This window comes from Mucilaginibacter sp. KACC 22773 (assembly GCF_028736215.1).
Lineage (GTDB): Bacteria > Bacteroidota > Bacteroidia > Sphingobacteriales > Sphingobacteriaceae > Mucilaginibacter.
This window is the reverse complement of sequence record NZ_CP117883.1, coordinates 5,765,574-5,996,259: the sequence shown is the minus strand read 5'-3', so window position 1 is coordinate 5,996,259 and position 230,686 is coordinate 5,765,574. Positions and strand designations below refer to the sequence as shown.

At 42.7% G+C, this 230,686-nt stretch carries 203 protein-coding genes (2 of these 203 only partly in view); 114 read left to right on the top strand and 89 right to left on the bottom strand.

Annotation, left to right across the window (positions count from 1 at the left end; all coding sequences use genetic code 11):
- The 6 genes from PQ469_RS24870 to PQ469_RS24845 all read right to left on the bottom strand — a co-directional run.
- Positions 1–1,096 carry the start of a glycosyl hydrolase gene (locus tag PQ469_RS24870; protein ID WP_274210079.1) on the bottom strand. It extends 1,868 nt beyond the left edge of the window, so only the first 1,096 of its 2,964 coding nucleotides appear in the window; the start codon lies at positions 1,094–1,096; its stop codon lies off the left edge, out of view.
- A 124-nt stretch (positions 1,097–1,220) separates the two neighbouring features.
- On the bottom strand, positions 1,221–2,765 hold the full coding sequence (locus PQ469_RS24865; protein WP_274210078.1) for a RagB/SusD family nutrient uptake outer membrane protein: 1,545 nt from the start codon (positions 2,763–2,765) through the stop codon (positions 1,221–1,223).
- 33 nt (positions 2,766–2,798) lie between these two features.
- Entirely contained in the window at positions 2,799–6,170 is a 3,372-nt protein-coding gene (locus PQ469_RS24860; protein ID WP_274210077.1) for a SusC/RagA family TonB-linked outer membrane protein, read from the bottom strand.
- A gap of 243 nt (positions 6,171–6,413) precedes the next feature.
- Positions 6,414–7,400: a FecR family protein gene (locus tag PQ469_RS24855; protein WP_274210076.1), complete on the bottom strand. Its 987-nt coding sequence runs from the start codon at positions 7,398–7,400 to the stop codon at positions 6,414–6,416.
- Positions 7,401–7,523: 123 nt separating this feature from the next.
- Positions 7,524–8,120, bottom strand: coding sequence for an RNA polymerase sigma-70 factor (locus tag PQ469_RS24850; protein ID WP_274210075.1), 597 nt, complete (start codon positions 8,118–8,120; stop codon positions 7,524–7,526).
- Between the two features lie 576 nt (positions 8,121–8,696).
- The gene (locus PQ469_RS24845) at positions 8,697–9,449 is read right to left on the bottom strand and encodes a hypothetical protein (RefSeq protein WP_274210074.1); all 753 of its coding nucleotides are present in this window, start codon (positions 9,447–9,449) and stop codon (positions 8,697–8,699) included.
- Positions 9,450–9,855: 406 nt separating this feature from the next.
- Between PQ469_RS24845 and PQ469_RS24840 the strand changes: the two genes are divergently transcribed.
- Positions 9,856–10,494 (top strand): TetR/AcrR family transcriptional regulator, encoded by a 639-nt coding sequence (locus PQ469_RS24840; RefSeq protein ID WP_274210073.1) that lies wholly within the window; start codon positions 9,856–9,858, stop codon positions 10,492–10,494.
- 29 nt (positions 10,495–10,523) lie between these two features.
- On the opposite strand, the gene PQ469_RS24835 is transcribed toward PQ469_RS24840, so the two are convergent.
- Positions 10,524–10,742: a helix-turn-helix domain-containing protein gene (locus tag PQ469_RS24835; RefSeq protein ID WP_274210072.1), complete on the bottom strand. Its 219-nt coding sequence runs from the start codon at positions 10,740–10,742 to the stop codon at positions 10,524–10,526.
- A 162-nt stretch (positions 10,743–10,904) separates the two neighbouring features.
- On the opposite strand from PQ469_RS24835, the gene PQ469_RS24830 reads away from it, so the two are divergent.
- From PQ469_RS24830 to PQ469_RS24815, 4 genes are all read left to right on the top strand, one after another.
- Positions 10,905–11,165, top strand: coding sequence for a hypothetical protein (locus PQ469_RS24830; protein WP_274210071.1), 261 nt, complete (start codon positions 10,905–10,907; stop codon positions 11,163–11,165).
- 126 nt (positions 11,166–11,291) lie between these two features.
- Positions 11,292–11,849: a hypothetical protein gene (locus PQ469_RS24825; RefSeq protein ID WP_274210070.1), complete on the top strand. Its 558-nt coding sequence runs from the start codon at positions 11,292–11,294 to the stop codon at positions 11,847–11,849.
- 290 nt (positions 11,850–12,139) lie between these two features.
- Entirely contained in the window at positions 12,140–12,499 is a 360-nt protein-coding gene (locus PQ469_RS24820) for a hypothetical protein (protein WP_274210069.1), read from the top strand.
- Positions 12,500–12,607: 108 nt separating this feature from the next.
- Positions 12,608–13,018, top strand: coding sequence for a hypothetical protein (locus PQ469_RS24815; RefSeq protein ID WP_274210068.1), 411 nt, complete (start codon positions 12,608–12,610; stop codon positions 13,016–13,018).
- Between the two features lie 27 nt (positions 13,019–13,045).
- Here PQ469_RS24815 and PQ469_RS24810 read toward each other — a convergent pair whose 3' ends face one another.
- From PQ469_RS24810 to PQ469_RS24790, 5 genes are all read right to left on the bottom strand, one after another.
- Complete coding sequence (locus PQ469_RS24810) at positions 13,046–14,149, bottom strand: MBL fold metallo-hydrolase (RefSeq protein ID WP_274210067.1); 1,104 nt, start codon at positions 14,147–14,149, stop codon at positions 13,046–13,048.
- Positions 14,150–14,174: 25 nt separating this feature from the next.
- Positions 14,175–15,026, bottom strand: a complete 852-nt coding sequence (locus PQ469_RS24805) for a sensor histidine kinase (RefSeq protein WP_274210066.1) — start codon at positions 15,024–15,026, stop codon at positions 14,175–14,177.
- Positions 15,027–15,238: 212 nt separating this feature from the next.
- Positions 15,239–16,039 carry a DUF4249 domain-containing protein gene (locus PQ469_RS24800; protein ID WP_274210065.1) on the bottom strand — a complete coding sequence of 267 codons (801 nt, stop codon included), beginning with the start codon at positions 16,037–16,039 and terminating at the stop codon, positions 15,239–15,241.
- A gap of 3 nt (positions 16,040–16,042) precedes the next feature.
- Entirely contained in the window at positions 16,043–18,358 is a 2,316-nt protein-coding gene (locus PQ469_RS24795; protein WP_274210064.1) for a TonB-dependent receptor, read from the bottom strand.
- A 123-nt stretch (positions 18,359–18,481) separates the two neighbouring features.
- On the bottom strand, positions 18,482–19,270 hold the full coding sequence (locus PQ469_RS24790; protein ID WP_274210063.1) for a LytR/AlgR family response regulator transcription factor: 789 nt from the start codon (positions 19,268–19,270) through the stop codon (positions 18,482–18,484).
- 378 nt (positions 19,271–19,648) lie between these two features.
- Here PQ469_RS24790 and PQ469_RS24785 point away from each other — a divergent pair, with 378 nt between their 5' ends.
- On the top strand, positions 19,649–19,984 hold the full coding sequence (locus PQ469_RS24785; RefSeq protein WP_274210062.1) for a hypothetical protein: 336 nt from the start codon (positions 19,649–19,651) through the stop codon (positions 19,982–19,984).
- Between the two features lie 488 nt (positions 19,985–20,472).
- Here PQ469_RS24785 and PQ469_RS24780 read toward each other — a convergent pair whose 3' ends face one another.
- The 4 genes from PQ469_RS24780 to PQ469_RS24765 are packed head-to-tail and all read right to left on the bottom strand — an operon-like array spanning position 20,473 to position 23,396.
- Positions 20,473–21,414 (bottom strand): FAD:protein FMN transferase, encoded by a 942-nt coding sequence (locus tag PQ469_RS24780; protein ID WP_274210061.1) that lies wholly within the window; start codon positions 21,412–21,414, stop codon positions 20,473–20,475.
- A 7-nt stretch (positions 21,415–21,421) separates the two neighbouring features.
- On the bottom strand, positions 21,422–22,696 hold the full coding sequence (locus PQ469_RS24775) for a DUF3570 domain-containing protein (RefSeq protein ID WP_274210060.1): 1,275 nt from the start codon (positions 22,694–22,696) through the stop codon (positions 21,422–21,424).
- A gap of 24 nt (positions 22,697–22,720) precedes the next feature.
- Positions 22,721–22,942 (bottom strand): DUF4266 domain-containing protein, encoded by a 222-nt coding sequence (locus tag PQ469_RS24770; RefSeq protein ID WP_274210059.1) that lies wholly within the window; start codon positions 22,940–22,942, stop codon positions 22,721–22,723.
- A 10-nt stretch (positions 22,943–22,952) separates the two neighbouring features.
- Positions 22,953–23,396, bottom strand: coding sequence for a thioredoxin family protein (locus PQ469_RS24765; RefSeq protein WP_274210058.1), 444 nt, complete (start codon positions 23,394–23,396; stop codon positions 22,953–22,955).
- Between the two features lie 467 nt (positions 23,397–23,863).
- Here PQ469_RS24765 and PQ469_RS24760 point away from each other — a divergent pair, with 467 nt between their 5' ends.
- Positions 23,864–24,349, top strand: a complete 486-nt coding sequence (locus PQ469_RS24760) for a DUF2147 domain-containing protein (protein ID WP_274210057.1) — start codon at positions 23,864–23,866, stop codon at positions 24,347–24,349.
- A 90-nt stretch (positions 24,350–24,439) separates the two neighbouring features.
- Positions 24,440–25,006 (top strand): HD domain-containing protein, encoded by a 567-nt coding sequence (locus PQ469_RS24755; RefSeq protein WP_274210056.1) that lies wholly within the window; start codon positions 24,440–24,442, stop codon positions 25,004–25,006.
- 85 nt (positions 25,007–25,091) lie between these two features.
- Here PQ469_RS24755 and PQ469_RS24750 read toward each other — a convergent pair whose 3' ends face one another.
- Together PQ469_RS24750 and PQ469_RS24745 are read right to left on the bottom strand one after the other, a co-directional pair.
- Positions 25,092–26,000 (bottom strand): helix-turn-helix domain-containing protein, encoded by a 909-nt coding sequence (locus tag PQ469_RS24750; protein WP_274210055.1) that lies wholly within the window; start codon positions 25,998–26,000, stop codon positions 25,092–25,094.
- A gap of 54 nt (positions 26,001–26,054) precedes the next feature.
- Positions 26,055–27,065 carry an aldo/keto reductase gene (locus tag PQ469_RS24745; protein WP_274210054.1) on the bottom strand — a complete coding sequence of 337 codons (1,011 nt, stop codon included), beginning with the start codon at positions 27,063–27,065 and terminating at the stop codon, positions 26,055–26,057.
- Between the two features lie 275 nt (positions 27,066–27,340).
- Here PQ469_RS24745 and PQ469_RS24740 point away from each other — a divergent pair, with 275 nt between their 5' ends.
- The 3 genes from PQ469_RS24740 (at position 27,341) to PQ469_RS24730 (ending at position 29,895) form a co-directional block, all read left to right on the top strand.
- The gene (locus PQ469_RS24740; protein ID WP_274210053.1) at positions 27,341–28,105 is read left to right on the top strand and encodes an SDR family NAD(P)-dependent oxidoreductase; all 765 of its coding nucleotides are present in this window, start codon (positions 27,341–27,343) and stop codon (positions 28,103–28,105) included.
- A gap of 79 nt (positions 28,106–28,184) precedes the next feature.
- Complete coding sequence (locus PQ469_RS24735) at positions 28,185–28,937, top strand: SDR family NAD(P)-dependent oxidoreductase (protein ID WP_274210052.1); 753 nt, start codon at positions 28,185–28,187, stop codon at positions 28,935–28,937.
- A gap of 37 nt (positions 28,938–28,974) precedes the next feature.
- Positions 28,975–29,895 (top strand): helix-turn-helix domain-containing protein, encoded by a 921-nt coding sequence (locus PQ469_RS24730; RefSeq protein WP_274210051.1) that lies wholly within the window; start codon positions 28,975–28,977, stop codon positions 29,893–29,895.
- 86 nt (positions 29,896–29,981) lie between these two features.
- On the opposite strand, the gene PQ469_RS24725 is transcribed toward PQ469_RS24730, so the two are convergent.
- From PQ469_RS24725 to PQ469_RS24670, 12 genes are all read right to left on the bottom strand, one after another.
- Positions 29,982–30,950, bottom strand: a complete 969-nt coding sequence (locus tag PQ469_RS24725) for an aldo/keto reductase (RefSeq protein WP_274210050.1) — start codon at positions 30,948–30,950, stop codon at positions 29,982–29,984.
- A gap of 313 nt (positions 30,951–31,263) precedes the next feature.
- On the bottom strand, positions 31,264–31,920 hold the full coding sequence (locus tag PQ469_RS24720; protein ID WP_274210049.1) for an NAD(P)-dependent oxidoreductase: 657 nt from the start codon (positions 31,918–31,920) through the stop codon (positions 31,264–31,266).
- A 67-nt stretch (positions 31,921–31,987) separates the two neighbouring features.
- Entirely contained in the window at positions 31,988–32,230 is a 243-nt protein-coding gene (locus tag PQ469_RS24715; RefSeq protein WP_274210048.1) for a hypothetical protein, read from the bottom strand.
- Between the two features lie 21 nt (positions 32,231–32,251).
- Complete coding sequence (locus PQ469_RS24710; protein WP_274210047.1) at positions 32,252–34,831, bottom strand: DUF5686 and carboxypeptidase-like regulatory domain-containing protein; 2,580 nt, start codon at positions 34,829–34,831, stop codon at positions 32,252–32,254.
- Between the two features lie 12 nt (positions 34,832–34,843).
- On the bottom strand, positions 34,844–35,530 hold the full coding sequence (locus PQ469_RS24705) for an ABC transporter ATP-binding protein (protein ID WP_274210046.1): 687 nt from the start codon (positions 35,528–35,530) through the stop codon (positions 34,844–34,846).
- Positions 35,531–35,532: 2 nt separating this feature from the next.
- Positions 35,533–36,780: an ABC transporter permease gene (locus tag PQ469_RS24700; protein WP_274210045.1), complete on the bottom strand. Its 1,248-nt coding sequence runs from the start codon at positions 36,778–36,780 to the stop codon at positions 35,533–35,535.
- Positions 36,781–36,782: 2 nt separating this feature from the next.
- On the bottom strand, positions 36,783–37,880 hold the full coding sequence (locus PQ469_RS24695) for an efflux RND transporter periplasmic adaptor subunit (protein ID WP_274210044.1): 1,098 nt from the start codon (positions 37,878–37,880) through the stop codon (positions 36,783–36,785).
- Positions 37,877–39,199 (bottom strand): TolC family protein, encoded by a 1,323-nt coding sequence (locus PQ469_RS24690; protein ID WP_274210043.1) that lies wholly within the window; start codon positions 39,197–39,199, stop codon positions 37,877–37,879. Before PQ469_RS24690 ends, PQ469_RS24695 begins: the two co-directional genes overlap by 4 nt.
- Before the next feature lie 2 nt (positions 39,200–39,201).
- Positions 39,202–39,732, bottom strand: coding sequence for a YceI family protein (locus PQ469_RS24685; protein ID WP_274210042.1), 531 nt, complete (start codon positions 39,730–39,732; stop codon positions 39,202–39,204).
- Between the two features lie 35 nt (positions 39,733–39,767).
- Positions 39,768–40,925 carry a hypothetical protein gene (locus tag PQ469_RS24680; RefSeq protein ID WP_274210041.1) on the bottom strand — a complete coding sequence of 386 codons (1,158 nt, stop codon included), beginning with the start codon at positions 40,923–40,925 and terminating at the stop codon, positions 39,768–39,770.
- A gap of 288 nt (positions 40,926–41,213) precedes the next feature.
- Positions 41,214–41,936, bottom strand: a complete 723-nt coding sequence (locus tag PQ469_RS24675) for a LytR/AlgR family response regulator transcription factor (RefSeq protein WP_274210040.1) — start codon at positions 41,934–41,936, stop codon at positions 41,214–41,216.
- Positions 41,933–42,985: a sensor histidine kinase gene (locus PQ469_RS24670; RefSeq protein ID WP_274210039.1), complete on the bottom strand. Its 1,053-nt coding sequence runs from the start codon at positions 42,983–42,985 to the stop codon at positions 41,933–41,935. The genes PQ469_RS24675 and PQ469_RS24670 overlap by 4 nt, the downstream gene beginning before the upstream one ends.
- Before the next feature lie 291 nt (positions 42,986–43,276).
- Between PQ469_RS24670 and PQ469_RS24665 the strand changes: the two genes are divergently transcribed.
- Together PQ469_RS24665 and PQ469_RS24660 are read left to right on the top strand one after the other, a co-directional pair.
- Positions 43,277–43,999 (top strand): siderophore-interacting protein, encoded by a 723-nt coding sequence (locus tag PQ469_RS24665; protein ID WP_274210038.1) that lies wholly within the window; start codon positions 43,277–43,279, stop codon positions 43,997–43,999.
- Positions 44,000–44,034: 35 nt separating this feature from the next.
- Positions 44,035–44,703 carry a TetR/AcrR family transcriptional regulator gene (locus tag PQ469_RS24660; RefSeq protein ID WP_274210037.1) on the top strand — a complete coding sequence of 223 codons (669 nt, stop codon included), beginning with the start codon at positions 44,035–44,037 and terminating at the stop codon, positions 44,701–44,703.
- Between the two features lie 28 nt (positions 44,704–44,731).
- Here PQ469_RS24660 and PQ469_RS24655 read toward each other — a convergent pair whose 3' ends face one another.
- Positions 44,732–44,950 carry a helix-turn-helix domain-containing protein gene (locus tag PQ469_RS24655; protein ID WP_274210036.1) on the bottom strand — a complete coding sequence of 73 codons (219 nt, stop codon included), beginning with the start codon at positions 44,948–44,950 and terminating at the stop codon, positions 44,732–44,734.
- Between the two features lie 161 nt (positions 44,951–45,111).
- Here PQ469_RS24655 and PQ469_RS24650 point away from each other — a divergent pair, with 161 nt between their 5' ends.
- On the top strand, positions 45,112–45,372 hold the full coding sequence (locus PQ469_RS24650) for a hypothetical protein (RefSeq protein ID WP_274210035.1): 261 nt from the start codon (positions 45,112–45,114) through the stop codon (positions 45,370–45,372).
- A 114-nt stretch (positions 45,373–45,486) separates the two neighbouring features.
- The gene (locus PQ469_RS24645) at positions 45,487–46,044 is read left to right on the top strand and encodes a hypothetical protein (RefSeq protein WP_274210034.1); all 558 of its coding nucleotides are present in this window, start codon (positions 45,487–45,489) and stop codon (positions 46,042–46,044) included.
- A gap of 64 nt (positions 46,045–46,108) precedes the next feature.
- Here PQ469_RS24645 and PQ469_RS24640 read toward each other — a convergent pair whose 3' ends face one another.
- A complete protein-coding gene (locus tag PQ469_RS24640) occupies positions 46,109–46,591 on the bottom strand; it encodes a hypothetical protein (RefSeq protein WP_274210033.1) in 483 nt (160 codons plus the stop codon).
- A gap of 658 nt (positions 46,592–47,249) precedes the next feature.
- Here PQ469_RS24640 and PQ469_RS24635 point away from each other — a divergent pair.
- The 3 genes from PQ469_RS24635 to PQ469_RS24625 all read left to right on the top strand — a co-directional run bounded on the left by PQ469_RS24635 (position 47,250) and on the right by PQ469_RS24625 (position 53,475).
- The gene (locus PQ469_RS24635; protein WP_274210032.1) at positions 47,250–50,432 is read left to right on the top strand and encodes a SusC/RagA family TonB-linked outer membrane protein; all 3,183 of its coding nucleotides are present in this window, start codon (positions 47,250–47,252) and stop codon (positions 50,430–50,432) included.
- An 11-nt stretch (positions 50,433–50,443) separates the two neighbouring features.
- The gene (locus tag PQ469_RS24630) at positions 50,444–51,811 is read left to right on the top strand and encodes a RagB/SusD family nutrient uptake outer membrane protein (protein WP_274210031.1); all 1,368 of its coding nucleotides are present in this window, start codon (positions 50,444–50,446) and stop codon (positions 51,809–51,811) included.
- A 65-nt stretch (positions 51,812–51,876) separates the two neighbouring features.
- Positions 51,877–53,475 carry a TlpA family protein disulfide reductase gene (locus PQ469_RS24625; RefSeq protein WP_274210030.1) on the top strand — a complete coding sequence of 533 codons (1,599 nt, stop codon included), beginning with the start codon at positions 51,877–51,879 and terminating at the stop codon, positions 53,473–53,475.
- Between the two features lie 56 nt (positions 53,476–53,531).
- On the opposite strand, the gene PQ469_RS24620 is transcribed toward PQ469_RS24625, so the two are convergent.
- The 3 genes from PQ469_RS24620 to PQ469_RS24610 all read right to left on the bottom strand — a co-directional run bounded on the left by PQ469_RS24620 (position 53,532) and on the right by PQ469_RS24610 (position 55,125).
- Entirely contained in the window at positions 53,532–53,825 is a 294-nt protein-coding gene (locus PQ469_RS24620; protein WP_274210029.1) for a DUF6520 family protein, read from the bottom strand.
- Between the two features lie 4 nt (positions 53,826–53,829).
- Positions 53,830–54,297: a MauE/DoxX family redox-associated membrane protein gene (locus PQ469_RS24615; protein ID WP_274210028.1), complete on the bottom strand. Its 468-nt coding sequence runs from the start codon at positions 54,295–54,297 to the stop codon at positions 53,830–53,832.
- A gap of 261 nt (positions 54,298–54,558) precedes the next feature.
- The gene (locus tag PQ469_RS24610) at positions 54,559–55,125 is read right to left on the bottom strand and encodes a Crp/Fnr family transcriptional regulator (RefSeq protein WP_274210027.1); all 567 of its coding nucleotides are present in this window, start codon (positions 55,123–55,125) and stop codon (positions 54,559–54,561) included.
- 247 nt (positions 55,126–55,372) lie between these two features.
- Between PQ469_RS24610 and PQ469_RS24605 the strand changes: the two genes are divergently transcribed.
- The 44 genes from PQ469_RS24605 (at position 55,373) to PQ469_RS24390 (ending at position 94,360) form a co-directional block, all read left to right on the top strand.
- A complete protein-coding gene (locus PQ469_RS24605; protein ID WP_274210026.1) occupies positions 55,373–56,662 on the top strand; it encodes an aminotransferase class I/II-fold pyridoxal phosphate-dependent enzyme in 1,290 nt (429 codons plus the stop codon).
- Between the two features lie 13 nt (positions 56,663–56,675).
- Positions 56,676–57,257, top strand: coding sequence for a GNAT family N-acetyltransferase (locus tag PQ469_RS24600; protein ID WP_274210025.1), 582 nt, complete (start codon positions 56,676–56,678; stop codon positions 57,255–57,257).
- Position 57,258: 1 nt separating this feature from the next.
- Positions 57,259–58,173: a response regulator transcription factor gene (locus tag PQ469_RS24595; RefSeq protein ID WP_274210024.1), complete on the top strand. Its 915-nt coding sequence runs from the start codon at positions 57,259–57,261 to the stop codon at positions 58,171–58,173.
- A 130-nt stretch (positions 58,174–58,303) separates the two neighbouring features.
- Complete coding sequence (locus PQ469_RS24590; protein WP_274210023.1) at positions 58,304–58,978, top strand: hypothetical protein; 675 nt, start codon at positions 58,304–58,306, stop codon at positions 58,976–58,978.
- Positions 58,979–59,506: 528 nt separating this feature from the next.
- A complete protein-coding gene (locus PQ469_RS24585; protein WP_274210022.1) occupies positions 59,507–60,448 on the top strand; it encodes a DUF8464 domain-containing protein in 942 nt (313 codons plus the stop codon).
- A gap of 8 nt (positions 60,449–60,456) precedes the next feature.
- Positions 60,457–61,290, top strand: coding sequence for a DNA-methyltransferase (locus PQ469_RS24580; RefSeq protein ID WP_274210021.1), 834 nt, complete (start codon positions 60,457–60,459; stop codon positions 61,288–61,290).
- Between the two features lie 121 nt (positions 61,291–61,411).
- Positions 61,412–61,822 carry a plasmid mobilization protein gene (locus tag PQ469_RS24575; protein ID WP_274210020.1) on the top strand — a complete coding sequence of 137 codons (411 nt, stop codon included), beginning with the start codon at positions 61,412–61,414 and terminating at the stop codon, positions 61,820–61,822.
- Between the two features lie 324 nt (positions 61,823–62,146).
- Positions 62,147–63,139: a relaxase/mobilization nuclease domain-containing protein gene (locus tag PQ469_RS24570; RefSeq protein ID WP_274210019.1), complete on the top strand. Its 993-nt coding sequence runs from the start codon at positions 62,147–62,149 to the stop codon at positions 63,137–63,139.
- 76 nt (positions 63,140–63,215) lie between these two features.
- Positions 63,216–63,842 carry a ParA family protein gene (locus tag PQ469_RS24565; protein ID WP_274210018.1) on the top strand — a complete coding sequence of 209 codons (627 nt, stop codon included), beginning with the start codon at positions 63,216–63,218 and terminating at the stop codon, positions 63,840–63,842.
- The gene (locus tag PQ469_RS24560) at positions 63,830–64,189 is read left to right on the top strand and encodes a hypothetical protein (protein ID WP_274210017.1); all 360 of its coding nucleotides are present in this window, start codon (positions 63,830–63,832) and stop codon (positions 64,187–64,189) included. The genes PQ469_RS24565 and PQ469_RS24560 overlap by 13 nt, the downstream gene beginning before the upstream one ends.
- A complete protein-coding gene (locus PQ469_RS24555) occupies positions 64,186–64,590 on the top strand; it encodes a hypothetical protein (RefSeq protein WP_274210016.1) in 405 nt (134 codons plus the stop codon). The genes PQ469_RS24560 and PQ469_RS24555 overlap by 4 nt, the downstream gene beginning before the upstream one ends.
- A complete protein-coding gene (locus PQ469_RS24550; protein WP_274210015.1) occupies positions 64,587–64,871 on the top strand; it encodes a hypothetical protein in 285 nt (94 codons plus the stop codon). Before PQ469_RS24555 ends, PQ469_RS24550 begins: the two co-directional genes overlap by 4 nt.
- Positions 64,872–64,875: 4 nt before the next feature.
- Entirely contained in the window at positions 64,876–65,166 is a 291-nt protein-coding gene (locus PQ469_RS24545; protein ID WP_274210014.1) for a DUF4134 family protein, read from the top strand.
- Between the two features lie 219 nt (positions 65,167–65,385).
- Positions 65,386–65,691: a DUF4134 domain-containing protein gene (locus tag PQ469_RS24540; RefSeq protein ID WP_274210013.1), complete on the top strand. Its 306-nt coding sequence runs from the start codon at positions 65,386–65,388 to the stop codon at positions 65,689–65,691.
- Between the two features lie 2 nt (positions 65,692–65,693).
- Positions 65,694–65,981: a plasmid transfer protein gene (locus tag PQ469_RS24535; RefSeq protein WP_274210012.1), complete on the top strand. Its 288-nt coding sequence runs from the start codon at positions 65,694–65,696 to the stop codon at positions 65,979–65,981.
- Positions 65,959–67,878, top strand: coding sequence for a TraG family conjugative transposon ATPase (locus PQ469_RS24530; protein WP_274210011.1), 1,920 nt, complete (start codon positions 65,959–65,961; stop codon positions 67,876–67,878). Before PQ469_RS24535 ends, PQ469_RS24530 begins: the two co-directional genes overlap by 23 nt.
- A 580-nt stretch (positions 67,879–68,458) precedes the next feature.
- A complete protein-coding gene (gene ltrA, locus PQ469_RS24525) occupies positions 68,459–70,123 on the top strand; it encodes a group II intron reverse transcriptase/maturase (protein WP_274210010.1) in 1,665 nt (554 codons plus the stop codon).
- Between the two features lie 128 nt (positions 70,124–70,251).
- The gene (locus PQ469_RS24520) at positions 70,252–70,755 is read left to right on the top strand and encodes a TraG/VirB4 family ATPase (protein ID WP_274210009.1); all 504 of its coding nucleotides are present in this window, start codon (positions 70,252–70,254) and stop codon (positions 70,753–70,755) included.
- Positions 70,752–71,435: a hypothetical protein gene (locus PQ469_RS24515; protein WP_274210008.1), complete on the top strand. Its 684-nt coding sequence runs from the start codon at positions 70,752–70,754 to the stop codon at positions 71,433–71,435. Before PQ469_RS24520 ends, PQ469_RS24515 begins: the two co-directional genes overlap by 4 nt.
- A complete protein-coding gene (locus tag PQ469_RS24510) occupies positions 71,432–71,953 on the top strand; it encodes an MT-A70 family methyltransferase (protein ID WP_274210007.1) in 522 nt (173 codons plus the stop codon). The genes PQ469_RS24515 and PQ469_RS24510 overlap by 4 nt, the downstream gene beginning before the upstream one ends.
- A 10-nt stretch (positions 71,954–71,963) precedes the next feature.
- Positions 71,964–72,632, top strand: coding sequence for a hypothetical protein (locus PQ469_RS24505; RefSeq protein WP_274210006.1), 669 nt, complete (start codon positions 71,964–71,966; stop codon positions 72,630–72,632).
- A complete protein-coding gene (locus PQ469_RS24500) occupies positions 72,629–73,303 on the top strand; it encodes a hypothetical protein (protein ID WP_274210005.1) in 675 nt (224 codons plus the stop codon). Before PQ469_RS24505 ends, PQ469_RS24500 begins: the two co-directional genes overlap by 4 nt.
- Positions 73,266–74,138 (top strand): hypothetical protein, encoded by an 873-nt coding sequence (locus tag PQ469_RS24495; RefSeq protein WP_274210004.1) that lies wholly within the window; start codon positions 73,266–73,268, stop codon positions 74,136–74,138. Before PQ469_RS24500 ends, PQ469_RS24495 begins: the two co-directional genes overlap by 38 nt.
- The gene (locus PQ469_RS24490; protein WP_274210003.1) at positions 74,135–75,292 is read left to right on the top strand and encodes a TraJ family protein; all 1,158 of its coding nucleotides are present in this window, start codon (positions 74,135–74,137) and stop codon (positions 75,290–75,292) included. Before PQ469_RS24495 ends, PQ469_RS24490 begins: the two co-directional genes overlap by 4 nt.
- Before the next feature lie 76 nt (positions 75,293–75,368).
- Positions 75,369–75,983, top strand: a complete 615-nt coding sequence (gene traK / locus PQ469_RS24485; protein ID WP_274210002.1) for a conjugative transposon protein TraK — start codon at positions 75,369–75,371, stop codon at positions 75,981–75,983.
- Positions 75,984–76,014: 31 nt separating this feature from the next.
- Positions 76,015–76,374, top strand: coding sequence for a hypothetical protein (locus PQ469_RS24480; protein ID WP_274210001.1), 360 nt, complete (start codon positions 76,015–76,017; stop codon positions 76,372–76,374).
- 7 nt (positions 76,375–76,381) lie between these two features.
- On the top strand, positions 76,382–77,593 hold the full coding sequence (gene traM / locus PQ469_RS24475; protein ID WP_274210000.1) for a conjugative transposon protein TraM: 1,212 nt from the start codon (positions 76,382–76,384) through the stop codon (positions 77,591–77,593).
- Positions 77,594–77,615: 22 nt separating this feature from the next.
- On the top strand, positions 77,616–78,410 hold the full coding sequence (locus PQ469_RS24470; protein WP_274209999.1) for a DUF4138 domain-containing protein: 795 nt from the start codon (positions 77,616–77,618) through the stop codon (positions 78,408–78,410).
- Positions 78,388–78,642 (top strand): hypothetical protein, encoded by a 255-nt coding sequence (locus PQ469_RS24465; protein WP_274209998.1) that lies wholly within the window; start codon positions 78,388–78,390, stop codon positions 78,640–78,642. The genes PQ469_RS24470 and PQ469_RS24465 overlap by 23 nt, the downstream gene beginning before the upstream one ends.
- A 25-nt stretch (positions 78,643–78,667) precedes the next feature.
- Complete coding sequence (locus PQ469_RS24460; protein ID WP_274209997.1) at positions 78,668–84,124, top strand: helicase-related protein; 5,457 nt, start codon at positions 78,668–78,670, stop codon at positions 84,122–84,124.
- A gap of 14 nt (positions 84,125–84,138) precedes the next feature.
- Entirely contained in the window at positions 84,139–84,801 is a 663-nt protein-coding gene (locus tag PQ469_RS24455; RefSeq protein WP_274209996.1) for a hypothetical protein, read from the top strand.
- A gap of 68 nt (positions 84,802–84,869) precedes the next feature.
- A complete protein-coding gene (locus tag PQ469_RS24450) occupies positions 84,870–86,870 on the top strand; it encodes a type IV secretion system DNA-binding domain-containing protein (RefSeq protein WP_274209995.1) in 2,001 nt (666 codons plus the stop codon).
- On the top strand, positions 86,867–87,286 hold the full coding sequence (locus PQ469_RS24445) for a hypothetical protein (RefSeq protein WP_274209994.1): 420 nt from the start codon (positions 86,867–86,869) through the stop codon (positions 87,284–87,286). Before PQ469_RS24450 ends, PQ469_RS24445 begins: the two co-directional genes overlap by 4 nt.
- A gap of 17 nt (positions 87,287–87,303) precedes the next feature.
- A complete protein-coding gene (locus PQ469_RS24440) occupies positions 87,304–87,708 on the top strand; it encodes a hypothetical protein (RefSeq protein ID WP_274209993.1) in 405 nt (134 codons plus the stop codon).
- Positions 87,709–87,728: 20 nt separating this feature from the next.
- Positions 87,729–88,136: a hypothetical protein gene (locus tag PQ469_RS24435; RefSeq protein ID WP_274209992.1), complete on the top strand. Its 408-nt coding sequence runs from the start codon at positions 87,729–87,731 to the stop codon at positions 88,134–88,136.
- Complete coding sequence (locus tag PQ469_RS24430) at positions 88,133–88,597, top strand: M23 family metallopeptidase (protein WP_274209991.1); 465 nt, start codon at positions 88,133–88,135, stop codon at positions 88,595–88,597. Before PQ469_RS24435 ends, PQ469_RS24430 begins: the two co-directional genes overlap by 4 nt.
- Positions 88,554–89,726 carry a zincin-like metallopeptidase domain-containing protein gene (locus tag PQ469_RS24425; RefSeq protein ID WP_274209990.1) on the top strand — a complete coding sequence of 391 codons (1,173 nt, stop codon included), beginning with the start codon at positions 88,554–88,556 and terminating at the stop codon, positions 89,724–89,726. The genes PQ469_RS24430 and PQ469_RS24425 overlap by 44 nt, the downstream gene beginning before the upstream one ends.
- Positions 89,727–90,497: a DUF4099 domain-containing protein gene (locus PQ469_RS24420; RefSeq protein ID WP_274209989.1), complete on the top strand. Its 771-nt coding sequence runs from the start codon at positions 89,727–89,729 to the stop codon at positions 90,495–90,497.
- Positions 90,445–91,098: a hypothetical protein gene (locus PQ469_RS24415; protein WP_274209988.1), complete on the top strand. Its 654-nt coding sequence runs from the start codon at positions 90,445–90,447 to the stop codon at positions 91,096–91,098. The genes PQ469_RS24420 and PQ469_RS24415 overlap by 53 nt, the downstream gene beginning before the upstream one ends.
- Positions 91,082–91,540 (top strand): PH domain-containing protein, encoded by a 459-nt coding sequence (locus PQ469_RS24410; RefSeq protein ID WP_274209987.1) that lies wholly within the window; start codon positions 91,082–91,084, stop codon positions 91,538–91,540. The genes PQ469_RS24415 and PQ469_RS24410 overlap by 17 nt, the downstream gene beginning before the upstream one ends.
- Before the next feature lie 56 nt (positions 91,541–91,596).
- Positions 91,597–91,875 (top strand): hypothetical protein, encoded by a 279-nt coding sequence (locus tag PQ469_RS24405; protein ID WP_274209986.1) that lies wholly within the window; start codon positions 91,597–91,599, stop codon positions 91,873–91,875.
- 77 nt (positions 91,876–91,952) lie between these two features.
- Positions 91,953–92,912, top strand: a complete 960-nt coding sequence (locus PQ469_RS24400) for a hypothetical protein (RefSeq protein WP_274209985.1) — start codon at positions 91,953–91,955, stop codon at positions 92,910–92,912.
- Between the two features lie 372 nt (positions 92,913–93,284).
- Positions 93,285–93,956 (top strand): hypothetical protein, encoded by a 672-nt coding sequence (locus PQ469_RS24395; protein ID WP_274209984.1) that lies wholly within the window; start codon positions 93,285–93,287, stop codon positions 93,954–93,956.
- Between the two features lie 137 nt (positions 93,957–94,093).
- Positions 94,094–94,360 carry a helix-turn-helix domain-containing protein gene (locus PQ469_RS24390; protein ID WP_274209983.1) on the top strand — a complete coding sequence of 89 codons (267 nt, stop codon included), beginning with the start codon at positions 94,094–94,096 and terminating at the stop codon, positions 94,358–94,360.
- Positions 94,361–94,382: 22 nt separating this feature from the next.
- Here PQ469_RS24390 and PQ469_RS24385 read toward each other — a convergent pair whose 3' ends face one another.
- The 4 genes from PQ469_RS24385 to PQ469_RS24370 form a co-directional block, all read right to left on the bottom strand.
- Positions 94,383–94,454 carry a hypothetical protein gene (locus tag PQ469_RS24385; RefSeq protein WP_274213847.1) on the bottom strand — a complete coding sequence of 24 codons (72 nt, stop codon included), beginning with the start codon at positions 94,452–94,454 and terminating at the stop codon, positions 94,383–94,385.
- Positions 94,455–94,861: 407 nt separating this feature from the next.
- The gene (locus PQ469_RS24380; RefSeq protein WP_274209982.1) at positions 94,862–96,193 is read right to left on the bottom strand and encodes a tyrosine-type recombinase/integrase; all 1,332 of its coding nucleotides are present in this window, start codon (positions 96,191–96,193) and stop codon (positions 94,862–94,864) included.
- Between the two features lie 722 nt (positions 96,194–96,915).
- A complete protein-coding gene (locus PQ469_RS24375; protein WP_274209981.1) occupies positions 96,916–97,644 on the bottom strand; it encodes a hypothetical protein in 729 nt (242 codons plus the stop codon).
- Between the two features lie 69 nt (positions 97,645–97,713).
- Complete coding sequence (locus tag PQ469_RS24370; RefSeq protein WP_274209980.1) at positions 97,714–100,134, bottom strand: sacsin N-terminal ATP-binding-like domain-containing protein; 2,421 nt, start codon at positions 100,132–100,134, stop codon at positions 97,714–97,716.
- 227 nt (positions 100,135–100,361) lie between these two features.
- Here PQ469_RS24370 and PQ469_RS24365 point away from each other — a divergent pair, with 227 nt between their 5' ends.
- From PQ469_RS24365 to PQ469_RS24355, 3 genes are read left to right on the top strand one after another with little or no spacing between them, the layout of a single operon-like run.
- Complete coding sequence (locus tag PQ469_RS24365; RefSeq protein ID WP_274209979.1) at positions 100,362–102,089, top strand: hypothetical protein; 1,728 nt, start codon at positions 100,362–100,364, stop codon at positions 102,087–102,089.
- A 2-nt stretch (positions 102,090–102,091) separates the two neighbouring features.
- Complete coding sequence (locus PQ469_RS24360) at positions 102,092–103,894, top strand: AAA family ATPase (RefSeq protein ID WP_274209978.1); 1,803 nt, start codon at positions 102,092–102,094, stop codon at positions 103,892–103,894.
- Positions 103,887–104,834, top strand: a complete 948-nt coding sequence (locus PQ469_RS24355; RefSeq protein WP_274209977.1) for a hypothetical protein — start codon at positions 103,887–103,889, stop codon at positions 104,832–104,834. Before PQ469_RS24360 ends, PQ469_RS24355 begins: the two co-directional genes overlap by 8 nt.
- Positions 104,835–104,968: 134 nt before the next feature.
- Here the strand turns inward: PQ469_RS24355 and PQ469_RS24350 are convergent, their stop codons facing one another.
- Positions 104,969–106,549 (bottom strand): hypothetical protein, encoded by a 1,581-nt coding sequence (locus PQ469_RS24350; protein WP_274209976.1) that lies wholly within the window; start codon positions 106,547–106,549, stop codon positions 104,969–104,971.
- A gap of 77 nt (positions 106,550–106,626) precedes the next feature.
- Between PQ469_RS24350 and PQ469_RS24345 the strand changes: the two genes are divergently transcribed.
- From PQ469_RS24345 to PQ469_RS24330, 4 genes are read left to right on the top strand one after another with little or no spacing between them, the layout of a single operon-like run.
- Complete coding sequence (locus PQ469_RS24345) at positions 106,627–108,012, top strand: hypothetical protein (RefSeq protein ID WP_274209975.1); 1,386 nt, start codon at positions 106,627–106,629, stop codon at positions 108,010–108,012.
- Complete coding sequence (locus PQ469_RS24340) at positions 107,970–108,644, top strand: condensin complex protein MksE (protein WP_274209974.1); 675 nt, start codon at positions 107,970–107,972, stop codon at positions 108,642–108,644. The genes PQ469_RS24345 and PQ469_RS24340 overlap by 43 nt, the downstream gene beginning before the upstream one ends.
- Positions 108,641–111,811 (top strand): coiled-coil domain-containing protein, encoded by a 3,171-nt coding sequence (locus tag PQ469_RS24335; RefSeq protein WP_274209973.1) that lies wholly within the window; start codon positions 108,641–108,643, stop codon positions 111,809–111,811. The genes PQ469_RS24340 and PQ469_RS24335 overlap by 4 nt, the downstream gene beginning before the upstream one ends.
- Positions 111,783–112,706, top strand: coding sequence for a hypothetical protein (locus PQ469_RS24330; protein WP_274209972.1), 924 nt, complete (start codon positions 111,783–111,785; stop codon positions 112,704–112,706). Before PQ469_RS24335 ends, PQ469_RS24330 begins: the two co-directional genes overlap by 29 nt.
- 110 nt (positions 112,707–112,816) lie before the next feature.
- On the opposite strand, the gene PQ469_RS24325 is transcribed toward PQ469_RS24330, so the two are convergent.
- The gene (locus tag PQ469_RS24325) at positions 112,817–113,929 is read right to left on the bottom strand and encodes a WYL domain-containing protein (protein WP_274209971.1); all 1,113 of its coding nucleotides are present in this window, start codon (positions 113,927–113,929) and stop codon (positions 112,817–112,819) included.
- 426 nt (positions 113,930–114,355) lie between these two features.
- Here PQ469_RS24325 and PQ469_RS24320 point away from each other — a divergent pair, with 426 nt between their 5' ends.
- On the top strand, positions 114,356–115,927 hold the full coding sequence (locus tag PQ469_RS24320) for a reverse transcriptase/maturase family protein (RefSeq protein WP_274209970.1): 1,572 nt from the start codon (positions 114,356–114,358) through the stop codon (positions 115,925–115,927).
- Between the two features lie 24 nt (positions 115,928–115,951).
- Here PQ469_RS24320 and PQ469_RS24315 read toward each other — a convergent pair whose 3' ends face one another.
- On the bottom strand, positions 115,952–116,701 hold the full coding sequence (locus PQ469_RS24315) for a hypothetical protein (protein ID WP_274209969.1): 750 nt from the start codon (positions 116,699–116,701) through the stop codon (positions 115,952–115,954).
- The gene (locus tag PQ469_RS24310) at positions 116,652–117,278 is read right to left on the bottom strand and encodes a sigma-70 RNA polymerase sigma factor region 4 domain-containing protein (RefSeq protein WP_274209968.1); all 627 of its coding nucleotides are present in this window, start codon (positions 117,276–117,278) and stop codon (positions 116,652–116,654) included. Before PQ469_RS24310 ends, PQ469_RS24315 begins: the two co-directional genes overlap by 50 nt.
- 150 nt (positions 117,279–117,428) lie before the next feature.
- Between PQ469_RS24310 and PQ469_RS24305 the strand changes: the two genes are divergently transcribed.
- The 3 genes from PQ469_RS24305 to PQ469_RS24295 all read left to right on the top strand — a co-directional run bounded on the left by PQ469_RS24305 (position 117,429) and on the right by PQ469_RS24295 (position 120,603).
- Positions 117,429–118,343 (top strand): hypothetical protein, encoded by a 915-nt coding sequence (locus tag PQ469_RS24305; protein WP_274209967.1) that lies wholly within the window; start codon positions 117,429–117,431, stop codon positions 118,341–118,343.
- A 126-nt stretch (positions 118,344–118,469) separates the two neighbouring features.
- On the top strand, positions 118,470–119,855 hold the full coding sequence (locus PQ469_RS24300) for a DUF8370 family protein (RefSeq protein WP_274209966.1): 1,386 nt from the start codon (positions 118,470–118,472) through the stop codon (positions 119,853–119,855).
- A 52-nt stretch (positions 119,856–119,907) separates the two neighbouring features.
- Positions 119,908–120,603, top strand: a complete 696-nt coding sequence (locus PQ469_RS24295) for a DNA replication complex GINS family protein (protein WP_274209965.1) — start codon at positions 119,908–119,910, stop codon at positions 120,601–120,603.
- Positions 120,604–120,657: 54 nt separating this feature from the next.
- Here PQ469_RS24295 and PQ469_RS24290 read toward each other — a convergent pair whose 3' ends face one another.
- Complete coding sequence (locus tag PQ469_RS24290) at positions 120,658–120,873, bottom strand: helix-turn-helix domain-containing protein (RefSeq protein ID WP_274209964.1); 216 nt, start codon at positions 120,871–120,873, stop codon at positions 120,658–120,660.
- Between the two features lie 122 nt (positions 120,874–120,995).
- Between PQ469_RS24290 and PQ469_RS24285 the strand changes: the two genes are divergently transcribed.
- The 3 genes from PQ469_RS24285 (at position 120,996) to PQ469_RS24275 (ending at position 123,882) form a co-directional block, all read left to right on the top strand.
- The gene (locus PQ469_RS24285) at positions 120,996–121,283 is read left to right on the top strand and encodes a helix-turn-helix domain-containing protein (protein ID WP_274209963.1); all 288 of its coding nucleotides are present in this window, start codon (positions 120,996–120,998) and stop codon (positions 121,281–121,283) included.
- Positions 121,280–122,542 (top strand): site-specific integrase, encoded by a 1,263-nt coding sequence (locus tag PQ469_RS24280; RefSeq protein WP_490356162.1) that lies wholly within the window; start codon positions 121,280–121,282, stop codon positions 122,540–122,542. Before PQ469_RS24285 ends, PQ469_RS24280 begins: the two co-directional genes overlap by 4 nt.
- Positions 122,543–122,673: 131 nt before the next feature.
- On the top strand, positions 122,674–123,882 hold the full coding sequence (locus PQ469_RS24275) for an ATP-binding protein (protein ID WP_274209961.1): 1,209 nt from the start codon (positions 122,674–122,676) through the stop codon (positions 123,880–123,882).
- A 181-nt stretch (positions 123,883–124,063) separates the two neighbouring features.
- On the opposite strand, the gene PQ469_RS24270 is transcribed toward PQ469_RS24275, so the two are convergent.
- The 8 genes from PQ469_RS24270 to PQ469_RS24235 form a co-directional block, all read right to left on the bottom strand.
- A complete protein-coding gene (locus PQ469_RS24270) occupies positions 124,064–124,258 on the bottom strand; it encodes a hypothetical protein (RefSeq protein WP_274209960.1) in 195 nt (64 codons plus the stop codon).
- Between the two features lie 377 nt (positions 124,259–124,635).
- A complete protein-coding gene (locus PQ469_RS24265) occupies positions 124,636–125,895 on the bottom strand; it encodes a tyrosine-type recombinase/integrase (RefSeq protein WP_274209959.1) in 1,260 nt (419 codons plus the stop codon).
- Positions 125,896–126,076: 181 nt separating this feature from the next.
- A complete protein-coding gene (locus tag PQ469_RS24260) occupies positions 126,077–127,339 on the bottom strand; it encodes a hypothetical protein (protein ID WP_274209958.1) in 1,263 nt (420 codons plus the stop codon).
- Positions 127,336–127,692 (bottom strand): hypothetical protein, encoded by a 357-nt coding sequence (locus PQ469_RS24255; RefSeq protein WP_274209957.1) that lies wholly within the window; start codon positions 127,690–127,692, stop codon positions 127,336–127,338. The genes PQ469_RS24260 and PQ469_RS24255 overlap by 4 nt, the downstream gene beginning before the upstream one ends.
- A gap of 15 nt (positions 127,693–127,707) precedes the next feature.
- Positions 127,708–129,354 carry a hypothetical protein gene (locus PQ469_RS24250; protein WP_274209956.1) on the bottom strand — a complete coding sequence of 549 codons (1,647 nt, stop codon included), beginning with the start codon at positions 129,352–129,354 and terminating at the stop codon, positions 127,708–127,710.
- Between the two features lie 44 nt (positions 129,355–129,398).
- On the bottom strand, positions 129,399–130,253 hold the full coding sequence (locus PQ469_RS24245; protein WP_274209955.1) for a hypothetical protein: 855 nt from the start codon (positions 130,251–130,253) through the stop codon (positions 129,399–129,401).
- Between the two features lie 37 nt (positions 130,254–130,290).
- Positions 130,291–132,114 carry a phospholipase D-like domain-containing protein gene (locus PQ469_RS24240; RefSeq protein ID WP_274209954.1) on the bottom strand — a complete coding sequence of 608 codons (1,824 nt, stop codon included), beginning with the start codon at positions 132,112–132,114 and terminating at the stop codon, positions 130,291–130,293.
- A 490-nt stretch (positions 132,115–132,604) separates the two neighbouring features.
- Positions 132,605–133,861, bottom strand: coding sequence for a tyrosine-type recombinase/integrase (locus PQ469_RS24235; RefSeq protein ID WP_274209953.1), 1,257 nt, complete (start codon positions 133,859–133,861; stop codon positions 132,605–132,607).
- Between the two features lie 739 nt (positions 133,862–134,600).
- Between PQ469_RS24235 and glyA the strand changes: the two genes are divergently transcribed.
- Together glyA and PQ469_RS24225 are read left to right on the top strand one after the other, a co-directional pair.
- Complete coding sequence (gene glyA, locus PQ469_RS24230) at positions 134,601–135,887, top strand: serine hydroxymethyltransferase (protein WP_090641370.1); 1,287 nt, start codon at positions 134,601–134,603, stop codon at positions 135,885–135,887.
- Positions 135,888–135,891: 4 nt separating this feature from the next.
- On the top strand, positions 135,892–139,023 hold the full coding sequence (locus tag PQ469_RS24225) for a PAS domain S-box protein (protein WP_274209952.1): 3,132 nt from the start codon (positions 135,892–135,894) through the stop codon (positions 139,021–139,023).
- Between the two features lie 97 nt (positions 139,024–139,120).
- On the opposite strand, the gene PQ469_RS24220 is transcribed toward PQ469_RS24225, so the two are convergent.
- Both PQ469_RS24220 and rlmN read right to left on the bottom strand, forming a co-directional pair.
- On the bottom strand, positions 139,121–139,819 hold the full coding sequence (locus tag PQ469_RS24220) for a ComF family protein (RefSeq protein ID WP_090641377.1): 699 nt from the start codon (positions 139,817–139,819) through the stop codon (positions 139,121–139,123).
- 24 nt (positions 139,820–139,843) lie between these two features.
- A complete protein-coding gene (gene rlmN / locus PQ469_RS24215) occupies positions 139,844–140,905 on the bottom strand; it encodes a dual-specificity RNA methyltransferase RlmN (protein ID WP_369829628.1) in 1,062 nt (353 codons plus the stop codon).
- A 159-nt stretch (positions 140,906–141,064) separates the two neighbouring features.
- On the opposite strand from rlmN, the gene PQ469_RS24210 reads away from it, so the two are divergent.
- The 14 genes from PQ469_RS24210 to sov all read left to right on the top strand — a co-directional run bounded on the left by PQ469_RS24210 (position 141,065) and on the right by sov (position 162,316).
- Positions 141,065–142,231, top strand: coding sequence for an amidohydrolase family protein (locus tag PQ469_RS24210; protein WP_274209951.1), 1,167 nt, complete (start codon positions 141,065–141,067; stop codon positions 142,229–142,231).
- A 78-nt stretch (positions 142,232–142,309) separates the two neighbouring features.
- Entirely contained in the window at positions 142,310–142,588 is a 279-nt protein-coding gene (locus tag PQ469_RS24205) for an acylphosphatase (RefSeq protein WP_090641718.1), read from the top strand.
- A 38-nt stretch (positions 142,589–142,626) separates the two neighbouring features.
- A complete protein-coding gene (locus PQ469_RS24200; RefSeq protein WP_274209950.1) occupies positions 142,627–144,129 on the top strand; it encodes an oligosaccharide flippase family protein in 1,503 nt (500 codons plus the stop codon).
- Positions 144,129–144,563: a dUTP diphosphatase gene (gene dut / locus PQ469_RS24195; protein WP_274209949.1), complete on the top strand. Its 435-nt coding sequence runs from the start codon at positions 144,129–144,131 to the stop codon at positions 144,561–144,563. Before PQ469_RS24200 ends, dut begins: the two co-directional genes overlap by 1 nt.
- A gap of 177 nt (positions 144,564–144,740) precedes the next feature.
- Positions 144,741–146,414 carry a tetratricopeptide repeat protein gene (locus PQ469_RS24190; protein ID WP_274209948.1) on the top strand — a complete coding sequence of 558 codons (1,674 nt, stop codon included), beginning with the start codon at positions 144,741–144,743 and terminating at the stop codon, positions 146,412–146,414.
- Positions 146,392–147,180: a lipoprotein insertase outer membrane protein LolB1 gene (lolB1, locus tag PQ469_RS24185; protein ID WP_090641395.1), complete on the top strand. Its 789-nt coding sequence runs from the start codon at positions 146,392–146,394 to the stop codon at positions 147,178–147,180. The genes PQ469_RS24190 and lolB1 overlap by 23 nt, the downstream gene beginning before the upstream one ends.
- Before the next feature lie 16 nt (positions 147,181–147,196).
- The gene (locus PQ469_RS24180) at positions 147,197–148,480 is read left to right on the top strand and encodes a murein hydrolase activator EnvC family protein (protein ID WP_090641398.1); all 1,284 of its coding nucleotides are present in this window, start codon (positions 147,197–147,199) and stop codon (positions 148,478–148,480) included.
- Between the two features lie 211 nt (positions 148,481–148,691).
- Positions 148,692–149,117, top strand: a complete 426-nt coding sequence (locus tag PQ469_RS24175) for a Sec-independent protein translocase subunit TatA/TatB (RefSeq protein WP_090641402.1) — start codon at positions 148,692–148,694, stop codon at positions 149,115–149,117.
- 77 nt (positions 149,118–149,194) lie between these two features.
- Positions 149,195–149,368 (top strand): Sec-independent protein translocase subunit TatA/TatB, encoded by a 174-nt coding sequence (locus PQ469_RS24170; RefSeq protein ID WP_090641406.1) that lies wholly within the window; start codon positions 149,195–149,197, stop codon positions 149,366–149,368.
- 98 nt (positions 149,369–149,466) lie between these two features.
- Complete coding sequence (gene gatA, locus PQ469_RS24165; RefSeq protein WP_274209946.1) at positions 149,467–150,891, top strand: Asp-tRNA(Asn)/Glu-tRNA(Gln) amidotransferase subunit GatA; 1,425 nt, start codon at positions 149,467–149,469, stop codon at positions 150,889–150,891.
- Between the two features lie 64 nt (positions 150,892–150,955).
- Positions 150,956–152,242, top strand: coding sequence for a lytic transglycosylase domain-containing protein (locus PQ469_RS24160; RefSeq protein ID WP_274209945.1), 1,287 nt, complete (start codon positions 150,956–150,958; stop codon positions 152,240–152,242).
- A gap of 118 nt (positions 152,243–152,360) precedes the next feature.
- Positions 152,361–154,637 carry an NADP-dependent malic enzyme gene (locus PQ469_RS24155; protein WP_274209944.1) on the top strand — a complete coding sequence of 759 codons (2,277 nt, stop codon included), beginning with the start codon at positions 152,361–152,363 and terminating at the stop codon, positions 154,635–154,637.
- A 34-nt stretch (positions 154,638–154,671) separates the two neighbouring features.
- A complete protein-coding gene (gene ruvA, locus PQ469_RS24150) occupies positions 154,672–155,256 on the top strand; it encodes a Holliday junction branch migration protein RuvA (RefSeq protein ID WP_090641422.1) in 585 nt (194 codons plus the stop codon).
- Positions 155,257–155,410: 154 nt separating this feature from the next.
- On the top strand, positions 155,411–162,316 hold the full coding sequence (sov, locus tag PQ469_RS24145) for a T9SS outer membrane translocon Sov/SprA (protein ID WP_274209943.1): 6,906 nt from the start codon (positions 155,411–155,413) through the stop codon (positions 162,314–162,316).
- A 90-nt stretch (positions 162,317–162,406) separates the two neighbouring features.
- On the opposite strand, the gene PQ469_RS24140 is transcribed toward sov, so the two are convergent.
- A complete protein-coding gene (locus PQ469_RS24140) occupies positions 162,407–164,212 on the bottom strand; it encodes a hypothetical protein (RefSeq protein WP_274209942.1) in 1,806 nt (601 codons plus the stop codon).
- Positions 164,213–164,366: 154 nt separating this feature from the next.
- Here PQ469_RS24140 and PQ469_RS24135 point away from each other — a divergent pair, with 154 nt between their 5' ends.
- The 9 genes from PQ469_RS24135 to PQ469_RS24095 all read left to right on the top strand — a co-directional run bounded on the left by PQ469_RS24135 (position 164,367) and on the right by PQ469_RS24095 (position 173,423).
- Positions 164,367–165,872, top strand: coding sequence for a MiaB/RimO family radical SAM methylthiotransferase (locus PQ469_RS24135; RefSeq protein WP_274209941.1), 1,506 nt, complete (start codon positions 164,367–164,369; stop codon positions 165,870–165,872).
- A gap of 60 nt (positions 165,873–165,932) precedes the next feature.
- Complete coding sequence (locus tag PQ469_RS24130) at positions 165,933–166,283, top strand: four helix bundle protein (protein WP_274209940.1); 351 nt, start codon at positions 165,933–165,935, stop codon at positions 166,281–166,283.
- 33 nt (positions 166,284–166,316) lie between these two features.
- Positions 166,317–167,567 carry a sigma-54 interaction domain-containing protein gene (locus tag PQ469_RS24125; RefSeq protein ID WP_090641430.1) on the top strand — a complete coding sequence of 417 codons (1,251 nt, stop codon included), beginning with the start codon at positions 166,317–166,319 and terminating at the stop codon, positions 167,565–167,567.
- Between the two features lie 3 nt (positions 167,568–167,570).
- Positions 167,571–168,086: an LptE family protein gene (locus PQ469_RS24120; protein ID WP_090641433.1), complete on the top strand. Its 516-nt coding sequence runs from the start codon at positions 167,571–167,573 to the stop codon at positions 168,084–168,086.
- Positions 168,087–168,107: 21 nt separating this feature from the next.
- Positions 168,108–169,598: a hypothetical protein gene (locus tag PQ469_RS24115; RefSeq protein WP_274209939.1), complete on the top strand. Its 1,491-nt coding sequence runs from the start codon at positions 168,108–168,110 to the stop codon at positions 169,596–169,598.
- A gap of 14 nt (positions 169,599–169,612) precedes the next feature.
- A complete protein-coding gene (gene secG / locus PQ469_RS24110; RefSeq protein WP_274209938.1) occupies positions 169,613–169,957 on the top strand; it encodes a preprotein translocase subunit SecG in 345 nt (114 codons plus the stop codon).
- A gap of 240 nt (positions 169,958–170,197) precedes the next feature.
- A complete protein-coding gene (gene groES / locus PQ469_RS24105) occupies positions 170,198–170,473 on the top strand; it encodes a co-chaperone GroES (RefSeq protein ID WP_090641441.1) in 276 nt (91 codons plus the stop codon).
- Positions 170,474–170,631: 158 nt separating this feature from the next.
- Positions 170,632–172,266 carry a chaperonin GroEL gene (gene groL, locus PQ469_RS24100; protein ID WP_090641444.1) on the top strand — a complete coding sequence of 545 codons (1,635 nt, stop codon included), beginning with the start codon at positions 170,632–170,634 and terminating at the stop codon, positions 172,264–172,266.
- 368 nt (positions 172,267–172,634) lie between these two features.
- Positions 172,635–173,423, top strand: a complete 789-nt coding sequence (locus tag PQ469_RS24095) for a mechanosensitive ion channel family protein (RefSeq protein WP_090641447.1) — start codon at positions 172,635–172,637, stop codon at positions 173,421–173,423.
- 2 nt (positions 173,424–173,425) lie between these two features.
- Here PQ469_RS24095 and PQ469_RS24090 read toward each other — a convergent pair whose 3' ends face one another.
- The 7 genes from PQ469_RS24090 to PQ469_RS24060 are packed head-to-tail and all read right to left on the bottom strand — an operon-like array spanning position 173,426 to position 180,665.
- A complete protein-coding gene (locus PQ469_RS24090) occupies positions 173,426–174,544 on the bottom strand; it encodes a hypothetical protein (RefSeq protein ID WP_274209937.1) in 1,119 nt (372 codons plus the stop codon).
- A 4-nt stretch (positions 174,545–174,548) separates the two neighbouring features.
- Positions 174,549–175,895, bottom strand: coding sequence for a DUF58 domain-containing protein (locus PQ469_RS24085; RefSeq protein ID WP_274209936.1), 1,347 nt, complete (start codon positions 175,893–175,895; stop codon positions 174,549–174,551).
- A gap of 10 nt (positions 175,896–175,905) precedes the next feature.
- Positions 175,906–176,883 (bottom strand): AAA family ATPase, encoded by a 978-nt coding sequence (locus PQ469_RS24080; protein WP_274209935.1) that lies wholly within the window; start codon positions 176,881–176,883, stop codon positions 175,906–175,908.
- Entirely contained in the window at positions 176,873–178,057 is a 1,185-nt protein-coding gene (locus tag PQ469_RS24075) for a DUF4350 domain-containing protein (protein WP_274209934.1), read from the bottom strand. The genes PQ469_RS24080 and PQ469_RS24075 overlap by 11 nt, the downstream gene beginning before the upstream one ends.
- Positions 178,054–178,836: a DUF4129 domain-containing protein gene (locus PQ469_RS24070; protein WP_274209933.1), complete on the bottom strand. Its 783-nt coding sequence runs from the start codon at positions 178,834–178,836 to the stop codon at positions 178,054–178,056. The genes PQ469_RS24075 and PQ469_RS24070 overlap by 4 nt, the downstream gene beginning before the upstream one ends.
- On the bottom strand, positions 178,823–179,719 hold the full coding sequence (locus PQ469_RS24065) for a hypothetical protein (protein WP_274209932.1): 897 nt from the start codon (positions 179,717–179,719) through the stop codon (positions 178,823–178,825). The genes PQ469_RS24070 and PQ469_RS24065 overlap by 14 nt, the downstream gene beginning before the upstream one ends.
- The gene (locus PQ469_RS24060; RefSeq protein WP_274209931.1) at positions 179,703–180,665 is read right to left on the bottom strand and encodes a stage II sporulation protein M; all 963 of its coding nucleotides are present in this window, start codon (positions 180,663–180,665) and stop codon (positions 179,703–179,705) included. Before PQ469_RS24060 ends, PQ469_RS24065 begins: the two co-directional genes overlap by 17 nt.
- A 93-nt stretch (positions 180,666–180,758) precedes the next feature.
- Here PQ469_RS24060 and PQ469_RS24055 point away from each other — a divergent pair, with 93 nt between their 5' ends.
- Positions 180,759–181,502 carry an RDD family protein gene (locus PQ469_RS24055; RefSeq protein ID WP_274209930.1) on the top strand — a complete coding sequence of 248 codons (744 nt, stop codon included), beginning with the start codon at positions 180,759–180,761 and terminating at the stop codon, positions 181,500–181,502.
- On the opposite strand, the gene PQ469_RS24050 is transcribed toward PQ469_RS24055, so the two are convergent.
- Positions 181,484–181,849 (bottom strand): DUF2752 domain-containing protein, encoded by a 366-nt coding sequence (locus tag PQ469_RS24050; protein ID WP_274209929.1) that lies wholly within the window; start codon positions 181,847–181,849, stop codon positions 181,484–181,486. The two genes, PQ469_RS24055 and PQ469_RS24050, sit on opposite strands and share 19 nt — an antisense overlap.
- Positions 181,849–182,313: a DUF5684 domain-containing protein gene (locus PQ469_RS24045; protein ID WP_274209928.1), complete on the bottom strand. Its 465-nt coding sequence runs from the start codon at positions 182,311–182,313 to the stop codon at positions 181,849–181,851. Before PQ469_RS24045 ends, PQ469_RS24050 begins: the two co-directional genes overlap by 1 nt.
- Before the next feature lie 128 nt (positions 182,314–182,441).
- On the opposite strand from PQ469_RS24045, the gene PQ469_RS24040 reads away from it, so the two are divergent.
- The gene (locus PQ469_RS24040; protein WP_274213846.1) at positions 182,442–183,869 is read left to right on the top strand and encodes an L-serine ammonia-lyase; all 1,428 of its coding nucleotides are present in this window, start codon (positions 182,442–182,444) and stop codon (positions 183,867–183,869) included.
- Positions 183,870–184,100: 231 nt separating this feature from the next.
- On the opposite strand, the gene PQ469_RS24035 is transcribed toward PQ469_RS24040, so the two are convergent.
- From PQ469_RS24035 to dcd, 3 genes are all read right to left on the bottom strand, one after another.
- The gene (locus tag PQ469_RS24035) at positions 184,101–186,524 is read right to left on the bottom strand and encodes a TonB-dependent receptor (RefSeq protein ID WP_274209927.1); all 2,424 of its coding nucleotides are present in this window, start codon (positions 186,522–186,524) and stop codon (positions 184,101–184,103) included.
- Between the two features lie 60 nt (positions 186,525–186,584).
- Positions 186,585–189,311, bottom strand: coding sequence for a TonB-dependent receptor (locus PQ469_RS24030; RefSeq protein ID WP_274209926.1), 2,727 nt, complete (start codon positions 189,309–189,311; stop codon positions 186,585–186,587).
- Between the two features lie 309 nt (positions 189,312–189,620).
- The gene (gene dcd, locus PQ469_RS24025) at positions 189,621–190,157 is read right to left on the bottom strand and encodes a dCTP deaminase (protein ID WP_274209925.1); all 537 of its coding nucleotides are present in this window, start codon (positions 190,155–190,157) and stop codon (positions 189,621–189,623) included.
- 202 nt (positions 190,158–190,359) lie between these two features.
- Between dcd and PQ469_RS24020 the strand changes: the two genes are divergently transcribed.
- From PQ469_RS24020 to PQ469_RS24010, 3 genes are all read left to right on the top strand, one after another.
- Positions 190,360–191,004: a 4'-phosphopantetheinyl transferase family protein gene (locus PQ469_RS24020; RefSeq protein ID WP_274209924.1), complete on the top strand. Its 645-nt coding sequence runs from the start codon at positions 190,360–190,362 to the stop codon at positions 191,002–191,004.
- A complete protein-coding gene (gene lipB / locus PQ469_RS24015) occupies positions 191,004–191,762 on the top strand; it encodes a lipoyl(octanoyl) transferase LipB (RefSeq protein ID WP_274209923.1) in 759 nt (252 codons plus the stop codon). Before PQ469_RS24020 ends, lipB begins: the two co-directional genes overlap by 1 nt.
- Positions 191,763–191,827: 65 nt before the next feature.
- Positions 191,828–192,496 carry an SGNH/GDSL hydrolase family protein gene (locus PQ469_RS24010; protein ID WP_274209922.1) on the top strand — a complete coding sequence of 223 codons (669 nt, stop codon included), beginning with the start codon at positions 191,828–191,830 and terminating at the stop codon, positions 192,494–192,496.
- A gap of 54 nt (positions 192,497–192,550) precedes the next feature.
- On the opposite strand, the gene PQ469_RS24005 is transcribed toward PQ469_RS24010, so the two are convergent.
- Positions 192,551–193,423, bottom strand: a complete 873-nt coding sequence (locus PQ469_RS24005; protein ID WP_274209921.1) for a hypothetical protein — start codon at positions 193,421–193,423, stop codon at positions 192,551–192,553.
- Between the two features lie 113 nt (positions 193,424–193,536).
- On the opposite strand from PQ469_RS24005, the gene PQ469_RS24000 reads away from it, so the two are divergent.
- Complete coding sequence (locus PQ469_RS24000; RefSeq protein WP_090641497.1) at positions 193,537–193,818, top strand: ATP-dependent Clp protease adaptor ClpS; 282 nt, start codon at positions 193,537–193,539, stop codon at positions 193,816–193,818.
- A gap of 236 nt (positions 193,819–194,054) precedes the next feature.
- On the opposite strand, the gene PQ469_RS23995 is transcribed toward PQ469_RS24000, so the two are convergent.
- The 4 genes from PQ469_RS23995 to ettA form a co-directional block, all read right to left on the bottom strand.
- Positions 194,055–195,122 carry a branched-chain amino acid aminotransferase gene (locus PQ469_RS23995; protein WP_274209920.1) on the bottom strand — a complete coding sequence of 356 codons (1,068 nt, stop codon included), beginning with the start codon at positions 195,120–195,122 and terminating at the stop codon, positions 194,055–194,057.
- A gap of 229 nt (positions 195,123–195,351) precedes the next feature.
- Positions 195,352–195,879, bottom strand: a complete 528-nt coding sequence (locus PQ469_RS23990) for an NfeD family protein (RefSeq protein WP_274209919.1) — start codon at positions 195,877–195,879, stop codon at positions 195,352–195,354.
- Between the two features lie 40 nt (positions 195,880–195,919).
- Positions 195,920–196,456 (bottom strand): hypothetical protein, encoded by a 537-nt coding sequence (locus PQ469_RS23985; protein ID WP_274209918.1) that lies wholly within the window; start codon positions 196,454–196,456, stop codon positions 195,920–195,922.
- 194 nt (positions 196,457–196,650) lie between these two features.
- Entirely contained in the window at positions 196,651–198,333 is a 1,683-nt protein-coding gene (gene ettA, locus PQ469_RS23980; protein WP_274209917.1) for an energy-dependent translational throttle protein EttA, read from the bottom strand.
- 853 nt (positions 198,334–199,186) lie between these two features.
- Between ettA and PQ469_RS23975 the strand changes: the two genes are divergently transcribed.
- A complete protein-coding gene (locus tag PQ469_RS23975) occupies positions 199,187–201,721 on the top strand; it encodes an ATP-dependent Clp protease ATP-binding subunit (RefSeq protein ID WP_147055970.1) in 2,535 nt (844 codons plus the stop codon).
- Between the two features lie 71 nt (positions 201,722–201,792).
- On the opposite strand, the gene PQ469_RS23970 is transcribed toward PQ469_RS23975, so the two are convergent.
- Together PQ469_RS23970 and PQ469_RS23965 are read right to left on the bottom strand one after the other, a co-directional pair.
- Complete coding sequence (locus PQ469_RS23970) at positions 201,793–202,869, bottom strand: carboxypeptidase-like regulatory domain-containing protein (RefSeq protein ID WP_274209915.1); 1,077 nt, start codon at positions 202,867–202,869, stop codon at positions 201,793–201,795.
- A gap of 93 nt (positions 202,870–202,962) precedes the next feature.
- Positions 202,963–204,084, bottom strand: coding sequence for a carboxypeptidase-like regulatory domain-containing protein (locus PQ469_RS23965; protein ID WP_274209914.1), 1,122 nt, complete (start codon positions 204,082–204,084; stop codon positions 202,963–202,965).
- A gap of 130 nt (positions 204,085–204,214) precedes the next feature.
- On the opposite strand from PQ469_RS23965, the gene PQ469_RS23960 reads away from it, so the two are divergent.
- Together PQ469_RS23960 and PQ469_RS23955 are read left to right on the top strand one after the other, a co-directional pair.
- Positions 204,215–204,892, top strand: a complete 678-nt coding sequence (locus PQ469_RS23960) for a GDSL-type esterase/lipase family protein (protein ID WP_274209913.1) — start codon at positions 204,215–204,217, stop codon at positions 204,890–204,892.
- 88 nt (positions 204,893–204,980) lie between these two features.
- Positions 204,981–205,367 carry a hypothetical protein gene (locus tag PQ469_RS23955; protein ID WP_274209912.1) on the top strand — a complete coding sequence of 129 codons (387 nt, stop codon included), beginning with the start codon at positions 204,981–204,983 and terminating at the stop codon, positions 205,365–205,367.
- Positions 205,368–205,445: 78 nt separating this feature from the next.
- Here PQ469_RS23955 and PQ469_RS23950 read toward each other — a convergent pair whose 3' ends face one another.
- The 10 genes from PQ469_RS23950 to PQ469_RS23905 all read right to left on the bottom strand — a co-directional run bounded on the left by PQ469_RS23950 (position 205,446) and on the right by PQ469_RS23905 (position 218,112).
- A complete protein-coding gene (locus tag PQ469_RS23950; protein ID WP_274209911.1) occupies positions 205,446–206,231 on the bottom strand; it encodes a hypothetical protein in 786 nt (261 codons plus the stop codon).
- A 42-nt stretch (positions 206,232–206,273) separates the two neighbouring features.
- The gene (locus tag PQ469_RS23945; protein ID WP_274209910.1) at positions 206,274–208,862 is read right to left on the bottom strand and encodes an outer membrane beta-barrel protein; all 2,589 of its coding nucleotides are present in this window, start codon (positions 208,860–208,862) and stop codon (positions 206,274–206,276) included.
- Positions 208,863–208,960: 98 nt separating this feature from the next.
- Positions 208,961–209,773, bottom strand: coding sequence for an enoyl-ACP reductase FabI (locus tag PQ469_RS23940; protein ID WP_274209909.1), 813 nt, complete (start codon positions 209,771–209,773; stop codon positions 208,961–208,963).
- Between the two features lie 155 nt (positions 209,774–209,928).
- Positions 209,929–211,653, bottom strand: coding sequence for a DNA repair protein RecN (gene recN / locus PQ469_RS23935; RefSeq protein WP_274209908.1), 1,725 nt, complete (start codon positions 211,651–211,653; stop codon positions 209,929–209,931).
- Between the two features lie 191 nt (positions 211,654–211,844).
- Positions 211,845–213,773: a M56 family metallopeptidase gene (locus PQ469_RS23930; RefSeq protein WP_274209907.1), complete on the bottom strand. Its 1,929-nt coding sequence runs from the start codon at positions 213,771–213,773 to the stop codon at positions 211,845–211,847.
- A 6-nt stretch (positions 213,774–213,779) separates the two neighbouring features.
- Complete coding sequence (locus PQ469_RS23925; protein ID WP_090651664.1) at positions 213,780–214,157, bottom strand: BlaI/MecI/CopY family transcriptional regulator; 378 nt, start codon at positions 214,155–214,157, stop codon at positions 213,780–213,782.
- 413 nt (positions 214,158–214,570) lie between these two features.
- Positions 214,571–215,461 carry a type IX secretion system protein PorD gene (porD, locus tag PQ469_RS23920; protein WP_090651665.1) on the bottom strand — a complete coding sequence of 297 codons (891 nt, stop codon included), beginning with the start codon at positions 215,459–215,461 and terminating at the stop codon, positions 214,571–214,573.
- On the bottom strand, positions 215,458–216,663 hold the full coding sequence (gene coaBC / locus PQ469_RS23915) for a bifunctional phosphopantothenoylcysteine decarboxylase/phosphopantothenate--cysteine ligase CoaBC (protein ID WP_274209906.1): 1,206 nt from the start codon (positions 216,661–216,663) through the stop codon (positions 215,458–215,460). Before coaBC ends, porD begins: the two co-directional genes overlap by 4 nt.
- A gap of 176 nt (positions 216,664–216,839) precedes the next feature.
- The gene (locus PQ469_RS23910) at positions 216,840–217,172 is read right to left on the bottom strand and encodes a DNA-directed RNA polymerase subunit omega (protein ID WP_090651667.1); all 333 of its coding nucleotides are present in this window, start codon (positions 217,170–217,172) and stop codon (positions 216,840–216,842) included.
- 16 nt (positions 217,173–217,188) lie between these two features.
- Positions 217,189–218,112, bottom strand: a complete 924-nt coding sequence (locus PQ469_RS23905; RefSeq protein WP_090651668.1) for an outer membrane protein assembly factor BamD — start codon at positions 218,110–218,112, stop codon at positions 217,189–217,191.
- Between the two features lie 249 nt (positions 218,113–218,361).
- Between PQ469_RS23905 and PQ469_RS23900 the strand changes: the two genes are divergently transcribed.
- From PQ469_RS23900 to PQ469_RS23890, 3 genes are all read left to right on the top strand, one after another.
- Complete coding sequence (locus PQ469_RS23900; protein WP_274209905.1) at positions 218,362–219,807, top strand: SDR family oxidoreductase; 1,446 nt, start codon at positions 218,362–218,364, stop codon at positions 219,805–219,807.
- Between the two features lie 219 nt (positions 219,808–220,026).
- On the top strand, positions 220,027–220,929 hold the full coding sequence (locus PQ469_RS23895; protein ID WP_274209904.1) for a TIGR01777 family oxidoreductase: 903 nt from the start codon (positions 220,027–220,029) through the stop codon (positions 220,927–220,929).
- Entirely contained in the window at positions 220,922–222,235 is a 1,314-nt protein-coding gene (locus tag PQ469_RS23890; protein WP_274209903.1) for a cryptochrome/photolyase family protein, read from the top strand. The genes PQ469_RS23895 and PQ469_RS23890 overlap by 8 nt, the downstream gene beginning before the upstream one ends.
- Before the next feature lies 1 nt (position 222,236).
- On the opposite strand, the gene PQ469_RS23885 is transcribed toward PQ469_RS23890, so the two are convergent.
- From PQ469_RS23885 to ggt, 4 genes are all read right to left on the bottom strand, one after another.
- Positions 222,237–223,154, bottom strand: a complete 918-nt coding sequence (locus PQ469_RS23885) for an FKBP-type peptidyl-prolyl cis-trans isomerase (protein WP_090651672.1) — start codon at positions 223,152–223,154, stop codon at positions 222,237–222,239.
- A 62-nt stretch (positions 223,155–223,216) separates the two neighbouring features.
- On the bottom strand, positions 223,217–223,714 hold the full coding sequence (locus PQ469_RS23880; RefSeq protein WP_143065497.1) for an FKBP-type peptidyl-prolyl cis-trans isomerase: 498 nt from the start codon (positions 223,712–223,714) through the stop codon (positions 223,217–223,219).
- Positions 223,715–223,992: 278 nt separating this feature from the next.
- Positions 223,993–224,436: a MarR family winged helix-turn-helix transcriptional regulator gene (locus tag PQ469_RS23875; protein WP_274209902.1), complete on the bottom strand. Its 444-nt coding sequence runs from the start codon at positions 224,434–224,436 to the stop codon at positions 223,993–223,995.
- Between the two features lie 282 nt (positions 224,437–224,718).
- Entirely contained in the window at positions 224,719–226,440 is a 1,722-nt protein-coding gene (gene ggt / locus PQ469_RS23870) for a gamma-glutamyltransferase (protein WP_274209901.1), read from the bottom strand.
- Between the two features lie 244 nt (positions 226,441–226,684).
- Here ggt and PQ469_RS23865 point away from each other — a divergent pair, with 244 nt between their 5' ends.
- On the top strand, positions 226,685–227,182 hold the full coding sequence (locus PQ469_RS23865; protein WP_090651675.1) for a hypothetical protein: 498 nt from the start codon (positions 226,685–226,687) through the stop codon (positions 227,180–227,182).
- 96 nt (positions 227,183–227,278) lie between these two features.
- Here PQ469_RS23865 and PQ469_RS23860 read toward each other — a convergent pair whose 3' ends face one another.
- Positions 227,279–230,686: the 3' portion of a S8 family serine peptidase gene (locus PQ469_RS23860; RefSeq protein ID WP_274209900.1), read on the bottom strand. Its footprint extends 336 nt past the window's final position; only the last 3,408 of its 3,744 coding nucleotides appear in the window; its start codon lies beyond the right edge, outside the window; it ends in the stop codon at positions 227,279–227,281.

Sequence of the window (230,686 nt, the reverse complement as noted above, 5' to 3'; positions counted from 1 at the left end):
ATTCAGCAAAATGCCCATAGAAATTTTCAGCGATACAGTCTTGTATAGTGCGATTAAAATCATCACGAAACCGTTCAGATACGCCGGCATTGATGACAGCATATCCAGCTAAGGCCGGCATGTACAATTTCAAATCATAACCACGAAATCTATTAAATTGATGGGGGAAATCCTGGGTCCAGGTAAGTTTCCCACATTCCCAGCTATCTGACCATAAATAATCGATATGGCCTCCTGCTTTTTCTGCTTCGCCAATGACAAACTTGCCCAGATGAGCAAAGTAATCATCTAAGGCTGCCTTACTTAAGTAATCGATCTCGTAACCTTCCCCTCCTTTGAATGTATCTCCTTCGGGATACGCTTTCCACTTGCTCCACGGATGCCCGGTAAGTGTATATCCTGTTCTTAAAATCACCCATTTTCCTTTTGGAACCTCCCATTCCAATCGCCCCTTGTCGTTGACGCGGTTTGTTAAATCAACAATGGTGGAAGGGGCAATGATTTTGGAGCTATCTGGCATTGGAAAAGCCTGCACCATGATATCATGATAATAGCCTTCCACTATTTGAGGTTGCGGTAGCATATCGGAAAACTTCATCGGCCCGGAGACGTTCAACGGAGCAGACACTACTTTTTTCATCGCATGATCCTTTGTTACGGACGGGCCCATCAGTGTCCATCCGCCAGCCATGTTAAATCCTATCTCTATATGAAGCCTTTTTGCCTCTCTGATCGCATGGCGAAAAAGCCCGCGCCACTGTTCACCGAGAAATGCCACCCCGGGGAGCGGCTCCTTCCCGGCATACCCTCCGTTACAGATCAGGTTAACGCCGCTGATTCCTTTTGCCTTAAACTGTTCTAAGTCCCGTGTGATACCGGCTTTGTCTACGCGGTTGTAAATCCAAAACCAATAGACCCTTGATTTCGCAGAATCCGGTGGGTTGCCAAATGTACTTAACAAGGTGTCTTGACCACTGTGCGTTTGTTTACCACGGCTTTTAATTTGCTGAGCCTGGATATAATTTCCAAAGCCCAATGACAATAGCGAAATTGAAAATATAAAAAAGCTTAGTTGACGAAGGGATATCTTATCCATATGCTAAATTTATTATCGGTTATATTTACCGTTTCAGTACAAAGGAAAATTATTATATAAAAGCAGATAAATAAAAGTTATGATCCTTTTATTTACCTGCCAATGGGTTGATCCTGGCAAATAGTTAATATCCCGGATTTTGAGTCAACTGACTATTCAGCTGTATCTCACGGAAAGGTATAGCATAAAGTAACCTGTCAGCAGTAACGTTAAATGTACCTGGCAATAAAAACCCATACAGCTTTTTCATGGTCACTCCTTTAGCATTCAGCACCTCAATCGCTGTTCCGTAACGGATCAGGTCCGTCCATCGGTGGTTCTCGAATGCAAGTTCGTGGCGCATTTCGTTCGCAACGTTTTGCGCAGTAGCTGTAGCCACTGCCGGTAAACCAGCCCTTGCCCTAACCTGGTTAAGATAAGGTAACGCTTCACCGTTTTTGCTTTCATCTACAAGACATTCTGCTAGCAATAACAGCGCTCCCGAATAACGGAAAACAGGCCAGTTATCACCTGTGTTGAATTGAACAGCGTAAGGCGGGTGCAGGTATTTTTTGACGAAATAACGAAAATCCTGCCCGACCGTCGGTGTATATCCAACAGGGCTTTTTACTGAAGAGATCTTTAATACGTCATTAGTGACCGTTCCCTCGGCTACGGCAATTGATGCAGGAAGCCGGAGGTCACCAGATTCATAAGAATCTACCATTTCCTGGGTCGGCACATTCCACCCACCACTACGCAGGCCACCTCCGGCGTTATTTCCGTCAACACCGAAAAGCACCGGCGCGTTTGAGGTTCTTGGAGAAAATCTCCACGCAAAATCACTTTGCTGACCGTTATTACCCTCTTGGTACTGAACTTCGAAGATGGATTCTTTACCGTTCTTTTTGGTAGGATCAAAAACATCTGCATAATTATTGATCAGCGCGTAATTCATTTTTGTGATATCTTTTAAAGCAGATTCGGCCTTTGCATAATCCTTGGTTGGGCCGGACATATAGGCATAAGCCAATAGTATTTTTGCAGCACCCTGGGTAGCCCTTCCGCTTTGAGGGAAATCTTTCGCCACCGGCAAGATGGGAACAGCCGCGTTCAGGTCTGTGGTAATTTGCATATAAACCTCCGCGACAGTATTTCGGGGAAGGTATGCCCCGTCGGTGCCGATTAATTCCTTAAGTTGCAAAGGAACGCCTCCATAGTGCTGAACGAGGTCGAAGTAATAAAATGCCCTCAAAAAAAGCGCTTCGCCTGAAATCCTATCTTTGACGGACTGACTAAGGCTGGAACTTGCAAGTCTGCCTAAAATGGTATTCGTTTTAGCTATTCCTGAAAAATCATTTCCGTATCGGTCCCCGGGGGAATTTACCAGTGCACTGGTGTTTGCATTGTCAATAAATTCAAGTATAGACTCTGTATCGGCTCCGGTACCCCTATCGGGCGGATAAAATGTAAAAAAGGTATTATCAGAGCGCATTTCATCCATATAGTTGCCTGCAAAAGCAATAAGCCGGAGGTTGGTATAAGCTCCGGTTAATGCCTGGTCAAACTGCGCTTCGGTTTTATAAAATGAAGATGAACTCAATGATGTTTCAGGAGTTAAGTACAGCGCGCTTTTTTTACAGGAAACCAATCCTAGCAACGCCAATATTATATATGATAACTTTTTCATATCTGCTTCTTGTTAAATTAATACTGTATTAAACTAAAACCTGGCATTAATGCCCAATGAATATACCCTGGAGATGGGGTATGCGGTAAAATCGCGACCCTGGTTTAATCCATTTAAGCCTGCAATTCCGACCTCAGGATTCATCCCTGGATATTTTGTGAAAATGAATGGGTTTTGAGCACTTGCAAAAACTCGTAAACTTTTGAATGATGAGGTTTTTTTTATCGGCAGTGTATAACCGAACGTGATATTTTTTACAGCAAGGTAAGTGCCTGAGAAAACTTGCCTCGTCGTAAAATTACGGAAGTCAGCCGTAGTCCCGGTAAAAGTTCTTGGATATACGCCATCACCGGGATTCTCCAATGACCTCCATCTGTTTGCCACCCCTTTCCTCACGTTAAATACCCCATCAAGATTTTCAGTTGATTGAAAAGCATCATCGGCAATGTCATTGCCAACGGTTCCGGCCATAACGATACTTAAATCATAATCTTTGTAACTGAAAGTATTGGTTATACCGTAAACAAAGTCAGGATTTGGGTTTCCGATCCAGGTTCTGTCGTAGCTGTCAATTTTTCCATCCGGAACCCCGTTCGGTCCGCTAACATCTTTGAACCTGGCCGTTCCAACCATAGCAGTAGCGTCATGAGGTTGGGTATCAAATTCCTGCTGCGTCATGTACACGCCGGTGTTGATGTAACCGTAGAACAGACCGATCGGATGGCCCACTGCAGTCCGGTTGTCATCCCAGGCTTCACCGGTACCACCGATCGGCGTATTGTTTAGCCCTAATTTTACAACCAGGTTGCGGTCGAAAGAGATATTAAAATTGGTATTCCACTTCAACGCGCCTGTTAAGTTTTTGCTGCCGATGGTGAATTCGTGGCCCCAAAATTTAAACTCTCCGATATTGGTCCAAATGGAAGAAAAACCGGATTGTTCCGGTATAGCAACCTGATATAACAAGCCGCTTGTGGTTTTCCTATAGTAGTCATAGGTGAAAGACAAACGGCTGTTAAATAATTCAAGATCCAAACCTATATCGTAACTCTTACTTGTTTCCCAGGTCAAATCGTTATTTCCAATTCCGCTGAGTGATTTACCGGGCGTAATAACGCCACCGAACACATAATTATTTAAGTCAACCGTCCCCAGGTAACGGTAGAACCCAATATTATTGTTTCCGACTTTACCATAGCTACCCCTTAATTTAAGAAAGCTGATTGGCTTGATATTTTTTATAAACTCTTCATCAGAAGCTACCCATCCTACCGAAACGGAAGGAAAATTACCGTACTTGGTATTATCGCCAAATTTTGAAGACCCATCTCTTCTGAAGGCCAATGAAACCAGATATTTACTGTCATAATTGTAATTAAAACGGCCCAGATAAGATATTAAACTCCACTGACCAATGTTGTTAAGATCAATATTTCCTATTCTGGTTGTTGCCGCATTTATCGTTTGCACATCATCGTCAGGAAAGTCAGTAGCGCTTATGCTTGCATTTTCAAGGCTATATTTTTGAGCTGTATAACCTGCCAATACATCAAAATTATGCTTACCTCCTAAAGTTTTTTGATAATTCAGTGTGTTTTCAGTTAACCAGGTTGTATAGCTGCTAGTCGCATACTGGCCTGTAGCGGGATTTGGCGGGGCGCTGAATAATCCTCCCTGTGCCGTAGAGGGTATAAACTGCTTGTTAACGGTATTATTGTTACTGATATTAATGCTCGATTTAAATTTAAGGCCATCAATAATCTTAAATTCGGCAAAAGCGTTTGCGAGCACTGTCGTTTGCTTAGTGCGGTTGGTAATTTGCGTTAATACCAGATAATAGTTTGGATTGTTAAACATCCCCGGCTGTGAAAAGGATATTGGGTATGTGCCATCCGGATTTTGATATTTAAGGGTAGGATCCATCAGGTAAGCACCCTCGATCAGATTGCGCCCATTATCCAACCCTGGCACCACCTGGTTATTGCTGGCAGAAACATTAAGGTTGAAACCCAGAGTGAGCCTGTCTGAAGCCTTATAAACATTATTTGTTCTGCCGGTAAACCTTTCATCGAAAGAATTTAGCATAACACCTTGTTGTTTACTGTAATTTATATTTGATGCCGACTGCAGATCTGTAGTTCCTGAGCTGAAGGCAAGGTTATATTTTTGCGTGACTGCATTTCGCAACAACAGATCAAACCAATTAGTTCCCGGATTATTGGCATACTGAGAAGGGTTTTGATATACTGCCGGAACACCACCTGTGTAACCTTCATATTTTGCAGCATCCTCGTAATACTCTTTTTTAAATTGAGCAAACTCTACACCATTCATTAAATCAGGTTTACCATGATTGGATACCGATTCGATACCTGTATATGTGCTGAAGTCGAGGCTTTTTTGCCCAACTTTAGCATGTTTGGTGGTAACCAGAATAACGCCGTTGCTCGCACGTGAGCCGTATAAAGAGGATGCGGACGCGTCTTTTAAAACGGTAATGGTTTCAATTTCATCGGGGCTGATGGATTGAAGCCCATTTTGTGACGGGAAACCGTCAATCACTATTAAAGGGTCATTCCCCGCATTGATTGACGCCGAACCGCGGATACGGAAACTCAGCTCAGCTCCGGGGGTGCCGGAATTTTGATTTATTTGCACACCGGCAATTTTTCCCTGCAGCCTTTGCCCGATATTTGGAACAGGTATATCCTTTAACTCTGCCGCATTTACCTGGCCGATGGAGCCCGTTACTTCATGTGTTTTTTGCGTTCCGTAGCTGACTACTACAATTTCTTTTAAACTATTTGAAGATGCAGCAAGGCTAACGTTTATGGTAGTACGCCCGTTTAAACGTATCTCTTTGGTTTCAAAACCCATATAGGAAAAAAGCAACACCGCACCGGTGGTATCCGTAAGTTTAAGCAGGTATTCCCCCGATGAATTGGTAGTCGTACCTATAGTAGTGCCTTTTACCATTACACTTACGCCTGATAAGGTTTCTCCTTTATCGTCGGTTACATTTCCTTTAACCGTTATCGTTGCTGCCGCATTTTCTCTGCCGTCTAACAATTCAACTTTTGGTTTTGACCTTTCTACAATAATTACTTTGTTCTTCTTTTCTATGTAGCCCAGATCAGTATTGTTAAAAATGTTTTGCAAGATTGCCGCAACTGTTTGTTCGGTTTCTGTTACAGTTACATGCTGATATTGCTTGATCAGGTTTTCGTTGTAAGTGAAACGGATACTGGTTTTACCCTCAATATCTTTTAAAATAGATTTCAGGCTCTTGTTTTCGGCCTGTAAACTTATTTTGGTATTATCTAATATCTGTCCGTTCGAAGCGCTCGCCCAAAGTAATTGGGTACTCAGGGCAACAAATATGACCATATAGAAAGTAAGCTTCATGATGCGTAAAATTAACGGCATGAGGAGGTTGGTATATTTTTCCATACCTTTGAAATGTGATTAAGTGAATAATTATGTTTACTAATTCGCATTGAAAATCAGTGAGTGATTGGCGTTACAAAGCTGATTCTTCAATTGATCTAACCGGTATGAAAGTCAAATTCATACCGGTTTATTAATTTTTTGAGGTGTGTAATTTTATCTCATACTTTTTATTTAAAGGTTAATAATTGGTTGATTTGGTTAGTGTTTAATTTTAAGGCTTAGTAAAATATTCTGACCGCTTTGTGTGTAGGTTAAATTATTAGCGTTACAAATGGCAAAGAGCAAATCATCCAGTTTATCTGTACTATCAAACTCCGAACTAAAGCGAATACTTTTCAAGTCCTCCGTACTGAACCGTATGTTGATTTTGTAATAGGATTCAAGCATACCGGCTACATTTGCCAGTGTTTCATCATCGAACTTGTACTTGCCCTGGATCCATCCTGCAAAATCGGTCGCTTTGATATGTCTTTTATGGATTTCGCCATCAACTTTCCCTATTGTTACCTGTTCATTTGGTAAGAGGGTGACGTTGCGTGCGGGCTCATTTCTATGATCTGTAAGAGACTTCACGGAAACTTTACCTCTCGTTACGGTAACCTGGACATTCTTCAAAAATTTAAAGGCCCGAACATTAAAGGCTGTTCCTAATACATTGATCTGGGTACCTGCTGCGTTAACTATAAAGGGCCTGTGCGCATCATGCTTGATGTCAAAGTAAGCTTCGCCTTCTAAAAGTTCAACTTGACGAATTTTTTGGGTGAAATTCTCGGGATAGCGCACCCGGCTTCCACCGCCAAGTATAATAACTGAACTGTCACTTAAGGTAAGTGTTAGCTTTTCGCCGGAAGGGACAATCCTTTCCGTATAGGTATCCTGAACGGGTTTGAAAATAGTATTGGTCCAGTGTGTTTTTGTGAGGTAGCCAATGCCGAAGAAAAGCAATATTGATGCTGCCACTAAAGCTGGTTTCAAATAAACGATCAGTCCTTTAGGTTTTTTTATCCGGGCATCTATGGCAGTTTTGAGCTCGTCACTTAGTAATTGTTTTTCTTCCGGAGTCCATTGTATGTCACCTGATTGAGCTAACATGTCATACCATGCCTCTATCCTTTGTTTTTCTTCGGGCGTGCAGTGGCCGCTATGGTAGCGTTTTAAAAGATCTTTTGCTTCTTTTTTGGTCATTTTGGAGATTCTATAATAAAGACTCAAAGAGCGATGGCTGGTAGTAGATAAAATCTAAAAATTTTCAATCAACTGAAATCAGACGAAGAATCTCTATTTAAGAGACAGGGGGTCATTACGTCTCTATTTTAATAAGAGCGTGAGGCAGGCAATCAGGTAAAGTGTTTTTTCAGCCAGTTTTAAACGGAAATGCTTCAAAACGTTATTGATTTGCTTTTTAACGGTTTTATCAGAAATTTTCAGTTTTTCCGATATGAGTTTGTGCGAAAGGTTTTCCTTTCTACTCAAAATGAAAACTTCCCTCATCTTAGGCGGCAGCTTGGCAATTTCTTTATCAATAAATAAAGTTAGCTCATTGGCTTCCATTTGCTGAATAACCGAATCATATTCCAGATCAAAAAATAAAGTAAGTGACTCTAAGTATTTATTCCTGGAGATGTTATCCCGGATATAAGTTAATCCTTTATTCCTCGCAGCAGTAAACAGGTATGCTTTTAATGATTTGAGTTCGCACAGTTCCATTCTGCGAAGCCACAGCGTTACAAACAGTTCCTGCACAATATCCTTAGCTTCATCGTTGTCTTTCACCACGTTAGCCACATACTCAAAAAGCTGTTCCCAGTATCTTTTATAAATCAGGTCAAACGCTTCCTTACTATCTTCTTGTAATAATTTCAGCAGTTGATGATCCGAACAAAGAATATGATCTTTATTAAGCATAAATATAGGCTAGAACACTTAAATAGTTATCCTTATAAAATTGGCAGATTAAATAAAGCTACGAACTTATTTAATGATAACAATTTTAAATGAGTCAATAATTGGTTTATTGCGAAAGTATTGGTTGAGATAATTATTATGACCTACAAGTCCTAATTCAATAATACCGCAATACAAAATTAAGAAACAGATTTATATAACCATCCTCAAGTGTCTGTCTACCATAATTTTTAACCCTTATATACGTAGCGATCAAATGGATCTTCCGAAACGTTAAGTAATTACAGTTTATTTAAAGGTGCTACCTTGGCTTGCCAGGTTTTCTGCGACTGTATTTACAAGAATGGTCAACCGCCGGATAGTTGTCTGGGCAACTTTTGATAAGGCGATGGATGTCCGCAGATCTAACCAAAATATTTTTTTAAACTGACCCTGCTATTAAGGACAATACTATCTCATACGGGATTGCGCTGTGTAATGAATAATCGTCGTTTTACCTGATCGGCTGGCCAATCAATACACTAATCGGCAACAGCCTCAGACAAGTTATATATGGTATTAAAGAGGACGGCTTCGTCAGGCCAGCATGGCACTGGTTACCAGGTCAAGGGTTGCCTCTATTTCTTCCTGCTGCTTTTTACCTGCTGGCAACTGAACCTGGTCAAAAGAAATTTCGACGAAGGTGTTGCCCCTGGCTTCGTTTAAAGCATTGTTAACACGAAATGCCCAGCGGCTGATGATTTCCCTGATCAGGTCACCACCGGATAAGATGTAATTTCGCCGAACCCCATTCGTCGTGGTATTGTAGATTTCATCAATAGCCAGTGCCAGGCAGGCATCATTGAAAGGCTCCAGCACCAGGGCCTTTAATTCGGGCTTTTGCTTTAAATGATCCAGAATCTCTTTCTTACTTTTTAAAATGCGGGGTGAATTGGCAAGCCGTAAGGGAAGGTTTGGCAAGGCCATCCAATGACTTACTTCCGGGAAGGTTTTATTTTTGCTGTCGAAATAACGACTGCTAATATTTTTATAAGTGATTTCGCCGGTAGCCGTATCTGCTAACAGGAAATGTTGGTAAGTTGGTTTGACGGGCCCGTTACCGGCATTCCATTCTTCCCCGGAGGGGAGGTGTTCAATCGCGGTCGGCTCTTCCGGCAAAAATGCCCAGGCATCTATCGCTTCCAAAACTTCATCCGAATCCCGGTCGTACCATTTGCCATCAAGGCCCAGGCTGCCGACGTAATAACGCTGGCTATCGCAATAGACCATGGTGCCATAATCCCGTGTTTTGTATTCGCTTGGTTTATTCGCAGGTAAATGCCATTCCATATTTTAAATTTTTGCAAAGGTAGCCGGGTTACCCCTCAAAATGCACTGAACAGCGAGATTTATTAAAAAGTGATATGTACATGATAAACGGCTGATTACCATGATTAAATAGTTTGAAATCATTAATCTTTTGTTTGATTTATATTATTTTTTTAATCCAATCAGGTTGTACATTTGAATCTTAACTATATCAGCTAACCACATAGTGTCCCCAAATCCAGCAGGGAATTGATCGGTTTACGCTTATTTAATACCGTTTCACCGGTTTCCACTTCGCTAAAGGGCATGCAATTTATGCCCCCTATCCTGCTTGTGCCGGGCTCAAATAAGCAGTTCTAAATATCTCAATTTTATTAATATCAGCCTTTTGTTAAAGGCTACCTTTTAAGACCTAACATCTTATACCATGCGAAATAGAGAACTAACGAAAAGAAAATTAATCGATGCTGTGGGCGAGATCTTCCGGAAGGAAGGACATACCGGCTTAGGTGTGAACAAAGTGGCGAAGCAGGCCGGGGTAACTAAAAAACTGATCTACGATTATTTTGAAAGGGATTTTGATAATCTGGTGGAGGCATATATTTTAGAAACCGACTATTGGATGGCATTTGCCGACCGTGTGCAGGAGCTCATTGACCAAAGATCTTATAACGATAATCAAAAGCTCATTACCGATATCCTGCAAAACCAGTTCAGGTACTTTTTCCTGGATAAACAAATGCAAAAGCTAATCCTCTGGGAGGTATCTACCAACAGCCCCTTAATGCGCAGTATTCATAATGCGCGTGAAAGCATGGGGCAAAAGTTGTTTGAATTGACAGATCAGCATTTTGCCAATTCAGGCGTTAATTTCCGGGCAGTGTCAGCCTTGCTGGTCGGTGGTATTTATTATACGATTTTACATACCCGATTTAATGGCGGCGTATTTTCCGACATTGATATCGCTACCGAAGAAGGAAGAAATGAAATGCTCAAAGCCATTGAAATGATCGTCAGCTGGGCATATCATGCAGGAAATGCAAATGAGGGGCAACAAAACAGCTGAAAACAGGTCTCAACATTATTTTGCCGGTGCTATATTTCCGGTAAGGTAATTTTGCTGCAAACAAACGTTAATAGTTCACAGGGAGAAACCTGGATCGATAACGCGATCCGGTAGAGTTCTTCGGCGGTCAATTTGGTGGTATTGCTATTGGAAAGCTGGGTCAGGCGGGATTTACTGATTCCCGTTCGCCTGGATATTTCGGCTTTATTTACAGATCGTTTTGATAAAAAGAGACCTAAATCTGTCATTAATTGTCAAATTCTAAACATATATTTAGAATTAATGTACATCTGTAATAGTTAAAGAAACAATTTATTTGAATTTGGGTAGAAATTCAATATACTTGTTTAGAAAATCGAAATTAGTTAATTTAGTTTAACAGCATCACTTAGCATCTTAATTGATATGGCATGGCGAAAAAATGTCCTCAAAATAAACAACCTGATTTCAGTTCGCTTTCGGGAATTATGGAACACTTTTCCCGTGTTCCGTTTGAGCAGTTTAAACTTGATCTGGACGAATGGTTTGGTAAGAGCCTGGAAGGAAAGGGAATTGATCTCTGCAAATTAAACGGGCAGGACACCACCGGCTTTCCTGAGCAATTGAAGGCCTTCGTGGATTGTATTTATCGGAAGGCCGAAATATCAGGTCAGAATGAAAGTGAAACATAGTGGTTGATTACACCGGGAAGATGTCAGTTTGATTTTATCTGCTATCTCACCACTTTGAATAAAAAATGCACTTTAATTTGTAATGTACCACGTTGTTTATTTTCCCTGCACCTTTGAAAGGCTATTATGAAAACGTTCGCCAACTGCTGCTTATTAACAATTACCATGTTTTTTTTGATGCACACCACACAGGCGCAGCCGCCAGTCAAGGTGGTAAGCGGTATAATTTTCGTGGGTAATTCATCCCTGGAAAGGAATGAAAGCAAGTATGCACCCTTTATTGATAGTCTGGACAGAAAACTAAAAGCCAATAAGAACGATACTACCAGTTTATTCTATCGGGCTTTGTTCTATGTACAGTATAACAGCTTTGTTTTGAACCCGGATTTAGAAACCAATCAGGCGATCAACAGACTTTTATTAGCCAGGAAAATGGTGGACAGAGCGGATAGCTTAAAAATGCAGAGCGTTAGTTTAAAGGTATTAAGAGCTCAGATTTGCAATGAATTAGTCTCCAGGTACGCCCCGATCGAAACATGGCGTTTTAACGACAAGCAATTAGCTGAACGGAAAAAAAAGCATGACTACTATAAGGAGCTCGCCAATCAATACTATGATGAGTTAGCACAGTTAGATCCTGATAATGCGTATGATTACCAAAAATTAAAAACTGGAGCAAATTAGTAACAGCATTGTTTACTTAGATTTATAAACTATAACCAATGGAATCAAAAACGTTATTGGATAATCTGCAAAAGTCTAAGGTATTGATAGCCCACTACGCTGATCTGGATTTTGAGCCTTAAATTCTATATTCGGCAATATGATAGGAAGGCGTTGTTTACATTTTTATCGCTGATCCCGACCTTGATCTGTATATATACACCTCGGATATCACAGGTTTTTAAACAAAACCAGCTTTTTGCCTTGCAAGAAGTTCAGAACGTTGTCCTGATTACGCGGAATGGCAACTGATGAATGACCTTCAAAAAAAGCTTGTTAAGCCTAAAAGAAGTAAACTCAAACCTGTACTTGATCTGCGCCGCTGCCAGTTGGAAAAACTGGCAATGCAATTGAAATTGGTCAGGGACAACGAAAAGGCATATCATTCCGTTTGCCAGCGGATGGCGATCTTAGCCGAAGCGCACCGCAACCGCCTGCCTATCCCCATCAGCGTCACATTTCAGGGCGAAACGTTGGTCTATTATTTCAACTGGAAAACGAGGGAGACCGTTATCAAATCATTTGTGGTCATCGCGAACAGTAAAGGCATGAGCTACGCTGAACTTAGCAAAAAGCACCAGGAAATGGTGAGCAGCAGCTATAGCTATTAAAAATACCGGCGGCCCCGCACAGCCGGGGCTGTTTTACGGTGATTTAATGCTGATGTGAAATTGCTGTGAATGAGGTGAAAGCACAAAGGAAAATGCGTATATTGTGGGATGGGTTTCATCAAAACTATTGGCAAAGATGGAAAGCCGTACTACTTTAAGTACGAGTTGAAAAATCAGCCCTCTCATGGTGTAGCCAAGGTCTGTTTTAAAACCCGGTTCATTAACCAAAAGGATAATAACTGGTTCGATTTTAAAGTGGCTCCGTTTGAAGAACGCTACATGAAAGTGACCGACATGTTCGACACGCAGGACCATTCTACCCAACAGTTACTATTTCAAGGCAAAGGACTTCCGGAAGCTTTGATCCAGGAGGCACAACGGGTCTATCCCGACAAAATCATTATTTCAGATTCCGGCGGAGCTTTGTGGCCGGCAGGCCGGGCAGTATGGCAGCGATTGGTTGACCGCAAACTGGCTACCTATGAAGCAGGTCCGGACCGGTTTGTTTTAAACCGTTAATCTCCACAGTAATCAGCTGTCATCTCATCACTTAAATGCCCACCACACCTTTTCCTTCGGTGGGTCACCCAACGAATAGGGTTGTCCAATAAGCGGTATGCTGACTTCGATACCTAATTTTTTTGCGGCGGGCAGCAACAAGTTGACCGGTTCGTTCCATGGGTGTCCGCTCTCTGCAAACTTTGCCCAATGCACCGGCTGCATCGTGCGGGCTCGCAGATCAGCCGCGGCCTGAGCGGTTTGGCCTGGCATCATATGGGTGTATGGCCAGTTGGTACTATATTGACCGCATTCCAGCATGGCCAGATCAAATGGGCCATAGCGCTCGCCAATTTCTTTAAAATGCGGGCCATAGCCGCTATCCCCACTATAAAATAACTTTTGATCGCCCGACTGTATCACATAAGATGCCCAAAGGGTTTTATTTTGAGTAAATGTGCGGTTGCTTCTATGGCGGGCGGGTGTAGCGGTGATCTGGAGGCCACCAGGCAGTTCAACCGACTGATTCCAATTTAATTCAATGATCTTTTTAGGGTCGAAACCCCAATAAACAAAGTGAGAACCGACACCCATCGGTACCACCACCATCTTAATGCTTTTTCTCAGTTTTCTCACGGTTGGATAATCCAGGTGGTCGTAATGGTCGTGCGAAATGATCAGCACATCAATCGGTGGCATATCCCTGGCCTTATAATGATCGCTGCCGTCAAACGCTTTTACAAGAAACGGTATGGGTCCGGCATGCCCACTAAAAATAGGATCGATCAGTATATTCCCCTGCGGTGTTTTGATGAGTAGTGAAGAATGCCCGAACCAAACAACAGTGGGCCGTTTGCCGGACAATGCTTTCAGATCTGTTTTTACCCACGGTAGTGACAAGGAAGGTTTGACCGTCGATGGGCGATTGAACTTTGAAAAAAAATTATTGTTTCGCTTTGCATTTACCGAATCGGTGCGCTCATTAGCGAGGTTTTGAAATTGTCCGTTTTTATAATTTGGCAGCGCCTCTAACCGGGTCAGCAAATCGCCGTCCGGGTTTTTACCAATCGACTTGACCAACCTGCATCCAGCTCCCGCCACCAATGTTAGCAAAAGGAGGCTCGCAAAATATTTAATACGCTTGGTTGTCATTTTTCTGATTTGAGTAACCTGATAATTAATTCAATTTGATCGTCAGGTAAATAGTGAATGAATCCACGTCTTCTATGACGTTTAATTTATGTTTTTCGGGATACAGCAATTGAAGCCTTCGCTCTATATTAACCAGACCCAGTCCGCCCGGTTTAGGGCGTGAATTATTTGATACAGGTTTCGAATTCACGCATTTGAAATGTAACTCGTGTTCATGCACCGTAAAAAATAAGTGTACGTAGGATCTTCCTTCTGCATCCATGTTATGTTTAACGGCATTTTCAACGAAGATAATGAACAATAATGGCGCTATTTGAATACCGCTTAAATCACCGTTCTTGGATATTATACTTTGGAAATTGTCGCGCCTGATCTTTTCCAAATTAAGAAAGTCCTCTAAAAAATGAATGTCGGCGGTTAATAATACGGATCCTCTCGTACTATCATATAACTGGTAGCGAAGCAGATCTCCTAATTTCATGAGCACCTGCGAAGCCTTCTCCGGATCACGTTTGGTCAGCACGTTGGCATTATTCAGCATATTGAATAAAAAATGCGGGGTGATCTGGTTTTTCAATTGCTCCAGTTCGGCCTTTGCAGTGATCGATTCCAACTCATTGATGCGTCGTGAATCCACAATAAGCCGTTGAAATAATTTAATGGTGGCAGAAGACGCGATCAGCATAATGACTACAAATGCAACACTGAATAAGTTCAATTCCTGCATTTCGCTGCGTTGCGGTTCATTGAGTTCTACCGCCCATATATATTTTAATAAACCCAGCAAGATCACAATGATGCTGATGATCGCAGCAATATGAAAACAGTAGTTAAGAAAACGGTCCTTAAAAAGATACGTCGGGACCAGATAATACATGTTAAAATAAAACAGCGATAAGATCAGCAGTGCCAGTATTATATGAACGACTGCATTGATCGGCCCCGGGATCGTATTCTTCCAGGTGCTCGCAATTAGTAATAGGATCAGGATCGAATGGCGGATGATCCTGAACTTATGGTTCGTGAAAAATCGGAGAAAGAAATCGCTGAGCGAATCTGTTGTCATAAGCGCATTCATCGTATACCTATTTAAGGGACTGTTACCGTTTTAACCTGGACGTTATGGGCACTAAAATAGCCAAGTGCCCCGCCTTTAATGTTGGTGACCGGGTTAGCCGGCGCGCCATCATTACTCCTTCCGGATGCCGACTGCAGGCTGAACCAGTACAGGTAGACACCAGGATCTATTCCCTGCATTTCCACCCTGATGGAATCACCGGTTACGATGGGATGATCTTCACCTTCATCGCCGTAAACCCGGAGCTGGGTGGTTACATTGCGACCGTTGGTCAGGTTATCATTCTCCGCAAAGAGCGAACGTGTACGCCGGTTATTAACATATTGGATATAGTGAAACGAATTGCCTCTTTCCGGTGGATCTTTATACATAACGTTTGCCACCTTGCGGTCATCACCCATCAGCACCTCACTGGAAACATAAAGGCTGTCAAATTTGACGATTGCCGGTATCGAGGAAATCGCTGTAAAGGTCTGCCCGCTTACGACTACTTTTAAGGCATAGGAATGACCAGGCACCCCGGTGACCGCTGAACTTTCATAATGACCCGCCGTGATTTCATTGAGTGTTATCTCAGGACCGTTATTGTCACTAATGGTCACGGCAGCTCCGCCAACTCCGGGGAAATTATTGTCAGAACTGAAATCTTTGGTCTGCGTGATCACGACTACGGCCGGGCCGGGCTGATCTGTTACCATGCCTTCGATCACATATTTGGTATTGGCCGAATTCAGGTCGAGCTGGATCTCTTTTTCACAGGCGCTGAATAATAACAGGATGCCGGCAATTGCTATATAGATGTACTTTTTCATGTGTTAAAATTTAAAATTGTAGGCTATGGACGGGACGAAACGGAACAGGGTGGTTTGATTTACAACCGTTCGGTTCGGATCATTGTCCGCCGTTTCAAACTCTATGGTATATGGGTTTTCCCGGCCGTAAGCGTTGTACAGGCTCAGCGTAAGTTCCGATGAGTACTTCTTGGTTTGTTTCAGCTTTTTGGTGGCCCCTATGTCAAGCCGGTGATAGGCCGGCATGCGGTAGCCATTCCGCTCTGTATAATAAAAGTACACCCGGTCATTGACCGTGTATTTTCCGCTTGGAAAGGAAACTGCATTACCGGTATAATAGGTCCAGCTGGCAGAAAGCTCCCATTTAGGCGAGATCTGGTACATGCCTACTACAGCTATTTCATGCGTTCTGTCCTGGCGGGCATCATACCATTGATTATTATTGATACCAATGATCTGCTTTTCCGTCTTGGACAAAGTATAGCTTATCCATCCGGTAATTGGCCCGGTTTGCTTTTTAAGCTGCATTTCCAATCCATAGGCGCGCCCTTTACCGAAAAGCAGTTGCGATTCAATGTTATTTTGTCCGTTAAGTACATCTGCGCCGTCACGATAGTCGATCTGGTTTTGCATATTCTTATAATAGGTCTCTACGGTCAATTCATATTTTCCGGCTGAAAGGTCGCGGTAGTACCCTAGCGAGAATTGATCGGCAATTTCGGGCTTGACAATATTCGTACTTGCTATCCATTTGTCTGTAGGTGTCGCCGTCGTAGAATTAGAGATCAAATGCAGATTCTGCACATTACGGGCGTAAGAAAGTTTTACCGAAGATTGCCCGTTCAACTGGCAACTTGCGGCCGCGCGTGGCTCAAGATTCAAATAGGTTTTTACCACCTGGCCGGAACGGTAGCTAAGGGTGTCCGTCACCCGGCCATCCGGATCGATATTGAAGAAATCACCGGCACCCAAAATACTAAAAGCCGTTAGCCTCGCGCCATAGTTAATGTTGAACTTGGGCGATATTTTCCAGGTGTCAGCAATATAAGCCGCGTTCTCCCAGGAATATCTTCTTTGCAGGATAGTATTGTTGTAGCTTGACCTGTCCGAGGCCGTTACCTCTCCGGGCCTGACTGTATGGTGGATCGCATTTACACCTATGCGCAGCTCGTGATCAGGATATAAATACCATTGTAGTTCATGTTTAATGTTGAAGTCACGAATCTGCGAGAACAGGTTAACATCATTTACACCCTGCTGTACCTGGATGTTATAGTCATAATTGCTGTAGATCAGTGAAGTATTGGCAAACAGTCTGTTGTTATAAGAATGACTCCAGCGCAGTGTGGATGCCGTATTACCCCAGTTCACTAAAAAGTTATTGGTAATACCTAATCTGTCAGACCCGTTATACAATGAAAAGTACAGCTTATCTTTTTTGCCCAGATCATAGGTGATCTTTGCATTGATATCATAGAAGTAAATGGTATTGCGGTTAATGGTTGAATCTCCTGACAGCCTTAAAAAAGCATCGACATAAGTACGCCGCCCTGAGATCAGGAAGGATGACTTTCCTTTTTGTATCGGGCCCTCCACATTAAGCCGGGAAGAGATGAGGCCGATCCCACCGGCAACATGAAAGTCCTGGTTGTCTCCATCGTTCATTTTTACATCAATAACAGATGACAACCTGCCCCCGTATTGTGCCGGCATTCCTCCCTTGTATACGGCAAGATCTTTGATCGCATCGGAATTAAAAGTGGAAAAGAACCCGAACACATGGGAGGCATTATAAATAGGGGCATCATCTAACAGGATCAGGTTTTGATCAGCTGCACCGCCTCGGACATACAGGCCACTGTTCCCGTCGCCCGCGGATTTGATACCTGGAAGAAGCTGAATGGTTTTTAAAACGTCCCGCTCACCCATAAACACCGGTATCTTGTTCATTTGCTTAACCGAAAGTTTTTCGACACCCATCTGCGGGTTTTCAAGGCTTCGCCTGTTCGAATTAGCGAATATGGTTACTTCGTCCAGTTTCTTATCATCTGCGGGCAGACCGACGTTTATTACCGTATCTGCTTTTAGGGAAACCTGAACGGATGTGGATTGCAAGCCAACAGCACTGAACCGTATTTGAAAGTTGCCTTTCGGTAAGCTGATGGAATAGTAACCGTTGCGGTTAGACACCGCACCAATGTTACCCGCCATTACTGTGGCAGATTCGACACCTTCGGCTTTTTCGCCCGAAGTGATCGTTCCGCTGATCGTGACTTTTTTTTGCGCCTGCGCGGCAAGCACCGAAAGTAGAAAAATGAGTATGTGTATTGATTTTCGCATCGCTTGTTAAATAGTGAAGCTCAAATCTATCAGTAGTGGAAAGTTGCACAGGAGTTATTATACCAAACCAAGTGTTAATTATAGCAAAGCAGGTATTTGGCCCCTAAAAATCTAATTCAATATTTATTTATTCAACAAAGAAACATGGTGATTTTCCTTCAACCCTACCGGACTTGAAAAATTGTGGCATTGGCGATGACAGGTTTTACATGACGGTTTTTCGGATGTGCCCGGATCACATGAATGTGTTGTCAACCCTTTGATCCTGATCTTCTGCTGCCCAACATATAGTGTTTGATGATCGAACAGGATAGTATGGTCGATATTGATAATATGTGTAGGGCTTATCTTTTGGAATTTTGCCGGAAGAAAGGTTTGGATATGGCTGAGATTCATATTGGTTATCAGCTTTTCGTTTTCCAGGTGTAAGACTGCGGAACTGCCCACCTGTTCAATGTAGGTGATATCCTTGAAAAAAATCTTTAGGTAACTAATGTCTCTCAACGCATAAAAAAAATCTTCTCCTGCCAGGTCTATTCTTAATACGCCCTGACTGTCATTTGCCATATGATCAGGTAAGCCCTTATCCATGCACTTTCGATAATATATTCCTCGGAATTTTTCCGGAAAGGATATTAACTGTCTCAACTTAGCATGTTCGCTGTAGCTGTTCAATGTGCCGGTACAGATGATTAAGGTACCTGCAGGAATGGAATCGGCGAGTACAAGGTCTGCGGTTCCCGGACTTTTCTTGTCTAATATAAGCAAGTCCACGACCACGCATTTCATAAAAGCGACTGCTTCCTTAACGCTACAAAGGGCCGTGAGTAATTTGAAACCCGGCCTTTCTTCAATTAACAATTCGAGCGACTTCCTCTCCCTGCTGTTTTCTGAAACAATAATGCAATTCATAATCTGATGATTTGTGTTTTTAGGCGTTACGCTCTAATTTATAGCAGAATAGAACAGCAGGGTCAGGAATTATACGAAACTACCCAATAACTATAGCAAGCACCCTTTGCCTTATACAAACACAATTCCTAAAAGCTAAGCTAGCGGAGCTGATATATAAAAAATAATGTCATACAGGCCACAGCGGTTTAAAAATGATCTCCTATAGGTTACAGGTTAATTCGTATAATTAATCGGGCATTTGGTATAATCAAAATGATCTCTATCTGTCATCGGGTTACTTTCGTGCCATAGTTGAAAACAAACAACATGGAAAAAGTCTTGATATTCAACCGGCGGAAATGCACAGCTGTAAGGCTGATACTGGGGACGTTAATTATGGCAACTGCAATAGCAATACTGAACCAGGGTACTCAACGGAACCTGTTTGACAGCTTTTCCTTCTTTAGCAATACCAGAATTACAACCGCCCATTATTTTTTGCACTTGTTTGGCGTAATTATGTTTTGTGCCGCGTTGCCACTTCTTTCAAACAGTTACGTCCGCTGGGTTAATACCATCATGATCGTTGTCCTGGGTGCTTATATTCTGCTGGGTCTGCTCATGCCTGATTTGGTCAGCTTGATTTCCGGCATACTGCTTTTTTTGCTCAATGTCTGGTTAAAACGTCTTTATGCACGTGATGGAAAGCCTCAGTTTGACCGGGCCGTGTAAACTAATTGCTAAAGGACGATCTATTAAATTTTTCACGAGTAATGTTAAAAAATATAAAGTCCTGCTTATCCTGAAATACTATGTATCTCGCCAGGATAAAGCAGGCACAAATTGCCGTAGCTTGACGTTCGGCTTGACAAAATTCAGCCAACAGCTTTGTCATACAATTTTTCAAGAATCACAACATTTTACTTCAGGGAAGGCGACGTTTGCTTTTTCTTTCCTTTCGGACCTCAATGTACAATGCTATGCCCATGATGATACCCGCTTCTAAAGTGTAGTAAATCGTCAATTCCAACAAGTCATTCATAACAAGTCATCAATTAAATTTAAAACTGTTATCGCCTATTCAATTGTGCGGTGCTGAGCTATGTGCCTTTTTGCCTGACCGTGAAATCTCCACATCAGCGGTGTCAATGATAATGTGGTTGGATAAGCCTGCGGGCCTTTCCGTTTGTGGCGGGAAACGCCCTCAGGTACTAGATCCGCTATAAGGGTTTACTGATGCGTATGTTATTGGAAGTATATAAGTAATCATTATCATCGATGATGATTGCTGCGATATCTTTCATTTGGTTAACCATATCCAACCCGGCATAAACCCCCATAATCGTAACCGGAGTGGCCATAGCATCGGCGAGTTCTGCATTGGAGGTGATGATGGTCACACTTTTAATCCCCGTCACCGGCAGGCCGGTGCGGGGATTTATTGTATGGGAGTATTTCTTTCCATCTATGGTAATAAACTTTTCATAATTACCGGAGGTGGCCACGGCCAGGCCAGAAATATCTAAATAGGAAAAGACCTGGTCAGAGAAATCGGGATTCACTACGCCAATGGTCCATTTTCTGCCATCTGGTTGAAGGCCCCACGCGGTAAGATCACCTGAAGCGTTTACCACGCCGCTGGTAACACCCTGTGCTATCATAATTTGTTTAGCACGTTCTGCCGCATAGCCCTTACCAATACCTCCAAAACCAATGCGCATGCCCTGCTCTTTTAGAAAGATGGTACACGGGCCATCATCTAAAACAATGTTCCGAAAGTTGATGAGACGAACCATTTTTTTAGCGGTCTGCTCATCCGGCAAGGTGGTCATCTGCTGATCAAAATTCCATAAACGCTTATCTATCGACCCATAGGTAATGTCGAAAGCGCCCTGGGTAAGATTTGATATGCTGATCGAGCGTTTGACGAGATCAAAAGTTTCGCGGCTTACTTCCACCGGACAGATTCCCGCCGCGTCATTCACCCGATTGGTCTCACTGTCATCGCTGAACGTGGTCAGCAATTTTTCGATCCTCCTGATCTCGTCTACGCCCGCGTTTATTTGCTCATGCGCCCGTTTTTCGTTATCGCCAACGACACTTAGCTCAAATCGGTTACCCATCAGTTTCAGGGCTTGCTTAAAGGTCTGATGATCGGCCATGATGACTCTATTTAAATCCAAGATTGATTGAGAACACGTCGGATACCAGTACAGTGTTTTGGGAATAATGGCCGTACCTCAATTCCAGGTCATGCAAACCCTTCCAGCCAAGCACACCATTCGGAGGTGCTATCCTTAAACCGGCCCCCACAAAATGACTGTTCAGCTTGGCATAATCGTAATTACTGGTATAAAATTCCTGGGAAGGAGCAGCTGCGGCATATGGAGCAAAATACTTCGAGGCATTCTGTGTGTAATACCGGTAAAATGGAGATATGGAAAAGAACGGCGAAAATTTATAGACCACTTCCAGGTTAGCGGTATGTGCCCTTGTTCCCCAATTATCCGAAAAATAGCGGTAATAGGAACGAAGAATGATATTGTCGCCTGCAAAATAGTTCGCCCGGAAACCTAACGGTATCTTAAACCTGGATGAGGGCAGCTTTTCCATGGCCACCTGTCCGTTGGAAAGGTAAACGCGGTGAAAAGGCAGGCTCAACAAACCATTTTGACGAACGAGGTCAGCCAGAAAGGCGATCTGTAGCCTTGGGTTAATGACCTGGCTGTAGCCGAATGAAGCTGTATAGGTTCTTCGTGGGGATGTTCCAAAATTATTGGCGTCACCAAATGCTCCAGGCGCACTTCCCTCGGGAGGTACAGTACCAGCCGGGACAAATTCCGAAGGATAGATCAAGGTCACCCTGTCGAAATACCCTTGTAATTTTACACTGAATTCGCCATTTCTGTTGTCGGTTTTAAGTGCATAATGCACATCTCCACCTACTGATTTGTAATTATATTCATTAGACAAATAAGCGCCCACGCCAAATACATTCCCTGTTTTCTTGCTCTCAACCGACCAGTCTATCGACGGATATATTCTCCTGCCGGTTTTGCGGGATGCCCCTGTGGCAGAAACGAATGCCTGGGATGCCGATGAATGATAGTCAATACCCAGCCCGAGCGTCAACGTATTTTTGTTATCATTCCGATTTGTGCGGACAAAATTCAGGGTGATGCCGCCCAAAATATCGGTCACTTCCTGGCTGCCGATACCTCCGGTAACCGGAGAGTGAATCCCGGTCTGACTGTAATAGCTGGATACAAAATCGATCTCCTCCAAATGGAACTTTCGGGGATTGAAATGAGAAGTATCCTGTTTAGGCGATTGACCGATGGTGTACGGCGTTTTATAATTAAAGTTATCCTTGCCGGCCTGGGCGAAGGCATCCGGCCGGCAAAGCATAGCAAAGCCGAGAGCGGTTAAATAGATTTTTTTCATCTTTCTGCTTTTTAATTAATTCTGTTAATTACAGCCGCAGCCGCCACCGGTCTTTCCGGCATTTGCTCCAGACCCGGCTTCGCGGTAGGATTGAAAATTCAGTTCGTTTTTTTCTGTCCTCCGGTTGCTTAATGCCATTTCTGTATCATTGATCCGGTTTTTTTGATACTCCTTAACATTCGCACAGGAAGCGCAGGAAAACGCCAGCAAACCGCCGGCAGTGACTTTGATGATGAGTTTTTTCATAATGTATCGTTTAGTGTTTGTTGCTTTGACTATCCTTGATGGCTGAGATTTGTGCTGTGAACTGTTCCGGTGACAAGTCGGGAAAACCATCCCATTTTTTTAGAACCTTTCCGTCAGCATCAATCAGCAATGTCAGCGGAAACGCTCCATTGGGGTTATATTTATCTGCCAGGGCCTCGTTAAGCCTGGTCTGTTCTTTGTTCAGCCGGTTCTTTTTTAACCTGGGAAAATCAGCACGGAGCAGAACCAGGTTATCCGCCGCATAGGAAGTGAATTTTTCGGATTCAAGTATCTCCTTCCTAAGCCGGATACAGGGGATACACCAGTCGGAGCCGGCGAAGTTAACCAGGATGAGTTTATGAGATTTTTGGGCTTCCGTTTTTGCAATGTCGATGTTGCCCAGCCATTCAACAGCCGGTAGTTGAAACGCGAGTAATAGGATCAATAATTTCATGATATTAAATTTGGTATCTGCTGAATCTAAAGTATGCTCGGCAATGACACCGGTTTTGATATTTCGACGAAAGCCATTATAAATTATAGCAAATAGGCTTTTTGGCCTGTTTATAATTGAACAGATGACCACAGCATTTGAAAATATTATAGAAAGTATGTTGGAAATTGGGTGAGCTGCAGTGTTAAGACGCAGGTAAAACGGCTTTCTAATAATGGATACGAAAAGTGTATCAATTATAAATGTCCCGGAGGAAGGCCTGTAAATAGCGTTCGCATTTGGAAAGACTTGTCCGAAAAAGGCAAGTCAAGATTCATAACGACTTTGACTATTAACCACCAGGGAAGAATGAATACCGGAAAATGCTGTAAAATGATTGAAATTCTCAAACATCGGATTGTTTTTGTCAATTGAAACTCCGGCGCCGTGATCTATTTTTGAGATGTGACCTAAAAGTCAATTAGACAATGAAAAACTTAAATATCCTGACACGAGCTTTTACCGCAATTTCCTTAATTCTATTAACATCATGTACCATGGGACAGACTCAAAATTCCAAACCAACAGAATCAGATGCAGATAAAATAATTGGGGCATGGAGAAGTGCAGCCAGGGATTCTGAAATGGAAATCTACAAATCCGGTAATTTGTATTATGCAAAAATGCTGGCAGGCTGGGGCAACGACATGTACGAATCAGATGGCAAAACACTGGCGAAGGACAACAAAAATCCAGATGCCAAACTGCGGAACCGGCCGCTTTTGAATTTGGTATTTATTACAGATATCAATTATAAAAACGGAGCATATACAGGCGGTAAATTATATCTGGCAAAAGATGGTGAAATGCTAAAATGTGATATGAAATTTGAAGGGGAGAAATTAACCATGAAGTGGTACTCTGACAATCAACTTTTTGGACCGACAAAAAAAATATGGTCGAGAATTAAATAACCCGTATTGTCTGAAATATAGCATGAGCAAGCCAGTTATTAGATAGGTGCATTTACATTTGTTTACATTTGCAATGCTTAAACATGGAAAATGGACTTTGAGCAACTTCAAAAACAAATAGATTTCATACACGAAATTGATAAGGTAAAATACATACAACGTAAGACACGCCTTTTCAATAGTGATCGTGCAGAAAATGACGCGGAGCATAGCTGGCACCTTGCGTTAATGGCTTTGATATTATCAGGGCACCGCAATGAAGATATTGATCTTTTAAAGGTTATAAAGATGTTGTTGATCCATGATCTGGTGGAGATCGATGCCGGTGATATTTTCTTATATGAAACGACAACAAGCCACACAAATACTGTAGCGGAACTAGCAGCGGCTAAACGAATCTTTGGCATTCTGCCAGAGAATCAGGCTCAAGAACTTATTCAGATTTGGGAAGAATTTGAAGCAGGCGAAAGCGCTGAGTCAAAGTTCGCCCGGGCAATGGATCGATTTGAACCACTTTTACAGAATAGGTCGAATAAAGGAGGTACCTGGAAAGAGTTTAACGTGCCTTACCATAAAGTCATTGAGAAAAAAAGCATCATTAAAGCAGGATCTAATGTTTTGTGGAATACGCCAAAAAGCTACTTGACAATTGTGTGAAAGAGGGTGTTTTATTAAAGGATATTACTAAATAACTCAAAGGTTACTTATCGGATCTGAAGCATTGATGCAACTTATAATGTATTTAATTAAAGGAATTCCGAAAGACTAATGGTGAGAGGTTGGTTTTATTCTTGAAAAGCTTGTTGAATGATTGGGGATATTCAAAACCTAATTGATAAGCTATTTCGCTTACCGGTAATTTGGTAGTACTCAGTTTTTCTTTTGCCCTGTTGATGATAAATTCATGAATGTGTTGCTGTGTTGTTTGACCGGTCAGGTTTCGTAGCATATCGCTCAAATAATCTGCGGACACATTCAAGCTTCCTGCCACATATTGCACAGTTGGAAGAGTTTTTATTTCTCCTTCCCTGTAATAAGTCATTAAAAGAGTTTCCATTTTTGAAAGGATATCGATGTTTTCGCTCTTTCGGGTAATAAATTGCCTTGCATAAAATCGGTTACAGTAATTAAGTAACAATTCGATGTGTGATACCATCACATCCTGACTGAACGTGTCAATCGAATGCGCATATTCCTGTGCTATACTTTTAAAAATACCGATAACCATGTCTTCTTCTTTTTCGGAAAGATGCAGCGCTTCGTTAAATGCATACGAGAAAAACCCGAAATTTTTTATGGTTTTACCCAAAGGATAATGAGCAATAAATGATGGATGAAATAGGAGACAATAGCCCTCTGTCGGACTATCATCGGTTGTTGCGGATAATAATTGATTGGGCGAAATAAAAGACATGACACCCTCATCAAAATCATAATAGTTCTGGCCATATTTCAACTTCCCTTTAAAATTTCTTTTGAGGGCGACGCAAAAGAAATTCATGATAAACGCATTTGACAGTTCTTCAGTATTATATTTAATGTCTTCGTACCGGAATACACTGATCAGTGGATGCTGGGGCTTCGGCAATGAAAGTAGCCGATGCTGTTCAGAGATAGAATTGATCACGTACGGCCCTGTTTCTTTTTTCATTTCATTAGTTTATAAGGCCGGAAATATCAATTATACATTCCCGGCCTGTAGTATTTATTGATCTATCGCCTGCATGCTGAATGCATCGTAGCGGTCGCCCGTTTTAGTCCCCAAGGGAACAATTGCTTCCAGTCTGTCCATTTCCAATGCTGTTAATTCGATGGATGCGGCAGCTATATTCTGTTCCAGGTACTTAATCCTTTTTGTGCCCGGGATAGGAATATGCCCCTTTGCTATAACCCATGCTATGGCTAATTGTGATATACTGATCTGTTTTTCTTCCGCTAGTTTCGAAATTTCCCTGACCAAGGCTAAATTCTTATCAAATTGTTCACCCTGGAACTTCGGAAACAATTTCCTAAAATCATTTTCATTAAAGTCATCAGCACCTTTGATATTACCGGTAAGAAAACCACGGCTCAAGGGAGAATAAGCAACAAACCCAATACCTAATTCTTTCAAAGTATCTAAAATGCCTGCTTCTTCCACAGAACGTTCAAATAAGGAATACTCCGTTTCAATAGCGGTGATAGGGTGTACAGCATGTGCTCTCCGGATAGTTGAGGAAGAAACTTCTGAAAGTCCGATGTATCCTATTTTTCCTTCCTGAACTAGTTCAGCCATAGCGCTAACTGTTTCTTCTATGGGCGTGTTCGGATCAAGGCGGTGCAGGTAATAGAGATCAATGAAGTCGGTACCTAAATTCTTAAGTGAACGCTCAATGGCATTTTTCACATAGGCTTTTGTTCCATTGTATGCCCAGGTCATCGTGCCCTCATCCGTTATTTCGTAACCGAACTTAGAGGCGATAATGTAGGCATCCCTGTTCCCTTTAATCGCTTTGGCAATCAGCCTTTCGTTATCGAAAGGCCCGTAGATATCTGCCGTGTCTAACAGGTTACTGCCCAGCTCTAATGAACGGTGGATGGTCGCGATGGATTCTGCTTCATTAGCCGACCCGTAAACTTCAAACTCGCCATTCTTGGTCATGCCCATTGTTCCTAGCCCAATGGCAGGAACTGCAAGCCCCTGGCTGCCTAATTTTATTTTTTTTATATTTTCCATTTGATTGATGTTTTATTTCAAATACAAATGTCCCATATTAAGATATCTATAAAGTATCCAAATCCGGGAAACACTTGTTCAAAAAAGGTGGCTCATGTTTCCAGTGAACTCCAGGTATTCGGATTGTTTTTTGGTTAGGCTAAAACTAAAATTGCCTCAACATTCCCTCAATTGATTGAAATTCTCAAACATTAGATTGATTTTGTCAACATAACCCGCTGATCAACAGCCTACTTTTGTGAAATCAATTTGATACAATAACTAAATAATCAAAAATGGAAACACCAGAAATTAGGATCGCATTAGTAACAGGAGGTAGCCGCGGACTTGGCCGTAATACCGTACTAAGCCTCGCCAAAAAAGGGGTTAGTTCAATTTTTACCTATAACTCAGCTAAAGATGAAGCCGATAAAGTTGCTGAACTGGCTGCGAAGGAAGGCGTAAAAGCAATCGCGCTAAAGTTAGATACAGGCGATATCGCGTCGTTTGATGGCTTTGTTGAGCAGGTAAAAGCAGCTTTGAAAGAAATGGGGTCGGATACGTTAAACTATTTGGTCAACAATGCAGGTATATCCCATCACAACACCATCGTAAAAACGACAGAGGAAGAGCTTGATAAACTTTATAATGTAAATTTTAAAGGCGTCTTTTTCTTAACGCAAAAACTTTTGCCCATCATAAGCGATGGCGGCAGTATCGTTAATATATCAACCGGCCTTACGCGGTTTTGCGTCCAAGAAAGTGGCCCTTATGCGGCACTTAAAGGGGCGATAGAGGTTCATACCCGTTACCTTGCCAAAGAATTGGGCCCACGGGGCATTAAGGTCAATTCCGTAGCTCCGGGCGCGATCCAGACTGATTTTAGTGGCGGCGCTGTAAGGGATAATCCGGAAGCCAATAAATTCGTTTCGAGTGTAACTGCACTTGGCCGTCCCGGCCTACCGGATGACATCGGTCCAATGGTTGCTTCCTTATTATCCGAAGACAATCGTTGGGTAAACGCACAGCGTATCGAAGTTTCGGGTGGTATGTTTTTATAGGACTTTGTCCTTTTGGCGATCCTTTCTGCTACGGAGAGGGTCGCTTAAATTTATTTTCTTACGTTAAACAAAAACAATCATGACTAATTTATCAGGTAAAGTGGCTTTGGTCACCGGTTCCGCCAGGGGAATCGGGAAAGCGATTGCCGAACGGTACGCAAGCCTTGGAGCAGATATAGTGATCAATTATACGCGGGATGAAACGGCGGCAAACGCCACCGTCGAAAGTATTAAAAAACTTGGGAGGAATGCTATTGCTATCCGATGTGATGTATCAAAGACCGCGGAAATCAGGAACTTATTTGAAACGGCGAAACAATCGCTTGGCAAGATCGATATCGTTGTCGTTAACGCCGGTGTTGAATTGGTAGGGATACCTGTGGCAGATTTCTCGGAAGAGCAATTTGACCATATGTTCGGGATCAACACCAAAGGTGCCTTTTTTACAATGCAGGAAGCCGCAAAACACGTGGCTGACAATGGAAGAATCATTTATATTAGTTCCAGCACCTCCGGCTATCCCAGAGCGGGCTATGCGTTACATGGCGGCAGCAAAGTAGCACCTGAATATTTGGTCAGAATATTGGCACAGGAACTTGGAAAACGTGGGATTACCGTAAATTCCATTCTGCCGACAGCGACCGAGGGCGCAGGGGTTAACGCAAACATTCAGGACAAGGTGCGCATCCAAAAATTCATCGACGAGTTTGCGCCGATGGGCCGCCTGGCGGTTGTGGAAGACGTTGCGAATGTGGCAGAGTTTTTTGCCGGTGAATTATCATCTTTTGTGAGCGGTCAGCATCTATTGTTGAGCGGGGGCGGCCTGACCTAAGCTGATAAAGAAACGTTATATTTGATTAACAAAGCAAATGATCACTAATACCTCATTGGACGATTTTTATAAAAGGAACGGTGCCGCGCTGCCCGATCGCATTGCGCGTGAAATCGGCCATTTTAACGTTTTTGAAAGCGAAAAGCTTTTTAACAAAGTAGATGGCACCCGCATCATGCCATACAGCCGTCGCGCTTATTATAAGATTAGTTGGTTAAGAGGTAAAAGTAAAGCGGAATATGCGGATAAAGTGATCGATGTAAAAGGAAATGCCTTATTGTTTGCTACGCCGAAGATTCCCTATAACTGGGTGCCGGAGAACAGTGATCAGACAGGCATGTTCTGTATATTCACGCCAGATTTCTTTTGGCCGGTGAAAAGTGGTGTTATTTTGGACGAACTGCCGATCTTTCAGCCAGGATATACGCCGGTTTTTCAGTTATCAACTGAGGAAATCACCGAGATCGAATACATATTTCGGAAAATGCACCGGGAAATGGAAGCTGATTACAAGTACAAATATGACCTGCTCCGCAACCTGGTGCTGGAACTTATCCATTATGGGCAGAAGTTACAGCCGTTATCTGCATTAAGTGACGCACAAAATGCTTCGGAGCGAATTTATGCTTTGTTTATTGAACTGCTTGAAAGGCAATTTCCAATCGAATCCGTTCACCAAAGGCTTGTTCTAAGAACAGCAAAGGATTACGCGGATCGTTTAGCGGTACATGTTAATCATTTAAATAAAGTGTTAAAGGAAGTGACCGGAAACACGACCACCCATCTGATTGCTAACCGGGTAACACAGGAAGCAAAGATTCTGCTTAAACAAACGGATTGGAATGTTGCAGAGATCTCTAATGCATTAGGATTTGACGATAACGCACAATTTTGCAATTATTTCAAGAAACAGACTTCTTTTTCACCTACATCTTTCAGGCTTAAGGATCAGGAATAACTTTAAATCTCAAATGTCTTTTCTGGCCAGTTAGCATATTTTCTAAATGCACCAGGTGATAGATTTCAATGGCCCTTGTAAAATAGTTAAAATGTTTTCTGAACAGTTTGGAGTAGGTCATATGGATACCCCATGGTTATGTTGCTAATTTTTTCTAAACATCCAATATGGTCAGCACTAAGACTAATTTCAAGCGCTTTGAAGCTGTCCTCCAGGTGCGCAAGCGTTCTGGCACCTACGATTGGAAATGCGTTCTTGGTTAATGTCCAGGCCATTGCTACCTGACCAGGGGTTGCTCCAATATTTTCAGCTATTAACTCTAAATGATCTATAATGGTTTTGGTAGCTGCATCCTCCAGATAGCCGCCCGGTGACGAATGTGTCAGCCGTCCTGCCATGCCTTTGCGATACTTGCCGGTCGGTAAACCACCCGCTAAAGGTGAATAGAGCATGGTACCAAGGCCAAAATGCCCGGCCACAGTCATTAACTCGCGATCAGCTCCTCGTTGCATCAGGTTGTACTCTATCTGCAATGCGGCCAACGGAATCATGCCGGCGATAGCCGCTACTTTCCAGGCAGGGAAATTTGCAAGACCGGTATACAACACTTTACCAGCTTTGACCAAATCTTCAAGGCCCCGGCTTATTTCTTCAATTGGCGTCATTCCGTCATCAAAATGGGGCATATAAATATCAATATAATCGGTATTAAGCCGTTTTAAGCTGGCTTCGACTGCTTGGCGCATAGCTTTACGATGATTCCCCATGTTACCTGATAATGGGCTCACTTCATTGCTTCGGGTATATTTGGTGCATATGATATAATTAGGACGCTGCGACCCTATAAATTTACCGACGATCTCTTCCGCTTCTCCAAGCTGGTAACGGTCGGCCACATCAATAAAATTACCCCCGGCATCAGCAAAGGCCTTCAGGATTTTGGGGATTTCGTCAGCTGCAGATCCATAACCCGCGCGTTCGCCGAAACTTGCAGCGCCTAATATCAACCTGCTCGCGGGTAGGCCCGTTTGGGTTCCAAATAATTTATGTTTCATGTTTCAAAATTCGCTTTGTTATCTAATACATTCAAGTACGGCTAAATTCAGCTACATCAGAAAATACAATATGATGACTTATCTTTGAGGATGTATCAAAAGAAGCTACCCGTTGAACTGGAATGTGGCCTGCACCTTTTTATGGAAGTGATGAACGGGAAATGGAAGATCAACCTAATATGGTGTATTTACTCCGGCATCAAAAGGCCGGGTGAGTTACACCGTCGGAACCGGGTGGAGAATAGATAGCGGCTCGGAGGTATCATTAGGGACATAAATACATTTTTTTCACCTGAAATAAATTGACGATTTTTTATACAAATTTATTGGTAAGATTGATGGTCTCGCGGAGATGATGATTTGTTTCTATCAGTTCCAGGCAATAAGCCGCTGCAAAGACCCGGTTTAACCGATTTGTTAAAGGATCTATTTTACGGGTAGTTGCTTCGTATCCGACACCCTTTTTTTCATCTGTTAACTTCGGAGCTCTGCAGATGGTATAGTCCAGGTCTGACATTTCCAACAATTCTTCCTGGCGCCCAAGGTCTCGAAAAGCATATTTCATATTGCTGACCGATACGATAAACCGTAAGATGAGGGGAGCTGTTTTCCAAGAACTCCCGGCTCCGATGGTACTCAAAGCAATAAATCTTTTGATCCCTCTTTCTTCCATCGCTTTGATCGCATTCCCCGCCGAATGGGATATCAGGTCTTTTGGGGATATCAGTCGGGACCAGGGATTAGGAGAATTTCTTGAAACATCGAGCAGGTTAATAACAGCATCGCATCCTGAGATGGCCTTTTCAACGATTTCAAATTCATAGGGCGTACCTTGAATGATCTTAATGTTATAACCAATAAGCTTTCCAGGAACCCGCGCAATCGCAACAATATCATGGCCTCTTTTTAAGGCTTCCTCAATAACGAGTTTTCCTGTTTTTCCGGTTGCCCCAAGCAATAATATTTTCATAATATTTAAGAATTCATGTCTAATTTTAGAGTGATGGCGAAACTGTTCTGTATGCACCATTTATTTATCATAGCTCACTTTCCGCTTCACTAACTGTACGGTGCGCCTTGTATAATATTCTGGCAAGTATGCGGCCATGTGAAGAATGTTTCCAGGCATCTATCCGGTGATCAAACCACCATTGAAGTTTTTCCACTTCACAGGCTGTCTCATAGCAAATCAATTGCGCCTTTAAATGCGGTTTCGGACTTTCCGTCAGTTGCCGGATTTGCCTGATAAGTTTTTGTACCGCTTGATAAATTTTCCACATGATTAATTTATTTAGATCCGATTAAAAATCGAATTTGATGAACACCCTAGCACCCCATTCCGGCGCGTCAGGGTTATTGAGGTAGGTGAACCGTTTAACCATGTCCACCCGAAGGATCTTAAAAATATTGCTGATACCAACGCTGCCTTCCATATAAGCACCGTTAGAAAGTGTGTAAGTTGTTGGAATACCTGCCGCATTGGTCGGGAAACGCAATAGGGATGGGTCATTCTGCGGGTTATTTTCTGCCCGGATACCTCCCCATAAGGCTTTGAAATTAACGACTTCCCGTAATTTTAATTTTTTCAGCAGCGGTATCCTGTTAAAAATATAGCCATTGAAATTATGGTCCATCGTGATGCTCGCGTAACGATCGCTTACGAACTCCTGAAAATTCATCAAGTTGAAGGATTGTAACTGAAAAGCGTAACTCTGATTTGCCCGGTGGATATCTAACAAGGGGAAAGGCACTTTTCCGAATAGGTAACCTCCTTCTGTAGACACATCCGTAAAGCCAAAATTGGATAAATAGAAACGTTTGGTGATGTTACCGGTTATATTCTGATAATTATAATCGCCGCCAAGAAGACCTTTTACCCCCTGGTTATAACGCAAGGTAAATATCGGATACTTATCAGGAATTGGCGTACGATATAGCTTTCCCTGATAAAATTTTTCTTTTGGCGCATAACGCAATTCCAGGGACATTTCGGTCGTATTGATCCTGTTAACGGAATTCAATGAGCCGTCAGGCAACAGGTTATCGAAGCGCAGTACGCCGGCTGGGCTTTGTCCCCATGTTTTAAAGCCGAGCGTGTAGGAAAAATGGTTTTGGTATTCGTGAACATAATCAAGCTTGAACAGGTCGTTGTACAGCCATTGGTCATTATTGCCGCGTTTAAAGGAGAGCAGCAGGCTGCTTTCCTGAACAAATTGTAACTCTTGCCCGGGTATTTTGGTATCGTGCTGAAAGCTGGCGCGGACATAATGCTGCGGGAATGAATAGATCGATTTGTTATTGATGGAATAGGTGGTACTTAGAAAGTATTTAAACTTTTCATCCTTGGTGCCATAGGCGCCGTAGGTTTCAAAATAGTAGCGTTTGCTTAGTGCCGTAGTGCTGCGCCCGCCAAGCCGCGGTCGAAAACCCTCCACAGGGTTAAAGCTGTAAAAGGTATTGACCGGCCCGACTTCAAACCAGCCAAAACTTTTATAACCTGCCAGGACCAAAGTGGCGATATCCATCGTGCGCCGGAACGAGGGTATGGTTTGCAGGCTGTCAATATTTTTATAAATTCCAGCAGTCTTGGCGTCCAAGGTGTCCGGGCGGTTATTCACCCAGTAAGCATCATCCTTGGTAGCCGCGTTCGGAGCGGTCACCAGCGCCGGTCCGTTATAGGTCTCATTCGGCCGGGGCGAATTGATCTTATAATTCTTTAAAGTCACCACGCGTTCGCCGAAAACCCCACCTCCTTTATCTTTATTAATAGCGAATTCGATCTTCAGGTCACTTTGACTCAGGTGGAAACGCCCATCCGGGTTCTTTTCGAAGGAGAGGGTCGCCTCCATTTCCCGAACGAAATTCAGGTTAATATTTTTGTTCACCGTCAGCAAGGCATTTTGCACCGCGAAATTCCCGTCCATCGTGATATAGATCTTCCCTTCAAAGAGCATATTGTTGGTGTTTCTCGGGGTAAAACTCAGTTCGATCAGTTGCGGTGATTGTTCTTTAAGTATATCGGTGATAAAGAATTTATAGAGGTTTGGAGCATTGTCGGAGATCGGGCTAAGCAGTTGATTGGAAAGCAGCGAGATGTTGTTGTCGTAGATGTTGATATCCTGGTACATCCGGTTGAAATAGGTCGTCAATCCCTGGTTATCAACAAACTTTTCGTCATAGGTTACTTGCTTGCTGGCTTCGATCACCTGTTTTTTCGCGTAGGGCGACTTTCTATAGAAGTTGTTGGAGAGCTTTTCCTCCATGTAAATAGGCAGTAAATTCTTTCCGCCAATATTGGTTGAATCCTGCTCTCGGAAAAGAAACTGGTAATTCTTAAAGATCCTCCGGTTTTTGAACTGGTCTGACAGATTACTTAGCGAAAAAACCATCCGTTCATATTGCCTGTATTCGATATGTTCGTAATTTTCAGGCTGGTTCTGCTTTTTATGCGCGATCACCTGCCTGATCAGTTCCACAGCTGGATTATTTTTATTGCTATATTTTTTCTTTTTAGCAGATACTACACGAACTTCATTAAGCTGCTGGCTGTTTTGCTGCAAAGTAACATTGACCAGTTGCTCCTGTGCGGCTTTTATATCAAGTATTTTGCTGCTATATCCCATGTGCGTAATCGTGATCTTTTGGTAAGAAGCATTCGCGGCAATGGAAAAATGGCCTTCCTCATCAGTCGTTACGCCGTAGTTAGTTCCTGTAAAGAGGACGGACACGGACGATATCGGTTTACCGCTTTTTCCGTCGGTCACCGTTCCGTTCACCGTGGTAATCTGTGCGCGGGCAGCGTTTCCCATCATCAGAATTAATGGTCCGGTAAGGAAACAAATGGACAAAAAGCTGCGGGTGATCGTTCTCGAAATTTTCATAGTATTTATTCTTTATTGCGGGCTGATAATATGACCATCCATCATCTCGATGATCCGGTCAGATTTAGCTGCAAAGTCATTGTCATGCGTGACGGCAATAATGGTTTGGCCATATTCGTGCGCCAGTTCCTGGAAGGCTTCAAATACAGTGTCCGTATTCCTGGAATCCAGGTTACCGGTAGGCTCGTCACCCATAATGATCAACGGGTCGTTGATCAGCGCACGCGCTATGGCGATACGCTGCTGCTGGCCGCCGGAGAGCTTGGAGGCTGGCTTAAGCGCCTGTTCCTCCAAACCCAGCATCCGTAGTTTTTCGTATGCCCTGTGTTCTATCTCTTCCTTAGAATACCTTCCCAGCCGCAAGGCCGGGATCATCACATTTTTCAGGCAGGTGAACTCGTTGAGCAGGTAATGAAATTGAAATACAAAACCTATTTTTTCATTACGAAGCGCCGCCAGCGCATTTTGCTTTTTGCCGGTGACCAGGTCGCCGTCTATGCTCAAGCCGCCCTGGTAGTCCGTATCCATCGTGGAAAGTATATAAAGTAATGTGGACTTTCCGCTGCCGGATTTTCCGACCAGCGTTACAAATTCACCTTTATTGACTGTAAACGAGATATCGTTCAAAACTTTGAATTTCTCAGGATCATAGAAGTATTTTCCGATCCTGTCAGCCTGTAAAATGATCTCCTGTTGCATGATTATTTTCTGAAAATGGATACCGGGTCAACATTCGCGGCTTTCCTGGCGGGAAGGTAGCCCGCCAGCAGGGTGATGACCAGTCCGAATAAACTTCCCCGGATAAAAATGGAACCGTCAAATATGATCGGGAAATAGCCGATGTCGCCTCCGACATAGATCTTGGAGGTAAAAAAGACGAGCAGCCCGGCCATGACCAGTCCGGCTATAATGCCCATCAGGCCGATAAGCGCCCCCTGCAAGACAAAGATCCGGATCACGTCGTTGCCCTGGAAGCCCATGGCTTTAAGGATGGCGATATCATTGATCTTCTGGCTGATGGTCATGTTCAGGATGTTGTAAATTCCGAATCCGGCCACAAGCAGAATAGACATGGATATGGCAGTAACCAGGACACTTCGCATATTCGCTGCGCTCACCAAAGTATTGTTGGCGGCTTTCCAGTCTTCGGCTTTATACCCTGTCAGCGCAGAAAATCGCGCGGAATAATCCGCGGCTTTCGTGAAATCGGTGACGTCGACATCGATATCCGTGACATAACTGGCCCCCTCCCGCATGAGTTGCTGGGCGGAATGTACGCTGATGTACGATTTGGTTTTATCAGTTACGGAATTATTCGTCTTAAACAAGCCGGCAACCTTCATGACCCGGTTGACGTTTCTTGATGAGGTGATGCTGATGTTATCGCCTGTCTTAACATTCATTTTAGCGGCGATCCCAACACCCAGCAGAATTCCGTTCGGCAGGATTGCCAGATCTTCCATCCTGCCTTCTACCATCGTCGGTTTTATATTGAACATCCTGTCCGCTTCTATAATATCTACGCCGGACGCATTACCGTTGATCTGGGAAAGGCCGCTGTTGTAGAATACGCTCACTGCTATTTGCGGCGTGACGATCTGTACGTCGGGCTGCGCTTTCAGTAAGGCTACGATCTTATCCGGGTCAACGATTCGGTCACTTTCCGGTACCACTTTTGGATTGCTGATCATGTCCAGCTTTTTCGAACTGATACTTTTGATCAGCGGCTGGCTGATCTGATCATCTTTATACACCCTGATATGGGGGGTGTTATTAAAGATCATCGTATTGGACTTGCGGGTAAACCCCGCAGTCATACAGTTCATGAATATAAATATCGCAATGCCAATGGTCACGCCCAGGGCAGCGACCAAAGTCAGCTTTCTGCTGGTGATGATATAGGTGATTGATATCTCGGTATCAACGTTATGTTTAAATTGCCTTGCCATAATCAGTGCTGTGGGATAATGATCATTTCGTCTGCCTTGATACCACTTAAAATTTCCACCCAATCTGTCGATATAATTCCCGGATGGACAGACACCTGTTTTTTTCCTTCCTTTAAAGTCACTTTATTGCCGTAACTCAGGTAGGCAGCAGGGATGACTAATGCATTCTTCCTGGTGCCGGTTATAATATTTGCCTCTAACTGCGTACCCGTGATATCCAGTTCCGGTCGTTTTAAAAAATAAGCTTTCACAATGAAGGAACGTGTCGTATCGTCAAAGGCAGGAAGGATCTGCTTCAGGATAGCGGGGTAAACTTTATCCTTATTGGTATTTAATTTGACCATTACAGTATCACCTATTTTCAGTTTCGACATATTGGTTTCGTCGACATTAAGGCGGGCGTAGATCAGGTCCGGGTTACCGATGACCGCGATCACGTCGCCCTGACGGACATAATCACCCAACTGTTTCTGTCTAATGTATATCCTGCCCGTATGAAGTGCGGTGAGCTGATTCTGTTGCTTAACCACCCGGTTGACATCACTGGCATAACGCTGCGAAACCTCCTGTTGCCTGGCGCTCAGCTGCTGATCCTGATATTGCTCCTGTAAAGCCTTTAAGCTGGCCTGGGAATTAGTCAGTGTAAGCTGTGCATTCTCATATTCGGATTTGGAAACACTATTATTCGCAAACAGCCTTTTATACCGGTCTGTCTGCTGCTGATCTAACTGGAGTTTGGCCACGGCCGCCTGGATATTCGCTTTGATCTGTAACAGTGCGGGTGCAGACGGATCGGTTTTTTCGCGTGCGATAGCATACAATTTACTGGCGCTCCTGGCATTGATAACATTTTGGTTGTTATCAATAACAGCCAGCAACTGACCCTGCTGCACGTCATCTCCTTCTTTGAAATTCATTTTCACCAGATAACCATCCGTTTGTGCGGTCAGATTATACTGGTCATCCGCCTGCAACATCCCGGATGCGAAGACCATTTCGGTGATATCTTTATGAATGGGTTTGGTTTCCGGTATTTTGCTTCCGCAGGAGGCCAGTAGGATTAAACCGGCGATAACGATACCTATATATGCTCTTTTCATTTGATGGTATTACTAAGGATAATTTTACTTTTTGCGTATTCAGTTGTCGCCTGGAGGGCCACTGTATTCAGGCTGCTGTTAAGCCAGTCGTCAAAAGAGTTAATAAGATCTGTTGCCGAAAGCAGGCCTTCCCGGTAGATCGCCAGGTTTTTGTAATAGGAATCTTTACGAAGAGATTCGATATCCACCGCAAGCCGGTAACTTTTGAAAGCTTTCTGATAATCCAGCTCAAGCTGGTTATTATTGATCCGGTCCTGTAGCATATTGTGCTGCCAGTTATTTTTGGCGATCTGCAGGTTGACGCGGTCATATTTGACCGATGCGATCTTCGATGCCTCGGGCAACAGGGGAATAGTCAACCTTAAACCAACGAAACTTGTTCCAAACCAGCTGCTGCTATCGAAGAAATGATTGTTGGTAGTTTGTTGCCAGCCGAAAGAGCTGAAAAGGTTTACCGTTGGTAAAAGCCACCGCTTGTCAGCCCGGAGTGTCGCCTCCTGGTATTTGGTTTGCCATTCGCTCTGCCGCTGGAGGAGGTCGCTATTTGCGGAAAGGCTGAAGTCCGGTCCGGATTGCTTATCTTTTTCTGACGGCGCGATAACCACGCTTGCAGCAGAGTCGATGTCCGCTAGTAATTTCAGGCTGTTGTACTGCTGGGAAAGCTGGACTTCTAGCTGCTGCAACTTATCTTTAACGGTCAGGCGGTTTGCGTCTCCGTTATTTACATCCTGCCCCCTGGCGAGACCTTCCTGCTGCCTGTTCTTTAAAATGGTACTAAGCGTATCTGCATTTGCCAGGCTTTTCTCCGTAACTGTGATCTGTCGCTGGTAAGAAAGGATGTTATGATAAGCCGCTGAAATACTTTCGAAAACTGCCTTTTTATCTAACAGATTATTAACGGCTACTAATTGTTCGTTAGTTTTATTTGCTCTGACCAATGCGGCAGCGTAAGGATTGATCAGGTCAATTTGTGGAGCGAACGTGACATTGCTCTGGTACTTTTGCCCGAAAGTCACGGGTTGAAACGTACCCGCCGGCCCGCCAAATACTTCAGCCGGGATAAAACTCGTATTGAGCTTGGTATTATCCGTTAGCGTGAACGTCGTTCTGCCCTGCAGGTTCCACTGACCCAGCCTAGCCGCAAGCGTCTGGTATTTTGCCAGGGTGGCTTGCTGGCCGGCATTGCGGAAAGTAGTGCTGTGGCTGTCTGCATAAGTATAAACTTCATCCAGGGAATGAAAGATTACCTTTTGCTGTGCCCAAACAAACGGGCCATGCAGCAACAACACCAGTATAAATGAATAGTTAGCCGCTTTCATGTTTAACGCGTTACGGGAATGTTCAGGGTAACCAGGATCTCTTCAGGAGTGCCATGGCGATTGATGTTATAGTCATGCGGGTTGAATTTGAAATCGCCTTTAAAGGCGCCTTCTGCGTTATTACCGATAAAGGTGAACGTGATGGTAATTTCCTTGGTGACGCCTTTAAGGGTCAGCTTGCCGCTGGCTTCATAAGCATTTCCTTTTCTCGAAATAGCTTCGGACTGAAATTTGATGATGGGATATTTCTTAGCATCCATCGCTTCTTCCGACAGCGCATGGTTGGTTTTCAGAAAATTACCGGTGCTTAAACTTCCGGCATCGATCGTAGCCGTTAAATTGCTGGACTCCAAATGCGCAGGATCAAAATTTAAGCTCGCTTTTAAGCCTGTAAATGTTCCTTCTATTTTTTTGCCGGATATTTTAACCGAATAGTCGTCCTCTTTTACCTTCCAGGTAGTGATCACGTTGAAGGCCATATTACTCATACCGATAACGATCAGTAAAAGCAGCACATTGATGTTCTTTTTCATGGTGTTTTGATTATGGTTTTTATTTAATTTTTTGTCTATTTTTCAAATGGGTGGAACGAGATGCCAAGGCTGAAATAACCTGTGGGATCAGGGTGTGTCCTGAATTCATAGGTGTCGCTTGACTGGCCTTTGATAACCCCCCTTGCGTTCATGTAGTTAGTCATACCACCTTTGAAGGTGGCAATGATGTTGTGTCCAAGATTATGTTCGTAAGTTAGGCCCGATTTGAGTTCCATCTGCCTGTAATCGTATAGCGTACCGGTCTGCGCCGGGCCTATTCTCACATAAAGCAGTTCATTTTCCATTTCTGTTCCCAGGGAGATCCAGCCATTCTTGAAGACACCTTTTCTGATCATCAGGCGTTGCGGCAGGAATACGTCCAGCGCCCAATCGTTACTAAAGGCGTGCTGATAGGAAATGATGGGCATGAACGGAATAGGCGCGGAACGGTCGATCATCGCAGAGACCCCAACGGCAAAGCTGGTTGTTCTTGTTCGCTTCAGGATCATGGTTGCTGACAGATTTCCTTTTACGCGGCCAAAATCCTGATCAGTCGCATCGGCAAATATTAAACCGTTATAAGCCATTCTCTTACCGAACAAGGAACCAAACCGTGTAACGCTTAACGAACCGGTAAACAAATGATAATTATCCTGCGGGTTCTGGGTTATGGCTGACGAAGTTCCCGGCAATGGTATAAAGTCGCCGAATTCAAAGGCTTCATATTTATACTTGACGGATGTATTGATCAGCCACCGGTCGCTGGTATATACCGGAACGGTAACCGCCGCCTTGAAACGGTAATGGTTGGTTATTCTTCCAGTGCCTTTGGGCTCCCCATTAAAATCCGGGGCGTAATCTGTCGGAGCGAATTGCTCGTATTTAACTTCGAAGTTTCTTCTGTTCGGAAACTTTTCCTGTATGGGTTCGCCTTTGACTTTGGTGATCGTATCTACAGTTTGGGCAAATGCCGGGGTGAAGCCCAAAGCCAGCACCAGGGTTAAAATAATCTTCATGGGATAAAAGTTAATAGTGGATGAGTGGTGTAGAATATGCCTGAACGGATTGCTTGATATCCGGAAATAATAAAGCGTGTTTTCAATCAGGAAGTGCAAACCAGCCGACAGAACCTGCGAGGTAGGCAGGTCAAACCCGCTTACTCGTAATAGGAAAATGGTGATTGTCTTGTACATCTTATTTTGTTTGATGCTCAAAACTATCGTCAATAGCCTATCCTCATTTTGATATTATACCAAAGCGGCTGTCAATTAGATGAAATGGATGATATCGCCGGATTTAATAAACCGAACGGTGATTCGGTCCAAAGAAGTGGGCAAAAAAAACCCTTGATGATTGCTCATTTCGGGCCTTGAAATTTACAAAATCTTTAAAAGGCAAGAAGATAAGAACTGACGTCTTCTAAAGAATAAGGATTTATTGAAATGCAAACTGTGCGCTGCATTATTAGTGGTGTATTATAATTATTTGGAGAATAATTTTTTGTTTACAAAATCTTCAAAAAATGCCGCATGATAACTGTTACCGATAGGGATCTCATGCTGATCGATATAAACAGTGTTGTTATCGAAGGAACTGATCTTATGTTTATTTATAATATAAGATTTACTTGTTCTTATGAATATGTTAAGTGGTAATCTGGCCTGGATAGTTTTGATATTCATTGCTGTTATGACCTTTTGATCGGTAGTGAAAAGCACAACGTAATCCTTAAGCCCTTGTATAAAAAGGATATCATTAAACAATACTTTAAATACCTTTCTGTCAGCCCGGATAAAAAAATAGTTTTCCTGTATATCGTTGACGTCAACGACATAAGTATCTGTTTCAAGCAGTTTTTTATAGGACATGGCTTTAGCGACCGCCCGTTGAAAACGCTCCGGTTTAACCGGTTTTATTAGATAATCAAGGGCATCAATCTCATAACTTTCCAGAGCATACTGGCTATAGGCCGTAGTAAAGATGACCATTGTTTTTTGCGGGATTGTTTGTGCAAATGAGATACCGTCAGTTCCAGGCATTTGAATATCGAGGAAAATGATATCTACATGCTCGGTTTCCAGGTATTTTGCAGCAGCGTCAGCGCTGCTGAACTCTTTGACGAACTCAAGTTCCGGAACCTGACTAATTAGGCCAACAATTGCTTCTCTGGCCAATGGTTCATCATCAACAACTATGCAGTTCATAATTGAATTTTTAGTTTAACTGTAAAATGGCTTTCCTGTTCTATGATTGTCAGCTCGTGACGGTTGGGGAATAAAAGTTCAAGTCGCCGTTTAATATTTTTCAAGCCTAATCCGCCAACTTCCTGAAAGCATTTTTTTAATGGACAAGAGTTAACGCAAAGAAAATTCACTTGCTTACCCTCGACATCAAATCTTATATCAACGAAAGATGGACTTTCAGAAGAAAGACTATGCTTGATTGCATTTTCAACGAAAGTGATGAATAGAAATGGCGGTACCTGTATTCCGCTTACCTGCCCGAGCTTGGAAACGGTGTAATTGAAATCATCACGCCTGATTTTTTCAAGATCGAGCGAATCGTTTAAAAATTGAATTTCGGAAGTCAATAAAACATTTTCTCTCGCGCTGTCATATAGCTGGTATCGGAGCAAATCGCTTAGTTTCATGATAACCTGCGAAGCCTTAAAAGGATCTTTTTGTATCAGTACATTGGCGTTATTAAGCATATTGAACAGGAAGTGCGGATTGATCTGATTTTTTAGTTGTTCCAGTTCAGAACGCAATCCAGCGCTCGTCAGTTCATTAATCCGTTTTGTATCCCTTATCCATTGCTGAAATAACTTTATCGCTGTAGATGTGCCCAAAAAAACAGTGGCAATAAATACGTTTGGTATAATGGGCGGAACAAATATGGTCTTTGTGTAATAGCTCTGATCAAGCGACTTTAAAATCAACTGGCTAATGATTACTGCAAGCGATGCAATAGCGATCATTCCAAAAAACGAAAATCTGTACTGTGTTGGTCTGCCGGCAAAAAGCAGCTTTGGCACTAATACATACATATTGATATAGCATAGTAACAAGCAGAGTGAGCAGTACGCCAGTTTATAGTAGGTTACCAGCGATTGTTCATAAATAGGCGTTGCGTTGCTGAAATAGAAGGCTAAAGCAATAACTGACAAAACAAACAAATGCCTGAATGGCCTTGACTTCGTTAATGCCCTTTTTAATCTTGAATAGGGGTCTGTTTTATTGTCGTGATCGAACATAATTGATTATCAAATATAAACAATGCGAAAAACCTCCCGGTTTATTTTATATCAAAGCCGTTATAAATTATACGAAATGATTTTATGATCAAAATTTTAATCTCATAATGGGTCGACAATAGCATTGGGCTTTTAATTGATCATTTGCAAAACGGCGGGATGTTTTGGTATAAAAAATACCGCATTTGGTATAATAGTTATCCCATTTGATATAAGAGTTAGACACCGATTGCTTCCTGAAAGTACCTTGTTCTAATTTACCGCCAAGCCCTGAAACTAAAAGTGTGACCTATGGGAATTATTGAAAAATTACTGATGAGCATTCTCATAAAAGCCGAAATCACTTATAAGGAACAAATAACACCTCATACTTTCCATATTCGATTGCAAAGTGACTCTGTTATTCATACCGATTACAAAGCCGGCAACTTTCTGAGAATTTTTGTCGGTAAAGGTCGTGACGTCAGCATCAGGGATAATATCCGCAGCTATTCGGTCTGGCAGATCGACCAGCCAACGGGTTGTATTGACATTGCTGCATGTACCCATTCAGCAGGTCCAGGTAGTCATTGGGTAAAAAATTGTGAAGTCGGAAATCAAGTCCATTTTTCATGGCATAAAAGTAATTTGTGGGTTGATACGGCCGCTGATAATTACGTGTTTATCGGGGATCTTTCAGCCCTGGGGCATTTCTATGAACTCTACCGGAACCTTCCTGAAGGTAAGATTATCTACAGTCTCATCTATGGTGAACATGCAGCTGACTTCTTTGCGGATATTGATGGATCTCGCCCATTTAATTTTTATCCGTTTTCTCAAAATCCCAATGAAGATATTATTCCATATCTGCATCAGATTAGTCAACTACCAATCGAAACTACCAAAGCGCTTATTGCTGGGGAGGGCAGGTTGTGCGTTGACTTGAATAATTTTTTCCGAAAAGGTTTCAACTGGAAGTCTGATCAGCTAAGAATAAAACCTTTCTGGGTCTTGGGTAAAAAAGGACTTGAATAATACTAATTCATCTATAAAACCTAAGCTATAGTACTATGAACAACAATAACAAACCGAAGGTTATCAAAAACAAGGAATTGACCAAGAGGAAACTGATAGATGCGGTAGGCGAGATCTTCCGAACGGAGGGACATACCGGCCTTGGCGTCAACAAAGTCGCCAAGCAGGCAGGAGTAACTAAAAAACTGATTTATGATTATTTTGAAAGAGATTTTGACAACCTGGTAGAGGCATATATTCTGGAAACTGATTATTGGATGGCTTTCGCAGATCGTGTTCAGGAACTTATTGACGCGCAAGCCTATAATGATGACCAAAAACTGATTACCAATATCCTTCAAAACCAGTTCCGGTACTTTTATATGGATAAGCAAATGCAGAAGCTAATTCTTTGGGAAGTTTCGACTAATAGCCCATTAATGCGAAGCATCCATAATGCACGCGAAAGTATGGGTCAAAAACTGTTTGAACTAACAGATCAACATTTTGCCAATACGGGTGTCAATTTCCGTGCTGTCGCTGCATTGTTAGTCGGCGGTATATATTATACAATATTACACACTCGCTTCAATGGAGGCATTTTTTCAGACATTGATATTGCTACAGAAGACGGACGTGAGGAGATGGTGAGAGCAATAGAACTTATTGTTGGCTGGGCATACCAGGCAGCAGATAAGAATAAAAATGAGATGAAAGTTCAGTAAGCAATATCAGCGGAAAAGTTTCTATGACCTATTTTTCAGGCAAAGATATTTTCGTACAGACAAATGTTAAAAGTTCGCAGGGAGATACTTCGATCGATAAAGCGATTAGGTAAAGTTCCTCAGTTGTTAATTTTGTAACAATGCTGTTCGAAAGCTGGGATAGGCGTGATTTGCTGATGCCTGTCCGCCGGGAAATTTCGGCCTTATTTACAGATCTTTTTGATAAAAAAAGTCCTAAGTCTGTCATTAATTTCTAAATTCTAAACACTTATTTAGAATTAATGTACACCTGTATTATTTAATGCAATAATTTATTTGAATTTGGATAGAAAATCAATACACTTGTTTAGAAAATAGAAACACGCCTGTTGGTAAAAATCATAGTGAAGTATCCTTAATTAAATTAATATGTGTGATAAAGTTTCCCAGGAATACCATCCCGATTTTAGCACGTTATCGGGTATAATGGAACATTTTTCCCGTGTCCCGCTTGAACAGTTTAAAGCCGATTTGAACGAATGGTTCTATAAAAGCCTAGACGATAACCAAATTGATCTTTGTAAATTGAATGGGGAAAATACTATAGGCTTTCCCGAGCAGCTCAAACATTTTGTTCAAGATATTTACAACCAAGCAGAGGTTTTACGAAAGAAGCAGGACGATAAATAACGTTGAAGTAGATAGGATCAAAAGTTTTTACCATCTCACCACTTTGAATATAAAATGAACTTTTCTTTGTAATTGTAACAGACTTCATTTAACAACTATTCTAAATAGACGATTATGAAAACATTGATCTTTTGCTATATACTCCCGGCTATATGGTTTTTTTTCATAAATGCAACTCAGGCACAGCCGCCTGTTAAGGTAATAAACGGTGTCATCTTCGTCGGAAATAGCTCGTTGGAAAAAAATGGAAAAATGTATGCTATGTTTATAGATAGTCTGGACAAAAAATTAAAAGCAAACGTAAACGATACGACGAGCTTGTTTTATAGGGCGTTGTTTTATTTACAGTATAACAGCTTTGTTGTCAACCCGGATTTAAGTACAAATCGGGCAACCAATAAATTATTGTTGGCCAGGAAAATGGCTGACCGGGCGGATAGCCTAAAAATGCATAATTTTAATTTGAAAGTGCTTAGAGCACAGATTTTTAAAGAGCTTGCTAATCGGTATGCGCCAATAGAAACTTGGCGGTTTAACGATCAACAATTAGCAGATCGAAAGAAAAAATTTGAATATTTTAAGAACTTGGCCAATCAACATTATGCTCAATTGGCCGAGGTGGATAAAAGTAATGCTTGGGATTATCAGAAACTAAAAATTAAAGATTATTAATCATCGTTTTACGAAAAAAGATCAGACTATGGCGACGTTAACTTTCCCGAATTACCATCATTCATTATACAAGTCTAATATTTTTAAAGAGATTGGCAAAAAGCTCTCCCGCTTCCTTATCAGATGCCATCTCGATTAGATAAAGTTCATGTGATTGAATTTTTGATGAATCCAATTTTGTAAGGCGACGCAGGCGATCCTTTTTTATCCCTGTTTTATGGGCTAAATTGTAAAGATCATAATCTTCAAGGGAGAAAATTACCTTACCAAGGTCTGTTGTATCTGCTTTGATCTGAGTTGATATGATTTTATCGATTGAGAATAATTTTAAATTTGGATAGACTTCGTTCAATACTTGGCTAATTGAATCTTTGGTTACTAACGAAATTTTATATAGTTCTATTGCTGGAATTGCTTTAGTTTCTCCACTTCGCATTTTCCTTATACTTCCAATAGGAATGCCGGTTTTCTCATGTATTTCAACGCTATCTTTTCCCTTTTTAGTCAGGTAAGGTCCTAATAGGTTCTCTGGAGCTTCTACTTTCAAAATTACATTTTTACTAAAAGTATTGAAGCAAGGCTCAAAAGAAGATAATCAATTAAAAACAATCATTTATTTAAAAATAAATTCAAATAAATGATTTATTTTAAATACATTTGGTTCTGAAGTAATTCTTATGAAGTGAAGTAATAGAAATATTCCCTTTTTATAAAGGTATTAATCAAAGAGTCTCGGCTACCAAATTCTGACAATTGCAGCCAACGGGACAATAGATTATGCCCATGACAATATTGTTGTATTTTTGCGATACACTGTGGCGTCATGGGCCCTATTGTAAATCCGTTGGCAGGGCCGTCAGAAGCCTGGTAGAACGGTATTTAGGGCCCGTGACGCCATAGTACCTTATAACCGTAGAGACTCGTTATTTAAACGAGCAATGAAATCGTACGCCAATTTTAAATTTTTTAAACGAATTGAAATCTTTAAGAAAAGGAGAAAACTTGCCTCGTTTACTATTCTTAAAATAGTTACTACTCCACATAGCATTAGTCCCCAACAGATTTTATTTCCTCTCAAGCCTAAAGCGCCTATATAATTTTGTTTGAGGCAGCCCAAGGATCAGTTAATAGTTAATACTTTCTTTTGGGCTGCCTTTTTTCTTACGTCCATCTAAGATAATTAGCTATTTAAATTGCTCCAATACATGAAAAAAACTATACTCATAATAGTACTGGCCGCGCTTTGCCTTAATTCTATTGCGTTGGCACAAAAAACTGTTCATATTACAGGGCGAGTAATAGACTCGGCCGATAACAAGCCGCTGCCTAGGGCGACGATTGAAATTAAGAGCAATCAAGCTTCCACAACCACTGACGAGAAAGGAAATTTTGAAATATACACCGGAACTAAACAAGGTACATTGATTATAAGCTTTATAGGTTACAAAACTATTCAGGTAAGTTTTAATGAAAATACTTCATGGCCTATTAATATTTTTCTTCCCTCAAACCAAAACGAATTAAAGGAAGTGAACATTGTTTCGACAGGATATCAGACGTTGCCTAAAGAACGAGCAACAGGGGCATTCACATTCATTGATAAAAAAACAATTAACCGGAGTGTGGAAGTTAATATTCTCGACCGTCTTGAGGGAGTGGCAAGCGGTTTATTGTTAAACCGTGGTTTAGATAGAGGCGCAAATAATCCTACCATTTCCATACGTGGACGAAGTACGTTATTTGCCAATGCTGAGCCATTAGTTGTATATGATGGATTTCCTTATGAAGGCGCTATCGATCAAATTAATCCAGCGGATATTGAATCCATTTCAATATTGAAAGACGCTGCTGCGGCGTCAATTTGGGGTACCCGCGCCAGTAATGGCGTAATAGTTTTAACATCAAAAAAGGGCAATAAAAACAAAAAAATGGAAATTGGCTTAACATCAACCCTTACAATTTCCAGTAAGCCAAATCTCAATTATATCCCACAGATGTCTTCATCAGAATATATTGATTTAGAACAATATCTTTTTGGGCAAGGATATTATGACCAAAGTATCAGTCAAATTTATGCTCCGATTTCAATGGCTGTTGAAATTATGAACAAAAGAAGGGATGGCGAAATTTCAGTGCAAGACTCTGCTTCGCAAATCAATAAAATGAAAGGCTATGACGTGCGGTCGGATTTAAACAAGTATGTCTACAGACCGAAAATTTACCAGCAATACCAGCTAAACCTAAGCGGCGGTGGCGAAAACAATAGCTATTACATATCCGGAGGATATGATAAAAATCTTGAAAATACGGTTACCAATAATTATAACCGCTTAACGTTTGATGTAAATAACAATGTTTCTTTATTCAAAGGGAAGTTAACCTTAACAAGTGGAGTATATGTGGCTTCAACTAACACCAATTCAAAATATGGGACTTACACCCCTTATAGTCCATACGACCGTTTGGCAGATGAGGCTGGCAAATCTCTGCCAGTGGTAAGTAATTTACGAATAGCTTATATTGATACAGCAGGCAATGGTAAGTTACTTGATTGGCATTATCGGCCAAAAGATGAATTGGTTCCAAATCAACATAATAATGTCACCCAATATAAATTAAAGTTTGGTATAAATTACGATATCGGTAGTGGATTAAACGCCTCTGTCAGCTATCAATATTTGAATCAGGATGGAAATAATAGAGGAAATTATGGATTAGATAATTATTATGTAAGGGATTTAATTAACACTTATTCTTCCATTTTCGGAAACACAGTAAGCTATGGGGTACCCATAGGTAATGTTTTTAATAAATCACTAACTAATCTAAAATCTAAAATTTTCCGGACTCAGCTCACATATTCTAAACTTTTATCGGGAGATCATGAAATTAACGCCATTGTTGGCTATGAAACTAATGATGGTAGGACCAATTCAAATAATCAGTTACTATATGGTTACCAGCCCGAAACGTTGATCAATGGCAACAATTTGATTAATCCGCTTGTGCCATATAGCATTTATTACGACCCCAACCAGTCACAACTCTTATCTACAGCGCCCATTCTTAATAACCTCATTAATTTTACACAATCGTATTACGCAAATATTTCATATGGCTATAAAGGTAAGTACATACTCTCAGGAAGCGCAAGAAGGGATGAATCCAACCTATTCGGGGTTAAAACCAATCAAAAGGGTGTGCCTTTATGGTCTGCCGGACTCGCTTGGAACATAGATAGAGAGAAATTTTACCATATAGATTGGCTAAAAACGCTAAAGCTACGAGCTACTTTCGGCTATAATGGCAACGTAGACAAAACACTTGCCGCATTTCTTACTTCGCAGAGTTATGGATTTACCAATAGATTTGGAAATGTCTATTCAACAATATCAAATCCCCCAAATCCTTCATTAACATGGGAAACAGTTAAAACATGGAATTTGGGGTTGGATTTTACAACACAAAACAATCGGGTCAGCGGAAGTTTGGATATATATAAAAAAGATGCACAGGACTTAATTGGAAACAGTCCGATTTCTATGATATCAGGCTTAACCGCATTCAAAGGCAATAATGCCAATCTCAGTACAAATGGCATAGATATAGAAATAAACACTAAAAATTTAACAAATGAATTCAGGTGGTCAACAACCTACCTGTTCAATTATAATACGGATAAAGTCACAAACTATAAAGCGAAGCAAAGTTCTAATTATGAAATTGTAAGTGGAAACTACAATAACCCCCTCGAAGGATATCCTTATTATGGGGTATTTAGTTTTCCCTCAGCCGGGCTTGATGCCACGGGTGCTCCTCAAGGGTATGTAAACGGAGCGGTAAGCAAAGATTATTCTACGATCCTTTATTCACTAACGCCCGCATCGCTTAAATACCATGGCTCCGGATCACCTAAATACTTTGGAAGCGTTATCAATACATTCGGCTATAAAGAATTTGAACTCTCGTTAAATATTACCTATAAGCTGGGCTATTTTTTCCGCAGGCAAAATGTTTTTTCAGGAGGCAGTTATTTATATCAACAAGCAGATTACGATAAGCGGTGGAAAAAACCTGGAGATGAATTAATTACGAAAGGCCCCTCTTTAGTTTATCCGCAGGATGATCTAAGAAGTACATTTTTCACCTATTCGGAGGACAACGTTGAAAAAGGAGACCACATTAGACTACAGGATATAAAATTAAACTACCAGGTTCTAAGTAACATATTACAGAGATCGCCCTTTAAAAAAGCTTCAATATTTATTTACGCGAGGAACTTAGGGATTTTATGGAGGGCAAATAAATTAAATATTGATCCCGATTATGGCACGACCGTTATACCGCAGCCATTCAGTTGTTCATTAGGAATTAATCTAAACTTATAACCTGCATTAAAATGAAAAAGATATTATTACCACTCCTGATTTCTTGTTTATTGGGATGCTCAAAAAACCTCGACCGTAAACCGGATAGCGCTTTAATAGTACCTACTTCGGCGCAGGATTTAGAAAATTTATTAGATAACACAGATAATGTTATGAATTTGACGCCAGCACTTGCCCAACTGTCGGCTGACGAATATTTTATCGTGGACCTGGCTTCATGGCAATCATTAATAAACGTGGTTCCAAGGGCCACTTATATTTGGGATAAAGAAATATTTCCAGGCCAAACCCAGGTAAATGATTGGAAATTACCATATCAGGCGATATTCTATTGCAATAGTGTTCTCGACGTACTTGCAAAGCAAAAAATTGACAATAACCCTGTATTGAAAAATATAAAAGGATGGGCTTTATTTACAAGAGCTTATATGTTTTATACACTTGCCAGCATTTATGCTAAAGCATACAACCCCGCTACAGCTAACATGGATCTTGGGATTCCACTAAAACTTAATTCAGCGATTACTGAAATAGTTCAACGGAGTTCAGTAGAAGAAACCTATCAACAAATTATAAAAGATGTAACGGAAGCAAAGGATTTATTAAATCAGGACATCACGCCGGACAAAAAAAACAGGCCATCAAAAGTGGCAGCATATGCTTTGTTGGCAAGAGTTTATTTGAGTATGCGAATGTATGAACTCGCGGAAAGTAACGCTGATCAATCACTTGCCTTGTATTCCCAGTTAACTGACTTTAATACACTAACTGTTTCAACCAGGTCCTCTTTTACGATTAATGCTCAAGAAACCATTTATTTTACGCAGCAATTGGGGGAATATCAGACCACGATTTACTCGAATAACACCGTTTATGGTGTTGATTCAACCTTAATTAAATTATACGATCCGAACGATTTAAGACCTTCAGTTTATTTCAGGATAAATGCAATTGGAAACTATATTGCGAGTAAAGGGATAAACAATGATCGGGGTAATCCATTTACCGGATTAGCCACCGATGAATTATACCTAATTAAAGCAGAATGTCTGGCCAGAAGGCAGCAAAAAGACGAGGCATTATCCTTTCTAAATAAACTTCTGAAAACACGCATGAAAACGGGCAAGTTTGTTGCAATTACGGCAACCGATGCCGGCGATACGCTTGAAAAAATCTTAACTGAACGTAGAAAAGCATTAGTTTGGCGAAGTGTCAGATGGACTGATTTGAAACGCTTCAACCTGGAAGGACATAATATTAAGTTAACGAGAAATCTTAGTGGTCAGGTTTATACTTTAGATCCTAATAGCCCGAGATATGTCCTTCCAATCCCCGACGACGAAATCGCGTTGAGCGGACTTCAGCAGAATGTACGATAATTTTCTAGCCCCTAATTTTTTTCATCAAAAAGTACCTTAATATCGGTTCATCACAATTTCTTAACATGAAACCCATTTTATATTTAATTTTCACTATAGCCCTTATGCTTTCACAAGTAGGCGCTTTTAGTCAGACTGGCGGCGTCACAATTTCGGGGTATGTTGATACCTCAATAACAGGTCATTATTTGAATAATGAATTAAGCATTAAGATCAATCAAACATCAACTAATTTCGATCAGGGTGTTATAGTTAAAGTTCCGGTTAACAGCGATGGCACTTTTAAATGTAACATCCCTTCTTTGGAAAAGTATTTATACCTGTCATTTTGGATACTTAATAAAAATGACAAAATACACCAGCTAAAAAACTTATTGCCGATACATTTTCCAACAAGATCACTTTCCAAGCTTCAGGAAGTATATCTATTTCAAAAAGGTGACAGTGTAGATTTAGATATTCGGCAAGGTGGCTACTTGACCTTCAAAGGCAAGGGAAGCGCTAAATTAAACTGTCAATTTCAAATACATTCAATAGATCCCATTCCTCAAATAGTAGCTTTACGGGCTTCCCAACTTCCGGGAAGGAAACAGATGTATCTTGAGGATGCTGCTTACGGGCTCACGGAAAAGATGCGTTTGCAAATTTTAAATAGCTACAAGCCGGAAATGACTGATACAGTGTATCGGGTATTGTATACGGATATTCTTTCTTTAAGTGAATACCAAATTTTAGATGGATTATATATTCTAAGTTATACCCCGCCAATAGAGAGCAATGCAGTTGTTGTGCAAAAGTATATGCAATATAATATTAGAAAGCCTCAGTATACAGCAATCGACACCAATTATCAAATAGCCTCTGCGTATTATGCCGATATGATATTCGTAAAAGAGTTTAACATGTGCAGGCTTTATAGCAAGAAAGGTGAATTTATGCGGGGAGATTCTTTTAAAGAAGTCTATAATAGGATTAAATTCGGTTACAAAGGTCCGCTAAGGGACAAACTTTTATTTATATGCTTCCAAAAATTAAATAAGTTTTATTCAACCGAAGCAAGATCTTTTCTGGCCGATGCATTGAAAATTATGGGGAACAATAAATATAAGACTCTACTTCGCGATTGGGGCAATCATTTATTTATTGCATATCCTTTTGAATTGCAAGATGCGGTGGGCAATATTCATAAGTTGAGTGATTATAAAGGAAAAGTCATCGTAATGGATTTTTGGTCAACAGGGTGTGTTCCCTGTATGCAACTCTCTGCTGCTATGCATTCTGTAATGGAAGAATATAAAAATCGTAATGATGTTATTTTCATAACGGTAAGTGTAGATAAGAATAAATTGCGTTGGATGAAAAGTTTAATTAGCGGGCATTATACGTCACAGAACTCTGTGAATTTATATACCAATGGGAATGGCAATAACGACCCAGCTTTCCTTTATTATAATTTCTTTGGTGTTCCCCAACAATTAATTATTGGAAAGAATGGCGAAATTATTTCTTCTTCACCACCGAGGTCGGATCTCGATAACATAAGTCAGACACCACTTTTATATAAAATAGATTCGAAAACATCAATTCTAGAACCAAATTATGAATTAACGATTGCTAATCCGAATACTAAAGCCTTTATGAAATTGATAAATCAGGCACTCTAAATTTATCATAATTAAGCGAATGGAAGCCCATTGATGGATTTCCATTCGCTTTTTACCTAATTGGTCCCTTTTCCGACCTCGGTTGATTCGGTTCTTGGAGTCAATGGCCGACTGGAATACGTAAATGTAGTATTTGGATCGGTCACGTAAGAAATATTGCAAGGGTTGGTTGATTCATCCCCACACTCATTGGCAGGCAAAACTTTACTGTAAATACCGTTGGCATGTTGGTAGTATGTCACCGCAAAAAATTTGCTTCTTTTTACAGCGTTTAATGTTGTGAATGAACTAAAACCGATGGCCATTGCGCCTACCAAAAGTCCGAACGCAATTTTTTTGAGATTTTTCATTTTCTTAAGTTTTTAATGATGTATTTAATTTATTGAGCCGGAGAGCAATGCTGGCTACTATTATAAATGCGAGATTAAACCATATATGCTGCGACCAGCTAAGTTTTTCGATGGCTCCTCCGCAATGACAAGGAAGGTATTTTTCCCAGATCATAGCACTTACAATATAAATCGTAAACGATATCATCACAATAATGAAACTGTAAAGTCCGATTTTTGCGGTCTGGGGAATTAGCAATAACAAAGCAACAATAATTTCAACGATCGGTACTGAGAAAGATATCAAAACGGCAAAGCCGCTGAGGATATGCACGCTTGTCAGACCCTTTAAGAATCGGTCGTGATCAATCATTTTGGCGTAAGCAGTATATAAAAATAATCCCATACATAGCCAGCATATGGCAGTTGTTATTCTTTCTTTAGCAAGTTCTGAAATTTGAAATTTGGCTTTGTTGCTCAGTATTCGTTCCATAGTCCTTTAGTTTGTCCATCTTAAAAAACGTAAACATTTTACTAGCAGGTGCGTAACCCACTGTTGATTGCAATGCTCTTTGTCACCGTACTCCTTTCTTTTAGCTGGCCTTTTTGTTTGAAAAAATTGGTCAGCAGGTATAATGTATTGTGAATTTTGATGAGACTAAGTTACAGGGATATCGAAAATTTGTCCGTGATGTCAATCACCAGTTTGATGGATATGTATCACCAGTTTCTGTAATTAAATGGTGCGTTTTAATCACGATTCACGGCCCATTAACCGGCTGAGGTTTTCGCGGGTCATATTGAGATAGGAAGCGATTAAACGGATCGAAGCCAGCTTGAAGATTTCGGGATGGCTTTTACGGTACTGATGGTACCGTTCCTCAGCTGTCCAGGTCATTAGGCGGCTTTTGAAAAGTTCCTGATAATAGCGCTGCCGGATGAAAGTCCGTATAAGTGATTTTGCTTCCTCATGCCTTTCCAGTATATAAAGTGAATCATAGGTCAGGGAGATCAACAAGCTTGGTGTTAAAATTTCAAGATAATAATCTACCGGTTCTTTCCAGTAACCTTTATAGGAAAATATGATTTCATTGCCAAGGTAGAAACTCAGGGTGTGCTCTTTTCCTGTTGGATCGAAATAGTACGACCGGGCAAAACCTCTTTCTACAAACCATAGGCGGTTTTCTGTTTGTCCGGCAGCATGAATAATTTGATGAGGTTTGTATTGTTCCTCATCAATACCACTTTCTAAATCTTCCAAAAAAGTAGGCGATAATTTTGCAATGGCAGACAGATAGCTGATCAGTGATTCCCCAGTCATAGACGCTCAATTTTATATCGGTAATCCATAGAACACTATGGAAAAAAACCTTGGTCAGGGGTTTTGAAATGCCCGATTCTAAATTCCTAAGCCGCAAATAAAAACGCATTTTTTATTTAAAGTGGTGAGTTGCATATAAATATTACCTATAAATTAAGAAAAAGTAAAAAAATAACTTCAACTCACCACTTCGCATATTTTCTACAGTTAATTTTAAATTAATATCTACTTAACTGATAAATGATTTATGCCGATCGATTTTAATAACGCCAGTTTTAAGGATTTTGAAAACATAGAAGGCCAGAATATTTATGAAACAGCAACTGAATTTGCAGAATACCTCGATTTTTTGAGGGCAAATGGCCATTTGAATTACCGAATAGAATCTTTATCCCCCGTTGGGCCTGAAATGAACCTGATCCTCCCGGGCGACACGCATCCGACATGGTGCGTATGTCTGGTATCAAACGATTACCTGGGTTTTAGCCAGCACCCGAAAGTTAAAGCCGCTGTTGTTAAGGGGATCGAAATATTTGGAACAGGCTCGGGTGCCTCGCCTGCTATTGGCGGACACTTTGTGTACCATGAACAACTCGAAAAGAAAATAGCCGCATTTTACAAAAAGACCGATGCCATATTATACACAACGGGTTATACGGCAAACAGCGCCACTTTGCAATGCCTGTTACATAAGGATAATAATAAAGGTAAAAATGATATCGCTATCCTGGATATGAATGTACATGCCAGCGTTTACGAGGGGGCGCTGACAACAACGGTAAAAACGTTTTTGCATAACGACCTGGTCATGCTGGAGCATGTTCTGAAAAGTGCACGTGATCAATACCGGACGAAAATGGTGATTATAGACGGCGTGTACAGCCAGGACGGCGATATCGCGCCTATTCGGAAGATAGCGGAACTGGCACATCGTTATGGGGCATACCTGGTTGTTGACGATGCACATGGGATAGGTGTCGTTGGCAAAAGTGGCAGAGGTGTTATCGAGTTGGATGACGCTTTTGACGAGGTTGACATCATTACCGGCACGTTCAGCAAGGCATTAGGTAACATCGGCGGTTATGTCATCGCCAGCGCCGAGATCATTACCTACCTGAAATACCAGTCTAAACAGCACCTATTTTCAACCACTGCCACCCCTGCAGTAATGGGCATACTGAAAGCAATTGAACTGGTGGATGAGGAACCGGAATGGCGTGATCGTCTCTGGGAAAATATCGACTACCTGAAGAACGGTTTGATCAGTTTGGGATTCGATGTAGGTTCGACCTCATCAGCAGTGATACCTGTCAAAGTGGGTGATATACACAAAACACTTGAGGCCGGCAGGCTACTTTTAAAAGCAGGTGTATATACGAATCCTATTATGTATCCTGCCGTTTCCAAAAAGAACGCACGGATAAGGATGAACGTCATGGCCACCCATAACAAAGAACATTTGGATAAGGTATTGAATGCATTCATCGAAGTGGACAAAAAACTTCAAATTTCAAGCAGAAACAGGGTTAACTCTTAAAATTTATTCGACGATGGTACAAGCGAATGTTAAACAGAAAAACTTGATTATTGACATTTTAGTGGCTGCTTTCAAGGATAACCAAAGCGTGAACTTTATTGTTCGCCAGGATAACCGACGGTTAAGGCGAATTGCCGCGCTTATGGATTATTCCTTCGAAATGTGTAATCATTTTGGGGACGTTTGGATAACTGAACAAAAAGACGGCTGTGCGTTGATGCTATATCCGCATCTAAAGAAATTCTCCTTATTTGCGATCTGGCTGGACCTTAAACTGATCTTCCAGGCAATTGGAATCTCTGGCATATTCAAAGCGCTTAAACGAGAGGGCCTGATCAAAAAGATACAGCCGAAGGAACCTATGGCCTATTTATGGTTTATTGGTATTGAACCGTCTGCACAAAAGGCCGGGCGTGGAAGTGAACTTTTGAAAGAGGTTATTGATTCGGCAACTTCGAGCGGCTTGCCGACATTTCTGGAGACCTCTACACCGGCCAATCTTCCCTGGTACAAAAAGTTCTCTTTTGAAATTTATGACCGGTTGGATTTAGGCTACACCTTGTATTTTCTTAAGCGAACAATCGACAAACATTGATATGCTGGTATTCGGTACGCAAATTCATATTGTTACCTTCATATTTATAATTTTAGAAACAGGCATGTTTCTCTTTCAGCTATTTTACTATCTCTTTCGCCCACAGGATCAGCAACGCAAATGGTACCTTATTCTCCTTTTCCTGATGCTGTTTTATAATATTACCGGTGGTTTATTCCCGGATCCGCACATCAGCATTCTGGTTAGTATTCAGCTTATGGTCGCATATGGCAGCGGCTTCCTGATGGCCTCTTATTTTCCATTCTACTTTTACAAGGCATTCACTTTACCTTCCCTTCGGTGGCATGCCTATTATGGCGTGCCTCTTTTTTTGTTCCTACCTTATGTTATTTTTTTTATTGTAGATTTTGCTATACAAGGGCATCTCAATTTAAAATATGGGATGATCGTTCCCTTCATTTATGCCATGGTTCTGCTTTATGTTATGTTCCAGGCAATAAGGCGTAAACATGTACAAGAACGCAACGAACATCAATACCTCGAAGAGGTCGCTATGTATTGCGCCGTTACCCCATGGGCATCTTTATCGTTTTTCGGTCTGATTGAAAGCAGTCAACTGGTCGAAGTATTATGTACCAATACTGGTATTATAGGCATTACCATCCTGTTCATATGGCGCTCCATCAAAAACGCCCGTCAGGAGTACAACCGCCTCTTGGAATTGGCACGTATCGGTGAAGGTACAATGGTATTTGAGGAGATGTGCCGGTATTACAAATTAACGAACCGCGAGATCGAAATTGTTTTGCTCGTTCGGCAGGGACTTACCTACAAGGAAATTTCTGCCAAGCTATTTATCGCTGGGAAGACGGTTGAAAACCATATTCAGCATATATACGAAAAAACGCAGGCAAAAAATAAAGTGACTTTGCTTCATAAACTCTTCGATGCCTGAGTCTTTGTTATAGTGGTTTATACTCATACGGGTAAATGAGTGCTTTACCCTATTGTCTGACAGTTACTTAGCTCCCCAAATTTGCAGGACAATTAATATTTATTGCAACGAGCTAGAATGGAGCGTGGTTATGGAAAAGGCACTAATAATTAACAATTACCCATATGCGTGGTTAGACGAGATCATCGAAATTACACTCAATCCTCAACAAACGGATGTGTCCGGGATAAAGGTCGATCAACTGAAATTAATTGAAACCCGTTTCCAAAAGGAATTGCGGGAAGTATTCCGGCAACTCAAAGCCGGGACATTTTTCCTTTTTTCTTCCAAAAAACTCGATACGATCATCACTCATTATTATGATGCACTGGTCACACTGGAACGGCAGGCGATGTTTAACCTCGCCGCCTATGCCAGTGATCAACCTTTAGCAATTACCGGAGAAAATCTGTTGATTGCCATTCAGGAATTGAAAAGCGCCATCACCAAACGCTATGGCGTGTCAGGTAAAAATTCCAGAAATGAAGTTATACTCTCCGGGAGTAATGTACTTTCCAAGATATTTTGTAAGCTCAGCGTCGATCAAATCGGTATAATTCTGAAGGCCGCTGATGATACCAGGTTGATCATTGCAAGTTCACTAAGCCTTATCTTTCGTTCACTCGTCCCTTTTCTATCTACAGAAAACGCTAAAAGTATCTCCTGGAACAGTATGCGGAAAAGCACTTACCACATGGAACAACATGATAAGGATATAGCCATCGAAGCTCTTGAAAAACTGATCACAAAGATCAGGAACTATTAAATCTTAAAATACCATTTAAAGGCCAGCAAAATCTTGCTGGCCTTTTTTATGCAAAATACTTAAATGTATCTATCTGATTACCAAGTGGGTGCAAAGGGTGCAATTGGGGTGCAATAAAAAGTTGAACTTTTTGACCGTCCCAAAACGCTGTTGTTTTGCTCCCACTAAATCATTAAAACTTTCATCGAAATGATTTGGCAACGAACGTTATTTGACATGCAGGGATAAAACATTATCCGGCCAGCAACCGGAAATTTCGTGAAGGTGAGCGTAAAGCCGCAATAACCGAAAGCGCGAAGGCAGGCGTAAGCCCGGATCGTAGGATCTGACGCGAGTAATCCCGAATCTACATATTACCGGCAGAAGTGAATTATCGGGTTCGATACCCGCTGCCGGTACACAGAAATCATCCATCCACTTTTATACAGACCCGGGATTAAGATCGGCCTTTTATTTTTTTGCCGGCAGTGACAGCTTCTCAAAAGCAAACGGTGTCGGTCTTTTTTTTAACAATCAAAATTATCATTTATGAATAATCTACTAACCGCTAAAGAGCTTAAGGAACAAGGTTCTCTGGTTGACCTGTTAAGCCGTTTGGGCTATCAGCCGGTTCCGAAAAGAGGGCGTGAAAAAATGTATATCAGTATGCTCAGGGACAATGATACCCAGCCTTCCTTCAGCGTGAATGATGACCTGGGGGTCTGGTTTGACCATGGTGCCGGCAAAGGCGGAAACATTATCGATTTTGGCCTTGCCTATTGGAAGAATCTCGGATTTAACGAGGTCGTTAAAAAAATACAAGAAGTTTGTTCGATTGCGCCGACTGAGCAGCGGGTGCCGCGACCAAGGAAACCGGTAAAGGTCCAACACGTTGTTGAACGCGTTAAACCCATTGGTGTGCATCCGGCAATAACGGATTATTTGAAAAGCCGGGGTGTTTTCGATGTCGCTAAATTTTATCTGAGCGAGGTGTATTACTATATCGAGGATGAAAATGATGTCCGTAAACACTATTTCGCGGCGGGTTGGCTCAATGAGAACAATTCCTGGGAAGTCCGCAACCGGTATTTTAAAGGCTGTATGGGCCATAAGGGCATCACCATTATTCCCGGTCATCCAAAAAAGGCGGCTGTATTTGAAGGGTTTATCGATTTTTTAAGCTGGCGCTTCGATAACCCGGATGCTGACCACAGTATCATCGTCCTTAACACACTTACTTTATTACAGCAGGGGATAACGAAGGCAAAGGCCTTCTCCTCGCTCGATATTTATTTTGACCGGGATAAGGCAGGTAAATTAGCCAGCAGGGATTTTATCAAAGCGCTGCCTTATGCGACTGACCGCTCGGTAATTTATGAAGGCTTCAACGATTATAACGATAAGATCAAAGCGCAGGTAAAAATGCCTGCCGCTACTCAAAACAATAAAACGGATTTCTTTGCAAATGTCAAAGTGCCGTTTGAAAGGTAAATCACCACATGAGTCAAGGCCTGGACGCTTACCTCAATACGGTAATTGAAGGCGACTGCCTGGAAGTTATGGAATGGTTTCCGGAAAATTGTATTGATCTGATATTATGTGACCTTCCGTACGGCACGACAATAAATCCCTGGGACGTGCCGATCAATTTTAGCCTGTTATGGCAACATTACCGGCGTATCATTAAACCGAATGGCGTCATTGCCTTGACCGCAGCAGGGATATTTACTGGTGCCGTCATACTTAGTAACCCCGATTGGTTCAAATACAAGATCGTCTGGATCAAATCGAAGTCTACCAATTTTTTGAATGCTAAAAAGCAGCCGCTGCGACGGCATGAGGACATCTGTATTTTCTATAATAAACAACCCGTGTACCAACCTCAGATGATCCCCGGGAAAGCTTATAACAAGGGCTGGCGCAAAGAACAGACCACCGGTTGTTACGGCAAGTACAATCCCTCTCAGGCAATTAGTGACGGCAATCGGTACCCCTACGATATTTTGTTTTTTGACGAGGAAGAACCTGACGATTGGTTTTATTGCAAGACCTGTGAGCACGAGGAAACTAAGCCTTACCACCCGACACAAAAACCGGTTGACTTAGGGCGCTATATCATCAGGACCTTTACCATACCGGGTGCCATCGTGCTGGATAACGCCTGCGGATGCGGTTCCTTTCTAATCGCAGCCATACGGGAAGGCCGGAATTTTATCGGTATCGAAAAAAATAGCGGTGCCTATCACCAGAAGGTTAAGCCTATAGATTTTGTAAAAATAGCCAGGGAGCGGATAGCGGCGGAGCCGCCACCTAAATTCCTGATCAATGGTTGAAAACACTGATTTGATTATAGGTAATTCCGTTGCTTTTGCAACGGCAAGATGTCTTTTTGTTTCACAAAAAGTCTCTTGCCCTCCCGGGGGGAGATAAAAAAATTTCGCAACTCATTTTTTCATGGAGCACAGAAAGAAATTAATGGGCAGGCCGCAATTAGCGGCGGGAAAGCGAACGAAGTTCATCAATGTCAGGTTCACCGAGGACGAATACCGGGAGGTAGCCGAACTGGAAAAAGAGCTGGGTGTTTCCAAAACCGAACTGATCCGGATGCGGGTACTGTCAAACGCGAAAAATGCGGTAATAAATGCCAGGGAACTCATCAGGAACATGGATGGGGTCGGCGCCGAGATGGGACGGATCGGAAATAACATCAATCAATTGGCTAAACATGCCAATACGTTGAAACTGAAAGGCCAGCTATCACCCCCGATCATCCAAAACTTTAATGACCTGTTTGAAGAATATATCCGGATCCAGCAATCCCTGGAAGCCGCACTTCGGAAAATTATCAGGGCCATGGGACTTTGATCTATCGCCGATATTGGATTATCGTGTTATAGCGTTATAAAGAAATATCGATAGCGGGTTATGATGTTATCCTGTTACGCTGTTATAAAGTTATTCCGTTAGAAAAGTATAACGTTATCCTGTTCAGGTGTTACCGCGTTATAGCGTTACCGGGTTATGGCGTTATCATTTTATCATGTTATATCGTTAGCGCGTTATCCGGATCGGTCGATCTTTTGTTATGGCGTTATAGCGTCCTGCTGATATCGCGTTATCAAGCTCTTTGGTAATAGCCTTATGCTGCTAGTCCGTCCGCCCCTTACAGCGTTATAATTGCCCGCAGCCATGATCGCTCATATTTTAGAAAAACCATCCAGGGTATTTGCTGGCGTGAAATACAATACCAACAAAGTGGACCGGAACACCGGTGAACTGATGCTGATCGCCAACTTCGGCATACTCCAGGCACTAAGCAACCCGCGGCCGCAGGACCTGGTCAACTACCTGCTCATGGTATCCGCGCAAAATAAAGGTATTAAAAACACGCAGTTTCATGCAACCATCTCCGCGAGAGGCCGCAATTATAACAAGCAGGAACTAACAAAAGCTGCCGTGATGTGGCTAAAGGAAATGAAATACGGCGACCAGCCTTATCTTATTGTGTTTCACAAAGACACGGATAACAATCACGTGCACATCGTGAGTTCACGTGTAGGCAAGGATGGCAAACAGATAGACCGGGACTATGAGCAGGTCAGAGCGGTCAGGAATATCAATAAGGTATTGGGTTATTCGTTCGCCATGCAATACCGCTTCAGTACCAAAGCCCAGTTTTACCTGATCCTGGAAAACCAGGGCTTCCTCGGCAGGGATTATGTCGAGGAGGAAAAATTACAGAAAAAGTTGAATGCTTATGTGCCTGATAAGGCGAGGATAACCGAGATCCGATCGCTCTTTAATACATCCAAAGCTGACCAGGATTTTGTGCAATCCATGCGGGCACACTATCAGCTTGACCTGGTTTTTCATTCCGCTGAAGGTAAAAAGCCCTACGGCTATACGGTCATTGACCACGCCACCAAACAGGTATTCAAAGGAAGCGAGATCCTCAACCTCAAATACCTGCTGAATGAAAACATCCACACGGAAAATACCTACCAACTGCGGCGCATCGAACTACATGATTATTTAGGTGAAAATGCGATCACCTATTATTCGGAATACGCACCGGAGCCTGTGCATATCAGCCCGGTGATGATCGCTGACGATGTCGATGATCAGCAGGTATTGGGCATGAAACGCCGGCGGCAAAAAAAGGCCAGGACGAATACCCGTTAGAACCGGTCAATGCGGTTGGTCCTTCGTTCACGATGAATCTCTATCATTTTAAAACTTATTACTCCATTGAAAAATTATGATCTGTTTATATGGCAACCAAAAAGGCGGCGTCGGAAAAAGTACGCTCACTGTCCTATCAGGGAATTACCTGAGCCTGGCTAAAGACTGGCCCGTGACCATCATCGATATGGATTACCAGCAATCCATATCACAAAAATTTGAAAAGGCCAAGGTGCTGGAAAATGTTGAACCCTATGATGTGTTACCGGCTACCCTGGAAAACTTTCCGATGCTGGCTAATGTCCTGACGAAAAACAAGAAGGACGCCGTGCTCATCGACCTGCCCGGTAAGCTGGATGATGACGGGCTGATACCCGTCTTTCGGTCTGCTGACCTGGTAATCTGTCCTTTTGCCTACGATGAATTCACTTTTGAATCGACGGTATTGTTCACTGTGGTCCTTAAAAAGGTAAACCCAAACGTGCAGGTATTTTTTATCCCTAACCGGATCAAAGCCAACGTAAAATTTGAGATCATGAGCGAGGTCAATGAACAACTGTCCAAGTTTGGCATCATCACCGCAGCCATCCCGGACCGCATCGACTTTCAAAGGATCACCACTTTCCAAACACCCTTATCTCTTTACGGCGTGATCACCCCGGTATTCGAACAAATATTTGCCGACCGCTTATGGAAAAAATGAAAACCTTAGCTGACCAGCTCCGCGAACAAATGAGTAAGCCGGGCGACAAACAGGCAAAACAAGAAGCAATTACCAAGACAAAAGCATCGAAAACTACTGGAAAGAAAACGGAAAAATCGACGGAAGTCGCCATCCTTACCGCCCTGATCGGCTATGATAACAGCGAAAATAAAAACATGGTTCATGCCCGGTTCGATAAGCAGACGGTCGATATCATGAATAAATTCAAAATGGCTACAGGTATCGAGGTAACCAAGTTCGTTTCGTTTGCCGTCAAACATTTCCTGAATACCTACCCTGAACTCAAAACGATCATCAAACAATACATTCAAAACACTGAATTATGAATCTTACAAAAGTTTCCGCTTTGCTGCTGGGCAGCTTCCTTTCCCATTATGCCGTCCGCAGGTGGCAACAACATGTAAGCGGTGGTCAAAATACCGGGAAAAGCACCAGCTTTCCCGTACAGAAGCCGGAAGTGCCGGTGCAATCGGTCAATGAAAATGCCGCCCATCAGGTGACGGATCGCAGTATAAAAAAAGCGCTGTTTGCCTATGATACCAGCGATCATAAAACGCTGATGCATGTAAGGTTCGACCGCCAAACGGTCGATACGCTCAATAAATTTAAACTGGCCACCGGCGTGGACATGTCCAAGTTCGTGGCATTTTCCGTCAGGCATCTTTTGAATACCACTCCCGAATTCAAAACCATCATTCAAAACTATCTTAACAGAACCCCATTATGACCTGGATAAAATTTGCCTTGTGGCTGTTTGGTATCTATACTACCTATTATGCCGCCCTGATCCTTTGGGACTACCTGCGTTTAAATCGCGGGGAAACCGCAAACGATAAACATGAACTCACCTTTGTGGAGGACATCGAGCCTGTAAGATCGCATTTCGAAGAAGTGGCCGGTTCCGGCAAGGAGTCTCCGGTCACCTTTTCCGGTGGTGTCAGCCTTAAACAGCTTTTTAATCTTGCCCGTGAAGAATCGGTCGAGTACATCAAATCTGTAAGCTTTTAAAAGCATGAAATTTTTACTGTCTGCTGGTTGCTGCCTGCTAACGGCGGTAAGTTTTGCACAACCCGGCATCGCCGAAATGCAGCAGGCTAAACAAGACCTTTCCAGGTCGTTCTTTTCCGCCTTTGACTGCTGCATGGTGCTGGCCGTCTTATTTGGCCTCTTTGGCGGACTGAGGATCTACCATAACTGGCAGATGGGCAGAGACCACATCGATTCAGCAGTTGCCGGCTGGTTCTTTGCTTCCTTTTTTATGATCCTTGCGGGTCCTTTCCTGCGGGCATTGTTCGGAATCTGAATGCCCGTTTTTTGATAAGCTTCTTCCCCGAAGCTGTAAAAGATTCCTGTCTTTACCTTCTTCAATTGCAGATCCTTTAGGGTTTGCCCGGCAGTCAAGTTGCTATATCATGGGTGAAATAAGCGGGGCGTTGTTCGTGATCTGAACGCTCTTTTAGCATAACCGGCCTGCACTCAGCAGGTTCTAAAAGATCTCCGCCTTTATTTTTTCTCCAATTTAATGTTTTCAAAAACAAAAAAGTTATGGGCTTCAGCCGTATTGCTGGCGCTATCCATTCCTGTGTTTGCCCAAAGCGGTGTTAACGGCCTGAACACAGCAACCTCCACCTTAAAGACCTATGTGGCGCCTGTAACCAATATTACATTGGTGATCGGCGGCATCGTTGGTATCGTTGGTGCCATCCGCGTCTATTCCAAGTGGAATTCGGGTGATCAAGATATCAATAAGGAACTAATGGGATGGGGAGGTTCCTGTGTATTTCTCGTTGTTTCCGCATTGGTGATCAAAGCTTTCTTCGGCTTGTAATCATGGCCAGGAAGTATCCTGTTTATAAGGGGCTCCAACGGCCCCTTATATTCAAAGGCTTCAAAGGCAAGTTCATTTACTGGGGTATCGCTTCCCTTTTAACCGGACTTGTGTTTGGGGCTTTAACCATGTCTCTGGTCAATATGTGGCTTGGTGCCATGGTCTTGATCGGCTTTGTTGTCGGTGGTTTGCTTTTCACCGCCAGCAAACAAAAGGGCGGCCTTCATGCTAAAAGCCGCTCCTCAAATATTTACATCCTTAATCATTATGGCCGTAAAAACCTTGTTTAACATCCCCTATGCGGGGGTGGATAAAGATGGTGAATACGATCTGCTGATTGGCCTGAACGGTGAATGCTCCGTGGTGATCCAAATGGTAAACCCCGTCATTCGTTATTCCGCTTACCCGGCAGGCTATGATGAATTTCACCATCTGCTCAATAATGTAATTAAGATCTTAGGGGATGGTTATCTCCTGCAAAAACAGGATATCATCAGCCGCTCACCTTATAAAGGGCCACCGGCCACCGAATACCTGCAAAAACAATATAATGCGCATTTTAATGGGCGGGAATGTCTGCAGGTGGCTACCTATTTAACGATCACGCGCCAGGTAAAAAAAGGCGCGTTTTATGTGTACGATGCCCGGGTTCTGCGGGATTTCAGGCAGGCCATAGGCAAAGTATTAGATGTGCTGCCATCAGCCGCCACGTTGAATGAGGCTCAGCTGAACCGCCTGATCTTACAACTGCTCAGCATGGACTTTGGCAGGTCCAATATCGTTTTGGATAACCTGTCTCCATCCGAGACAGAGATCAGGATCGGTGACCGCTCGGTACGCAATATCAGCCTGGTCAATATTGACAGCATCGATCTGCCTCCGGATGTTTCCCCGCATATCGAATTAAACGATAAAGAAAGCATGCGCGGGTTTCCCGTGGACTTCCTGTCATTCCTGTTCAAGGTGCCGGGCGTAGATGTGATCGTTTATAACCAGGTCATAGAAATACCAAACCAGGTGGTGACGCTCCGCAAGCTGGAGCAGAAAAAGAAAAGGCATGCGGGAATACCCGACCCGGCAAACCAATTATGTGTGGAAGACATCGACCAGTTATTGAATGATGTCGCCCGGGAGAACCAGCTACTGGTCAATTGCCATTTTAATATCCTGGTCGCTGCACCCGTTACGGCCATACAAAAGGCGGTCAATTTTATAGAAAATTCCCTCTTCCAGTTAGGCATCATACCAAGCAAAAACGCCTATAACCAACTGGAGCTGTTCCGCACGGCCTTGCCCGGCAATGGCGTAGAGTTAAAAGAATATGATTGGTTTCTGACCACCTGTGATGCAGCCGTTTGCTTCTTTTTTAAAGAGTCACTGCCACAAGATGAAGCTTCAGATTTTTTAATCAGGTTCACCGACCGCCAGGGAATACCCGTTGGCATTGACCCCTCAGATCTGCCTATGCGGTCCGGCCGGATCAATAACAGAAACCGGTTTTGCCTCGGCCCCAGTGGCTCCGGCAAGTCTTTTTTCATGAATTCGCTGATCGAGCAATACATGCTCTATAACATGGACGTGGTCATTGTCGATACGGGTCACTCTTATTCAGGTCTTTGTTCCTATTACCAGGGGAAATACATCACTTATACGGATAAAACGCCGATCACGATGAACCCTTTTCGCATTGAAGAATCGGAGTACAACATCGAAAAGAAGGATTTTTTGTGTACCCTCATCGGGGTTGCCTGGAAAGGGGCCGAAGGTTCCTATAGCCCCGTTGAACGTGATGTCGTTGCAAACGTCATTTCTGCTTACTACAGCAAATTTTTCGCCGGGGGTGCCGAGCTGAACTTCAATACCTTCTATGAGTTTTCGCTGGAAAAGATACCGGAAATCAAGGCGGAAGAAAAAATCCTGTTCGACTTCGATGAGTTCCGGTACGTGCTTAAAAAGTTTTATAAAGGCGGTGAATTTGCCACGATCCTGAATAAGGATGCTGACAAATCCCTGTTTACCGAACGCTTCATTGTCTATGAGATCGATAGCGTGAAGGAGCACAAAATTCTCTTTCCACTCGTGACATTGACCATTATGGACGTATTCCTCCAAAAGATGCGGTACCGCTCTGACAGGCGTAAGGCGCTCGTTGTGGAAGAAGCCTGGGTGCGACGAGAAGTTGCATAAGTGATTGTCTGACAATATGATCAGACCTGCTGTTTCGTCAGCAGAAACCTATCGGCACATGCATTACGGGTAACTGTTTTGTATGAAGCTGCCGAGTAAAAAAGCCCTTTCGCGATGAAGGAGCATAAAGCCGTGAGGCTTGCAACAATCTTTAGTATCATAAGATTGGGGCTCAAGGTTGAATGGTATGGCTAACATACGTGAACTGTCGTTTGAACCATCGTAACTTCGTATTAGCCAAAGATACTGATAGGCTATGACCCAAAAGGGAAGCAGTCGGTTACCCCCGTCCATGCATGGGGTACACGAACAATAGCACTGCCGGTGGATAGACGGAGCCTAACCCATTCATTTGTCACTTATGCAGAACTCGGTAAGCCCGTATCACTCCTGCTGGCGCAGGAAAGCAAACCGTAAGGTGAGCCGATAGTGGTGCGGGTATAAGAAAGCAGAAAAAGCGAAGGCCGTTCTGTAATGGAACGGATAAGGGTTTAAACGTCACCCTACGCGAAAGCGGGCAGACTTCTGTATGGTAACTTTTTACAATTAACTATTAGAACTTTCAAAAGGAGGAAAGCAAATGAACGTAATTGAAAAATCGTGTGCGCCTTCTGACCGAGTTTGCAATTGGGACAGCATCGACTGGAACCAATGCGAACAAGAGGTTAGAAAGCTACAAGTTAGACTTGTAAAGGCTCAGAAAGAGTGCAGATACAACAAGGTGAATGCCTTGCAGTGGCTGTTAACTCATTCGTTTTATGCCAAAGCTTTGGCAGTAAAGCGGGTAACCTCTAACAAAGGTAAAAACACGGCTGGAGTAGACAATGTATTGTGGTCTACTACCAATGCTAAATTTAGGGCAATTAACGACCTGAAAAGACGGGATTACAAACCCCAACCACTAAAAAGGGTAAACATTAAAAAGAGTAATGGTAAAGAACGCCCATTAGGGATACCTACGATGAAAGACAGGACAATGCAAGCATTGTACCTGATGGCTTTAGAGCCAGTCGCTGAAACCACAGCGGACAGTCATTCTTATGGCTTCCGTAAGGAAAGATGCGCACAGGATGCTCTGCAAATAAGCTTTAGCCTGTTATCAAAAGGGTATTCTCCGCAATGGGTTCTGGAAGCAGACATTAAAGGATGTTTCGACCACATCAGTCATGACTGGTTATTAGCTAATGTTCCTATGGACAAAAGCATTCTCCAAAAATGGTTGAAATGTGGTTTCATCTTTAACAATGAACGTTTCTCTACAGATGAGGGCACACCGCAAGGCGGAATCATCTCACCAACTCTTGCTAATTTTGCACTGGATGGCTTGCAGACATTGCTTGCAAGCAAGTTCAAGATTAAGAAAGTCAACAAAGTAGCCATTGTGCCAAAGGTAAAACTGGTACGCTATGCTGATGATTTCATTATCACCGGAAGGACTAAAGAGCAATTAGAAACAGAAGTATTACCGTTAGTTAAAGAATTCCTTGCCGAAAGAGGTCTAACGCTTTCAGAAGAGAAAACCAAGATAACGCATATTACTGATGGGTTTGATTTCTTAGGTTTCAATATCCGTAAATATGATAATGGAAAACTCTTGACAAAACCATCCAAAGCAAGTCTATCGAAACTCTCCGAGAAAGTTGGCGGCATTATACGTGCCAATAAAACCAGCAGACAGGAAGTTCTCATTAGACAATTAAACCCCGTAATAACTGGCTGGGCGAATTACTTCAAAAGTAGTTCGGCTTCCGAGACTTTTAGAAAAGTTGATTTCCTGATGTTCCAAAAATTGTGGTCTTGGGCGCTAAGAAGGCATCCCAAAAAAGGCAGGTATTGGATATCAGACAGGTATTTCCGAAGAATCAAAAACAGGAACTGGTGTTTTGCAGTGGATACACCCGATTATAAAGGGAAAAGCGAAGTCTTTTCTCTGAAACGGATGTACGATACGAAGATAATTAGGCATGTTCAGATTAAACAGGATGCCAATCCGTTCGATGCTGCTTGGGAGCCTTACTTCCATGCGAGAGAAGTGTATAAAATGCTTGAATCGCTGGATGGAAAAAGAGCCTTGCTACACCTTTGGAATAAGCAAAACCGTGTGTGTCCTCTTTGCGGTAAACTGATTGGAGCGGAATTTCAATGGGCCACCACCCGTCTTCGGTTTGGTGACGAAATTAGAAATACGCTTGTACATGATGTTTGCCGCAGAAGCAGCGACCAACTTAAGTTACGGTTATCATGAGCCGGCTTCTATAAAGAAGCTTTAAGTTACTTGAGCCGTATGAGGGGAAACTCTCACGTACGGTTCTTAGGGGGGAAAGCGGGAGTAATCCTGCCGACCTACCCGATAAGGCAATTGCGAGCCCTTTAATGGCCGGGTATTTACTCTACCTGTATAAAACGGTTAGAAAATTTTGGGGCGAGGCGATTGTGGTTACCCAAGAACTTGGGGACATTATTGGCAATGCGGTAGTTAAAGATAGTATCATCAACAACTCCGATACCATTTGCCTGCTGGACCAAACCAAGTTCAAGGACAATTATAATGATATAGCAGCGCTGCTCTCCATAAATGAAACCGAGCGAAGGAAGATCTTTACGATCAACCAGTTGGATAATATCGAAAATCGCGGCCGGTTCAAGGAAGTCTATATCCGTCGCGGGGCCGTTGGTGAAGTTTACGGTGTAGAGGTGTCCTTGCAGCAATACCTCTGTTACACAACAGAAAAACCGGAAAAGTCGGCAGTAGAAAATTATACCAGCCGTTTCGGTTCTTATCCCGAGGGTCTGGATGCCTTTGTCCGGGATTTTAAGGAAAGCGGTAAATCTTTACCTGCTTTTATTTCACAGGTTAATCAAAACCACCCATCATGAAAACCAAATTTATCATATGGCCGCTTTTACTTGCACTGTTAATTATGACGAGCTATAGCAGCTCCCATGCACAGACATTGACCATTGATCCTGCCGTATCAGGCGCTATTGCCATAAATGCCGGCACCATTAACGGGCAGCTTAACACCACCAATAACAAACTTGACCTCATTCAAAAAGGGCAGCTCGCTGTTAGCTGCCAGCTCGTTATCGTCAATAACCTGCAGAATAAAATTTACCAGGGCCTGAGCCAGGTAGCTTCCGTGATCAATAACCTGAACACCGTTAAAGAGATCGCCCAATGTGGGGTCGATATTATAGGCGATGTGGAGGAATCCGTTAAGCTGGCGAAATCCAACCCGGCACTATTACTTTTTGCAGAGCAGGGCGCAAGGGATTTTCAGACAAGGGCGACAACGCTCGCCGCCGAGGTCAGCACCTTTGTCCTGCAGGGGGGAACAAAAAATCTCATGGATTCCGGAGAGCGCGGCAAGCTGCTCAACCATATTGCCGATGAGATGCGGATCCTGCGCGGTATCGCCTATGGCATGAGCCGGGCCATGTACTGGGCAAAGATCAACGGCATATTTCGCTCCCTTAATCCCTGGGCGGAATGGCAGAACCAGGATGTCCGGATAGCCAATGACGTGTTAACCAATGCCAAATACCTCAAACAATGAAATATGAACTATTCATGATCTGTCCGCCATGGAAACAATACAGGGCTTACAAAAGATCTAATAAACTGTTGACCGACAGCATTCGGCCGAAAATGTGGCGGGCAATCCGGGCCTTTAATTTCATCGAGTGTTGTTTGGCGGATTTGGCCTCCAGGCACCATGTCGTCCTGGTTTGGGTAACCGAAAAATTTACGGAAGACTGCCGCGAATATATGAACCGCCTGGGTTATCAATATGATACCTACCAGATATGGAAGCGTGCAAAATGGAAACGCGGCAACACCAGGGAGGTTTTTGAATACCTGTTCGTTTTTCAAAAAGAAGGATACTGGCCGCCCAAAGGTAATTTTCCGGATCCTTTAGCATCCCCGTTTACCGGCAAAGTCAAACACCGAAACCAAAAGCCGGAAGATGCCTACGCAATGATCGAAGGATGGTATCCGACACGAGCCAAAATACAAATCTTCGGTAACTGCATGCGCCGCGGCTGGGATCTGTTCCACCGCAATGACACCTAATCAAATTCTTATGAAAAATATAATAGCCATTTTCCTCCTATGGGCAGGCTTCGGGTTATCCGCTTTTTCCCAGCAAAAAATACTGAATATCCCGGCACTTCACCAACTCGTTGACGAATCGGAATCCGAAAACAAACTGCAGGTCAAAGCCAAGAACCAGCAGGGCCTGGCTACCGCCAATGAACAGGCGAACCTGAGCTTGCTGGAAAAAACGAAAGCGATGTACCGGACTTTGCAGCAACGGTACAATACGTTAGGAACTGCTATTAATATCGCGGAGATCGGCATCTACGCGTCACCGATGGTCGAGCGTATCGTGAGTAACCAGGCGCAGATCGTTCAGCTGGTGCAGAAAAATCCAGCCTTAATTGCGGTCGGTTATCAATCTGCTTTGCAATTTACTTCGCAGGCCCGAAGCCTTGTGGCCTATGTCACGGGACTTTCGCTTTCGCTTGGTGATGTAAACCAAATGAAGGCATCCGACCGCAAAATACTGTTCGATTATGTCATCTCTGAATTGAGTAATATCCAGGATCTGTCGGGAAATATGCTGGGCATGATGCAATATTCCAACCTTTCATCCCTGATAAGAGCGGCAAACCCCTTTCAGAATTTCATTGATGCCGATAAGGCTATTGCAGGTGACATTATTCAAAACGCCAAATATCTTAAACAATGAAAAAAAGAACTTTTGTGCTCCTTTTTGTTTTCGGCTTTTTCTTTTCGCCCTCCCTGATTGCGCAGCAATACGTGATCGACTACCAGCACCTCATCGCTGTGTCACAAAATGCCGCTGTCAGGAGCAGCGCCGAGCTGACCCATGACCAGTACCTGGGTAAGATCAATAACAATATCAGTGACCTCAATACGAATGTGGGTTCCGTGGTATTGGCACAGACCATGATCTACGAAGGCTTGTCCAATTTGAATTCTGCTTTAAAGGACGGGCTGGCCGTAAAAAACATGGCGGTCATTATCGCAGATATGACCGCTTATATCAACCAGGCATTGGCCATGGCCAGGAACGAGCCCTACCTGTTATTATTTGCCGAAAATATCGCGTCGGAAATGCGGCAGCGCTCACTGGCCCTGGTATCGGATGTCTCCGGCTATGTCCTCAAAGAGGGCAACAATGTTTTGGCCGACTATAATTCCCGGGACCAGCTGCTGCGCAAAGTGATCACGCAATTGCAAATACTGGACGGCTTAGCTTATGGCGCCTGGAAATCGATGTACTGGGCGAAAGAACGCGGCGTGATCGCTGCGCTAAATCCCTTCGCCAATTTTATCAGCCAGGATAACCGGATCGTTAATGAAACTATTCAAAACGCAAAATACCTGCGCCAATGACCATCACCCCGACAGTGTCGGATGGTCTCCTATACATTTAAAACAATCGATCATGAAAAACTTTTTGATACCACTGCCATTGATATGGTTCTCGCTGATCCAGCAATGTTTCAGTCAGACACCCGCGCAGGACAAAGCCGTCCGCTACCAGCAGGAACGTATGGTTTACCTGCAATGGGACAAAAACAAATTCGAACCGAAAGCCGGTTTTCTCAGCCTCAATCCCTATTACTGGCTCACCTGGGGTTTGTTTCATCCCAGTTACCATAAAAAAGACCTTCGGCCGCTGAGCGCGAACGGGCCGCAAACGCAGCGCCTGGCATTGGTTGGCATGATGAACGGTACGGATAATAAATATAAACTGCAATCTGATACCGTACGTAATACGGCATTATCCGAAATAGCCAACCAATCGGGCCTGGTCTCCGGGATCGACCCCCTGTGGCAGCTTTATTACAGCAAGGAACTGAGGCCGGTACTGGATCATTCGATGACCTCCATATTGGCCGGGCTTTCCCCGGAAGTCAGCGCGAAACTGGTTTCGGAGGGTTTATATAGCTGGTACAATGATGAACTGGATATGCTCAGGGAACGCCTTGATGCCGCGCATACCGCGACGATGGACAGGGGTTCACGGATCATGGCGTACCATCGCCTGCTGATGGAATACCGGAACCTCGCCGGTGTATGGGCGATCAGTACCTCCTCGGCACGAGCCACCATTGACATGACCGCCCGGCAGCAGAAATTAAGGGCCGGACAAGTGACGGTCAGCGATTGGACCCCACAAACGGATATCCAGATCGCCAGAGACGTTTTAAAGAACCTGCAATGAAAAAGAAACTCCTATTAGTCATACTGCTGTGTTTTTGTATCAGCTCCTTATTTGCCCAATCAGCACCCCCACCCGACAATGGCAAAACCTTACAGTTTCTACAGGGTGACGGTGTCTATGAAACAGGCGTCATGGTGTTTTTAAAAGGCCTTAAAGATTCGGTATGGACGCATTTCGGGATGTTTATTGGTGATGCGAAAGCGCTTGCCGCTATTTTCATGATCATTTTTTTCGCGATAAAGTCGTATGAAATGATGGTCGGCGATAAACAGCTGGAGATCATGCCCTTGCTGCGTCCCTTTGGTTTAGCCATGGTCATTCTCTGGTGGGGGGTATTCGTCAAAATGATCGCCTTTCCGACAGACATCGTTGCCAGCCAAACCGAGCAAATGTTTAACAGCCAGCAAACGATCGTCAATAACCTGCGCCTGAACCGTTCCAGCCTGATGCTCGCCGTCTCCAATTCCTTATACACCTACCAGGCGCAGGCTGAGGTGGCTGAGAAGGAAAGCGATACCTGGTACGGGCAGGCATGGGATTCGGTAACCAGTACCGTTAAGGAAGGCATCAGTACGGTAGTCTCACCCTTGCTGGAATTAAAAAACCGGCTGACCGTGGGCATGCAGCTACTCTTTACACAGCTGCTGGAACTATTAGGGATCTGGATTCTGCGCATTGCGGTTTACATAATCTTTATGATCCAGATCATCTATTCGACTATATTGATCATTCTTGGGCCATTCGCTGTTGCCACCAGTATTTTGCCGGCTTTCCGCGATAGTTTCAGCACCTGGATCGCACGCTTTATTTCGGTTAATCTCTACAGCGGTATTGCTTACCTCATCATGTACCTGTGCGGTTTGATGCAGGAATATGCTTTAAAATCCGAGATCAGCAAATACAAGGAACTCGTCGGCGAGAACGGAATGAGCGCCAATCTGGAAAAAATGGCCTGGTTTGCAGGTAATGGTGTCTTGTCATTTGGTACCGTCATCATCGTATTCCTGATCGGCGCGATCTGTATGTTCACCGTGCCCAGCATCTCGACCTGGATCATCTCCACTTCCGGTATCAGTTCGGCAACATCAACTTTTGGCAGAAGTGCCGGAACCATTACAAGCATGGCCCGGAAAGCCGCTGGAAGCTTCTTTTAAATCCTTTTTCTTTTCTTCTTTTTAATGTCAGGCTGACCCGCAGATGCGGGCCGGCCTTTTTATTTAATTGATAGTCATGATCATCAAAAATATTGAAGCAAAGGTCAGGCTGGCCACTTTTATAGCGGCAGGCAGTCTGCTGACCTCACTGGTCATTGTAGGCATGAATTGCCTGTATGCTTATAAACTGGTATCCAATGCGCAGAAAAATATATACATCCTGGATAATAACGTCCCCATACTGGCCAGGCAAACCGATGTACAGATCAACCGTCCCGCCGAGTACAGGGCCGATGTCGACCTTTTCCATTCGCTTTTTTTCTCGCTCACACCGGATGATAATTACATGGAATACCAGATGAAAAAAGCCATGTACCTGGTGGACGAATCAGGCATGCAGCAATATAATAACCTCAAGGAAAATGGTTTTTTTAATTCTATTCTTTCTTCCAGTTCTGTGTTAACGCTGCAAACCGATTCGATTTCGGTGGATGTGCCCAAACATTATTTCCGGTATTATGGAAAGCTGAAGATCGACCGGCGCAGCTCTACTGTCGTCCGTTCATTGATCACCGAAGGTTACCTGAAAGACATCCCGCGCAGTGATAATAACCCGCATGGCGTATTGATCTGTGGCTGGAAAACCCTTGAAAATAAAGACCTCCAAGATGTGGAAAAGAATACATTCTAACAGGGATCCCAGGGATACCCTGTACAGTGAATTGCAAAAGGAATTCGGGACTTATTTCGCTATTGCCGGAAATGCGATCAAAAGTTTGACCATAGCCTATCCAAAGTTCATTTTCGGCTGCATGGTAGTCCTGATGCTGGTTTCTCTGGTTTTGTCGTTTACGGTTTTCCGACACCCGGAGAAGGCTGCAGCAACAGTAGTTACCAAGGTCAGCCCGGTGGAGGATGGCTTCAGCCAGATCCTGCGGACCACCGGCAATATCCGTGAGACTATGCAGCTCAAACAGCTGGTAGACAGCCTGACCGCTAAAAAACAATTGTCAGGCCGGGACAGCATCCTGCTGGACAGCGCGCTCAGCCGCCTGGCGGAAATTCATCAATCATTAAAGTAAACACACTATGAAAATTGATTTTAAACAGCCCAAATATATGCTGCCGGTCATCCTGTTGCCGTTTTTGTGCCTGTTCTTTTATGCCTGGCAAAGCGGCTTTTCTTCCAAACCAAAGGAAACGGCCAAAGAAACGGTCGGCCTCAATAACTCGGTCGGGCAGGTTTCAGCCGACGTCCGGAAGAAACAACTCGCAGATAAGCTGGATGCCTACCGCAATACCTATAAGGAAGCGGATGGTTTAACCGCGGTAAATGTGATCCCGCGTGAGAACTCCAGCAATCCGGCGTACAATAATGACTATTCCGATCAGCAAAAGAAAAAGCTGGACTCCATCCGGCAGGTTATGAAACTTAAATTCGGAGCGGTTGAAATGCCGGTAGGTGGACGTATTCGGCCATCGGGTATAACACATGACCAACAGGTTGCAAATGCCGTTGAAGCCATGAGCCGCAGGCAGGCAAACACTGCCCGTCAGGTTGAACCGGCGCCGAAAGAGAAAGACCCCATGGATGTATTCCGGCAGCAGATGGCGATCATGGATAGTGTCAGTAAGCAAAATGATCCGGCCTATAAAGAGGAACTAAAGAAAAAAGAACTGGCCGACAAAGCAGCCAAACTCAAAGCAAGCCAGGTAAAACTGACGGTTGAAAAAGCAAATGCCCTATCCGGTGATTTCAATACCGTTCTACCCGAAAAGGAACCGGCTTTTATCAGCGCGGTGATCGACGAGAATGTCACAGGTTACGCGGGATCACGGTTGCGGCTGAAATTGCTGGAAGATATTAAGGCAGGCAATAACCTGGTCAAAAAGGGTACTTATATATTCGCCCAGGTCAGCGGCTTTTCAGAACAGCGCGTGACTTTATCCATTACCTCGATCTTATTTGAAGGAAAGATCCTGCCGGTTAAACTCGACGTTTACGATATGGACGGCTTACCCGGCCTGTATGTACCCTCATCCGCGTTCCGGGATTTTACCAAAGACCTGGGTAGCAACTCGGTCCAAGGCGTTACGATCGACGGAAGTTCCGGCAACAGCCAGTTTATCATGAGCTCGCTCGACAAAGTTTTTCAGTCCACATCTTCTGCCATTGCTTCGCTCATCCGAAAAAACAAGGCAAAGCTTAAATATAACTCCTACCTCTACTTAATTGACACGGACGCGTTGCAAAACGCCCAAAAACGCGAAAGCCTCTTGAGTACAGCTGAAATGCAGTAATCACACGAAAAAAGCTATTAATATGAAAACGATCTTTTTCTTTTTACTGGTGCTTTGCGCCCCTACGCTCTATGCCCAAAAACCATTGCCGGTGGTTTACCTCCCGGACAACCTGACCATACACTTTATTTCTCCCGAGCCGATCCGGTACGTGGATATTTCTACGAAGGAACTGGCCGGTGACCTGCCCTTAAAAAACGTATTACGCTTGAAATTGCGTGATTCGCTCCAGTACTTCAAGGGATCGGTCGTAACCATTGCCGGTGAAAAGTTTATTGCGCAATACCGGCTGCTGCCGGGTTACCCCGGTGTCCCTACCGAGATCAGCATCGTCCCGGCGGATATGAACCCCCTGGATATTTCCGGCGTTGGACTTTCACAAAATCAGTTGAAGGCCCTGGCACTCAGTTTGATCGCCAAAAAGCCGGAGCAGCGCATGGAAAAAGTAAAGGCATTCGGCATTGAAGGGCGGTTAAATCACGTCTACACGGTCGGAGATTATATTTTCCTGGATATCGGCTACCACAATAAAACCAATCTGAAATACGATATCGCCGATCTCCGGTTCCGGATAGATGATAAAAAGGTAACCAAAGCCGCCAACAACCAATCCGTGGAGATCAGGCCCGAGTTTGTCCTGTTTGATTCGCCGGCTTTTTCCCGGAACTACCGGAACATCTTTGTCTTTAAAAAGATGTCTTTTCCGGGTAATAAAGTATTGCACACGGAACTCAGCGAAAAGCAGCTGTCAGGGCGGATCGTAACGCTGACGATCTCCTACCAGGATATCCTTGATGCGGATATCCTGCCGAATTAACGCTCAACCCAATTTTATGACTGATTCCATAGCCTACGATTACGTAAAGCTGGTGTTGGAGGAGGAATTCATCAGGGCCTATCTCCGCTTTTCCAACCATGGGATTCTCCACTACGAGCTTACCAATATCCTCGAACTCTGTGCGCCTTTAATCAAAGGCCTGGACGAGGACGACCGCTTCTTAAAATACGAAGTGATCGGCACCATAGCAGATTATTTACAGGAGGTGTGATATGGCTTTCAATCCCGTAAGGAAGATGGCAGATAATATCGCGGCCATCCGGATCGCCCTGGACTTTAATGGCCGGCAGCTTTCTGATGCGGACCTGCAAACGCTGAAAAAATACGCGGGATTCGGCGGGCTCAAGGCCGTCCTGTTCCCGCCCGGGGAACTATCCGCCTGGGAAAAGTTCGGTGCCTCCAAAACCGACCTTAAACTATACCCGCAGGTCATGGAACTGCACGAACTGCTGCAGAAAAAACTGACCGCCAAAGAATATAAAGCGGCCATTGATGCTTTAAAAAGCAGTTCGCAGACGGCCTATTATACGCCGGATTTTATTCCGAGGGCGATCTATACCGCTATGCTGCAATGCAATATCCTGCCTAAACACCTGTATGAGCCAAGCGCCGGGGCAGGTGTTTTTATTGAAGAGGCCTTGCTGACTTTCGCCGGACTGGCGCAGGTGACGGCGGTGGAAAAGGACATCCTCACCGGGAAGGTCCTGACCGCGATCTGTTCGGCATACGACACGCCGATCAATGTGCAGATCAAAAAGCTGGAGGAAACCGCCGCAACCGAAAAAGGGCAATCGGACCTGGTGATCAGCAATATTCCTTTTGGAAAGATCGCCGTTCATGATCCTGCCTACAACAAAAGCGGCATCTCCGCCAAGGTGCATACCTATTTCTTTGCCAAAGGGCTGGATAAGATCAACGACGGCGGCATCCTGGCCTATATCGTTACCGATGCCTTCCTGAACAATCCTTCCAATGCCACCGCGCGGAAGTACCTGTTTACCACCGCTGACCTGCTGACCGTAGCCGTATTACCCGCCAACCTGATGAAGGAGAACGCCAACGTCGAAGTGGGTATGCACCTGATCCTGGTTCAGAAAAACGATACCAAGGAAACCCTGACCGAAGCAGAAAGCATGTTGCTGGATACCGTGGAAATCGAAAACTCATTTGGTAAATACCACATTAATGCCTGGCTAGCCGATAAAAATGAACTGGTTTACGCGGATGAGATCATCGAAGGCACCAATGCCCGGGGAAAGCCCTCCAGGATTGCCTGGCAAAACGGCGAGATGCTGGATATTATTCCCATACTCAGGGAGCAACTGGTCGCCGGTTTTCGAAACTTCAATTATGCGAAATGGGAAGCTATCTCTTTCGACAAAAAGGAAGGTCAACTCAGGCAGTTCACTTTTCTACCCGTACCGGAAAAAGAGAAAGCGACGGGAAGGCCCGCTTTAAATTTCGGCCAGTTGGGCTTATTTGATGCCCCGGTGCAACCGGAATCGGATGATAAGGCACAGGCCTACCTGGATGATCTCGATCAGCAATTTGTTGAAGCGGAAACAGCACGGGTGGTCAGCATTATCCGCACAACCCAGCGTCCATTGCATGACAGCATTGTGTTACTAACCGCCCGCGCCAAAGCGAATAACAGGTTTAATTACAAGCTTTATAGCAACCTCTCCGAGTTATCTTTCCCCGGCAAATGGATGACAGGCGTAGCCCTTGGGCAGGAACTGGATGCCCTGTCCGTTAAGCTAAAACAATATGGCCATGATTACCGCTATGAAGGCGACAGTACCTTAGAGGCTGCCTTCAGATTGGTAGCCGACCGGCCAAAAGCATTTACGGATATCAAACCGTTCTACGAAAAAGATACGCTGGTCATTTTTGAAGGCAAGGCCGGCCTGATTGGCGAGCCGCATAACTTTGAGGCCAAATTCGATCCCCTTGACCCGCAGCCGGACCTGGCTTTTTTCGAAGACTACCTGACCCTACGGGACATTTACCTGGAACTATCCGGGTATGAAAATGAGCATGCGATCCAGTTCCCCGAACTGCGCCAGTCACTGAATTTTTATTACGAAGCATTTGTCAGTAAATACGGGGAGCTCAACCAAACTGAAAACCGTAACCGGATCCTCCAGGATGTGGCTTTAGGCTTTAAAGTCCTTTCCTCACTGGAGATCAGGGAGCAGGAAAACTTTGTTCGGTCGGACATTTTTTACGGGCCGCTTTTTCAGCAAAAGGAAATGCTGAAAACAGACGATCCGTTAGAAGCGCTGGCCCGCTGCCTGAATGATACCGGGCGGGTAGATCTTTCCATCATTGCGCAGGTTACCGGCTTAACCGAAGACGAGATCATCATCCAATTGGATAAGCAGATCCTGTTGAACCCGCAATCCCTTGGCTGGGAAACGACCGACAACTATTTGTCCGGCAACGTTGTAGAAAAGTTAAAGGTCGCGGAAAAGCTTGCCGGGGATGAGCCAAACAACCTCCAATTCGCCAGGAGCCTTAGCGCGATCCGCCGTGTACAGCCGGAAAGGATACCATTTGAAAGGCTGGACTTCAACCTCGGTGAGCGCTGGGTGCCGCTCGAATACTACGAGCGGTTCGCTACGGACCTTTTTAAGTTGGATACAAAGATCAGTTACCTGCTCTCTGTAGACGACTACAAGGTCAGCTATGCAAAAAAAGGCAATACCATTACCAACGAGGAGTTTTCGGTCACCCCAAAAGAAAGCAATAAGGTTACGGGACGTACCTTGCTGGAATACGCCCTGCTGAATACCAGTCCACATTTTACTTACCCGGTGGAGCAGTACGGAAAGGTTGTCAGGGTGCCCGACACCGAAGCGATCCAGAATGCACACCGCAAGATCGATAACATCCGGACGCGGTACCTGCTCTGGCTGATGGAACTGCCCAACGAGGAAAAGCAGTATCTCGAAAAGTTATACAATGACACCTATAACTGTTATGCCTTACGCGAATTTGACGGCAGCCACCTTTCGCTGCCGGGGTTTGATTTCAAGGCGTTAAAGATCAGCGATCTCTATCCTTCACAGCGGAATGCTGCCTGGCGAGTCATCCAAAATAATGGCGGTTTGATCGACCACGAGGTGGGCCTGGGCAAGACCCTGACGATGATCATCGCCGCCATGGAAATGAAAAGGCTGGGCATCGTGCACAAGCCCCTGATCCTGGCCCTGAAAGCCAACGTGCAGCAGATCACCGACACCTTCCGGCTGGCTTATCCCAAAGCGAAGCTGCTGGCGCCCGGTGAAAACGATTTTGAACCGGCTAAGCGCAAACGGATCTTCCACGAGATCAAAAACAATAACTGGGACTGTATCATCCTGACGCATGACCAGTTTGGTAAAATTCCACAGGCACCGGAAATTCAACGCCAGATCCTCGAAATTGAGCTGGGTAATACTGAACTGGACCTGCTGACCATTCAGAACGCCGGGGAGGAGATCAGCCGCGAGATGCTCAAAGGTTTGGAAATACGCAAGGAAAACCTGGAAGCCAAGCTCAAAGGCGTGATCGAGGCGATAGAACAACGCAAAGACACCGGGATAAATTTCCGCGAGATGAACATTGATCATTTGTTCATCGACGAATCGCATAAATTTAAGAACCTTACTTTCACCACCCGGCACACCAAGGTCGCGGGTTTGGGAAATATCGCGGGAAGCCAGAAAGCGCTCAATATGCTTTTTGCTATCCGCACCTTACAGGACCGCTATGATACCGACCTGTGCGCGACCTTTCTTTCCGGCACGCCGATCTCCAATAGCCTGACGGAGATGTACCTGATCTTTAAGTACCTCCGGCCGCGCGAACTGGAGCGGCAGCGCATTTCCAACTTTGATGCCTGGGCCGCGGTCTATGCGCGAAAAACGGTTGATTTTGAATTTACGGTAACGAACGAGATACGGGCAAAGGAGCGCTTTCGCCACTTTATCAAAGTGCCGGAACTCGCGCTGTTTTATAACCAGATCACCGATTACAAAACAGCGAATCATATCAACCTGGACAAGCCGGAGATCGATGAAACGCTCGTTAACATTAAGCCAACCCCTGACCAGCAGGAATTTATTAAACGGCTGATGGGGTTTGCCAGGACCGGGGATGCAACACTGATCGGCAGGCGTCCGCTGACCAGGGATGAGGACAAAGGCCGCATGCTGATCGCTACCAATTACGCAAAGAAAATGGCCGTAGATATGCGGCTGGTCAACCCGGAGCAATACGGCGACCATCCCGGCAATAAGGTCAACGTGTGTGCACGAAATGTGGCTGAGATCTATCACGAAAGTACGCCGCATAAAGGTACGCAGATCATTTTCAGCGATATCGGCACACCAAAAACCGGTGAGTTTAATGTCTATGATGCACTGCGGGATAAACTGGTCGCTGATTTTAATATCCCGGCAAACCAGATCACCTTTATACATAACTGGGCAACGGACAAACAGCGTAAAGAACTGTTTAAAAAAATGAATGCCGGCGAGATCCGCATCCTGATCGGCAGCACCGAAAAAGCGGGAACCGGGTTAAATGTGCAGGAGCGCATTGTCGCCATGCATCACCTGGACATTCCCTGGAAACCGTCGGAACTCGAGCAGCGGGACGGCCGCGGCGCCAGGCAAGGCAACTGGCTGACCAAGAAATTTTACGGCAACAAGGTCAGGAACTTTATTTACGCCGTAGAGCAGTCCCTGGATAATTACAAATTCAACCTGCTCAAAAACAAACAGATCTTCATCAGCCAGATGAAAAACAATGAACTCTCCGTCCGGACACTCGACGAGGGTGCCATAGATGAGCAAAGCGGCATGAGCTTTTCCGAATATATCGCGATCCTGTCCGGCGATACTTCTTTGCTGGAAAAGACCCGCCTGGAAAAAAAGGTGGCCGAACTGGAAGGTTATAAGGGCGCGCACTTTAAGGAGGTGTCCAGGAGCCGCTACCTGTTGGAGGACCTGGAAAAGAAAAGCCGGGAAACCGGCCAAACGCTGGAAATGGTGCGCAAGGATGAGCAGGCTTATAAAACTGTGCTGAAGTATGATGCTGACGGCGCGAAACTTAACCCCTTAAAGCTTGCTGATTCCGTGCAGCCGGAAGCCATTGCCATCGGCAACCATTTCATCGGGCTCTATAAAAACTGGCAGCCTGCTGACCCCGCGAAACCTGAACAGCATTTAGGTGAACTCTATGGCTTTGACCTTTTTATCAGGCGTAAGCTACAAACCGTAGAATCCGGTTTTACCAGCCGGATCGAACAGGTCACCTCGCTCTACGCGGAAAGCCGTGCCACGGGTATCAAATACCTGCAGAACGGCGGTGCGCCTAATATCGATAATCCCAAACTGGCGGCGCGGTATTTCCTGGAGGCGATCAACCGTGTCGTTGGCATGGCGGAACGTTATGAAAAGGAACTGGCCGATACCAACCGGCAGATCCCGGAAGTCCGGGAACTCACCCAGCGCCCCTTTGACCAGGAATATGAACTGGCCTCCCTGAAAAAGGAATTGGCGAAGCTGGAAATGGAGATCAGCAACAGGATTGCTGAAAAAGATAAGGAGGCGCAGGCACAGCAGGCCCTCGATATGGATCCCGCACAACAGGAAGAGGTTATTGAACAGGATGCCGGGTACAGCCCCGGTATATTGAAACGCTAATCAAATTTCTTTAAATGGAAAATTCAAATGTATATGAGGGGCCTTTCCCGGTAGTCGAATTGGAGGGAACCTCATTTTATGTCAACGGCTACCTGATGGCGCTGGTGCAGGTCGATAATGCTGAAAATCAGATCGGCCTTTTCGATATGTTTTGCCTGGAAGATCATTATGAATTATGGTATGACAGGAAAACGAAACAGGTTTATGACGGCTCTTTGGTTGGGGAGATCCCCGAGCAGGTCAAGCTGTTTTGGTTTTACCCCTTTGATGCCCTGGATCCGGCGGGCAGAAATAAAAGGCTGGATGAAATACGTCCCGGCTGGCGCCAGGACTTTCCGACGGATCTGCCGGTCATCCGGATCGCAGGTAAAGATTTCTTTGTTGATGAAAGACGGAACGCGTTTCGGGATACGGAAAATTGCTGGAACAGGATCAGCTTTGCCGACGTGTTCAAACGCGATGGTAAAACGGGCATTTATATCGATACGCAGGTGACCCAGGTACCCTTCCTGCATGAACTCAACCCATACGATCTACCGGACAAATTGCCGGAACATATCGTTTTTGCCGAAGTACCGGACGGTCACCACCTGGCTTTTCTGCTGAATGAACATCACCTGCGGCAGCAGGAACAGGCAGGTACGGATAACAGGGATCAGCGGCGTATTGTTCGCTGACGTCGGTTCCTGCTCAATTATGCCACCCGCAAAACGCCGGTGGCTTTTTATTTTATACCGTTCTTATTATGGAGGAGACGAGGGAACAGCAAAAACTGCATGGATTTTTGCAGTGTGCGATATACCTGTCCATAGGATTGGAAGCCGCCATTTTTATTTATCACGATGCCCCTTTCTGGGGCATTTTTTTTACACCGCTGGACAGGATCAGCCACCTGGCCATTTATTCGAACCTGGTCTATAGCAAACTGGCAACGTTTGGCCTCACCTGCCTGGTCAGCATCGGTACGCTGGCAAAAAAGAAAACAGACCTCGACCCTAAAAAGCATATCGTCTACCCGCTTGCCATCGGTCTGTTTTTGTTCTTCGGCAGCCTGGTTTTTGCGGGTCGTGCCTCCCCGCCGGCATTTGCCTATACCAGCTGGTATAACCTGCTGTACATGATCTGCTCTTTCAGCGGGGCACTCATAGTGAGCGTTTCGATGGACAACATCTCCAAGTTCATCAAATCCGGGCTTGGCAAGGATAAATGGAATACCGAAGCGGAAAGCTTTATGCAGCCGGTTAAGCGCATCGATACGCCGTATTCGGTCAATATCCCCATGCTGTTCTACTATAAGGGAAAGGTTCGGAACGGCTGGGTCAATATCTGCAATGTTTTTCGCGGTACGATGGTGATCGGTACGCCGGGCTCGGGTAAATCCTTTAGTATAGTCAATCCCTTTATCAGGCAACTGATTGCCAAAGAGTTTGCGGTATGCCTGTATGATTTCAAGTTCCCTGATCTCGGCCATATTGCCTACTATCATTATTTACTGGCCAAGCAGAATGGAAAACTAAATGGTTTTGCTTTTCATGTTATCAACTTGAATGACATCGAAAAAAGCCGCCGCATCAATCCCTGGCGGGCAGATTATATCCGCTCACTGGCTGATGCGGCAGAAACTGCCGAGGCTTTGGTGGAGGCATTGAAAAAAGGTGACCGCTCCGGGGGTAGCGACCAGTTCTTCACGCAGTCTGCTATTAATTTCCTGGCCTCCTGTGTTTATTTTATGAGCAAATATAAAGGCGGCATCTATTCCAGCTTCCCGCATGTACTGGCTTTGCTGAACCGCTCTTACGAGGAAATCTTTAACGCTTTGACCTCCGAACCGGAACTCCGTTCCCTGCTGTCACCGTTCATGACGGCATATAATGCAAAAGCTTTTGACCAGTTAGAGGGGCAGATCGGAACGCTGAAGATCTTTATCAGCCGTTTGGCGACAAAAGAAACTTATTGGGTCTTTTCCGGTAACGACTTTGACCTGAAGATATCCGCAAAGGAAAATCCGGGTATGCTGGTACTGGCCAACGACCCCAATACGCAGAATATTAATTCGGCCTGCTATTCCATCATCATCAACCGGCTGACCAAACTGATCAATACCAAGGGCAATTTGCCTTCGGCACTGATCGTCGATGAGGTGCCGACCTTGTTCGTTCACCGGGTGGAAAACCTGATCGCGACCGCCCGTTCCAACAAGGTTGCCGTTTTAATGGGCTTGCAGGAACTGCCCCAGTTCAATCAGCAATACGGGAAAGATACCGCGGCGACCATTACCGCCGTTGTCGGGACCGTGCTGTCCGGCTCTGTTCGCAATAAGGAAACGCTCGAATGGTTGGAACGCCTCTTTGGTAAATCCAAACAATTGGGCGAAGGGCTGTCGATCGACCGTAATAAAACCTCTACCTCCCTGAACGAAAAACTCGAAGCGCTAATACCTGCGGGAAAAATAGCATCCCTCAATTCTGGCGAGATGGTGGGCATGATCGCCGCCGATGCGCAGGAAAAGTATACCGGCCAGTTTGAAACCTCTGCCGTCAACTGCCGCATTAACCTGGATATGGAGGAGATCAAAAAGGAAGAGAAAGGCTATAAATCCTTGCCCACCTTTTATGATTTCGGCGGAAAAATGGAGGAAAAGCTGCGGCAAAATTTTAACCACATCTCGCAGGAGATACAGGAAATGGTACTGGCCTTTAAGCCGCCCCCGTCCACCGTACCTGTTAAAGCCACCATGAAGAAATGAAAGAAGAAACCAATGAAGTGCAGCTACCGGATTATTTGCTGGTACATCCCGAATTAAAAGATGACCCGGTGAATAAGCAGGGCCAGATCGGGATCATTACCGCCGCCATTTTAAATACCGACGAGTTCTTTGTCGGTTTTGATGACAAGGAGGTGGGCCTGTACAGCGCTGATGCCCTGCTCACTTTTAAAGAGCCCGGTGAGATCTATGATTTTATGCATAAAAATGCGCTGACGCTGTCGGTCGATACCTTCAAAGACCTGAAAAGTATTGCCTTGCTGCTGGATTACGGCACAAAGCAACATCAGCGCACCGCCCTGGAGATGGTCCAAAAAGACCCGGAACTCCTCACAGCCGCTTTAATCACACTTGAAAAAAGTTTGGGCCTTGATCAGGCCATCAAACGCGGCAGGTAAATTTTAACACATACATCATGAATGAACAAGATACCATTGGCTTAATGGTCATCGTCAGCCCGGTACTCTGGTCCTCCGACTATATGGGCAGGATCGGGCTGATCGAATTTGCAGAGTTTGCTGATGACCATTTCTGGGTACGCTTTGAAGATGAGGAGATCGATTGCTTCCGTTCGGAGACACTGTTTATCCTGAGAACGCCCGGGGAATTGCAATCACTGGCGGAGAATAAAAAAGGCTCTTTATGGGCGCCGATACCGCAATTGCTCCAAAAGATCGCCGGGATGCAGGAAGCCGGATCGGCGAAACAACTCAAACAAGCTTTTGAACTGGTCCAGGATGACCCGGAACTCCATCGCTGGGCAACGACCCGGCTGAATGAGGTGATAGAGATCGCCCCAACCCGAAAAATAGGCAGGTAAAATTTTAAACAGTAAATATTATGGAAAATGCAACGTTAGCCGGGACACTCGTCCTGGTGCAGCCGGATCTGGAAAACGATACCGGCAGGAATAAGGGACAAATTGGTGTCCTGACCTATGCCAGGTCTGAAACCGAGAATTATGTACGCTTTCCCGAAGGGGGCGAGGCCTATTATCCCGCCCCGCAGGTGCTGATGCTCAAAGACAAAAAACAGGTTTTTGACGATCTCACCAATAACGGTTCATCCATGCCGCTCGATGATTTCAAGGCGATGTACAAGATCATGTTGCTGCAGGACAGGGGAACCTCGCAGGCACTTTATGCCGCACTGGCACTGGCCAACGATCACCCCGGTGTGCAGGAAAGGGTATTAGAATCCATTAGCCCCGCGCAAAAGCAGGAACTGTCCAAAGCCTACAGCCGTTGAAAACCCTGATCAGCATTTGCCTGGTCTGTCTTCCGCTCAAACACCTGAAAATAAATTCTGACTACGGTTACCGCATCCACCCGCTCAGCGGCGGGTACGCGCTGCATGCCGGCGTTGACCTGAAGGCCCGCCACGACACGGTTTATGCGATTCTCGACGGCAAGGTCACGGCCGCTTCTTATAATGACGGCCTTGGTCTCCATCTGCGGCTGGCTCATGGCGGGGTCGAATCGGTCTACGGCCACCTGAGCAGGGTGTTCGTTTTCCCCGGCGATAGTATAAGCTCAGGGGAGCCTATCGGCGTCACCGGAGCAACCGGGCGAGTAACCGGCGAGCACCTGCATTTCAGTATCTGCTACAGGCACAAATACGTCAATCCACTTAAATTTTTATACGAACTGCTAATTAAACAAGAAAATGAGCAAAAATTTCAAAGCACTTCCCGTTCAGCTTTCAGATAAGCTGATCGCGGAGATCAAGGAGGGTAATTCCCTGTTTCAAAAACCGGTTAAGGATAACGGCCTGCCCGCCTTTGTCACACCCGTCAATCCGACCACCGGTAAAGGCTACAGCGCCATGAATGCGCTGATCCTCGGCATGCAGCGCCACGACGATCCGCGCTGGATGTCGGCCGATGCCGCCCGTTACGCCGGTAACTGGGTGAAAAAGGATGAAAAAGGTACGCTGATCGAGTTCCCGAAAACAAGCGATATCCAGGCCATCCGCACCGCAGAAGGCGACCGCATCAAAAAAGATGGGGTGACACAAACCAAAACGGTAGAATTCGATAAACCGCAGCGCGGCCAGGCCTTCCTTTTTAACGCCGAGCAAATGAATGATATCATGCCTTTGGAAGAGTTCCTGCAAAAGCAGGATTCGGAACAAAAGCTGGATCCGACAGAGCGCGCTACAAAACTGATCCAGGACAGCAAGGCGATCATTATTCACGGCGGGCAGGAAGCCTTTTACGACAAGCAGCGCGATGCGATTTTCCTTCCCGAACCGGAGGAATTTGACAATGAGGTAAAATACCTGCAGGTCGCTATCCATCAGCTGGCACACTGGACCGGCCATGAAGACCGCCTGAACCGCCCGATGGAAGGCAAATTCGGTTCCATGGATTATGCCCGCGAGGAAATGCGCGCGGCAATCGCGGCTGTTCTTATCGGCGGCGAATTAAAGATCGGTCATAACTTTGGCCAGCAGGCCGCCTACATGAACACCTTTGCCAAGATCTTAAAGGACGAGCCTTTTGAAATTGCCAAAGCTTCCAGGGATGCACAAAAAATCGCAAACCTGCTGTTAGGCGTTAATCAGAAAAGGGAACAAAAGCAGGGTGCCGAAGCCGGTTTTAAAAAAGGCGACGAAATAGCCTATATGGACACCACCTACAAGGTGCTCGAAACCTATAAGACCAAAAGTATCAAGGTGGAAGATGCCGAAGGTACCCGCAAGGTACTGAAGCCGGAATATGGCCTTTATAAATCCCTGTTGGAGGCCAAAACCAACCCTCGCGAATCGGAAATGGTATTGGAGGAAGAACAAGGCCAGTCCGAGGAACTGGGCCAGCAACAAAAAATTGGTCGATAAATGAACCCGGTAACTTTTCACGAAAATGATCTCCCGCTCAAGGATCTGGAGACTATCGGGCTGGCCTCAGGCGGTCAGCTCCTGTTAAATGTCGATGACCTGAAAGCTTTGCTTTCAGGTCGCCGCACAAGCTTAATGGAATTGCATGACCTGGAAACAGACACTATCAAGATCAAATCCATCAATGCCAAAATATCGCTGAAACCAAATGAAAAGGGCCAGCTGGACCTTTTGATCCACCCGATTTACCGCGACCCTGAGATTCCGGATCTCCTGACTAAAAATGAAGCGATGCAACTGCAAAAGGGTGAAGTAGGCAGCGTGCTTCGGATCGCCCTTGATAACCATGGCAATAAAAAGGAAATGCTCGTTGAATACGACACGGAAACAAAAGAGTTTATCGTTTCGGATACCGAGAAGATCCTGGCCCCGGATATGGTCAATAACGAATTTCTTACCCAGGCCCAGAAAGAGCAATACCGAAAGGGTAAGGAAGTGCAGATCCCGGACGGCACCCGCTTCAGCTATTCGGCCACAGACAAGCATGGCATCCGCTCCAATAAACTGGCGCTTGTTGCATCCATCCTGATGGATGGTGGCTTGTCCTATATGGTATTTAAAGGGTTGAATACCTTATTCAACAAGAAACGTGACCCAATCGCAGCCGGGAAATTAAGCCCCGGTTATTACCAGGCGATCAAGGATATCGAGAACCAGCATGGATTTAAACCGCACGAGTTTGAACGGGGACAATCGCGCAAAGGCCGGTAATAGGATGAATCATCTTTTGACAGGGCTTGGCATTCCTTTAGAAGTCCAGGCCTTTTTTCATGCAGGAAATGAACTTTCCTTTAGCTATGGTGATCAGTTTGAACGTTTTGGTTCAGGTTATCATATTGTGCCCTCCACGCAAAATCTTTGGGTGGCAGGGCTGCCCCATGCGACACATTTGATCATTACTTATTCGGTTATGGAGGCAATGGCGTTTATTACACTTAACCGCCATCGCTTTACACGGCTGGAGCAACTGGCTTTTGTGGCGATCGGCAACAGGCTGCATACAGAACAAGGGGACTGGCTCAGACAGCATTTCCCTGGACGAAAAGTTATCCTGGTATTTGGTAAAGACCTGATCGGGCATATCACCGATATTAAATTGACTGCTGCTATTAAAAATATTCCGATCAGGATCCTTTATAGGGAACCTGTAATCCATATCCATCATGGCGATCATTTACGGGCTTTTATCCCTGAGCAGATTTCCCTGCATACTTTTCAGGAAGCATTCGGCATTCGGCCCCGTTTCCGAACCGCCAAAGCGGCCGGATCTCCAACCTTTCTAGAACAATTAAAACATGACACAGAACGATGATATCTTATTAAAGCCGGCAAGGCTGTATACTTTTCTTAAGGCGTTGCCGCTGATGGTACTGGCCATTGCTTTCCTTTTTCTGGCCTGGACACTGTCGCCGTATTTTATCCTGTTCAGCCTCGCCGTTTGCGGCGGGGCCTGGTACAGGCTGCTCTATATCCGTAGTTTCCGGTATTTAATAACAACAGAATATATCCAGATTAGCCAGGGGATATTCTTTAAGCGGGTGGACCAGGTAGAAATGTTCAGGGTAAAGGATTACATCATTACCCAATCATTTGTGCTCCTGGTCTGTAAATTGATGTGTCTGACACTGAAAACTACGGATGTAGAAAATCAGACAGTACTGTTTCAGGGTATCCCGGAATCGGCGATCACGGACACCATACGGGAGCGGGTTCAGCAGGCCCGGCATAACAATAATATTTACGAATTAAATTGAAACAATGCTTGGACATTACTAAGTAAATTAGTATTTTTAATTAAAAAATCAGCGTTATGAAAGCTATAATTCGAAACATATTATTGACCTGTGTGATCTCCATGTTTTGCTTTTTTGGTGCAGTAGGCAGAAAACACAGCAAAGCTGAATTGACTGTTGCACAAGCAGCTGAAGCCAGGAAGGAAACATTGACCTGTCTGTCAGTCGCCTTCCTGGCCATAGCCTTGTGCACCTGGAGATGTTCGGTGATAAAACGTAGAATAAATCAGGAAAGGGAGTACCAGCGCAGGTTTAACGATTATATACGCAACTCCATATTTCATCGCCAGTATTAATGTTATTTTTATTAAGGTCCCGGCCATGAACGCTTCGGATCGTATTAATTTGCAAGTTGATTTAAGAATTCTTACAAATGAAAGATGATTTTTATGATTTCGTAGCTGTTGAACTGCAAAATAGCCTGCCGGATAGCCGGCGAATTTTCTATAAAGAAAAGACACCTGAAAAGGAATTCTATAGCATAAGCCATGCTTTTGTGGCACTGACTGACGGTAAAAAAAAGCTGGTTAACATAGTAGTGCTGCCGCTTTCTTTAGACCTAAATCCTGAAAATAAAGAGCAGCTATTAACATTAAGGGATGATCTTATTTTCAAAGATGCACTATTGATCGTGATCAATGAGGAAACTGCCGAGATGCGTTTAGGAAACACAGGTGTTTTTATTTCTGAAAAGCTACTGATCCATTGCCCAAACTTTATTTGGATAAACTGTAGCAGAGAAAAAAAGTCTCAAATGACCTTTGATGGAATTCATTATGAGGATCTGCGCAGCGGGTTTGCGAAAATTTGGAATACTACGGTTACCTATGCAGGACCGATGGTGGGATTTCAATCGGTTAACCTGGAAATTATGCGCAGTACCTGTTGGAAATGTCAAAGGGAGATCAAAACAGTGACCGGAATCGTTTTTCCGAATCGGCAACTAAATAGTTGGAATGACGTCACCTGGCAATATTACCATAGCCTTGTTTCATTAAATCAAATCAAAGGGAATACGGCTGACTTAATTGCTGAATTTGTCGCTACACTCCGACAGCATGATAAGGAAATTACACCTGTAGGTTATAAATATAGTAACACGATAAAAAGTAGCTATTTTGCGGCGTCTTGCTCATACTGTGACGCATTATTCGGAAATTTCTATGTGATGGATGAACGCATGGATTATTTACATTCTTTGGGGAGCCGTGTAGACGGAAGTTTAACCTATCATTCTATCACACTGAATGTAGATCGCTATTTGATCCAATGCGTGTTTGATAGCTCAGAAGCTTGTGATCATACAACCGATGCCGGTTGGGGCAGCAAATAAGCCATTGGCCCCGCTGGTTTTAGCGCTCACAAACCCATTATACTGACGCGAAGAATAGGGCCAGGGATCAAGCAGTATTGATCCGATTAATATTTTATTTTTGTAACATCTAAGCGGTTTCTATCCCGCTTTTGTGATAAGGTTTAGGTTGAAAGTCCCCAACAGCAAGTGTTTGGGGACTTTTATTTTGCACTTATCTCGTCTTATCGGCTACACATAACCCCATACTTAATTTTTATGGACACTACCAAACAGCACCTGTTTAAATCAACCGGGACAATAACCGAAAAAGAACTGATTGATCTTTATGGCCCGTTGCTTCGCGGAGAACTTGTTCTAAAATTCGCGGAGCATAAAAATTTCGATGCTGCAATGGCCGAGTTTAAAACCTGGCACGAACAAGATATTATTCAAATGGATAATATGCTGATGCAAAATCATCGGCTTTCTCCGCAATCCCACAAAAGTTGGGAGGAATATATTGCTAACACATTTCTTAAAGCCCTTATCAATGACTACGAGCAGGAAAGGCTTGAGAAAATAAGGATCAGGATGGAAGACCCGGTTCAGCAACAGAAGGCTGCTGAACTTTTGAAAATTCGCCAGTCAGGTAAATTACCGCACATCGATTTTGCCGGAACCGATTTCACTGTGGACTGGCGATTGAGGCAAATGAGGGAGACTGAACAGCCCTGGAAAAACATCAGCTTTGATGATTTTGAGATGGACGATTATGGTGATAATTACCTGTGCTTTTTTAATACCCATATGCATGAGCTTTACATCCCACCGGAAAACCTAACCGAATTTCCGGAGCATGTCGTGCTTCTTGAAATACCAAATGAACTCAAACTTGACCCTTTTGCAGTCGCCCGTGAATATGGGGCTGATTTATCAGAACTGCTGAGAGAATATCCCATAACAGAAAATTTGACCGCTAAAGTTATCCCTTTGATGGAAACAGGTCTGCCGGCAATTATAGAAAATAATATCCGGCTTCAGCAACAACGCAATGAAGAAATTCGCCAAAAGCGGGGCAGATAAAACCTGTTTCGGGAAGCAACATATTTTTTTAACCTCTTCAATACCGCAAATTCTAGTAGCGGATTACAACGCAATCCCTTGCGGGTGTAACGGATAGTTGCCGGTTACACTTAAAAAAATCTTTCACTTCATAATACATGTCACTACAGGTTTTAACTGTTGATGACCTGGAAAAATTCCGGGTGCAACTTTTGTCTGATATCGAAAACCTACTCAACACCAAACAACCCAGGAAATGGCTTAAAACGCAAGATGTCATGGAGATGCTTGGCATATCCGAAATTACCTTACAGAACTTAAGAAACCGCGGCCAGATACCTTTTAGAAAATTAGGCGGCACCTGTTATTACAGCGCTGAGGAAATCGATGATTACCTTACTAAATCTAAATATACTTCATTGTAAGCCAGTAGGATCGGGAACCGATTCAGTAGATGTAATTCTCCACCTTAAGTCTTGGCGTCAGAATAGGGCCAGGACTAACAATGTTTACGCGGATTTTTCTTTCTGCCAGCTCGTCTGCTACAATTTTTATAAAAATTCATTTTACAGCCTCGTAAAAAAACTTGATTTATAAAAAAAGCCACCAATATTGAATTAGTAGTTTTTGCTCGTAAGGCTGGACTCGAACCAGTGACCCATACTTATCTTTGGTGGTGTGAGGTATTCCGTAATAATTGGGTCTCTGTACCAATCCGCAATTACCGTGGTCGTCTCCCCAAAGCGCTTTGCATGGTAATTGGATGAATTAAACCTCATCAGTTTTGTTTCATTTTCCTTATCTCTTCTTTGACATCGAAAGGTAGATAGCCTTTAAAATGCACTCACCCTTATTGAGACTAAGTTTGATAGGCATAGGTTATTAGTCAGCCCGCCACTCGGTCATATTAACCTCGGATATTTAACCTAAGCAACCTCTTTAGTTTGTACATTCAATTCGGCCGCAGGTTGATGTGATGCCTGCTTCTTTTTACTGCCCCGCGTAATAAGCGCTCCGTTTATAGCATTGGTTATAGTACTGTCCTCTAAGTCTGCTAAATAAATACGGGTATCAGCTTGTGTTTCGTGTCCCATCGCCTCCTGGATGATTTTGATATCGACGTCCGCCTCATTTAAATGGCTGGCGAACCCATGGCGCAGGGCATTTGAGGTAAATTGTTTATTCCATCCGACAGCCTCCGCCATAGCTTTAGCATCTTCATTAAAATCCTTTAAAGCGGAATCAATTCTTACATCAATTTTCTTAGCCGTATCATGTTCTTTCATGATAAAAGGAAAAATATAGCCCGCATCAGACTGCTCGTGAAACTCTTCAAATAAATTGATGATCCGTACAGCCTCCGGATGCAATTCAAAATCATAGTTCCGTTTATTCTTGGAGCGTTTATAAACTATGCCATTATTGACAAACTGTTCTTTTTTTAGCTTTATCATGTCATTAAAATTCATTCCCCTTGCATAATACATAAACTGCATGAGCAGGTGAGACCGGTAGATCCGCGTATCTTTCGCCGGCTTAAGGTTAAGCAGTCTCTCCCAATAGTCTGATTTGATCGACCTCTTCTTTGTCCTGATCCTTTTATAGGCTTTGAATTTAATGTACTTTTTGGGATGGTGGTCCTTGGTGCATAATCCATCTTCAATCGCCAGGTTCCAAACCCGGTAGTAGGTTCTCAGGTAATGACTTCTTGTTGACTCACTTGTCCCAGAGATTTGCCGCTCATAAGCTTCATGGTCTGCTTTCGTAAAGGCAAGGAACATCTTATCCTTGTCCTTAAGCAGTTTTTTCACGGTCAGTTTGTTGTTGTAAAACACATTTGCATACCCTGGATTATCAATTGCGTCATAATGATCGATAAGGGATTGTATATAAGCCAGTATCTTATTTGGTTTTTCAGCCGAAGGGGTCAGGCTTACCTTGGAAGTAAGAGCGGCTTTAATTTCAACGTGTGTAATCAGGCGACCAGCCTTCTCAGCGGTCTTGATTTCATACTGTATATCATCCTCCATCATTTTTATCTTAGAAACTAAAGCTTTGTATTTAGGATGAGAAGATTTTGGGCAATTATTTTCGGTATCCCAATTTTCAATGGAACTGCTATAACACGTGGATATGTATTTGGGATCCCTGTTCTGCGTCATTCTGATTCTGACCTCATGCTCACCCATGACGTAGTTGTTTTCGGTGTCTAATATCTTTCGATAGGTCCAAAGTATTGGCTTTACTGCAATTTCCATAGCAATATTTTTTATGGTGTTTAATGCATGCAAGCGAACATGCAAGTGGTCTGTAAAATTCACAGCTGTGATAAACCTGTGATAAAACAAATGTAGTGATATTCGATTAAAAGCACCAAATAAATTAGTATAAAAAATTACATAAAATATTGATAATTAGATAATTGATTGAAAAGTATAACCAGGTATAATTTGAAAAAAGCCGTATGGCATGCAAGAGGTCATCGGTTCGACTCCGATATTCTCCACTGATTACCAAGCACTTACGGAATTGTAAGTGCTTTTTTTGTGATTTATCCCATCATTTTCCATAAATGAATTACTTACAATACTAATCCAAAACCATATTTAAATACTTGAATATAAGTTAATTATTGCTATTCAATTGGTAAAATGTATGCAAGAGGTTGGTACGGAGGTTGGATAAAAATCTTTATCTGGATTCTGATTTTGCAGAAAAGTAAAACAAGGGTAAAACATGCTTATTTAAACTATAAACGATGGATCTTTGAAAATGAACTCTATTTGTTATTATTGATAATAATAGAAGAAAAAATTACAATCAATTGCCTGGTTAATCTATCTATAGATAGAATACTCATAATCTTTGCGTTAATTCAGCAGTCTTTTGTGTAGAATTCAACGAATATCATTCCTAACGAACATATTAGTCATCTTTTAATCCATCGTTACAGTATGTTAAATACTGGTCATAGTTAGTTTTACATACCTATTAACGCATTCACTTTTTCGGTTAAAGAAGCAACTAAGTCATCAACAAAAAAATCAAATTCAAATCCGTTTTTAATAGTGTCTTGGTTGATGATACCTCTAAAATCAATCAATTTTACGGCGGACGACACGTCGCTTTCTGCGATTAAGTTATTTTCGATGAGTGGAAATATTTCGGAACCTAAGCCATTGAGAACTTTTATAAGAGGGATAATTTCTGCTTCACTTAGCTGGTAACGGTCCCCTTCGCCATTATATTTTGTCACATCGACCGAAATCAGCGAATATATTTCAATGTTTTTCGAGGCCTTTTCAAGTTGTAATTTGCTCATAGAAACCGAACTTCGAGAATCCCATCGTGACTTCACCTCAATGTAATATAATGGATCACCGTTAAAGGAAATCACAATATCCTGTCCACCCTGTATGTCTTCCGCTTCCAGTTTTTTGCCTTTGTCAATATTAATTTTTTCCGACAATTCAGTACCCAGCTTGAGTCTTATTTTGTCCTCGATGTAGGTTCCTATCTTGTATTTATGTTCCCAATCGGAATCTCTTTCTTTTTCGAGCCTGATGGCGTCAATTGCCTTATTAAGAATGTCTTCAAAATTGGGACGCTTAATAATTTTTCCGAGCGCTTTTAATTGGTTCTCCTCCAGGATTACAATAGAAAAAATGTCGTCCTTGGTGCTTTCATTTGTCACAATACTTAACATCATCGCTGCCTTATGGGTATCAATCCTTGTAAAAAGACTCTTATAAGGTTCGACTTGGATTTGTGAAATTATTCATAGTATTTCCGACTTAAAGGGATGTTCATTGATGTCTGTAATATCCGTCCCAAATATTATATCTTCAATTACCGTGGACAGCGTTTTGTTAGTCATTTCCTCGTTTTTTTCAATCAGGAACTCGTTAAATTTTTTATGGCCTAAGAATTCTCCAATTTCTTTTTTAGTGACGGTATTATAAAGTTTGTAAATATCGTCAGTAATGCCGCCGTCTTTTTTAAGGCTAGTGATAAGCTCTAAGCCAAATACCTGATTAGGATAAATTTCAGAACTTAAAAACACATCCTTAAAACGATCTTCGTTATAGCTGATAATTTCATAAATAAAGTCAATATGACCCTCAACCCATTCTGAAGTATGCTGGTATAACGTATTTAGGAATATTTGTACTATTTTCTTTTGTCCTGCCCGTTGTTCAAGGTCCTCATCCTGGGAATTAATAGTTTTTATTTCAATTAGCGCAGCGTCTACCCCATAATATTTACTGATTAGGGACATCAATTTCATGGGCTTGCTATTTGAGTCTTTGCTCGAATTCAGCTTGCAATAATCCAGTAATGCCAAAAATGTTTCAAGGTCGTACAATTCGTCTCCCGGCTCCTCATCGAAATCAAATTCCTCAATTTTATAGTCCTTCGGCAAACAAATAAGATCCTCTAATTCCTCCTCATTTAATTTGTTGGTGATGCTATTTGAAAAACTCCGCCGGTTATAATTGTCAAATGGAAAACTGAATTTAAATCTGGGATCTATTAATTGAGCGATGCTTTTAGGTATCATCTTCTTCCCAATTTCCACTAATGGCTTGTCGATATTTTGGGCAATTTTGAGCAAATTGAATGGCTGAAAAACTCCATCCAAATTTGGCAACAACTCATATTCCATAAACATTTTTTCAAGCCCGGCTTCCAGCAAATAATCGTAATAGTTTTTCAGGTGATCAAATTCAAAGTCGCTTAGACCATTTAATTCAATATGGGCGACAATGACTTCGTTGGTAATATAATTTGCCTTTTCAAATCCCCAGTTGGCTATAAAATTGCTCCATTCCCTGACGGTTTCTTTCGTTGGCATGACAGGAAAGAACTTTTCGGCGAGGTAGTAAACAGAGTCGAAATATTTATCATTCTCCAATAATTCTGGAATGGGAAAGAAAACTTCCAGTGCATTTTTATAGCCATCCTTCGTTTTGACTATAGTCAGATATTTGAATTCGTCGATCCACTTGGTTTGAAGCGACGTAAAATATTTATTTTGTAGAAGGTCATCTGACCCCCTTTTGAAATTGATATCAGCATACAAAAGCGGATTTTCAACAGGTATTAAAGTACTGTCCAAAAATTTGAATAGCAGGTCTGACGCTTTTTCAATAAGCACCTGGTTTACTGATTCATCATCCCTAAACTGGTCCTTCTCGCTAAATAAATGGATAGCGTCCCTTGGTTCAGTGGGCATGAATTTATTACAATTGATTATAAAGTTCATCCCAAAATGTTCAGAGCCAACAAGGGGATAATACAAGAACAGCCTTGCGACCCTGTCTGAGAAGGTAAATAGTTGGTGATCTTTGTTAATGGGCAAAATGATTTCAATCTCCCGGTAATTTTCTGCAATAGAATAAACTACTTTTTCATCATTGTTTATTAGCACAGTGGTTTTATAAAGTAGAATTTCCTCCTCATTGATTATGCTTTCCTTTTCCAACCGGGTAAATAACGTTTCATTACCATCCTTAGAAATAATTTTTGCAGATTTTAATCGGTTATTGATTGTAAGAATAAGTGGAAGGTATTCCTCTAGGTCACGATAGGATTCTTTAACATAATTTCTTTCCTGGTCTGTTTCTGGCAGGTAGGTAAATGTGGTTGAAAAAGTAGCCGGAAATACTTCCGTTCCTTTTCCGATGATTTCAAAGACTTTGTCTTTTTGTAATTTGATCTGCCTACTTAATTCCGGCCATTTTTTATCACTGCGATCAATAAGAAAGTCTTTAATTTCAATATACTGTCCGGAGGTCTCCAAAAAACCGTCGAGTACAAATTTTCGTCCAAGGGAATGCGTTGTCAAAAAACCGGTTCCATATTTGCCTACAGGCGGTATTTCACTCAATCCATCCTTATCACCTGAAACCTGTTTAATTAAAGAAATAAGGGAATTAGAAGTAAACGGTCGGCCATTATGCGTGAATGCGAATTTTTCGTTTCTGTAATCCAGTGTGATCTCACAGTGCTTAGTAAGGTCACATGCATTTTGAACGAGTTCCCAGATGGCCCGATTAGAAGAAAAATCGTTGAACCTGCCAAAATCCAATAGCATATTGGTGGCGTGTTTTTTAAGATCCGAAAGTTCATCTTCAATGATTGCCTTATCAACGGCAATTTGTCTTTCCGGTGTTATTTCATATTCAATAGGTGTCATAAATAATTGTGATTTGATGGTTGGCGGTTTATGTTTAGGTAGGCCTTGCCAATGGTCAAGGTAAAGCTTTTTTAGCAGATGGAAATACCTAACCATTTATTTTTTTAGTAGGCGTTCAAAAAGTATTGATTCTAATTATGGCAATTTATAGGCTTATCAGGGAAGATTGAATTGTTTTTCTTTACTAATATCGCCTATATTTATTTTTTGTTAACCCTATCATCCTTATGGCGCATCAACTTGATTTTATTGCCAAAAAACATATTCATGCTGCAATTGCTAAAATCGAGGAAGATGGTGTCCCCAATAGCCATTTATGGAACGAATACTGGCTTCAATCCGCTGGAAAACCTTACCCATTTAAGTATCTGGTCCAACTTGCGAGTGAATTTGCAGGCGAAAAACTACACCCCGACGATTTTAAAAGCAACGATAGTTCAAGAAACTTTATCTCCTCATTAGGCTTTACGATTCGCTTTATCGTTCAAGACGTTCCATACGACCATCCGGGATTTTGGGTGGGTGCCAGCTATTTCGGAAAATATGGTGATCAAGTCAACATGTTAGATGATTTTGTTAGGGAGAAATACTGGGCTACTGACCATGACCTAACCACCGGCGAAGGCTTGGTTATCTATAAAAAATTACAAAAAGTAAAAGTCAATGACCGTATTGGCATACGTTACCTTGCAAGGAAGCAAAATACTGTTGACATCGTGAAAGTTGGTACGGTAAAAAGTATCGACAATATTTCAACCGGGCAGCTTTCAGTAGTGTGGGATTATAATCCATTTTTATATTCCGGTCCAAAACCCTCCGGACAGGGTGCCGGGGATTGGTGGAAAACCCTGATTAAGGTTACCAGGCCCGAAGATATTGAGTTATTATTTGGTTATGCTAAAACACAGGCAAGGGCATCGCGGTTAACCTGGAATTCAAATGGATGGGTGATGCCATCCGGTCCCGATGGTAAAAGCGCCGATGATTCCGCCCATGAAAGGCGCTATGGCTATGGTCATGAAGAATGGCTTTTTGATACTGGTAAACTAATTGACGGTTATCACTACGGATTTCTTGAACCGGTGCGAAAATACCAGGCAGCTTACATCGGTAAAAAATATGATATATGGTTGTATAGCATTAACGATACCACCAAACTTCGTTACTGGATAGGCGAGATTGCCGGCCTTGAGGTCATTGACACCAATATAGCCAACGAGATCACTGATCATTATCGTGCCCAGGGGTGGCTGGGAGAGATGGAAAACCAGATCATCGCATCAGGAGCCAACATCAAAGGATTCTCAGAATATCAGGGGATTGACTTGTTCAATATCCGGTTTAAGCCGGAAAACTTAAAACTAAATGACCCTTATTATGAGTTGCCGGAAGACCACCCTGTTTATCGGGCACAGCGTTACACCTTAATGTTTGTTCGCGAAGAATATTTAATTGTAACGCCTGATCAGGACGACGACTTTCCATTTATCCCACCGGAGGAAAACGAAGATACTGAAGTTGACCGGAGAAGAAAAAGGACTTATGTTTCACCCCCGAGACCGATTGAAATAGTATACCTCCATGAGGAGATTTGCAAGGCGCTTGCAAAAAAATTAAGGAAGAAATATGGCAGAAAAAATGTAAAACGGGAACATTGGGCTGGTTACGGAATGTATCGTATCGATATCGTTGTAAAGGATGGGGATGAGAAAATATTCTATGAGATCAAGTCCTACACCAACCTGCTCACTTCAATTCGGGAGGCAGTAGGGCAGTTGATGGAATATGCGCTTTGGCCTGACCGGAAAAAAGCAAAAAAAATGATCGTCGTAACCCAAACTGAAGTAACAACGAAAGCCGCCACTTACTTTAAAAATCTTAGGGATAACTACAACCTTGAGGTATATTATCAATCATTCAATTTACAAACCAACACTTTGTCTGAGGAAATTTAATCATGCCATCTAAAACAGCCAAACCAAATTTTGATATGAATAGTCTCTTATACCTGTATTTAGAGGATTATGATAATTTCCTGCCTTTTGAGTTGAATTTAACCAACGAATTTGACATTAAATTCGATGGTGAAAAAATTCACATCTCGAAGAGGAGGAATTATTTGAAGGAGATTTTAGGTGAAAATATCTATGATATCAATGTTATTGCCGGGGAAAATGGAATAGGAAAAACGACGCTTCTCAAAACTATCACCGAAATATTGATGCCCACAGACGGAGAGGATGATTATTATATAAACAACTACAAATATTTGATGGTCTACCAACTGGATTTTGAAACGGTTTTTATCATACACTCCTTAAGGGAGAGCAACGTTCAGCCGGAAGTAGGCGCAGGAATGGAGAAAATCAGGATTGAACATTCAGCTTTCGAAAATTACGACCTGGACCGTCCCATGATTTATTATTCTCCCTTTCTCGATTTTAACGTCATTGACTTTTTTGCAAAAGATGGTAAACCCCAAATTTTCGATATTTCCCTGACACAAATAGTGATGGAAGATCTGGATAAAAATGGCGGGTATATGGATTCAAACCACGATTTTCTCTTTCATAAAACCAAAAACAGCAAACGACAAATCAACTTTATCAATGAAACAAAGGGTGAATTTGATCTGCCTTTTGAATTGCCAAAAACTTTGAATATCCATTTTAACAGATTGAATCCCAACAAGGAAGATATTTCAGCTCGGGGCTATTCACTTTTCGACAAACTTACTGCAGATTGTGCCACGCAATTAAGGGAGCACTCCGAGGATCAATCCAAGAAAAAAGTCATTGCCAAGATCTTGTTTCTTAGGAACCTGTTATCTATGTATTTCCTATCCATCAACGGCATCAAAACTCCAGGAGTCCTTCATCATAATTACTCAGATGATTTAGCCAAAGAGATAATAGAATTTAAAAGCAAGTATGCTAATAAATTGATAAAACTCATCGAAAAGTTTTTTGCAAACGATGACCTCTTTAAAAGCTCTATTTTTCCTCAATTAATTGCAATTGTATACCGATTGCTCTCCTCCCGAAAAACAGGCATATACTTTACAGATTCCAATCATTTGTTGGTGCTGGAAGTTTCCGTCGATGACCCCGCGATTACGGAATTATTCAAAGTATTAAACTATGTAGCGCCGAAAGAAGGTGTTGAAAGAAATATCGTACCCAACCTGCATAAATTCATTTCCTTCGACTGGAGAAACTTTAGCAGTGGTGAAAAAATGTTCCTTGACCTTTTTTCACGAATGCATGTCGTAAAATCTTCTTTGACCGAAAAACATCGCCCCCTACTCATTTTTATAGATGAAGGCGAAATAGGGTTGCACCCAAGCTGGCAGATAAAGTATATAAGCTTTCTTTGTAAATTTTTAAATGCCATTTTCAAGGAATATAAAATTCAATTAATCATTGCGACCCATTCGCCGCTCGTACTATCAGACTTTCCCAAAGAACGCGTTCACCTGTTCAAAAAAACAGAAGATGGAAACCGGCGGTATAAGGAAGAGTCATTCGGCACTTTCGCACAAAATACCAGCGTACTTCTGGCCAACGATTTCTTTATAGAAAGTTCTTTAATTGGTGATCTTGCCAAACAATATATCAATGACATTTTAAACGATATTGAAAATATTGAAAATGCAGTCCAGATATTCACAGGTAACTTAATGGAACGAATTCTATTGATCGACGAACCTATAATTAAGCAGTTGATGATAAAAAAATTACGGGAGATCAGGTATGCTTAAAATTAATCTATCAGACTTCAAATTAAATAAATTCGTAAATCAGCACTGCGATTCACTTACGCCCAAAGTAAAGACAAGGCTCAATAGAGCGGTGAATTCTTTTTTACTGGCATACTTTACGGACGATATCAAAATCAGAAAAGTATTGTCGGTGAAACCCGCAAAAATGACTGCGTTAGAAATTGCGGTGATGGGTGCGTTCCCAACTAAACCCGCTAATGAGGTTATTGAAGCTTTAAAAAGAGTTTTCAACCCATCAACCTTTTTTGATAAAACTACTGCGGTGTATAATGCCTTTGATTTGTGTAATAATATTGGATTGATTACATGCCCTTATTGTAATATTAATTTTGTAAATACCATTCAAAGGGTAAAAAGAAGAGAATTGATTTTACGTCCCCCGCTTGATCATTTCTTGTCTAAAGGTGACCATCCCTTATTTGGCCTATCTTTTTTCAATCTGATTCCGTCATGCTGGATTTGTAACAGCTCCTTCAAACATATGTTGCCTACAAATCCGTCCACTCATTTGAATCCATACTTTAAAGGTTTTGGCAATGAATGTGTTTTTACTTTTAGTGGTTATAAAAAAATCCAGGACATTATATCAAAAAAGGGGGCCGGGTTCAACATAGTTTTAAATAATATATCCGGGGATGCCAGGTTTGCAGGTAACAATGATCTTTTTAAACTGGAAATTATCTATAACGAATTTAAGCCAGTTGCTAAGAGAACCCTGGTTGCCGCCATGAATTATCCCAAGGAGCAAATTGAAAGTATCATCAATATTAGTCGTTCATCGAAAATAGACGCCTACGAAATGATTTTTAATACCAACTATGAAGAAACGGAATTACACAAATCCCCGTTTTCGAAAATAAAAAGAGATTTGGTCATCGAGTTTGGATCCATGGATTTAAAATCCTTGCTGTCCTTATAACTTAAAATTATGGATTTAAAAGAACTTCTCGATTTTCACAGGGAAGGTGACAACCTTGACTTTAAAAGAGAGGAATACTTGCAGAGTAAAAACAGATGAGTCAGTATAGGTTAGAAATAGTAAAAACTCCTGTGTTAAACGCTTGGACCGGCCATACGCAGCATTAAATCATCGTATGCCCGCCGGAGCACAGGGTTATTGATGGAAGCTTTCTTTTCCCAATCTGCGATAAACGCATAAGAGTGCTTTTCAGGACTATCTACTTTTTCGATAATCATTTTAACGAGATCCCGTCTTTCGGCTACGAGCGTTCCCATCACATCAACGTCGGATACGCAGGCCAGTTGCAAATGCTCCGCTTTGTTGCCGTAATGTTTGTTTAGCAAAGGTAAGATCAGCGTATTTAAGACAAAAATATCATCGTAGCCAATTAATACCTTAATAACCCGCTTGATGTTTCTAAACCTCGGATCATCTAACCGTCCCTGAAGAACAGCCTCCGCAAATGATTGTAACTGATCTAGCGCTTTGTTAAAAACACCTTTTTTTATTTCTGATTCCAATACCTCTGGTTCATAATAGGATCTGGCGGCTACATTTAACAATGTTGTTTTGACTTCAAATAGGATACAAGCGTTATTTTTAACAATTGCGAAGTCAGGCATTTTTCCGCCGGACGTATGGTTGAAATCATTATCCAGATCAATAAAGTCAAAATTGCTATTATCCTGGTCAAGTTGCATCCCCACATAATTCCTATAGATGAATCCGAATTCTACCCGGAATGAATTCTGGCCTTTATTTCCCGCTGCTTTCGCTAAAGCCTGCTCTTTATTAGCTAACAAATAAAACATCCCATGCGATGCCCGCTCGAACAGATAATGCGGCTGTGGTATCACAAAACCACCAGCTTTATATGTTGTTGAACGGGCGATCTCTATTGCAGGAATGGCCAAAAATGGGTCCAGGGCATAGATATCCAATAACTTGTTGCTGTTTTTCCAATCATTTCCGCGAATTAGCCGACGGTAAGCCTCAGGAGTACCGGAGGAAAGGCGCAAAAAAGTCTGCTGGTTTTTTTCTGTGGCGACTTTTTTTAGCCCGGGTATAAAAATATCGATCAGATCATATTCATAGCCGTCCGTTTTGATCCAGATGATCATACCGGTGGCCATAAACTCGAAAGTGCCTATATTAAAGTACTCGCGCATTTTCTGCTCTAAAGAGTAACCGGAAACCGGCTGTTCGGCCAATAAAACGAATAAAAGGTACGCCCTGCCCAATAATGCTGCCTGGTCGCTTTGGAGTGGGAATTGCCATTGCGATGTTCTTCCCAGAACGGAAGCTAAATCCGGGGCCAGAATATTCCGTTCCAGCTCCCGCTCATATATATTCCCCGCCATGTTCAGGGCGATGGCAAAAGACTGATCATTTAATGACAATGATTTATCCCGGTAGTCGTTAGCACCTGACAACAACAAAAAACGGGCAAGTCTGGTTGTTCCGGTATAAATACTAAAGGAATCCCGCTCATCACTACAATGTGCTTTCAGCCAGCCGATAACGGAGGGATGAATGCCATCTGTCCAAAATTGCTTGGCTCCGTATTTCAATGCCGAATTGATGGCACCCACCAAAATCAGACTGTCCGAAAGATGGAACTTGCGCAGATATTCATAAAGCGTCTTTAAAGAAGTGTCTTTTTTTTCTAACATGAGGTTAGGCTGTATTATTCAGCAATTACGGAATATTAAAAATAATATCGGATATTAGTAAATACCTAATTTATCCAATGCCTGAATCCAGCGATCTTTTTGACAAATATGACCAACTGCTGCCATCGAAATATCAGGGTGGGCTGTTGGTCATTGAGCTCTATCAACGGATTAAGTCCAAGGCGCTGGGGCGGCACTTTACAAGCAGTGATATTAAATATATCCTTGATAGTATTGCCAGGTATGACGAGGCACAAACGGTGCAGACGGAAAAGATCATTAAACAACTCATTCACTATTTTATCCGGAATGTGCCTTTGGAACCCGGAAAGTATTACCTGACCGATCACGCCGAGAGTTTGGTTGAATTGATGCTGCGTAAACTGGACAACCCTTACAAGGATTTTCAATTAAAGGCCAACTTTGAAAAGTATTTTAGTATACGCCTGAATGAGATCCGGACCATTGATGATATGGAGCGGAGGTTTGGGCGGGAGTTCGTTTCCGGGCATAAGCGCATCCTGAAGGACCATTTGGAAACGCTGGAAGATACACTGGAAAAATCCTACGAGTCACTAAACACCATTTTAAATTCGGCGGATGACAGCGCGACCGAGATGGTCAAAAAATTCGTATTGGTGTTTCACGGCTTCGGTGAACGGGCCGAAGATATCGCCGATGCCATCGCTTCGAAAGACCGGTTTATGCGTTCTCTCCGAACACATGTGGATAGCTTCTACCAGCAGATCGAGGATTTTAAACATCCGGAAACTGCGGAGGAAAATCAGCATTTGGCGCAGTTGAAAATGAACTGGTTAAAAGCCACTGATATTTATGCAGATATCGAGGCATTCTTTGAAACCATCGATTATAAGATAGGCAATATCCGGCGCCAGATACACCGGGCCAGCGAAAAATTGAGCGAACTGCATGAGAATTTTTCAGCCAGATCGCATTTCAGGATACAGGTCAAGCGCTTATACCAAACAGTATTGGAGAATACTACCTACCGCGAAGATGAACTGCCGTTCGTTAACAAAGCCCTGGTTAAAGGTTTGGTTTTCGAAAAAATAAGATTTCATTACCCGGAGTACTATGATTACGGCCTGACGCGGTCAAATCTTATCGCTGAACCAGAGATCGATGAGGATTACCAGCGTCAGGAAATGCAGCTGATAGATGCAGCAGTCAAACAACAGGAGGTGATTAGCTTTTGGGTGGATGAATGTAAAAAGTTGTTGGCAGCACAGGAAGAACTGGAATTAGGGGACCTCATGGAAGCTATCCTGGTCAAAGAAAACGATCTCACCGTGGCCTATCATGTCGCTGTAGAACTTACCCAATATGTATCCGAGCACGAGGAACACCATTTGGAGATAATACCCCAGCCCTTTGAATTGAAAAATACGAGCCTGACGATATGGAAAATGAAAATGAAAAAACTGCGGACTTTCGTTTCCTGATGGAAGAAACGGTCGCCCGGTATTTTGCCGATTTGAATATCAAACTGTTGTCGGGCCGGCATATCCTGGTCACGGATTACGGGATATTTTCCGTGTTGGAGGATTACTATCGTGATTTTCAAAATTACTATCGTCAGCTATACGGTATGGAACTGGGGCGGAAGATGTTTGACCGCTCGACCTATTATTATCTCAATTTCTTTGATGCCGGTAAGGGAAAGTTAAGCGACCCATCCCGTTACCGGGCACTCACGGAGCTACAGACCGTTACGGCCTTGATGCTCCTGGATATGTATTTTACGCGTTTCTTTGATCCGGAAAAGAAAATCTCCTGGACAATGATCAGGGAAGATATTCAGTCAGGCGATAACCGAATAGCTCTACAGCGGATGTTGTTCCCGGAACTCCGAACGGAATATACAGACCCCGAATGGCAATCGGCCGAACGCCGGTTCAAAGTAGCTATCACGAAGTTTAATGACCTCGGCTGGGTAACGCAATCATCTTCCGGGCAGGAAGAGCTTTGTTTTGTTATCAATCCGAGTATTCACCGGATAGCTGAACTTTATGAAACCGAGCTTCAGGATCTAGCAGCCTTTTCAAAAAAAGTAAAAGCGGGGAAACAAATATGAATTATCCCAGGATCTACAGTCTCTCCACCGTCGGTATGCTGAAGCATTACGTACACGACTATCTCTTTCACCCGCTGCGTACCGACTTTATCGGCCCTAATGGTGTCGGTAAATCGGTGATCGCCGATCTGATGCAATTATTATTTATTTATGATACTGACCTGATCGAGTTCGGAACAGATGCGGTCAAGAATGAAAAACGCAGCATCTATACCTTACCTTACGGGGTCGGGGTGGCTTATTGTTTCCTCAATGTCGAAGTTAAACAGGGGGCTTTTTTGGCTATCGGAATTTCGTTAAGCGCCCAATCTGGTACCCGGATCGCTCCATTTGTACTGTTGAAAACCCCGGAATTGGATGCAGATATCAACCAATTGACACTTACTGAACAAGAAATTCCCTGGGCGAAAGATTTCCTGTTAGGCGGCACGAGCATACCCGATACTAAAATGCTGGCGGCCGGGCTGAAGGATAAGGGTATCTACCTGAAAACTTTCCGGAAAAAAGAAGATGTCCGGCAGTATTACCAGTTTTTATTTGATAAGGAAGTGCTATCGATCAACCTGTCAGCGGAGGGCAATCTGAAAGCGTTTGCCCGAGTGATCCAGTCATTTTCGAAAGCAAAATCCTTGAATTTAAGCCCGTCTGCCGCCTCCAAAAGCCTCAAAGAGTTTCTGTTCGAGGACGAAGAAAAAGACCTGTTGACCGATTACCAGCAGCAGCAGCTTTCGCTGGAAAAGATATTAAGGGAATATGGCCGTTTGCATACAGACATCCGGTCGCTGGAGGAAAAGCAAGAGCAATTAACAGTACTTCGTCAATTAGATATCGCAGCCGAAGCCGTCGAAAAAGAATTGCTGATCACAGAACTAAGTCAACTCTATCATGAACTGGGCATAATCGCTTCACAAGAAAAGGCGGGTAAAGATGAGCTTGTTGAACTTCAAAAGCATCAAAGGCTGCTTGAAACTAAAAACAAAAAGCTTCCGCGATTGGAGCGGGCGTTAACGGAAGCCGTAAAAATTGCCGACAGCCACGTCGATCTTCATACCCGCTACGGTGATTTAACCCACCGGATCGAAGACTTGAATGAAGCGATCAATGAACTGGAAGCATTAAAGCCCGTTGTGCCGCATCCGGACTGGAAAAACCAGGCACGTCCGATCGACATGGAACTGCGTAAAGTAGAGGATATCAAAGACCTGGTCAATTTTGCTTTTACCGTTTTACAAAAGTTTCCCACCCTGGGAGCTATTGATACCGCCTGGCAGGAGCAAGAACAAGCAATCAGTAGTTTAACAAACCGGTTAACCCAAGCAAAGACACTTAATGACCGCTTGATTTCATTACTGGAAAATAGTGCATCGGAAAGCTTGCTGCATTGGTTGTCCGGTCAAAACCTGAATTTAAGCCCTGAACAACGTTCAGCTGTACTCTATTTTGCCTCAGCACCGGTAAAAAAGCCGGTTAATCCCCTAACTGATCCGCGTTTCCTGGATACCGAGGCATTGTTCAGGGATTTTGAAATCAGCATCGATGAAACCAATAAAGGCTTCTGGCTCAAGCTCGGTGCGCTTTCGGAATTTATTGCCTATGACCCAATGGCCCAATCTTTATCCTTTACTGCAGCAGATCTAGCCAATCGTAAACGCCTGGAAAATGACGGCCTGGCCGCACAACTCCAGCAACTGGATCGTTTTAAACGTGGATCGGCTTACGACACGGCTATACTTGGCCGGAGTTTTGATCCCCTCTTGCAAAGTTATTCGGGTATTGAAAAGTTAAAAGAGGCGGTCGGCTGTATTCTACAGTTAGAAAATAAGATCATGAACTTGAAAATTTCTCGTTCGGCCCTGCGGTCGGAATTGGAAGAAGTATTTGAGCAGGTCCCGGTCGCGCACGACGGTGCAGAACCAGAAGTATTCAAAAGACGATTGAAAGCCCGATATCAGCAACAACTCGACCGTAAAACTGCCGTCAGCAAATTTTCCGTCAGATTGGAAGGTGAGATCAAGACCAACAACGAAAAAATAGCTGATTATATCCAGCAAATAACCAGACTGGCTCAAACCGCACTGCTCAAAAATCAAACATTCGAGCTGAAAAACACCGCTTATTACCAGCGTTACGAAGAAAACCTGTCAACCTATAAATCCTGGCCTTTAGCGAAAACTGCGGAGATTTTAAGCGTAGAAACAGCAGACGCCCAAAAAGAACGGGAATTAAAATACCGGCAAACTGCGGCACATTTTGAAGAGACGAAAAATAACGCCAACGACGCGGTGAATGCCGAGATCGCCCACAAAACGTTTTCTTTTCGTGTCATGGAAGAGAACCTACTTGGGGGGAAGATCAAAACCACCGACAATATTGCTGAAGCCTTACATAATGCCAATATCGAACGCCTGAAGATCGCCGATGAAATCAAAAGTAACATGGTGAAAGTGTTTGAAGGCACGCTTAAACATTACAAGAAATATAAAAACGTCGTTCAATCCATCAATACTTTCTTCAAGGGCAGGCAGATCAGCGAACGCTTCTTTTTCAAGATCGACTTCCAGGATGATAAACAGATTAATATCAACCTTATCGAAGATATCGGACAGCGCGTCAGGACGGCGGCAAAAGATGGGGAAATACCCTTCGATAAACCGATCAGCGAATTTATCGAGGATTTTTTCAAACGGGCCGCCAGGTTATCGGAACGGGTCCCTATCGCGAAGCTCTTAGATCCCAAGACCTATTTCAAACTGGAGGTCCAGCTAACCGATGAGTTCGATATAGAGATTCCCGGTAGTACCGGCGAAACGTACTCAGCTATCGCACTACTCGGCATTGCCCGGTTATCCTTTGTCCAGGCTGAAAAACGGAAAGGTTTACGCTTTATTATTTTGGAAGAGATCGGGAGCCTGGACAATTCGAACTTTAACACTTTTCCCGCCATTGCCAAAGAGTTCGGCTACCAGATCATCACAATGGCACCCCATCCATTCCGCACTACACTAGCTGACGATTGGTACGCTCATCACCTGATCAAAGGCAAAAAAGACAAGAATATCAATTTCGCACCCTCAGCTTCGTATTTTAAAACCAAAGATAAAGCTGAAGACCTGCGCACTTATTTACAGCGAAAAAACAATGAACTGGACAGTACTCAAAGCGCTTGATAAACTTTATCACCGGGAGAACGTAAGCATTAACCAAACGCTCAGGGAAAGCGGCGAAATCGCGTACTTGGCCGATCCATTGCGACTGATACAGGAACAAGGCAAACATTTAGTAGCCCAATATGGGTTTGCCCCGTTTTATGAAAAACATTACCAACGCAATTTTGAAAAATACCAGGACTTTCTGAACACCAACAACCTGTTAAAATCCCAAAGCCGCTTCGAAGAAAAAGACATCCAAATACTTATAAAGATCAAAGCCGACAAAGATGCCGGAAACCTTGATCAGCTCCGAAAACAATTAGCCGAAGCCGATGAATCCGTTCGCGGCTTATCACAGATGTTTTTCAAAAATGATAAATACCTGGACAACCGTTCCTCGGTGGTCGACGCACTGAAAGTTATCTTAGAGGTCACTCATTTTTCCAATGAAAAAGACCAGCAATACATGTACCGCCTCGAATGTGAAGACCCGGAAATCATCGTGTTATGCGAAAACCTGGACTTTTTGACCAAGCCCAATAAACCCCGTAAACACCATATAGAACTTTGGTATGCCGGTGGAAAAAACATCGCCAAACTCCAGTACGCACAAACCCGTGAACTGCCTATTTATTATTCTTGCGACTGGGACTATGACGGCTTGTTTATCATTTATCCATTAGTGAGACAAAAAATCCCTAACATCAAATTGCTGATGCCCAATGGAGCCCCAAAAAGCATAGCCGAAACAGAACACCGCAGTATATGGCACAACCAAGCAAAGCGCAACGAGTTAGCGAATGCAGGCGTCTTCAATAGTCGGCAACTTATCCTCATAGATGCCCTTATAGCCCAAGACCAATGGATCATCGAAGAATCCAACGATCTGGTCACTATGTTAGACTTAAGCTAAGCAGCTAATAATTCCACGGCCTTTATTGCCGCCAACGTGTCTTGAATGCTTTTATGAAGTGGGGGGAGTTCTTCGAGCTTCAAGTCGTTTCAGGTGGTTTAATCCTATCTTCAAAATTCCGCATCTAAAACCGAAACATCCACAATGCCACTGAGTTTGAAGTTTCTATCTGCCTGTCTTAAATGGCAATATGCCCGAACATATTTAATGGCGAGACCCGCAGGATCTAGAGGATTAGTTCCCATAATCAATTCATAGTTGCTGATTGTCCTAACAGTGAAGTTATTATAGTTGTCCTGGTATTTAATGACCAGATAATTATTTTTAGTATCACTTATCGATTTTTCAATAAGTTGTTCTACATCGATCATAAGTTTAAGTTCTTTTACCTTGCGACCATGCTTTTTAAACAGGGGGGCATAGTCCTTAAATGGATTGCTCAATACACTCGGATCTATAATCTCATCAAGGGCAATTGTCTGATTTTGATACAATACATAGTCAAAACAACTTAAGTAGTAATGCCCGCTACGATTACTTAATTGATCAGGTCGAACAACTGTTGTTGAGGTTTTAAGGTAATGCCGGTCTTTGATGACCTGAGCAATTAATGCTAACAAACTTTGCGGGACTTCAGGCAACGCGGCCAAACATTCTAGCGGTATCCAGCACTCTGAAAATTTCTCTGAGACTGAATCAAACCATTTACATTTGGCTACCTGTGCTGGATAAATCTTTTTGGATTGAATATCAGGAGACGTTTTTTTATCTTTTAATTTATCAAAGACACGAATTTCCAAAACAGCCATTACTGGTGAGATGAAAGTTAATAGCCCGGCTATCGAGCTGGTGTTTTTGGTGACCTGTTGCTGCGTTTCTCTATTCAAAAAACTACGTCGTTTACTTAATTCCAGCGGGGAACTTATTAACGATACCAACGAATTTTTTGCGATCCCGCTGATATCACTCTTTTCGGCCGGTAGGGATTTTAAATCATCTTCAGAAAAATAACTTTCCTTGAATTGATTTTCTTTTGTCGAAAACCATATGCATTTGAATTTATCTTGCAGCGTTGGAGTGTCCTTAGAATGATCTATTATTTCACTAACAACCATTATAGGCGGGATCATCAAATATTCGCCGCTTATAACAATATCAGTTGTCTCTACGGTGAATGGGTGGGAAAGAATTGTGACAATGTCACCGATTAGGAATTTAGGCATATTACAAGAATAATATGTCAAATATAATATATTTGTAGGGGACCTCCGACAAAGGATACGATATGCGTTTGGTATAGACCGTCTTTTGCTCTATGTATGTGAACTAGCGCATAGAGGTTGGACATTGTCATAACTGGCTTTATAAGCATCTGCGGTGATAATCACCTCCGGTTGATTATAAATACTCGGTAGAACGAACAGAAGCACTATGCTGATGAACTTGATACCTACGGTTATACAATCTACAAATTTAGTAATAATTCTTAGTATTCTCAATGATGTATTCATGGTTGATATTAATGTATTTAAAGCTATAATATTGGAAATAATGGCGCGACTCAAGAATTTGGGTAACGGTCTACTTGCCTGGCAAGTGTTATGCAATCTAACGATCCGATGCGCTAATCAGTTGGAGGTCCCTTTTTTATGAAACCTAAACGAAAAAAAACCTGGTTAAAAAACCGTGGCTATCTCCACATCACCCGTCAAATCAACGTTTACGATGAGCGAGGGGCTGTCCTTGGTATGGTAAAGAATCCTGATTTTGTAGCCGGTTACAATTTCTTTCCTTTGATCCATACTAATATTAAAGTAAGAAGGTACAAAATCCCTAAAGGCGGCAGCAAACGACAGCATTCATTTGAAGGAAAAACACATGCAAAGCTCAGACCTTTGCATTACGCCAGTCATATGGATGCGATGATATTTGGTTATTATGGCGATTTGCTACAAAAGGCCTATCTGAAAGAGATTGAAAATACTCCGCATTTAAGTGATTGCGTAACCGCCTACAGACGGATCAAAGACCCGTCAAAAAAAGATGCACATAAAAGTACCATTCATTTCGCCCATGAGGTATTTACTGCAATAAAAGAGCGGGCCGAAAACGGTGGTTGTTGGGCGCTTAAATTCGATATTGAGAGTTTTTTCAGCAGTATTGATCATTCGCTATTGAAAAAAGCTTGGGCAAAAATAACGAGGCAAACAATGTTAAGTCCCGATCACTACAACGTTTTTAAAGCATCTACCCGATTTTCTTATATTCTAAGAGACGATCTTAGGGCAAGGCCGACCCATGATGGACATCGATCTGGTTTTGACGAAGGGTCACTAGCTGAAATACGCAAACAAAACACTTCATCTTTTTTTGCTGACCCGGCTGATTTTCGCCAGGTTTTGAAAGAGGGAAAGTTAAAAGTCTATAAAAATCAATTTCGTAATAAAGCCGGTGATATGATGGGTATTCCCCAGGGACTGCCACTCAGTGCGACGCTTGCAAACTTATACCTGCTTGAATTTGACAAGGCCGTGCTGGATTTTGTCGTTACAGGGCGTCAGGGATATTACCGACGGTATTCAGATGATATCATTATAATTTGCAAAGAAGATCAAAGGGTTGCAATGATTGATTTCCTAAGTCATACATTAGAAAATGGAAGCAAGGTCACCATTAGCCCAGAAAAGACTGAACAATATTATTTTACTAGTGAGACCATTGAGCATGAAACGGTCGTCCGCTCTCATCTATTGAAAGATTGTTCCCTCTATCCTGACCGGCCCTTAACATATTTAGGGTTTGAATATTACGGGTATAAGACATTAATTAAATCTGCCAATTTATCTAAATTTTATCGGCGGATGATTATGGCTGTAAAAGGAAAAGCCAGGCATGCCATGCTAAGTGCCCGAAATACACCCGGCGCTTCGCAAGCTTTGTTTCGAAGAAGGCTTTACCGCTTATATACTAATATCAATTTGGACGAAAAAGAAGTAAAGCGAAAACACAAATATTTAGAGCCAAACCGCTTCGGTTATTATGTATACCGAACCGAACAAAAAGACGATGAGTTTAGAAGCAACTATTTTTCTTATGCCACACGGGCGTCTGAGATTATGAAAGAACCAAGGATACTTAAGCAAGTTCGCCGGCATCGAACTATTTTTACTGCTGCGTCAAAAAAACAATTAGCTATTTATAAAAGGAAATATCTTGACTAAATACGGAAACTTATTAAAATTATTTCAGGCTTTCTCGATTATCCCCACTTTTTGGAGCCAATCGTAAGAAGCGAGTACATCGGTCGGAGTGAACCTTTTTTTACCTTCAGACCAATCATAAAAAAGTTCTAAAAGCGTCTCTTTGTTAATTGAACTCTGTTGGGCCGATAATTCAAGTGTACAAGCGAAGACTGTAGCTGCTAACTCTGTTTGATCAGTTTTTTGCTTTCGGAACAGTTCTATAATGTACTGGATTTTATCATCAATGTCCTTAAAATAATTATCGTAGTAGTGTTTATAACCCTTCATGTTTTCCATTGGCAAGAACTTATACCGCGTATAATTATCGGTAAAGGTTTGTTCGATCGAAAACCAGTTGTTTTTTTTGAACTCTTTGCCGACTGAGTGCATGAATTTGTTATCAAATGGTCCTGCTGCTTGTTTGGTATAACGCCCGGTCAATTCCATACCTGCCACGTGCTCGCATAAGAATACCAACTTTTGGAATTTTACTTTTCCTAAAGAAGGCTCGGTATGTAACTTGGCAACGATCTCTGCAGCGAGTACAACCCGTTTGAAGTAGACAGGTTTAGCGATGGACGCATTTTCCGACTCATATTTTTCTACTTGTTCCCGCTCCTGGAGTTCTTGTATGGAATTCGGCCTGAGAAGACCAGCCAACATTAGGCCTTTCTCAAAGTCCCCCAAGGTAAAAGGTGTTTCCTTACCCTTGGTTGAACTCGTCGATAGCTTTTTTAATTTTTTGTACGGCACGTTCTCTTATCTTTCTGATTGAAACCGGTTTAACATTTAACTCTGTTGATAAGATATGTACGACATCATCTGGTAGATATTTGTGATGGCGCTTATATTCTAAATCGGTTAGTAATACTTTTTGTTCTTTTGCATTCAATTTTTTTAACATCAAAACCGCGAAATCCTTTTTCCTTTTAAGATCATTAACGCCTACGCTCGATATTTCTGCCGATATGATATCATCAAAATAAGTTTTATGATGGATCTCTTTACTTTGACATCGTTTGTGAAAATCATTAAATAAACTTAAAGAGACCCGGTTCAAATATATCAATATGCCCTTTCTTTCATCAGGGATCTTAACCAGGTCTTTCTTGAAAGACTTATACTTCCTTACACGTTCGAAGGTTTCATGTGCGATTTGCATCCCTGCATGGCTATCGATCTTTCTGCTTTTGCATACCTTCTCACACTCGGACTGCACATCCGGTAAAAATCGTTGTACGAATTCATTGTACAATAAATGATCATCATCACTTGTGCATAAAGCTTCAAGTAAATGCGAGTCAGAAAGATTGATAAGTCCAGGTTTCAAGGGTCTTACTGTAAGTAATTACCGCGAAGCGTGACAAAATCATGATTTGCATATGTCACGCTTGAAAGTATTAATGTTAAAAATAGAAATAAAAATAAGGAATTCGGCATGTCGCTAACCTTATACACCTTAATAACATAATAATAGGCTATGAATCGTGTTTTAAATCCCAGCAAGTACCTTAAAGGAGTAGTAGATGAAGGCAAAACCTTTTACATTGGTTTCGGTGTACGTTCGTTAACCGAACTAGGTAAAAGCCACCCCGGGCTTTTTGATCTAATCAATGGCCATACAACTACACTGATCGTTACCGGTAAGAAGAGCTCGCTCAGGGAAAACACAAAAGGGAAATATGTTCGGAAACAACCGGAGAGTAAAGAGAGTATTTGGAAACACATTCACTATTATAGCAAGCGTTTTGAAAAGGAAATAGACTATAACAGGGAATTCCATATTTGGGAAAAGGAACTTTTACATCAATATCATTTAGCGCTTGAAAAAGCTGAAACCCCGCAAAAGGAGGTCATCCTTCATTTCCCAGCTTTCAAAATGAAGGATGATCCCGCCCTTTATATGAAAGCAGGCGCCGCTATGAATATGGCGATAGCTCTAGGAGCATATTTTATGATCTATGATAATGTTTTTGAACCAATCGTGCCGGTTACCAAGATTGAACACAAGAAGATGTTGTCATCAGGTAATTTGACAGTGGCGCAAAAGCTAGAACTGGTGGATAAAGAATTCGTAGATCATGACCGGGAAGGATCATTCCATGGTAATAGTTATCGTTTCGCCATGCTGAAAGAAATGGAACCTTCCGACGTAACGATAGGCTTAGGTGGCTTTGATGAATACCTGATGTTTGAATATACGAAAGATGACCTGGTCATTTTCGAAAACCTCAAGACAGGCAATGCTACATTCATTTTTCGGCATTCTCTTTTTAAAACGGGAGTTGAATTGAATAAACAAAACGCAAAAGCCAATCCAGCCTTTCTAAAAAGAATCGTTCATAATAACATCGAGGGCTGGAATAAGCAATTTAGTGCATTTTTTAAGAGATGAAACCTGTATGATATGGTACCAATGCCCTACTAATAACTTGGGCTGGAGTGGTTATCTTATCGCCTAATAATATTAAGCAGCAAGTGAGTAAATATATTGCGATATTTACTTAACCAATTAACTATCATGCCAAAACGGATCAGCACATTACTCGGATTGACCAAGATTCAGCTAAAAAATAAAGGAGTTTTTGACTCTATGACCGACTTTGATAGCCGATTGCATATTGACCCAGCACTTATTGCGGGATGTACTATTCCTGAATTCAAGGACGCCGCAACCAAACTAGGAAATTATTTTACGGACATCCTTCACCTGGTGCAAAGCAGTCGGAAGATAGGGGACCCATTTTGGCGGGAAGCGCACAGGCGACTCACCTTTGGCGAAGGGTTAAACACGGGCCTCGGGTATTCGCAAAAAGGAACCAGGGGCAGTGGTATCGGACCAGAAATGGCAGAAAGAATATTAACCACCGTCCACCTCGTCGTAAGAGCGGGAATATCAGACCCTAAATTATTTGACCTGGTCCCTGTTATTGAAGAGAATATTGGAGCGGATCGAATCAGTGATATGGTGTCTATTATCTTAAAGGATGAGTTTCATGCTTATACGACGCGTATCGCTACGGAGTTGAATGTACAACCATTAAAGGACAGTCAAGGTAAGACAGTCGTTTTTGTGCCGAATGTATTGTTAAGCGATCTGGCCGTTTCAGCGCAATGGGAAGATGTAGCTATTGCAGCAGAGCATAATGCAGGTGTTAGAAAGTCAATGAACGATCTTATCGGAACGACATGGAAAAGAGTCGTTTCCGATTTTAAGAAGGAAGACTTAAAAAAAATGCTCTTGGATAATCCCAAATTGTTAATGGAGTTCTTAGAGCGTTATAAGAACCGTACAGCGAGAGGATATGATTTTTTAATAGATCACTTAGGAGTCACTATCTGGGATGTGTTAGGGCCGGAAACGGCAGTAGACAATCCCTTGGATCTTACTCAGTATGCCTCTAAAACTAAAGATCAGGTTTTAGAAATCGTCACCGCCATCGCAGAGAAGTTCAAGAAATTAACAGAACATAACGGATTGGTTTATAACCTATATGATGAAAAAGGTAAGTTGAGACCAGAACGATTCCCTCAGCTATTATTTTATGCTATTGCCGACTCTTACGCCGAGTCCAATGGACTGGACCTTAACAGGGAGATCAATGCGGGGTCTGGAGCCTTGGATTTTAAGCTGTCTCATGGAGCTGCGAAAGTCAACCTAGAGATCAAATACACCAGTAACCCGAAACTTATTGAAGGTTTTACCAAGCAGCTGCCTACCTATAACGTGGCAGAAGGCGTTAATCCCAACCACAGTATTTATCTTGTGATAAGGGTGAATGATAAGCAAGATGAAAAAATACGGGAGATCCAAGCCATCATTGCAGAAAGGAAGCGTTTGAAATTGGCTACACCAGTAATGATCGTAGTCAATGCCATCATCAAGCCTTCTGCTAGCAAAAGATAAAGTCTACGGTTATCGGACTGTAATTAGAAATAAAAGCAATCACTGAGAAAAAATGCAAAAAATAGCTATTAAAGAGTTAGTGGATTTTAGACGAAAATCTAATGACAACGCAAAGAAGAGATTCGCGTACAAACTAAAAAATAGAGTAGCTAAAGAAAAGGCCAAGAACGATGAAGACTCAAAAGGAGGAAATTATTGGGTGACCAGTACAAGTTGTATCTATAATGTTTTCAAACATAATAAAAATGATTTTTACGAAATTAAAATTGAGGAGCTTACCAATAAACGAGAAAGTACGGAAGACAAAAAGGTAAAGTCCATGTTTCAACAAAACATCGACATTTTAAATAACTTCAAAGATTTCAATTTCGACGACATTAGACCAATCAAAATTTCAAAATTCGTTACGGTTCAAAAGGTTCATAAGGTTTTTGCCGTAGATGATTTTCCTTTGCATCTAAATCCCAGCTTATTGTTTTCTCACGAACGAAATGGAAAAACCGAAATAGGCGCAATTTGGTTAGTACCACAAATTCGTGGCTTCAAAAAAGATGAATTGGGCATGTTTTGTGAAATCCTTCATGATTTCCTGATAAAAAACTATTCACACGATTATCAAGTATCGGACGATCTATGTGTCGCAATTGACACATTTAATGCGCAAAAGGTCGTTTATGAAGAAATGTTAAAAGGAGAAATCCCATTTCTCGTTCAAAAAATTTTGGATGAAATCAAAAATCTAAATTGATACGGTGGCGGAAATACCACTTACGCTTTAATAACGACCTAACATCTTGTCAGATTATTCCTTAAGTTTTAAGCCTTTAAATAAGTGGCTTAAAATTTCGGCCGGATCTGAATCAATTGCCAGGGCGATCAAATACAACTCGTCTGCTCTTAACCTTGCTGAGGGATTCATGGCTAGTTCGCTTAATCGTGACTTGCCTATTCCTGTCTTACGGGAAATCTCCGCTTTATTAACGGATTTTTTGGCAAGATAAAGACCGAACTCTGTCATGAATAACGTTTTTCTGGATTATTTTATGAGTTTAATGTACAGATGTTTGGGAAGTCTAAATAATTTCATTTTTTATGTCCCGTTTTTCGTTACATTTGTTCTGTTTTTCTAAATATTTGAATGTGACTCCAGACGATTTATTGACCAAAAAGGACCTTGAGAATTTCAAAAATGAGCTGTTCGAAATCTTAAAACCGCTCAAGGAAGCGCAAACGCTGCAACAGCAGAAATGGCTTAGGAGTAAAGACGTACGAAAGCTTTTAAATATATCTGCCGGCACTCTGCAGAATATGCGGATCGCCGGAACCATAAGCCATAATAAAGTTGGTAAGATCTTCTTTTACAAAGCAGAGGACATTGATAAAATGCTTTCCGGGATTGAAAAAAAAAGTCCGAAAAACAAGCCATAACTCCTGCGCGGTCGCAGGCATTCAGCGTACTTTTTCTTCTAAGGGAACCTAAAAATAAGCTGAACGATTTATTACACATCTATATTCGGCTCAATGTTAACGGACAGCGCGAGGAGTGGTCAACCGGCAAGAGATGCAAGCGTGAAGAATGGAGTAGTCAGACTAAGCGGGTTAAAGGAAATAAAGAGAATGCCCGTATTACCAATGCCTGGTTAGATGTGCTTTACGCAAGAGCATATTCCTGCAGGCTTGAGCTTTATACTTCAGGAAAGCCATTTCAGGCGGTACATATCCGTAAGCTGATGCAGGGTGAGGAAATTGATCCGCCAAAAATGCTGTCAGAAGCATGGAGTTATCATACAAATCAAATAGCTGGGCTATTGGGTAAAGACTATACTCCGGGAACACTTGCCAAATACAAAACGGTTTATAGAGTTATTAAAAAGTACGTCGCCATGAAAAATAAAGCCGACGATATTCGTTTGGACGAAATAGATTACAGGTTTGTGCGTGATTTCGAATACTACCTTAAAACGGACTACGGCGTTAAGATTAATACCGCTATACAGATGGTCAAAAAATTAAGGACGGTGATAAAAATAGCTTATGAGATTGGATGGGTAAAGCGTGATCCATTCATCGCCTATCGGGTAAGGCATGAAGAAGTGCATCGGGAATATCTGACCAGCAATGAACTTAATGAGCTTGCAAAAAAGCGGCTCAGGAAGAGGCGGCTTAATATTGTAAGGGATTTATTTCTTTTCAGTTGCTACACCGGTCTTTCCTATGCCGATACAGTTAAGCTTAAAAGGACCGATATATTGAAAGGCGAGGATGGTGGGCTGTGGATTCAGACCTACAGGACGAAAAATAACAATCGCGTAAGAGTTCCTCTATTGAGCCCGGCGTTGCGTCTTGTTGAACACTATAAAGATTATCCGCGAATTCTGGATGAAGATTTTATCCTGCCTAAAATAAGCAATCAAAAGGCGAACGCCTACCTCAAAGATATAACCAGCATGATGGGCTGGACAAAACGGCTGACTTTTCATTGCGCCCGTCACACTTTTGCAACTACAGTAACACTGACCAACGGAGTTCCGATTGAAACTGTAGGGCAAATGCTTGGGCATAAGAGTATTCATACGACCCAGTTGTATGCACGCATAACCGATACCAAAGTCAGCAGAGATATGAAGCCGCTAAAGAAAAAATATATTGGCCAGGAGCTCTTTCTAACGGAAGAGGAAATCGATTGAAATTTATCATACCAATTGTTTCTCCTCATTCCGCAAAACTGTCTGTCGAAACCCGTGGTTGTATTTTAGCATCAAACAAAATTGTATCTTACTAACAAACAATTTTGTACTTTTGTATCAAATGAATAAATATGATACTTCAATCTGCTTTTAATCAGGTTATCGAAACGCAAAAAGCAAACCTGACTCAAAAAGATCCTGGTCTGAAAAGAGATGCGCTGGCAACTTTGCCAGACCTGTCAGCGTTTGCATTAATTGTTTCGGGAATAAGGAGATGCGGGAAAAGCACGCTGCTCTTCCAACTACTCAAAGAGAGATATCCTGATGCATTATATCTTAATTTTGAAGATCCCCGGCTTTATGAATTCGGCCCTACCGACTTTGCCAGGCTGGATGAATCTATAAAGGCCAGCGGAAGTAATGTGCTTTTTTTTGATGAGATCCAAATTATACCAGAATGGGAAAGATACGCGAGGCAAAAGCTGGATGAAGATTATAAATTAGTAATAACAGGCTCTAATGCCTCTTTATTAAGCCGGGAGTTGGGCACCAAGTTAACCGGTCGGCATATCACAAAAGAGCTTTTTCCTTTTTCTTATCACGAATTTTGCGCTTTCAAGGGATTATCTTACGATAAATCCTCCTTATTGAGTTATTTAGAATTAGGCGGCTTTCCGGAATATTTAAAGCAAGGGATACCTGAAATATTAAACCAACTATTTGAGGATATACTAATCCGGGATATTGCAGTGCGCTACGGCGTCAGGGATGTTAAAACATTGCAGCGGCTGGCATTTTACCTGCTCTCCAATGTTTCAAAGTTGATCACAGGTAACAGGCTCAAGACGCTGTTTGAGATCGGGTCTACCAGTACGGTTATGGAGTATTTGTCACACCTGGAATATTCATATCTATTACAATTCGTGCCAAAATTCAGCTATTCTTTAAGAAAGCAGATCGCAAACCCAAGGAAGGTTTATGCCATAGATACCGGCCTGATCAATGTTAATTCAGGTTCTTTTACAGAAGATAATGGCAGAAAGTTCGAGAATTTGGTTTACCTGCACCTGCGTCAAAAACACCGGGAGATCTATTATTTTGCTGAAAAGAATGAATGCGATTTCGTTATCACGAATAATGGCAAATTAGTGGAGGCCGTTCAGGTGTGTTTTGAATTAAACCCTGATAATATCAACCGTGAGTTGGATGGTGTGGTCGAAGCACTTACATTTTTTAATGCTGATGAGGGCTTTATCGTGACGCTTGATCAAACCGATCGGTTGGAGAAAAATGGTAAAGTTGTTCATGTAGTTCCGGCCCATCAATATTTGTCAAAGTAATAACAGCGAAAAACAATGTGCATTTTGTGCACATTGTTTTTCGCTTACTCTATTTGGATGGAATTGCCGAAAATCTCCAATAGTTCCTTCCGATGACGTTAGAAACAAAATGTTTCCTTTAACAAATGACCGATCCTGTAAGATTTCCGTCTGAAAAGGAAACGATTCACATGTAAAGCTTTTAGAGATTATTGGCGGTGAGATGGATGTAGTCTTTCTTCGATACCTTATAAATCTTCAGGGCCTCTTCGAGGCTGAAATCTCCATCCTTCACAGACATTTGAACTACTTTGCATTTATGAATGAGATCATCAGTTTGCATCAGTTCTTCGGCAATGCTGAAGTCTTCGGTTATCTTATGATTAGTCAGTAGCATATTTAAAGTTATTTAATTGTTCTGGATTATTAAAGTCAATTTTTCCTGGCGCCTTTCATTAAATATTTTTTATAGGCTTACACCCGATCCGTTCCATATTCAGAAAAGTCTTTCCGTAAAGATTTTGATATAGTTATCATGTAGGTCTTGCAAATTAACTTCTTCCAGCCAACGAATCTTTGCACCGCTACATAGAAATGGTACAGTATCCGCATCGTGTGAAGAATAAACAAGCTATAATCCGCAAAAGAACCAGGCCGTAACAAGAAACAGCTGAAGACACAGGATAAGTGAATGTTGCAATAAAATAGGTAAAGATTTTTCCTGGTGCATCAGCAAGGCTTATTGACTTCATTAGCTTCAAAAGAATGCCTTCATTAGCATAATAATGCCTTATTTATCGCTTCTGCAACCACATTGTCATCTATATCGTCGAGATAAGTTTGGGTTTGTAATTGAGTTTCGTGTCCTAAAGCCTCCTGAATGATCCGAATTTCAACATTAGCTTCATTTAAATGACTCGCGAAACCATGTCTGAGTGAATTTGAGGTAAACTGTACTTCCCATCCCACAGCTTTTGCAATAACCTTGGCATCTTCATTAAAATCTTTCAAAGCCGATTTTATACGGGTATGAATCTTTTTTGCGGTGTCGTGCATCTTGAAGATAAACGGAAAGATGTATCCCGCATCAGATTGAACCGGGTAATTGAGAAATGTATTGATAATATCCACTGCTTTAGGATGCAGTTGAAAGTTATAATCCCTTTTATTTTTTGAACGTTTATAGACCAAGCCATTGTTTTGAATATTGTCCGGTTTCAATTTCAGCATATCATTAAAATTGATACCTCTGGCATAATACATAAATTGTAATAACAGATGTGATCTGTATTCACGGCTCTCTTCAGGAAATTTTAAACGTAATATTTGCTGAAAATAATCAGATTTGATGGATCGCTTCTTGGTACGAATTCTTTTATATACCTTGAATTTTATATATTTTCGGGGATGTAGTTCTTTGCCTACAAGATCATCCGCAATAGCAAGGTTCCAAACCCTATACAGCGTTCTGAGATAAATACTTTTGGTAGATTCAGAATTTTTTGAGATTTGTAGTTCATAAGCTTCATGATGCGCCCTGGTGAATTCAATGAACTTGCAGTCCTTGTTGCAAAGGAGCTTTTGAACACTAACCTTGCAATTACGGAATATGGAGGCATATCCGGGATTGTCTGAATCTTCGTACTGGTCAACTAGTGTCTGAATATATGCCAGGATTTTATTGGGCTTATCAACGTTCGGAACGCTTTTACCACTTTTTTTAACCGCTGCTTTTATTTGTATGGGCGTAATATTCCTTCCTGATTTTTCCGCCAACTTTACTTCAAACAGAATGTCGTCAATAATTTTATCAATGCTGACAGCAAGTTCCTTGTATTTAGGATGCGTTAATCTGGGATAGTTTTTTTTATTATCCCATTCTTTCAGCGAACTGCTGAAACCAATTGAAATGTATGTGATAGCCCTGGCTTGTGTCATTCTTATCCTGACGCCATATTCTCCTTCAATAAGGTTGTTATTACCTCTTGTAATCTCTCTGTAAGTCCAAAGGACCGGTTTGATGAAAATTTCCATAAAAATCTATTATTTGCCCTAAATAAGCTTCTGAGCAAATAATAGACAACACTTACCTGTAATTATCACCAAGGTTCCTGTTAAAACACACACTCAATTATTTTAAAGCTTCCTTTATTGCATTGGCAACAATACTATCGTCAATATCATCCATCGCCTGGGCATTTGCTATGGATTAAAATTAGTTAATCAGTACATTGATACTTTCGCTGACACCCGAATAATTTTTCAGGGCGACTGTGATCGTGACATTGCCCCGATATGTCGTATTGCCCGGCGTATAAACTACGGAAGCTAAGCCATTCTGATCGGTTACCGATCCATTACTGAAAGACCCTACAATATTCCCTGTGGCGTCAAGGACACTATAGGTCAAGGCAAAGTTAGGTGTCGGGGTACCGATGTTGCGCTTTGCCGCAATCGAGATCGTCAGCGTATTGGCGCTGCCATTGGTCACCGTGCCATTGGCAGTTAATAACAGGTAATCCGGTACGGCCGGTACAAAATTGACCGTCACTGTCCTGGTGACTGCACTGCAGGTTGCGCTGACGTGGGCAGGTCCGACAACCGAACTTTTTAAATAGGCCTTCAGGTTACCTGACGGGTCCGCGGGTATCGCAGCCGAACCATTGGTAAAGCTACCTGCATCTGTCGTAAAGGTCACCGACTGGCTGGCTGCCGGGAGGCTGGTATTTACCTGGGCTGGAATGGTGACCAAACTGACGCCGTCCGCCGGGATGTTATCAATAATGGTCCCGAACGTGAATATATTATTGGGGTTTACGGCGGCAAACACCACATTTTTGGTTGCCGTCTGGTTTTGGTTGGCGATTTTTACGGTAGCGGTTCCCACTACGTTTCCCTTTAAATAGGTAACTGCGTCGCCGTTCACATCAGCTACGATAGCAACTGTATTCGTATTGTTGGTAAACGTACCGAGATCGGTTGTGAAAGTGATGGTCCGGTTACTTGCGTCAGTACCAGGATTAATGTGCCCTGTAATTTTTAAAAGGGAGTAATTGTCCGCTGTCTGGGTTTCTGTGGTAGCGTTCGAAAAAGACAGGACATTTGAAAAGGTACAAAGCACCGTTTTAGTGATGCTGAAAGTGGAAACGGTCGCCTTGATCGTGGCCGTGCCTTGCGCGATGCTTTTCAGGTAGGCCGTGGCTTTATCATCGCTACCCGCCACGATCGTGATCGTGTTGGCGTTGTTCGTAAAAGTGCCCAGGTCTGTGGTGAAGGTGACGGTGCGCTTGTCCGGATCGGCACCTCCTTTAATTTTTACAGGTACCGGCAGGGTCGTGACCCCGTCTGCTACCAAAGTTTCCTGCTCGGGGTGGTCAAAGGCGATCACCCCGGTCAAATTGATCTGATCTTCGGGCTTACAGGAATTCAAGGCTAATGCCATCCACAGCATTAGCCCGAGAAATTGTTTCTTTTTCATACGAAATTGATCATACAATGTTTAATAGCACTCAGGTCATTCAGCTTATTGACCGCTTGCACATAAATAAAACCAAACTGATGGTCCTGTCCAGGGGGGACCGCGACCTTTTGGATGAGCACTTTGTCTTTAAATGTCTTGGTGTCGGCTGGCATGGTGACCAATTGCACCAATTCTTTGACCAGGGAGCCGTTGGTTAACTGGAAATAAATATTATCATCGCTGTTGAGCTGGTAATAAACCGCTGTCGGCGTGCCTTTGGCCGCACTTAAGGTAAAAGCTAATTCCACCAGAGAGGGTGCGGTAATGGTGTCGGGTGTTGGAGTGATCGCGCTGAGTTGTATGAATGACATATGCTTATGTTTTAATTATGGTTTGCGTGTAGGAAATAAACTGTCCAGGGCAGTCTTGACATCTAAATCGATCGAAAACGAGATGAAAAAGGCCGGCTGGACATAGCTGTTGCTGTTGAGCGGGTTATCATTGAGTTTCTGGTACCAAACCGCTCCGGTATTGAGCCGAAAATAGTCAGTGATCCTCAGTCCCGCCCCGGTCACCAGGTTAAAACTACCACCGAACAGGTCCGTCCGGTAATTGGTCTTGGCCAGCGTAGCGATCGATAGGCCGAACATTAAAGAAAACCGCCGACCAAATTTATCTCCAAAAGAATCATCGGGTGAACCGGCGAGCGTAATGTCCTTATTAACGGGCCGGAAATAGATATTGGTTCCTAAATAAGGTACGGCCTTAGAAAACTGTGGAATGGCCGCAATACCGAGATCACCGCTGACATAAAAACTTGCCGAGGTGTTGAAGTCCCCCGAAATGGTTGTTCCATTAATAATCACATCATTGGATAAATTAGCCGTGACGATATCCACAAAACTGCTCGATTGGGCGGCGGCGAGTGCCGTAGCATCCTGGAGCGACTGATAGTAATCCTGAACGCCCTGCCGGTTCGACTGAACAAATTGGCCGAGATCATCAGCAAGCGTTGCGTAGGTAGCGTCGCCGCTAATATCGATCCTGCCTAAACTGCTTAAGACCGATGTGCAGGTGGTGGTATAATTCGAGACCAATCCGGTCGTTATCGTACTCGGATCAAGCGGCGGTGCCAAGAATGCCGGTAATGCCAGCATAATATCATCCATCAGTTTCACATTCGCGGCAATAACAGGTGTGTGCCCCGAGGCGTTATAGATGTCCCGGTAATGTTTGAGCCTGGCCTGTACCGCGGCGAAGGCCAGGTCATTCTGTTCGATATTGTGTTTAATGTCTTCGCTGGTCTGATGGGCGTTACTGACATTTTTGAGCGTATTAAAAAGATTGGCATACTGTCCGTTGTCAATCAGCGAAAAATCAACTGATAAATTTTTGAGCGCAACATAAGCCTGTATCTTTCCCTTGATCGCATCCATGATCGCGTTGACTTCACCGTTGGTAAATTCAAAGTTTCGTCGGCCTATTGCAGTGGTTCGGGCCTTGGCTTCGAGGGCCGGGCCAATGACCTGTTGCGTAAATGTGGTTAGTGCCGCCTTGTCAATCGCGTCCGGCTTCCGTTTATAGCCAAAGAAAAACTGGTAATATTTATTGGGTTTAAGCGCCGGCACTGTAAACTGGTAATTGGTGCTGTTGCCTACCGGTGGATAGGCGTCCAGTTTTGTCCAGCCATTGTTATTGGCCGCTGTTGGGGTTACAGCGGTATAGGGCTTGGGCTTTAGCCGGTACCATACAGCGACACTTACGACGGTGCCGTCGATTGGGACCGTGATGCCGAATGCCTCGTCAAATGGCAGACTGCCGGTGAAGCCGACATCACCCAGGTCAACGGTTAAGTTGGCCGACGATTTGGTCACCAGCGGCCCATAGTGGGTGACCACCTTTTTAACCGGAGGCTGCGCCGGTCCGGGATTTTGGGTGGTTTGCCCCGTCTGCCCGGTTGGGGGCGTTTGCGCACGGACAGTGCTGGTCAGCAAACCGAGGGCAAGTACTGCGGCGGATAATGTTCTGATCATGGATAAGTCAGGTATTTAATGAATCAATATTGTGTTTTCAATTGTTAAAGATCCTTGTGACCAAGTTCTACTCCCGCCTTATCACTGACCACTAATTGGTATTTAGCTGGTTTGGGATCGACCGTTACCAGGTAATCGAAGGAGATCAATGTCGGGGTGACCGTTGGTTTCGAAACTTCCACATCGTTTATTTTAATGACCAGCTTAGTGCCGTCCAGGTCGGTCCCCGGAATCGTTACTTTATTGGCCCCTGCCGGATTGATTTTAGGGGGCTGCATATGTTCCAGGTCAATCTTCATGGCTTTTGCACCGGCTGTGCCAAGTTTGTCAGGCAGGTTATTGGTTGGCTTAAAGATGGCTTCAAAAATCTCTTTGAGTTTTTGTGTGGCGATATCGGTGAATAAACCGGCCAGCGTCCCTGCCGCCATAATGGACATCAGGTTCAGCGGCGCTGCGGACGTTCCGCTATTCAACCCGAAATAGAGGAAAAGCGCCAGGCCGGCGGCTGAGAATGGTTTAATGAAATACCATAAGATCCAGCTTCGTTTAAAACTGCAGGAGCCAATGTAAGCCGTTAGCGAAAGCGATATATGAACCATGTTCCCGAGGAACCCGGCAGCTGCGACCAAGATCAATGCCAGCGTGCTCCAGTGGATTCCTCCCGTGGGCTCCGTGACAACGCTAACCGGCTTGCCAGCGACTTGTTTGACAGTTGTCGTAGCTTTCAACAGGGAAACATCAAAAAGCGAGTATTTGTAAACCGCGTTAGCCGTTGGCGGCGGCTCGCTGGGCCAATGGGCAATAATGGTTAAAATGGGTAGTAAAATAAACAGGATCAGTAAAATACCGGCAACGGTTTTTTCATTGCTGCTCAGCGGTGCTTCGGGTTGGTTGTCCATGGTTACAATTATTTAGGGTGGTTAATGATAAATTGGCTTAGAATGAGGGTTGGTCCCTGACGAGCAGATCGCGCTCCCTGGAATGCATATCCGCCGGATCAAAGTAGGGCTCTACCCAGTCGCTGGTGGTATGCAATTCCAATTTCTTAGCACCGGGCTGGCTGGCCTTATTGTCCTTGTCGCGGAACTGGAAGTGATCGACCAGCCGGATCGCCTCTATCGCGAAAGCGGTCACGACATCCGGGTCCCGGATCTCCAACAGGTTATCGCCGTTCCGCTGTTCAGGGCCAAGCGCTAGGTTACTGCTGCCGCAGAACACCACACCATTATTCGTATTGAAATTAAGGACCACAAACTTGTGATGTATGCTGATGCCTTGAATCCCGGGTTCGGGTTTAAAAGGAAAAGGAAGCACCTGGTTAAGGCCTTTCCCGGTAGCGTGGATGCCCTTAGTACTTCCGGGTGAATAAAGCAGCACTTCATCGGAAGTATCCGTAATCCCATAGGTAAAGGTTTTATCGCTCTCTACCTGGGCCTTGATCGCTGTTAGTAAAGGACTGTCCGAATCATCATCCATGATGGCAAATAAGATACTATCCGCTTTATCAACCTGTGCGGCCATCTCTGTAAGCTGGTCAAAAGCAAAAGTTTTTGGATGCGGCGCGAAACGGATGATCATTTCCGGCACCGCCGGGTCATTGACATTATCCGCTTGTGCCGGGCTGTTAAAGCCGAAGCTGGCAGAAGCCAGTGCGGCGGTGTCTTTAAAGCCGGCCATATCCGTATAGGCAGCTTCAAAAATGCGCTCATATAGCGAAGCAACGCTGGTATTATCAAAAATGAGCACGTGATTGGCATTAATATAGAGGCCGTTGGTGGAGAAATTGGTGGAACCGGTGAGCACCTTCAGGGCCGCGCCATCCTTTTTCTGGATAAGAACCTTGGAGTGTGCCAGGGCGCCAAACTTACCACGGACGATTCCCGCATCCGGCTTTCCTTGTGTTTTAGCCTTAAATAAGGTGGTGAACTGATCCTCGAATTGTGGTTTTCCTTCGCCGTTCAACCCTTTGTGGCTTTTGCTATCATCCAGCACCACGCGGATACGGCCTTCATCCGCCATGGTCAGTAGGTGGTCGCAAATGACTGGCTCGTCCAGGTCGAAAGCAAAAACATCGAGCGATATCTTCGGATCTTTCAACGCATCCTCCAGAAATTCGATGACCCGCGCACGAGCCTGCCAGCCCAGCCATTGATGGATGTCCTCATAACTATAGGCCTGTCCTGCCAGGCCGGGAGCAGCCGGATTAGCAGTCCCTGAGTTCAGTTTGGTGTTAAAGATCAGGGTGCTTTTATCCGGACGGAGTTTGACGGAATCACCGAAGTGATTCGCATATGCCTGCGAAGCCACAAAACTCCGGGTAAATCCAACGCTCAGCGATTTGCTTTTAAACGGGTTTACGGGCAAACTCAAGCTTACGGTTAAGGACGGGTCAATCGGTTCTAATGCTCCTGCGGATAGGTATCTCGGGGTGATGTCGTATTGATAAATTCCATAGACCGTACTCTCTATATGGTGGTAGGTGGATGGCACGTGTATCCAGCGGAATTTTTGGATCGGTGAAAATTCAGTGGTCAATAAGTTAGGCGTCATCACAGTCCCGGCAGGCGGATAAGTGATACCCGCCGGGTAACCATAGTTATTAAACATATAATAGGGCTTCTTACCCAGGGGGGTGATCCGGATACTGAAACCGGTAAATTCTGTTCTTCGTTCCGGCCCAAGGTCAAAGGCCAGCAAGGTCATCGCGTCGCCCTGGTAAGCAGCTACACTGACGCCATTTTTTGATTGAAAAATTTCCATATCGCTAATTGTTGAAAGGCTTGAAAGGCTAATTTAGAGGGATCATTTTTGACAGGATACCGTGTTTTTACGGTATTTTACTTCAGGTTCGAGCGAGGCGGTGGTATTTTATGGATATTCATGATAAGGGCTTAGTTTAGAGAGTGTTAAGGTAATAAGTTATTATTGATAAATATTATTTTTAGAAAAATAAATTTTTATAAATGGCTGGGTGCTTTGATTTTACGTTAATTTAATTTTAAATTCGTTTTGCGAAATAAAAATGGATCCTCTAAAAGTGATAGGGCTTGTGTCATTCTTATCCTGACGCCATATTCTCCTTCAATAAGGTTGTTATTACCTCTTGTAATCTCTCTGTAAGTCCAAAGGACCGGTTTGATGAAAATTTCCATAAAAATCTATTATTTGCCCCTAAATACGCTTCTGAGCAAATAATAGACAACACTTATCTGTAATTATCACCAGGGTTCCTGTTAAAACACACTCTCAATTATTTTAAAGCTTCCTTTATTGCATTGGCAACAATACTATCGTCAATATCATCCAGGTAAACTTTTGTCTGATTTTGTGTCTCATGGCCTAAAGCCTCCTGAATAATTTTAATATCAACGTTTCGTTCATTCAAATGGCTGGCAAAACCATGTCTTAAAGCATTTGACGTGAATTGTTTTTTCCAACCAACAGCTTTTGCCATTGCTTGCGAATCTTCATTGAAGTCTTTTAAAGCAGAATCAATCCTTACATCGATTTTTCTTGCAGTGTCGTGTTCCGCCATAATAAAAGGGGAAATATATCCGGCATCCGATTGCTCAAAATCAAATTCAAAGGCTTTGATCACTTCGATAGCTTTGGGATGTAATTCAAAATCATATTGCCGCTTGTTTTTTGAACGTTTATATCGGATTCCGTCATTAACAAACTGCTCTTTCTTCAATTTAAGCATATCGTTAAAATTCATGCCCCTCGAGTAATACATGAATTGCATCAATAAATGAGAACGGTACATCCGGGTGCCTTTCGCCAACTTAAGCTTCATGATCCGTTCCCAAAAATCAGATTTGATAGAGCGTTTCTTTGTTCGGATGCGCTTATAGGCCTTAAAATTAATGAAGTTTTTAGGATGATGGTCCTGCATTGCCAGTCCATCTTTTATGGCAAGGTTCCATATTCGGTAATATGTCCGGAGATAATGGCTTTGCGTTGATTCCGAAGTTCCTGCTATTTGTTTTGCATAAGCTTCATGATCCGCCTTAGTAAAGGCGACGAACATTTTGTCCTTATCTTTCAGAAGCTTCTTTACAGTAAGCTTGTTATTATAGAACACATTTGCATAACCGGGGTTATCAACTGAATCATAATAATCAATTAAATACTTGATGTAAGCCAGAATTTTATTAGGCTTACCAACAACGAGCGGTTGTTTGAGCTGACTGGTTACCCGGGCCTTAACTTCGACGTGGGTAATTGACCGGCCAGCCTTTTCTGCTGATTTTATTTCGTAATTAATATCATCGATAAAATTCTTTATCCGTGTTATTAACGCCGCATAATGAGGGTGGTTCATTCTGGGGAGTCCATTAACTGCATCCCAGTTGTCAACCGAGCTGCTATAGCCCGTTGTCAAATACTTGGCCTCTCGGTTTTGACTTAACCGGATGCGTACTTCATGTTCGCCTTTTACGTAATTTTTTTCAGTCTCTAATATTTCTCTGTAGGTCCAAAGAATAGGTTTAATTGCTATTTCCATAGCTGGTATAAATTATATGTTATCCTGGCATGCAAACCGCGATGCTATGACTTATCAGAACTCTTATGATAAACCATTGATAAAACAAACATAGGAAAAAATAATTAAAAAGCAATAGCAGCTGCGTCATAAAATTATCATAAAGTGTTGATTAACAATGATATTTATAACTATTTTAAACTATTTGAAGTTTGTCGACCTTCGGATGGCATGCAAGAGGTCATCGGTTCGACTCCGATATTCTCCACTAAGATAATCAAGGCTTTACGGTAATCCGTAAGGCCTTTTTTTATTGTTAATAAAAAAATAAAAAATGTTGAAGCTGCCCGCAAAGAATCAACGTTAAATTTACTTACAGGAAAGTCTGGGTGTGATCATTAAACGTGACCTGCAACAATTTTTGGGCGGATTTATCCCTGTAAATTAAACAAGTCGCCAAAGAGTCAAAGATTATTGTACCCCAGACGAAGGAGCGCCTGATTATCAGGTGGTGATGGTGGTAAAAGGCTGTCTTGTGAGCAAACGGAATAATTTCGGTTTATTTTAATCCCGTCGCCGCCATTATTTGTATGGGGAACAGGCTTATCGCAAAAACTTATTAGTTATAACTGCTTGTATAACAAATTATATTGCGCCAATTTCCTTGCAGGTAAAATCTCAAATTACTTCTGTCTCAAATCTCATAACTCACATCTCAAATCTATCTTTTTAGCTAACTTAGCAGCGTTAAAAACACACAATGAAAAGAGATAAACTGATATTTAAACTTTTGGATGAAGAGCAACAACGCCAGGAGGAAGGCATTGAGCTAATAGCATCTGAAAATTTTGTAAGCCGTCAGGTAATGGAAGCAGCGGGTTCTGTTGCTACCAACAAATACGCCGAAGGTTTACCGGGCAAGCGCTATTACGGCGGCTGCGAGGTGGTTGACGAAATTGAAACCATTGCTATTGAGCGTGCCAAACAATTGTTCAACGCCGAGTGGGCAAACGTACAACCGCACTCTGGCGCGCAAGCTAACGCCGCGGTAATGCTGGCCTGCCTGCAACCTGGAGATAAAATATTGGGCTTTGATCTTTCGCATGGTGGCCACTTAACACATGGCTCCCCAGTGAACTTTTCCGGCAAATTATACGAGCCGCATTTTTACGGTGTAGTAAAAGAAACCGGTTTAATTGATTATGATCAGCTTAAAAGGGTTGCTTTGGAGCAAAAACCAAAACTGATCATCTGTGGTGCTTCTGCCTATTCACGCGATTGGGATTATGAATTTATCCGTGCCGTTGCCGATGAAGTTGGCGCTTTGGTATTGGCCGATATTTCGCATCCATCAGGCCTTATTGCCCGTGGCCTGCTGAAAGATCCGCTTCCGCATTGTCACATTGTTACTACAACCACGCATAAAACCTTACGTGGCCCGCGCGGTGGGTTAATTTTATTGGGTAAAGATTTCGAAAATCCATTCGGTGTAAAAACGCCAAAAGGCGAAACCAGGATGATGTCGTCCTTACTTGATATGGCTGTATTCCCTGGTACCCAAGGTGGCCCACTGGAGCATATTATTGCCGCTAAAGCCATTGCTTTTGGCGAGGCTTTAAGCGATAGCTACATGAAATATATTGTACAGGTTAAAAAGAATGCAGAAGCTATGGCCGAAGCATTTGTAAAACGCGGATACCAGATCATTTCGGGCGGTACAGATAACCACCTGATGCTTATTGATCTTCGTAATAAAAACATTACCGGTAAAGCTGCCGAGAATGCTTTGGTTAGTGCCGATATCACGGTAAATAAAAACATGGTGCCTTATGATGATAAGTCGCCATTTGTAACTTCGGGTATCCGTGTGGGTACTGCTGCCATCACTACACGCCATATGAAGGAGAAGCATATGGAAGAGATTGTAGAGTTGATAGATGCCGTAATTTCTGACCCCGAAAACGAACATTCTATCAAGAAAATTCGTAAAAGGGTGCACAAACTGATGCACGACTTCCCGTTGTATCGCCAGGAAGGATCAGAATAAATAAATGGCAACAAGGCAGCATGGATTTATAGATGATGAGAAAGGGCGTTTAACCGCGCTGCAATCATACCATGTGCTTGATACACTGCCCGAAGAAGAATATGACGCTATAACGCGCCTGGCATCCTATATATGCCAGGCGCCTTTAGCCTTTATCACTTTTATCGACGATCACCGGCAGTGGTTTAAATCAAAAGTTGGCCTGCAGATTGATTATATCCCCAAAACTGATTCCTTTTGCCGCCATACCATTTTGGGCGATGATATAATTGTCGTTCCCGATGCCTCCAAAAATGATTTGTATGCCAATACCGATCTGGTAAACGGCGATATGGGGATCCGATTTTATGCGAGCGCGCCTTTGATTGACCCGCAAGGTTACCGCATAGGTACACTTTGCGTTTTTGATCAAAAAATAAAGGTTCTGAACGTTGAACAGGAAGACGCGTTAAAAACACTTGCCAAAGATGTGATGTCGCACCTTGAATTGCGTAAACAGAAGCGCGAATTGGAGCACAACCTGCAAATTCATAAAGATTTTTACAACCTGTTTGATAGTTCGCCCGATGTTCATTGCATTATGGACAGGGATTTTAACATTGAACAGATCAATCGCTCGGTTGATACTGTTTTGGGCATCAGTCCCGAAAAGGCTATTGGTCAGCCCATCTGGAATTTTTTCCCCGAAGAAGAAAGGGTTCGGACTTTGAATGTGCTTAAAACAGGGCTAAGTAAGCAACAACGTAAATTTGATATCGAAACCATTGTTTTAACACCCGAAGAAGCTATTAAATGGGTAAGCTGGTCGGTTAAATTTAGCGGTGATAAATGGTTTGCCAGTGGACGCGATATTACCTATCAAAAACATATCTCGCAGGAGTTTGAACAATTGGCGCTGGTGGCAAGTAAAGTTAGTAACGGCGTTGTAATAAGCAACGCTGCCGATGAGGTTGTTTGGGTGAATGATGCATTTGAACACATTACTGGTTTTACCTTAGCCGATGTCAAAAATAAATGGTTGGGTGCTACACTCAAAGGCACCGTTGTAGATGCGGCTGCCGAGGCTAAATTGATCGCCTCGATAAAAAATAAAGAGTCATATGAGGTTGATCTTTTAATAACACCCAAAAACAGTAAGTCTTTATGGGTTACGGTTATTAATTCTGCAATACGTAACAGCAAGGGCGAAATCGATAAATATATCAGGGTGATTATTGATATATCGGTCCGCAAAAAAGTTGAGCAGGATCTGGAGATATTATCATTTGCAGCCCGAAAATCGCCCGGAGGTATATTTATCCGTGATATCGAGGGGCGGTTTATGTGGATGAACCAGGCCCTTGAAACTATTATAGGTTATTCATTTGCCGAGCTGGAAGGGAAGGCAATTGGTACATCGTTGTTGGGAAAGGACTCTGACCTGAGTGTTTTTGAAGGCGCTGTACAGGCTGTTAAAGAAAACCGGCCGTATGAGGTTGAAATAAAAATATACAAAAAAGACGGCACGCCAATATGGGTATGGCTTTCAAACAGCCCTATATTTAACGAAGTGGGGAAAGTTGACCGGCAGATAGGCGTAATGGTTGATATCACAGAACGTAAAAAGGCCGAAGAAGAGCTCACGCTGTTATCCCTTGTGGCAAGCAAGGTTACCAGTGGCATTGTTATTAATAATAGTGAAGGCCGGGTTGAGTGGGTTAACGAGGCTTTTGAGAAAATTACAGGCTACCGGATAAATGAGGTAAGTGGCAGGCATCTGGGCGATATATTAAAAGGGGCGCTAACCGATGTTGCCATTATCGAGCGTGCACGTGAGCTTTCCAGAAACAAACAATCTTTTGAGGTTGATTTGCTAATTTACCGTAAAGATGGCCAGCCTTTATGGGTTTCTGTTATAAATTCGGTGATATCAGATGCAAGTGGAAAAGTTGACAAATACGTTGAGGTAATTATTGATATCACCGAAAAAAAGAAGGCCGAAATTCAATTGATTGCCGCTAAAGAAGAGGCGCTGCAACTGAGCAGGGCTAAGGATATGTTTATATCGGTAATGAGCCACGAAATTCGTACGCCGCTTAATGCCGTTATTGGCATGTCGCACTTGTTGCTGGATGAAGATCCATTGGAATCGCAGAAAGAAAACCTGGGCATTCTTAAGTTTTCGGCCGAAAATTTACTGACGCTGATAAACGATGTGCTTGATTTTGCTAAGATGGAAACGGGTAATGTGGAACTTGAGTATGCGCGGATGGACCTGCGCGATGTTGTACAGAGTATCAATAACTCATTGCAATACAAAGCAGTCGAAAAAAATATATATCTTAGCAAAAGCATTGATGACACTGTGCCGTCAATTATTTTAGGCGACCGAACCCGTTTAAGCCAGATAATTTTAAACCTGGTGAGCAACGCGGTTAAGTTTACCGAAAAAGGGGGCGTTAACGTTGATTTGAAAGTTATCCAGGAAACGGATAAGGATGTAAGGATTAGGTTTTCGATCACAGATACCGGTATAGGTATTGCGCCTGATAAAATAAATGTAATATTTGAGCAATTTAAACAAGCCGAAGCCGATACTACACGTAAATACGGGGGCACAGGATTAGGCCTGGCCATCAGTAAACGCCTTATTGAATTGCACGATTCGCGTATTAACGTGGATAGCGTGCCAGGTCAGGGTTCAACTTTTTGGTTTACCATTACTTTCAATAAAGCAGATAAGCAACTAAATAGCAATAATAACAAAGTGGAAGAAGGACTGAAAATTAACGTTTTAGTAGTTGATGATAACCAGATAAACAGGTTATTGATCAATAAAATCCTTAAAAAATGGGGCGCGGATGCCGATTTTGCCGAAAACGGGCTCGAGGCAGTAAACAAGGTTGTAGCCAACCAAAATTATAATGTAGTGTTGATGGATATACATATGCCCGAAATGGGCGGCCTGGAAGCTACCCAGGTGATCCGTTCAAATCCCGAACCATATTTTCAGCAATTGCCTATTATCGCTTTAACCGCATCTATGCTTAGCAACCAAATGGGCGAAATAGATAACGCCGGGATGAACGATTACATCCTGAAACCATTTGATCCAAAAATACTTTTCGAAAAATTGAGCAGGTATCAGCATCAATAGGCCCCCCCAGCCCCCTGTAGGGGAGCTAAAATAAACGCAGCTAACCGCTGCCCGTGGTTGCACATGGTTTCAGCTTTCAGCTGAACTTACTGGCAGGCTAAACCGCATAGGCAATTGTAGCAATACTCAGCTTCAGGCCAGGTACCTTCAATAATTCTATCCCGCAAGCTTCCAGGGTTGAGCCGGTAGTTACAATATCATCTACCAGTAAAACGTGCTTACCTTCCAGTCTGTCTGGTTTATCCACTGCAAATACTTCCTGCATGTTTTCAAACCGGGCAAAGCGCGATTTATGGGTCTGGGTAACTGTGGCGACTTTCCGTATCAAATTATCCAATTCAACGGTAGCTGTCAGCTTATCGGCCAATCCATCGGCAAAACAGGCACTTTGATTGTAGCCGCGCTCTTTTAAACGCTTTTTATGAAGTGGAACTGGGATAATGTAATCTATGGTATTAAAAATCGGGTTCTCTTTTAATTGGTTGCCGGCAATATTTCCTGCCAGGTTACCAATTTGTTTCATGCCGCTATATTTAAAATGGTGCATCAGGTTTTGCACCCGGCCGCCTTTATTAAAAAAGTAAAGGGCATAGGCTGCTTCAATCTTTATTTTTCCATAAAACTGTTGCGCAACAATGTTATCGGCCTGGGTATGAAAGTTGGTAAATGGCAAATTATACCGGCAGTCCGAGCAAATGATACGCTCATTAGTTACCAGGCTGGCATTGCATGCGGGGCAAAGCTGAGGGAAAAGTAACGAAACAAAATCGGCAAGGTAGCCGCCTGGTAATTTCATGCCCTTAAGGTAAGGCTGATTTTTTTAAACTTCTACAGTTTTTGCTTTTTCTTTAATAGCAAGCTGGCCGCATGCCGCGTCAATATCTTTACCCCGGCTGCGGCGAAGGTGCGTATTAATACCTTGTTTAGTTAAATAGTTGGCAAAAGCCTCTACCTTATCCTCATCGGCATTAATATAACTGGCGAAAGAAATGGGGTTATACTCAATGATGTTCACTTTGCAGGGCAGGTGCTTGCAGAATTTGGCAAGCTCCATTGCATCCTGGATGCCGTCATTTACACCATCAAAAATAATATACTCGTAGGTTACCGGGTTTTTGGTTTTGGCGTAATAATATTTAAGGGCTTCGGCAAGCGCTTTTAACGAGTTTTGCTCGTTAATGGGCATAATCGTGTTACGCTTCTCGTCGTTAGCGGCATGTAATGAAAGTGCCAGGTTAAATTTTACTTCGTCGTCGCCCAGTTTTTTTATCATTTTAGCTATCCCTGCAGTTGATACGGTGATGCGCTTTGGCGACATGTTCAAGCCATCTTCGGCGGTTATGCGTTCTATTGAGTCCATTACATTTTTGTAATTCAGCAATGGCTCGCCCATTCCCATGTACACAATGTTTGATAGCGGGATGCCATAATTTTCTCGTGCCTGCTGGTCAATCAGCACCACCTGGTCGTAAATTTCGTCGGGATTAAGATTTCTTTTACGCTCCATGTAGCCCGTAGCACAAAATTTACAGGTAAGGCTGCAGCCAACCTGCGATGATACACAAGCCGTCATGCGGCCGGGGGTTGGAATTAAAACACCCTCAATTAGGTGAGTATCGTGTAAAATAAAAGAATTTTTTATAGTTTTATCAGCACTAACCTGTGACGTGTTTATTTTAACGTTGTTAATGACAAAGTTTTCATTCAGTTTAGTGCGCAGTTCTTTTGAAATATTGCTCATTTCATTAAATGAGAAACATGATTTTTTCCAAAGCCATTCATAAACTTGTTTAGCCCTGAAACCTTTTTCGTCCATGCGGATAAAATGTTCCTGTAAAGCACTCAAACTCAGGCTGCGGATGTCTATTTTGTTTTTTGCAATATTCACGTTGCAAAGGTACTTAATTTAAAAAAATGTTTTTCTTTTTTAAAGTCATTCTTTTTGATGATAAAAAACAATAACTAAAAGTTAATTGTATTAATTGAAATTGGGCATATTTTGGAAAAACTTTTTTAGACAGATACCAAGTTTTACAGATGAATGAAAAGTTTTAGAGCCGATTACATTTTCCCAGTTTATGCCGATCCTATTAAGAATGGAATTGTTACCGTTGATGATTTTGGTAAAATAATTTCGGTTACCGATTCAAACAACCCGCCAGGCGGCCCGATAGAAAATGTTAGCGGTATTATTTGCCCCGGATTTGTAAACACCCATTGCCACCTTGAACTTTCACATCTAAAAGCCAAAATTAAAACCGGCGGTGGGCTGGTTTCTTTTATAAAAGATGTTCAGGCTTTCAGGAATTCCGACGGGCAGTTGGTGACAGAAGCCATTGAAAAGGCCGATCAGGAAATGTATAACAATGGCATTGTTGCTGTTGGCGATATTTCAAATACCAATTTAAGCTTAGCCACAAAAGCTAAAAGCAAACTTTATTACCACACTTTTGTAGAAACCTTTGGCTTTTTACCGCAAAATGCCGCAGATGTTTTTGATAAAGCTATGGCCTTGCTTAATGAGTTTAAGCCACTATCAGCTTCCATAACGCCACATGCGCCATACTCTGTATCCAAAGAGCTGTTTAAGCTGGTAAGGAAACACAGCGAAGAAGGGCACAATCTTATCAGTATCCATAACCAGGAGTGCGAAGACGAAAATAAGTTTTATCGTTATAAGCTCGGCGGCTTTTTGGACCTGTACCAGCATTTTGGCCTCGATATCAGTTTTTTTAAGCCGCAGGCCCGCAACTCTGTGCAATCAATTATTCCGCTGCTTAGCAATAAGCAAAAGGTGCTGTTGGTGCATAATACCTGTACCAATTTAAAGGATATCTATTTTATTAAACGTTTTGACCGAAAAGTTAATTTTTGCTTTTGCCCGAATGCCAATGTATATATTGAAGGCAAACTGCCTAAAATTGAACTTTTTGTTGACCAGGGTTTTAATATTACCCTGGGCACCGATAGCCTGGCATCCAATGATAGCTTATGTATATTAAGCGAAATGCGCGCTATTCAAAAAAAATTCCCGGCTTTAAGTACCGAAAGGTTAATAAAATGGGGCACACTTAACGGGGCTGAGTTTTTAGGAATCGACGATGAAAAAGGCTCGTTGCAAGTTGGCAAAACACCCGGCCTTAACTTAATAACCGGCCTTGATGGTTTGAAGATAACACCGGAAGCGAAAGTGAAGAAATTAATTTGAGAATTTGAAGATTTGAGAATTTGAAAATAAAGAACTTTGCAAATCATTTTCAAATCTTCAAATTCTCAAATCAAAATGATGAAACATCTCAATATAACAGTTAAAGGTAAAGTGCAGGGCGTTTCCTTTCGTAAATCAACGAAGGCAACGGCCGATCAGTTGGGTGTAAAGGGCTTTATTTTGAACGAACCAAATGGCGACGTATACATTGAAGCCGAGGGCGACGATTTTGCGATGGGCATGTTTATGGATTGGTGCAATGAAGGCCCCGAGTATGGCGAAGTAACTTCTGTTGAAACCCATGAGGGCGAATTAAAAAACTATCGTAATTTTGAGGTTGTAAAAAGGCGCCCGTAATTGTAACGGAAGCAGATTAATTACACTGAACATCAACATTGTCAACCGCTAAAAAATTTGCAGGGCAAACCGCCGTTTATGGCTTAAGCACCATTGCCGGGCGAGTGCTTAGTTTTTTCCTCACCCCGATTTATACTCACGCCTATGCCGCCGGTGTTTACGGCATATTAACAACTATGTTTGGCTGGGTTTCTATCTTAAACGCGGTATTGTCTTTCGGGATGGAGACAACTTTTTTCAGGTATCTGAATAAGTATCCCGAAAATAAAAAACGGGTTTACAATAATTCCTTTATAGCCATTTTTGCAGTTACACTGCTCTTTTTATTAATTACTCTTCCTTTTTTAAATTTTATAACTGGCTTTATTAAAGTTGGTGAGCTTACCAGTCACGATGATTTTTTAATTTTTATAAAAATCTTCATAGCCATATTGGTATTAGATGCCTGGGGCACGGTACCGTTTACCAAATTACGAGCTGATGGCCGTCCTGGCCGGTACGGAGCTATTAAGTTTTTGAACATTATCATTTTTATCGGTTTTAATCTTCTTTTTATTTATGTGCTGCCGTTTTGGCTTAGTCATAATCTTGTTGGTGCGGCTTGGATACATACGTGGTATGTGCCGGGTTGGGTAGGGTATGTTTTCGTGTCTAACCTTATAGCCAGTATTTTTTCATTACTGATGCTGTTGCCCGAGTTTTTAAGGCTTAGTCTCGATTTTGACAGGAAGATGTTTGCCGAAATGTTTAAATATAGCTGGCCTGTGCTTATAGCCAATTTATCTTTCCTGATTAATGAAAATTTAGATAAAATACTTTTGGGCAAGTTGCTGCCCCAGCACATCAGCGTACGCGAGGTTGGCATTTACGCTGCTTGCGCCAAGATATCCTTATTCCTGAGCATTTTTGTACAGGCGTTCCGATTGGGGGCCGAGCCATTCTTTTTTAGTCATGCTAAGAATAAAAATGCGGGGCAAACCTACGCCCGCATTATGGATTACTTTGTAATTACTGTGTGTATAATATTTGTAGCCCTGGTGGCCAATATCGAAATCCTTAAGTACTTTGTTAAGGGGCACGATAAAACGCAAACTGATTTATATTGGACTGGTTTAAAGGTGGTCCCACCATTGGTGTTCGGGTATGTCAGTCTGGGTATTTATATGAATCTTTCGGTATGGTATAAGCTATCCGATCAAACTAAGTATGGTCTATACATTTCTGGTATAGGAGCAATTTTAACCATTGTTTTAAATGTATTGCTTATACCTAAATACAGTTATATAGCCTCTGCCTGGATTTCGTTTGCTGCATATACTACCATGATGATATTATCATACATCTGGGGACAAAAAAATTACCCAATCCCGTATAATATCAAAAAAAATCTGGCTTACATTGTAGCGTCAATAATACTGGTGTACATATCGTTCACTATATTTAAACGAAATATATTTGTAGGCAACGCTTTAGTCCTTTTGTTTGCGGGCACAGCTTTTTATTTTGAACGTAAACCGCTTTTAGCTATTTTAAAAAGATAATGAACATACGCATAATCAACAAATCAAGCAACAGCTTACCTGCCTACGAAACCGCCCACGCCGCGGGTATGGACTTACGGGCCAACCTGGAACAATCCATCAGGTTGAACCCGATGGAACGCAAACTGGTGCCAACAGGTTTGTATATTGAATTACCGGTAGGGTTTGAAGCGCAGATACGGCCACGTAGTGGTTTGGCGTTTAAGCATGGTATAAGTATTGTTAATTCGCCGGGCACTATTGATGCCGATTACCGGGGCGAAATAAAGGTACTGCTCATTAATTTGGGCGCAGAATCGTTTGAGATTAACCATGGCGACAGGATAGCCCAGATGGTAGTTGCCAAACACGAAACCGTAAGCTGGATCCAGGTTGAGGTATTGAATGATACCACCAGGGGTGAAGGTGGTTTTGGACATACAGCGGTAAAGTGAAATAAAACAAGAGGTTAGAGTCAAAGAATTAAGACTTTTTGAGAATAGGTGAGCAGGCGAAATGAGCAATTTAGTGTAAATTTGAATATGAAGGACAAGGGTTTGGGATATAGGAATACAATAAACAGGACATGGCACTTGCAAATTGCAGCTGTCTTGATTCTTGGTTCTTGCTTCTTGCCTCTTCACCTCATTGCCCAAACCACTGCTGCATCAAAACAAATGGGGGGCCTCGATAGCAGCGAAATCAGGCAGCTGTTTTTCTCGGCTTTGCGAGAGAAAACGGTAGAAAACCTGAAGCATGCATCAGAGTTGTTTGAGCGCGTGATTCAGGCCGATCCGGCGAATGATGCCTCGCTGTATGAACTGGCCAATCTTAAAAAAATACAAAACGATTATACCGGTGCACAACCATTACTTGAACGCGCTGTTGCCGTAAAACCCAATAACGAATGGTACTGGAGCGCCCTTGCCGATAGTTATGAAAAAAGCAACAACATCAATAAATTGGAGAACGTGTTTAACCAGCTTATTCGCCTTAACCCAAACAAGCCTGAGTATTATTTTGATAAAGCCAACGCGTTCGTCATCTTGAAAAAGTATGATGATGCGCTAAAAGTTTATGATCAGTTAGAGCAAATTACCGGGCCCAGCGATGACTTGTTGGGTAGCCGTCAAAAAATTTACCTCAAACAAGGCAAAGTTGACCAGGCCGCGGCCGATGTTGAAAAAGCGATAGCCAATAATCCCGGTCAAATTCGTTATTACCTGTTACTTTCAGAGATATATAACTCAAACGGATTTGGCGATAAGGCATTGAAAGCTTTGTTGCAGGCCGAAAAAATTGATCAGGGTAACGGCATGGTACACCTGGCACTTGCAGATATTTACCGGGAAAAAAAGAATAATGATGCAAGCTATAAAGAACTTACCCAGGCGTTTGCCATACCCGAGGTCAGTATCGATCAAAAAATAAGAATCATAACCGGTTATTACCCCAAATTTCCAGATCCGAATGCCAAAGCCAGCGCACTTGAGTTAAGTCGTATACTCACAATTACGCATGCCAGGGATAGTAAAGCTTTTGCCATGTATGGCGATATGCTGCTACAGAGCGATAAATTGAAGGAAGGAAAAGACGCCTACAGAAAATCGATAGAACTGGATGGGCAGGTATACCAGGTGCATGAACAATTAGTGCGTATTGAGTTAAGTATGAATGATTTGGATGGTGCCGTTAAAGACGGGGAGAACGCTCTTTCGCTGTTCCCGAACCAGGCCTGGATGAATTATCTGGTAGGTGTGGCCTGGGCGCAAAAAAAAGACTTTAATAAAGCGTTGGGTTATGTTAAAAATGCAACTTCATTAGAAATTCAGGATAAGGAACTACTTTCGCTAAGCTTTTCGTTATTAGGAGATTGTTATCACGACCTGAAGAACAACAAAAGTTCGGACGATGCTTATGATAAGGCCCTGGCCATTAATCCCGATAATGCATATACCTTAAACAATTATGCTTATTATTTATCGTTAAGAAATGAACAGCTGGATAAGGCGGCGCAAATGTCGGCAAGGTCAACACAGCTGCAACCAAACACGGCATCATTTGAAGATACTTATGCATGGATACTGTTTATGCAGAAAAAATATCCCGATGCCAAAGTGTGGATGGAGAAAGCGTTAACGCACGATAAAGATAAAAGTGCAGTTAAATATGAACATTACGGCGATATTTTGTTTTACCTTGGTAAGGCAGATGAAGCAGTAGATAACTGGAAAAAGGCCAAAGGCTACGGTGAGCAATCGCCGGTTTTAGATCGAAAGATAAATGAAAAAAAATATTTTGAATAGGTTACTGATAGTTTGCGGTTTGCTTGCCATAGTAAGTTGTAAAGCACGCAAGCAGGTTATGGTAGCCCGCAAAGCCGATGTTGTTGCTACGCCCGATAATAAAATAAACACAAAACTGGCAGCTATAAAAGCGCAGCAGGTAAACTTTAATACATTTTCGGGCAAGGCCAAAACTAACCTGGATATTAACGGCAACAGTAATGATGTTACACTCAATATCCGCATCAATAAAGGAAAAAAAATCTGGGTATCTATTACGGCGATATTGGGTGTAGAGGTTGCACGAGCGGTGATTACGCCCGATAGTATATTGCTGATAAACAGGCTGGAAGGTGTTTATCTCAAAAAGCCATTTAGCTATGTTTACGCATATGCCAGCAAGCAGGTGAATTATAAAACACTTGAATCATTACTGATAGGTAATGCTATTCCTGAACTGCTTACCGAAAATGCCGATTTTACAACCGTGAACGGCAATACTACATTAAGCGGCACCCTTGATGATTTACTTTACAAATTGATAGTTGGGGCCGATAATAAGGTAACGCAAACCAACTTGAACAGCCAAAGCGAAGGGCAATCATTACAGGTAGCCAATAATACTTTTATACAGGCCAATAACCGTATCCTGCCATCGCAGATAGATATAGCATCAACAGTAAAAGATAAAAACATCCATGTAAACCTGCATTATACCAGGGTCGATTTTGACCAGCAACAGGAGTATCCATTTAGTATTCCGGATAGATATGAGCCGGCCAAATAATTCCTATTTTTGTTTGATGAAATTTTTAAAAGCAATTCTCTTTTTTATAGCAGTACTAATCGCTGTTGATGCACATGCACAAAGCAGTGCCGAACTAAAGCGCAGGCGCGATAAATTATCAGAAGAACTTGACCAATTGAATAAGGATTACCAGGAAACGTCAAATAACAAAAGGGCGACATTAAAGCAATTAAGCTTGCTAAAGGCGCAGATAAGCCTGAGAGAGGAAAAAATAAGCAACATTAACTCCGAAGTAAGAAATTTGGATAGCCAAATATCCGAAAGCAATAATACTGTACATAGCTTACAAAGCCAGCTGGATCAGTTAAAAAAGGAATACGCGGGAATGATACTTTTTGCCTACCGTAACCAAAGTGCTTACAATAAGCTGATGTTTATTTTTGCATCAAAAGATTTTAACCAGGCTTATAAACGGCTAAAATATTTACAGCAGTTTGGCGCCTACCGTGAGCGCCAGGCCGGTTACATACAGGGAACGCAAAAAGAACTGCATGTAAAAATAAATGAGCTTGATAAAACCAAGCAGGAAAAAAGCAATTTGCTTCAAGACCAGGAGAAAGAAAAGAAAACCCTGGGTGCGCAGAAAAACGATCAGGTTAAAGTAGTTAAAGACCTATCTCAGCACGAGGGGCTGTTAAAGCAACAACAAAAGGAGGTTCAAAACAAACTTGCTAAAACAAACCGGGAGATTGCCAATGCTATCCGCCGGGAGATAGAAGAAGCACAGCGCAAGGCAGAAGCCGAAGCGCGGGAAGCAGCAAGGTTAGCCGCCGCGAAAGCCAAGGCCGAAAATAAACCGGCCCCGGTAGCTCCAAAGGCGGTTGCCAAAACAAGTTCCGGGTATTTGAACGCTACCCCCGAAGCGGCAAGGCTATCTAACGACTTTTTGGGCAACAAAGGCCGTTTGCCATGGCCGGTAGCCAACGGTATAATAACCCAGGGATTTGGAACTTATACTTCTGAAGGTATCAGGAGCGAAAATACAGGGGTAGACATCCGCACGAATGCCGGCAGTGCTGTAAGAGCAGTATTTGAGGGGGAAGTGATTAGGGTAGTTGATGTGAGCGGTACCTACCTGGTAATGATAAAGCACGGAGAGTACTTTACAGTGTATGGAAACCTACGCTCGGTTACGGTGGCGCGCGGGCAAAAAGTAACCACCAAACAAAATTTAGGTGTTGTTGCCACCGATCCGTCAACGGGCGAAACTGAAGTTAACTTTGATATATATAAGGCTAAAGATGCGCAGAATCCTAAGTTTTGGCTGGCGCCTAATTAGTTGTGAATCAAAAAGAAGAATCAAGAATTAAGAGTCAAGACAGGAAACAATAATAGGCTAAATTATGCTCAGCTTAGCTGAAGAAACAGCTTACAAGGCAGTAATTTAATATAAAACTTTTTTGCAGTTATCTTGATTCCTGACTCTTAACTCTTGATTCTTAATTATAAAGATATTAATTGTTTATATTTGTAACCTTAAAAAAAATGCAATGCTAAGTACAGTTTTTTTATTTTTAAATATTGGTACGGGCGAGATGGTACTGATACTTTTTGCAGCATTAATGCTATTTGGTGGCGAAAAGCTTCCGGGTATGGCGCGTACGCTGGGCAAAGGCCTGCGCGATTTTAAAGATGCATCCGAGGATGTTAAACGCGAAATCAATAACCAGATCAATAATTTTCAGGAAAAACCGGAGGCTACTAAAACTGTTGAGCCGGTAATTGAAGAGCATGTTACGCCACTTATTGAAGAACACTCTGTTGACGAAACGCCGGTTGCCGAAAGCGTAGAGCATCACCCTAACCCGGTGATTGCCGAAAATAAAGTTCCAAATACAATCCCTGCAGCCGAGTTTCACGTAGGTACCGATCAGGAACCGGTTACTGAATCAAAAATCGACCTTAACAAACACTAAAAAAGCTGCTTCGGCAGTTTAATAAAAAGGACATTCTATCATTAATAATAATATTAACTTATATAAAACTTAAAATCATGGGTTTAGGGGCACCAGAAATTATTCTTATCATCTTGGCAATTCTTTTATTATTTGGCGGTAAAAAAATACCCGAACTAATGAGAGGTTTAGGAAAAGGCGTTAAAGAATTTAAAGACGCGCAGAACAACGAAGGCAGCACATCTTCTACAGAAGAGAAACCTAAAGTTTAATACTTTAGACCGCTGTTTTTTAATACCTTATTTACGATATAAACTTATCTGTTGAATTAATTTGTTATTTCAACGGATAAGTTTTTTATTTTAGCCCCATGGCTAAATTTTATTCCTCTTTAACCGAGATAAAGAGCGGGTTGCTGCGTGCGGAAATTACTGTTCAGGGCTTGGTAAAAAACTATTTGGGCGAAATTAAAAAGAACGCCCATTTAAACGCTTTTAATGAAGTGTTTGAAAAAGAAGCGCTTATCAATGCAAAAAACGTTGATGAACGGTTAAAAAACGGAACAGCCGGTAAACTGGCCGGTATGGTGATAGCCATAAAAGACAATATTTGCTACAAAGGACATCAGGTAACCGCCTCGTCAAAAATCCTTAAAGGTTTTACGTCCATATATTCATCAACTATAGTTGAACGCCTACTTGCCGAAGATGCCGTAATTATAGGCCGTTGTAATTGCGACGAGTTTGCTATGGGAGGCTCCAATGAAAATTCATTTTACGGACCGGTAAAAAACTACGCCGATCAAAAAAGGGTATCGGGTGGTTCATCAGGTGGTTCGGCGGTTGCTGTACAGGCCAATATGTGCCATGCGGCCATTGGTACTGATACCGGAGGCTCTGTTAGGCAGCCGGCTGCGTTTTGTGGGGTGATAGGCTTTAAACCTACTTACGGTCGCATCTCCAGGCACGGCATTATTGCCTATGCCTCGTCCTTTGACCAGGTTGGCCCAATTACCCGCTCGGTTGAAGACACCGCCCTGTTGTACGAAGTAATGGCCGGTCCGGATGATTACGATAATACGCTGATCCAGCAAAAGGTATCGCCAATAACCGTTGATACTGAAAAACCGGCAAAGAAAAAGATAGCTTATTTACAGGAAGCCTTGTCAAGCCCAGGCGTTGATGCCGAGGTTAAGGATGTCCTGGTACAATACATTGAAAAATTACGTGCAGAAGGCCATACGGTAAAACCCATCGCGTTTGAACAATTGGATTACTTGGTACCTACTTACTATATATTGGCAACGGCCGAAGCTTCGTCAAACCTGGCGCGTTTTGATGGCGTGCATTACGGATACCGAAGTCCGGCGGCCGATGATTTGCAGTCAACCTATAAACGTTCGCGTTCCGAAGGTTTTGGCAAGGAGGTAAAGCGCCGCATTATGCTGGGTACCTTTGTACTTAGTGCAGGGTACTATGACGCGTACTACGCCAAAGCTCAAAAAGTACGCAGGTTAATAAGAGAAAAAACCAACGAGATACTGAACGAATACGACTTTATACTTATTCCAACCGCGCCCGAACCCGCCTTCGCTATAGGTGCCGAAGAAAAAGATCCGGTGGTAACGTATCTTTATGACATTTTTACCGTACAAGCATCTTTAACCGGGGTACCCGCCATATCGTTGCCAACCGGCAATAATAGCCAGGGTTTGCCGTTAGGATTACAATTATTAACAAAACATTTTAACGAACAACAACTGTTAGATTTTGCTGAATATTTCTTAAAGCTATAAAAAAGCCATATTTTAGTAAAATTAACCGATGCAGGAAGCATCATTACTTAATCAAATCCCACTAATGAAGAGATTATTTACGCTTACCATCTGCCTGTCGCTGTTACAAATCATTCAAGCCATTGCCCTCCCGTCTGTAAAGCAAAGCAACCATTTTGCTGCTTTTCATGGCGAAATTAATGCCGATACCACCATTTTGCCGATTATAAACCACCCGCTGCCTATAAGCGCGCAAGGTAACGTTTATAAGCGCCGGCTTGATTCGGTCAAAAAAGATATCCAGCTTGATTATAATGAATATGTACAAAGCTACATCGACCTTTACATGCACAACCGCGATGAAATGGGCCAGGTTGCCGGTTTGGCCAGGTACTATTTCCCAATTTATGAGAAAGCTTTTCATGATGCCGGCATCCCCGATGAAATAAAATTTTTATCGATTGTTGAATCTAAACTTGATCCTAATGCGGTATCAAGGGTAGGTGCAACGGGTTTGTGGCAGTTTATGGGCACCACCGCGAAAATTTATGGCCTTAACATGAACGAGTATGTTGACGAACGCCGCGATCCGATACAAGCAAGCTATGCTGCAGCAGCCTATTTAAAAGATGCCTACCAGGAGTTTGGAGACTGGCTTTTGGCTATAGCATCATATAATTGCGGCAAAAGCAATGTGGAGCATGCTATGGAAAAGGCCGGTGGCGGCAGCGATTTTTGGGCTATACGCCAATACTTACCCGCCGAAACCCGTGGTTATGTACCTGCTTTTATAGCCATGAATTATGTGATGAATTATTTTGGCAAGCACAACATTGTAGCTCAGGCATGCAACTTTTCGTTAAAGACGGATACCGTTATGGTTAAAAAGTTTGTGTCGTTGGGTAATGTTGCCCGGGCTTTAAATGTGGGCATCGGCGAAATAACCATTCTTAACCCGGCCTATCGCAGGTTAATTGTAAATGGTACGCCAAAAACTCCACGCAGGCTTATCCTGCCGCAAACCTCAAAAGAAAACTTTGCTGCTTTATATAATGTGCTGAACAGTGCCGGCGATGCGGTGGCCCCTATGGAGTTTGCCAAACCTACCCCGGTTTATGCAGTAGCGGCTCCTGCGGCCCATCCTGCTTATGTGGACCTGCCTAAGTCTGATCGTAAGATAACTACCTATCATAAAGTAAAAAAAGGGGAGACTTTGGCTGGTATAGCCGACTTGTTTGGTTGCGAGGTACGTGACCTTAAATTATGGAACAACCTGGAAGGTAACCGCGCTCCAGTTGGCAGAACAATAAGAGTAGCTGCCGGCGGCGATATTTCGGCAAGTGTATCTGCTGATACAAAACCTACGTTGTAACCGCAGGATAATATCTGCTTAAAGACTAGCCCGATTTTGACATGTTTCAAAACCGGGCTATTTTATTTCAGGTTACCATAAAAAGAATTGTAATTTTGAGCGCTTGAATTTTGAGAAGATGAACAAGAACAACCGGAAACAGGACGCGCTGAATTACCACTCCATGGGCCGCCCTGGTAAGATACAGGTAGTGCCAACCAAGCCTACTAATTCGCAACGAGATTTAACCATGGCCTACTCGCCTGGTGTTGCCGAACCCTGCCTGCGCATAGCCGAGAATGTTGACGATGTTTATAAATACACTGCTAAAGGAAACTTGGTAGCTGTTATAAGCAACGGTACTGCCGTGTTAGGCTTAGGTAATATTGGCCCCGAAGCCAGTAAACCGGTAATGGAAGGCAAGGGCCTGCTGTTTAAAATTTATGCAGATATTGACGTGTTTGACCTGGAGGTGAATGCCAAAAGCGTAGATGAGTTTGTGGCGATAGTAAAAGCGCTTGAGCCTACATTTGGCGGTGTAAACCTGGAAGATATTTCGGCTCCAACATGTTTTGAGATAGAGCGCAGGCTTAAAGCCGAGATGAACATCCCTGTAATGCATGATGACCAGCACGGTACGGCTATTATATCGGCCGCTGCTTTGATGAACGCGTGCGAAATTCAGGGTAAAAAACTGGATAAAATAAAACTGGTAGTTAATGGTGCAGGTGCCGCCGCGGTGTCCTGTTCAAAAATGTACCTTTCCATAGGGGTTAAAAAAGAAAACCTGGTAATGTTTGATATCAACGGCGTGCTCGACCAGCACCGTACCGATCTGGATGATATCAGGATGGAATTTGCCACCACCCGTACCGATGTGAAAACATTATCGGATGCCATGAAAGATGCCGACGTATTTGTTGGCCTGTCTGCCGGTAATGTGGTTACCCCGGCAATGCTCAAATCGATGGCTAAAAAGCCGGTGGTTTTTGCAATGGCTAACCCCGTTCCCGAGATTGATTATGATTTGGCAACTGCCGCCCGCGAAGATATTATTATGGCAACCGGCCGATCCGATTATCCTAACCAGGTAAATAACGTGTTGGGATTCCCGTACATTTTCCGTGGCGCACTTGACGTAAGGGCTACCGCTATTAACGAGGAGATGAAGATAGCCGCTACCCACGCTATTGCCGAAATGGCTAAAAAGCCGGTTCCCGAAGCCGTAAACCTGGCTTACAATATCACCAACCTTAAATTTGGAAGGGATTACATCATCCCAAAACCGATGGATCAGAGGTTGATAACTGAAGTCTCTATGGCGGTTGCCAAAGCAGCTATTGATTCAGGTGTGGCCCGCAAGGTTATTACCGATTGGGATGCCTACGCAGAGGAGCTTAGGTCGCGTTTGGGTAACAACGACAAACTACTGCGCAACCTTACCAATAAGGCCAAGCAGAGCCCTAAAAGAGTAGTATTTGCCGAGGCAGATAATTATAAGATCCTAAGATCGGCCCAGATAGTAAAGGATGAAGGTATTGCTACCCCGATACTGTTGGGTAACATAGAAAAGATAAAACGGATCATGCGCGAAAACGAGCTTGATCTGGGTGATGTACAGATCATCGACCCGCGCGAGGGCTGCGAAAACATGGATGAATACGTTAATTATTTATACAATAAACGCCAGCGCCGCGGCATCACTATGTACGAGGCCAAAAAACTTATGGTCGACCGTAATTATTATGGTGCCAGCATGGTACAGTTTGGCCGGGCCGATGCGCTGATTTCGGGTTTGACAAAAGATTACGTAAGCACCGTAAAACCGGCTTTACAAATCATAGGTACCGAAGAAGGTGTAAACCGCGTGGCGGGTATGTACATGATGATAACACCCAAAGGCCCTGTGTTTTTTGGTGATACTACAGTAAACGTGAACCCAACAGTGCAGGAACTGGTAGATATTACCGTATTGATAGAACGGTCGGTAAAACGCTTTAACATTACCCCCAGGGTTGCTTTATTATCTTATTCCAACTTCGGATCGAACGAGGGCGTAATCCCCGAAAAAACAAGGGAGACGGTAAGGATACTGCACGAAAAATATCCTGATATGGTTGTTGATGGCGATATGCAGGCAAACTTTGCCCTAAACTCCGATTTGCTGGCCGATAATTTTCCTTTCTCGACATTAAACGGAAAGCCGGCCAATACGTTGATATTTCCTAACCTTGAATCGGGCAACATCGCTTACAAACTACTGCAGGAAATAGGCGGCGCCGAGGCGGTTGGGCCTATATTGTTAGGCTTAAAAAAGCCGGTTCACGTATTGCAGTTAGGTAGTTCAGTCCGCGAAATTGTGAACATGGTTACTATTGCCGTAATTACCGCGCAGGTTAAGGCAGCCAACCAATAGCTTTTTTGATAAACTAAAGAATAAAATAATATTTATGTACGATTATATTAGTGGTAAACTGGTTTCTAAAAACCCATCGCATGTTGTTATTGATGCCGGCGGTGTAGGTTATCACATTAATATATCGGTAAATACATATTCAAGGCTTGGTGCCGATGAAAGCTGTAAGCTATACATATGGCAACATGTAAAAGAAGATGCGCTCACCCTGTACGGCTTTGCCGATGATGGTGAGCGCCGCTTGTTTATGCACCTGATTTCGATATCTGGCATCGGGCCAAATACAGGCCGTATGATGTTGTCGTCTATAACACCTGCCGAGATCCAGGCAGCCATAGTGAGCGGTAATGTTTCGCTTATCCAACGGATAAAAGGGATCGGACCTAAATCAGCACAAAGAATCATTTTAGAACTCCAGGATAAGCTACGTAAAGAAGGGCCTGACACCTTAACTGTAGTGCCGGTAAATAAAACCGCTAAAGATGAAGCACTTACTGCATTGGTAATGCTTGGCTTTGCACGCAATACTGCCGAAAAGGTTTTGGAACAGGAAATGAATAAAAATAGCGGCGATTTAACTGTTGAACAACTTATTAAATTCGCTTTAAAAACCTTATAATTACGTATAAATTTCGACTTGACTTTTGATTAGAATATTTACTTATAATATTATTATAAGTGTATTGGTAATTCTCACTTTCGGTGTGCTTAACGGCGCTTATGCGCAGCAGATACCGAAAATAAGGACCGATACGACTCAAAAAAGCGCACCAATGGACTTAGCCCAACCCAAAAATGTTAGGGTCAGGGAAGGTATTTTTAGTTCCGATCCTCCGGGGCTTGTGCGTACAGTTGAATATGACGCCGCCACAAACCGCTATATTTTGTACGAACGTGTGGGTAACCTGCTCTACCGCCCGCCGCAGTACCTCACTTTTGCGCAGTATTTAAAGCTTACAGATAAATCAAAGCAGCGTAATTACTACAAGCAACTGGCAGATAACTATGCCTATGACTCGCAGCAGCCGGGCTTTATTCCTATCATCAAAGTAAGAAGCCGCACTTTTGAGCAAATTTTCGGTAGCCAGAATATCGATATCCGTCCGCAGGGATCAGCCGAGATGATATTGGCCGGGCAGGTAAACAAAAATGAAAATCCGTTATTTAACACCCGCCAGCGCAAGCAGTTCAATTTTAATTTCGATCAGAAAATTCAACTAAACGTAACCGGTAATATAGGCGATAAATTAAAAATTACCACCAATTACAATACCGATGCGCAGTTTCAGTTTGAAAACCAGGTAAAGCTGGATTACACCGGCTCGCCCGACGAAATCATCCAAAAGATAGAAGCAGGTACCGTGAGTATGCCGCTGCCTACCACACTGATAACCGGCAGCCAGGCGCTTTTCGGTGTAAAAACCAAACTGAAATTTGGAAGGTTGGATATCACCAGTATTTTATCGCAGCAGCGGTCGCAGTCAAAAACTATTACGATAACCAATGGTTCGCAGCAGGGCGAGTTCAGGCTTACACCCGCGGATTACGAAGCAAATAAGCACTTTTTTTTATCACAGTATTTTCGCAATAATTATAACAAGGCGCTGGCCAATATCCCGATCATTAGTTCAAATATTAACATTACAAAAATTGAGGTTTGGACAACTAACCGAACCAATGTAACCACCGATTCAAGGGATATATTAGCTTTCCTTGACCTGGGCGAAAATAAACCATATAATACATCAAAGATACAAGGCGGGGCCGGCTTTAGCGGTTTGCCCGCCGGTTTTAAGGGCCCCGGCTTTGCACAGCAATCCAATTCTTTATTAAATAATTTACCAGCGGATGCAAGACATACCAACTCAAACGCCGTAGCCAGTTATTTTCAATCAACAGGTAATACAGATAACTATGCCAAGCTAACTTACGCCCGCAAGCTTACCGATAAAGAATATACACTGCACCCGCAATTGGGCTACATCTCTCTCAATTATCCTTTAAATAACGACGAGGTTTTGGCGGTTGCCTATCAATACACTATCAACGGTGTACAGTACCAGGTGGGTGAATTTAGCAGCGATGTGGCGGTTGATCCCAATACGCCTAAAGTGTTATTTGTAAAATTGCTAAAAAACGAACTGCTGAAAACCAATTTGCCATCCTGGGATCTGATGATGAAAAACATCTACTCGCTGGGCGCGTTCCAGATTGCTCCAACAAATTTTAAATTGACGGTGACCCGCCTGGACGATAAATCGGGGATCGAAAAAACGGTGATGGAGGAGGGGGCCAACCTTAAAGGCAAATTGTGGCTACAGGTTGCAGGGCTTGATAATCTTGATCAGCAAAGCGCTAAACAACCTGACGGGTATTTCGACTTTTTGGAAGGCGTTACCATCGACTCGCAAAACGGCCGCATCTCGTTTCCAACCATTGAACCTTTTGGGTCCGACCTGGCGGCCAAATTTAACGCCGGCGAAACGGACCTTACCAAGCGTTACGTATACCAGCAGTTGTACGATTCTACGAAAACTATAGCACAGCAATATTTTCCGGCCTTAAACCGCTATGTCATTAAAGGTACCTACACTTCAACCGGCGGATCAGAATACCAGCTGAACGCTGTGAATATTCCACAGGGTTCAGTAACGGTAACTGCTGGCCAGCTTAAATTGACTGAGGGCACAGATTATACAGTTGATTACAACTCCGGCCGGATAAGGATCTTGAACCAGGCCTTGCTGTCGTCGGGCCAAACCATCAGTGTAAAGCTGGAGAATAATGAGTTGTTTGGGGTTCAGCAAAAGTCATTATACGGATCGAGGTTTGATTACCATGTGAACGATAAACTGAATTTGGGCGGTACGCTGATGCACCTTACCGAGCAGCCTATTACTCAAAATGAAACAGCAGGCGAGGAGTCAATCTCCAACACCATATGGGGTTTTGATGTTAACTACAGTTCAGATTCGCGCATGCTTACCCGCCTGGTTGATAAAATACCGCTGATCCACACCAAAGCGCCATCGTCGGTTACCTTTTCGGGCGAGTTTGCACAGTTATTGCCCGGTAGCCCCGGGGCGTTAAATTTTGCAGGCTCAAAAAACGGTACATCATACCTGGATGATTTTGAAAACAGCCAATCCGTCATCGATATAAAAAGCGCCAATGCCTGGCAAATTTCGGGTACGCCGCAATTGTTTCCTGAAGCCAGCCGGTTTGACGACCTGAGCTATGGTTACAACCGCGCCCGCCTGGCATTTTATAATATCGACCCTATATTTTACACCAATTCAAATAACATCGCCATATCCAGGGCGGACTTATCCAATCATTACGCAAGGCAGGTCCTGGAGCAGGAAGTATTCCCTTACAAGCAGTCGAGCACCGGGCAGCCATTAACCCTGGCTACTCTGAATATGGCATTTTATCCCAATGTGCGCGGTCCGTACAACTATACTACTACAGGCTTTAATCCTGATGGTACTTTGCAAAATCCAAAAACACGCTGGGGCGGTATGTTCAGGAAACTGGAAACCAATGATTTTGAATCGTTAAACGTATCATACATTGAGTTTTGGGTGCTCGATCCCTTTATTTACAAACCCAACTCGGCAGGCGGCGACTTGTATTTTAACTTAGGCAGCGTATCTGAAGATATATTGAAAGATGGCCGTAAAAGCCTGGAGAACAGTTTGCCCGTGAACGGCGATGTTACCCAGGTTGACGAAACTAACTGGGGTAGGGTATCTAAACTACAGCCGGTTATTAACGCTTTTGACAATAACCCCGATGCGCGCCGTTTGCAGGATGTGGGCTTGGATGGGTTGAATGATGCCGACGAGCAGAAGAAATTTGCGCCGGTAGTTACCCAGGTTAAAGGGCAACTGAGCGGGCAGGCGGCCACCAATTTTGCTAATGACCCATCGTCTGACGACTACCAATACTACCAGGGCTCGGCACTTGACCAGGCCAGGTTAGGTATCCTTGACAGATATAGTAAGTACAACGGCACCGATGGCAACTCCAAAACATCGCAACAATCGCAAGCGGAACTGGGTATTCAAAATTCGGCATCAACCTCGTTACCCGACGGCGAGGATATTAACCGCGATAATAACATGAGCCAGGAAGATTCATACTTTCAGTATAAAGTATCTATCCGCCCTGGCGATATGGTTGTTGGGCAAAACAACATCAGCGATAAGGTAACGGCCAATGTTAAACTGCCCGATGGTACAACACAATCAGTAAACTGGTACCAGTTCAGGATTCCGATTACGGATTACCAAAGCAAGGTGGGTAATATTGGCGATTTTAAAGCTATTCGTTTTATGCGAATGTTCATGACCAATTTTGCCGATACCGCCATCCTCCGCTTCGCGACATTAGAATTGGTGCGCGGGGAATGGCGGGCTTTTAATATCGAGAGAAATCCGCTTAATGTTATTGCCGATCCGTCGATCAGTAATCCGCCTTTAGATAATTCGACGCTTGATGTGCAGGCGGTAAACATCGAGGAAAATGGTAACCGCACGCCTATCCCTTACGTGGTACCGCCGGGCATTCAGCGCCAGCGTAATTATAATAACCTGCAAACAAATACCAAGCTGAACGAGCAATCGCTATCATTAAATGTAAAAAGTCTGCGTGATGGTTATTCAAGGGCGGCTTTCCGGACATTTTATAACGATTTGCGCAAATACAAACGCGTACAAATGTTTGTGCACGCCGAAGGCGAATTACTGAAGGACGATGACCTGAACGCATTTTTACGCCTTGGCGTTGATTACCAGGATAACTATTACGAGTACGAAGTGCCTTTAAAAATTACGCAGCCGGGCACCAGCAGTCCTGATGCTATATGGCCCGACGCTAATGCCATCGACCTGGAGCTTGGCTTGCTTACCCGGGCAAAGCTTGCCCGCAACCACAGCAACATAGCCTTTAACCAGGTATTTAAATATACCGAAGGCACCCAAACTGTTTATATAAAAGGTCAGCCCGACTTAAGCCGCCTGCGTACCATCATGATTGGTGTGCGTAACCCTTTAAAAGGCAGCCAGGCAACCGGTACAGATGATGGGCTGGATAAAACAGGCACGGTTTGGTTTGATGAACTGCGCTTAACTGATTTTGACCAGCGTGGCGGCTGGGCGGCCACTGCCAGACTGGATACCAAACTGGCCGATTTTGCCGATGTAACGGTATCGGGCAGTAAAACCAGCATCGGTTTTGGTACGCTGGATTCACGGCTGAACGACAGGAGCCAGAGCGATAACCAGGTTTACGATATATCGGCCACTGCCGAGTTAGGTAAGTTTTTTCCAGCTAAAAGCGGGATCAGCATTCCAGCCTATATCAATGTGTCATCGCAAAAAAGTATGCCTCAATATGATCCTGGGTCGCCCGATATTGAACTGAAGCAATCACTTGCTGCTGCTACCAGCACTAAGGAACGCGACTCGATAAGGAACGCTTCTGTTGACTATACTTTCAGGAAGAGTTTCAATTTTACTAACGTCCACAAAACAAAGCTTGATCCAACGGCAAAAAACCACGTTTGGGACATTGAGAACCTAAGCGCCAGCTATGCGTTTACGCAATTTACCCATCATGATTTTACCACCCAAAGCGATTTGGAGAAAACTTATCATCTAACCCTTGCCTATAACTTTACCAATGCGCCAAAATATTATAATCCATTTGCCAAAATCATCAAAAGTAATTTGCTGGCGCTGGCGCGCGACTTCAATTTTAGTATACTGCCATCAAGGTTAAACTTCAGTATCAACTTTGATCGTTTTTATTCGGAAAATACCTTGCGGGATAACGACCCCAACAATTTTATCCCCGTACCTACCACTACATTTAATAAGTATTTTAACATTACAAGGGTTTATGGAATAGGCTGGAATTTATCAAAATCCTTATCGTTAGATATTGATGCCACCAACCTATCGGTAGTTGATGAGCCGGCGGGGCGCATTAATGGATTAAAGCGCGATACCCTTTGGGATAACCTTAAAAAGCTGGGCCGCACTACTAACTACAACCACACCATCAATATAAACTATACCCTGCCTATCAACAAGATACCGGGACTGGATTGGACGTCGGTAACTACCCGGTACAGCACGCACTTTAACTGGCAAACCCAGCCCTTGTTTGCCATCAATGATCCATCATATGATGTGGGCAACAGCATCAGCAACCTGCGTGAGATACAGGTTAACCCTACTTTAAATATGGTATCGCTGTATAATAAGTTCCCGTTCATCCGCAAGGCTGCTAACCCAAATTCGCCGGGCGGGTTGGGTAAAGTATTAATAGGGCTGCTTACCAGTGTTAAAAATGTAAGTGCCACTTACTCGCGTAAACAAGGCACCTATTTGCCGGGTTACCTGCCTCAATCAGGAATTTTTGGCCAAAATGCCGATTATAACGCGCCGGGCATTGGGTTTTTATTAGGTAGCCAAACCGATATACGCGCCAAAGCTATAGCCAACGGATGGATAACTACCGATACCCTGCAAAATCAATTGTATACCACATCGCTTAATGAGGATATGCATTTCAGGGGCGTTATTGAACCATTTAAAGGCCTCAAGATTGACCTTATCGCTTTTAAAACACAGGATCATAACTACCAATCAAACTTTAAATACCTGGCCGCAACCAACAGTATTGAATCATTAAGCCCGGTTACCACAGGTAATTATAGTATCTCATATTTAACTATAGGTACGGCGTTCAAAAAAACTACGGGTATTGATAACAAATCGCCACTGTTTCAGCAAATGCTTGCCAACCGTGCTGTTATATCGCAAAGGCTTGCCGCCCAAAACCCCAATTCAACGCAATTGGTAGATTCGGTTGGGCTTAGAGACGGTTATGGGCAAAATTCCCAAAATGTACTGGTGCCCGCTTTTTTGGCTGCCTATACCGGTAAAAAAGCGACGAAGGCCAGCACATCTCAGTTTCCTAAAATACCTATTCCTAACTGGGATATCAGGTACAGCGGGCTGGCCAAAATTCCTTTCTTTGCCGATGTTTTCGACTCCTTCGATCTGAGTCACGGTTACCGGTCGTCGTACAACGTAAATGGTTTTACTACGCTGTTGCAATACCGCGAGGCGGCCGGCGCCAGTAGCGCACGCGATTTGAATAATGATTTTTTACCGCTTTACCAGTTCTCGCAGGTTACCATATTTGAGCAGTTTGTGCCTTTATTGGGTGCCAGCGCAAGGTTTAAAAATAGTATGACGGCCAACGTTGAGTTCAGGCAGAGCCGTACACTGAGCCTGAGCCTGCTCAATAGCCAGCTGGCGCAGCAGAACGAAAGAATTATTGTTTTTGGTTTCGGCTATCATACCAAAAATTTCCACTTCCCATTCGGATTGCTTCCGGGAGGCAGCCCTAAGGATGTTAACTTTAAACTCGATTTCTCGCTGCGCGACAACAAAACGCTCATTTACCGTGCCGATGTAGAAGCGGCAGAAATTTCGTCCGGCGCGCAAAACATTACCGTAAGGCCATCCATCGATTATGTGATAAACCAGCGTTTTAACCTCAACCTGTTTTACGATTCAAACATCACCCGGCCATACACCTCGCAAACGTTTAATACCGCGTTTACCAATTTTGGCATCAACCTGAAATTATTACTTCAATAAATTAAAACTGATTTGAAAAGTTGAGAACTTGAAGATTTGAAAATGCATTGTCAACCCCGTTATTTTTCAAATTCTCAAATCTTCAAATTTTCAAATCGAATTGATTTCCTTTGCCGCCTTTTTATCGGCCCTCCGTTTTTTGCGCTCGGCTTTCCTTACTAATCTTTCCTGCTTGTTTTTTTTGTGTTCCGTTAGGCGCCCCATTGCAGCTTGCTGTGATTTTTCATCCAGACCGGCACATTCTTTTATGCCCTGTAATAACGTGCGCCAAACGGTTTTAAAAAACGGCGAGTCTTTTGGCCGCAAATAATTAACATCCGAAAAGCGGGGCGCTTTGCCTGCAACATCCGGGTTATTGCGTTTTATAACAAACAGGTTGGCAAATATGGATATCAGCTGTTGCTTTTTTAAGCGGTTGTTGGCGGTGTCAGCTTCCAGGATGGATACTTTTAAATCGTTATATAACAATGCTATCCGGCCTTTAAAAGCCTTGCGGTTGGCGTGGATATCAAAATTAAATTGGTTGATATTGCCCGATGTTATTTTGAGCATGGCCAGCGGCACAGTTGCCTGGTTAAGCTTGTTGGCCACCATATTGCCCAACGATCCGTTATAGTTGAATGAGCCATCAGCATCGGTTAAATTAAACAGGAACTGCACGTCCAGTCGCCCACGGTTCATGAAATAGCTGCTAAGGCGGACATCAGTAATGTTGTTTTTGGCAATTGCTACCTTGTTTGTAGTAACATTATGAAACTCGCCGCTGGTGTTATTAAATTCTACCGATCCCGTTTTTTTCGTCTCCGCATTAAATTCCGAATATGATACATCGATGTGTTTTAACCGGATAGTATCTATTGTCAGGTCGGTATCTGTGTTACGTACCAACACATTGGGGAAGGTGGATACTTGATCTGCCGTCACCCGCTTACTTTTGTTGGGGTTGCCAAACACCCTTAAGTCGCCATCGGCAAGGTCAAGGCTTGATGCTTTAAGGCGCCGGTATTTATGGTAATTCAAAAAATCGAAGTTGTTGAGTTGTAATGAATCAACCCCCAGGGTAAAGCTGTCGCTTTGGCTTTTGTTAAAAAACAGGTCGTTTTTTGCGGCCTGCAATTGCAGGCCCCTGATGTTGAGCCTGGAGTACATGGTTGATAGCCTAAGGTAATTTATTTTATAATCGTACAACCCATTGTCGGTTTTGCCGCTATAATTATTAAGCTCCATAACAATATCCTTGCAGTACAACAGCCGCGATTTGTCAGTCTGGGTCGCCGAGTCGATCAGGAGGTCGGTAGCGCTTAGGTTCATCTCTTTAAGAGTAGATATAACCACCTTATGGCCCGAGTAATCCTCATACTTAAATTTTACATCGTTAAAATAAATCTGGCCTACGCTTATGGAGCGTAGGGCTTTGGAAACTTTTTGCCAGGTTGTCTGGTAATCCTTTAAAACGGTATCCTGTGTATGGTTAAGCGTGTAGCTAACATTCAACTCGGGCTCGTTCAAAATAATTTGGCTGATATTTAACTTGTGCCTGAAATAATAACTAAAGGGGTGAATATGTTTTAAAATCAGTTTTTTTACATGCAGGGTCACCAGGTTATTTGGCGCTATGTGCTGCTGTTTTTTGCGGTTGTACACCACAGTATCCGGTATAAGACTGATATTATATATGGTAACTTTTCCTTCTAATAAATGCAGCTCGGCTTTGGTAAAGTCGGCGTGGTACAGGCTATCGCTGCCGGTTAAAACAGCCTCACGCACCTGCGTGGCCAAAATGGGGGCCAGGTAGTGGTTAAGTATAAGGGCTATTATAAAAACAATGAGTACCGGTACCAATACAAAGCTAAATGCTATTTTTTGCCATTTGTGCCTTAAGAAATTCAGCTTCATTTATAAATATCCGTTTACTTTTATGGTGTTACTGGTACTCTTATACGTATAGAATCAGAAATATAACAATATTTTTTTGATTTTGTTAAATGCTGACAATATGTCATTCGCGTATTTAAATTTTGTGTATTTTTGCAAACTAATTTTTAATTGAATGATGGATTTGGTTCTTCCGGATAAGGTACATGATGAGAGCAGGCAAGGCGAGGCTTTGGTTTTAGAGCAGCCGGTGACGGGTAAAAATAACGGCCGTAAACTTTATATTGAAAGTTATGGCTGTGCAATGAATTTTAGCGACAGCGAAATTGTTGCATCCATATTAGCTGAACAAGGTTTTGAGACCACCGGCGATCATAACATGGCCGATGTTATATTTATAAACACCTGTTCTATCCGCGAGAATGCCGAAACACGTGTGCGTAACCGCTTAAAGGAGTTTGCCATTACCAAGGTAAAAAATCCCGGCCTGGTGGTAGGCGTGTTGGGCTGTATGGCTGAACGCCTGAAATCGAAATTTTTAGAAGAGGAAAAACTGGTTGACGTAGTTGTTGGCCCCGATGCATACCGCGACCTGCCTAACCTGATAGACCAGGTTGACAGCGGCCAAAAAGCTGTTAACGTATTGCTATCCCGTGAGGAAACTTATGCAGATATAAGCCCGGTACGTTTAAACAGCAACGGCATTAACGCCTTTGTATCTATTATGCGTGGCTGCGATAACATGTGTTCGTTTTGCGTGGTTCCGTTTACCCGTGGCCGCGAACGCAGCCGCGACCCGCAATCAATAGTTGCAGAATGTACCGATCTGTTTGATAAAGGATACCGCGAGGTTACTTTGCTGGGGCAGAATGTGGATTCGTATAAGTGGAAAAAGAGTTCTGAGTCGGGAGTTCTGAGTTCTGAGTTGGAAGCGCAAGCTGATCAAAAGGGTTCTTCTACCGGGCCAGATTTGGGAGTGGCTGATGCGCCCGTTACCAATTTCGCCAATCTTTTAGAGATGGTGGCGCTCATTAATCCAGATTTGCGCGTGCGTTTTTCAACCTCGCATCCGAAGGATATTACCGACGAGGTTTTATACACTATTGCCAAATACGATAATATTTGTAACTACATACACCTGCCGGTACAATCGGGCAATACCCGCATCCTTGATTTGATGAACCGTACTTACGATCGCGATTGGTATATTAACAGGATTGACGCTATTCGCCGGATTATTGGTGATTGTGCAATTTCTACAGATGTAATAACCGGTTTTTGTACCGAAACCGACGAGGAGCATGCCGATACAGTAAGTATGATGGATTACGTGAAATACGATTTTGCCTACATGTTTAAGTATAGCGAGCGCCCCGGAACATTGGCCGCAAAACGCTATGCCGATGATATTCCCGAGGAAGTAAAACAAAAACGATTAACAGAGATAGTAGCTAAGCAACAGGAGTACTCTTACTACCGTGCACAGGCACGCATTGGTAAGATAGAAAAAGTGCTTATAGAGGGCTTCTCCAAAAAATCAAAAAACGATTATTGCGGCCGCAGCGATCAAAACGCCATGGTGATTTTCCCGGTAGCCGATAATTATAAGCCCGGCCAATACGTGAACGTTTTGATTGAAAGGACTACTACGGCTACGTTGATCGGGACGGTGGTTGAATAGAAGCAAGATATAAGAATCAAGAGATAAGACAGAACTTGCATGAGGCATAATTTTAAGAATTTGAAAGTATGGCAAAAAGCAATGGACCTAACTGATTTGATTTTTGACTATAGTAAAGATTTACCAGTAACTGAGCGCTATAATTTGGTTGATCAGATAAATAGATGCTCATGCTCCATCCCGTCAAACATAGCAGAGGGGTCTGGAAAAACAACAAGTAAACATTTTGCAGAGTTTTTATCAATTTCGATGTCATCATCTTTTGAACTTGAAACGCAGTTATTAATATGTGAGCGCCGGAAATACGGGTCGACGGATAAATTATTTAGTTGCATGGAATTAGTGGCTGAAGTTCAACGAATGATTTTTTCATTCAGAGAGCATATACTGAAACCTGAAACAAAATCTTAATTCTTGACTCTAATCTCTTGACTCTTCTTCAATATGGAAATACAAGAAATAAAACAACGCTTCGGTATCATTGGCAATTCGCCATTGCTCAACCGGGCCATAAATATAGCCAACCAGGTGGCGCCTACAGATATTTCGGTGCTGATTACCGGCGAAAGCGGGAGCGGTAAAGAAGTGTTTTCGCACATTATACACCAGATGAGTCCGCGTAAGCATGGGCCTTTTATAGCGGTGAACTGTGGCGCTATACCTGAGGGAACTATCGATTCGGAATTGTTCGGCCACGAAAAAGGTTCCTATACCGGTGCTGTTGGCGAACGTAAGGGTTACTTTGAAACCGTAAACGGCGGTACCATATTTTTAGATGAAATTGCCGAGATGCCATTAGGCACCCAGGCCCGTTTGCTTAGGGTGCTTGAATCTGGCCAGTATATTAAAGTGGGGTCATCAAAGGTAGAGAAAACCAACGTGCGTGTTATAGCCGCTACCAATGTTGATGTTTACGATGCTGTAAAAAGTGGTAAGTTTAGGGAAGATCTGTACTATCGTTTAAATACAGTACCCTTAAAAATACCGCCTTTACGCGATAGGAAAGAGGATATTTACCTGTTGTTCAGGAAATTCACATCCGATTTTACTGATAAATACCGTACGCCGCCAATTCAGCTTGATGAAGAGGCGCAACAGGTATTAATTAACTACAGCTGGCCGGGTAATGTAAGGCAGCTTAAAAACATGGCCGAGCAGTTAGCTGTATTGGAGCGGGACCGCATTATTACGGGGCCAACCTTGTTAACATATATCCCACAAGAGGCTAATGGCCGCAATTTGCCTATGCGTGTAGGTAACCCCGGTAAAGAAGACTTTTCGGAACGGGATATATTGTATAAGGTGTTGTTTGATATGAAACGCGATATGGTTGAACTGAAAAAGCTGGTGGCCGATATTATTGAGCATGGCGGTGTATCAGCCAATTACGCCAGCCACTCGCAAACGCTTAACCAGCTGTACCGCGATATTGAAATTCCGGGTAGCCCCGAAGGACAATTTACTTTGCAGCAACCCGTTAATACAAATAATAACAGCAATTTAGGCGGCAACGATGCTTATAACATAACCCACGAAGCCGAGGAGGTAGAAGAGTCACTATCGCTGATTGAAAAAGAATCAGACCTGATCCGTAAAGCTTTAAAAAAGCACAAAGGAAAACGTAAACTCGCCGCCAATGAGCTGGGCATATCTGAGCGTACATTGTACAGAAAAATTAAAGAGTTAAATTTATAGTTGATGAAAAGGTTATACGGAGCAATTATTGTTTTAAGTTTGGGTTTACTTTCATCGTGCTATACACTTAAAAACTCTGCCATACCCCTTGAGGTAAAAACCATCAACATCCAGTTTTTTGAAAACAACGCGCCGCTGGTGGTAAATAACTTGAGCCAAACTTTTACGGAGGCATTAAAAGACAGGATTCGTACCCAAAGCCGTTTAAGTATTGTGAGGAACGAGGGCGATGTGATCATGTCTGGTGCCATTATTGGCTACCAGATTGCGCCGGTATCTATCGAGGCTACTAATAACAATACGGCTCCAATTGCCGATGCCAATAAATTAAGTATTACGGTAAGGGTGAAATGCGTTTACGAGAAGGATAAAAAGGATAAAAATCTTAACTTTGAGGAAAGTATGACCCGGTTTGCTAACTACAGGGGAGATATAAATTCGCAAGAACAAAAGCTCATCCAGGAGATTACAAAGCAAATAACCGAAGATATTTTTAACAGGGCCTTTTCTAATTGGTAGGCATTTCGTACTTTCAACCACGTGGATCAATATTTAAATAACAGGCAAAACGAGATATTATGGGAGTTATTGGCCAATCCGGCCGATAATGGCCAGTTGCATAACTATGATTTGCAGCAGTTGGTTGATGAATTTCCGCAAAGTGGCATATTAAGGGCAGTGCTTGCCCATGCAGGTAACGGAAGCGACTTAAAACACGCCGCCGCTTACTTTAGCCCCAGGTTGCTGCACAAACTTATTAACGATCCTGAGAACCTGCCTGTAGTTTCTGCCGGGCAAATTGCAGGTTTTAAAAATGGGGCGGCACCTGTTTATACACCACCCGCCCGCGAAAGCGAAAACTATTTTAACATAGGTACGGCAACCGAAGTAACCGGGGAGCCGGAAGGCCTCAACGGATCGGAAGACCAATTTGAAATATTAACAGAGACGTCCGCGCCCGAATCTGTAACAAATAATGAAGCTGATGCGATAACTCAAGAGTTGGAAGAACCCGGAGCAGGGCCTGCTGTGGAAGAGTTATCAGCAGCAAATGATCAAACAGATGCTGAAGTACCGGTGTTTGTTGCAGAAGATGCGCCGCCTGTTGTTGTAAAGCCAGAGGTAGCCGACGAAAAAAACGAGGAAGATATCGAAGATGAGATTTTTGACGAAATTGTAGGCATTGAAAACATTAGTTTTGATGGCAGCTCATCAGATATAAAACCCGGGCAAGAAGTTAAAAACGATGCTGCAACCGAACAAGCGCCAGTTACTGCCGAAGAGCCCGACATGGGTGGGCAGGCCGTTGCGGAACCCAGGAAAAACCCGGCAGATATTAATTTTGAAACAGAAAAATGGATCATTGGAAGCATTGCCTCCACCGATTATTTTATGTTTGATAATTCGATAGCTGATCAAAAAGGAGTTGATAACCCTGCTTCGGTTGCTACAAGGGCGCTTCCTTTAGTTACCACAGGAGTTGATAATGCCCACGAAGCCGAAACTGTATCAAAGTATCATGATGAAAAGATGCCTTATACCTTTATGTGGTGGCTTGATAAAACACGTAAGGAGTACGCATCAACCTATCAACCATATTTGTCTCCGGTACAACAGTATGCGACGCAAGGGATAACTGCCGAAGAGAAAAAGGAGCACGCTGCCGACGAATTGCAACAGCAATATTTTGAAAATATATTTCACGATAAATCGCTTCTGGACCTGGAAAACGCCCCAATACCGGATGCTCCTGAAGTAAAGCGCAAGGAAGATATTATTATTGAAAAGTTTATCAAAGAAGAACCGCAGATAAGGCCGCCATCAATAAACAAAATAGATAATGAGAATAAGGCCAAAAAAAGTTCGGAAGATAAAAATGAGTTGGTAAGCGAAACCCTGGCGCAGATATACGCCGATCAGATGCTATATCACAAAGCGATTGCTACTTATAAAAAATTGATGTTGAAATTCCCGGAAAAAAGCCGTTACTTTGCCCACCAAATTGAACAATTAGAAAAGAAAACGAATTAATATAAAATAAAGAAATGTACATTTTAATTATCCTTACCGTTATTGTATGCGCTCTGTTAGGGCTAATCGTATTAATCCAAAACCCTAAAGGCGGCGGTTTGTCATCTAATTTTTCAAGTTCATCGCAGTTGATGGGCGTTCAAAAAACAGGCGACTTTTTAGAAAAAGGTACCTGGGTATTGGCAATTACCGTAATGGTATTGGCGTTAGCCATCAACGTGGTGGCCAAAGGTGGTTCGGCAAGTACCGTAAACCCTTTGCAAAACCAGATTGATAAGGCTTCAAAACCTTCGTCAACTGCGCCTGCAACAACGCCATTGAATGTCCCCGCAGCACCAGCTCCAAATAAAACGAAATAAGCTTACGCTTAGTAAATAGTAAAAAACGGCTTTGGAACAATCCAAAGCCGTTTTTTTGTGCCCAGCTTAACTGACACGATGGCACGGGCAGGTTAAAATACTGTTAAGGGTAAAAAGTAAAAAAACGTTTTTGCTGCCATTACAACAGTTAAGTATGTCAATATTTGCCATTGCCGGCCCTTGGCATAATTGATGAGGATTTGGTGTTTGAAAAACTTAAATAAATAAACAGTTATAACTATGTCATTAAACATTAAACCAATCGGCGACAGAGTGGTTGTAGAGGCCGCAGCGGCCGAAGAGAAAACCGCCTCGGGAATCATTATCCCTGATACCGCTAAAGAAAAACCTCAGCGTGGAACTATCGTTGCAGTAGGTAACGGTAAAGTAGATGAGCCTTTAACAGTAAAAGTTGGTGACCAGGTTTTATATGGTAAATATGCCGGTACCGAAATTACCTACGAAGGAAAAGAGTATTTAATTATGCGCGAATCTGACGTTTACGCGGTATTGTAAATTAATTAGTGAATTATTGAATTAGTGAGTTAGTGAATGCCCGACTTACTGATCAACAAAAAATCACTGGAATAATCAAAAACAAAACGGAAAAACAATTATTGAGCGTGAAAATTAAATCACTAATTCACTAACTCAATAATTCAATAACTAAAAAAATGGCAAAACAAGTTAAATACAATGTTGAAGCACGCGACGCCTTAAAACGCGGTGTTGATATTTTAGCTAATGCGGTTAAAGTAACATTAGGCCCTAAAGGCAGAAACGTAATTATTGATAAAAAATTCGGCTCACCATCAATCACCAAAGATGGTGTTACTGTTGCTAAAGAAATCGAACTGAAAGATGCTTTAGAAAACATGGGTGCCCAAATGGTTAAAGAAGTTGCATCAAAAACTGCTGATATTGCAGGTGATGGTACTACTACTGCTACCGTTTTAGCACAAGCTATTGTAACCGCAGGTATTAAAAACGTAGCTGCCGGTGCAAACCCAATGGATTTAAAACGTGGTATTGATAAAGCTGTTGCAGCTGTTGTTGAGGATTTAAAAGCTCAATCACAAACTGTAGGCGAAGACAATAACAAAATAAAACAGGTTGCTGCAATTTCTGCAAATAACGACGAGATCATCGGTTCGTTAATTGCCGAAGCTATGGCTAAAGTTGGTAAAGATGGTGTTATCACTGTTGAAGAAGCAAAAGGAACTGAAACTGAAGTTAAAACTGTAGAAGGTATGCAGTTTGATCGTGGTTACCTTTCTCCTTACTTTGTTACCAATGCTGATAAAATGGAAGTGGAGTTAGAAAATCCTTACATCCTGATCTACGATAAAAAGATCTCGTCGATGAAAGAATTACTTCCCATCCTTGAAAAACAAGTACAAACAGGTAAACCATTATTGATCATTGCCGAGGACCTTGATGGCGAAGCATTGGCTACTTTGGTAGTTAACAAAATTCGTGGTTCGCTGAAAGTTGCTGCTGTTAAAGCTCCTGGCTTTGGCGATCGTCGTAAAGCTATGTTAGAGGATATTGCTATCCTTACTGGTGGTACTTTGATCTCGGAAGAAAGAGGTTACAAATTAGAAAATGCTGATTTGACTTACTTAGGTACTGCCGAGAAAATCATTATCGACAAAGATAACACAACTATCATCAACGGTGCTGGTTCTGCCGATGAGATTAAAGGTCGTGTTGGCCAAATCAAATCTCAAATCGAATCAACTACATCTGATTATGACCGCGAAAAATTACAGGAGCGTTTAGCCAAATTATCTGGCGGTGTTGCTGTACTTTACGTAGGTGCTGCTACAGAGGTTGAAATGAAAGAGAAAAAAGATCGTGTTGACGATGCTTTACACGCAACACGTGCCGCTGTTGAAGAAGGTATTGTTGCTGGTGGTGGCGTTGCCTTCATCCGCGCGGTAGCTGCTTTAGCTGATTTGAAAGGTGATAACGAAGACGAGAACACTGGTATCCAGATCATCCGTCGCGCTATCGAAGAGCCTTTACGTCAGATTTGCCAGAACGCTGGTATCGAAGGTTCAATCGTAGTACAAAAAGTTAAAGAAGGTACAGGTGATTTTGGTTACAATGCCCGTACCGATAAATACGAAAACCTGATTGCAGCAGGCGTTATCGACCCAACTAAAGTTGGCCGTGTAGCTTTAGAGAACGCAGCTTCTATCGCAGCTATGTTGTTAACAACAGAAGTTGTATTAGCTGATGATCCTGAAGATGCTCCAGCCGGTGGCCCACCAATGGGCGGCGGCGGCATGGGCGGCATGATGTAATAGCCCCCCGGCCCCCTGAAGGGGGTGTCTGAAAATATATACTATTTGAAACCCTGTATGCTTTTGTATACAGGGTTTCGTTTTTTCAAAGGGTGGCTATAGTCATTTGAACGTAAACGGACAGTCATTAATTAATCATTTGATTAGTTTTTAAAATTATCTTAATAGCTAACCTGTATTTTTGCGTAACAATCCTAAAAGATAGTTTCTTAGGCACAGGATTTGAATAGCGTAGGATGATATGAAAAATATAACACAAAAATCAAAACAAATACACAGCGCCATAGTAGACTGGTTGTTGTTTAAGGGTCCCGAATTATTTATAACTATTTACGGTAAGTAATTAATTTTTACTTTTGCCTCCAGTTATGGAGTTGAAAGATTTTTATATTGATACACACAAATGGATAGTTGATAATTGGGTTCGCTATTCATTCGGATTAATCGTTCTGATTGTTGGTCTTTGGTTCATCAAATTTTTAAGGGCGCGGCTACGCAACCGGATGCTTCAAAGGCAGGTACACTCATCGTTACAGCCCTTTCTTCTTAGTCTTACAATTACCAGTCTTTATATATTACTTATCATTTCGGTAATTAATATTTTTGGCTTCCAGCTTACCATTTTCACTACAATAATTGGTGCATTTAGCGTTGCAGCCGGTTTGGCGCTTTCAGGTACGTTTCAAAATTTTGCGGGTGGGGTGCTCATTTTGCTTTTGAAGCCATTTGAGGTTGATGACAGTATAATAGCCCAGGGCCAGGATGGTAAAGTAGTATCTATCCAGATTTTTTACACCGTTTTAATTACCGCCGATAACAAGCAGGTAATTATTCCCAACGGAAAGCTTTTTAACGAGGTGATTGTAAACGTAACCCGTGAGGGTAAACGCCGGTTGGATTTTGAGATTAAGATAGCATACGCCAATGATCTGGATAAAGTGAAGGGTATCATTAACCAGGCCATCAGTTCAACCCATGACCTGCTTACAGAACCGGCCGCAAGGGTAGGAATTATCAGTATGGAGATAGACTCAGTACGTATTACCATAAACGTATGGGTGGAACCAGCCAACTTTTTAACCGCCAAAATAGCCCTGCAGGAAAAGATATTTAAGGATTTCAGCGCTAATGGAGTTGCGTTCCCGAAGGCGGGGTAGAGTTAACGGACGATTTCGCCCTGAAACCAAAGAATACCCCTTGCAAGCATCCCCTTGCGAATTTGATCTGCTTTGATATTGTTGTTGGTGATGTAAGTATCAATTACAAAATCGCTGCCAGTTTTTTGGCCACGGTCGAGTTTTAACATCATCATGCACCCTATCGAAACAGGATCGACCGGAGCACCTTTTATTTCGAGAATTACAGCTTCAAATGAAAAATAACTTTTGTTGCTGTACTTGTTGTTTGCCCAAAATCCCTTAGGTTGCTGATTTATTTCATTGGTGTTTGTGTCTGCCTCAAAAAGCTCTAACACCAAGGCCGATAACCGGACTTCAACATTAGGTTGAGTTTGGTAAATCTGTTTATTAACCGCGTAATCTGTAGCAAAAAAACTCACCGGAACAGTCCTGTTCAGGTTGCCTTCAATTTCGGCTTCTATAATAGGTTCGCCGTCGTCCCACTCTACAATTTGTTGTGTATAAAAAAGGGTTTTAAATTCAGTTTGTATGTAGGGGTATACAGCTTCTCGTTGCTGGCCAATTGTCACCACGCGTAAATATGGATTTCCTGCTTTACCGCCTACCTTTGCAAAGGTTGATTGAGTGATACCGGCCACTTCGTTTATTAGTACTGGAGCATTTAGCAGTGCCTGGTTAACAATTGTATATAATACGCTTCTGCCTGGTAGCAGGAAATACCTCCTGAAACCAATTAAAGCACAAAAATGTAAAGCATGATCTTCTCCTTTGTGTGAAATTATTTCAACCGATGGTTTTGCATGGCGTTGGGTTGATTGCTGATATAATTCAAAAACGGTTAACGCTGGTTTGCCGCCAGTTTCATTAAACCATACTTTGTAATTATATTGTGCCCGGTTTAATACCGCATCGAAGTGATCCTCATGTAGGCCCCTATTAATTAATATGGTTTTAACGTCGTCCACTTTTTTTCCATCATTGACCATGGCTTTGGTGGCGATATCAATGTATTGTGAAATGCTTGTTGCCCGTCTTACGTATAAGGCCGGTTCTAATTGAGGAAGTGCGGGCTGGCTTTTTTTTGCAATTTTAGTAACGATATCTATTCCATCCAAAAGCAATTTAAGTGTATGCAGCATAACCTTAAATCTTCTGTTTAGCCTTTAATTCCAAATACTTGTTGATGGTATTAACCGTCAAATTTTGCGGCGCACTTAAAATAGATTGGATCCCATATTTAGCCAGCTCTTTTACTATGAGTTTTTTATCGTAAGCAAACTTTTCGGCGATGGTTTTTATGTAGATACCTTCAAGGTCGGTTGCCTGTTTTTCGCTCAGGGTTTTAAGTTCGGTGTTTTCAAAAAACACTACCAGCAGCAGGTGAAATTTGGCTATCCGTTTCAGGTAGGGCAGCTGCCGGTTAAGGGCGTTCATGCTTTCGTAATTGGTGAAAAAGACTACCAGGCTGCGCTGTTTTATTACTGTACGTACGGTGCTGTATAATAGTTCCATGTTGGTTTCCAGGTAGCGGGTACGCTCCTTATACAAAACCTCCAGTATTTTATTCAATTGCGAGGATTTTCTATCGGCAGGAATAACAGCACCAATTTTTTCAGATGCGGTAATCAAGCCCGCCTTGTCCTCTTTTATGAGCGCAACACTTGATAGCACAAGGCTGGCGTTTATAGCATAATCCAACAGGCTTAAGCCTTCAAAAGGCATTTTCATCGCCCTTGATTTATCTATTATACAATACACGTGCTGCGATTTTTCGTCGGTATAGGAGTTAACCATCAGGTTGCCCTGCCTGGCGGTGGCTTTCCAGTTAATGGTGCGGTAGTCGTCGCCGGCAACATAGTTTTTTACCTGCTCAAACTCCAGGCTGTGGCCAATACGGCGTATTTTTTTTATGCCGATATCTGTGAGCCGGTTAGAGATAGCCATCAACTCATATTTACGCATCTGGAGGAAGGATGGGTATACCGGCAATGTCTCGGCCTGCTGAAAAGTATAACGCCTCGTGATGAGCCCTAATGGCGATTTGGCGTAAACCCGGATATCGCCAAATTCGTACTCGCCGCGTTTGGTAGGCCGCAAGCTATAGCTTATCAGTTTGCGCTCATGTGGTTTTAAGGTTGTTTTAAACCAGATGTCGCGCTTTTGAAACTGAAACGGAATCTCGTCGATAATGCCAATGCTGATATTAAAAGGATACCAGTTTTCACAATAAACACCCAGTTCGTTTTCGTCGCTGTTGCTTAATCTTTCGGGAGCATGGCGCTTGGCAAACACGCCTTTGGCCGTTTTATAAAGCATGAGCACATCAATCATAAACAGCAATACCAACGCCCAGAAAACCAATGCCGGTATTACTCCAAGCCAGGGAAAAAAGAATGATAGCACAAACACTACCACGCTTATTCCCAAACCGGTAAACAGGCGGTTGGTTAAAAAAAGATCTTTGTAAAACAGGCCGTAAATGTTTTTCACAAAAAATGGGTTATCGTGGTACCTCTATTTTTTGAATAATTTGCCCAATTACATCGTCGGGGCTCAGGCCTTCCATTTCCTTATCGGGCGTAAGCATTACACGGTGCCTTAATACCGGGGCTGCAGCATAAATAATGTCATCAGGCGTAACAAAATCACGCCCTTTAATAGCCGCCAATGCCTTGGCTGCATTGATCATAGCCAGCGTAGCCCTTGGCGAACCACCCAGGTATAATGATTTATGGTTGCGGGTTTCATGAACAATTTTAGCTGTAAATTCCAGCAGCTTGCGCTCAACATGTAGGGCCCTTACCTGTTGTCTTAGCGAAATAATTTCGGCAGCCGATAATACAGATGCAATGTTGTTTAACTGATCTGTAGTTTTTTGCTGATGTTGTTGGGTTATAATAGCAATCTCTTCTTCAAGAGTTGGATATTTAATTTCTATTTTAAATAAAAATCTATCTAATTGTGCTTCGGGCAGTCGGTAAGTGCCTTCCTGTTCAACCGGGTTTTGGGTAGCTAGTACAGTAAAGGGCTCCTGCATTTTATAGGTATGCCCGTCAATTGTAACCTGCTTTTCTTCCATCACCTCAAACAAAGCCGATTGTGTTTTTGCCGGTGCGCGGTTAATTTCATCTATCAGGATGATATTGCCAAATATAGGTCCCTGCTTAAATTCAAACTCAGTTGATTTAGGATTGAATACAGAAGTACCTAATATATCTGATGGCATCAAATCCGGAGTAAACTGAATGCGGGAGTATTTGGCATCAATAGCTTTTGAAATAAGTTTGGCGGTGAGTGTTTTGGCTACTCCGGGTACCCCTTCAATCAAAATGTGCCCATCGGCCAATATGCCGGCTATCAGCAAGTCGATAGACACAGTTTGCCCCACAATAATTTTACCCAGCGTAGCTTTAATCTGGTCAACAGCCAGGCTTAACCTGCTCATATCAGTTCGTTGTTCAAAAAAATCATTTTCCATTGTGTCCGGTTTGGCTGTAAAATTTCTCTATAAGTTTATTTAATCTGATTAATTCGTGGTCGGTAACATGGTGTTGCGCACCTACAAAAATTACCGAATGCACCAGGTCGGTAATAAATTCGATGGCTACGCCCGTTTTTTTTGATAAAGTATCTATAAATTCATTATCAAGTTTGTTGGTTTTAAGGCGGTAATAGTCTCTGAAATGCTCCAATAAATAAATCACTTTTTTGTGGGCTATGTTGGCATTGTCGCGTTTTTCATAATAAACCTGCCCTACAACAGTTACAAACTCCAGGGTCGAATTTTGTAAAGGCTCTACTACCGGTATAACCCGCTGGCGGCGTTTCATTTCGAAAAAAATAAAAACTAAAATACCGCAAAGGCTCAGGTAATATGCCCATTGCAAAGCTGGGTTAGCAAAAAATACCCTTAATGGTGAAAGATCTTCAGGGATATCGCCATTTTGAAATTGGTCCCAATACAAATGGCCGGTAGCCGGTAGGTAGGAGAATGCTTTTTCGACAAAGTCGGATCCTTGCCTGGTTAATAGGCTGTAGTTGGTGAATAAGTCGGGTGTAGCACATAAATACAGGTGCCCCTTGCCAAAACTGTAACTCATAAAAGTGCAGTGATTGGCATAATTTTGAGCCAAAACGGTTGCTTTGGCTGTATCAAGACTGCTAAAATATTGGTTTGCAATATCTCGGTTAAACAGGTAGTTACTTTGAGCCCGTAATTTGCTGTTAACAAAATTAAAAGATACGTTATGTTTAGCATACTCGGCCTGCGACTCAATTTTTAGCGAATCGGCAAGGTAGCCACTCCAATTAAATGCCGACATAAACACCGAATTGCCTGCTTTGACGTATTTCATCATTTCGTCAAAATCAAATTTATTGAGCTTTATGCTTTTGGCTATAATGATGTAATTACCCTGCTGCAGGCTATCGTTATGGAAAACATTGTAAATAGATTTGTTGGTATTGGCAATTTCGGCGTCGGGAAAAAGCTTTTCAAGCTGGTTATGCAAAATATAAGTCCCAAACGGAATTTTATCGTTTTTGGCAAGTGTTGATTGCCAGTTAATAGCGTTGGGCTTATTGTACTGCGCAACAAGGTATACTATAAGCAGGATACTGGCAATTGAAATATAGATTTTAAAATCCTTCATGATATCTCCTTTTTAAAATCTGTAAATAACGTACTGATGTTTTTAAAAACGGAGGCATCAATGCCAAACTCGCCATACCAAATATATTCAAACTGTAGTGTTAGGGTTTTAAATACCTGGCGCTGATTGGGGTTGGTTAATTCATTAATGTAGGCATTGTTTGTTTTGTCAATCTGCCATTTAATAAGGTCGGCATCGCTAAGCTGTTTCAGGCATTTTAAATACAGCAGCCTTACAGCCAGGCGGTAATTGTGCTGCGCGATGGCACGCTCCAATTCGTCGTCAAAATTGATGTCGTGGATGTTTTCCAACGATTCCTGGTAGGGTAAATTTGCTCCCATTGATTTGCGCCTGAACACATGCAGTAAATCGATACCGGCCAGTTTAAGAACCAGGAACACCACAGCCGCAAGCCCTGCGCCTATGAAAAGATACTGCAGTACATATAACAGCACCTGGAAAAACGGGTTCACTTTATTATCCGAAATTTTTGCTGGTTTAAACAGGTTTTTAAGCCAGGTCCAAAACCAATGCCAAAAGCGTGTCCACCATGATGGGTCTTTTTGTATTTCTTCATCGTATTTAAACTCGGGAAGTTTGCTGTAGGCTTTAATAGCTGCGCTATCCAGGTGCCGCACATTTACCTGTTGGGTGTCCAGCTTCAGTATTAAAGGTTTCGTGCTCTTTTTAGCAGGAACAACACCTTTAACTGAATGAACGGGAATAGCGAATGAAAAAAATATAAAGCAGAGCAGGCGCAGCATATTAATATTCTTCAAGCGGTAAATCATTCTCGGGCGTTATTGTGCCCACCTGGTTTATCCTGTTTAATAGGCTGGTGCCATCTTTACTTTCGGTTAAATTGAAATAGCAAAGGGAAAGGCTAACTACGGGTATAATAATAAATACCTGGCACACTTGCTGAAGTGCCGCGCCAATTACTGCAGCAGCTATCGAAAAATGAGCACCCCCTTTAACATGGGTTACTAAACTGATAGCATTAACAATGCTAACTGGTATAACTATAATGGCGCGGCATACTGAAAATATTATCCAGGTAACTACCAATGCGCCAAAAGTTGCCCACCAGTTTTCCTTTATCAAAACAAAACTGCGGTTAAAAGCGTAGCCAAAACTGGTGTTTTCCATGATCATTATAGGGGCCACTAATGCCAGGATAGGAGACATGTATATACCAGGGATTAAACAAAATACAAAACCAACCGCCAGTAGGAGGTTGATCAATATTGAGCTGCCTAATATTTTTAGAAAATAAAATTTGATATAACCCCACATCTCTTCCGCTGTAGGCACCTGGTTGCCCTTCTCTTTATACAAAGCCATATAGCAAAAAACAGTAACCATTATGGCCGTGATGCTTAATAGTGTAAACACCATGGTTAATGCAAATTCGATACCGAAAAAATTAAAAAAGGATGGTGCGTATTGATTGGTATAAGCCCCGCTTGTAAGATTATTAAAATTAGTGGTCATTTTTAGCTGCATCAGGCAAGCGCTAATGGTTGCTGCTACTATAAAAATACCGCAAAACGTAAAAAAGTAACTAAGCAGGGGCTTTAGGTTTTGTTTAATAAAAAGAAACGTGTCGCTTATTATTTCGCCAAAATCGCGGGTTTTAGCTAATTCAATTTTTGGTTGCATAGTGGTTTAGGGTTTTATAAATTTTATTGGGGTATATAATTACATACCAAATGATAAACAATAATGACGAAGTTAAAATGCTAACGCTAAGCCAAACAGGCATTTCGGTATGGCGGGTTACAAAACCTTCAAAAAAGGCCGCAACAATTAAAATTGGTACTATGCCAATGGCTACTTTCATACCGTCTTTCGCGCCTCTTTTTAAGGATACCAAGCGTGTATACGTTTTAGGAAACAAAAGGCTGTTGCCTAAAATAATGCCAGCAGCACCCGCTATCATAATAGACGAAATCTCTAAAGTACCATGTATCCAAACTACCAGGATTGATTTTAAGCCCAATCCCTTACTGAAAAAGTAGTATTGGAACGAGCCCAGCATCAGCCCGTTACGGAAAAGAAAATAAACAGATCCGACAGAAAATATAACGCCGCTTACAAACGTAACCAGCGATACATAGATGTTGTTGGCTGCTATAGCCAAAAACATCAATGTTTCGCCACCTTGTTTGTACACACCAAACGGGTCGCCTTTGGCAATGTTTGCATTGGTCATGTCTATATAACTGTCGCCCAAAATAAGACGCACAAAGTTTTCATCATATTTTGCCGATAGCGCACCTATCAAGCAAAATATGATGAAAAATATAAATGAGTATAGCAACGGCCTTTGGTAGGTTTTAAACAAAATGGGCAATTCGTATTTCCAAAAGGTTAAGAAGCGGTTGCTTTTTTCGCTTTTGTTTTTGTAGATGGATTGATGTAAACCTGCTGCCAGCCCGTTAAGGTAGGCCGTGGTTTTTGATTTTGGATAAAATGTTTTGGCGTAAGCAAGGTCGTCGGTTATTTGGATAAACCTTTCGGCAAGCTCATCAGGATCGTCCGTTGGCGATTGTTCAAAGCTGCTCCATTTGGCAGCGTTTTGTTTTACAAAAAGAGGTTCGCGCATCAGTTATCCAACATTGAAATATTTTGTTAAAATAATTACAAATGCGATATATAACAACTAAAAAAAACATAATTAGCGTTTATATTTGATGATATGCAAACTATAAGAATAACCACATCACAAAACATTGATATTGACTACGAAGTTGCCGGCCTGGGCGAACGTATTGTTGCTTACCTGATCGACATGGCCATGTTTATAGTAATATTTATTGCAGCCATGATTGTGATGTCGATGTTAAACATACTAAATTCCGAAGGGGCGCTAATTGGCGTTTTGGTTATTATATATGCATCGCTATACGTGTTTTATGACTTGGCTTGCGAAATTGCCATGAACGGGCAAAGTGTTGGTAAGCGCATCATGAAAATAAAGGTGATAAGCCTTGACGGTGCCCGGCCCCGGTTCAGCCAATACTTGTTACGCTGGCTGTTTAGGATTATTGATTTTTTCCCGGGCACTATGCATTTGTGTGGATTGATAAGTGTTGCCGTATCTGATAAATCGCAGCGAGTGGGCGATATGGTTGCCGGTACTACACTCATCCGCACCCAGGCGCGCACAAAAATCAACAATATAGCTTTTAGCCCCTCTGCCGATGATTATCAGCCGGTTTTTGCTGCCGCTGCCAGCCTTAATGATAAAGATATTGAATTGATAAATGAGGTAATAAACAGCTATATTAAAAATCGTAACAGCGTGCTGGTGTTTAATATGGCACAACGTATCAAAGACCTCTTAGGGATAACACCGCCAGCCGAAATGAACGATATGTTGTTTTTGCAAACCATTATAAAAGATTACAGCCACATTGTAGCTCAGGCAGATGTACTATAATGCCGGTAAAGGCTGTACATTTTGATGCAATAGCTAATAAGCACTATACTGCCAACAATCATAAACAGTGTTTTTTTTACCGCTGATTTTTTGGTGTCGAGCTTAAAATAGTTATCTGCAATACCGTAGGCAAAAAATAAAAGGAGAGGGATGGCAGGAGGGTATAACGCGAAGCTTTTATTTAAATCGCCTTGTACAAGGGCAATTACCGAACGCTGAAAGCCGCATCCGGGGCAATCAATACCGGTGAAATATTTAAACGGACAGGGTATTAAATGATTTTGCAGCCAGTGGATAAAACCCAACTGACTGCAAAATAATTGTAATGTGATAAAATTGGGCAGCATTAAGCTTGCGGCGTATTAGGGTTAAATGGATCCTGATAATCTTTTGAAGGATCATATGGTTGAAAACCCGCAAAACCAGCACCAGCAGGGCCAATATATTGGTAATTACCAAAGCCGAGTATTGGATAAAATATAAATGGCAATAGTAATAAGCCTATGGTAAAACCTTCGCTTTGGCCGTAGCTTTTGCTTAATAGATTAATAGTCCAGATGCCAAAAATAAAATTGACGCATGGTATTAAAAACATAATAATCCACCATACAGGTTTGCCAACAATTTCAAGTAGTACGATAACATTGTAAATAGGAATAATTGATGCCCATCCTGGCTTACCAGCCTTTTCAAATACTTTCCACATACCAACAACTACAATTACCCACGTAATAATAGCTGGTATCATCATAATTCCAAATAAAGCGGCAAACACCGCGGGAGAACCGGAAGAAGCGTCGTAAGTTTCCATTTTTTAAGGTTTGAGTGTTTTTATAAGTTTTAGTTCATGCAAAATATAAATTTTTTAAATAAAAATTAAGCACTCCATCATATTTATTACAAAGCTTAGTTAGCTTATTATTTTTAAATTTGATGCCGATGGTAAGGGAGCAAATTTCGGTATTTGATATGTTTAAAATAGGGATAGGGCCGTCAAGCTCGCATACCCTTGGGCCGTGGCGCGCTGCCCAGCAGTTTGTATTATCGTTACAACAGCAGAAGGTGCTGCCGCTTGTTAACCAGGTACAAATACTGCTTTATGGCTCTTTAGCCAAAACGGGCCGGGGCCATGGTACCGATATCGCTATTTTGCTCGGCTTGAGCGGAGATGATCCTGTAACTTTTGAGGTTGACAAGATTACCCCTAAAATTAACCACATCACTACATCACATAAATTGATTTTAGGTGGAATTAAAGAAATTGAATTTTCGGTAATTAACGACCTGTTGTTTTTGTTTAACGAAAGTTTGCCTTTTCATCCCAACGCGGTTACTTTCCAGGCGTTTTTGAGTAATGGCAAAGCGGTGTCCGAAACGTATTACTCCATAGGCGGAGGATTTGTGGTTAAGGATGGCGCATCAGCCCAATCAAAACATGAGGTCGATCTGCCGTTCCCGATTGATACTGCTGCCGATTTATTGCACTGGTGTATAAAAACAGGCCTTCGGATTTCGGAAGTGGTGATGGAGAATGAGCTGGCGTGGCGTACTGAACAGGAAACCCGTGCAGGTGTGCTGAATATTTTTAAGGCTTTAAAAGAGTGTATGTACCGCGGCTGCCATACCACAGGCCAGTTACCCGGCGGTTTAAATGTGGCCCGGCGTGCCTTTAAACTGAATGCAAAACTAATAAACAACAGGCCTTACAGTAACTACGATGAATGGATTACCGCTATAAGGCAAACAGGCGATAGTTTTAAAAATATATTGGATTGGGTGAGTTGTTTCGCGTTGGCTGTAAACGAGGAGAATGCCTCTTTTGGTAGGGTAGTAACCGCGCCAACCAACGGCGCTGCCGGCGTTATCCCTGCCGTATTACAATACTATATTGTTTTTTGCGAGGGTAACACTGATGAAAAAGTCATCCAATTTTTGCTGACGGCTTCCGAAATTGGGAGCATCTTTAAAAAAGGCGCCACCATATCGGCAGCCATGGGTGGTTGCCAGGCCGAAATTGGCGTTTCATCTGCTATGGCTGCTGCCGCATTAACAGAATGCTTGGGTGGCACCCAACGGCAGGTACTCATGGCTGCCGAAATAGCCATGGAACATCATCTTGGCCTTACCTGCGACCCTATTGGCGGCCTGGTACAAATCCCCTGCATCGAGAGAAATACCATGGGGGCCATAAAAGCCATCACGGCATCGCAGTTAGCTTTACAAAGCAATCCCGAAAAAGCCAAGGTAAGCCTGGATGCCGTAGTAAAAACCATGTGGCAAACCGCGCTTGATATGAACTCCAAGTATAAAGAAACATCTGATGGCGGGCTGGCTATTAATATCCCTATCAGCTTGCCGGAGTGTTAAGCCCCTGGCCCCCTAAAGGGGGAGTTGTATATCAGGTCAAACGCATCTAATTGGGTTAACATAACTTAACACATTTCAGATATGCTTTTCATAAATATCTAATAATCAATCTATTGTATTTAAACATGGTTAACACTAAACTGATTGCGCAATGGAGGCGAATCAAAAAATATTTGTGCCTGGTGTATTGAAATAGCAGTTATCTTATCAGAATTCCAGCGGGGGTGTTTATTACTCAACGTTATACAGGTAAACTATCCGGCCCAAATTACCGTCGGCATCAATTCCTTCCACGGTTACGCGGTAAGTGCCCCTGGTATCGGCGTTAAAAAAATCAAATTCGGCAACGGCTTTGTCGACTATAATGGTTGGGTTCCAATAAATGGTTGTACGCAAATCGGGCTTTGAGTCGCTTTCATTGATCTTATCATATTTGGGCGAATAAAACTCCCTTGCCTTGTATAATCCGTTTGATTGGTATGTGATAACATCCGGTGTTGATGGTTTAATTGCGGTGCCGGAATGTTTCCTGGAAATGAGGTAAAGTACTTCCCTTGCGCCTGTTGTCATATCCATTTGCCCGGTTGTTCTGATTACTTCGGCACTTTCAATATCTGTCAGTAAAAGGGCACTAAAAATGGCCGGGTCAATAATACTTCCGTCAAGCTTTACCATCATTGGCGGCGGGTTTGGGTAATATTTAGCTATAGACCGTGCGGTATAAAACGAAGCGCCTTCTGCCGAGCTCCTCATCTCGATACCGCGCAGGCGTACGCCCAAAAAAGTGCTCAGGCTTTCTCCAGTCGGCTCTTTCGGAAAATCATTTATCACCTGGTCGGGGTGTTCTGCATGGCTAAAAATGTCTTTTGGCGTATCCTTTTTGTCTTTTATCACCACTTCTTTAAGTTGTATAGTGCGCTTGTCTAAACTTAATTTTAGTTGTTGTTTAACCTGCTTTTGGTAAGCAGTTAATTCTTTTATTGTATCCTTTTCGCCGGGTGCGTTTCTAAACGCAAATGATTTATGACCGGATAAGGTATCAAGCACAACCATTACATTTTTTTTATCCTTATCGGTACGTGCTTGTATCACGTACCTTGCGCTATCCTCAGGCAGCCTGTTAAAGCTGAATTTTCCGTTTTCATTGGTTACGGTATCCAGCATGAAAATGCCAGCTTTGGTTGTTAACAGCTTTACTTTGCCGTTGGGTACCGGTTTGCCATCTAAAGTTTTTACATATCCGGAAATCTGTAATGATTTTTCGGCTTCAAATACCGGTTGCTGGTGCTTATCAGCTAATACCTGTTTCCATTCAAAACGACGATAACCCTGCGTAAGCATTAATATATCCAGGTCGGCCCGGGTTTTATCGGTTATATCAGTAAAGTAGTAGTTGGGCTGCTCGATATATCCTTTAATATCCGAAGTAAGCAGCAAATTGTTCAGGATCGTGTTTTCTGACAATTCATCCACAGGTGTAAAATCTTCGTTGATCACAGATACCGAAAAGCTTCCTGTAGTATAGCTATCGTCGGCAGTTTTGGCATCTAAGCTAAATTTTACTTTTTGCCTGGCTGCAGAAGTTTTGCCTGCCGATGTTACGCTGAGTTTGAGTGCATGGTTATTTTGGATAAAGACTACGCGTTCATTAAGCGGCTCGCCATTTGCAGCAAATAGTGTAAATCGTGTTATCCCTGTTGGGAAACGTTTTTTATCAATAACCGTATTGAAGCTTTGTGCCGCCAGCCTGAATGCGGCTGTGTAACAAATTTTACCAGCCGACTGTGCAAGCAGGTAATAGCCTGCGCTTTTTTGAGTTTCAAATAGCTTATTTGAGGCAACTATGCGTACACTTAAACTATCGGCCTGTGTATTATTAATGGCGATGGCAAAACCTTCATCATGCGCTTTTGGTAAATCAAAGGTATACCGGTTGCCATTTTTACACGTTATTTTAACCTTGTAAAGTTTGCCTGTTGCCGGCGTAATGGCAAATACCCCCATTCCTAAATGCCGGGTTTTAAATTCGGCTACTTCATTGTCGTCATTATCTGTTACTAATCCTTCCAGGTCTTCGCCCAGTCCTTTTTCATCTACCGACTTTATAGCTACTTTTGATCGCAGGCCGTTAATGAGTAGGCCTCCCTCCGGAAAAAACTGCACATCGGGCTTGGCCGTTATATTTTGTTTTTTTGCCTTTATCGCCTGTAAATCGCCTATGCTTATCTGTTGGCTAAAGAAATATGCCGGATCATCGTTACGCATCCAATTAGTATACGCCCGTAATTGATATTTACCCGTTTTTAATAAGACAGGCAAGGCAATATCTCCCCATCCTATGCCCGAGCTTAAAGGCAAGGCCATCCGGCTTATTACCGAATCTTTTGCTGTAAGTAATTCAACATACGCCACGTTGCTGATTGACGACAAGGAGTGGTTTTCGCCGGTTACCACATAGGCCTTAAACCAAATGGTATCGCCAGGCATATACCCCTGTTTATCAAAATGCAGATGAACCTTCTCTACCGGGTTTGCCGATGAATATTTTTCGAGCGCATTAATGGTGCGGGCCAAAAACGCCGAATCGGTTTGGGCAAAGCCGTTCAATGCGCAAAATAAAGTAAACAGGAAAATGAAGGTTAGGCTAAGTTTCATAAAAAACAATAAATGCAATAGTTGAGGGGGCACGCAATAATTAACTGCTACCAACCCGGTTTACTCCACCTTATAGGTATAAACCTGCCGGCCAAGGTTACCCTCAACGTCAATTCCTTCAATTAAAATGCGGTAAGTGGCTTTAGCATCTGCATTAAAGAAAGAAAACGTGGCATTGCCATCTTTATCCGTTATAATATTAGGTTTCCAGTATATGGTTGAGCGTAAATCCTGCATCTGCGTATTAGTTTTAGGGTCGTCATACGCCGGCGAATAAAATTCGCGGGCTTTGTAATATCCCTTTGGTGCATAGGTTACAACACCCGGTGCATAGCGGTTGTAAACAGAGCCATCGCCGCCGCGCCTTGTCGTGATAACCAAAACGCCACCTCCACCACGAAAGCCATAAATTGCCGTATTGCCTATGGTGCGTAAAACTTCAACACTTCCTACGTCATTTGTAGATAAAGTATTTAAATAATCTCCATCAACCTGCATTCCATCAACCATAACGGTCATCGGCTGGTTTTGGCTGCGGGTTGAGTAAGGGACTCCATTTCTAAAAGTCACCCCAAATATTTTCATTTGTAAGGAAGAGACAAAGTTTCCGCCCATGTTCTCAAAATCTTTGTAAGTAAGTACCTGGTCGGCGTTGCCGGGGCCATTTAAATTGTTGGAGTTTTTGACAAGGTCTTTTTTGCTCTTTACGTCCTTTATAAATACTTCTTTTAAAACAATAGTATGGTTGCCAATTCCATATTTAATATCCTCATTAAACTTGCTTTTGCTGTTTTTAAGATAAACAGCCTGGCCATCGCTGATGTTTACCTGTATATCGGGAGCATTTTTGTTTTTGCCTGTGGCTTGCGGGGCAATATTATCCAGTTCAATTTCCAGGTTTTTGCGGTCTTTAGCGGTGCGCGCCTGTATTACAAACCGGATGCTGTCCCTGAAAACAAGGTCTTTAAAAACAAAGTTACCCTTATCGTCAGATACCGTATCAATCATGAAAACACCGCCCGCTGTAGTGAATAACGTTACTTTACCCCTTACGACGGGTTTGCCCCAAAGGGTTTTTAAATGGCCGGATACCTGCAATGTTTTTTCGGGTTTATAAACTATTGGGTTAAAACTATCATTCAGTATTTTCTTCCATTCAAAACGACGATAGCCTTGCGTCATGAGCAGCACATCCAGGTCGGCCTGTGCATTTGCGTTCGCGTTGTGAAAATAATAGCCCGGTTTTTCGATATATCCTTTCAAATCGGACGAAAGCAGGATATTTGATAGGATAGTTTCTTCTGCCGTTTCATCAACCGAAACTTTCGACAGATCAATAACCGCTGCCGAGAAACTGGCGCTTACCGGCTTGTCCTCGGTATTTTTGGCATTCAGGCTGATGGTCACTTTTTCACGGGGGGCGTATTTTTGCTTGTCGCCGGTTACCGAAAGTTTTAAATCATCATTGTTTTTAACAAACACCAGGCGCTCGTTTAGCGGTTCGTCCTTATCTGAAAATAAAGTGAATTGCACAATGCCAGATGGGAATTTGCTTTTAGGGATTTCGGCGGTAAAAGTTTTTCCGCCATCCGCACTGTTGCCTGCGTAATAAATCTCGCCCCCCACCTGCGCTACCAGCAGAAGCCCTGCTGTGGGCGTAGCACCATTTAAGAGGTCTTTGCCCGGCAGTATTTTAATCAAAATGTTGTCGTCATATGAATTATCAATGGCTAAGGAGTACGCGTTATCAACCGCCTTAGGCAAATCAAATATTCCTTCAGTTCCGTCAGGATAGGTAATGTGTGCTTTGTAGGTTTTCCCCGCCGTCGGCACAAATTTAAAAAAACCCATACCCAGGTGAGTGCTATTGAAATTGGCAGTTACCTGGTTTTGGTCATCCATTATAGTCCCCTTTACATCTACCCCCAAACCATCGGCGCCAATGGCCTTAAAAGCTATTTTTGAATTTATCCCGTTAATAAGGGCACTGCCTTCGGGGAAAAACTGAACATCAATTTTGTTGGATACTGCCTTTATGGCAATGGCTTTCTCGGCCATTTTCTTCTCGGCATATTTAATGGTGGTTAGTATTTGACCGGTGGCGGCAAAATCGTTAGTGCTGTTTATAAAGCTAGCTTCAATATTACCTTTATCATCGGTAACACCCTTGCCTTTAAAAACGGTTTTCCCGTTCAGCTCAATATGGTAGCTCACTTCCTTAGCTACATAAGGTTCGCCGTTAATATTACTATAGCTAATGAGCGCGTTTACCTTTTGTTTGCCATTTTGAGTGGAATAAGTAAACGCGGTTTTAGTAAAAACGTTATTGCTGATGCTATTTGTAACGGTAATTGTTTTATCAAAAAAATAAGCTTCACTTTCATTACGCATCCAATTGGTATAAGCGCGAATACGGTAGTTGCCTTCTTTCATCGAATCGGCAAGGGCAAAATCGCCATTGGCCAGGCCGCTGATTAATGGTAATTTGATACTTCGCTTTACAGAGTCATTTTCGTCAATCAGGTCAACATTCAAAATTTCGCTTAATGCCGAAAGCTGGTGTTTATTACCGATGGTTACGTACGCTTTAAACCAGATGTCATCGCCAATAGCATAGCTGGGTTTATCAAATTGCAGGTAAACTTTTTCCTGCGGATGCTCGGCCCGCCATTTATCAAGCTGGTCGACCATTTTGCGCAGCAGTTCTTCGCCCGGGCCCTTAAAACTCAAAATAGCTGTAGCGATTACAGTTATCAATAAACCGGCAAAAAGAGGTTTGTTTTTCATCAGGTAAATAATTTTCAATCTACGGAAAATATTATAATAATATTATAACAAGTGTGTTACGGCAGGGGAGGCTCGGAAAATGGTTTAGGTTTTACGTGCTACGTTATAAGTTTTACGTTGATAAAACTGTGTTTAAAGTTATGGAGGTTTTGGGTTTTCATAGGTAGAGGTTTTGGATAGTTGGCGGTTTGACTGTTGGTTTAGGTAAAGGTTTAATCCGTCGGAAAAAAAAGTGAACATGTTTCTTACGACTAAAGGCTAATTAGCCCTAAAAAAACGCACAACGTATCACGTATAACTTACAACGTACTAAAACTTATTCTTCCACATCATGCTTTCAACCGGGCGGGTGGTAGGGTTGTTGTATTTGGCGTTGTTTTTGGTGTTGTACAGGGTTTCAATTTCGCCTTCAACAACAAAATATATCAGTTGGCCAATGGGCATGCCGGCGTATACGCGCACGGGTTGGGCGCATGATATTTCAAGTGTCCAGGTGTTGCAAAAACCAACGTCGCCTTTGCCGGCTGTGGCATGTATATCAATACCCAAACGGCCAGTGCTCGATTTTCCTTCCAAAAAGGGTACATGTTTATGAGTTTCGGTATATTCTACCGTTACGCCCAGGTAAAGGGTGTTGGGCTGCAGTACAAAGCCCTCTTTAGGTATCTCAAAGGCATCAATTTCGTTATGTTTTTTGGCATCAAGTACCCTATCGCGGTAAGTAGCCAGGTGTTTACCCAAATGCACATCATAGGAATTGGTGCCAAGCTTCTCGCGCGCAAATGGTTCAATAATGATGGTTCCTTTTTCTATTTCTTCGAGGATGCGCTTATCAGATAATATCATAGCCAAATTTGATGAGGGGCGAAAATATGACTAATTACCGCAACAGGCAACAATAAACAATCAAACATTGTTGAAATTGATTGTTGAATGGAATTTGGTATACAGTTAATTAAAAATCAATCGTTTATGAATATGATATGGCAATTATTATAATTAAATTTATTTGGCATAAGTTTGCGTCCGATTTTGCAATTTTACTTTTATGGCGATAGCATACCGGCAGCGTATTGATGATGACACTGAGTTTGCACTCTGGAAAATAGAGGAGCAGGCAGATGACCTGTATAAGCAATTGCAATTGGATGAAGATGAGAAAGCTTATGTTGAAAAGCTAAGCCACAGTAAGCGCTATCTGCACTGGTTGGGTACCCGCGTATTGTTGCGCAAAATGCTGAGCACCGATGAATATATTGATTGCAAGGTTGACGCGCATGGTAAGCCGTACCTGGTAAACCTGCCATACCATATTTCGCTGAGCCATTCGTTTGATTATGCCGCAGTGATGATTAGCAAAACCCATAAAGTGGGAATTGATATTGAGCAGATAAAAGAAAAAGTTGAACGCATAGCCGCTAAGTTTATGCGCCCTGACGAACTTGCCTTTATTGGCGATGATAAAAAGATAGAACACCTGTATGTATGCTGGTGTGCCAAAGAAGCCGTTTATAAATGCAACGGACAAAAAGAGGTATCATTTGTCGATAACATTTTTTTAGAGCCTTTTAACTTTGAACACCATGGCGTGCTGAATGCCAATTTGCATAAAAATGAACTTAATTTGGACTACACAGTTGGCTATATGCAATACGCCGATTATATGATTGGCTACGTAAAAGAAGATAAGTGATGAAGAATAAGAAAGTATTTTTCCAGGATTGGGGCCTGATAGATTACCAGCAGGCCTGGGACAGGCAGGAAGACCTGTTTTCGGCAACGGTAAAAACCAAGCTGGATAACCGCAATAACGAACTGGCTTATGCCGAGGCAGCTAAAGCACTGGTGCCTGCCGATACTTTTGACGCCTTTGAAGCTGATGAAACCTTCAATTACCTTGTTTTTTGCGAACACCCTCATGTGTATACTTTAGGCAAAAGCGGCAAACCTGAACATTTACTATTGGATGAAGCCGGGCTGAAAGAAAAGCAGGCCGTTTACTATACTATTAACCGGGGCGGGGATATTACCTATCATGGCCCGGGGCAGATAGTATCGTACCCGATATTGGATTTGGATAATTTTTTTACTGATATCCACCTATACCTGCGTACGCTGGAGGAGGCTGTGATATTAACCCTGGCCGATTATGGTTTAAAGGCCGGCCGTTACCCAGGCTACACCGGTGTTTGGTTTGATGCCGATAACGACAAGGCCCGCAAAATTTGCGCTATGGGTGTGCGCTGCAGCCGTTGGGTAACCATGCATGGCCTGGCATTTAACGTAAACCCCAACCTCGATTATTTTAAAAACATTGTGCCTTGCGGTATTGATGATAAAGCCGTAACCTCCATGCAGCAGGAACTTGGCTACGAGGTAAATATAAATGAAGTAAAAGAAATCCTTAAACACCACATTTCCGTATTGTTTGATATGGAGATGTTGTCATGAAAGCACTATTTTTAATTTTATTTTCGATAAGCGCCCTAACCGCGTGCTCAAAAAAGACCGATCAGATGCAAAAGATAAACAGCGGTGCCATTCCGCAGCCTGCAGATACAGTGCCGGTAACCGGCGCTGCAACAGATACCCTGAGCTACCTTGCTTTGGGGGATTCATATACCATAGGTCAGTCTGTTAGCCCTGAAGAGTCTTTCCCTTATCAGCTTGCAGCCATTCTGCCTGGGTTTAAAGTAACCGAACCAACAATTATAGCGCGTACCGGCTGGATAACCGACCAACTGATAGATGCCATCAAAAACAGCACTATCAATGATAAAACCTATGATTTTGTAACCTTACTCATTGGTGTTAACGACCAGTACGGAGGCTATAGTAAAGATAACTACCGTATTAAATTTGCAGCGGTTTTAAACACGGCTATTAAGTTTGCAAAAGGCAATAAAAAGCATGTATTTGTTTTATCTATCCCGGATTATGGCGTAACGCCCTTTGCCAATGGAAATGATGCGTTGATTGGACCCGATATAGACAAGTTTAACGCCATTAACCTGGATGAGAGCAAAAAGGCAGGAGTTATTTATGTTGATATTACCGCCATCTCAAAACAAGCCGCATTTGACCTAAGCCTTCTGGCTAACGACAGGCTGCATCCATCTGCCAAAATGTACAACCAGTGGGTGTTAAAGCTGATACCCGAGATACTGCCACAGTTTAAAAAATAGGGCTGGGCTTTGGCCGGTGGTTATCGGCTTAAACCCAGGCCCGGTAATAAATTGTTAATTTTTATTGAGGTAAAACTTTTCCCAAAAATCGGTTGATTTGGAAAGTTCGCTGCGGCTGCCTTCGGCACCGCCGCCGCTCATGCCTTCTCCGCGACCGCCCCTGCCGCCACGTCCGCCGCCACCTCCCATGCCGCCGCCGCGTCCTCCGCGACCACCTCCGCCGCCCATGCTGCCACCTTGCCGTTCACCATTGTTTTCCGTTCCGTCACCTTTTGGTTTTTGGATGCCGTTTATTTTAAAATTGAAAGCCCACTCGGTTTTAAACTGATCATCGGCATGGAAAAAACTCAGGGGTATGGCCATTTCATAAACAAGGTTACCTTCGGCATCGTAATCAATGGCCGCCTTGATACCGTAGGTATTCGAGGTGGTGATCATGTCGCCTTCGATATCTTTAAAACCAACTACTTTAATGTCGCGTAATTTGGTTATGCGTTCGCGCTGCAAATCGTCGCGGTCTTGCTGAGTAACTTCGGTATTGTCGTCGGGGCGTTTGCCAAAATCGGGTTTGCTTCCCGGTTCGGCTAAGGGGAAGGTGAGCGAGAAGCTTTCTTTCTTTTTACCTTTATTATCAATGCTTAGGGTGATGCCTGCATTCAGCGTACGCATCTGGTCCATTTTATCGGTTATTTTGATGGCGGCGTAAAGGGTTGTCTGGTCATTGGCCAACGCGTAGTTTAGTTTCCGGTCTTCGTTAAAGTAGCGCAGGCTATCGCCCCAATCTTTGTCGTCGCCGTCTATTTTGATTGTTGGGGGTGGGGGGTGTAACCTGGCCGGTCCGCTTTTGGATGCCTGAGCGTTTGCTGTGGCAATGGTAAATAGTTGAACTGCTAATGGGATGATAATGCAACCAGCGATTTTTTTCATGTTGTTTAGATTGTCCGGTGTGTAGCAGGCACACAGTTGGGGTATGTTTTTAAGTGAATTGAACACGATTTTAGTATTTTTATTATTGTTTTTGAGTAATTTTGTAGTTACGTATGCCAACTGAAACACAGGAAGAAACATTTACCCTCGAAGAATTGCTGGCCGGACTTAAGGAAGTTCACCGCCTGATATTATGGAACGATGATTTCAACACGTTTGACCATGTGATCCACTGTATGATGAAATACCTGGATTACTCCGAACCGCAAGCCGAAAAAATTGCCTGGAAAGTACATAACGAAGGCAAGTGCGCGGTGCTGGAAGGCTCCTTTACCGAAATGGAGATCTACCGTAAAATTCTTCAGCAAGAAGGATTGACCGTATCGGTTGATTAACGTTGTATGTGGTACGTTGTACGTTTGCCGGAATAGGAGGAAATCAAAGTAATTTAGATATAATAATAAAAGAGGCTGTATCATAAATCAAAATGACCGTCTGAGAATCGCCTGTACGAAAATTGCCTCCATCAGGTACCCGAATAAATCACGCAAAAAAGAGGCTGATCATGATTTATGATACAGCCTCTTTTTATTATTTAAAACGTACAACGTCAAACGTACAACGTAACACGTTATCCGACGAGGTAATTCCAGCCGTGGGTATCTTCTGCTCTGCCGTATTTAATGGCATCAAGGGTGGCCAATACTTTTTGTGAAAACTCGCGTGTTTTTGGATCGCTCAGGAAATATTCCTCGCCATCAACACTGATAGAGCCTACTGATGCGATGGTTGCGGCAGTGCCTGCGCCAAAAGCATCGGTTAGTCTGCCGGTTTTGGCGCCTTCAATAATTTCGGCAACAGAAACTTTGCGGGTTTCAACCGGGATGCCCCACTCTTTGGCTAAAGCGATAACGGTATCGCGGGTTACGCCATCTAAAATGGTGTCTTTTGCTTCGGCGGTTATCAGTTTGCCATCCAGCATAAACATGGCGTTTGCAGCGCCCATTTCTTCAACGTATTTATGTTCTTTGGCATCTGTCCATATCAGTTGGTCAAAGCCTTCCTCGGCTGCCTTGCGCGAAGGTAACATCGCGCTGCCGTAGTTGCCGGCTGCTTTTGCGTAACCCATACCGCCTTCGGCGGCGCGGGTGTAGTAGGTTTCAATTTTTACACGTAGTGTTTTTGAAAAATACGGACCAACAGGCCCACAAATTACCATGTATTTATACGTTGCCGATGGTGTTACGCCCAGGTAAGGATCTGTTGCGAACATGAACGGGCGGATGTATAAAGCATGGTTTGGTTTTGATGGTACCCACTCGCGGTCAAGGTCAACCACGGCGGCCATACTTTGTAAAAATATTTCTTCGGGCAGGGTAGGCATACAAAGCCTTTCTGCCGATTTATTAAAACGGATAGCGTTTTTATCGGGGCGGAAAATGGTAACCTTTCCATCAGCATGTTTGTAGGCTTTCAATCCTTCAAAAAATGACTGGCCGTAATGCAGGGCCGAAATTGCCGGGCTTAAACCAATCTCGCCGTAGGGAATGACCTGCAGGTTTTTCCATTCACCATCAGCATAATCGGCCACAAACATGTGGTCAGAAAATGTTTTTCCGAAAGGTAAGTTGTCAAAATCCGTTTCTGCTAAACGGGAATGCGTGGTCTTGGTGATCTTGATGTCCAGCGTCTCTGTCATGGCCTTAAGTATTATTTATTAGAAAACGGCAAGTTAGGAATTTTTTTGTTGAGATGTGTTAAGGAATTGATAGTAAGGGTAAAAAATGCCGCGTCGGATAGTAATGCCGGGTATGCTGTTATTTTTCAAGGGAGTGATTTAAACGGAAGTGTGGGGTATGAGGGGACAACTATTAAAATTATGTAGCATAATTTTCCTTACCGCGTTTAAGTACTGATAGTAGCGGTTGCTAATTTCTTATGATATCGTATCCAAAGAAACCTTCGCTTGTGGTTAAAGTGAGAGATTTCTGTTTATCAACAACAGTGCCGCAGGGATAAATGATCTGCTTGTTTAGTCCTTTATGTTCTATTTCGATGTAAGGCTCAACACACTTGCCGATAGGGCTACCATTATCCGCCGCAATAACAATATACGTTTGTGTTGTGGTTTTGGCATCGGCAAAATAATAGTTTGCGGCCATAAACAGGTAAAGTGGCAGCCCGGCGCATGCAATTCCATAACCTATGGCCAAAAAAAACAAAGACGACGTGGGCGGATAATATTTCTGAAATATGCGAAGAAGCAGCAAAAACGCTACGGTCGAAAATCCGGCCCATATAGTCAAGGCGCGCGGCAGCGATATAAACGTGAGCCTGAATAAGCTGATTTCTGCTACCAACGCAGCTATACCAACGAAAAGAGCAATCAGTATGATAATACCGGGAATTTTTGATTTGGGTGGTGGGTATATGGGCTGTGAGTAGTTGTAGTACATTTAATGAAGATGAGCGAAATGATGAGTGATTATCTACAGATTATGGTCTGGTGGTTAGATTGTATTTGTTGATTATCATACCGCCCGGCCCTAATTCCAAATTGCCACCATTTACCACCCAATCTTTTACATCATCAGAAATTCTCCAGATGCTGTTCAATTTATGGAGCCTTTTATCAATTAAGCGCGATACTCGTATACCCCAATTTTTATGCTTCTGTCTTAGTTCGTCATGTTCTACCCATCCGGCCTTATAAAAAATACGACCGGGCGAAATTAATGCTGGTGTTCTTTTACAATCGGCAAACTGCATGATTGGGTCTTTGTAATAATCAAATATAAATCGGTCTTTGTTATCGCCATGATTTAATTTAAATCCTTTAGGTTCTCTAAATTCATTTTTTAGCCAGAGCGTAAAGTAGTCAGCATCAATTAGCGTGGTGATCTTGCTAACAGGGGCTGGTTTTTCTTGTTCAAAAGCGCCTCCGATAAAGACGTCAACTTCGCATGTGTCGATAAGGGCATTTAGTATACTGATTGTTTCATCACGGGTTATGAAGAAGTTTAATTGGCTCATTGATGTGTGGAGGATTCAGGTTAGGGTTGATAAAGACTTACGAAGTTTTTAAAACTTCGTAAGTCTTGGATGTATACGATAATTGTGGCCCCTTCAAGTTGATCCGCACAGTTCGCGATTGCTTCGTGCCTCGCAATGACATGGCGGGGAGTAATTCAAAAGTCTCCCCCTTCAGGGGGAGATTTAGAGGGGGCCTACACCGTCAACTTCTTATACTTAATCCTCTTCGGCGCAACATCACCTAAGCGTTTTTTGCGGTTTTCTTCGTAGTCGGAGTAGTTGCCTTCAAAGAAGTAAACCTGCGAGTTGCCTTCAAAAGCCAGGATGTGGGTGCAGATACGGTCGAGGAACCAGCGGTCGTGGCTGATTACTACGGCGCAGCCGCCAAAGTTTTCAAGGGCTTCTTCCAGGGCACGTAAAGTGTTTACGTCGATATCGTTGGTTGGCTCATCCAGCAGCAACACGTTCGATCCTTTTTTAAGGGTGATAGACAGGTGCACCCGGTTACGTTCGCCACCCGATAGTATGCCTACTTTTTTCTGCTGATCGGCGCCGTTAAAGTTAAACTTAGATACATATGCACGGGAGTTTAAGGGTTTGTTGCCTACCATAATGGTTTCCAGGCCGCCGGTTACGTTTTCCCATACCGATTTGTTAGGGTCAAGATCGTCGTGCATCTGGTCGACATAACCTAAGGCAACGGTTGGACCTACGCGGAAGGTGCCTGCATCCGGCTGGTCCTGCCCGGTAATTAAGCGGAACAGCGTGGTTTTGCCAGCACCGTTGGGGCCAATGATGCCTACAATACCTGCGGGGGGTAACGAGAAGCTCAGGTTATCAAATAATAATTTATCGCCATATGATTTGCTTACGCCGTTGGCCTCAATTACAATATTACCCAAACGCGGGCCCGGGGGGATAAACAGCTCCAGTTTGTCTTCGCGTTCTTTGGTTTCTTCGGATGCCAGTTTTTCGTAATTGCCTAAACGGGCTTTTGATTTGGCGTGGCGGCCTTTTGGCCCCATGCGTACCCACTCCAGTTCACGCTCCAGGGTTTTCTGGCGTTTGCTTTCGGTTTTATCTTCCTGGGCCAAGCGTTTGGCTTTTTGATCCAACCATGAGGAATAATTTCCCTTCCATGGGATACCTTCTCCACGGTCAAGCTCCAGGATCCATCCGGCAACGTTATCCAGGAAATACCTGTCGTGCGTTACGGCTATTACCGTACCTTTATATTGTTGTAAATGCTGTTCCAGCCAATCTATCGATTCGGCATCCAGGTGATTGGTAGGCTCATCCAACAGTAAAACATCCGGCTCCTTTAATAATAAGCGGCACAAAGCCACCCGGCGGCGTTCGCCTCCCGATAGTACCGATATTTTGGTATCCGGCTCTGGGCAGCGCAGGGCATCCATGGCGCGTTCAAGCTTGGTATCCAGCTCCCAGGCGTTTACAGCGTCAATCTGGTCCTGCAATTCGCCCTGGCGGTTCATCAGCTTGTCCATTTTGTCGGCATCGCTGTAGTATTCTTCCAGGCCAAATTTTTCGTTTATTTCTTCATATTCCTTTAATAAGGCCGTGGTTTCGGCAACGCCTTCCTCCACAATTTCGCGAACAGTTTTCTCCGGATCAAGCTCGGGCTCCTGGCTCAGGTATCCTACAGTATAACCCGGCGAAAAAACAACCTCGCCTATATTGGTTTTATCAATGCCTGCAATAATTTTTAATAAGGATGATTTACCCGAGCCGTTTAAGCCGATAACGCCGATTTTGGCGCCATAAAAAAACGATAGGTAAATGTTTTTTAATACTGTTTTTTGCGGGGGATAAACTTTGCTAACCCCAGCCATTGAAAAAATGATCTTTTCGTCTGCCATTATAATTGATTTGAAATGCTGATGAACATTTTATGGTGTGAGTAGCTGTTTCTAAAAATAAAAAGTGTCGTTTTGAACGCAGGCGACGACTCACCCCGACCAGGCTTCGCCGGTCGGCCCTCTCCCTGGCTTCGCCGCAAAGAGGGTAAGGAGATCAGCACTCTTCAAGCCCCTCTTTCCACTGCAGGTGAAGAGAGGGTGGCGGGCGTAGCCTCGCCGGGTGAGTCTTTCCTTGGTTAGTTTACGGCATACTTGCCTGTAACCTGCGCCCCGATTTTCCTCAGCCCAATAACAACTCTCTATTTAAGAACTATACTCACACTATAAATGAATATCGCAACAAATATGAGTAAAATAGATGGATTCGCTTAAAAAACCGATGGCAGAAAAATTATTTACTGCCAAATGCAACTCCATGTTACTTTATACATACTTGTAAGTATTTAATTGCGTTTAACACAGTAAAATGGCAACTGTTTTGCTTGTTTTTGCGTACATATAGATGAACACAACGTAAATATTATGTTAATGCCTTTATGGCATATGTTATGACGAAATGCCTGTTTTGTTGCTATCGTTATAATTTATTAACAAAATGTTTAAACTATTTTGAATTTTTTGTATCAAAATGGTAAGTTCCGTTCGTATATTGTAAAAAAATTAGGTCATTGTTGGATTTTTTGATAAAAATTACTGTTTAAACCCAAACTTTAATAGCTTGCATATCATATCAATGTCTGTTTCTGCAAAGTGTTAAATGTTGGCAATATTGTTGATAAATGTTAAACCGTGCGTCGGGTTTGTAAAAACAAAATTTATAGATTGCGGCGTTCATAATAATTGAAAGGTATATATGGAAGCTAAATTTTCGCCGAGGGTTAAAGATGTCATTCAATACAGCAGAGAAGAGGCATTGCGCCTTGGGCACGACTATATAGGAACAGAGCATCTTTTACTGGGCCTCATCAGGGATGGTGATGGCGTAGCAATTAAATTGCTGAAAGGTTTGAACGTTGATACTGCAAAGCTTCGCCGTGCTGTGGAAGATGCCGTTAAAGGTACCATTGGAACCAATGTACACATAGGCAGCATCCCCCTGACCAAGCAAGCCGAAAAAGTATTAAAAATTACTTATCTGGAAGCCAAAATATTTAAAAGTGATGTAATTGGAACCGAGCACCTGCTGCTATCTATATTACGCGATGAGGATAATATCGCATCGCAGATATTGGTACAGTTTAACGTAAACTACGAGGTGTTTAAGGGTGAAGTGGAATCACATAAAAATGATGTAACTGACGAAATGCCCGGATCGCCAACCGGCGGCGATGACGACTTTAAAGAAGAAGAATCATTCAGCCAGCCTAAAAAGGTATCAGACATTAAATCAAAAACACCGGTATTGGACAACTTTGGCCGCGATTTAACCCGCGCCGCCGAGGATGGGAAACTTGACCCGATTGTTGGGCGCGAAAAAGAGATTGAGCGTGTATCGCAAATCCTGTCGCGCCGTAAAAAGAACAACCCTATACTAATAGGTGAGCCAGGTGTAGGTAAATCGGCCATTGCCGAAGGCCTTGCACTACGCATTGTACAGCGTAAAGTATCGCGTGTATTGTTTAACAAACGAGTAGTAACGCTTGATTTAGCCTCGTTGGTTGCCGGTACAAAATACCGTGGCCAGTTTGAAGAGCGTATGAAGGCGGTAATGAACGAACTGGAAAAATCTCCTGATGTAATTTTATTTATTGATGAAATTCATACTATAGTTGGTGCAGGTGGTGCCTCGGGCTCGCTTGATGCATCAAATATGTTTAAACCTGCTTTGGCAAGGGGCGAAATTCAATGCATTGGTGCAACCACGTTAGATGAATACCGCCAGTACATAGAAAAGGATGGCGCTTTGGACCGTCGTTTCCAAAAGGTAATGGTTGAACCAGCTACCCCGGTTGAAACTATCGAGATACTAAACCGCATCAAAGAGAAATACGAAGAGCATCACGGTGTAACATACACCCCCGAAGCTATTAATGCCTGCGTTAACTTAACCACCCGTTACATTACTGATAGGTTTTTACCGGATAAGGCCATCGATGCTTTAGATGAGTCGGGTTCGCGTGTTCACTTAACCAATATCCATGTACCACAAAATATACTGGATATTGAGCAAAAAATTGAGCAGATCAAGATTGAGAAAAATAAGGTTGTAAGAAGCCAGAAATACGAAGAAGCTGCACAGTTACGTGATACCGAAAAGAATTTGATTGCCGAGCTTGACCAGGCCAAAGCCGCATGGGAAGCCGAAACCAAATCAAAACGTTATACCGTAACCGAAGACAATGTTGCCGAAGTAGTATCTATGATGACCGGTATCCCTGTACAAAGGGTAGGCCAGGCCGATAGCCAAAAGCTATTGAATATGGCAGATACTGTTAGCAGCAAAATTATTGGTCAGGACGATGCTATCAAAAAGTTAACCCGCGCTATACAACGTACACGCGCCGGTTTAAAAGATCCTAAAAAACCAATTGGCTCGTTCATCTTCCTTGGCCCTACAGGTGTTGGTAAAACCGAGCTTGCCAAAGAACTTGCCCGCTTTATGTTTGATACCGAAGATGCGCTGATACAAATTGATATGAGCGAGTACATGGAGAAATTCGCGGTATCTCGTTTAGTAGGAGCGCCTCCAGGCTATGTAGGTTACGAAGAAGGCGGACAGCTGACCGAAAAAGTACGCCGTAAACCTTATGCCGTAGTATTGCTGGATGAGATTGAAAAAGCTCACCCGGATGTATTCAACATATTGTTACAGGTATTGGATGAAGGCCAGCTAACCGATTCATTAGGTCGTAAGGTTGATTTCAGGAATACCATCATCATCATGACCTCCAACATCGGCGCCCGCCAGTTGAAAGACTTTGGGCAAGGTGTAGGTTTCAGTACTAATGCTAAAACTTTGCAGGCCGATACGCATTCAAGAGGTGTTATCGAGAACGCGTTGAAACGTGCTTTCGCCCCTGAGTTTTTAAACCGTATTGATGATGTTATCGTGTTTAACTCATTAGGTAAAGACGAGATCTTCAAGATCATCGATATCGAACTGGCATTCCTGTTTAGCCGTGTAAATGGCCTGGGATACAAAATCGAGCTTACTGAAGCCGCTAAGGAATTCATCGCCGAAAAAGGTTACGATTCGCAATTTGGGGCACGTCCGTTAAAACGTGCTATCCAGAAATACCTGGAGGATCCGATTGCCGAAGAGATACTGAAAGGTGAGTTGAGCGAAGGTGATATTATGAAAGTTGATTTCGACAAAGAAACCAGCCAGATCACCATTATCGATGAAAAAGGCGAAAGCAAAACGCCAACCGAAGAGGAAACCAAATAAGCAAGTTCTTATTTAAAAATACAACCCCGTTTGTGCAAGCAGACGGGGTTTTTTGTTGGGAGGATTTGTTTTTATTTTACAGATGGCGGTTCATAATCAAGCGGTAATAAATCGGCGATGCGGCTTAGTCCCCACATGCCTTCCATGACAAGGCTGTTCGGATCTGTTATTACACCATTACTATCAAAGAAAGCATGAGGTTCGGTAAGTGTTACCGTACTTGCGGGGTAGCTTGGCGCACCCGGAGGCAAATCAAGATTGTTGTTGTTAAAATAGTCATGTTTTTTGGTGTACATGATATACAGACAGTCGGTAAATGTCATGGCAAATAAGCCCCGCTGATTGGTGCGGCTTATAAAATCGGGGATAGCTAAAGGTGTCTTTTTGTCTAAAATGGATAGCATTTTAGGTTTATTATTTTTAAGGGTATAGTCAGGGTTAATTTTCCTGATGAGTTTCAAAACCTTAAACCCTTCATAATCCAGTTGGTTGGCAATTACAGCCCTGAAAAAGTGCATTGAGGATCCCTGGTACACCTCGCGGCGGTTTCTTTGCCATGTTTTAATTTGTGCTGGAGTCCCTTTCAAGTCATCAAACAATGTTAAGCCTTCAAAATGTACCTGACCTTTTGCCGTGTAATAAAACGTATCCAGTTTGTATTTAATAAGGTAACCAAGTGCTTTATTAGCCACCTGTATAAAATCCTTGGACGAGCCGCTTAATACACGTGCCTTGGGGTTATAACCCAGGTTAATAACCTCGGGGTTTAGTATGATACATTGCTGAGCGTTTTCAGTCGAACCCAAAAATGCCTTTGTGAAATCGTTCAAATCGCGTGTATGAATAAAATCCTCCACATATTTTATCGCCTCCAAGAGTTTGGGGATCGGTTCCAAAAAGATATCCTGAAACTCTATCGTGTGGTCGATAAGAATCGTGCGGTTATAAACGCGATAGCCAAATTTAAAAACCACGAAAGCATATTCACCAGGCTTTACATCTTTAATGGTATAGCTTCCATCTGCGGTAGTGACAGCCGATAGCTTCGTGTTGTTAAAAAAAACAATGGTGTTATCGAGTGGATCTTTATTATCCTGGCTTAAAATTTTTCCTGTGATATTTATCTGCGCCAGGCAAACTGAAGGCATTAAAAAAAGTAATAAGAGTAAAGGTTTTAGCATGAATAAAGCTAACCAATAAATTTTATTTTATAAATAGCCTATACGTACCATATGTCGGGTTTATTTGGTAACAGCGGGTTCATAATCAACCGGTAATAACTCCGCTATCCGGCTTTTGCCCCAATCGCCTTCAAATACGATACTATGCGGATTGGCAATAATGCCGTTGTTATCAAAAAAAGCATAAGGTTCATCAAATGCAAGGATAGTGACCGGGTGGTTTGGGATCTCGAGCGGATGATAAACAGATAGGTCAGTTTCTTCACGCTTTTTGGTGTAGATGATATATAGGCAGTCGGTAAAGCCAATGGCAAATAACCCGGGCTGGTCGGTAGGGTGCGCAAAGTCTGGCGGTCCCAACGGTGGTTTGGTGTATAGCGACTGGATATATTTATAGTTGTTATTCCCCAGCCGCCCTTCTTTATAATCGGGATTTGGTTTGCGCACAAGCCGCAAAACCTGGAAACCTTCTTTGTCTGTTTGACCGCTGATAACCGAACGTAAAAAATGCATAGATGAGCCAAGATATGCCGACTGGCGCTGCTTTGCCCATTTGCGCAGCTGCGATTTGCTTCCTTTCATTTCCTCGAATACAGAGAGGCCCTCGTAATAAAAAAAGCCTTTGGCATCATAACTGAATTTTGAAAGTTTATACTTTATCAAATAACCCAGGGCCTTGTTTTCAACCTCGATAAAGTCATCATTACTGGTGGCCGACAGGATCATCGTTTTGGTGTCGAAATCAACGTCCACAACATCGGGGTTCAGGATTTTACACAGGGCGGCATTATCTGAAGTGCCAAGGAATAAGCGTTTAAAATCGTCATAATTGCGCTGCCGGTTTGGGTCGGGCCGGATATTAACTTCCTGTAGCATGATTGTTTTTGGAGCCAGCGAAATATCGGCCAGCACGATATTGGCCGCACCCGCCATCAGGGTAACGCTATGGGTTTCGAAACCAATGGCGGTAACAATGAATGTATACTGGCCGGGTTTTACATTGCTAAGCGTAAATGTGCCATCGTCGGCAGTTTTATCGCCAACTATGGCATTGTTTAAAAATACACTGGCATTGGCAATTGGCTTTTGGTCGGCAGTATTAATTACTTTGCCGGTAATTTTTATTTGCGCCAGGCAAATTCCGGGTATAAGCAACAAGAGCAAGGCAAGGGGCTTTAGCATAGATAAATTAAACTAAAATTTTAGTTATTTCAAAATGCTTTTATTCGGGGCTTGTGTACCGCCTGTGCATGATGGTTAATTGTATCTTTATAGTCTATAAATGCAGGATAATTCATTGTTTTAATTGGTAATGCCGGTAAATAAAAAGGTTATCTATAAATGGCTGTTTGCGGTTTCGGTTATGCTGAACCTGGTTACGGTGGGCTATTTTATCGATCGTAAAGTTTATTTTGGTTACATGCGCCGCCATCAGTTTGAGAAGCAAAAATGGGATGCGCTTTTCAACACTCAAAGAGATAACCAGGAAATTATATTTATAGGTACAAGCTTAACCGAAGGCTTTGAATTGAGAAGCAGCTTTGGTAATATGCATCTGAAAAACATGGGTTTTGCCGGATTGGAGACTGATGGGATCCTGGAAAACCTGAAAAGGATCATTGTACGCAAACCACCGAAAATATTTTTGGAAGCCGGGATAAACGATGTACGCAATGGCAAGAGTATGGACAAGGCTTACAATAACTTTGTGGAAATGAATATGGTAGCTAAAGCTGCTTCGCCCGCAACCAAACTGTATGTACAATCGGTATTGCCTACTTTGAACAGCCAGTTTAACCAAAAGATAAAAGCCTATAACCGCAGGGTGGCAAACTATTGTTTAGCCAACCATGTGGTTTACATAGATATGTATGACTATTTTTTGGTTGATAATAAACTAAACGCCCTTGCAACTACCGATGGTATCCATCTTACTCCGTATGGCTATTATTTATGGAAAAAGCAGATAGAAAAATATATTGCCGAATAGTTAATACTGTTTTTGAAATAAATTATCTCAGATTCCGTTAAACCTTTTTAAATTATATTGTTCTTACAATATATACAATCGAAACATTATGAAAAAAATCTTGACTTTAATTTGCTGCACAGTGATATTGGCAGCTACATCCTGCAAAAAAGAAACAATTATCGGCCCTGGTGCAACAACTGTTTTTACATCAACTACCGGTTGGAGTTTTGATAGCACAATAGGCAATAACGGAGCTTATACTTCAGATATCCCGATGCCCGAAATTGATAATTATTATGACAATCACGGAGCTGTATTAGTTTATCTGGATGACAGTGGAACCTATGAGCAGCTTCCGGATGTGTTTGATGGGATTACCTACAGGTTTGTTTATACCAAAGGGCACGTGTATATTGACGCTCAGAATGCCGATGGTAGTAAATTAACTATCGCACCGCCAAAACTTAATGTTAAAATAGTTTTGGTACAATAACACCAATAATATTTATCCCAAAAAAGGAGCCTTGCAACGCAAGGCTCCTTTTTTATGGATAATATTAAAATGAGGCTATTAGAAAATTGTATACCCTGCTGAAGGAAGTAATGTATATCCAAAGAAATCTGCAGTAGGTTTCGAAGTTGGGAAAGGGGGAGTAAGACGTTTTGCTACAGTTCCACCAAATCCCAGATAATAACTGTCTCCATTTGCTGTAAGGGTTTTAACCACAGTTGAGCCTCTTTGAGGCTTGATTTGAAATGTAACAGGTAAACTACTAACAGTTAAAGGAACAGTTGTATTTGAATATCTATAAAACTTAACGTAAATATCAAATTCCCCTTCATAAGGGTCGGGATCAACGTACCCTGTAACAGGTACAGGTCCAGAAAAAGAAATTCGTTTTACCGTTTCAAGCCTTGCATATATTTGCTCCTGTCCTGGTACCGGATTAATTGTCACAGTAAAGCTGTGGTCTTCGGCTGGTAGTGTGGTTTGATTGCTATAGTCATAAGGGGTCATCCTGAAGGTGTATGTTACGGTAACAGGAACCGGTGCCGAACTTTTAGGTTCAAATTGGAAAGAGGTCGCCGTACCTTGTGCCCGGTTGTAAAAAGTGGGTGAGGTGGTAATTGATGGAATGGATACGTTGTTGGAGTACTGCTGATTTGGGCTTGCAACGCTTAGCGACCAATAATTCAGCCCGGTGAAAAATTTAGACGATGTTTCGCCGGTACCTTTTACGGTAATGGTATTACCAGATGTTACTGTAGTCGGTGTAGGTGTTAGTCCTAATGTTTGAGCATTGGTAGTAAAGCAGTATGTGATAAGTATACTACATAACAGGAGAATTTTTTTCATTTGTTATATTTTGAGTTAAGTTGTTTCGCCAAATGTAATAATTTAATTATTGCTAATATTATTAAATTTAAAGCTTAGACCAATAATAAAATATCTGCTAATATTAGAATATTTAACTGTTTGAGTATAAGAGGAACCTGAGAAAGTATTGTTAAACTTAAAAGAGTTGAATAAGTCGTAACCCTGTAACCAGATAGTGCCATATTTTTTAAATAAATTTCGCTTTATCGACGCATTCATTGAAAAAGCGACCTGAGTATTAATACTATGGCTATAATTGATTAAAGGGTACACATCAAGTTTGAACTTGACTATAGAAGCAGAGAAATTATCTGAATATGTTAAATTAAGGATACTTGAATTACTTGTTTGATAGTAATATTGGCCGTATGAGGCTGTTATTGTTGGCGAGATTGATAATATATCTTTAAGTATATTTTTAGTTGTAGATAGTGATTGATTAAACATTACTACATTGTTAATATTTAATTTTTCATTAACAATTGTCGGTTGTTCCTGATAGCTAATACTGCTATTATAATTAAGATAAAATGTTTTAAAAATATTCTTGGTGATAAAGGTTCCTATAAAAACGGACGTCGCATTTCCAACATTATCAATATAGTTGTTTTGAGTTGCGTTAGGTAGCGCGTTAATATTTAACCCGAATTTGGAAGCATAAAAATCCGCACCAACATTAATATTGATGGATTCGGCATCTGTTTTCTTTAACGTATAATCCAAATTTAGACTGTTGTCTATTTCTGGTTTTAGTTTTAGATTTCCGGTGGTTTGTGAAATTAAATCAAAGGTGTTGTAGATGTTTATTAATTGATTGATCATCGGGTAGTTAGTATTGGTCTTGTATTTGAGCGTTAGATTTTTATTTTCACTAATTTTATAATCTACCTTTAAATCAAGATTTAAATTATAAAACGACAAAAAACTATTTAGACCAATTAGTGAATTGTTTCTTAAATCCATTAGTCCCACTATTGTTCCATCAAGTGAAATTTTCTGAAAAGTCCTCAGAAATTTTATTCCCAATTGGAAATATTGATTTGATATTTTGGTAGGCATTTTCGAAAACTTGAATATACTATCGCTTAGAATATCATTGTCATAATTAGCTTGGTCAAATTTGTATTTTGAAAATAAGTTAAAGTAAGTATCATCGTCTATAGGTTCATCAAAATTTGCGTTTACGTCATAGCTGCTTTCGGCATATTTTTTTTTGCTATTGATAAAATATTTTTTTTCTCTTGTGTTTGCTAAACCGTAAATGTCGTCTGTCTCGTCATTTTTAACATTGTTATTAATTCGGTTCAATTTGATGGTTAGTGATCTCCCTTTCTTTGATTCAAACAAATGATTATAAGAGACTTCAGTAAGTGTTGTGGTATTAAACAGGTTTTGGGTCCTATGCAAATTAGATATTGTATTTAAAGAATCTGACTGTATGTTATAATAAGATGAGTCATTGATAGTTGTTTTGTTGTAATTAACGGTTTGACTAAAAGCCAATTTATTTAATGAATCAATATTATATAAGAAAGCTAATTTGCTGTCTGAAATTCCCTTAGAGTTTGATTTGAAAGTACTTACTGTTTTAGAAAACTGGTTTAATATAAATTCCTTTCTGGTTGATTCTGAAAAGTAATTTCTATCTTCAATTTTGCCTTGCGCATAAAAATTTACTTCTATTTTTTTCCCTATTAGGTTACTGTAAGTGAATCTGGAACGTTGGGCCTCCAAACTATTGCTATTAGGAGAGAATGCGATAACTGGTTCATAAATCGGATTATTTGTGACATTTATATTATTACTATTGATTGAAAGGGATATTTGTTCCTTATTTCTATATTTATATAAGTCTGTACCGGTTATATACCTATTTTCTGTACCTCCGCCTATTGTAGCGTTGCCAAATCCGCCACCGCTATATTTTTGTTTTAACCTCAAATTTACTGTGATGGTTGGCCTGAGAGTCGTGGTATTTGTAATATTATCGATATTTGTCTCTTCAATCTGTATTCCATCAAGGGTGAGTGCCGGTAATAGTTTGTAGATGTCTATGTTATTTTTTCCAAAAAAATCGCTACCGTTAACAACAAGATTAGAAACTATCTTTCCGTTATAATATAATTGTCCGTGATCATCTCTATAAAAGCCATATCGTTTTGACAGAAGGTCGTTTATCATAATAGAACTCTCAAATTTTTCTTTAGAAAGATCTATTTTTGTTGTATCCCTATATCGTCTCTTAGCTGAAATTTTTACTTCTTTTAATTCAATTTGTTTTGATGAAATGTGGAAAATACCTAAATCAATATTTTTGTCTAAGTTATATTTCTTGACATCTATTTTAAAAGTCAGTTCGTTGAAAGTCAAAGAACTAATTTTAAAATATGAGGATTGAATGAAATATTGATTAGGAATCTTAAAAAAGCCGACACTATCGGTTAATGTCTGGTACAGTAGATTATTTCCTTCGTAAACCTTAATTGTACTATGAACAGCAAGGTGGTTTTGTTCATCAAGAACTTTACCTGTAGCATTTAGGTTTTGGGAATACGCTTTACTAAATAATAAAATTAAGATGATAAAAACAAATCCTAAAGATTTTGTCATATATAGAATAAAGCATTATAAAATAGCAAACCCCTATTATTGTGCAATAATAAGGGTTTGCCGAATGCTTCGCCTAATAATATATTTTTTATTGTTTATTATTTCGCCATCTGATCTATAACAGCCTGCGTTACACCGGTAAAGGAGAAGCCGCCGTCATGGAAAAGATTTTGCATCGTAACCATTTTTGTTAAATCGCTGAACAGGGTGATGCAGTAGTCGGCACATTGGTCGGCATCGGCATTGCCAAGCGGGCTCATTTTTTCGGCAAATTCAATAAAGCCATCAAAGCCTTTAACCCCAGATCCTGCAGTGGTACGGGTTGGCGATTGCGATATGGTATTTACGCGTACTTTTTTGCTTACGCCGTATTCGTAACCAAAGTTACGGGCAATGCTTTCTAAAACAGCCTTGTTATCGGCCATGTCATTATAGCCGGGGAAATAGCGCTGGCCGGCTATGTAACTTAAAGCAACTACAGATCCCCAATCGTTGATGGCATCATGTTTCATAGCTGCCTGTAAAATGCGGTGCAGGCTTAAAGCCGAAATATCAAAACCTTTATGGGTAAAATCGTAGTTGTTTTCGTAATAAGGAATGTTTTTACGCACATTGATGCTCATGCCAATAGAGTGCAGGATAAAATCAACACCGCCGCCAAAATGTTCTTTTGTTTTGGTAAACAGGTTGTTGATGTCATCATTACTGGTAACATCGGCACCTATAACGGGCGCATTGCATTCTTCAGCAAGTTTATTGAGTTCGCCCATGCGTAATGCAATAGGCGCGTTTGATAATACAATTTCGGCACCTTCCTGTACAGCGCGCTGCGCTACCTTCCAGGCGATGGATTGCTCATTAAGGGCGCCAAATATGATGCCTTTTTTGCCTTTTAATAAATTATAAGCCATGTTTTGATTTTTTACAATTGGGCGTAAAGTTATAATATTAGTATCAAGTAGTTAGTATCAAGTATCAAGATTTTTTCTTCAAGTAGTAAGTATCAAAATTTTTGACTGTCGGACTAAAAGGCTTCCAGACTTCCGGTCTTACTACCTGATACTTGCTAATTACTACTAAGTAGTTCCCTGGCATTCTGCAGCGCGCTTTCGCCCGGTTTATCACCGCTCAGCATTTTGGCAATTTCCAATATGCGTTCCCGGGCATCCAGTTGTTTCATGCGGGTATAGGTAGTTTGTGCGCTATCGTCCTTATAAACAAAGTAATGGTTTTTACCCTTGCTGGCAATTTGCGGCAGGTGGGTAATGGTTATCACCTGTAAATTATCGGCAAGGCGCTCCATAATAGTTCCTACTTTATTGGCTACTTCGCCCGACACCCCGGTATCGATCTCATCGAAAATAATGGTTGGCAACGCAGTGTATTTAGCAATGATAGATTTGATGCTCAGCATCAGCCTGGATAGCTCGCCACCGGATGCTACCTTACTCATTTCGGCCAAAGCATGCCCTTTATTGGCTGAGAAAAGGAACCGTACCTGGTCGACACCGTTTTTCGTGAGATGGTCCGCAAGTCCGGAAGTCCGCAAGTCCGGAAGATGGTTTGACTTTTCGACTTCCGGACTTTCCGGCTTCCGGACTATATTTTCAATCTTCAACGCCGAGCTTCCCATCCCCATTTCGGTAAGGGTATCAATTACCTGTTTTTCGATGGCAGGGATGGCTTTCAGGCGGTTTGCAGTTAATTTGCCTGCCAGTTTTTCAAGCTCAGCTTTATCGGCAGCAAGTTGTTTTTGCAATTTTTCGATGGTTTCATCGCCAAACAAAGCCTGTTGTATTTTCTCTGACAGATCATCCTGGATCTGTAGCAGTTCAGCATTACTATTTACCCGGTGTTTTTTTTGCAGGTTGTAAATGAGGCTTAAGCGGGTATTGATTTCATCAACCCTGGCATCGTTGGTATGTGTTTTTTGTTCGATGCCTTCTACTTCGGCGGCAATGTCTTTCAGTTCGATAATCGTGCTGTTCAATCGCTGGTGCAATTCCTCAATCTGTGCATCAAATTTTTCTATTGCGCCTAATTGCTGTCCGGCCTCGCGCAGTTGCGCCAGGGCGGCGGTTTCGCTTTCCTGTACCAGGTAATAGGCTCCGTACAGGTTACGTTTTATTTCTTCGGCATTGTTTAAGGCGTACAGTTCTTTTTCAAGCGGCTCCTGCTCGTCGGCAGCCAGGCTAACTTTTTCAAGTTCATCAAACTGAAACTGGTAATAATCAAGGTCGGCTTTGGCCTTATCACTTTCGGCAATCAATTGGGTAAGCTTGCCGGTGTCTTTTTTAAATGCGCGGTATTTAGTGCGATAGTCGTTCAGTAAATCGTCATGTTTGGCTACCGAATCAACCACCAATAGCTGAAACTCCGGGTCATTAATCTCTAATGTGGCATGTTGCGAATGGATATCAATCAGCTTTTCGCCTAATTGTTTAAGCGATGTAAGATTCACCGGTGTATCATTTACAAAAGCACGCGATTTACCATCGGAAGATATCTCGCGGCGTAAAACGGTTTCTGCTTCATAATCCAGGTCGTTCTCTTCAAAAAAAGAGCTTAAATGAAAGCCGCTGATTTTAAACGAACCTTCGATAACGCACTTTTTTTGCTGGTTAAAAAAGTAACGGCTTTCGGCACGCTGCCCCAAAATAAGCGACAGTGCACCCAAAATGATCGATTTACCTGCGCCGGTTTCGCCGGTGAGTATATTTAAACCTTCGCCAAAACTTATCTCCAGGTTATCAATCAGCGCGTAATTATTGATGGTTAGCTTTTGAAGCATAAAAAAAGTATCCTTATTTTATTAAGGATACTAAATTAAGCATTAAGCTTCTTTAAAATAAAATTTAATAAATTATTGCTAAATAATTTAGTGTTGGTCTTTGGTCGGAAGTCCGGAAGTCGGAAAGTCAGAAAATGCAATCCAGACTTAGGTCTTTCCGACTTCCCGACTTTCGGACTTTCCGACTTCAATTATTCTTTGTCGCTGTCCATCAGGTAAGCCTCTTTTTTGGCTTCGGCTATGCGCTTTTTAAATTCGGGGCTGTTGGTATATTCGCGCAGTTTTTTGCTGGCTTCACGTAATTGTGCTTTTGCCTGTTTCATTTCGGCATTATCCTGGTAGCCACGCATTTGTTCGCCAAGTTTTCTCATCTCCTGCTTTTGCTCTTCCATTTGCGGGTTGCGGAAGGCTTTTCTCAAACTATCGCTCATTACCCTAAGCTCCTCGCTTTTTTTGCGAAATTCTGGTGAGTCATAATGACCGCGCATTTCCTCGCCCATTTTTTTCAGTTGTTCGGTTTGCTCTTTTACCTCGGGCGATATTTTGCTTTGCAGTTCATCCTGGTATTTGCGGTAGTTCTCATCTTTCCGGTCGTCATGGTACTCGCCTTTTATGCCGTACTTTTTCCTGAGCTCGGCATTCATCCGTTTAAACTCGGCGCTGTTGTAGTAGGCGCCAACCTTTTCGCCCAGCTTGCCCATCTGCTCGCTCATCTTGGTGGTTTCACCGGTTTCGGCCCAGTTTTTCTGAAAATCTTCGGCCATTTTTTCCTGTTCTTCCTGTATCTTCTTTAACTCCGGGTTGTTGTAAAACTTCTCCATAGCTTCGCCTTTCTCTTCCATCAGCTTTTGCAGCTTTTGAAAATCGGCGCTGTTGTAGTACTTATCAATCTGTTTTGCGTACTTATCAACTTCGGCAGTTAGCCTGTTCAACTCTTTGTCATCAAAGTTATTGTAACGCTCTTCGGCAAGCCTTTTGTTCCTGATGGCGGTTTTATTGGCAACAACCTTTTTTGCTTTAACAACCTTTTTTCGGGTAGTATCGGTTAGTAGTTCTTTTAATGCGGCTGGGTAGGTAATTTTTACTTTTTTGATAGCTATTTTACCATCGGCTATGGTTGGGTTAAGCCAGGCAATACTGCTGATGCCTGCTGTAAGTATTGCAACAGCCACTAAAAGGTGGCGTATGTTGCCTATTGGTTTTTGGGTTTTCATGATCCGTTCAATTCTGTTTAATAAATGATATTTTTTCCCGGTGGCGGCAAGGGCCATTTGCAGGTTTACCTGCCTTTTTTGCTCCAGTTTTAATAGTGCATGCGCATACACTAAGGGCTGGGCAGTGGTTTGTACTACCAGGTCATCGCACCGGTTTTCGCGTTCCTGGTTTATTATCCTATTAATTAATTGGGCAAAGGGGTTAAAGAAAAGCAATATGCTCATAAACTGCTGCAACAGGTTGAGCAGGTAATCGTTACGTTTGATGTGCGATAGCTCATGTAATAAAATAGATTTTATCTCGTCGGCAGATAAGTAAGTAGTGAGCGAAATAGGCAGCAATATTATCGGGCTAAAAAAGCCAATCATGCAGGGCACATCCACAAAACGACTGATGTTTACGCTCACATACTTTTTAATGTTCATTTGCCGGCAAAGCGTATCCACGTAAACCTGTACGGCATCAGATGGCATCATGGTGTGCTTTATGTGATTGATTTTTTGCCAGTTGAGCCCCATTTTTAAAATATTAAAAGTGAGCCCGATAAAGTAGATGGCCGATATGTAGGGCAAATAACCCTCAATAGCGTAATAGTAATAATTATGTTGTGCTGTATAATGGATGTTAACCAAGGGCAGGTTAAGTGCAGGTAACAGGGCAGGGGCATTTGTTGCAGCCAAATTTACCCACGCATGCGCCTGTAGCTGGTTTACAAAGGTATAAACAAACCACACGCTTATAGCCAACATGGCAACCATAGCGGTGTTGTGCTTTTTTATGGTTGATAACGATGGCGCGCACGTTAATAACAGGCGCAAAGCAAACCAAACCAATAACCCCTGCCATAATGAGTGGATAATAGTGATACCCAAAACCTGGCTTATATTATAGAACACACTTTCCATAACGTTTTATTTTTTGTCCTGATCAAACTGATTTAAAAAGTTTTTAATGGCATCTATCTCATCCTTTGAAGCCCGGTGCTGGCCAAGTGCCTGTATCACCAGATCGGATGTGGAGCCTTTAAACACAGTAGACAATATTTTATCTAAAGCGTTGCTTTGCGCCTGCTCTTGTGTGAATAAAGCTTTGTATAAATGTGTTTTAGAGGTAGTATCACGCTCAACCATACCTTTATCATGCATAATCTGCATTAGTTTAAGGGTAGTAGTATAGCCTGCATCTTTAGTTTTGGCCAATTCTTCGTGTACATCGCGTACGGTACATTGTCCCATTCTCCAGATCACCTGTAAAATTTCCAGCTCGCTTTCTGTTGCTTTTATATCCATTTTATTTTAATACGAATTTCTTCGTACAAATATCTACGATAGATTTCGTATATGCAAGAGATTTGTGAAATTTTTTTGGTGAGTGGTTGATTGGGTTGATTGAGTTGGATTAAGTTGGATTGGGTTGATTGGGTTGGATTAAGTGAATGTCTGAACTAGAATTTCCCGAATTAGCTTTTTAAATTCTGTTCATTCTTTATTTCTGTAAATTCAGGTTCAGGCAAATGTGTTAGCGATTGCAGCGAATACCGGCCATGCGGCTAAAGCCCGTGCAGTATAAGCGTAAAGCCCGGCCGCAGGCAACACCATTATTTAGATGTGAGATTTGAGACAAAAAAAAACAGAGTCGCAAGAATAATTGGTCATAAAACTTTTTGTCTTAACTCTTGATTCTTAGATTTTGACTCTTTTTCCTACTTCAGCGCCTGGTACTTATTCCCATTAGCCGGATCGGCTTGTAAAAATAAGTTCATGGCCTGTACGCGCTCCTGCGGATCAGCCTTGCTGTATAGGGATACCAGCTCATCGCTTTTGGCGGTATAAAATATGAGTGGGAACATAGAGCCCACGCGCTGCCTGTCAACCTGCTGCAGGGTGGGTAAAAAGGAAGAGATAGCTTTACGCCCTTTATTCACATTGTCGGCCATTAAATCGAGGCCGTTGCGGTGGTAATCGTACATAAAACCGCGTAGCTGGGCGTAAAGTTTGTTGTTTAAATTTTCGGATAACCAATAACGGTTGGTGTTGCCGTCAAACGCTTTCCAGCCTTTGTATGATCCGGTTTGGGCGTTGTTTACCACTGTTTGCGCTGCAGCAAAATAGGGGCTGCCCCCAAAGCGCGAAAAGGTATCATAATCCATCCCTACAATAATGTAGGCGTAAAATGCCATTACCGAACTTAGGTTGCTTTGAAAATTCTGATCGCTGTAATCAACTGTCTGGCCTTCGTTGTAGGTAAAATCAACGTCGCGGTCGTTAATATTAATCAGGGTTGTGCTGTATGACGACCCGAAAACAGGCCTTGATGATTGTACCTGCAATTCGCCGCTAAAGTTGCTGCCGCCATCCCAGTTTGTAATGTTCAATACAAAATTACAATCAATACGCTCCTGTGGCAAAATAGGGTCGGCACTCCACTTACGGCCATTTAAAAAATCTTTCATGGCCGTTTCCAGTGTTTGGAAAACCCGCTTATTGCTCACCTGTATTTTTGGCGAAACTACCGATACACGTGCATTCAGGTCCTGTGCGGTGCACCTGAAACCCCAAAAAATCAGGATAGCGTAAATGGCCAGTTGTTTCATCCGGTTATAAGTTGTGCAAGTTTAAGGCAAATATCATGTGCCACTGCCTCCTTGCTTTTTAGTGCGAAGGTTGTTTTTTGCAGGTTGCGGTCAATAATGGTAATTTTATTGGTATCCTGTTTAAAACCGGCGCCGGCATCATTCAACGAATTTAATACAATAAAATCTAAATTCTTCTTTTGCAGTTTGGTTATTGCATTTGTTTCCTCGTCGTTAGTTTCCAGCGCAAAACCAACCAGGACCTGACCGGGAGCTTTTTGGCCGCCCAGTGTTTTTAAAATATCTGTGGTGGTTTTCAGGCTGATATTAAGCGTGGCATCCTTTTTTTTGATTTTTTGCGATGCTACCTCGGTTGGAGTATAATCAGCAACGGCTGCGCTCATGATGCAGGCTTTTGCATCTTTATAGTTGGTTAAACAGGCATCCAGCATTTCGGCTGCCGATGTAACGTTTATTCGTTTAACAGATTTTTGTTTGCTAACCTGCGCTGTTGGGCCGCTTATTAAAGTAACATCGGCCCCCATTACAGCCAGCTCATCGGCAATAGCGAAACCCATTTTGCCAGATGAATGATTGCCTATAAAACGTACCGGATCAATAGCTTCATAGGTTGGACCGGCGGTCACCATGATTTTATGCCCCGCTAAAAGGAGTTTTTTTTTAATTGCCGACGACAAAAAATCCACAATTTCTTCGGGTTCGGCTAATCGCCCTTCGCCGTACAGTCCGCTGGCCAGCTCGCCGCTGCCGGGGGCTATCATGATGTTGCCAAATGATTGCAGCCTGGTAACATTTTGGCGGGTTGCCGGGTGCAGCCACATATCCAGGTCCATAGCGGGGGCAAAGTACACCGGGCATTTGGCAGATAGGTAAACGGCTGTAAGCAAGTTATCGCAAAACCCGTTGGCCATTTTTGCCAGGGTATTTGCGGTAGCAGGGGCTATAATGACCATATCGGCCCATAGGCCAAGCTCCACATGGTTATTCCATTCGCCGGTTTCGGTTTTGTAGTAATCAACCAGTACGGGCTTTTTAGATAGGGTAGAAAGGGTAAGCGGTGTTATAAAATTAACAGCATCTGGTGTCATCACCACCTGCACGCTTGCCCCGGCCTTAACCAATAGCCTAACCAGCAATGCCGATTTATATGCAGCTATACTGCCGCAAACTCCCAGGATAATGTTTTTACTTTTTAAATTCAAAATTCAAAATTCAAAAGTCAAAAAATATGACTTAGTCAACGACATCGATATGGCTAATTCAAAAAAGATAATTTAAATAACCATGTGAATATAGCTAAAAAAACAAAAGCCAAAACCCAAAGTAACCATACAGATCACTTTTGAATTTTGACTTTTGACTTTTGACTTAACGAAGCTTACGCTTCTTTAGCCGGGTTACGGTAGTAAATCTTATCGTCTAAAAACTCCTGAACGGCAACCAATGATGGTTTTGGCAGTTTTTCATAGTATTTAGAGATTTCGATTTGTTCGCGGTTTTCAAAAACTTCTTCCAGGTTATCGTTCGATGATGCAAACTCAGAAAGTTTTTGGTGTAACTCTTCTTTAATATTATTTGATATCTGGTTCGCCCTTTTAGACATGATCACAAGCGACTCATATATATTATCCGTTTTAACGTCCAGCTCGCGTAAATCGCGGGTTACAGTGCTGCTTGCTACTGCTGGTTTGTTGGTGTTGTTAGCTGTCATATCTTAATTTTTTTAATTATGGTATCCTCTGGTTCTGATTCTTTTCTGATGGTGGCTGCGTTTTGATGGTATCTTTTTTTGCCAGCTTTTTTGCCAGTTTATCATCTGCCAATGCTTCGGCCATTACGCGTTTGGCATCCACTATACCTATTTGGCTATCTTTTTTTAGCCCGGCAACTTCGTGGTTATATTTACTTTTAGGAAACTTGTCGGTAAACTGATCGGCATAAGTTACAGCCTGTTCAAAACGTTCTTCCTGCCTGGCTTCAAAACTATGGCTGGCGTATTGATATTGTGCCTTTATGATCAGGAACTCAATCTCTTCACCATATTTGGTATCCGGGTAATCGCGCAGCACATTATTAAAGGCAATAACCGCCGATTGATAATCGCTGATGGTTAAATATAATTTGGCGTTTTCATAAGCCTTTTGCTCCAGCTTATCGCGCAGGTTTTGTATCAGCTTGCTGGCCTCTGTTACACGGTCGCTTTTAGGGTAAAGGTTAATAAACAATTGTAACGTTTCAATAGCCTTTAACGTGTTTTCCTGGTCAAGTGAGTAAGTAGGCGAATCGAGGTAGTAGCAATAAGCCGAAAAGAAACGGCATTCCTCGGCCCTTGGGCTCGATGGATAAGTGTCAGCAAATGTTTTAAAATGAAACCTTGCAGATGTATAATCCTTTAGCTTATAGTTGGTGAAGGCATAGTAATAAAACAGGTCTTCGGCAGCGCTGCGGCCACGATAGCGTTCAACCAGCACATCAAATAAACCAAGCGCTTTTTCGTACTCCTGTTTATTATAGTATTTAATAGCCTCCTGGTATTTTTTGGCGTAATCGTTACTTGCTTTTAACTTTTCGTATTTGCTTTTACAACTTCCCAATGTAATAATCAACAGGGCTAAAACACAGGCGAATAACGTTAGTTGTTTTTTAAACATTTTGCAAAGATAGGTGATTAATGTAAATCAGTCAATTATTTATTTAGGTGCTAATATATAACGTGTTTGGTGCTCCTTTTATACGTCGCGCGCGCTTTTAACATCTTTTAACTTATGTTAGTTTTAAACCACATATGCCGGGCGTATAAAGCAAAGGTTTTATTAACGTTGATTTTGCTGTAATAATTACTAGCTTGGTTTTAAATAGGCTTTGGAAAACACCTTGCCTTTTCTATTGTTTAAAAGCATATGAAAGTTTTACTTGCTGGTGCCAATGGTTACATAGGAACAAGGCTTATCCCGGTTTTGCTGGAGAAAGGTCACGATGTAATTTGCCTGGTGCGCGATAAGCGCCGCTTTCATGAACATAGTGATTTCAGTAAAAGGGTTACCCTGATTAATGGCGATTTGCTTAAGGAGGCGGATATTGAAGCTTTTCCGGAAGATATTGATGCCGCTTATTACCTGGTTCATTCCATGGCCCAGGCGCAGGATTTTGCTGCCCTGGAAGTGCTATCGGCATATAATTTTATAAAGGCCCTTGATAAAACCAATTGCAGGCAAACCATATTTTTAAGTGGTATTACCAACGATGAAAACCTGAGTAGGCATCTTGAATCGCGCAGACATGTAGAGGATGTATTGAATGAGGGCAAGGCTGCGCTTACGGTATTAAGGGCCGCTATCATCATCGGCTCGGGCAGTGCGTCGTTCGAGATCATCCGTGACCTTACCGAGAAGCTGCCTGTCATGACTGTTCCGCGCTGGGTAAATACCCGTTGCCAACCCATTGCTATTCGCGATGTGTTAGGCTACCTGGAAGCCGTAATGCTTAACCCCAAAACATTTAACAAAACATTTGATATTGGCGGCCCGGATATTTTATCTTTTAAAGATATGATGCTGGTGTATGCCAAGGTGCGTAAGCTTAAACGGCACATATTTATTGTGCCGTTCCTGTCGCCAAAAATATCGTCATACTGGCTTTACTTTGTAACCTCTACCAGCTATACCCTTGCCCAAAGCCTGGTAAATAGTATGAAGAACGAAACCATCATGAAGGACCATGCCATTGACGATGTTGTACCACGCAAATGCCTTACGTATGAAGAAGCGTTAAACCTGGCCTTTGTTAAAATAGAACAAAACTCGATAGTATCCAGCTGGAAGGATGCCCTGAATATGGGCTACCTTAACAACAGCTTCATGGACCAGATAAAGGTGCCCCAAAACGGCACGCTTGAATATAAAGTAAAAGTGCCCTTTGAGCGTGATAGCCAGGACGTGTTTGTTAATTTTATGTCGGTAGGGGGCAACCGGGGCTGGTATTATTGGGACTGGATTTGGAACCTGCGCGGTTTTCTTGATAAATTATTCGGCGGGGTAGGCTCGCGCCGGGGCCGTACCAGCAGCATTAACATAGCGCCGGGCGATGTGATAGATTTTTGGAGAGTATTATTAGCCGATAAAGAAAATAAACGCCTTTTACTATATGCCGAAATGAAGCTGCCGGGCGAGGCATGGCTTGAATTTAAAATAATAGAACGTAATGGCTCTAAAAATTTGAGCCAGGTAGCTACCTTTAGACCCAGCGGCCTTTGGGGCAGGTTATACTGGTATGCCATGTGGCCATTCCACCTGTTTATTTTCAACGGCATGGCCAAAGAGATTGTACACTATGGGGAGGTTGATTAGTCATTGTCGCTGCGCTTGTCATTGGTCATTTCGCTTCGCTGTCATTGGTCATTGATGGTTTGCAAAAATACTTTAGATAATCAAAACAATAAAAGCCCCGGCCAATTCCCACTAATGACTAATGACTAATGACTAATGACTAATGACTAATGACTAATGACTAATGACTAATGACTAATGACTAATGACTAATGACTAATGACTAATGACTAATGACTAATGACTAACATATTAATAACAGGCGGATCGGGAGGCTTAGGTAAACGGTTAAGTAAGCATTTGCTGGGCAAAGGCTACCATGTAAGCGTGTTGAGCCGGACACCGGGTGGCGACAACACTATTAAAACCTTTTTGTGGGATGTAAATAAAGGTACCCTTGATGAACATTGCATTGATGGAGTAGATACTATTATTCACCTGGCAGGTGCCGGTATTGCCGATAAACGCTGGACGGATGAACGTAAAAAAGAGATAGTTGAAAGCCGTACCAAATCAATAGCGCTTATTTATAACCTGATGAAAAATCGGGCCAATAAGGTTACAACGATAATATCCGCATCGGGTATTGGCTATTATAGCGATAGGGGCGATGAACTGCTGACAGAATCCAGCGCAGCTACCCGTGACTTTATATCCCAATGTTGTGTTGAATGGGAAGCCGCTGTTGATGAAGGCGAAAAGCTGGGGCTGCGGATACTGAAATTCCGTACCGGTGTGGTTTTGGATAAAGATGCAGGGGCATTACCAATGTTGGCCCTACCAGTTAAATTATACGTTGGCTCGCCCATAGGCAGTGGTAAGCAATGGGTCCCCTGGATTCATTGGCAGGATGTAATTGATATGTACCTTTTCGGCATCGAAAATAAGGGACTGAAAGGCGTGTACAATATGGTGGCGCCAAACCCGATTACCAATGCGCAAATGGTACAAGCCGTGGCCCGCCAGTTGCGTAAGCCACTGTGGGCTCCCAGGGTTCCGGCTTTTTTATTGAAATTATTGTTGGGCGAAATGAGTTCGCTGGTTTTGGGAAGTACTAAAGTATCGGCACGAAAAATTACGGATGCGGGCTTTAGTTTTAAATACCCCGAAGTAGCCGATGCGTTAAAGGAGATTTATGGATAATAATACACCCGTTACCATATTCTGGTTTCGGCGCGATTTGCGTTTAAATGATAATGCCGGTTTGTACCGGGCGCTAAAAAGTGACAACCCGGTTTTGCCCGTATTTATTTTTGATCAGGAGATACTGGACAACCTGGAAGATAAGAACGATGCAAGGGTAACTTTCATTTACAATACCATCGAAAACCTACGCAGCCAATTGCACAAACACGGCAGCAGTTTGCTGGTGGTGTATGATAAAGCAACAAATGCCTGGGACAAGATCATCAAAGAATACCCCGTTGCCGCAGTATATACCAACCATGATTATGAACCCTACGCGACGAAACGCGATGACGCTGTAAGGGAAAAACTAAAACAGCACGGAATCGCCTTCCATACTTTTAAAGACCAGGTAATTTTCGAAAAGGACGAGGTTATCAAGGATGACGGTAAGCCTTACACCGTTTACACGCCTTATCAGCGCAAATGGTACGCAACACTTAAGCCATTTTATTTAAAAAGCTACCCTACCGAAAAATACCTCGGCAACCTGGTGGAAATTCATCACCTGCCGCTGCCGTCATTAAATGAAATGGGTTTTGTGCAAAGTGAAGCCCACTTTCCCGATCAGGAATATAAAGAGGTAATTGGCGACTATGCAGAAAGGCGGGATTTTCCTGCCATCAAAGGTACCTCGCATATTGGCTTACACCTCCGTTTTGGCACAGCAAGTATCCGCGAGCTGGCTAAAACAGCGCATGGCTATCAAAATAAAACGTGGCTGAATGAATTGATATGGCGGGAATTTTATATGATGATACTGCACCATTTTCCGCATACGATGGATCATGCTTTCAGATCCGAATATGACCGGATAAAATGGGTAAATGATGAAGGCCAGTTTAAAGCCTGGTGCGAGGGGCAAACCGGCTACCCGATTATTGACGCAGGCATGCGGGAGTTAAATGCAACCGGCTTTATGCACAACCGGGTACGCATGATAGCAGCCAGCTTTTTAACTAAAGACCTGTTGATTGACTGGCGCTGGGGCGAACATTACTTTGCCCGTAAGCTGTTAGATTATGAAATGGCCAGCAACGTTGGCGGCTGGCAATGGGCTGCAGGATCGGGCACGGATGCTGCGCCTTACTTCAGAATTTTTAATCCCGAATCGCAAACCAAAAAGTTTGACCCTGAACTGAAGTACATAAAAAAATGGGTTCCGGAATATGCCGATTTCAGCAAGTATCCTAAACCCATTATCGATCACACATTTGCGCGTGATCGCTGTTTAAAAGTATTTAAAGCCGCCTTGGCTAAGTAATTTAATTTGTAATAGTAACTATTGTAAAATCAAACCGCAGGCTGGTGTTCCCTGCAATACCTGTGGTACCAGCCCTGCCGTAACCGTACCTTGAAGGCAACAGTAATGTAACTGCTGCACCAGTTGTAAGTCCTTGCAGGCCTTGTGCTACACCTGGCACTACACTATCAATGGAAAGAGACGCTCCGGTAGTATTGGCATCAAATTCAGTGCCCGTTAAAAATTTACCACTATACGTTGCTGTAAAAGTAGAGTATTGATCAATAGGATCTGTGCCTGTGCCCGGTATAGTTACTTTGTAATAATAACCGCCAGCAGATTTGGCAAAACCAGTTAAACTATTGGTGGCAATATAGTTTTTGATGATCTGATCGTCATATAGATTTTGATCGGATACTACATTTACATAGTAATCAAGGCATTGATTGCCTGCAATACGGGTGTTTACATTGCTTGAGCTGCCCGATCCGTAACCATTTACACCATAAGCCAGGCGCGATGGAATCAATATGCGTGCCCTTGTACCTTTATATTTGATAATATTATGTATAGCCAATTGCAACCCCTTAGGATAGCCGCTTTGGCTGATGTGTCCTGCAAAGCCATCAAAGTGGTTATTGGTAAGCGAATCGAGTGAGTTGTACTTGCCGTCAAACGATTTTAAGGTAAATACAAACTTTACGGTATCGGAGTAGGCAATGGGCGTGGTAGTTGCGCCCTGCGATAAGATCTGGTAGTAGATGCCGCTGGTGTCGCCATTTGACGTATCTCGAACCATTCCGGTAAGGCCATTGGCTTTAATGTAGTTTTGGATATTGGTGGCGTCGTATTGCGTGATATTCGGATCGTCGCTGGTTTTGCGGCAAGATAATAACCCTACAGAAAGAAGGAATAAAAGCGTAAAAGTAATTTTTCTCATTTATATTATTTGTTACCGGTAAACGGCGCGTAATTATCAACCTTTACCTTCATTATTGTCTTTTAGTTTGTTATGTTAAAAAGCTGTATATTAAAATCAAGCACCGAATTTGCCGGCAAATGTATCGAATCCTGTGCATATGGCCCGTAAGCATAGCGCGATGGTATCAATAAACGCACTTTGCCCCCTTTTTTTATCTGCGGAACGCCTAACTGCCATCCCTTTATCACACTCCCTAATGTGTACGAAGGGTGAAAATTATTGGTTTGCGCAAATGTATAACCCGTAGTCAATATCTGTCCCGTAAATCCTACAGTTATGGTTGTGGAACTGGTAAACAAATCGTTCCCTGACCCCTGCTCACCTGTTTTAATGATATAATATACCCCCGTAGTATCAATTCGTTTGGCACTGTCCCCGGGGTGTGCTGCTATGTAATCGCTTATGATCTTATCGTCGATACCCTTTTGAATATTATACTGCACCATCGGGTCGACAGATTTTTTACATGCGCCCAAGCCAGCCATCAAAACCAATAACAAAACCAGTAACCTGTTCATTTTTTCAAAAGGCAAATTTATTCTTTTATAATAGAAAAACGGCAGCTTAACATTTTTTAACACAATCAATAAAAAAAAGCACCAAGCCGGTATACAAAAACATCTGTATCAGCAAAAAACGTATTTCAATCAAAAAAATTATCTGTGCTTTTTTTAGTTCATTGGTTCACTTGTTCATTAGTTCATTGGTCTTTTCTGGTGGGATTGTCAAATAGGAGGCATTCAGCCAAAAAGCCACTTGCCCGCCATGCCCGCGTTCCAATGAACCAATGAACCAATTAAGGTTTATAGTTAAGGGTGAGTTTGTTGATCTTTTTGAGCATTTCGGTTAAGTACTCTTTATCAGCTTCGCTAATGTGCTCGTTGAGGTAGTTGTTAAACTGTTTTACTACGGCGCGGGCCTGGTGGCGTTTTTCTTTGCCGAGTTCGGTCAGATAAATTTTTACCGAGCGTTTATCGCCCTGGTTTGATTCCCGGTAAATAAGCCCTGTTTTTTCCAGTTGGCTGAGCATCCTCGATAAACTGGTTGACTTAAGGCCCAACAAAGCTGCCGCCTGCGATACGGTGGTGCCCTCTTTTTCGTCAATATTGATCAGCAGGTAACCAATTGATTGCGTAATGCCAAACTCGGTAACCAACTGGTTATACCTGTTAGCCACAGTTTGCCACACAATCTTCAAAAAATAATCGATGGTTTCCTGGTGTTTTACGCTTTTATGCATTTTTATAAGTTGTACGTGATACGTTTTAAGTGATACGTTTTAAGTGATACGTTTTTTCACGCTGCTGGTTTATAAGTTTTTGCCCAACAAATATAGGCTGCAGATGTAAACGATGGTACGAAGGTACATTTTATTTTCTTCAACCTTAGCTGACGCGGGACGTTGTAAGTTTTACGTGATACGTTTTAAGTTACATGTTTTTTACCCTGCTGGTTTATAAGTTTCTACCCTCAAAAAATTATCGAATATAAAACGTACAACTTAAAACGTATCACGTACAACCTAATACCCTACCGTCGTATCATCTCCCCTTGGATCAGCGCCGCCTTCGTAGTAGCCCGATTGGGTTTTCAGGATGGCATCTACCCGGCCGATTGCCCCTCGGTTGGTTATTTTGTAGCCTTTACCTTGCAGTTTTAAAATTGTGGCGCCATCAACCCCATTCTTTTCAATAGTAACCTCGTCTGGCAGCCATTGCGAGTGGAAGCGTTTAGAACTTACCGCCTGCTGCATGGTCTGGTCAAATTCTATCACATTCAATATCGTTTGAAAAACAGAAGTTATAATGGTAGATCCGCCTGGGGTGCCCACTACCATAAACAGCTTGCCTTCTTTTTCGATGATGGTTGGCGTCATTGAAGATAGCATGCGTTTGCCGGGCTGAATGCTGTTGGCTTTACCGCCAACCAAGCCATACATGTTGGGCACGCCGGGTTTCGAGCTAAAATCGTCCATCTCATTATTTAATAAAAAGCCGGCGCCATTTACAAAAATCTTAGACCCAAAACTATCATTTAGTGTAGTGGTGATGGATACGGCATTGCCGTCCTTATCTACTATCGAGTAATGGGTGGTTTGGTCGCTCTCGTACCCAACAAAAGTGCCGGGTTGTATGCTGGTGCTCGGTGTTGCTGCATCCCAGCTAAATGTGCTCATGCGCGATGCAATATAGGCCGGCTTAAGCAGGCTATCAACAGGGACTTTATAAAAATCAGGGTCGCCGAGATACTTGGAGCGGTCGGCATACACACGGCGTTCGGCCTCAACAATTAACCTGATGGTCGAGTCCTGGTTATAGCCCCATCGTTTTAAGGGATATTTTTCTACAGATTGAAGTAGTTGCAATAAAGCAATCCCCCCGCTTGATGGCGGCGGCATGGTAATAATTTTATAGCCTTTGTAATTGCCAGTTATGGCTTTGCGCCAAACCGAATGATAACGTTTAAGGTCTTTTTTGGTCATCAGCCCGCTGCCGTTTTTCATTTCGGCAACAATCTGGTCGGCTACTATGCCATCGTAAAAACCTTTGCGGCCTTTATCGCGGATAAACTCGAATGTTTTGGCCAGGTCTTCCTGTACCAGCACATCGCCTTCATTCCAACCTCCTTGTTTTAAAAGATAGTTTTTACCGGGGTTCAGTTTTATAAATTGCGCCTGGGTGTGGTTCAGGTCGCTGGCCAGGTGTTTGGTTATTTTAAAACCGTTGCGGGCCAGATCAATGGATGGTTGTACCAGGTCGGCCCATTTAAGCTTGCCGTATTTTTTGTGGGCGGTTACCATCCCATCTACCGATCCGGGAACTCCGGAGGCCTGGTGGGTATAGAGGCTCATATCCGGAATTACATTCCCCGCTGAATCGAGATACATATTTGCACTGGCGGCACCAGGGCCCTTTTCCCTGAAATCAAGCGTTTTGGTTTTGCCTTTGCCCGACCGGAAAACCATAAAGCCGCCGCCACCAATATTACCGGCCTGCGGATGCGTTACGGTCAACGCGAATTGTACCGCTACGGCAGCATCAACAGCATTGCCGCCTTTCTTTAAAATATCAACCCCCACCTGCGAAGCATCCGGATAGGCGCAAACCACCATTCCATTGCTGTATTGACCATTGTTGTTTGCACGCGGTTGTTCCTGTGCGTATCCGGCAGGTATAAAAAAAAGTGCCGTCAAAAAAAGAGTTAAGTGTTTGTTGTTTTTTATTTTAAAGCAATGTAATATCATTATAACCAAAATTTATTTTCACTAAAATAACTTATTTGAAGGCATAAACGCATTGAAAGCTCAAATTTTTGGATTGAAAATCAGTTGAATGAGCACAATCCAGGCGTGATTTTGACCTAAAATAGCATAAAAAGCATATTTGAGCGTTTATCTACCTGAACATTTGGGACGAAAATTGGTTAAGCCTATGTTAAATTCAAATGTCATTGTATTACCTGTTTAATTCATTTACTAAAACTACTACATGAAAAAAATCATCTACATCCTGTCATTATCGGTTTCGTTTTTATTGATAAACCAGCGTTCGCAGGCGCAGGATTACAAAGCTGCGGCCGGTTTAAAGTTTGGCGCTTATGAGATAGGCCCATCAGGAAAATACTTTTTAAACCAAACAACTGCTATTGAAGGTATCCTGGGCATACGCGATCATGGCATTGTAATTACCGGTTTGTACGAAATTCATACCCGAGCTTTTAACGTTGATAAACTGAACTTTTTTTATGGCTTTGGCGGTCACTTAGGCTCGATAGGCAGCGGCTATTACAAACGTTTTGGCAGCGATGACCAATATTATAAAGACAGGCATCTTTTATTTGGCGCCGATGGTGTAGCAGGCCTGGAGTGGGTAATACCCAACAGCCCCATAGCTGTAAGCCTTGATTTGAACCCACGCCTTGAAATAGCTACCGGCCCGTTTTTTGATATTGCGCCGGGTGTTGGCGTGAAGTACACTTTTCAGTAAAGAGCCTCACCCTGCCCTCTCTAAATCTCCCCCGGTAGGGGAGACTTTTGTTTTTTAAGCCCTCCCTTCCGGGGAGGGTTTGGGTGGGGCTTCCTTCTAATGCACCACAATCACCTTCTTAGCATAAGCTTTACTCCCCAGCATCGCCCTTAATATATACACGCCGGGCTGTACTCCTGTTACATTTATTACCGTGCTGAAATTGCCCTGCGGGATGCTTTGCTTTTCGGAAACTATAGTTTGCCCCACGGAGTTTACCAGCGATAGGTCAAGATCAGCAGCAGCATTTGCTTTAAAAACCACATACAGGTTTGTACTTGCCGGTACGGGGAAAACGGTTAAACCAATATCGGTAGATTTATCAACGTTGGTTGCTGTACGGGCATAGGCAAAAACATCCGATATTACCGCACAACCGCTGGCCAGAGTATCAACAACCTGGTAATTTCCGCTTTGCAAAGGGTCAAACGTAGCGCCTGTTGCACCCTGTATGGATTTGCCGTTTAACAGCCACTGGTTGCCTGTTGTAAAGCTGGAGTTTAAGGTATTGTTACTTTGTGTAATAACTGGTTTAGTTAAGGTAACCGCCTTACGCGCTGCCGAAGCACAACCCAGGCTTTGTACCTTCATGTCATAAAAGTAATAGTAAAAGCCTTTGTAGTAAGTAGTATCGGCAGCATTATCACCCGTGGCATCATTGCCCACTATGCTGAAGATTTTGCCGATGCTAAACGGGTAACTTGTTACGCCTGCATTATTACGATATATGGTGGCTGTGTTGTCATAGGCGATGGATATCAGGTAATTGCCGGCTGCAGGTAATTCCAGGTTAAGGTCGTACACTTTGCCCTGGTCGGCAGGGTCATCAGCCTGAGCGCCGGGTAATGGGGTGGTACGTGTGGCCTGGGCATTAATGGTGGTAGTGGCAACTATTTGCCCGCTGCTGTTGCTTACGTTAAATGTTATTTTGCCCGAATTGCCAATATATAAACGCGCGCTTTGAATAACCACCGGGACTTTGGTGTTCACAATTACCGATGGGGTGAACTGGTTATACCCCCCGCCGGTAAAAATATTTTTTGTTGCCGGGCCAACAGTTCCCTTAAAATCATTTACACCCGCGTAAAAAGTATTATTAACGGGTGTTGCCGTAGTATTTGCAGGGCTGCCTGCCGCAATTGGCACAGCATCATTCGCATTTTGATACCAGAGCATGGTGCCATCGCCCTGCCCCAATAGTTGGTATTGTTTGGTATCGGTACAATAATAGGCACTTAAATCGCCTATTGCCGATGGGCTGTTGATGACAATGGTTGTGGTAATCGTATCGTTATTTTTTACCGGATCGCCGGTTAAATTGCTGATGGCCGTTATGGTATAAGTGGCGCCGGCCAGGGCATTAAAGTTTTGGGCGAAGGTAAAGTTATCCTGATCGCCGGGGGCAAGGGTACCTGTGTAAGTACCGTTAAATGTAGTTACCGTATTATCGGCGGCGGTTATTTTTACGGTTAATGGCACGTTGGTGATAGCCGCACTGCCAAAGTTTTTAACCGCTATAGTAACCGGCGTACTTGCCGAACATGCCCCGCTTGAACCCGGATTAACTATAGATAGCACGCCGGCATCAATACTGGTTTGTAAAAACTGTACCCGATAGTCCTGCGTTTCGCCTTTGGCATAGCTGCCGCAGGCTGTAATGCTGGCCGCGCTGTTGGTTTCGCTGAGTACTACCCGCATCAGGCTATAAGTTCCGGCTACAACGGTTGCCGGTATTTTGATGTTTGTAGTATAGGTGCCTGTGCCATTTATAATGCCGGTGGTTGCTACCAGTTCCGTATCTTCAAAAATGCCGTTCTCGTTATAGTCAATAAAAACTTTGGCGGCTTTATTGAAGTTGGCGGCGCAGGTGCCCAGTGTAAGGCTAAGCGGGTATGATTTATCCTGCTCGAGCTGAATGGTTAAATTGGTGTAGTCAGAATAGCTTTTGCAGCCTGCTGCCGGGCTGTTATCGATATTGGCCAGCTTGACATTGTTAATGCGCGAATCGGCATCGCTTAGAGGGGCAGACGTGCAATAGGCAGTGCCGCCTATCCCGGTAACTATAAGCGAGTAAGCCTGCGGGCCGGATGTTAAATTGCCTTTATGCGATACAGTTACGGTGTAAGCTTTACCCGGTACTGTATTGGCAATATATACCTGCTCCACATTATCCCTGATGTTGTTGCCGGTTGTAGCGGCTGCCGATGGATGATCGGGATCTAAAACCCAGGCGTTGTAAGTTGTGGTGCCATCACTTACTTTAATATCAAGGTCGTTAATTAGTTTTGGTGTGCGGCTGTTGATAGTGCCATCGGGCGAAACTGTTCCCTGGGGGTCTGTCCAGGCAATGGTGGCAATCAAGGCGCTGGCGCCCGATGCCAGTACGTTAAAGGTTTGCGTTTGGCCCTGGGCAAGTGAGTTTTCCTTTACCATGCTTTTAACGCCATTATCGGTAATGGCCTGTGCCGCCTTGGGCATATCAAGCAATCCCCAGCCATAAATATAATCTGGGCCAACGTTGCCGGCATCAAAGGCGGTATGGCAAACCAGGCCTTTCAGTGTGGCCGATTTCATGAAATTTCCACTGTTTTTTTGAGCATAGTATTCCTGCAATAAATACAACGAACCGGTGATATTGGGCGCGGCCATCGATGTGCCCGATAGCGTAAGGTACGATGAACTGTTAGCTATCCCTACCGAAGTTACATTTACCCCATCCCCCATAATGTCTGGTTTTACGCGACCGTCGTCTGTAGGGCCCCAGGCGCTGAAATAGGCAACGCTCACATCGTTCCTGTTGGTAGGGCCTGATGGCAAGGGGTTTACTGCGCCAACCGTCAGCGTGTTTTTGGCGTTACCTGTGGTGCTGATGATATCATAGCCGCTATTGTCGCTTATTGTTGAGGGGCGGGCGCCTTTATTTACCATAGTTTGATCGGTGCGGCTGCGGTAGCCGTAGTAAGTTGCACCTATGGCCGGCCCGTTGCTGGCCCTGCTGTTCCCTGCCGATTCCACAATAAGGTAATAGGGGGCCGTATAGGCTATTTTATCCCATGACTGGGCGCGGGTATCGTAAAATCCAAAAGTGTAATCAACAGTATCACCCGGCAGGCCATACCACTCCCAGCGGCTGGCATCGCTGTTATAATCCCAGCCGGCAACATCGCCATAAGAATGGTTTGATAGCAACAGTCCCGCTGCCGCGCCGCTCATTTCAGATACGTCGTTATCAAAATCCCATGACAACAGGCTGCCGGCATTAAAAGCCATACCTTTTGCCGGAGCGTAAATGCCTTTGGCAATCATGGTGCCGGCCACATGAGTGGTATGGTCAAGCACCGAAGCGCCATCTTTTATCGTAATGGTTTTACCGGCAAATTCCTGGTGCGCGGCATATACCGAACCGCCATCCCAAATGGCCAGCTTACCAACCAGGTTGCTGCCAGATCCTGAAAGATTTAAACC

What these genes read in the sequence shown, in the direction of transcription:
- PQ469_RS24865 (WP_274210078.1), bottom strand. Translation starts at nt 2,765, where the DNA reads ATGAAAAAGTTATCATATATAATATTGGCGTTGCTAGGATTGGTTTCC.
- PQ469_RS24860 (WP_274210077.1), bottom strand. Translation starts at nt 6,170, where the DNA reads ATGAAGCTTACTTTCTATATGGTCATATTTGTTGCCCTGAGTACCCAA.
- PQ469_RS24855 (WP_274210076.1), bottom strand. Translation starts at nt 7,400, where the DNA reads ATGACCAAAAAAGAAGCAAAAGATCTTTTAAAACGCTACCATAGCGGC.
- PQ469_RS24850 (WP_274210075.1), bottom strand. Translation starts at nt 8,120, where the DNA reads ATGCTTAATAAAGATCATATTCTTTGTTCGGATCATCAACTGCTGAAA.
- PQ469_RS24845 (WP_274210074.1), bottom strand. Translation starts at nt 9,449, where the DNA reads ATGGAATGGCATTTACCTGCGAATAAACCAAGCGAATACAAAACACGG.
- PQ469_RS24840 (WP_274210073.1), top strand. Translation starts at nt 9,856, where the DNA reads ATGCGAAATAGAGAACTAACGAAAAGAAAATTAATCGATGCTGTGGGC.
- PQ469_RS24835 (WP_274210072.1), bottom strand. Translation starts at nt 10,742, where the DNA reads ATGACAGATTTAGGTCTCTTTTTATCAAAACGATCTGTAAATAAAGCC.
- PQ469_RS24830 (WP_274210071.1), top strand. Translation starts at nt 10,905, where the DNA reads ATGGCGAAAAAATGTCCTCAAAATAAACAACCTGATTTCAGTTCGCTT.
- PQ469_RS24825 (WP_274210070.1), top strand. Translation starts at nt 11,292, where the DNA reads ATGAAAACGTTCGCCAACTGCTGCTTATTAACAATTACCATGTTTTTT.
- PQ469_RS24820 (WP_274210069.1), top strand. Translation starts at nt 12,140, where the DNA reads ATGAATGACCTTCAAAAAAAGCTTGTTAAGCCTAAAAGAAGTAAACTC.
- PQ469_RS24815 (WP_274210068.1), top strand. Translation starts at nt 12,608, where the DNA reads ATGGGTTTCATCAAAACTATTGGCAAAGATGGAAAGCCGTACTACTTT.
- PQ469_RS24810 (WP_274210067.1), bottom strand. Translation starts at nt 14,149, where the DNA reads ATGACAACCAAGCGTATTAAATATTTTGCGAGCCTCCTTTTGCTAACA.
- PQ469_RS24805 (WP_274210066.1), bottom strand. Translation starts at nt 15,026, where the DNA reads ATGTATTATCTGGTCCCGACGTATCTTTTTAAGGACCGTTTTCTTAAC.
- PQ469_RS24800 (WP_274210065.1), bottom strand. Translation starts at nt 16,039, where the DNA reads ATGAAAAAGTACATCTATATAGCAATTGCCGGCATCCTGTTATTATTC.
- PQ469_RS24795 (WP_274210064.1), bottom strand. Translation starts at nt 18,358, where the DNA reads ATGCGAAAATCAATACACATACTCATTTTTCTACTTTCGGTGCTTGCC.
- PQ469_RS24790 (WP_274210063.1), bottom strand. Translation starts at nt 19,270, where the DNA reads ATGAATTGCATTATTGTTTCAGAAAACAGCAGGGAGAGGAAGTCGCTC.
- PQ469_RS24785 (WP_274210062.1), top strand. Translation starts at nt 19,649, where the DNA reads ATGGCAACTGCAATAGCAATACTGAACCAGGGTACTCAACGGAACCTG.
- PQ469_RS24780 (WP_274210061.1), bottom strand. Translation starts at nt 21,414, where the DNA reads ATGGCCGATCATCAGACCTTTAAGCAAGCCCTGAAACTGATGGGTAAC.
- PQ469_RS24775 (WP_274210060.1), bottom strand. Translation starts at nt 22,696, where the DNA reads ATGAAAAAAATCTATTTAACCGCTCTCGGCTTTGCTATGCTTTGCCGG.
- PQ469_RS24770 (WP_274210059.1), bottom strand. Translation starts at nt 22,942, where the DNA reads ATGAAAAAACTCATCATCAAAGTCACTGCCGGCGGTTTGCTGGCGTTT.
- PQ469_RS24765 (WP_274210058.1), bottom strand. Translation starts at nt 23,396, where the DNA reads ATGAAATTATTGATCCTATTACTCGCGTTTCAACTACCGGCTGTTGAA.
- PQ469_RS24760 (WP_274210057.1), top strand. Translation starts at nt 23,864, where the DNA reads ATGAAAAACTTAAATATCCTGACACGAGCTTTTACCGCAATTTCCTTA.
- PQ469_RS24755 (WP_274210056.1), top strand. Translation starts at nt 24,440, where the DNA reads ATGGACTTTGAGCAACTTCAAAAACAAATAGATTTCATACACGAAATT.
- PQ469_RS24750 (WP_274210055.1), bottom strand. Translation starts at nt 26,000, where the DNA reads ATGAAAAAAGAAACAGGGCCGTACGTGATCAATTCTATCTCTGAACAG.
- PQ469_RS24745 (WP_274210054.1), bottom strand. Translation starts at nt 27,065, where the DNA reads ATGGAAAATATAAAAAAAATAAAATTAGGCAGCCAGGGGCTTGCAGTT.
- PQ469_RS24740 (WP_274210053.1), top strand. Translation starts at nt 27,341, where the DNA reads ATGGAAACACCAGAAATTAGGATCGCATTAGTAACAGGAGGTAGCCGC.
- PQ469_RS24735 (WP_274210052.1), top strand. Translation starts at nt 28,185, where the DNA reads ATGACTAATTTATCAGGTAAAGTGGCTTTGGTCACCGGTTCCGCCAGG.
- PQ469_RS24730 (WP_274210051.1), top strand. Translation starts at nt 28,975, where the DNA reads ATGATCACTAATACCTCATTGGACGATTTTTATAAAAGGAACGGTGCC.
- PQ469_RS24725 (WP_274210050.1), bottom strand. Translation starts at nt 30,950, where the DNA reads ATGAAACATAAATTATTTGGAACCCAAACGGGCCTACCCGCGAGCAGG.
- PQ469_RS24720 (WP_274210049.1), bottom strand. Translation starts at nt 31,920, where the DNA reads ATGAAAATATTATTGCTTGGGGCAACCGGAAAAACAGGAAAACTCGTT.
- PQ469_RS24715 (WP_274210048.1), bottom strand. Translation starts at nt 32,230, where the DNA reads ATGTGGAAAATTTATCAAGCGGTACAAAAACTTATCAGGCAAATCCGG.
- PQ469_RS24710 (WP_274210047.1), bottom strand. Translation starts at nt 34,831, where the DNA reads ATGAAAATTTCGAGAACGATCACCCGCAGCTTTTTGTCCATTTGTTTC.
- PQ469_RS24705 (WP_274210046.1), bottom strand. Translation starts at nt 35,530, where the DNA reads ATGCAACAGGAGATCATTTTACAGGCTGACAGGATCGGAAAATACTTC.
- PQ469_RS24700 (WP_274210045.1), bottom strand. Translation starts at nt 36,780, where the DNA reads ATGGCAAGGCAATTTAAACATAACGTTGATACCGAGATATCAATCACC.
- PQ469_RS24695 (WP_274210044.1), bottom strand. Translation starts at nt 37,880, where the DNA reads ATGAAAAGAGCATATATAGGTATCGTTATCGCCGGTTTAATCCTACTG.
- PQ469_RS24690 (WP_274210043.1), bottom strand. Translation starts at nt 39,199, where the DNA reads ATGAAAGCGGCTAACTATTCATTTATACTGGTGTTGTTGCTGCATGGC.
- PQ469_RS24685 (WP_274210042.1), bottom strand. Translation starts at nt 39,732, where the DNA reads ATGAAAAAGAACATCAATGTGCTGCTTTTACTGATCGTTATCGGTATG.
- PQ469_RS24680 (WP_274210041.1), bottom strand. Translation starts at nt 40,925, where the DNA reads ATGTACAAGACAATCACCATTTTCCTATTACGAGTAAGCGGGTTTGAC.
- PQ469_RS24675 (WP_274210040.1), bottom strand. Translation starts at nt 41,936, where the DNA reads ATGAACTGCATAGTTGTTGATGATGAACCATTGGCCAGAGAAGCAATT.
- PQ469_RS24670 (WP_274210039.1), bottom strand. Translation starts at nt 42,985, where the DNA reads ATGTTCGATCACGACAATAAAACAGACCCCTATTCAAGATTAAAAAGG.
- PQ469_RS24665 (WP_274210038.1), top strand. Translation starts at nt 43,277, where the DNA reads ATGGGAATTATTGAAAAATTACTGATGAGCATTCTCATAAAAGCCGAA.
- PQ469_RS24660 (WP_274210037.1), top strand. Translation starts at nt 44,035, where the DNA reads ATGAACAACAATAACAAACCGAAGGTTATCAAAAACAAGGAATTGACC.
- PQ469_RS24655 (WP_274210036.1), bottom strand. Translation starts at nt 44,950, where the DNA reads ATGACAGACTTAGGACTTTTTTTATCAAAAAGATCTGTAAATAAGGCC.
- PQ469_RS24650 (WP_274210035.1), top strand. Translation starts at nt 45,112, where the DNA reads ATGTGTGATAAAGTTTCCCAGGAATACCATCCCGATTTTAGCACGTTA.
- PQ469_RS24645 (WP_274210034.1), top strand. Translation starts at nt 45,487, where the DNA reads ATGAAAACATTGATCTTTTGCTATATACTCCCGGCTATATGGTTTTTT.
- PQ469_RS24635 (WP_274210032.1), top strand. Translation starts at nt 47,250, where the DNA reads ATGAAAAAAACTATACTCATAATAGTACTGGCCGCGCTTTGCCTTAAT.
- PQ469_RS24630 (WP_274210031.1), top strand. Translation starts at nt 50,444, where the DNA reads ATGAAAAAGATATTATTACCACTCCTGATTTCTTGTTTATTGGGATGC.
- PQ469_RS24625 (WP_274210030.1), top strand. Translation starts at nt 51,877, where the DNA reads ATGAAACCCATTTTATATTTAATTTTCACTATAGCCCTTATGCTTTCA.
- PQ469_RS24620 (WP_274210029.1), bottom strand. Translation starts at nt 53,825, where the DNA reads ATGAAAAATCTCAAAAAAATTGCGTTCGGACTTTTGGTAGGCGCAATG.
- PQ469_RS24615 (WP_274210028.1), bottom strand. Translation starts at nt 54,297, where the DNA reads ATGGAACGAATACTGAGCAACAAAGCCAAATTTCAAATTTCAGAACTT.
- PQ469_RS24610 (WP_274210027.1), bottom strand. Translation starts at nt 55,125, where the DNA reads ATGACTGGGGAATCACTGATCAGCTATCTGTCTGCCATTGCAAAATTA.
- PQ469_RS24605 (WP_274210026.1), top strand. Translation starts at nt 55,373, where the DNA reads ATGCCGATCGATTTTAATAACGCCAGTTTTAAGGATTTTGAAAACATA.
- PQ469_RS24600 (WP_274210025.1), top strand. Translation starts at nt 56,676, where the DNA reads ATGGTACAAGCGAATGTTAAACAGAAAAACTTGATTATTGACATTTTA.
- PQ469_RS24595 (WP_274210024.1), top strand. Translation starts at nt 57,259, where the DNA reads ATGCTGGTATTCGGTACGCAAATTCATATTGTTACCTTCATATTTATA.
- PQ469_RS24590 (WP_274210023.1), top strand. Translation starts at nt 58,304, where the DNA reads ATGGAAAAGGCACTAATAATTAACAATTACCCATATGCGTGGTTAGAC.
- PQ469_RS24585 (WP_274210022.1), top strand. Translation starts at nt 59,507, where the DNA reads ATGAATAATCTACTAACCGCTAAAGAGCTTAAGGAACAAGGTTCTCTG.
- PQ469_RS24580 (WP_274210021.1), top strand. Translation starts at nt 60,457, where the DNA reads ATGAGTCAAGGCCTGGACGCTTACCTCAATACGGTAATTGAAGGCGAC.
- PQ469_RS24575 (WP_274210020.1), top strand. Translation starts at nt 61,412, where the DNA reads ATGGAGCACAGAAAGAAATTAATGGGCAGGCCGCAATTAGCGGCGGGA.
- PQ469_RS24570 (WP_274210019.1), top strand. Translation starts at nt 62,147, where the DNA reads ATGATCGCTCATATTTTAGAAAAACCATCCAGGGTATTTGCTGGCGTG.
- PQ469_RS24565 (WP_274210018.1), top strand. Translation starts at nt 63,216, where the DNA reads ATGATCTGTTTATATGGCAACCAAAAAGGCGGCGTCGGAAAAAGTACG.
- PQ469_RS24560 (WP_274210017.1), top strand. Translation starts at nt 63,830, where the DNA reads ATGGAAAAAATGAAAACCTTAGCTGACCAGCTCCGCGAACAAATGAGT.
- PQ469_RS24555 (WP_274210016.1), top strand. Translation starts at nt 64,186, where the DNA reads ATGAATCTTACAAAAGTTTCCGCTTTGCTGCTGGGCAGCTTCCTTTCC.
- PQ469_RS24550 (WP_274210015.1), top strand. Translation starts at nt 64,587, where the DNA reads ATGACCTGGATAAAATTTGCCTTGTGGCTGTTTGGTATCTATACTACC.
- PQ469_RS24545 (WP_274210014.1), top strand. Translation starts at nt 64,876, where the DNA reads ATGAAATTTTTACTGTCTGCTGGTTGCTGCCTGCTAACGGCGGTAAGT.
- PQ469_RS24540 (WP_274210013.1), top strand. Translation starts at nt 65,386, where the DNA reads ATGTTTTCAAAAACAAAAAAGTTATGGGCTTCAGCCGTATTGCTGGCG.
- PQ469_RS24535 (WP_274210012.1), top strand. Translation starts at nt 65,694, where the DNA reads ATGGCCAGGAAGTATCCTGTTTATAAGGGGCTCCAACGGCCCCTTATA.
- PQ469_RS24530 (WP_274210011.1), top strand. Translation starts at nt 65,959, where the DNA reads ATGGCCGTAAAAACCTTGTTTAACATCCCCTATGCGGGGGTGGATAAA.
- ltrA (WP_274210010.1), top strand. Translation starts at nt 68,459, where the DNA reads ATGAACGTAATTGAAAAATCGTGTGCGCCTTCTGACCGAGTTTGCAAT.
- PQ469_RS24520 (WP_274210009.1), top strand. Translation starts at nt 70,252, where the DNA reads ATGGCCGGGTATTTACTCTACCTGTATAAAACGGTTAGAAAATTTTGG.
- PQ469_RS24515 (WP_274210008.1), top strand. Translation starts at nt 70,752, where the DNA reads ATGAAAACCAAATTTATCATATGGCCGCTTTTACTTGCACTGTTAATT.
- PQ469_RS24510 (WP_274210007.1), top strand. Translation starts at nt 71,432, where the DNA reads ATGAAATATGAACTATTCATGATCTGTCCGCCATGGAAACAATACAGG.
- PQ469_RS24505 (WP_274210006.1), top strand. Translation starts at nt 71,964, where the DNA reads ATGAAAAATATAATAGCCATTTTCCTCCTATGGGCAGGCTTCGGGTTA.
- PQ469_RS24500 (WP_274210005.1), top strand. Translation starts at nt 72,629, where the DNA reads ATGAAAAAAAGAACTTTTGTGCTCCTTTTTGTTTTCGGCTTTTTCTTT.
- PQ469_RS24495 (WP_274210004.1), top strand. Translation starts at nt 73,266, where the DNA reads ATGAAACTATTCAAAACGCAAAATACCTGCGCCAATGACCATCACCCC.
- PQ469_RS24490 (WP_274210003.1), top strand. Translation starts at nt 74,135, where the DNA reads ATGAAAAAGAAACTCCTATTAGTCATACTGCTGTGTTTTTGTATCAGC.
- traK (WP_274210002.1), top strand. Translation starts at nt 75,369, where the DNA reads ATGATCATCAAAAATATTGAAGCAAAGGTCAGGCTGGCCACTTTTATA.
- traM (WP_274210000.1), top strand. Translation starts at nt 76,382, where the DNA reads ATGAAAATTGATTTTAAACAGCCCAAATATATGCTGCCGGTCATCCTG.
- PQ469_RS24470 (WP_274209999.1), top strand. Translation starts at nt 77,616, where the DNA reads ATGAAAACGATCTTTTTCTTTTTACTGGTGCTTTGCGCCCCTACGCTC.
- PQ469_RS24465 (WP_274209998.1), top strand. Translation starts at nt 78,388, where the DNA reads ATGCGGATATCCTGCCGAATTAACGCTCAACCCAATTTTATGACTGAT.
- PQ469_RS24460 (WP_274209997.1), top strand. Translation starts at nt 78,668, where the DNA reads ATGGCAGATAATATCGCGGCCATCCGGATCGCCCTGGACTTTAATGGC.
- PQ469_RS24455 (WP_274209996.1), top strand. Translation starts at nt 84,139, where the DNA reads ATGGAAAATTCAAATGTATATGAGGGGCCTTTCCCGGTAGTCGAATTG.
- PQ469_RS24450 (WP_274209995.1), top strand. Translation starts at nt 84,870, where the DNA reads ATGGAGGAGACGAGGGAACAGCAAAAACTGCATGGATTTTTGCAGTGT.
- PQ469_RS24445 (WP_274209994.1), top strand. Translation starts at nt 86,867, where the DNA reads ATGAAAGAAGAAACCAATGAAGTGCAGCTACCGGATTATTTGCTGGTA.
- PQ469_RS24440 (WP_274209993.1), top strand. Translation starts at nt 87,304, where the DNA reads ATGAATGAACAAGATACCATTGGCTTAATGGTCATCGTCAGCCCGGTA.
- PQ469_RS24435 (WP_274209992.1), top strand. Translation starts at nt 87,729, where the DNA reads ATGGAAAATGCAACGTTAGCCGGGACACTCGTCCTGGTGCAGCCGGAT.
- PQ469_RS24425 (WP_274209990.1), top strand. Translation starts at nt 88,554, where the DNA reads ATGAGCAAAAATTTCAAAGCACTTCCCGTTCAGCTTTCAGATAAGCTG.
- PQ469_RS24420 (WP_274209989.1), top strand. Translation starts at nt 89,727, where the DNA reads ATGAACCCGGTAACTTTTCACGAAAATGATCTCCCGCTCAAGGATCTG.
- PQ469_RS24415 (WP_274209988.1), top strand. Translation starts at nt 90,445, where the DNA reads ATGGATTTAAACCGCACGAGTTTGAACGGGGACAATCGCGCAAAGGCC.
- PQ469_RS24410 (WP_274209987.1), top strand. Translation starts at nt 91,082, where the DNA reads ATGACACAGAACGATGATATCTTATTAAAGCCGGCAAGGCTGTATACT.
- PQ469_RS24405 (WP_274209986.1), top strand. Translation starts at nt 91,597, where the DNA reads ATGAAAGCTATAATTCGAAACATATTATTGACCTGTGTGATCTCCATG.
- PQ469_RS24400 (WP_274209985.1), top strand. Translation starts at nt 91,953, where the DNA reads ATGAAAGATGATTTTTATGATTTCGTAGCTGTTGAACTGCAAAATAGC.
- PQ469_RS24395 (WP_274209984.1), top strand. Translation starts at nt 93,285, where the DNA reads ATGGCCGAGTTTAAAACCTGGCACGAACAAGATATTATTCAAATGGAT.
- PQ469_RS24390 (WP_274209983.1), top strand. Translation starts at nt 94,094, where the DNA reads ATGTCACTACAGGTTTTAACTGTTGATGACCTGGAAAAATTCCGGGTG.
- PQ469_RS24380 (WP_274209982.1), bottom strand. Translation starts at nt 96,193, where the DNA reads ATGGAAATTGCAGTAAAGCCAATACTTTGGACCTATCGAAAGATATTA.
- PQ469_RS24375 (WP_274209981.1), bottom strand. Translation starts at nt 97,644, where the DNA reads ATGATGTTAAGTATTGTGACAAATGAAAGCACCAAGGACGACATTTTT.
- PQ469_RS24370 (WP_274209980.1), bottom strand. Translation starts at nt 100,134, where the DNA reads ATGACACCTATTGAATATGAAATAACACCGGAAAGACAAATTGCCGTT.
- PQ469_RS24365 (WP_274209979.1), top strand. Translation starts at nt 100,362, where the DNA reads ATGGCGCATCAACTTGATTTTATTGCCAAAAAACATATTCATGCTGCA.
- PQ469_RS24360 (WP_274209978.1), top strand. Translation starts at nt 102,092, where the DNA reads ATGCCATCTAAAACAGCCAAACCAAATTTTGATATGAATAGTCTCTTA.
- PQ469_RS24355 (WP_274209977.1), top strand. Translation starts at nt 103,887, where the DNA reads ATGCTTAAAATTAATCTATCAGACTTCAAATTAAATAAATTCGTAAAT.
- PQ469_RS24350 (WP_274209976.1), bottom strand. Translation starts at nt 106,549, where the DNA reads ATGTTAGAAAAAAAAGACACTTCTTTAAAGACGCTTTATGAATATCTG.
- PQ469_RS24345 (WP_274209975.1), top strand. Translation starts at nt 106,627, where the DNA reads ATGCCTGAATCCAGCGATCTTTTTGACAAATATGACCAACTGCTGCCA.
- PQ469_RS24340 (WP_274209974.1), top strand. Translation starts at nt 107,970, where the DNA reads ATGGAAAATGAAAATGAAAAAACTGCGGACTTTCGTTTCCTGATGGAA.
- PQ469_RS24335 (WP_274209973.1), top strand. Translation starts at nt 108,641, where the DNA reads ATGAATTATCCCAGGATCTACAGTCTCTCCACCGTCGGTATGCTGAAG.
- PQ469_RS24330 (WP_274209972.1), top strand. Translation starts at nt 111,783, where the DNA reads ATGAACTGGACAGTACTCAAAGCGCTTGATAAACTTTATCACCGGGAG.
- PQ469_RS24325 (WP_274209971.1), bottom strand. Translation starts at nt 113,929, where the DNA reads ATGCCTAAATTCCTAATCGGTGACATTGTCACAATTCTTTCCCACCCA.
- PQ469_RS24320 (WP_274209970.1), top strand. Translation starts at nt 114,356, where the DNA reads ATGAAACCTAAACGAAAAAAAACCTGGTTAAAAAACCGTGGCTATCTC.
- PQ469_RS24305 (WP_274209967.1), top strand. Translation starts at nt 117,429, where the DNA reads ATGAATCGTGTTTTAAATCCCAGCAAGTACCTTAAAGGAGTAGTAGAT.
- PQ469_RS24300 (WP_274209966.1), top strand. Translation starts at nt 118,470, where the DNA reads ATGCCAAAACGGATCAGCACATTACTCGGATTGACCAAGATTCAGCTA.
- PQ469_RS24295 (WP_274209965.1), top strand. Translation starts at nt 119,908, where the DNA reads ATGCAAAAAATAGCTATTAAAGAGTTAGTGGATTTTAGACGAAAATCT.
- PQ469_RS24290 (WP_274209964.1), bottom strand. Translation starts at nt 120,873, where the DNA reads ATGACAGAGTTCGGTCTTTATCTTGCCAAAAAATCCGTTAATAAAGCG.
- PQ469_RS24275 (WP_274209961.1), top strand. Translation starts at nt 122,674, where the DNA reads ATGATACTTCAATCTGCTTTTAATCAGGTTATCGAAACGCAAAAAGCA.
- PQ469_RS24270 (WP_274209960.1), bottom strand. Translation starts at nt 124,258, where the DNA reads ATGCTACTGACTAATCATAAGATAACCGAAGACTTCAGCATTGCCGAA.
- PQ469_RS24265 (WP_274209959.1), bottom strand. Translation starts at nt 125,895, where the DNA reads ATGGAAATTTTCATCAAACCGGTCCTTTGGACTTACAGAGAGATTACA.
- PQ469_RS24260 (WP_274209958.1), bottom strand. Translation starts at nt 127,339, where the DNA reads ATGAAAAAGAAACAATTTCTCGGGCTAATGCTGTGGATGGCATTAGCC.
- PQ469_RS24255 (WP_274209957.1), bottom strand. Translation starts at nt 127,692, where the DNA reads ATGTCATTCATACAACTCAGCGCGATCACTCCAACACCCGACACCATT.
- PQ469_RS24250 (WP_274209956.1), bottom strand. Translation starts at nt 129,354, where the DNA reads ATGATCAGAACATTATCCGCCGCAGTACTTGCCCTCGGTTTGCTGACC.
- PQ469_RS24245 (WP_274209955.1), bottom strand. Translation starts at nt 130,253, where the DNA reads ATGGACAACCAACCCGAAGCACCGCTGAGCAGCAATGAAAAAACCGTT.
- PQ469_RS24240 (WP_274209954.1), bottom strand. Translation starts at nt 132,114, where the DNA reads ATGGAAATTTTTCAATCAAAAAATGGCGTCAGTGTAGCTGCTTACCAG.
- PQ469_RS24235 (WP_274209953.1), bottom strand. Translation starts at nt 133,861, where the DNA reads ATGGAAATAGCAATTAAACCTATTCTTTGGACCTACAGAGAAATATTA.
- glyA (WP_090641370.1), top strand. Translation starts at nt 134,601, where the DNA reads ATGAAAAGAGATAAACTGATATTTAAACTTTTGGATGAAGAGCAACAA.
- PQ469_RS24225 (WP_274209952.1), top strand. Translation starts at nt 135,892, where the DNA reads ATGGCAACAAGGCAGCATGGATTTATAGATGATGAGAAAGGGCGTTTA.
- PQ469_RS24220 (WP_090641377.1), bottom strand. Translation starts at nt 139,819, where the DNA reads ATGAAATTACCAGGCGGCTACCTTGCCGATTTTGTTTCGTTACTTTTC.
- PQ469_RS24210 (WP_274209951.1), top strand. Translation starts at nt 141,065, where the DNA reads ATGAAAAGTTTTAGAGCCGATTACATTTTCCCAGTTTATGCCGATCCT.
- PQ469_RS24205 (WP_090641718.1), top strand. Translation starts at nt 142,310, where the DNA reads ATGAAACATCTCAATATAACAGTTAAAGGTAAAGTGCAGGGCGTTTCC.
- dut (WP_274209949.1), top strand. Translation starts at nt 144,129, where the DNA reads ATGAACATACGCATAATCAACAAATCAAGCAACAGCTTACCTGCCTAC.
- lolB1 (WP_090641395.1), top strand. Translation starts at nt 146,392, where the DNA reads ATGAAAAAAAATATTTTGAATAGGTTACTGATAGTTTGCGGTTTGCTT.
- PQ469_RS24180 (WP_090641398.1), top strand. Translation starts at nt 147,197, where the DNA reads ATGAAATTTTTAAAAGCAATTCTCTTTTTTATAGCAGTACTAATCGCT.
- PQ469_RS24175 (WP_090641402.1), top strand. Translation starts at nt 148,692, where the DNA reads ATGCTAAGTACAGTTTTTTTATTTTTAAATATTGGTACGGGCGAGATG.
- PQ469_RS24170 (WP_090641406.1), top strand. Translation starts at nt 149,195, where the DNA reads ATGGGTTTAGGGGCACCAGAAATTATTCTTATCATCTTGGCAATTCTT.
- gatA (WP_274209946.1), top strand. Translation starts at nt 149,467, where the DNA reads ATGGCTAAATTTTATTCCTCTTTAACCGAGATAAAGAGCGGGTTGCTG.
- PQ469_RS24160 (WP_274209945.1), top strand. Translation starts at nt 150,956, where the DNA reads ATGAAGAGATTATTTACGCTTACCATCTGCCTGTCGCTGTTACAAATC.
- PQ469_RS24155 (WP_274209944.1), top strand. Translation starts at nt 152,361, where the DNA reads ATGAACAAGAACAACCGGAAACAGGACGCGCTGAATTACCACTCCATG.
- ruvA (WP_090641422.1), top strand. Translation starts at nt 154,672, where the DNA reads ATGTACGATTATATTAGTGGTAAACTGGTTTCTAAAAACCCATCGCAT.
- sov (WP_274209943.1), top strand. Translation starts at nt 155,411, where the DNA reads ATGGACTTAGCCCAACCCAAAAATGTTAGGGTCAGGGAAGGTATTTTT.
- PQ469_RS24140 (WP_274209942.1), bottom strand. Translation starts at nt 164,212, where the DNA reads ATGAAGCTGAATTTCTTAAGGCACAAATGGCAAAAAATAGCATTTAGC.
- PQ469_RS24135 (WP_274209941.1), top strand. Translation starts at nt 164,367, where the DNA reads ATGATGGATTTGGTTCTTCCGGATAAGGTACATGATGAGAGCAGGCAA.
- PQ469_RS24125 (WP_090641430.1), top strand. Translation starts at nt 166,317, where the DNA reads ATGGAAATACAAGAAATAAAACAACGCTTCGGTATCATTGGCAATTCG.
- PQ469_RS24120 (WP_090641433.1), top strand. Translation starts at nt 167,571, where the DNA reads ATGAAAAGGTTATACGGAGCAATTATTGTTTTAAGTTTGGGTTTACTT.
- secG (WP_274209938.1), top strand. Translation starts at nt 169,613, where the DNA reads ATGTACATTTTAATTATCCTTACCGTTATTGTATGCGCTCTGTTAGGG.
- groES (WP_090641441.1), top strand. Translation starts at nt 170,198, where the DNA reads ATGTCATTAAACATTAAACCAATCGGCGACAGAGTGGTTGTAGAGGCC.
- groL (WP_090641444.1), top strand. Translation starts at nt 170,632, where the DNA reads ATGGCAAAACAAGTTAAATACAATGTTGAAGCACGCGACGCCTTAAAA.
- PQ469_RS24095 (WP_090641447.1), top strand. Translation starts at nt 172,635, where the DNA reads ATGGAGTTGAAAGATTTTTATATTGATACACACAAATGGATAGTTGAT.
- PQ469_RS24090 (WP_274209937.1), bottom strand. Translation starts at nt 174,544, where the DNA reads ATGCTGCATACACTTAAATTGCTTTTGGATGGAATAGATATCGTTACT.
- PQ469_RS24080 (WP_274209935.1), bottom strand. Translation starts at nt 176,883, where the DNA reads ATGGAAAATGATTTTTTTGAACAACGAACTGATATGAGCAGGTTAAGC.
- PQ469_RS24075 (WP_274209934.1), bottom strand. Translation starts at nt 178,057, where the DNA reads ATGAAGGATTTTAAAATCTATATTTCAATTGCCAGTATCCTGCTTATA.
- PQ469_RS24065 (WP_274209932.1), bottom strand. Translation starts at nt 179,719, where the DNA reads ATGCAACCAAAAATTGAATTAGCTAAAACCCGCGATTTTGGCGAAATA.
- PQ469_RS24060 (WP_274209931.1), bottom strand. Translation starts at nt 180,665, where the DNA reads ATGCGCGAACCTCTTTTTGTAAAACAAAACGCTGCCAAATGGAGCAGC.
- PQ469_RS24055 (WP_274209930.1), top strand. Translation starts at nt 180,759, where the DNA reads ATGCAAACTATAAGAATAACCACATCACAAAACATTGATATTGACTAC.
- PQ469_RS24050 (WP_274209929.1), bottom strand. Translation starts at nt 181,849, where the DNA reads ATGCTGCCCAATTTTATCACATTACAATTATTTTGCAGTCAGTTGGGT.
- PQ469_RS24045 (WP_274209928.1), bottom strand. Translation starts at nt 182,313, where the DNA reads ATGGAAACTTACGACGCTTCTTCCGGTTCTCCCGCGGTGTTTGCCGCT.
- PQ469_RS24040 (WP_274213846.1), top strand. Translation starts at nt 182,442, where the DNA reads ATGGTAAGGGAGCAAATTTCGGTATTTGATATGTTTAAAATAGGGATA.
- PQ469_RS24035 (WP_274209927.1), bottom strand. Translation starts at nt 186,524, where the DNA reads ATGAAACTTAGCCTAACCTTCATTTTCCTGTTTACTTTATTTTGCGCA.
- PQ469_RS24030 (WP_274209926.1), bottom strand. Translation starts at nt 189,311, where the DNA reads ATGAAAAACAAACCTCTTTTTGCCGGTTTATTGATAACTGTAATCGCT.
- dcd (WP_274209925.1), bottom strand. Translation starts at nt 190,157, where the DNA reads ATGATATTATCTGATAAGCGCATCCTCGAAGAAATAGAAAAAGGAACC.
- PQ469_RS24020 (WP_274209924.1), top strand. Translation starts at nt 190,360, where the DNA reads ATGGCGATAGCATACCGGCAGCGTATTGATGATGACACTGAGTTTGCA.
- lipB (WP_274209923.1), top strand. Translation starts at nt 191,004, where the DNA reads ATGAAGAATAAGAAAGTATTTTTCCAGGATTGGGGCCTGATAGATTAC.
- PQ469_RS24010 (WP_274209922.1), top strand. Translation starts at nt 191,828, where the DNA reads ATGCAAAAGATAAACAGCGGTGCCATTCCGCAGCCTGCAGATACAGTG.
- PQ469_RS24005 (WP_274209921.1), bottom strand. Translation starts at nt 193,423, where the DNA reads ATGAAAAAAATCGCTGGTTGCATTATCATCCCATTAGCAGTTCAACTA.
- PQ469_RS24000 (WP_090641497.1), top strand. Translation starts at nt 193,537, where the DNA reads ATGCCAACTGAAACACAGGAAGAAACATTTACCCTCGAAGAATTGCTG.
- PQ469_RS23995 (WP_274209920.1), bottom strand. Translation starts at nt 195,122, where the DNA reads ATGACAGAGACGCTGGACATCAAGATCACCAAGACCACGCATTCCCGT.
- PQ469_RS23990 (WP_274209919.1), bottom strand. Translation starts at nt 195,879, where the DNA reads ATGTACTACAACTACTCACAGCCCATATACCCACCACCCAAATCAAAA.
- PQ469_RS23985 (WP_274209918.1), bottom strand. Translation starts at nt 196,456, where the DNA reads ATGAGCCAATTAAACTTCTTCATAACCCGTGATGAAACAATCAGTATA.
- ettA (WP_274209917.1), bottom strand. Translation starts at nt 198,333, where the DNA reads ATGGCAGACGAAAAGATCATTTTTTCAATGGCTGGGGTTAGCAAAGTT.
- PQ469_RS23975 (WP_147055970.1), top strand. Translation starts at nt 199,187, where the DNA reads ATGGAAGCTAAATTTTCGCCGAGGGTTAAAGATGTCATTCAATACAGC.
- PQ469_RS23970 (WP_274209915.1), bottom strand. Translation starts at nt 202,869, where the DNA reads ATGCCTTCAGTTTGCCTGGCGCAGATAAATATCACAGGAAAAATTTTA.
- PQ469_RS23965 (WP_274209914.1), bottom strand. Translation starts at nt 204,084, where the DNA reads ATGCTAAAGCCCCTTGCCTTGCTCTTGTTGCTTATACCCGGAATTTGC.
- PQ469_RS23960 (WP_274209913.1), top strand. Translation starts at nt 204,215, where the DNA reads ATGCCGGTAAATAAAAAGGTTATCTATAAATGGCTGTTTGCGGTTTCG.
- PQ469_RS23955 (WP_274209912.1), top strand. Translation starts at nt 204,981, where the DNA reads ATGAAAAAAATCTTGACTTTAATTTGCTGCACAGTGATATTGGCAGCT.
- PQ469_RS23950 (WP_274209911.1), bottom strand. Translation starts at nt 206,231, where the DNA reads ATGAAAAAAATTCTCCTGTTATGTAGTATACTTATCACATACTGCTTT.
- PQ469_RS23945 (WP_274209910.1), bottom strand. Translation starts at nt 208,862, where the DNA reads ATGACAAAATCTTTAGGATTTGTTTTTATCATCTTAATTTTATTATTT.
- PQ469_RS23940 (WP_274209909.1), bottom strand. Translation starts at nt 209,773, where the DNA reads ATGGCTTATAATTTATTAAAAGGCAAAAAAGGCATCATATTTGGCGCC.
- recN (WP_274209908.1), bottom strand. Translation starts at nt 211,653, where the DNA reads ATGCTTCAAAAGCTAACCATCAATAATTACGCGCTGATTGATAACCTG.
- PQ469_RS23930 (WP_274209907.1), bottom strand. Translation starts at nt 213,773, where the DNA reads ATGGAAAGTGTGTTCTATAATATAAGCCAGGTTTTGGGTATCACTATT.
- PQ469_RS23925 (WP_090651664.1), bottom strand. Translation starts at nt 214,157, where the DNA reads ATGGATATAAAAGCAACAGAAAGCGAGCTGGAAATTTTACAGGTGATC.
- porD (WP_090651665.1), bottom strand. Translation starts at nt 215,461, where the DNA reads ATGAAACAACTGGCCATTTACGCTATCCTGATTTTTTGGGGTTTCAGG.
- PQ469_RS23910 (WP_090651667.1), bottom strand. Translation starts at nt 217,172, where the DNA reads ATGACAGCTAACAACACCAACAAACCAGCAGTAGCAAGCAGCACTGTA.
- PQ469_RS23905 (WP_090651668.1), bottom strand. Translation starts at nt 218,112, where the DNA reads ATGTTTAAAAAACAACTAACGTTATTCGCCTGTGTTTTAGCCCTGTTG.
- PQ469_RS23900 (WP_274209905.1), top strand. Translation starts at nt 218,362, where the DNA reads ATGAAAGTTTTACTTGCTGGTGCCAATGGTTACATAGGAACAAGGCTT.
- PQ469_RS23895 (WP_274209904.1), top strand. Translation starts at nt 220,027, where the DNA reads ATGACTAACATATTAATAACAGGCGGATCGGGAGGCTTAGGTAAACGG.
- PQ469_RS23890 (WP_274209903.1), top strand. Translation starts at nt 220,922, where the DNA reads ATGGATAATAATACACCCGTTACCATATTCTGGTTTCGGCGCGATTTG.
- PQ469_RS23885 (WP_090651672.1), bottom strand. Translation starts at nt 223,154, where the DNA reads ATGAGAAAAATTACTTTTACGCTTTTATTCCTTCTTTCTGTAGGGTTA.
- PQ469_RS23880 (WP_143065497.1), bottom strand. Translation starts at nt 223,714, where the DNA reads ATGAACAGGTTACTGGTTTTGTTATTGGTTTTGATGGCTGGCTTGGGC.
- PQ469_RS23875 (WP_274209902.1), bottom strand. Translation starts at nt 224,436, where the DNA reads ATGCATAAAAGCGTAAAACACCAGGAAACCATCGATTATTTTTTGAAG.
- ggt (WP_274209901.1), bottom strand. Translation starts at nt 226,440, where the DNA reads ATGATATTACATTGCTTTAAAATAAAAAACAACAAACACTTAACTCTT.
- PQ469_RS23865 (WP_090651675.1), top strand. Translation starts at nt 226,685, where the DNA reads ATGAAAAAAATCATCTACATCCTGTCATTATCGGTTTCGTTTTTATTG.